The sequence below is a fragment of the Cyclobacterium sp. 1_MG-2023 genome, assembly GCF_030546805.1.
Lineage (GTDB): Bacteria > Bacteroidota > Bacteroidia > Cytophagales > Cyclobacteriaceae > Cyclobacterium.
The window spans coordinates 1-230686 of record NZ_JAUOPC010000011.1; the positions used below are offsets into that span (position 1 = coordinate 1).

Genomic DNA, 230686 nt, shown 5'->3' on the forward strand with positions numbered 1-230686 from the left:
GCTTCCTTCTTAACCAAAATAATTTACTACTTTTTCATGAATATTTTTTCCAAATCTTTCATGTCTTAAATCTAAGGAATCCAAGGGGGCAAGGGGGATTTCTTCGAGAATGAACATTAAAACACAAATGATTTTTCAGGATGTGAATCGTCTAAAAAAGTTTACAGAAATTAATTTAAATACTGCTATTGATTTACAATTTAGGTAAGAAATCCCCCTTTGTCCCCCTTATTGACCTTAGATTTTGATCCGTTCGGATTCTCGGATACGGTATAACACACTAACCTACGCAGCCCAATTCCTATTTATAATCCAAACTCATATTTTTCAAATCATAGCCTATATAAAGAGGCCCATAACCAAAATCGTACGACATGATGCCTCCCAGGTTGGGCTCAAATTGGTTTTGCATAAACAGGCTGTAAATGCCTTGATTAAATGTTTTCATGTCAAAGGAAAAAACCACATATAGCGTTTTGGATTGCTTGGCGGGTATTTCTGCCTGGTTGGAGGGGACCTCTCCCAAATTGATTTCTCCCATGTCTTTTGGTTTTACATACATGGAAAAGGGTTGGCCTCCAGGTAAGATAACGCTGGAACGAAAAATGGGAATGCTAATCGGGAATTCATTTTGATTCTTAAATGTAAAGGGAATTAAAATTTCAAAGCCTCTGGTCTGTGGTCCGGGAAGTTGATCAGGAAATACGGTATACTTGAACTGATTATAGGACGTTTGGAAAATATCCCACTTTTCTGAGGCATCAGGGAAACCTGCGGGATCAAGAATATTGTCTACAAAATAATCAGTCAGCTTAAAACTACTGTTTCGGTACATTAGTGCCTTTGTATTGTTCCATTTAGTATTGATTTGACTGTCAAAGGGTCTGATCAAGTCAAGCATATAATTTTCAATTTTTACATCCTTGGTTCTAAATATATTGTCAATGACCGGGTCAGGAACAGGAACAGTCATGCTCACCACAGCATCAATAAAAGGATCTTTTAAACCATCCATTTCCCCATTGATTAACAAATCTCCAAAAGGAATTAAGGCATTTTTGATGGCATTGGGATTGAGAAGGTTGCTTCCTGTACCCAAGAGTTTGATTTCTATAGGTTCGTTGGATTTAGTGATGGAGGGAGGAGCTGGGATTTTTACACGGGCACTGTGTTCATAGGAGAAATCAAACTTGCCGATCTTTTTTTGGAGCAGTTTGTTGATATATGGTTTTAATTCGGAAGACTCCAAATCAAAATCCTCACTCACGGCCAACTGAAAATTCGGCAACGTATTGGTATAATCAGTAAGGTCCAGTTCTATGGCCGTTTTAAAGGTGAGGTTGTTGTCTTTCCCCATCAATTGCCTCAACTGGGCTGAACTTAAAGTAAAGGAATAATTTAACAAAGAGGAAGATTTTGAGGGCACCATTACCTCTTGATGGGTTTTTGCCAATCCGATGTCTCTACCGTTGACGAATATTCCTATCACATGATCAGGTATGGGTAGTTCTTTTTTGTATGGATTGCTGATTTCATAAACCAAGTCAAAATTGACGGAAAAATCTACCAGAGAGGTTTGGTTAAACTTAACATTAAAAGACTGTTGTTTCGCCTTTGGTAACATGTCTTCAAGCACCATTAAATTTGTACTGCAGCTTAATAAAAAACAAGATCCTATAAATAGTATGAGCTGAATTAATAAAGAAGTTTTCATTGGGGTTGGTTTTGGTGGTTATTTTCCTTTCAATCTATTGATTTATAGTTGAGTAAGGCTTATTAAAGATAGCCTTAAATGCCGGATAATCTTATTTTAAGCATTTAACTTTTAATTTATGAAAAGGCTAATGATTACTTATCCCAAATTCTTATGAAATTTTAGAATAGCAAAACAGTTTAACTTGACTAGGTAGGTTTTAGGTTGAACCAAATATTTATTTGAGAAATTGGGGTTAAGAAAAAAATGAATTTGAGCACTTGGTTTTTCAAATTTGTCAAAAATCCTATGACTTCGCGTATTGATGGTTTATATTGTAACCTATATTATCTCTATTCGGTAATAAGATCGATGATATACGCCTAAACCTGAAATTTCAATTAATCCAAAACTAGCTGACTAATTCATATGAAAAGAAGAAAAGCCATTAAATCAATCGCCTTAGGAACAGTAGGTTCATCTTTGGTATTAACAGATACTTGGGCCGGAACAATGCCCCTAAAATCCTTTAAAAAAGGAAGTCCGCTGAAAAGTAAATGGCAAAATTGGCCGGACATGGCTTGGGTAGGTCCTGAATACTGGGGAAATCGACTGCAAGATTGGGAATTGAGAAATGGCAAAGCCGTTTGTAACCTTAGCGCCAAAAACAGAACACTCCATAGCTTGACCCATCAGTTAAGCCCTAAAACCGATGCATTCAAGGCTGAAGTAAAAGTAAACTGGCTCAATGAAAATAAAATTGGAGACTCAGTTTCCTATGTAGGCATGCGAATTGGTGCCAAAGGTAATTTTGAAGATTACCGATCAGCTGCAGTCTTTGGTAAAGGCTTGGATGTAGGTATCAATGGGGAAGGTGTTTTATTTATTGGTGAGCAGGTAGGTAGGGAGAAATTACCATTGGATAATGAAATCAACTTGGTGCTGAAAGGAGAGAATGGGGCTTTGATTTTAGAAGCTTTTGCTCCTAAAGGTAAGCAACTCCTGGGGGTATTGAAAATTGAAAATTATAGGGGTGACCTGGGCGGAAATATTGCGCTGGTATCCCATTTTCCTGAAGAGGCACTTTTCGAATCCTCCGTAGCTTTTTCGGATTGGACTGTAACAGGGGAGAAGGTATTGGCAGCAGAAAATCAAACTTTTGGCCCCATCTGTTTTGCCCATTATACCTTGCACGATGGGGTATTAAAACTAGGTGCGCAACTGGCACCAGTAGAAAAAATTAAAGGAAATAAGGTCAGCCTGCAACTAAAAAAAGGAGCGGCCTGGACCACTGTGCAAGAAGCAGCAATAGATGAATTGGGAAGAGTTGCCCACTTCCGATTGGAAGACTGGGCGGAGGAAAGTGCAGTGCCTTACCGAGTGAAAGTAGACTTGCCTTTGAAAAGTGGGGTAGAAAGCCATTATTATTCAGGGACTATCGCTAAAGAGCCGGTTGACAAAGACCAGGTAAAACTGGCGGTTTTTAGTTGCAATGCAGATTACGGCTTCCCGGACAATGAGGTAAGTCTACATTCCCTCAAACATGCTCCGGATATGGCGGTTTTTTTAGGGGATCAATTTTATGAAGGCACCGGTGGATTCGGTATTCAAACATCACCATTGGAAAAATCAAGCCTGGACTATCTTCGCAAATGGTACATGTTTGGCTGGTCTTACAGGGAAATATTTAGACATATACCATCGGCATTTATACCTGATGACCATGATGTTTATCATGGAAATGTTTGGGGAGAAGCAGGAAAGGTAGCCCCAACCGATGAAGGATGGACCTATGTCGCCCAAGACCAAGGGGGCTATAAAATGCCTGCTGAGTGGGTGAATATGGTGCAGCTGACCCAGACAGGCCATCTTCCGGATGCCTTTGATCCAACACCCGTAAAGCAAGGGATAGGTACTTATTATACCGATTGGGTATATGGGGGCGTTAGTTTTGCCATACTTGAAGATAGAAAGTTTAAATCTGCACCAAAAAATGTATTGCCTGAAGAAGCCAAGGTTACCAATGGCTTTATTCAAAACAGGGAATTTGACATCAAGGAATACTATGACATTGATGCCGACTTATTAGGCGAACGCCAGTTAAAATTTTTAAAGCATTGGTCTACGGACTGGAGCAAGGGCGCAGAAATGAAGGCGGTTTTATCTCAAACCAACTTTTGTACTGTAGCAACTCTGCCTGAGGGTAGTATTATCGACAGTATTGTGCCAAAATTACCCATTCCTGAATTGGATGAATATGTGCCGGGTGATGCACCTACATCCGACATGGATTCCAACGGTTGGCCGCAAAAAGGCAGAGATGAAGCCATTAAAATTATAAGAAAGGCTTTTGCTTTACACATTGCCGGAGACCAGCATTTGGCCTCAGTTGTCCAATATGGGGTAGATGAATTCAAAGATTCCGGCTATGCTTTTGCCGGGCCTGCATTGAACAATTTATTTCCTAGGCGCTGGTGGCCACCGGTTCCGGAAAAACATGAACCTTTACCTGGAAAACCAAAGTATACGGGAAATTTTAATGATGGATTTGGAAATAAAATGACGGTGCATGCGGTAGCAAACCCACGAAAAACAGGTATAGAACCGGCGCGAATATATGATCGGGCAACAGGATATGGAATAGTAACCTTTGACAAGAAAGGTAAGCAAATGACCATGGAATGTTGGCCTAGATATATCGATCCAAAGGCCAATCCAAACGGGCAATATGAAGGTTGGCCGATAACCGTTTCCCAAAAGGAAAATTATGCAAGAAATGCCAAGGGAAGTCTACCTCCTTTGGATTTAAGCAATTGTAACAAACCGATAGTAGAAGTATTTGAAGCGCAATCAGGGGAATTGGTGTATTCTCTTAGGGTCAATGATAAGGTTTTCCGGCCGGAAGTTTTTAGCGAGGGAAATTACTTCGTGAAAGTTACAGACGATAAGTTAGGAAAAAGTATGGTTTTTAATCAGATGAATACCAATTCTGATCCTATGGCCACTCTCAAAGTTGATTTTGATACCAATAAAGTATAAAACATCCCAAAATAAAATAGCCATATTCTAATGGAAATTTAAATTACCTCAACCATATAAATTAAGAATGAAAAAGAGATTACTATTAATACTACCTCTGATTGTCTTCTATTTGGCGGCTTGCCAAAGTCAGGAAGAGGAGCCTGTTCCTCCAAATATTGTATACATACTAGCTGATGATTTGGGATATGGCGATTTGGGATGTTATGGACAGGAAAAAATTGAAACACCCAATATTGATGCTTTGGCAGCTTCAGGAATGATGTTCACCCAACATTATTCAGGAGCACCTGTATGTGCACCCGCAAGAGCAGTATTGCTCACAGGGCAACATTCAGGTCATTCTCAAGTAAGGGGGAATGACGAATGGGGTAGTAGAGGTGATGTTTGGAATTACCATGCCATGTTAGCAGATTCTACCCTTGAAGGACAAAGGCCAATAGCAACAGGTACTTATACCCTTGGTTCAATGCTTCAAGAGGCTGGCTATACCACTGCTGTAGTTGGTAAATGGGGCTTAGGAGCTCCACATACCGAGGGGATCCCTACCAATCAAGGCTTTGATTATTTCTTTGGCTACAATTGTCAAAGGCAGGCCCACACCCTTTATCCGGTCCATCTTTATGAAAATGAATACAGGGTATATTTGAACAATGATACGATTGCTCCAAATAAGAAATTGCCGGAAGGAGCTGATCCTTATGATTTGGGAAATTATGGAGATTATTTTCTTACAGACTATGCGCCGGAGATAATGTCCGATAGAATTGCCAGCTTTGTAAACGAGCAAAGCAGCGATAAGCCTTTCTTTTTGTACTGGGCTACTCCTATTCCTCATGTTCCACTGCAAGCCCCCCAAAAATGGATTGATCACTATGTGGAGAAATTTGGAGATGAGGAACCTTATCTAGGAGAAAATTCTTATTTCCCTTCTCGCTATCCAAGGGCTACTTATGCAGCCATGGTTAGTTATATGGATGAGCAAGTAGGGCAACTTGTTGAACAATTAAAAAGGAAAGGGTTATATGAAAATACCTTAATCATTTTCACTTCCGACAACGGCCCTACTTTTAATGGGGGAACAGATTCTCCTTGGTTTAATAGTGGAGGAGCATTCCGAGAAGAAAAAGGTTTTGGCAAAGGCTTTCTTTATGAAGGCGGTATTAGGGTTCCCATGATCGCCTCTTGGCCAGGGAAAATCAAAGAAGGATCGGTAAGTGACCATGCCTCTGTTTTTTATGATGTTATGCCCACCTTAGCTGAAGTAGCCGGGAAACCTTTAGAATCTGCAACAGATGGCACTAGTTTTTATCCTACACTGATAGGACATGATCAAGCCCAGCCTGAATTTCTTTATTGGGAGTTTCCTTCTTACGGTGGTCAGATCGCTATCAGAATGGGAGATTGGAAAGCGTTGAAACTTAATGTTCAAAAAGGAGGATCTTCTTGGTTATTGTTTGACTTGAAAAGTGATCCTCTGGAAATGAACGATGTAGCTAAAGAAAATCCCGAGATAGTAAAGAAAGTAGAAGAAATTGTAGCAAGAGAACACACAACATCACCCAACGAGCGGTGGAGATTTGAGGAATTGGATGGGGTTTAACTGCCGTTAAGCCTTTCTTGTCCTTTTGAGTTGAATATAAATTAAAACCATTATCCCCCTTATGCCGACATTGTTATAAGGTGTAGATAATGGTTTTATTTTTTTTGCAGATTATGAGTTTACAAAAAAAAATCTTATAAATAAGGTCTTTTTAAATACCGCAACAGATGATGTGTTGGCAATCTGCTTGATAACCATTAAATTAGAAAGGTAATTAAAGTAAACCCGGTAGGATTGAAAAACACAGCAGCTTTTACGTCAATATTTATGGTACTATTTATAGCTTCAGTGGCTTTAAATAGTTGTTCAAATGAGCATACCTACAAGGAAGCTTCAATTCCTGATCAGGTTAGTTATAACTTCCATATAAGACCTATATTATCTGACAATTGTTTTGCCTGCCATGGTCCTGATGCCAATAAAAGAGAATCGGGGTTAAGGTTAGATACTAAGGAGGGGGCCTACGCAGCTCTCAAAGAAAATCCGAATCGCCATGCGATTGTCCCCGGTAAATCCAATCAATCTGAAGTAATTACAAGAATTTTTTCTGAGGAGAATACTGAAAAAATGCCTCCCCTTGAATCCAATTTAAGCCTTTCGGATCAGGAAAGGCAATTGATTAAGAAGTGGGTAGACCAAGGTGCCGTTTACGAAAAGCATTGGGCTTTTGAGCCACCTGCGAAGAAAGATATTCCCGTATCGGCTCTACCGGAATGGGATCATAATCCCATTGATGGTTTTGTATTGGCCAAAATGAAAGAAAACGGGCTTACTCCTAATCCAAAAGCAGAAAAGAATTTCTTGTTAAAAAGGTTAAGTCTGGACCTTACCGGATTGCCGCCCACTTCTGAAGAAGTGCGGAGCTTCAACTCGGGCCAAAAATCCTGGGAGGAAATGATTGACGGATACCTAAGCAAACCTGCTTATGGAGAGAAATTGGCTTTGTTATGGTTAGACATATCCAGGTATGCGGATTCATTTGGTTATCAGAATGACAATATCAGGACACAATGGCCCTATAGGGATTGGGTAATTCACGCTTTTAATGAAAATTTCCCATATGATAAGTTTTTAAAATGGCAATTGGCCGGGGATCTGCTTCCGGAACCTAGCAGAGAACAACTCTTGGCTACTGCTTTTAACAGGAATCACAAAGTTACAGAGGAGGAAGGCGTTATTCATGAAGAGTACCGAATGGAATATGTGTTGGACAAAACGAATACCTTTAGCAAGGTGATTCTAGGGATGACCATGGAATGTGCCCAATGTCATGACCACAAGTATGATCCAATTTCTCAAAAAGATTATTACAACCTCTATGCATTTTTTAACAATACCCCTGAAAAAGGATTCGAAGGGGGAGCAGGATCTGCAGTGCGGGCAAAGACGCCTCTTATGTGGGTTAATACTGAGGATACGGAAGGTATACTGGACTTTATCAATCATCCGGATACCAATAAAATAGCCGTTTCCATTATGCAGGATTTAAAGGACTCAATTCGTCCCACTTTTATCCTGGACAGGGGCTTATATGATGCGCCAACGGGCGAAGCACTAAGCCCCAAAACACCGGACATCATCAAACCATTTTCAAAAGACTTGCCCAAAAATAGGCTAGGATTGGTAGAATGGGCTTTTGCTGAGGATCATCCTTTAACATCAAGGGTCTTTGTCAACCTTATTTGGCAGGAAATTTTTGGTGTGGGCCTAGTGCCCTCCTCAGGAGATTTTGGCATGCAGGGCAAACTCCCTACTCATCCTGAATTATTGGATTGGTTGGCTGTGGAATTTCGTGAAAGCGGTTGGGACATCAAAAAACTTATTAAACTAATCGTTAGCTCTTCCACCTATCAGCAATCTTCAGCTGTAAGCAAAAAAATGTTGGCCATTGACCCGGACAATACTTACTTGTCACGTTTCCCACGCTTGCGCTTGCACGCGGAATTAATCAGAGATATGGTATTGGCCAGTAGTGGTTTGCTGGTTGAAGAATTGGGTGGGCCAAGTGTTAAGCCATATCAACCGGAAGGACTTTGGGAAGCTTCCAGTTCCGGAAGAGGAGAGTTGAATATTTACCGGCAAGACAAGGGAGACAAATTGTATAGAAGAGGAATATATACCTTTATTAAACTCACTTTGCCTCCTCCTTCGCTTTTAATTTTTGATGGCAGCAATCGTGACATTTGCCAAGTCAATAGAAACCGTACCAATACCCCTTTGCAAGCTTTGGCCATGCTCAATGATCCTTTGGTTTTGGAAGCATCAAGGGTGCTAGCTGAAAATTTAGTCGATCAAATGAAAGACGAGAAAGCGGCAATTGGGGAGGCGTTTGTAAGGATTTTGGGTCGTTTGCCTAAAGACAAAGAAGATCAATTGCTTATGGATTTTTATGCAGAGGAGTTGTTACGCTTTGAAAAAAGTCCTGAAATTGCCTCCGGTTCTTTAGATATAGGCGAATCACCGACTTCAAAAAAAGAAGCGGTAAGGACAGCTGCCCTGATGCAAGTCATCGTAGCCCTTTATAATTTAGAAGAAGCCATCACCAAAACCTGACAGTAGTTTTTTAATTCAATTTAATGGCTTCTGACCACTGATCCAAAGTTTTGATTGAATTGGTTTTGAAGTCAATTTTCGTTATTTATTAGCAGTTCTATTCGCTTCCAAATTTACCGGCCTTTTCCTTTTTTTTTGTGTTATTCCTAAGCTTCCAAATAGGTTTGATTTCTTTTGATTACAATTCTTATTATAAAATCAAGGAACCTGCTTTTCCTGGCATTTTCAGGATAGAAAAGTACGGATGCATCACCAGCTTTTAGAATAACTTCCCTCAGTTGACCTTGAATTCCTTGAGACTTTTAAAAGATAAATCATTTATAATAAAAGTGTCATTTATAAATAAAATGCCATCTATAATAAATGATATGGGTTAAATACATAAAAATCTTTTATTACAACAAATTAATTTTTATGTTGTACAAAATTTTCAAATTAATATTTTAATAAATTAGTCTGTAACGAGCATAATTATGTAAAAATTGCCCGGTTGAATTGTTCGGATCCTATCTCAGTAAAAGTTTGCTAGAAAGGATGCTGATAATCGAAAGTTTACCAAAACCAATTACTTAATAAACCCAAATAATTATGAATAAACCTATACGCTACCTTTCTGGGAAGGTGTCAAAAACCCTGTATTTAGGAGGCTTATTGCAATGTTTAATCTCTCCAAATCTTCAAGCTGAAGAGGGAGTAAGCATCGCAGAAACAAGCCCTGACAAAGCCACTTTTTCCTACCTGCACACAGCAATTGAAGACCTCAAAAATGTTTCCGGAACTGTTACAGACAATCAGGGTGAGCCTGTTCCCGGTGCAACCGTGGTCATTGAAGGATCCACGACCGGTACTGTTACTGATATTGATGGGAAGTTTAGTCTGGATGTTCCTGAAGGTGCAGTACTATTGATTTCTTTTATTGGATACGAAACACAAAGGATCAATCCCGGTAATCAAACAAACCTTAGCATTACCTTGGTGGAAGATGCTACTTCTTTGGATGAAGTGGTTGTAGTGGGATATGGCGTTCAAGAGAAAGTAAATCTTACAGGAGCCATTTCCACGGTTGATTTTGACGATGAATTAACCAATCGCCCCTTGACCAATGCCTCCCAAGCCTTAGGGGGAACTGCATCCGGTATTTGGGTAAGTCAAAACTCAGGAAAACCTGGCAGCGATGGTGCGCAAATTAGGGTAAGAGGATGGGGAACCCTCAACAATTCCAATCCACTGATCATTATTGATGGTGTGGAAGGTTCTTTCAATCAATTGAACCCCAATGATATTGAAAATATTTCCGTATTGAAAGATGCTGCAAGTGCTGCCATTTATGGTTCCAAAGCTGCCAATGGAGTGGTTTTGGTGACCACCCGAATGGGTAAAAAGAATGAGGCAATGCAGATAAATGTAAACTCCTATTTTGGCGTGCAATCTTTGGGCAGAAGGTATGATGTGATCAATAACAGTGCTGAGCACATGGAACTAACCAATACTGCTTTAATGAATGAGGGATCTACGCCACTTTTTTCAGATGAACTGATTGCTGAATTTAGAAATGGAACAGACCCTTACAAATATCCCAATACAGATTGGTTTAAGGTAATTTTTAATTCAGCCAGTATTCAGGAACACAATATATCTATCCGTGGAGGTTCAGAGCAATCCTCCTCCTTTCTCTCATTCAATTACCTCAATCAGGATGGTATGGTGCCCAATACAAATACGGAGCGCTATGGGTTGAGGGCAAATATTACTTCCAATGTAAAAGATTGGTTGACAGTCAGTGGTCGCTTCAATTATATTCACAAAGATTCAAATGAACCTTATGCCGACGTCACCTATGGTTCCTTAGGGAGGGTATTTGAAATGTTGGGTGGTTCTGCTCCCTACATCGCCCCATATACCCGAGATGGAAGGTTTGGTTCCGTTCAGGCAATCAGTGAAGATGGGAATTTGCTGTTCGACAATAGGAATGCCTTGATTGATGCCGCCAATGGCTTAACCAATACAGAGCAGAACATCCTGACGCTAAACTTAAGCGCAGATGTAAAACTTACGGATTATCTTTCCTTTAAAACCACAGTTTCTTCCAATGGAAACTGGAATTTGGTTGATCGCTACAATACCAGTGTGTTTGGTTATACTGATACGGGAATTGAAACAACTACTAGGAACTATAACCGAGAAGGTTTAGAAATCAATAGGTCTCAGGTTTCTAGTCTGCAAAACAATTTGTTTTCCACCTTTAACTTTAAGAAGGATTACAATGAAATCCATAGTGTTTCCGCCATAGGAGGCATACAAGTGGAGACTTTTAAAGTAAAGAACATGTTTTCAAGACGTTCTGAACCACCGAAAGAAGGATTAACTCAGGTGGATGCAGGCACTTCCGGTATTCAAGGTGAAGGAAACATGAATGGCTTCCGCATATTTTCGTATTTCGGAAGGGCGAATTATACCCTGATGAGCAAATATTTATTTGAAGCCAACGTTAGGGCTGATGCATCCTCCAGATTTAGTAAAGCCAATCGATGGGGAGTGTTCCCTGGATTTTCTGCCGGTTGGAGATTGTCTGAAGAAGATTTTATTAAAGATGTTTCTGCGATTTCTAACCTTAAATTGAGGGCTTCTTGGGGGCAATTAGGAAATCAGAATATTTCAGGTTATTGGCCTTACCTGACTGTAATTGGTCAAAATAACAATCTAAGTTACAGTTACAATGGAAGTTTTTCTCCAGGTGCTGCTGTAACTGCTTTAGTGGATGAGAACATTACCTGGGAAACATCATCCTCTTTAGATATTGGTTTAGAGGTAGGCGTTTTGGATGATAGGATTACTTTGGAAGCGGATTATTTTAGGAAAACGACCAAAGACATTCTTGTGCAGCTACCTATTCCATCGGTGATGGGAGGAATTTCTTCCCCTTTTGAGAATGTCGGTCAAATGGAAAACAATGGCATTGAGTTTATCCTCAACTACAATAACCTAAAATTTGATAGGGATCAATTGGGATTCAATATGGGACTTAACCTGACTTATATCCAGAATGAAGTGACCAAATTTAGAGGGGGAGACTCTCCTGACCAATTGTACCTACTTAGAGAAGGTTACTCCTTTAGAACCCTTTATGGATTCAAGGCTATCGGCATTTATCAGTCAGACGATGAAGCCTTGGAACATATGCATGCCAACCCATTTACTCCTAAAGCTGGGAATCTAAAATATGAGGACCTTAACAATGATGGCAGGTTGAACTATGAAGATAAGATGGCGCTGGGTAATACCTTACCAAAGTATACTTTTGGCATATCGCCAAGCTTTAAATTCAAAGGATTTGACCTGAATCTTCTGTTCCAGGGGATTTTGGGCGTTAACATGTACACCCAAAATAACTTTACTGACCTGGACTGGGAAAATAGGATGATCTCTACCCGATGGAGAGATGCCTGGTCTCCCGAAAATCCGGATGCTGAAAACCCAAGCTTGAAATTCAATAATCCATGGGATAGCTACCAATCTTCTTATTGGGTGAATGAGGTGAATTTCATCAAATTAAAAAATGTTCAATTGGGCTACTCATTTCCTACACCAATGGTAGAAAAATTGGGCTTACAGAAAATTTACCTTTATGTCAATGGGCAAAATATTTTTTCTATAGCCAGTGATGGGTACGAAGGTTATGATCCGGAAAGAAATACTTTCGATGCGGGTTATCAAGTGTATCCAACCCCTAGGATTCTTTCAGCTGGTATCAATTTAAATTTCTAAGGACATGAAGACCAATAAATACATTATATACTTATTGACGATCGTTTTATTATTACCATTATCAAGTTGTGATGACGATTTTCTAGAATTTTATCCCGAAGATAAAATTACTTCAGCCAATTTTCCTCAAAATGAAGAGGACATTAAACTATTACTTAACGGTGTTTATGCCTTGATGCGGGAAAGATCCATTTACAATGAAGGATTATTTGGTTTTGGTGTTCTAGACGGTGCAACACCCAATGCTTTTAATTGGGGAAATACACCGATCGCAAGGGCAGGAACCGGTCAATTGAATTCTAGTGATGGAAGCATTGTCAATTTTAGATGGACGAGGTCCTATGCTATAATCTTTAGGGCCAATTACCTTTTACAGGCCTTGGATCAAGTGGATATACCCGAAGAGGATAAATCCATCTACCGTGCAGAAGCTAGATTTCTACGTGGACTGGCATATTCTATTCTTGCAGAAGGCTTTGGAGGTGTACCGATTATTTTGACAGCCATCTCTACAGAAGAAGCAAGGAATATTTCCAGAGCTAGTAGAGAAGAAACCTGGGATCAGGTAATGGCTGATTACAACATGGCAATTGATAATCTTCAGGCCGAAGCTCCTGAACTAGGTAGGGCAACCAAAGGGGCTGCATTGGGGATGAAAATGAGGGCTTTACTTTACCAAGGTAAATATGAGGAAGTATTGCAAGTTATCAATGAAATCGATGCTTTGAATAAATATGGGCTTTTTCCAAGCTATGAAGGATTGTTCAGGTTAGAAAATGAAAATAACATGGAAGTGATCTTTGATATTCAATACATTTCCGGAGAAAACTCCCAAGGATCTTTGCATGACCAGTATTGTGGAACAGGTACCGGCAGCTGGACCCGTGGAAGTCGCTATGTACCAACCGATGATTTGGTCAATGCTTATGAGATGATTGATGGATCCGAGGTTGATCCCAATAATCCTTATGAAGGGCGAGATCCCAGACTCGAGTTTACTGTAGTGGTACCGGGAGCCTATATATTGGGCTATAGGTTTCCTAATTATGAATACCCTGGAGGAGCTTTCAATCATCCTGGAAACCGACTAAAGCACCTTAGTGCAAGAAAATACCGCATAGAGCCTGAAGCAGATTTGCCTCCTTCCGGCCAGTCCGGCCTAAATAATATTGTCTTAAGGTATGCGGATGTGATTTTATCTAAAGCCGAAGCGATAATTGAGACCAATGGGGATATTGATGAAGCCATCAATTTGATTAATAGAATCCGGACGGAAAGGGAAGATGTGAAGATCAGCCCATTGCCTATGGGGCTTTCTCAGGAAGAAGCACGAGCAAAGCTTAGGCATGAAAGGAGAATAGAGTTTGCCTTAGAAGGATTGTATTGGGCCGACATCAAAAGGTGGGGTATTGGTTCGGAAATTTACCCTGTCGAGGTAAAAGACCACAATGGAAATGTGATTGAAACGAAGTTTCCGGATGGATACCTTGATTTTTATCAGTTGCTTCCAATCCCTGATAGTGAAATATCATTGAATGAAAACTTGACCCAAAATCCGGGCTGGTAATAAGCATGTATTATCGGGCCCTACCTTGGTAACACCAGGGAAGGGCTCGGATAATATTAACCTGGGGAAACTGAATAAAATAAGTGTGAAATGAATGTGTCAAAAATACTTTGCCCGCTCCTTGTTTTAACCCTTTACCTGAGTGCCTGCAATCGTCAGGAATCGAAGCTGGATCCTCCTCCAAATTTCATTGTTATTTTAGCTGATGATTTAGGTTATGGAGGTCTTGGGGCTTATGGAGACATTAAGCTAAAGACGCCTAATATTGATTATTTGGCTAAAAACGGAATCCGTTTCACTGATTTTCATTCCAATGCCCCCGTGTGTTCACCTACCCGAGCTGCCCTTATGACCGGAAATTATCAGCAGCGGTCAGGTATGGAAGGCGTAATATATGTTAGGGGAGAAACAAGAAAGGTGGGGCTTGATACAGCTCAGACGACTGTTGCCAAATTGCTGAAATCGGCAGGGTATCAAACCGGAATAATGGGAAAGTGGCATTTGGGATACCAAAAGCAATACAACCCTGTTCATCATGGTTTTGATACCTTTTTTGGGTATATAAGTGGGAATATCGATTACCACAGCCATTATGACAATGCCGGAATCTATGATTGGTGGCATAACCTGGATAGTATTTATGAAGAGGGGTATGTGACCGATTTAATCACGCAGCATGCAGTGGATTTTATAAAAGATAATAAAGAAGCTCCCTTTTTTCTGTACGTTTCTCAGGAAGCCCCACATGTTCCATTTCAGGGGAGAAATGATCCGGCTTACAGGTTCCCCGGTAAGGAGTTTAGCTATCATGGCCCTGTAAAGGATACTTTGGAAGTATACAATGAGATGGTGGAGGTAATGGATGAAGGAGTGGGAGAAATCATGGATGCTTTGCGGGAAACAGGACTAGAAGAAAACACCCTGGTTTTGTTTATTTCCGACAATGGGGCGGAAGTATTTGGAAACAATGGAGAGTTAAGTGGAAATAAAGGCAACCTCCTGGAAGGAGGCCATAGGGTACCGGGTATTGCCTATTGGAAGGGCAATATTAAACCTGGAGAATCGGCCGAAACAATTATGAGCATGGATATTTTACCAACCTTACTGGAAATGAGCGGAGCTATTTTACCCGAAAAAACTAAATTTGATGGGGTTGATCTTTCCAAACACCTTTTCACGGGAGAACCCCTTCAAGAAAGGACCTTGTTTTGGAGGTATAGAAATCAGAAAGTGGCCAGGCATCAGGAATGGAAGCTTCTTCTTTCAGATAAGGATACCTTATTGGTAAATTTGGAACAGGATCCATTGGAAAAACATAATCTTGCCATAGAAAAACCGCGCATTTTAAAGGAACTTCTGGACAAACTGGGAGAATGGGAAAAAGAAATGGGGCCGGTAGAAAAGATGAAGACCATCTAGTATATCATTTGCACAAATCGAAAAATATTTACAATGTTACGTAATTTCATAGTCTTACTTGTCATCGCATTTACTTCTTATCAAGGGAGCTTGGCACAAAATAAAAAGTCACCCAATATTGTGCTGCTTTTTGCCGATGACTTGGGGTATAGGGACTTGAGTTGTTATGGTAGTACTCAGGTCAAAACACCAAACTTAGACAAACTTGCTGCCAAGGGAATAAGGTTTACTGATTTCTATGCAGGATCTGCGGTCTGCTCCCCCTCCAGGGCTGCTTTAATGACCGGGCGATCTTCTGTGAGGGCAGGCATCTACAGCTGGATCCACACTTCACATATTATGCATTTGGCTGAATCGGAGTTTACGACGGCTGAGTTATTGAAGAAGGCCGGCTATGCTACTGCCCATATCGGTAAGTGGCATTTAGGTTATGACTTGGAAGAAGCTTCGGGTCCCGGGCCAAATCCCGGAGATCAAGGCTTTGACCATTGGATTGCAACCGGTAACAATGCACTTCCCTCTCACGAAAATCCGGTAAATTTTGTCCGCAATGGGCAGGCTTTAGGTGAGGTAGAAGGTTTTTCGTCTCATATCCTCGCTGATGAAGCGATAGGTTGGCTTGAAAACCGTCCAAAAGACCAACCCTTTTTTATAAACCTATGGTTTCACGAACCTCATCAAAAAGTGGCCGCACCGGAAAAGTTTCTATCCGAACACAAGGATACTAATCTCCCTGCTTACTATGGCAGTATAGAAAATATGGATGCGGCAATTGGAAGAATATTGGAGGAGCTAGAAAATCAAGGGCTTATTGAAGAAACTTTGATCGTTTTTATGTCAGATAATGGAAGTTACCGAGGGGCCCATGGCAGCAACGGTGAACTGACCAAAGGCAAAACTACCTTGTGGGAAGGCGGAATTCGAGTGCCGGGGATATTTAGCTGGCCGGGAGTTATTGCAGAAGGGACCATAGAAAACAAGCCTGCCGGAGTGGTAGATGTTTTTCCCACGATTAAAGAAATTGTCGGAGGAGAAATTGATCCTGAAATTGTAATTGACGGTTCCAGCTTGCTTCCTCTATTTAAGGCGGGTAAATTTGAGCGTAGCAAGCCTTTGTATTGGTTTTATCCTCCATCCAGACCTGTTGCCGTAATCAGGCAAGGCCCCTGGAATTTGATTGCTGACCCTGAGATAGACATTCCCAGAGGGAATATGTTTCAAGAAGCGTATATTGGGATGATCAAAGAGACCAAGCTAGTTAATTTTAGGCTGTATAACCTTAGAAATGACCCCAAACAAAATAAGGATGTGTCCTCAGATAATCCTGAAGTATTCGAAAGCATGAAAAAAGAAATGATCCGGTTACACGATGAAATTGTGGAAGAAGCGATTGACTGGAGAAGTTTCTCTTGGGACAATAATTAAATTCAAATAATAAAATATAAAAAATGAAGATAACCGGATGGAAGCACATAGGGCTAACCTGTCTTATGTTAGGTTTAGGAATTGTGCATGCTCAAACCTTAAAGAACAGCAAGAAACCCAATATTTTAATTATTTTCACTGATGATCAGGGGTATCATGATGTCTCATATTATGGCACAGAAGATATTCAAACACCCCATATTGATGCCATTAGAAATGATGGGATGCAGTTCGATTATTTCTATACCAATTCTCCCGTTTGTGCCCCCACTAGGGCTTCTTTGATGTCGGGTCGGTATCCGGATCATGTAGGCGTACCCGGCTTGGTGAGGTCCAATCCTAAAAACAATTGGGGGTATTTAAACCCAGAAACAGTATTGTTGCCCGCCATGCTTAAAAAAGGTGGGTACCACACTGCTCATATAGGGAAATGGAATCTTGGACTAGAACATCCGAACCTTCCCAATGACCATGGATTTGACTATTTTCATGGATGGTTAGAAGACATGATGGACGATTATATCACCCATAGAAGACATGGGAAAAATTATATGCGTTTGAATGAAGGAGTTATTGATCCTAAAGGGCATGCCACCGATCTTTTTACTGAATGGTCAGTGAATTATATACAAGAGAGAGAAAAGAAAGAAGATCCTTTTTTTCTGTATTTGGCCTATAATGCGCCTCACTTTCCAGTGCAACCTCCAAAGGAATGGGTTGAAAAGGTGAAAAAAAGAGAGCCGGGATTACCTGAAAAAAGAGCCAACCTAATTGCATTTATTGAACATCTGGATGATGGTATTGGTCAGGTAATCAATGCACTAAAAGAAACCGGGCAATATGAAAACACCCTAATTATTTTCACCAGTGATAATGGGGGGCACCTTCCTGATCTGGCAAACAACGGTTTATTGAGAGATGGAAAGCAAAGCATGTATGAAGGAGGGTTACGTGTGCCTACTGCCATCTCCTGGCCTGCAAAAATCAAAGCTGGTACCAGTTCTGATCAAGTGAATTTATCCATGGATATTTTCCCTACACTTACCGAAATAGCTGGTGTTCCTTTGGATCATGATATCAATGGAAGAAGTTTTCTTTCCACACTATTGGGAGAAACCATGCGGGAAGAAGTCAGACCTTTGTATTTTGTAAGAAGGGAAGGGGGGACAAGGTATGGTGGAAAAGCCTACCATGCCTTACGTTTAGGAGATTGGAAATTACTACAAAACAGCCCTTTCCAACCTATGGAGCTATATAATCTCAAAGAAGACCCTTATGAGAAGAATAATATTATAATGGAAAATAAAGAGGTTTTTCAAAAATTAAATGCTTATTTAATGTCTCATATTCAGGAAGGGGGCAAAGTTCCTTGGCAAAAACCTGAATAGCTCAAAAAGTTTTTTATTAATTATAAGATCAAAAAAAATGAAATCAAGTATCCCCGGAATAGCCTTAAGTCTGTTAATCAGTTGTATAGGTTTTTTTATTACCTCTGCAGAGGCAAGGCAAGAAGCCGAAAAGCCCAATATAATTGTAATTTTTGCGGATGACTTGGGTTATGGAGACTTGGGGGTGTTTGGTCATCCCTCCATTAAAACACCTAATTTGGATAAAATGGCCTTTGAGGGGCAGAAATGGACCAATTTTTATGTTGCTGCTCCGGTTTGTACACCTAGTAGAGCAGGACTTCTTACCGGAAGGTTACCTATCCGATCAGGGATGAGCAGTGACAAAAGAAGGGTGCTTTTTCCGGATTCTGATGGTGGGCTACCACAATCAGAAATAACAATAGCTAAAGCATTAAAGGGAAATGGTTACCAGACTGCGGCAATTGGAAAATGGCACCTAGGGCATAAGTCACCTTACCTTCCTACAGATCATGGTTTCGACAGTTATTTTGGCATTCCTTACTCCAATGATATGGATAAGATTGACAAGACAGATCACTTTACTTTGACCGATAATGAAAAATTTGATGCTTATAATGTTCCCTTGATGAGGGACACTGGAATTGCCGAAAGGCCAACCGATCAGCGCACCCTTACCAAGAGGTATACAGAAGAGGCAGTCTCTAAAATCAAAGCCTTTAAAGACGAACCATTTTTCATCTATTTGGCCCATAATCTGCCACACATTCCATTGTTCAGGTCTGCAGCATTTAAAGATCAGTCTTTGGGAGGAATATACGGAGATGTAATTGAGGAGATAGACTGGTCTGTGGGTCAAATTCTTTCCACCTTAAAGGAAGAAGGGATTGCAGAAAACACCTTGGTGGTCTTCACTTCTGACAATGGACCTTGGCATGTGTTCAAAACCCATGGTGGAACCGCAGGTCTATTAAGAGGTGCCAAAGGAGGTACTTTTGAAGGAGGAATGAGAGAACCAACCGTTTTTTGGTGGCCTGCTCAAATCAAACCCGGTGTAGTGATGGATATGGGAACCACAATGGATCTTTTACCTACATTTTGTGCCATATCAGGTACTGCATTGCCCAATGATAGGGTGTATGATGGTTACGATATATCCGGCTTATTGAAGGGTACAGGAAAAAGTGAAAGAGAAACGGTATTTTACTATCGAGGTCAAAGAGTATATGCCATCAGAAAAGGAGATTACAAGGCGCACTTTATTACACAGCTAGAATACGGTAATCCTACGGCACATCCGGTAACTCAGCCTGAAGTGATCGTAGAAAATAAGGCCACTGTTTTAGAAACGCCTTTATTGTATAACGTCAATGTAGATCCCGGTGAACGATTCAATATCGCCGCAGACCATCCTGAGATAATTGCTGAGATAAGAGCGGAATTGGCTGCTCATCAAGCGACTATTGTTCCTGTGGAAAATCAACTTGAAAAGTATCCTAAATAAACGATAAATCACCCAAGATAGACTAAGCATGAAAGCTTTCTTTTCTATATTCATCTTTATTTTATGTTTCCATTCCATAGAGCTGGATGCATTTCAATCTAAAGAACCGCCACCCAATGTTGTCCTAATAATTACTGATGATCAGGGCTATGGAGACTTTGGTTTTACCGGCAACCCACATGTAAAAACGCCAGTGATAGATAATTTGGCTGCAGAAAGCGTACGCCTAAATAATTTTTATGTTTCTCCGGTATGTGCTCCTACAAGGTCCAGTTTAATGACCGGAAGGTATTCTCTGCGCACGGGTGTGAGAGATACGTATAATGGGGGAGCCACCATGGCTACGGAGGAAGTTACTCTGGCTGAAATGCTTAAAGAGGCAGGATATGCAACGGGTGTCTTTGGAAAATGGCATTTGGGAGACAATTACCCTTTTCGACCCGGAGATCAGGGATTCGATGAATCATTGATTCACTTGTCAGGTGGAATGGGACAGCCGGGTGATTTTACGACTTATTTTAAAATGGACCGTAGTTATTTTGACCCAACTCTCTGGTACAATGGCAAACAGAAATCTTTTCTGGGGTATTGTTCAGATATATTTACTGATGAGGCCATTCACTTTGTTGAAAAGCAAAGTAAGGATCAACCATTTTTTCTGTATTTGTCATTCAATGCTCCACATACTCCCTTGCAGGTACCGGATAAATATTATGAAAAATACAAAGACATAGATCCCTCTTCAGGTTTTGAAAATCAGAACATGCCATTTCCTAAGATGAGCGAAAAGGACAAAGAAGATGCAAGAAAAGTATATGCCATGGTTTCCAATATTGATGATAATATGGGGGAATTAATGCATAAACTGGAAGAATTAGATATTGCTGATAATACCATTTTTGTCTTTATGACAGACAATGGACCGCAGCAGTCTAGGTATGTGGCGGGCCTTAGAGGTAAGAAGGGGAGTGTTTACCGTGGTGGGGTGAAGGTGCCTTTTTTAATCAAATACCCTAAAGTTCTTGCAACCAATAAAGAAGTGAATACTATCTTGGCACATATTGATGTGATGCCAACATTGGCTGAGCTTTGCCAGGCGAAATTACCGGAAGATAGAGTGATTGATGGGCAAAGTTTTGCAGGAATTTTGAAAGGAGAGGGGAAATCTGAAACAGGTTTTGAACAAAGACCTTTGTTTTTCTATTGGACGCGAAAATTACCGGAATTGTACGACAATGTGGCCATTCAGCAAGGGCCTTATAAATTGGTAGGCAATACCGGATTTGATGCTGAACCTAAAGATTTCGAATTGTTTCATCTGGAAAATGATCCCTATGAACTTGAGAACCTAGTTGAACAAGACCAAGAAAAGGCAGAAGAATTAAAAGAGAGTATGGATCAATTGGTAGAAGAGTTAACCGCTTCTCCCAACCTCAAAGAAGAACAACGACCTATCATAGGAACTACCCATGAAAATCCACTTGTACTGAATCGAAATGATGCTTCGGGGCAAAGAGGTATATGGACCCAGGAAGAAGTTTACGGCTATTGGAATGTTCAAATACTAGAGGGAAATTACAATATCAGGTACAAGTTTATTGAACCTTTGGAGAAGGCAGGTAAGGTGATGTTGGAAACCAATACGCAAATTATTCAATCCCACATTAGCAATATGCCCACTGATATCATTGAACTTAAAAATGTTTCCTTAAAGGCTTATAAAGGAAGTGTGACGCCACATTTTATGAGTGGAGGAAAAAGCATTTTTCCTTTATGGGTGGAATTTGAGCGAATAGATTAGAGGAGGTATAGTAATTTAAAGTGCTACTTTATCTTTTTTACCTTGGAAACCAATGAGCCACTTAATAGAAAAGGTCAGCATATTACTGCTGACCTTTTTTAATATACAATATTTAAATATTACGCATTGGCATTTTGAGGTGCCCAATGAGAACATAACATTCCCGGAGCCGCTTTTTGCGGGTTGGCACAATCTGATGTTTCATACTTTAGGCAAGAGTCACAATTTCTGTTATCTTTTAATGCTGCCTTCATTTGGAAGGTGTCACATGTATAGCTATCGTTGACTTTTACACCATGAACTTTACATACGCCATTTGAACTCAAATTCTCACAATTACTGCAGTTACTCGCTAATCTAATAGACATAATGTTTTGGTTTTAGTTATGAAACAAAACTACAATACCATTCGGATAGAATGAATTTAAATAGCTGATAATCAATTATTTGAATTTAGATCGGTTAAAAATAGCTTGCTATGTAGTTGAGGCTAAGTTTGTTCAATCCCGGATAATTTTTTAATGTTCAACTTAATTTCCAAGGATTAGGTAGGGAGATTTGGATATGGTTTTAATTCCAAAACAAGCCTTAAATAATTATTTTAAATTTTGTAAACATAAGACATTAGTTGTGTTTTATTTTAAATGAAACAAGAATTCATTTGATTTTTTATAGGTTTTGTAAAAAAATTAAACGGATTAAATGATTTTTAAATAATGTTTTACTAATATTAATTTAACAAATAAAATAGAGATATTTGTACATTTATAAAAATTTAGTTTTTTATTTCCTGATTAAAAATTTATTCCATTTTGTTTTTAAAAGTTATGCTTAGTTTTAAAGCTAATTTTTTAGATATGGTTTAAAAGGATTACCTGAACAAGGTGCAAGATTCGGTTGCTCATGGGGGAGAATAGGGTTATTTGGAAATTGTAGTGATGTGAAAATTAAATTTGGTAAAAATGAGTTTCGTTCTAATTTAAAGTAAGTTTTTCACGAATTCATTATATTAATAAAACGTAAAATTTATCCATTCAATATAACGCTTAATCCGTACCCTATGAGAAAAACTATTCTAAAAAAGAAAAACCACCGAGGAATTGGGTTGGTTTTTCAACTCTTCACACTTTTGCTTTTAATTCAGCCGGTAATGGCGAATGCAGCCATGCCTGTAATATTTCGGCTGGCAGATATTAAAGGTAAGATTGTTGATGAAACGGGAGAACCATTGCCCGGTGCAACGATCACTATTGAAGGAACCACTCAAGGGACGGTTTCCGATATTGATGGTAACTTTACCCTAGAAGTTCCCGAAAATGGAACCTTAATAATTTCCTTTATCGGGTACGAAACCCAAACCCTAACTATTGGAAATGAGAGCTTTCTCAATATACAAATGGTTCAGGAAGAATCTTCTTTGAATGAAGTCTTAGTTGTGGGATATGGTACACAGGAAAAACGGGATGTTACCGGTGCAGTTTCTTCGATAAAAGGAGACAATCTAGAGAATTTACCTGTTTCCGGTGCAGCACAAGCGCTTCAAGGAAGAGCTGCCGGCGTCAATATCGTGAGAAATGGCGGAGCACCGGGCAACCAAGGATCCATTAGGATTAGAGGAACAGGCACCTTAAACAATGCTGATCCCTTAATTATTATTGATGGAGTACCCGGAGGCAGTTTAAATGATGTAAATCCAAATAATATTGAATCCATTGAGATATTAAAGGATGCATCAGCTTCTGCAATATATGGTACGCGAGCTGCCAATGGTGTGGTGATTGTGACCACCAAAAGAGGAGATTTCAACCAACCCTTAAAAGTTGAAGTGAATGGTTATATGGGTGTATCAAATGCCATTAAAACCATTGATGTACTGGATGCTCCAACTTTAGCCACATTAAAAAGAGAAAGGTATACCAATGATGGCTTAGCCATCAACCCTATCTGGGAAGATCCTGCCTATCAGACACAAATGACAGACTGGCAAAAAGAATTGCTGGGACAAGGTTCTACCCAGAATGTTGACCTTACCCTGAGAGGGGGAAACAACAACTCTTCATTTATGATGGCGGGAGGATACTTTAAAGAGGAAGGAATGATTACCAATTCTGATTTCAGACGTTTGAGTTTCAGAATTAATTCTGACCACAAGCTAAGTGAAAAATTTAAAATTGGTCAAAACCTTCAACTTGTTTCGATCAACCAAAGAAGTCCTAATACCTTGTCTGCGCAAACAGGGGTGTTATGGAGCGCGATACGTTTCCATCCCGGTTTGCCAGTGATGTATCCTGATGGATCTTACAGCTCTTCTCAAATATCGGGAGAATTTGGCGATATCAATAATCCGATCTTCACTCAGGATACGCAAGACAATAATAGTACAACGCATAAAATTTTAGGAAATCTGAATGCGGAATATGAGCTAATGGAAGGGTTGAAATTCCGTGTAAATTTCGGTCTGGATGGCTTCATTAGTGATGGATATAATTTTAATATCATTGTCAATGACCAAATAAGAACTTCCTCACAGAATTCACTTTCTAGGAGCTACAATGAATACTATTCTGTTTTGGCAGAATACTTTGTTTCTTATGATAAGTTCTTCAATGAGCTTCATAAAGTCAATTTTGTTGGTGGATACACCACACAAACCTTCAATTCTGATGGGTTTAGCGCCAGTAAAAGAGATTTCTTGGATGAGTCTTATGACCAAAGATTCCTCAGCGTTGGGCAGACATTGTATGGGATTGATGGGAGCAAGTCGTACGATGCATTGGCCTCATACTTTGGAAGGGCCACCTACAATTATGATGAACGCTACTTGTTAACAGCTACTTTTAGAAGTGATGGCTCATCTAAATTTGCTTCAGGTAATCGTTGGGGTTACTTTCCGGCATTCTCCTTAGGTTGGAGAATCTCTGAAGAAGAATTCTTTAAGAATGTAGGTTTTATTTCCAATATGAAACTGACCGGTGGTTGGGGAAGCTTGGGAAATCAAAATGTTCCCGGTTTACAGTACCTGGCATTGATCAGCTCCGGTAGGAGGTATTCATTTGGTGGTAACCAAACAGTAGGTGCCGCACAAACCAGGGTACCAAATATCGGCATTACCTGGGAAACAGCTCAAATGACCAATATTGGTTTGGATTTAGGCTTTTTAGACAATCGCCTTTTGGCAAACTTTAATTACTTTATTAAAGACACCAAAGACATGTTAATCGCTCCCCCTACCATTGGTTCCATAGGTACTGCCCAAATACCCAATCAAAACCTTGGAGAGCTTAGAAACAAGGGACTTGAAATGGAGGTATTGTTCAGAGAGACGCAGGGAAAATTAACTTATAGCATCAGCGGTAATGCTTCATTTATACAGAATGAAGTTACCCAATTGGTAGATGGTAATTTTATCGGGTCCAGACTTTATGGAAGGTCTAGCCAAGAGTTGTCCAGAACCTACGAAGGTTCACCCATTGCTAGTTTTTATGGATGGAGAGCAGATGGACTTTACCAAACTGCAGAAGAGATTCAAAATGATTCCAATATCGCCAATGATCCTAGAAAAACTGCCGGATTGATTCAGCCCGGTGATGTTAAGTTTTTGGATCTTAATGATGATGGTTTGATCGATGAAGAAGATAGAGAGATTATTGGAAACCCTCACCCTAAAGTAGTTTATGGTTTGAATGCTCAGTTGGGGTATGGAAATTTCGATTTTAGCTTATTCTTCCTTGGTAATGCAGGCTTTGATATTTACAATGCTGACAGAATGCAGGGAATTGATCCTACTTATCCATTTAATATGTATGCTGAGACCATCAATAGATGGAACGGTGAGGGAACCAGCAATGAAATTCCAAGAATGACCACCAAAAGGGATAACCTTAATCACAGAACTTCTGACTTGTTTTTAGAAAAAGGAGATTTCTTAAGGTTAAAAAATATTGTATTGGGATATACTTTACCTGATCCAATTACTAGCAGGTTGGGTATTTCCAAGGCAAGATTTTATGTAACAGGACAAAACGTATTTGTCTTGACGGGCTACTCCGGAATGGACCCGGAATTGGGTTATACGGATGGAAACCTGCAGTTGAATGTAGATTATGCGCAATATCCACAATCCAGAAGCTGGACCATAGGTACAACAATAACTTTCTAATCAAGCTTATGAAAAATATAATTCAACTTCTTTTGTTGCTGGTATTTATTACTACAGCATGTGATGACAATATACTAGAGACGACTCCTTATGGCCAATCTACCTCTTCACAGTTTTGGAGAAATGGGGAAGATGCAGTAGCTGCTGCCAATGCCATGTATGAGCCGCTAACAGTGGAGGATTTTTATGGTCATGCAGAGCATACCTTTGATATTCCTTCTGATGATCAATTTAGGGCAGGGGATCATGGGGAGGATCAGGCCATCGAGTCCTTTACCTTTGATGCCGGTAATCCGCAATTGTACTATAGCTGGAGGCATAAATATGAAGTAATATCCAGGGCCAATGCAGTGTTAATTAATGTTCCTGATATAACCATGGATCAAACCCTTAAGGATAGAACATTAGGTGAAGCCTATTTTCTTAGAGGTTTTATGTACTGGAGGTTTGTTGTAATCTATGGAGGTGTTCCTTTAATTTTGGAGGAAGACGTTCTAGCTAATAACTACAATAAACCTAGGGCAAGCTTGGAAGAAACCTTTGCACAGATTGAATCAGACCTGATGGAGGCGGCAAATCTTCTACCTGCCACACATGGTTCAGATGATTTGGGTAGACCTAATAAAGGTGCTGCCAATGGATTATTGGCTAAAATGTACCTATATAAAGAAGAGTTTGATAAGACCATTTCCTATGGACAAATGGTATTGGACGGTCCATATCCTCTAGCAGCTGATTTTCAAGATAATTTCCGTGTAGAAACGCAAAATAATCCGGAAGTATTGTTTTCAATTCAAAGTCTTCAAGGATGGCAAGACAACACCCATATCATCTATACCACACCTAGGCCATGGGGAGGTTGGGATTTTCATGAACCGGTGCAAGATTTGATAGAGGAGTTTGAAGAGGGAGATCCAAGGTTAGATTATACCGTTTACAAACCTGGGGATATGGTAGATTTGGGAGGAGACAATGGGCTTACTGAATATACAGCAGACCTTTCTTCCACTGGCTACCATTTCAGGAAATACTCCTCATGGAACCCTCAAGGAGGGCTAAATATGAGCCATAATAACCCTATTCTTAGAACAGCTGATGTTTTGCTTTTGGTGGCTGAAGCCAAGATTAGATCCGGCCAAAATGGAGATGCTGAAATCAATGAGGTAAGACAGCGTGCCGGGAGAGAGCTTTTGTCCAATGCAACCATGGAAGATTTAATCCATGAGCGTAGAGTAGAGTTGGCAGGTGAAAACCAAAGGCATCAAGATCTTATCCGTTGGGACAAGGCCAATTTGGTGGATATTGTGGCTATTTATAAAAAAGATTTGGGTCCTTTAAAACCACCTAGAAATTTCGATAGGCCTAAACATTATCTTTTCGCTATACCTCAAAGAGAAATTGATTTGAGTAATGGGGTATTGACACAAAATCCAGAATACTAATGGTGAATAGGACAATGGTCTTCCTATTTGTTCTGGCATTGCTAATGTCCTGTGGTGCCAATACCGAGCAAAAAATCATTGGGGAATGGAAATTGGATTCGGCTTATTATCATTATAATCAATTCAATTTTTCCAGTGATGGATGGCATCAGGATGAGCGATACAATTTCTTACCCACTGGTGAAACCATCACCAGTGCGGTAAATTCCTCCATTCAAAACAAATATACCATTGAGGACAAACACCTAAACTACTATGATGAAAAGGGCAACCTTGTCAATATTTATGAGATCCTTTCACTTAGTGAGGAAAATATGGTTTTGAGAGTGGAAAAAAAGCCTTTGTTTAAAGGGGCAAATCAAAATAGGTTTGAAGTCCGTTATTTTTCCAAAGTAAACTGAATGAGAAATTAAAAACCGTAAAAGTTTAAAGCCTAGAGAATGGGCTTTAAACTTTTACGGATAGATTTATAGTTTTAAAAGTGCCTTCATATGTTGGGGGTACTTTTTTTATTTTGACCACCCCTCTAATTGAATAGTTTTAATGGATTTACCATCCGCATCAAAATATTCAACCTTTTCAAGGCCTATCTCAGGAAAAATAGGGTTGGACCCTTGACTCAAGTAGCCAGATCCATGATAAAATTCTACCAACCTTTTTATGCCATCCTTAAAAGATTTAATTGCTTTAACTGAGCCACTGACATGAGGCAAAGGTTTGAGGTTTAATCTCTTATCGGGTAAACTTAGCCATTGTGAAGGTTGATTGTTTTTAGCTGCTAAATGCATCAATCCATATTCTTTTCCTAGGAAAACGGGAACCAAACTTCGGACATCCCCGCTCAGTTGGAGCATTTGATCCTTTATTAGAAATGCGCCATTGTCCGAATACTCTAGTCTTAAGCCATATCCGGCATCATATTGTCCTGTTATTACCTCTGTTTGATGAAAATTTCCAGCCAGCAAAATTTCCATTCTGCCATTTCCATCAAAGTCCCCGGCATCTATACCAAATACGGGCGACACCTGGGCAATATTAGGTAATGGGATTTTGTCAAAGCCTTCCTCTCCCTTATTTATCAAAAGAATGGAAGAAAAGATCTTGGCCTCAAGTTTATTTTCTGTACTGTCCAGGTAAGCTTTTCCAAGCAATGTGCTTAAAGTGGCTTGTGCATAACTGTGGTAATCATTGAATTTTTTCTTCAACGAAGGGATTTGTTGGAAAATGTCATCTCTGGGATGCATGGGGTACCTTTTACCATCTTCCATATAGGAAATTATGGCCTCACTTTTCCCATTCTTATCGAAATCTGCCCAGTGAATCTGTAACGGATTGTTTTCACTACTTTTGTACCGACTATTTAAACCCAGGTTACCCATTATATAATCGGTTTGGCCATTCTGGTTGATGTCTGCACCGATTATACTGTTCCACCAGCCTGTGCTTTCTTCCAAACCTGGAATATTTTCCTTCAAAACCAAGCGACCTGACTGATTCTCAAAAAGTGTAATTTCCATCCATTCTCCCACGACAATCAAGTCTGTCCAATTGTCTTGATTATAGTCGGTCCATAGGGCAGACGTGACCATGCCTATGTTTTCTAATCCGGGAGCAATTTCCCCAGCAACTTCCCTGAATTGCCCCTCGTTGTTCTGAAGCAATTGAGATTTGCCGGGCATTGGGTAATTATTGGGTGCCAATCTACCTCCAACAAACAGATCCATATCTCCATCCTTATCAAAATCTGCTCCGACCACTGCTGAACTGCTAGCGAAAATTTCAGGTAGTGCCTTGGAGTCTAAGCTAAACTTTCCCTTTCCATCATTGATATATAACCGATCCTTGTATAACTTGGATCCGGCTTCAAATTCGTTTCCCCCTGAGGCAATGTATAGGTCTTGATCTCCATCTGAATCAGCATCAAAAAAAAGTATTCCCATGTCTTCGTATTGAGCATTTTTACTTGACAGAGAAAGGCTGTCAAACCCTCCGGCTTCATTATTGAAAAATAATTTTCCCGATTGACCATAGGCCCCACCGATATAATAATCTTCCAGTTTATCACCATTGATATCTGCAACAGCTATACCCGGCCCTAATTGAGAATGCTTGTGAGGTAACAAAGGTTGTAAGTTGAAATCTGCATAAAACAACTCGCGATGCTCGAATGATGGAAGAAATTTGGACGGTTCTTCTTCTATTTTAAAGGGGAGGTTATTTGCCTTTTTTCGATTTGTATTACTTGGCTCAGGATTATAAGAAATGTTGAGGACTTGATTGGCCGGGATGGCGGATAATTTTTGGTAGTTGCCATCCGGCCATTGGATCAAAAGGGAGTCAACGGTATGCTCTCGACCCAAACCAAAATGAATGGTTTCACTAACCGAAGACTGATAGCCTCTGGTCAGATAGTGTTCATAATATTGAACCCCTCCCTTATTATAAAGATTGATTTTAGCACCTAAGGCCTGTAAATTTCCTTTTTTTCCGGTAAGCTTAATTTGCAGGAAATTGTTGTTCTCATCCGAATGGCCATTGTTTTTATAAATGGAAGCTTTACTGTAGGTATTGTTAATTATTAAATCTAGCTGACCGTCGTTGTTGAGGTCCGAAAATGCCACACCACTTGAATAACCGGGTAGGTCAAAACCCCAAGCCTTAGACACATCTTCAAAGGTGAGGTCCTGCTTGTTTTGAAACATAAAATTGGCAAGGTGGGCTCCTTCGAGGGGCTTTAATTTTTCAAATATTTCACGGCTGTTCAAACGGGCAAAATTGGATCTGTAATCTACAAAATCCCGATTGGTGATGTCTCGTGGATAGCCATTTGTAATGAATAAGTCCTTCCAACCATCATTGTTCCAATCGGCCCACAAGGGAGCCCAGCTCCAATCGGTAGCTGCTACTCCTGCCATAAAGCCGATGTCTGAAAACAGTGGCAAGGAATCGTTTGAAAAACCCCGGTTGAGCTGAAGGGTATTCCGCATAAATTGAGGTTCATAACCCGTCTTTATTTCAGAAGTAAAACGGTCATGGCCTGTCTTCCCAAACATTAATTTCTGGCGGTAGTTTTTATCGGGCAACATGTCTACTTCCACTAAATCCGGCTTGCCATCATTGTTTATATCGGCTATATCATTTCCCATGGCGGAATAACTGGTGTGTTGGAATACCTTTGCTGCAATATTTTTAAAAGTTCCATCTTGCTGATTCAGGTATAAAATATCATTCGATAGGTAATCATTGCTTATAAAAATGTCCGGCCATAAATCCCCATTAATGTCGGAAACTGCCAAGCCCAAACCATAGCCTTCAATGGTAATTCCACTTGCCGCTGACACATCGGTAAAAGTTAGGTCCCCATTGTTTTGAAATAACTTGTCGGTATTCAACATTTCACCGTTGATCCTTTTTGGTCGAATGATGTTGGGCCCGGTTTCATCCGTCATATTGTTCATTAGGTACATGTCTAAATCCCCATCCCTATCATAATCAAAAAAGGCAGCCTGGGTGCTAAACCCTGTGTCATCCAATCCATAATCAGCAGCTTTTTCAATAAATTTAAAATCTCCTAAGTTGATGTACAATTCATTTTTCCTTTGAATGGCACCATAAGGGCCGGAAAAACAGAGGTAAATGTCTCTTAAACCATCTTGATTGATATCCACTATGGATATGCCTGTAGCCCATTTTCCTTTGGTGGAAATCCCGGACACTTCTGTTTGATTGATAAAAGAAAAATTACCTTTATTGGAAAATATTTCACAATTCCCCATGTTGGAAGTAAAGACCAGGTCATCCAGTCCATCGTTATTAAGGTCTGCCACAGCTACCCCGGCCCCATTATAAAAATATTCGTAGGTGAGGATATTAAAAAATTCGTCCTCAATCAGGCTATTTTCAAAATCAACTCCCGTATCATCCGGACTTAATGAGGTAAATCTTGTAGTTTCCTTACAGGAAAAACAAAGCAAAAGAAATATTACTAAGGATTGGGGTGACGATAAAAATGAAGGCTTTTTCATTCAAATTAATATTTGCTAAGGGCAACTTTATGACTGGCAATATAGGGTTTTTGACCGGCCTAAATCATGAATACTAGGGTTTTATTTGGGTGATAATTAGCAGAATTAATAGGGCCAAGATTTGGAGCTACTGATGTATTGGGGTATCTTTAAACTTCAACCTACTAAAAACCATAATTAAACATGAAATATTCAAAGTTAAATTTTCTTTCAGCGGCCTTAGTTTGTGGAGGCCTGCTATATGGCTGTGGAAGTTCTACAGAGACAGAAACAGAAACAGATTCTCCATACCTTACAGCAGATGAAGACCAAGGAGGCTTGGACCTTCCTTCAGGTTTTCAATCCTATGTTATTGCTGAGGACCTAGGTAGGGCTAGGCATTTGGCTGTTAGAGATAACGGCGACATTTATGTTAACCTAAGAGAAGCCAATGAGCAAGGAGGGATTGCAGCCCTCAGAGATACTGATGGAGATGGAAGAGCAGACGAAATCAAGTATTTCGGTGATTTTGGCGGTACAGGTATGGCTTTTTACAATGGAAACCTTTATGCCTCAAATGATAGCACTGTTTTTCGATTTTCCTTTGCCAGCGAGGCCTTATTGCCTGACAATGCATCCTCACCCGATACCATAGTTGCAGGACTTCCTGTGCAAACTTCTCATGCTGCGAAATCCTTTACTTTTGATGATGAAGGATTTTTGTATGTCAATATCGGTGCCCCGTCCAATGCTTGCCAAGAACAAGACAGAAGCAAGGGATCCCCAGCCATGGACCCCTGCCCATTACTGGAAAGACATGCCGGTGTTTGGCGTTTTGATGCAGAAAAGATTGGCCAAACTCAATTAGAGGATGGCTATAGGTTTTCTACAGGAATAAGAAATGCTGTAGCTTTAGAATTCAACCCCTTCGACGGACATGTATATGCAGTACAACACGGAAGAGATATGTTAAATGGTTTGTTTCCTGACATGTATACAACAGAAGAAAGTGTGGAGCAACCTGCAGAAGAAATGTTTAGGTTGAGTGATGGAGCAAATTTTGGATGGCCATATTGTTATTATGACGGAAAGCAAAACAAACGATTGACTGCACCGGAATATGGTGGAGATAAAGAAAGTTCCGAGCGATGTGAGGGAACAGTTGCTCCTGTGGCCACATTTGCGGCCCATATGGCACCCAATGACCTTTTGTTTTACACAGGGGATCAATTCCCGGAGCGTTATAAAGGAGCAGCCCTTATTGCATTCCATGGCTCTTGGAATAGGGCTCCTTTGGGTCAAAAAGGGTATAAGGTAAGTATGCTTCCATTCCAAAATGGTTCTCCAAGTGGGGAACATCAGAGTTTTGCAGATGGCTTTGCAGGAGTAGATGAGATAGAGGCTCCTAGTGATGCCAAGCACAGGCCTACAGGTCTAGCGATGGCTCCTGATGGAACAGTAATTATTTCTGACTCAGTTACCGGGAAGATCTGGCGTGTATTCTATAAAGAAGACAATACAATGGCGCTAAAATAAGTTTAGTGCAATACAAGAATTGATAGGATATTAAGAAAGGGAAATGTTGGTATACATTTCCCTTTCTTTTTTTGGATGGTCTTATAATTAAAGCAAATCATCCGTTTGCTTCAGCAAGGCCGGGTTGGTAGATATTCTTTGGCAGCTGTTTTTTAATGAATGCTAGATTTTCCTTAAGTCATCATTCAAAAACATGGTATAAAGCCATAAATTGCACCAAATTTATACATAGCATAAAAAAGTACGATGACAATTAAATTTTATGCCCCACTTTGGGGAAATACTTTGGCTTTTGAAAACTTCTGTAAAAATGTGAAAGAAGCGGGGTACCATGGGGTTGAAATGGACCTTCCTCTGGAAACCAAAGAGAGAGATCATTTGATGGCCATACTTAAAGACCATAATTTAGAATTGATTGGACAATATTATCAATCCTTTGAAGCTGACCCAAAAGAAAATTTAAATTCCTATGAAAAATATTTAAAACACTTGATTGCTGCGGAACCAGTGCTGATCAATTGTCAAACGGGTAAAGATTATTTCGATTTTGAAGAAAACTTACCTCTTTTTAAATTGGCAGACAGGCTTTCCAAGGATTCAGGGATTCCGATAACCCATGAAACTCACAGAGGAAAGTGTTTGTATGCAGCACCAGTGGCCAAACGCTATTTTGAATGCCTACCGGATTTACGTATTTGCTTGGATATCTCCCATTGGTGCAATGTCCATGAGTCGTTGCTTGAAGACCAGGGTGAAATTGTTAATCTGGCCATCTCGAGGGCAGATCATATTCATAGCAGAGTAGGGCATGCAGAAGGGCCACAGGTAAATGATCCCCGTGCCCCGGAATGGGAAACAGCACTAAAGGCTCACTTGACTTGGTGGGGAAAAGTAATTGACCTACACAAGGAAAATGACAGGGACTTGACTATCTGTACAGAATTCGGTCCGTTTCCTTATATGCCTACCTTTCCTTTCTCAGAAAAACCCTTGGCGAATCAATGGGAAATCAACGTTTATATGATGGAATTGTTAAAGGAACGATTTCAGATTTAGGAAACCCGTTTAATGGGATGGATGATCTACTCTTTGTTTACCATAAAAAAATGCAACGGATTATGTACCATTAATACCATGTCCGATACCTATTATTTTTTGTAATTCACAGTTTTGGGTGTAATTTCAAGGCTGGTTAATTTAGGGTAAATCTAATTGAAATAAAATTCGGTAAAACATCGTATTCTAAAAGGGAAGTTTGCTGCAATTCACCAAATACGAAGACCTAAGTAAAACGTCTAGGATGATGTCGACCATAGGAATAGCCTTGCCAGGTAAAAATAAATTTAAAATCCATTTGCTAATTCGCTTATTATAGAAATGAAACATTCAAAGACTGTTGCTACTTATTTTTTTCAACGACCGAAATTTAAAGGTTTTTTCGGTACACTTTCCCTAATACTAATGATGGTTTCGGCCTGTGGTGAAGCTGAAAAGGAGGAGCTGATAACTTCAGTGAATTTTGACGAACAAAGCTTCGCTCCATTTGTGGAGCCTTCATTTCCTTATATTACCACCTCTTTTGATGGGAGGAGTTTAGGAGAGGGCTTTCCCGAAGACAATATTTCCGGTCGTGTATTGGCCATAAAACTTGGCAATGATGCTTATGCTTGTTTTGATACCGACATGCTGCGTTGGTCTGTAGCTTGGACAGGAGAATTTATGCCCATGGTAACCATGGCACAGGTTTCCTATGCAGAGTTTCACAACAAAGGCAACCAAATACCAACAATAGGAGGAGATCCCAAACTTGCCACAGGAGCTTATCCAGGTTGGGCAATAGGGCAAGCAACTGTCAAAGATCCCAGAAATCCATCACCTCATCCTGACAGTCCCAAATGGGGAGCAATACCTGCGGAAATTGGCAGGTATGAAGGAGTTTATCCTATGGATGACAAAGTGATTCTTTCTTATACAGTAGGTGGGGCACTTGTCTATGAATTACCCGGTAGTAAGCTCCATGAAGGCCTGCCTGTATTTAGCAGGAGATTTGCCATTGCACCATCTGAGGAGAAAACCTTTTTAATGGCGGCTGAAATAACTGACATCAGCAAAGTAGAGCAGGAGGGAAACCTTGTATTGGTTTATCATGGTGACAAGGTGACAGCCATGGGATTAGCGAAAGGAAGTGAAGGGGTAAGTCTTTCTGTAGTAGGAAACAGGTATTTGGTGGCAGAAGTTGCTGCACATTCTTCCACAGTAGATTTTGAATTGATGCTTTGGAATGGGGAAGCGACTGAAAAAGATAAATTTGCCGGGGCTTTGAACCAAGAATTGACAGCAATTCCCGATTTTGAAAATGGTAACAATGCGTACTGGACAGAAGAGGTGTTGACCCAAGGGCAGATTTCTCCTGATACTGCGGCCTTTGTAACAGATCGATTGACCTTGCCTGTTCCTAACCCTTGGAATAGAAATGTAAGAATGGTTGACATAAGTTTCCTTAGCGATTCTGAGGCTGCCATGGTTACTTTTGAAGGCGATGTCTGGAAGGTGGCAGGGATCAATGAGTCATTGGACCGTCTTGTATGGACCAGGGTTGCTTCCGGTTTGTACGAACCGCAAAGTATTGAAGTAGTCAATGGAGAAATCTATGTATATGGAAAAGATGGAATCACCAAACTTCATGATTTGAATGAAGATGGAGTAGCAGATTTTTACGAAAACTTTTCCAATGTGATGGCCCAGTCTATTGAAACACGTGAGTGGGCAAGTGACATGGTGGCTGACCCGAAAGGTGGTTTCTATGTGGCCAAATTTGGGGCCTTGGATATGGGGCCGGAGGCATCCTCTCCAAAAGCCTTAATGGGATTTAGGTCGGCTTCTAATGATGATGGTTCCATACATAAAATTTCTGCTGATGGTAGGAACAAAGAACAGTTTGCTACAGGATTTAGGGGCCCTTATTTGGGAATACATCCTGAAAAAGGATGGTTGACAGGTTCTGATCAGCAAGGTCATTATATGCCTTCTACCCCTGTAATGTTGATTAGAAAAGGAGATTATTTTGGAGTTCCTGCCACTGCGCATAGAGAACCTATTCCCGAAACCACTCCTCCAATTACTTGGATTCCTCACAGTGAAGATCGATCAGGAGTGGGGCAAATTTGGGTGACTTCTGACAAGATGGGGCCTTTAAATGACCAGATGCTGCATTTATCTTATGGCCGTCCCGGGCTGTTTGTTGTGAAAGTAGACAGCGGATCTAATACCGTTCAAGGCGGGGCTTCTGTCATTCCGGGCAATTACCCGGCTCCTTCTATGAAGGGAGATGTAAACCCGGGTGATGGAATGGTTTATTTTGCTGGTTTTTCATTATGGGGTCATAATTCTGAAGAGTTAAGTGCCTTACTTAGGTTAAGGTATACCGGGCAAGAGAGTTTGTTGCCTGAGGATTATAAGGTGAGGGATGGTGGAATCCTATTGAGGTTTGGCCAAGCATTAGATGAGGAAACCGCAACTGACTTGGCCAATTATCAAGTCAAAAGATGGAATTATATGCGAACGGAAAAATACGGTTCCGGACATTACCAATTGGACGGCTCAGTAGGGGAGGAACATCTTCCTGTTTTGGCAGCCCAATTGTCTGAGGACAAGAAGGCGGTATTTCTAGTTGTACCAAACATTGCTGTGGTCATGCAAATGGAGGTAGCTTTTGATTTGAAAACTGCAAAAGGTACAGCATGGTCTGACAAGGTTTGGATGACTGTAAATGAAGTGAATCAACCCTTACTCAAAGCAGAAGGATTTGCCGATTTCAATCCATCCGACTTGATAGACAACTTTGATCCGGCCTTACTGGCGACCAAGGAAGAAGGAACAGCAGATGCCATAAAAGGCAAAGAAATATTCTTAAAATACGGATGTATTGCCTGCCATGCAATAGACGATAATGTAGCCGGGAAAATCGGCCCTAGTGTAAAAGGACTTTATGGCGCCAAAAGAGAGTTTAAAGATGGCACTACTGCAACCGCAGACGATGCTTATATCAAAGAGTCGATCGTGGATCCGGGTGCCAAGGTTGTAAAAGGCAGAGAAGGGGAGATGCCTTCCTTCCTAGGTCTATTATCTGATCAGGACATAGAATCTGTTATTTTGTATTTTAAGACATTGAAATAAGAAAGTATAGATTATCCAAATCAATTGCGAAAATCCATTTGAATTTTGGACGCAAATTATATTTAAAAAACGCACATAAATTTATTATGTGCGTTTTTTTATGACTTGACTGCTTTGACAGATACTCTTAGCCTTTTGGTGGCCCCTTTCCCTGGCCACTGAAGTTGGTAATATTACTGGGCTAAAGCCATAGGTTTCTCATCTCCCATCTAATCTATTCAATCCTTATAAAACCCTTTCAATTCCCCCGTGTTTCGGTAATAAGTTTCAATCTTAATAAAATTGAATTGCAATTCATCCTTGATTATCAGCCTGTTCCAAAGTAAAAAAATGCAGAAATTCCAATGTATTATATTTTAAAAGGTTAAAGAATTAATGTAAATTGAAGGTAAAAATCGCCATGAGACCATTATTCTATTTGTGTAGCCTTTGTTTGCCAATTTTAATTTTAAGTTGTCAATCAACTCAGAAAGAAAATAAAAATCCTCACATTGAAAATGAAGAGTCAAAATTGACAGTTAACCTAAGAAAAATGGTAATGTCGGAGGGTGAAGAAAATGGCTGGGAAGGGATTGAGTATACAGAAATATGGGATCCTCAAAAAACAGCCATTATTGTTACCGATATGTGGGACAGGCACTGGTGTGAGAGTGCTACTGAAAGAGTGGCAGCTATGGCACCGGGTATGAATAAAACCTTAACAAGGGCAAGGGAACTTGGCGCTACCATTATTCATGCACCAAGCGGAACCATGGATTTCTATACAGATACACCTCAAAGGAAAGCTGCCATAAACACCCCCCTGCATAATGCACCAGAGGGTTTCCCAATCGATGATTGGTGTAACTTGGATAAGGAAAAAGAAGCTGCTTTACCCATAGATGACAGTGATGGTGGTTGCGATAAGCCATGTGCTGATGGTGATCCATGTGAAGAAATGACGGCTTGGTCAATGCAGATTGCTACCATTAGGATTGAGGACAATGATTTTATCACTGATCAGGGGCAGGAAGTTTATAATATTTTGGTAGAAAACAATATAGACCAAATAGTGGTAATGGGGGTTCATTTAAATATGTGTGTATTGGGAAGGCCTTTTGCCATACGTCAGATGGCGAACCTTAATAAAAATGTGGTATTGATGCGGGACATGACAGATACCATGTACAACCCGGAAATGGCACCTTATGTGAGCCATTTTGAAGGAACCCGTCTGGTAGTGGCCCATGTAGAAAAATATTGGGCACCGACCATGTTAAGTTCTGACTTCACCGGAGAGGCAGCCTTTGCCTTTAATGAAGAGTAGTAAGGCAAATAAGAGGGTTCTGGTAGATATTTAAAAACTGATCGAGAATAAATAATTTTACAAGCACTTTGTTGTCATCTAAAATATGGGAAGCCATTTTCAAATGACATTACCTTAAATTAGTTCTAATATGCAGTTTATTCCAATTTCAATAGATGATTATGTAAAAAGACACTTGAAAAACAATCCAAATGAAAAAGAAAAAGATTTAAGGCAAGGACTTAATTTCGCTTTAGAAGCTTTTAAAAAAGGAGTTAAATGTTCTTGTGGAAATGACATTTGGGTGATTGGCTCAGCGGCAGTTGGAAATAGCTGCTTTACATGTATTACCGGAGAAAGGTACCCTAAGGATAATTATGAAATCGAGTCAGCAATTAAAAATGAAAGCAAGGGCAACAGACGAAGACACATTGACGATATTCCACCCTCTGAAATTAATGGTTTTTTTGATGATGATGGATATGAAATAAATATGGATTTAATTCAAAAACCGTCCTTATGCCTTACCTGTATCAATAATGATAATCCTAACGAAGAATTACTTTGCAATATGACACGCCATGACCAACAAAACGAGCATGAGTTTATTTGTTTTGCTTATAGAAAAAAGAAATAAATGGAAAAGTTAATACAGTTATCCTAAGCTCATTAAGGCTGGCGATAAATTTTGTAGCGAATCAGTGCTCATTCCAAAAACTACCTTTGGCTTATTAAGGTGGCCTATTTTTACTAATATCGACTAGCTGTACTAAGGAAGTTAAATCGGAGGGAGATCACAAAAGTGTAATCCTGCTAACCGTACACATAATCCAATAACGTTAGGGAAAACTAGCTGAATTTTTTTGGGCATAAAATTAACTAAATATGGTTGAAGATTAACCGGTTTCAAACTTAAAGAACAGTATTTTAAAATGATTTTTTACCCGCCGTATAATGGGTTTCTTTCGTTTGTGGTATTAAGGTGAAATTAGTAGGGATAGGTGATAGGATAAAAGCAAAAGAATTGGTAGTGAGTGCGATGATATGCTCGTTAAAGCCTATACAAGCAAAGGGATTGATGGATGTTAACATAAGAAACAACCTGAAGGAATTCTTTGGAATGGGAAAGTGTTTTGTAAAAGGAAAATTAGGTTGCGGTGTATTGGGGCATTAAAATCTAATAAACAATTTTTAGAAATATTAAAGTACTTAATAGATCCGAGTGTAATAATTCTATTTAAAATAAATTAAATTTAGGTGTTATTTGTTTAAGGGGTGACTTAGTTTATTTGATCTTTATTTTCCTAATTTATTTAATTGTTTTTTTTTAATGATTATAATTACTATATTTATAGTAGGTTTGATTTAAGGAAAATAATATACTTTTATCCTAAGTTTTTTTACTTTAAGTAAATGTAAGAAAGCTTTTATTTAATGAAATTATTTAGTACCCAATCAAGAGTTAATAAGAATTAGAAAAATAGGATTAAAAAGTCTGATTTGAAAATATTTAATTATTCTACATAGTTTGTAGAGCAGTTATATTACTCCTTTAATAGATATGATTTTGAATAAACTCATACCTTTGCTTATAGGTTGCATATTATTACTTCTTACAAGTAGCTGTAAGCAGGAAGTTAATACGCAGGAAGACCCTAGAGGTGTAGCCTTGGTAACTGTGGACCTCTCCGAATCCAGATCCGGTAAACTGTCTGAATTTTTTGAGCCAGAAATCAACTATATATGGCTGGAAGATAAATTGGATGAGGCACAACTTAATGCCGGCTTACATCAAATCCGCTTTTATGGAGATAAAATTTATACCCTTGATATTTACGGATGTAAGTGCATTTCAATTTTCAATATGGAAGGGGAGTACTTGGGTAAGATTGCTGCTTATGGTGAAGGCCCCGGTGAATTTCTAGAATTTGATGCTTTGACATTTGTAAATGAGGAACTGGTTTTGTTAGGGGTTTATCCTAGAAAAATCATGTGGTTCAGCCTGGAAGGGGAGTTTCTACGTGAATTGACCTTAATAGCCCCCTTTGGTCCGGGTGTGTTTTCTGAATTTGACAACCGCTATTATTTATACAGCTCGGCTAGAAATACAGGGGAATTTTTTATTCAAACCTTGAATGAAAATTTGCAGGATACTATTAATTTCTTGCCATACTATTCCGAAAGGCTCGAAAGTATGATGTCCGGTAGGAATTATTTTCAAAAAAGTAAACAATATCTTTATTTTGGGATGACCTTTCTCGATACCATTTATCAATTCCATAATCAACAATTGGTCCCCAAGTTTGTATTCGATTTTGGGAAGTATGGCCAAGACTTGGAAGAATTAAAAGGCTTGGGAATAATGGACAGATCAAAATTTATGTCTAGCCAAGCTAAACTTTATTTCCTAGGTCGATACCATGTTTCCGAAAAACAGCTTTACACCATCCTTAGTTTTGAAAAGAAGGTTTACAATTTATTTTATGACAGGGAGAAATCACAATCCCATGTGATTGAAGGCAATCTAATCAACGATATTGATGAAGGGCATGATTCCGGCCGGATATTTTATGTATTCGAACCGGGAAAAGTAGGGATAAGAATTACTGGTAAAGACCTTTATCAGGCATTGGTGGAAAAGAAAAAGCAGTTGGGGAAGGAAGAATTTGAGAATTGGGCTAAAGGTAAGGGAAGAGACTTTGCAAAAACAGCTTTGGCGGCAAAAGACTCAGAAAACCCGGTGCTTATTGTTTATAAGCTAAAATGACCTTTTTTTCTTCTGGAGAAGTGCCACTATTGATAAAGTATGTCGGTAATTGTGATCAAAATAGGAAACCTGAATGGGTTTAACTATTGAAGTAACAGGTATCAGACTGTGAAGTAATGAATTGATAATCAAACGACCTTGGCGGTATTGATGCATTAATTGCAGCAATACCGCCTAAATTCTTACCAGCTCCCACCGGCGCCACCACCACCAAAGCTTCCTCCGCCAAAGCCGCCGAAACCTCCGCCGCCTCCGCCACCAAAGCTGCCTCCTCCGGAAGAAAAATCACCGAATTTACCTCGGCTACCTCCAAGCATATTGGCTAGCAATAAGGTGGTGAAGAAATCCACTCCGCCTCGTTTTCCTCCCATATGGTTGTTGTTGTCATTTCGGTTTCTGATCAGGGTAAGGATCACAAAGCCAACGATCAATATCAAGAAGAGGGGTAGGCCGCCACCGGGATTGTCTGAAGAACCCAGGTCCTCTGCTTTATACTCTCCGGAAGCTAGTTTGAAGATCATATCAGTGGCCTGATCCAAGCCGGTATAATAACTTTCTGTACGAAAGTTAGGCACGATCAACTGCTCTACAATTCTTTTCGCCAAAGCATCCGGAATCGCTCCCTCCATTCCATAACCTGTGGCGATAAATACCTTTCGGTCCTTCATTGCCGCCAGAATAAGTACCCCATTGTCTTTGTCTGCTCTACCGATTCCCCATTGATCGCCCAATTGAAACGCATAATCACTAATGTCATAAGGTCCAACAGAATTGATTAAAACGATGCTTACCTCAGAAGAGGTACTGTCATTATACGCTACTAGTTTGTTTTCCAGCTGTTGAACTTCGTTGGCTGAAAGGGTTTTTGAAAAATCATTTACCAGGCGAGGAGGGTTTGGTTTTTCGGGAAAATCCCCCTGTGCCCGGCTAGCCAATGAAAGCACCAATAATACAAAAGAAAGGAAAAGCTGTTTTTTAATCATGATGTCTTATTCAAAGGATATTTCGTCAGGGAGCTCGTTGATGTCTCCTTCATGGTCATAAGGGAAATGTTGTTGCAGTTGCTTGCCGGACATTTCTATGCCTTTTCTAAGCCCTTCAGTATAGGCTTTAGCTTTGAAATGAACGAGCATTTCTTCCTTAATATTTTCCCAAAAGTTTTCAGGAACCACCTTGTTTATTCCGGCATCACCGAGAATGGCAAATTTATGGTCAAGCACAGCAAGGTAAAACAGCACAGCGTTGCGTTGTGCTGTTTTATGCATCTTGAGTTTCTTAAACACTTCAGCAGCTCGGTCAAGTACATCCCCTTTGCAGTGGCTTTCGATGTGCACTTGAATTTCTCCTGAGGTTTTCTTCTCGGCATTCCGAATGGCTCCTATGATGATTTCCCGGTCTGCTTTACTAAATAAATTTTCTGCCATGATAAGCGTTTTTTAAAATTCTACCGTTGGGGCATTTTCTGATCCAGCAGATGCTTCGAAATAACCTTTGGTTTCAAATCCATACCATCCTGCAAACATATTATTTGGGAAAGTTCTCAGGTTGGAATTGTAGCTCTGCACAGATTGATTGAAATTTCTCCTTGCTACGGCAATCCTGTTTTCAGTGCCTTCCAATTGGGCCTGTAGCTCAAGAAAGTTTTGGTTGGCTTTCAAGTCAGGATATCTTTCTACGGCCACCAGTAACCTGCTAAGAGATCCGCTCAGCTGGTCTTGTGCATCCTGGAATTTAGCAATGTTTTCCGGGCTAAGGTCATCGGCCTCCAAGTTGATGGAAGTGGCTTTTGAGCGTGCTTCGATCACATTTGTCAAGGTTTCTTGTTCAAAGTCAGCATATCCTTTCACTGTATTGACCAAATTTGGAATTAGGTCAGCTCTTCTTTGGTATTGGGTTTCTACTTCAGCCCATTGACCATTAATGGTTTCTTCGGTTTGTACAAAGGTGTTGTAAACACCTACCGCTTTGGAGTATACAAGGAACCCGATCACTGCGATGATGGCTATAGGAATTAATATTTTTTTCATGGTATGAATATTTTTAAAACAATGAAGGTATATGACGTAAAATTTGGTTTGAAGGTTTCCGGAATAGTTGTTTTTTAAAGAAACTTAATGCAAAATGAATAAAACACCTCAATTTTAAACAGGTGATTGTGTAAGATTACCAGGTGAAAATCGCACCTAAACTTTTTACATAACACTGAAACAATTCCAATTCACTCAAATACCCTATGACAGAGGAGTATTCTTTCTTATTAGGATTTCTTTTTAAAAACAAAGGTACCATATTAATTGGAGAAAATGCCCATAACATATAAACAACAAATATTTGATTACAGCTGCCAAATTTCAAGCCTTCTCCGGTCGCAAATTAAATACCCTATTGGGTGGCTGAGCTTGTCGAAGTCAACGGAACAGGAGTCAAAACCCGCTCGAGGGTCTTCGACAGGCTCAGACATTGAAGACAAGGACTTCGAAAATTCGCAGTGTATGAGAGGAGTTGAAGACTTAGCAATTTTCTATAATTGGCCATTATAACCTGATCATTTCTAAAGTTTATTGTCATTCCATATAAAGCTGTAATTGCAAATTACAGCTAGAGGGTTCAATGCGTGATAAGTTGAGGCCGCCAAAGTTGTAATCAAGTTTACTGCGTCTGCAAAAGCAAAATGTCACCTATATATTTTAATACCATAATAAATTGATTTTAGAATTCATCAACACCTAATAATTTAGTATTATTGTAGATGAATGGGTGCATTCTTGCAATAAATTCTATTTAAGCTGACTTTAAAACTCCTTAATTGTAGGCTTTTAAAAACCACCTTGATTTGGGAAATCACATGAAATTCGATCGAGTACTCTCTGGCTCATTAAATATTTTGGTAAGTTATAAAAATAATATCATGATTACATCCAAAGACCATAAAGGGATAAAAATGAGAATCAATGCTTTTGTAAATCTCTTTTCTTCATGGCAGCCTCAAGACTTTCCTTTCTATGTTACCTTAGCATCGATCTGTCCTTCTAAAGATTCCAATTTTTTTAATCTTAGGTTTCAGTTTTTGTTAAGTTCATTTTTGCTATTGGCTAGTAGCTGTCATCAAAAAGCAGATATTGAAAAACAGGAGGGAAGTGTGGCCGTGATCCAAGTGGATCTTTCACAATCCCGAACTGGCAAGTTATCTGAATTTTTCGAGCCTGAAATCAACTATATATGGTTGGAAGATGAATTAGAGGAAGCACAATTAAATTCCAATTTACAACAAATAGTATTTCATGGAGATAAAATTTATGCCCTCGATAATAACGGGTGCAAGTGCATTTCAATGTTCAATAAGTCAGGGAAGTATTTAGGGAGAATTGGCGCCTATGGAGAAGGTCCAGGAGAGTATCATGACCTTGGCTCGCTGATAGTTGTAAATGAAGAATTGGTCTTATTGGAGGGGTTTAGTGGAGATATAATGTGGTTTAGTCTCGAAGGAGAGTTTCTGCGTGAATCGAACTTGAAAGGTTTTTCCGGTATAGGGGTTTTTTCTGAATTTGACGAACGCTTTTACTTCTACAACATTGCTAGAAACTCTGGAGAGTTTTTTGTTCAAAGTTTGAATATGAAATTGCAAGATACCATTAATTATATGTCATACCATCCTGAAAGGTTGGAAAGTGGGATGACAGGTAGAAACTATTTTCAAAAAAGTAAACATCACCTATATTTTGGAATGACTTTTTTAGATACCATTTATCAATTCCAAAATCAACAATTGGTCCCCAAGTATGTATTTGAATATGGGAATTATGGCCAAGACTTGGAGAGATTAAATGGAATGGAAATAATGGAGAGAATAACCTATATGAATACGCAAGGAAAATTTTATTTTCGAGGTCGATACCAAGTTTCCGAAAAACAACTCTACACCATTCTAAGTTACGAAGGTGACTTTTATAACCTCTTTTATGCCCAAGAGAGTTCAAAATCAAATCTGATTGAAAGCGTGATAATCAACGATATAGATGGGGGTTTTAACGTACCTATGCTACCTAATGGTTTTGCACCCGGAAAATTAGGGTTTACGATGCCTGGGAAAGCCTTTTACCAGGCATTGATGACAAAGAAAAAGCAAATGGGACAGGTTGAATATGAAAGTTGGGTTAAAGGCGTAGGTGCAAATTTGGCCAAAACTGCCTTTGCTGGAAAAGTGTCTGAAAACCCAGTGCTTATCGTTTATACGCTAAAGTAATTGCTTTTTATTCAATTGCTGATATGGCTTTACTTATGATCTGATAGTTTAATGAGAATAGGGAGCCTAGAAAGAGAGAAATTATTAGAACTACGGGATTTTTTTTGGGAGTAAATTTATTGTCCGATTTTTTTAACTAAGATGAAATAAAATAAATTAGAGGTATGTAGGTGACGTTCTCCGTCAATGCAAGGGCTAGGATTACTTATTTCGGTTTATTTATGTATTATATCCCGAAGCAATCCCATGATTAGAAGTGATTGCTTCGTCATACCTCCTCGCAACGAAGTATAGGGCTTATTTGAATTTTGCTACCAACTGCTTTCAAAACTTTCATTATTGTCGAAAATTGGGGTTTTGCTCCGGCCGACAAGGCTTTGTACAAACTTGGTCTGCTCATTCCTGTTTCTTCCGCAATTTTGCTCATTCCAATCGCTTTTGCAATATGTCCGAGGGCTACAATCACATCGTCAAAATCACCTTCATCCAATATGGAATTTAAATATTCGGCAATCATTTCGTTGCTATCCAAATAGTCTGCTATATCAAATTTTGTAGTTTTCATTTTGAATTTTTTAAATTATTCCAAATGTTTTTGGCCTTCTCGATGTCTTTTTGTTGGGTTGATTTGTCTCCGCCAATCAGCAGAATTATTATCTTTCCATCCGTTTCCTTGAAATAAATTCTGTACCCCTTTGCGTAATTTATTTTCATTTCATTAATACCATTACCCACAGGTTTACAGTCTCCAAAATGGCCTTCATTTTCAAGTTTTTGGATTCTGAACAGGATTTTCGCTTTAGCCCTTAAATCCTTTAATCTCTTCAACCACTTGTCAAATTCTATCGATTTTTCAATAAAATACATTTAGTCGATGTATTCACTTGGATACAAATTTACTTGAATTTTTTAGAATACAAAAATCCTTCGTTGGTTTCTGGTCTATGTCAAAAGGAACCATAATGCTCTGTTTATGTTTCAGGTAGAAGTTAATAAAATAATATGAGCCTGTCGAAGCCTGTCAATTCAAATATGTATCTAATCATAAATCCCCCTTTGAAGAAAAGGGAGAGTTCGAGTTTTTACGATTTACGAATGCGAACTTGATTTTTCATTTCCTCAGCCCATTACAATAATACAAAATCATTAAAAAATTCTCGTTTTCGCAACTCCCCCTTCAAAGGGTCGCAGTGCTTTCCCAGCAGAGTCGGGAGGGATTTTTACGGGATTGTAAACCTGTACCAATATTTGAAAAATAATCTGTAAACTTTTTTTAGGACGAGACAATGAAAAACTATAAGAATTAAACCTTATAATACTCCACCAATTTCCCGTCAAAACCGGATACGCGGCTTATCAGTTCCTGTCGTTTTTTCTCGTCAAAGGCTTTAAAGTTTTTGGCTAAATCAATCTTTTCGGTGAGCATGTCTGCATTGTCTGCTCCGGTTACCAATACACTTATTGGAAGGGACCATGAAAAATAGATGGCTTCCTCTACTGTCAATGCATTGGGAACAATTCGCGGTTTGTCACCACTGTTGAAATGGGTGGTACCTCCAAAAAAGCCACCATTTGCCAAGGTTTTCATGGCACAGGGTGCCATTCCCTTTTCGATTAGTTTTGGCATCACATTGGTGATAAAGCTCTTATAATTCGGGTCAAAGGCATTGATGGGCATCTGGCAGGCTTCCAACTGATCGGTGCTTTCCAACATTCTCAAGTGAGCATTGTAATCGGAATGACCTGAAAAACCGATGTGTTTTACTTTCCCGCTCTCTTTTGCTTTCAAGACATAGTCCAATACACCATTTTTTAACCTATTATCCACATCGCTTGGACTGGTTACAGCGTGAATTAACCAAAGATCTATATAGTCTGTTTTCATCCGGCTAAGGGTGCCTTCTAAATGTTCCTGGGCGGTTTTACCATCTCTTGCCGTGGACTTGCTTTGAATAAAAGCAAGGTCCCTATATTTGGGTGTAAGAAATTGGCCATACCTTCTTTCACCTGTTCCACGACCGTAAGATTCTGCATTGTCAAAAAATCGGACTCCACCTTCCAGCGCCCGTTCAATTGTCTTTTGAGCTTCATTTTCACTCATTCGGGCGATATGGGCTCCTCCCAGGCCCAGCATGGTGACAGACAAACCGGATTTCCCAAATTTCCGCTTGGGAAGCAAGTCTCCCAACCTATCCCGCATATAGGGACTGGGAATGGGCTTTCCTTCTGCATTGATACTGGTAAGGGGCAACATCATTCCGGCAGTTAATCCGGCCAAGGATTTTAAGAATGTCCTTCTTGGGTTATTAAGATTGTTATTTTCCATGATTGATAGGGTTAAAATTTAACTTGAATGCCAGTCATTACATTGATTCCCGGCATGGGAAAACCTTTTTCCAGCTGATATGCTGTGTTTAATAGGTTTTTGCCAGCGATATAGGTACTAATTTTAGGGCTTATGGCATACATGCTCCTAATGTTTAATAAGGTGTAATTTTCATTTGCATCTGATTCGGTAAGGCTGTTTCGGAGTCCGCTGATGTGGCGAATTGACGGAATAATAGAAAATTTATTTATTTGCAGATCCCCCTGAAGGCTCAGATTGTGTTTGGGTGCAAACAAAATGTTCTTATCTACATCCACATAGGCATAATTGAGTATGACTTGCCATGATTCTGCAGTTTGAAAGCGGATTTGACTTTCAAGCCCTTTGTTAAGGAAACTTCCTGAATTGCTGCCAATAGAAGGGGTGGCCATGGGGTTAATTTGGATTAGATTGCTGCCTTTGGCCATAAAAGCCATGAGTTCCAGACTTAGTTTGCTGTCAAGAATAAGGGTTTGAAAACCTGCTTCATGACTCCACAGTTCTTCAGGCCTCAAAGATTCATTGGATGTGGGAAACAAATACAGGTCTACAATGGAGGGACTTCTAAAGGCTTTGGAGGAGGAGGCCTTGAGGGTAAAATTTTGCCTTAGCCTATAAGCAAGACCGAAGCCGGGAAGTAGTTTTTGGCCATACTGAGAGTTACTAACGCGGCGAAGTCCAGCATTGAAACTGATTTTTTCTCCCAAGTCTTGCTGGGCCTGCAGATAAAGATCTGTTTCATGAATGGTGAATTGCGTTCCCAAGCCAACTCGGGCAGGGGGAGGAAGTGTTTCATTGAATGCCTTTCCACCATAGCGTTTATAATCAATTCCCACTGTAAGTATTTGTTTTGGAAGCAGGCTCAGGTTTTGGTAAAAAGTGATGCCTTGATTTTGGTCTGTAGATGAAAATCCGGTTTGAAATGTGTGCTCGCCAAAATTATGAAAGAACAACAGTGCCCCAGAAACATTTCCCCAGTCGTTGCGAAGAGAAAGTGCAGCCCTACCTCTTAAGTATTCGCGTTTATCTGTCTCCATCGGGGCAGCGGTAGGTCCCGGCTGATAATAAGTTGCATCAGCCAATTGCATATCTCCGGAAAGGGAAAGATTGGGACTGAAGGCGTAGCCCATTTTGAGGTAGCCGGTAGTGTTTTTAAAGCTGTCTGCCGCATCGGTTCGAAAACCGGCTGTACTGTTTCTATTGACAGCTATCATGGAATGGAATTTACCCTGTTTATATGATGCATGGGCATTTCCCAAAAAAGTCCTATACGAACCATAGCCTAAATTTGCGGATCCGTTCCAGCCTTCTTTGCTTGCCTTTCGGGTAATCAGGTTGATGGCTCCCCCCATGGCGTTAGAGCCATATAAGATAGCGGCAGCTCCTCGCTGTACTTCTACTCGTTCTATGTCCGAGGCACTATAGGCATCGGCTATGGGGTGAGCAAAAATGCCCATGTATTGAGGCTGTCCATCGATCAATACCAAAACCCTATTATTGGGAGTGCCACTAATCCCTCGAATGCTGATATTGCCTCCAGAACCCGGACCTACTCCAAAACCGGTAATGCTACGGTCATTGAGTAAAAGGCCAGGAACTTGATAAGCCAATAAAGGCAGCACGTTTAACTCCCCCGAACGGTCAATGGTTTTCCTGGAAATGGTGGAGATGGAGGCAGCTATTTTGTTTTTCTGCCGTTCTATTCTCGTTCCCGTGACCACGGCTTCATCCAAGGCAACAGTAAGGCTATCCTTTTCCTGAGCCAATAGAGAGCTGGAGTAAAAAGTAAATAACAAGCCTATGATGGCACTAACTTTCATAAATAAGGGATTTAGGGGCTGGGTTCCAAGGCCACTGCACACAGGTCTTTATATTTGGAAAAAGAACAAAATCAGCTTTCCCTTTGAGTACAAATGTATTTACAGAATAATCCTTTAATGTTTCTTTCAATAAACCCAAAGTTTTTCCGGAAACAGCTACATCATCTACCAGTAGTATACGGCTATCTGATGGAAAAGAAGTTGGGAATAGGTCTAAAAATTCAGGGGATTCCCGAATGGGTTGGTTCTTGTCATTTCTATAATTTACCGATGCAATGTATAGCGGAAGCCCAAGTTGATGAGCCGCCAGACCGGCAGGTACAATTCCACCTCTGCCAATACCTACAACAATGTCAGCCGGAGGGAAGGAAAAGCCGGACAAGGCCTTGCTTATCTTAGTAAAAGGTAACGAGACTTTTGAATCCATGTATATTTGTTTTTAAGATGAGCTTAATTTAAAAACCTTTATAGATATAAATTAGGCCTCTTTTCTCTGATTGGGAAGGTACTTTAAGCACAAGACGTTGATGACAAATAATATCACAATACCAACAACAGCATTGCTTAAAGAAGTGCTGAAAAACTGTACCGGGCTGGCCTCGATTAGGGGAATGAAAATCAATACTGCTGAGGAAATTGTTTTGGTGCCTAAATAGGCCAGAGGTGCAGCAATCCATTTAATAATTCCTTGAAGTAGGAATACATAGCTCAGCAAAGTGAAGATTACAAGTTCAAACGTAAGTATGCCCATTAATCCCCAATGGGGATTGCCGGATAAAAGGAAGTTTATAGGGGGTGCCAAAGCGGCCACGATTAAGGCTACAGGTAATCGATAAGCGATTAAAGCTACAATGGGCATATAAAACATGGGCAATAGATATGCACCCATTGGAATCCCATTGAAGGGAGGAGCAAGGTGAACTAGAATTGGCAGGGCAATGGCTACCAACAATACCCAAGCGGTTGTTTTTAAAGTGGAACTGTAGTTTGAGTTTAGGGAAAGTTGCATGATTTATCAAGGTTTAATTACAGGGGATTATTTAAGCAATCGTAGAAAATGAAGCAACCGAATAGGAGCTTCTATAAGCACTTGATTTATATGTTTTAATTTAATGAATTCTTTTTAATCCTCCAATTATTGAGAATATTTTACTGTATAATGACAAAATTACATGTAAAATTAATGGTTGGGTGTCAAGAGGTTCTCTTCCAGAGGCAGCTGTCTAAGCCGGCAAAGAGACGCTGTCTGAACATCTCGAAGAGACACATATTCACATATTTCATTCCCTTGGCAGTTCTGTTTCAATGCATTTATTGGAAGTGTAAAAATAGGTTAATTGCTAAGTAGAAGTGATCCAGGGCCTTGTTTCGTCCATTTACCATGTGGGTCCGGAAGATGGAATCATTAATTTCATAGCCAAAGTCCTACTTTTTTTAATGCCCGAATAGTCATTCATGTAGGCGACGGCTGTAAACCGAAAAATCAATTTGGTACTGGTATTAAAATCAATAAGTTTGACTTTTGATTTTATAATAGAAATGATTCTTAGGAATTGATTTATAATTACTTTACAATTGGTAGTCGGACATTAAAGTGTGTTTATAATTGAAAGGATTGAATTGATAATTTTATTCAGATAAAATCAGGTAGGCGCTCAAGAAAGATCTTGAAGGAATAATTTGTAATCAAATGGATATGCTAAATAAATTAAGGTTCTTTTTGAAATTAAAAAATGTTTATATCCTACCAATGCTCAGGGTAAGCAAAAAATTTATGGTTTATAAAAAATCAGAAGTGAGCTTAGCGAAAACATCAAAAATAACCCTTAAAAAGGCTTTTTATTTTAATGCAAAATGGACTAAAAATGATCCTTTTCCATCTATCTTAGCAATGCATGAAAATTCAAAATTGGTAGTTCACGGTGAATTTTCAATTTATTCCGGAAGCAGAGTTTATATAAACAACGGAGCAAGTTTAATATTGGGTAGTGGTTATATTAATAACAATTTTAATTTGTCTTGTTTTGAACGGATTGAAATTGGGGATGAGGTAGCAATTTCTGAAAATGTATGTATTAGAGACGCTGATAACCATGTTATTACAAGCTCTGAGCATAGGCCTACGCAACCAATAAAAATTGGTAATAAGGTATGGATTGGTATGAATGTTACCATATTAAAAGGAGTTACTATTGGAGATGGTTCTATCGTTGCGGCTGGGGCTGTTGTCAATAAGGATGTGCCTGAAAGGTGTCTGGTAGGTGGGGTACCGGCCAAAGTACTAAAACAAAATGTGACCTGGAATTAACTCGAACGCACAACTCCGTACATTTTAACCTTTGAGGATGTTTTCACCTATGCTTAATTTATGATTTACTGCCAATCATCGGATGTGGTGTAGATTTCCCTCTTAAATAAAAGTTAAACAATAGATGCGATAATATGAGTGCCGCCTTGACTACAAAAATATCACTCCTCAAGAGTTTTTATCACCGGTTGGATTAACGTATTAATAGAACCGTACTCGGCTGGGCTTCTAATTATTTATTTGCGATGTGCCTACATCCTTCGGCTATTTAGGTTCCAACCTATTAAAATAAGCTTTATTTCCTGTGATTTGAAATTGGAGGGTGGATTGCCAATTCTGTTGTTCCCTTTTTAATGTTGCCCTTGATAGGTAATTACGATTTATTAATGCAACTATGTTGCATTAATATTTATTTTCACTACTTTTGTTCAAGGTATTAGTTAAATAGAGGCAGGGAGAAATAGTAACAGGCTTTTGATCGGATAATTATGTCCATTATTTTATGTTTCCCCGGGCTGCCATCGTAAAATTCAAACATATGAAACCAACAACAGATTTTGAAGTAATCATTATAGGAGGTAGTTATTCAGGACTTTCCGCAGCGATGGCATTGGGGCGTTCTCTTAGAAATACGTTAATTATAGATGCGGGAAAACCTTGCAACCGTCAAACACCTCATTCTCATAATTTTTTAACGCAGGATGGTAGCACACCTCAGGAAATCGCGGAAATTGCCAGGAATCAGGTTGCGAAATATGATACTGTGGAATTTTATGATGGAATGGCAGTCGGCAGTAAGAAAGTTGAAAATGGATTTGATATTACCACAAGCCGGGGAGAAACTTTCCACACAAAGAAACTATTACTTGCAACGGGAATAAAAGACCTAATGCCGAATATAGAAGGTTTTGCTGAATGCTGGGGTATATCCGTAGTTCATTGCCCTTATTGTCATGGCTATGAAATTAGGAATCAAAAAACGGCAATTATGGCCAATGGGGACACTGCAGTTCACCTAGCCTCTTTGGTAAATAATCTTACTAAAGACCTTACCATTCTCACTGAAGGGAAAATACCATTTGATGATGAACAGCTTGATAAGTTATTTAAACAGAACATCAAAATCATTGAAAAAGAGATTGTAGCAATTGACCATAAGGCAGGATATCTGAAAAGTATCCGGTTTAAAGACGGTTCTGTGGAAGCATTTGATGCTGCTTATGCTTCCATTCCATTTGAACAAAATACCTTGATTCCCGAAGAATTAGGTTGCAAACTTACAGAACAGGGATACATTGAGGTGGATGAAATGGGGAAAACTACTGAGGACGGAGTTTTTGCTTGTGGGGATTGCAGTACGATGATGCGCTCAGTGGCTACAGCAGTCTACAAAGGAAACATTGCTGGTGTTTTTATCAACCATGAGCTAACGCAGGAAAGTTTTTAGTTGGATTGAAGCATTTATTGGTATAATAACAGTGTAGTTTCTATCTTCGGAAACCTGCTTAGCTATAGTTGTTGTTGAAGTTTTTGGCTAAGCCTTAAAGTAGATCAAAATGAATGCTGTGAAAGTCGGAATTGATTTGGGTGGAACCAAAGTGTTAATCATTGCAGGGGCACTGGAAGTGAGGTTTAAAACAGGGCCTAATTTTAAACCTGCAGATTTGGAAAAAATCATCAAATCCTTTTTAGATAAGCATGACTTAATACCTGTAGGAATTGGCCTGGCCATACCGGGTTTATTGAGCAAGGATGGGGAGGTTGTATCTTGTGATGTTTTGCCACAATTTAAAGGCTGGAATGCAAATCTCGCGTTAACAAAATTTAGCCCCGTTGTTAAGGCGGTAAATGATGTCAAAGCTGCCTTCTTTCAGGAATTTAACCACTGCAGGAGTGGCTATACCGGTGGTTTGATCATGGTAGGGACAGCCGTAGGTGCGGCATTTATTGTGAATGGGAAAATTCTCTCCGGTGCTTCAGGATGGGCAGGAGAGTTTGGTTATTTCCCCTTAGTAGTCGATGGTGAAATTAAGCGAATAGACACCCTGTGTGGAGGAAGTTTTTTAGCCCAAAAGTTGGGCATTTCTGCCAAAGAAATGGCTGATTTAGCAATTGAGGGTGATGAATTTGTACGAAAAGAAATTGATAAGGCCGGGTATTTTTTGGGGATAGGTATTGCAGGATTGATCAACCTTTTTAATCCCGAAAGGATATCAATAGGAGGAGGAACAGTTGATTTGCCGGGGTATTGGAAGGGGATTCTAAAAGGGGCAAGGGAAAACAGCATTCCTGAGTTTTGGGCTGATGATTTATTAATTAAAGTAAAGGATGGTCCTAAAGTTGCAGCACTTGGCGCAATGACTTTGCTTTAGATTTTATTGGGATTTGCAATTTTTTTTTGAGCTTAGTTTATTTCTATTTATAGTCAACCTTATTGTTTTTTTATAATAGGACCTTTTTGATTTTATTATAAACTTCGTCTTTTTTAACGGGCTTAGTCATATAATCGTCCATTCCTATTTCAAACACCTTGTTTCTGGCTTTTTGTGTTACATCTGCTGTCACTGCTATAATTGGGATTTTGCTGTTTATAGCCCCACTTGCTCCGGAACGAATGGCCTGAGTGGCTTCATAGCCATCCATCACAGGCATTTGTAAATCCATCAAAACCACATCAAAAGCTTGTTCCCTTAGCATTTCAACACCTTCTAGTCCATTGTTTGCAATTTTAAAACTTGTATTGGCCCATTTTCCCAAAATTACTTTCAATACCATTTGGTTAAGTGCATTATCTTCTACGATAAGAATATTTTTATTTTCCAGATCAAATACTCCTGTTTTAGCAAAATCATAAATGTCCGTTTGTTCTCCTGTCTCCGGTAGCGAATAGTTTAATTCCAATGCAACTAAAGTACCTTTTCCTTCTTCACTTTGGATATCAATTTTGCCCTGATGTAAATCTACTAGGGCTTTAACAATACAAAGTCCTAATCCTAAGCCACCAAATTTCCGCTTGTCATTATTCTGTCCTTGGCTAAATGATGCGAAAATACTTTCTAATTTTTGTTTTTTTATCCCCACTCCGCTGTCCCTCACTTGTATTTTTAATTGGCATCGGTTTTCATCTTGTGATTTGGCTTCAACCTCGAACTCAATTTCACCTTGTTGAGTAAACTTAATTGCGTTTTTCAAAACGTTTCCAATCAACTGTTCGGTTCGTCTTTTGTCACCATTGACTAGTTGTGGGATTATTCCAATTTCTTTAAAGTTGAAATCAAGACCTTTGTCTTTTGCTTGGGTCGCATAAGAATGGGCGATTTGATTAATCATTTTTCTCAGATCAAAGGCTGTATCCTGAAGTTTTAATTCTCCTTTCTCAATTTTGGAATAGTCGAGTACATCATCAATAGCGCCAAGTAAACCCAAAGAAGAGTAATGGATTACCTCAAGGTCTGAACAAACAGCATCGTCTTTACTTGTTTCTTTTATGGATTCGGTCAAACCGATGATAGCATTTAATGGAGTCCTCAATTCATGACTAATATTGGATAGAAAATAGGATTTAATTTCATTGGATTCCTCAGCTTTTTGCAAAGCGATCTCTTGGTGTTTTTCCTTTTCCGATTTTAAAAGCTTGATTCGATTAGACATGGCTAAAGAGAGGAAAATTATTTCTAAACCTGTGCCTATTTTAGAAGCATTTTCAGTAAAAAAAGAATTAGGTATCAAACTGAAATTGTTAAAGATCAAAATAATAAAACCTATGGTAAAACTGAAAATAGCTAAAGAGAAAAATAAGTCAATTTTTTTACCTTTTACATAGCCAAAAATCACAGTTGAAATTAAAATCAATAACAATATAAAGCTTAAAAGATTTACACTAGGGTAATAGAACTGTTTTCCATCCGGATAAATAACTACTAGTGTGATGAGGATCACTAAGGTACTTAACATTATGTTGAGTCCCTTATTCAACGTATTACTCCAACGTTTTACATTGGTATAAATCTGTGCATACCTACCAAAAGCCATGGCCGAAAGTGTAGCAGAAATCAATATTGCATTTTTATTAAGCCATCCGGATCTTGGGTCAATGTATTGGAAAAAGTAGCCATCCAAAGACATATGAAGAAGCCCGACAGATAGCACATAAATGCTGTACAATAAAAAACTTTTTTCGCCTATTCCGAAATAAAATAGCAAGTATACGGCACCTGCAAGTAATAAAATGCCATAAAAAACTCCGTGAAATAGCTGGTTTTGGTAGGTACTTAATACCATACTCGTGGAGCTGTGGAGTTCCAATGGTAGATTGATTACTTCTCCATCACTTATATATTGAATATATATGTTATAGGTTTTTCCCGGATCCAAATTGAGGGGAAAAATTATTTTTCTGTGCGCAAAACTCTTATTGGCAAATGGAATAAGGTCTCCATTTTTCATTTCTTGGACAGGTTCTCCTGCTGTAACCATGTACAAATCCACAATATCGGTAACGGGTCTTCCTGTTTCCAGAAAATATTGTAAAGGAATCTCTGATACATTTTTAATGTTAAACCTTAACCAGTACTTATTATTGGTAAAGCTAAGGTTAGTAGAAGGTCCGGTTATTGGATCAAATTTCAGTTTATTTTCATTGGCTAAAAATTCCTCAAAAGTAAAATTGCTGTCTCCAACATTTGCGATTTCCGCATATTGATAAAGAGAAGTGGAGTGATAGTTTTTGTTGTTTTGAGCATTATATGGCTTTAGTCCATATGAAAATGCATTAACAGAATAAAAAAATGTAATTAGAATAAAAAAACAAGCTTTAGTAAAGTAAATCATGTTAAAACAAAAGAAATGAATTTAAATTAAGTTAAAAAACAACTAAATACCTATTAATTTGTTTGAATTATTATCGACTTAAACCTGATAAATTGACAATTATGATAAATAATTTTAGTCAAATAGTCCATTTATAGCAAAACGTTATTGCCTGACGGACATATTGTCATTGAAATATTGGTGGTATTCCCTTCCTTAAAAGTTTACAACTTATGGCACAGGGTTTGGATTGGAATGTTTGAGTAAAAAAATAAGATTCGAAAAGCTAACATTTTCTTATTGGCAACGTAATGTTATTCATTAATTAAAGCTCAAACTTGGGAGATGCCAAGATTTGAGCACAAGGGTTTTATTGATAGGGTTTAAAATTAAATTGTTATGGAAACTTCTTATTTAGATTACTACAAGAGGATACTCAAAAGCGTTAGCTTTGATTTGGGCAAGTTGAAAAACGAGCTTAACAAAGCAAATCAAATCCTTACCGTAGAAGAGAGGGCACGTTTGAAGAAATGGATGCTTCGAAATGGGCTTTATTCTGAAAAACTTAGGGGTAATGCTTTCTAAGGCATTTTGTTATTTTTTAATCCTTATTTTTTAGTTTAAGTGTCATGCCTGCCTTACTCGGCAATACCAATTTTGTATGATTCAAATATGCATTATCCGGAAGTGCCTCATATCGCTATTTAAATTTGATAAGGGGTGATTTCGTGCGTGAAAACCACCTATCTCTGTGTCATCATCCTGATCCAAAGGTTACATTAGATAAAAACTCAAGTTATATACAACGTAGTATTTTTATAGGTAAGTATCTGAACAATAAATGGTTAATTATTATTTATTATGCTTACATTAGGGTTTCATTTAGGTGGAAAAATAAAAAATGCAGAAAAAATACCCTGATCACGGTATTTTTAAATCAGTATAGCATTCGTACCTTTGAATCAGGTGATAAATAAACTTTTCAAAATGGAATCTTTCCATTGCAAATAGTGGGTAATCGTTAAACTATTTTTTTACCCACTATTTTAATTCTTTCTTCTCCACTGTAGATATTAAAACTTTCCTCTTTCAAAAATCCAATCAGGGTCAGCTGTTTTTCTTGAGCAAGGTCCACAGCCAATTGCGTAGGAGGGCCAAAAGCCAATAATACCGGTATGCCTGCATTGATGGCTTTTTGTGCCATTTCAAAGCTCACCCGGCCACTTAACAAAACAATTTTTTCTTTGCTTAAATCGATATTATCTTTCAGGCAAGCTCCAATTAGTTTATCCAAAGCATTGTGTCGCCCAATATCCTCTCTAAGCAGCAGTAAATCTCCATTTTGGTCATATAAGGCAGCTGCATGCAAACCACCTGTATATTTAAAAGCTGTTTGGGAGGAAAGCAGCCCTTCCGGTATACTCAATATTGTTTCCGGGTTTAATTGCCACCCGGGTTTTACAGGCAAAACATCATTTTCACATTTTACAGCTTCAATGGCAGTCTTGCCACAAACCCCACAACTTGAATTGGTATAAAAATTTCGCTCTAGCTTTTTTAGATCTACCTCGAAACCTTCCACAAATTTCACGATTAGGACATTTCCTTTTTCCTCCGGTTTTACCCGCTGGCAATACCGCATCAAAAGTATGTCTTGGTCACTTTCTATTATCCCTTCTGCAAATAAGAAACCCAGAGCCAAATCAAAATCATTTCCGGGACTCCTCATGGTTACCAGTAAATCTTTTTTTTGCCATTCCTTATTTCTCTCAAATTCCAGACGGATTTGCAAAGGAGCTTCAACAGCCAGCAGATCCTGCAAATGGCTTGCTTCAGATTTGCTGTGTTTGTAAATTTTGCTAAAGCTAACCAGACTATTTGTCGCTTCCATCACTCAATTTTTCTAAATATACTTCTATATATTTCGATGCCGGGCAGTGACTTTCAGCTGAATTATTGTCCAAGGCCACCAAAATATTTCCCTCGGGGAAATAAACAGAAAGACACCCTGGACTGATGTCATAGGGAACAACTTGAAAACCTTGAAGTACCCGCTTTTCTCCTGCAAAAATGCTGGTTAATTTCACAAGGTCTCCGGCTTTACAATCATAATTTTTCATATCTTCTGCATTCATCATAACCACCTCCCGGCTATTGCTAATCCCCCTATAACGATCGTCATAGCCATAAATGGTGGTGTTAAACTGGTCGTGACTTCTCACGGTCATTAGAATAAAAGGTGTTTCAGGTTGTCGGACCGGGTGAAGCGGATTAATTGTCAATTGGGCCTTTTTATCAGGGGTATTAAAATGCCTTTCTCTGGCTCCATTGGGCAAATAAAAACCACCTGCTTTCCTCACCTTTTCGTTGTATTTATCAAAGCCCGGTATCACGGCCTCTATCTTTTCCCTTATCAGGTCGTAATTTTCTTTCATTCCTTCCCAGTCGGTAGTATTGGAGGGGCCTAGTACAGCTCTAGCCATACCACAAACAATGCCTACTTCGCTTTTCAATTCAGGCGATATTGGTTCAAGGTCTCCATGAGACATTCTTACCCTTCCGGCCGTATCTTCCGTACTGACAAACTGTGGCCCATGGCTACTGATATCCATTTCTGTTCTCCCAAGGCAAGGCAAGATCAAGGCATTTTTGCCATGTATTAAATGGCTTTTGTTGAGCTTGGTGGAGACGTGGAGGGTAAGGGTACATTGTTTAAGGCCTTCAAAAACCTTATCTGTATCAGGGGCAGCCAAAGCGAAATTTCCTCCCATCCCCATAAAAATTTTTGCTTTGCCTTCAGCCATGGAATGAATTGCTCCTACAGCATGGACGCCTTCTTTCTCGGGTGGCTGAAAATCAAATACCTTTCCCAATCGCTGCATAAAACTTTGTGGCATTTTTTCCCAGATGCCCATGGTACGGTCTCCTTGCACATTGCTATGTCCTCTTACCGGTAATGTACCTGCTCCGGCTTTACCAATAGACCCTTTGAGCAACAAGATATTGACAATTTCTCTAATGGTGTTTTCGGCATTTCTATGTTGCGTGATGCCCATTGCCCAAGCGATAATGATGTTTTCCTTCGTAATAAGCAGGTTTGCCAGTTCTCTGATCTGTGATTCCGGAACACCGGTCTCTTGAATCAATTCCTTTAAGTTTAATTGTTCAAGGTGTGAGATGAGGGCTTGGTACCCACTTGTTTTTTCACGAATAAAGGCTTGGTCAAAAACTTTTTCCGGTTGTAGCTTCTCTGCTTCTAGCATCAATTTTAATACAGCCTTTAATAAAGGTAAATCACCATTTACCTTTACTTGTAGGTGTAAATCATGGATAGCTGTAGGTTTCCCTACCCATTCCCAAGGTTTTTGTGGATTGCGAAATTGAAGTAACCCCGTTTCAGGCAAGGGATTTACTGAAACAATTTTCCCGCCATTTTGCTTTAGCTTTTCCATTGCAGTAAGCATTCTAGGCGCATTGGTTCCGGGATTTTGCCCCATAACTATCAATAATTCTGCTTTTGGGATATCATCCAGTACAACAGAAGCTTTCCCTATACCTACAGTTTCAGACAATGCTTTTCCCGATGCTTCATGACACATATTGGAACAATCGGGTAGGTTATTTGTGCCAAATTGCCTGACGAAACACTGGTAGAGAAAAGCCGCTTCATTGCTGGTCCTACCTGAAGTATAGAATATGGCTTGATCAGGATGGTCCAATGCTTGAAGTTTCTCGGCCATTAAAACGAAGGCATCTTCCCATGAAATTGGAGAATAGTGATGCTCGCCTTCTTTGATCGCTAATGGTTCTGTCAGTCTCCCTTGTTTTTCCAACCAATGATCGGATTTTTCCAATAAATCTTTGATGCTGTATTGCTTAAAGAAGGAGGCATCTAGTTTATTGCTACTGCTTTCCCAAGCGATGGCTTTGGCTCCATTTTCACAATATTCAGCAATTTTTGATACTTCTTTGACATCAGGGTCAGGCCAAGCACAACTCGGGCAGTCTAAGCCGTGAGGCTGATTTAATTTAAACAATGTTTTCACTCCCTTACCTACATGGGTTTCTTCCCAAATGCGATAGGCAACGGTCTGAATGGATTTTAAGCCTGCGGCTGTTTCTGCAGGTGGGCTAATTTTTACTTTTCTTTTAGGTTGCATTGCTGGTACGGACCAATTTTGGATTTGATGCGATTACAAGGTAAAAAGAAATATAATTTTAAGCTAAAACGTAGAATTTTGTTCGCACCGCAGTTTAATTTTTCTCTTTTTATGGTTTTATAACATAGCCATAGATGGTGATTTTTTAATAATACCATTGATTATAGCATGCTTTTACCGCTTAATAAAAGTATGTTTTTATTTACATGATTAACCTTTATATTTAGATTGCTTTATTCAAAAAATATATAATTTAAATATACCCAATGACACCAAAACTGTTTCCGGCATTCTGCTGCCTTTTAATTTGTTTTCTACAGTCCTGTGCGATTGAGGCCCAGGAAAAAAAACCTTATAATATTTTATTTTTAGCTATAGATGATCTCCGCCCTGAATTGGGGGTATATGGTAACGACATTATTAAAACGCCTAACCTTGATGCCATAGGAAAGTCAGGAACCGTCTTTGAAAACCATTATGTTCAGGTGCCTACCTGTGGTGCTTCGCGTTGTAGTATTTTAACGGGGATGCTTCCTAGTAGTCGGGAGCATCTGAAAAATTCTGCCATTGCAGAAATTATGGCAGATACTCCGGAGGGAGAAAAACCGGAGAGCTTTGTTCATCATTTAAAAAGAAACGGGTACTATACGGTGGGTATAGGAAAAATTAGCCATTCAGTGGATGGTCTGGTTTATGGCTACGAAGAAAGTCCTGAAGGAGCCAAGTCAGAAATGCCTTATAGCTGGGATGAAATGCTATTCAACTCTGGTAAATGGGGCACCGGCTGGAATGCTTTTTTTGGATATGCTGATGGATCAAATAGGCAAGGGAAAAAGAAACAAGTCAAACCCTATGAAGCAGCCGATGTTGCAGATGAAGGCTATCCGGATGGGCTTTCCACTCAATTGGCTATAGCAAAACTCAAAGAACTGGCGGCTAAAGATGAGCCTTTTTTTATGGGTTTAGGATTGTTTAAACCCCATTTGCCTTTTACATCCCCAAAGAAATATTGGGATTTATACAATAGGGAAGACATTCCTTTGTCCAACGCACCCGGCCTTCCGGAAAATGTTTCAATGAGTAGTTTGCAGTCCAGTGGAGAATTCAATCAATATGCTCTGGGAGAAGAAAAAGCCGGATTAGATCATCAATTGTCGGATGAATATGCCCGAAAGCTTAGGCATGCCTATTATGCAGCAGTGAGTTACAGCGATGCTTTGGTAGGCAAAGTTATGGAAGAACTAGAAACCTTGGGCTTGGCAGACAATACCATTGTGGTGGTTTGGGGAGATCATGGTTGGCATTTGGGAGACCACAGGGTTTGGGGCAAGCATACCATTTTTGAGACAGCCGTAAGAAGCCCTTTGATTATCAAAGTTCCGGGTTTAAAGCCCCAAAGAATCTCTTCCGATATGCCGGTGAGTAGCATTGATTTGTACCCTACATTAATGGAGTTGACTAACACCCCAACCAATTTTTCTTTGGATGGACAAAGCTTGGTTCCCCTGCTCAAAGATGGAGGAGACCAGAATAGGGAAGCAGCGGCATTTAGCTATTTCAAGAATGGGATTTCTATGCGGACAGGCAAATACCGAATAATGAAGTATTTTAGGGAGGAAACTCCTAAGATTGAATTATATGATCATATAAATGACCCTATGGAAACCAAAAATATAGCAGATGAGCAACCCGAATTGGTGGAGCGATTGCTTGTAGAGCTAGAAAAAGGTGACACAGGCCTGTATAACAATTAAAACAATTAACCTAACATTCAAAATGAAAATTAAAACGTATAGGCTTTCCCTTTTTGTGGCCATTTCAGCAGTATTTTTGATTGGAATGTCTTCCTGTAGCAATAATTCAGACAAAGAAATAACCACTGAAAAGCCCAACATCATCTATATTCTGGCAGATGATCTGGGTTATGGTGATTTGAGTTTTTTAGGCCAATCCAAATTTAAAACTCCGAATATTGATAAGTTGGCAGCAAATGGTATGGTGTTTACCCAGCATTATTCAGGTTCAACGGTCTGTGCTCCTTCAAGGTCTGCATTGATGACAGGAATGCATACCGGACATACCCAAGTTAGGGGGAATAGGGGCTTGAACGGCGGTCAATTTCCTTTAAAGGAAGGGACTCAAACACTGGCAAGCGTATTGAAAAAAGCGGGCTATACTACTGGCGCATTTGGGAAATGGGGGCTTGGCTATCCAGGCTCTGCCGGAGCGCCACTGAATCAAGGGTTTGATGTGTTTTTTGGTTTTAATAGCCAGACCATCGCCCATAATTATTACCCCAGAGAATTATGGGACAATGATAAAATTGTAAGTCTGGAAGGAAATCAAGGAACAGCTCAAGGCCAATATGCACCAAACCTTATTCAGGAAAGGCGATTGGAATTTATAGAGGCAAATAAGGACACCCATTTTTTTATGTATGTGCCTACGATTATTCCTCATGCAGAACTTTTTGCTCCGGATGAGTATATGGAGAAATTTCTTACCAAAACCAATCCTGAACCACCTTATCAATATGAAAGCAATCTGGGTCCTGAAACCCATTTTAAGGGAGTGGATGATCCAGAACACCCAAGGTATAAGGTTGGAGGTTACGGTTCTCAAGTCTATCCACATGCTGCTTTTGCAGCCATGGTGACACTCCTTGATGATCATGTAGGTCAGATTGTCTCCAAATTGGAGGAATTGGGAATTTTGGACAATACAGTGATCGTGTTTACTTCCGACAACGGTCCACACCTAGAGGGAGGGGCAGACCCTGATTTTTTTAACAGCAATGGCCCATTTCAAGGATACAAAAGAGATTTATTGGAAGGCGGAATTCATGTTCCGATGGTATTGAGCTGGCCGGCCAAAGTTAAAAAAGGAAGTCAAACTGATCATATTAGTGCATTCTGGGATATTTTACCCACTTTTTCAGCTTTGGTAGGGGAGGAATTAGAGGCGCCTATAGATGGTATATCCTTTCTTCCTACCCTTATGGGTGAAGGAGAACAGCCGGCGCATTCTCACCTTTACTGGGAGTTCCATGAAAAAGGTGGAAAACAGGCCGTAAGAAAAGGTAAATGGAAAGGGATCAAATTAAATGTATTTGAAGGAAATGAAACGATTCAGCTTTATGATTTAGAGCAAGATCCGGGGGAGACTAAAGACTTGGCCAGCGAATTTCCTGAAGTTGTAGAAGAAATAAAAGGCTTAATGCAAAGCTCTAGGACGGAGGATGCTGAGTGGCCATTTGAAGAGAAAATTTCAGAAAATGATAAGGAAAATTAATAGTGTTATCGCTTTAGTTTGCCTTTTGGTAAGCTTTGCATGTTCCCAAGGGAACGATACTTCTAAAGCCAAAGATTACCAAACTTGGGAAAATTACCGTGCAACCAAGACAGCTGCTCAGTTTTCAGGTTTGGATCAAATAAATAAGGAAAATGTTCACCTACTTCAGCCTGCATGGACTTATCACACGGGAGACCCTAAAGAAAGAACACCCATGGAGTGCAATCCAATGATTCTTGGAAATGTGATGTATGTTAGCTCTCCCCAGCTAGATTTGATTGCACTGGATGCTGAAAAAGGAACCGAGCTTTGGCGCTTTGATCCGGAAGAATATGGTCAATCAGGGGGAGTGAATAGGGGGTTTTTCCATTACAGAGAAGGGGATAAGATTCGCGTTTTTATGGCAGTCGGATACTACCTTTTTGCTATAGATGCCCAATCAGGTGAATTGATAACGGAATTTGCCGAAGAGGGGAAACTTGATTTGCGTAAAAACCTGGGGTTTGATCCCGAATCCCTGTCAATCTCCTTGAGTACACCAGGGATCGTTTTTCAGGATTTGATCATTATTGGATCAGCTACGGGTGAAGGATATGATGCTTCTCCGGGGCATATCAGGGCATACAACGCTAAAACCGGATCCTTTGAATGGATATTTCATACCATACCTAAGGAAGGAGAATTTGGACATGACAGCTGGCGTTGGCTGGATGGTGAAAACTATGGTGGTGCCAATAATTGGGGAGGCTTAAGTTTGGATGAAGAGCAAGGATGGGTGTATGTTTCAACCGGTTCTCCGGCCTATGATTTTTATGGGGGCAACCGGATAGGGGAAAATCTTTTCGGGAATTCCATTGTTGCCTTGGATGCAGCAACAGGAGAAAGAAAATGGCATTATCAGGCAGTTACCCACGATGTTTGGGATTATGACTTGCCATGTGCCGCTACATTAGTAGATATACCTTCTGAAAATGGTATGGTTAAAGCGCTGGTGCAACCGACCAAGATGGGAGAACTGATCATTCTTGACAGGTTGACCGGTGAATCATTGATGGATATGGAAGTTAGAAATGCCCCACCTTCCTATGTGCCGGGTGAAGTTGCCCATCCCACCCAAAAGTTTAATCAGGGGATTGCTGTTGTAAGACAAGGCTTGGATAGTACAACGCTGACCAATATTTCAGCAGAGGCCAATGCATACGTAAAAGGAGAGTTTAAAAAATACCGAAATGAAGGCCTATATACTCCTCCAAGTTTGGAAGGAACACTAACCAATCCAGCAACAAGAGGTGGGATGATATGGGGAGGGGCATCTTATGATCCCGACAACCAAATGCTTTACGTTAATGCCAATGAAATCCCTATGATTTTGCAGCTTCGCAACATCTCTGAAAACAAGGAAGGGAAAAGTGAACTTGTCAAGTATCCGGGAAGAAGCACCTATTTATCCAATTGCTCCAACTGTCATGGAGCAGAGCTACAGGGTTTGGATGATGCATTTCCTTCATTGAAGGGTTTGAAAGACAGACACACAAGGGAATCATTAACTAAAATCATAACCCATGGAAATGGTTTGATGCCTGCATTTCAAGGTTTTTCTTCTGAAAAATTAAATGCGTTGGTGGATTTTTTGCTTGATGAAGAACCTACCTCTGATCCTATACACGAGATAAAAGAAGAGGTTGGGACTACAGATAGGTATGTGTTGCAAGGTTTTAGGATTTTCACAGATGAAGAAGGTTTTCCCGGAAGTATGCCCCCTTGGGGTACATTAAATGCAATAGATTTAAAAACCAAAACCATTAAATGGAAAGTTCCCTTAGGCGAATATCCAAAGCTGAAAGAAAGAGGAGTGCCTGCCACAGGTACACAGAATTTTGGTGGCTGTGTAGCTACTGCCGGAGGTTTGGTGTTTATGGGAGGAACTCCTGATGAAATGTTCAGGGCCTTCGATGTTGCTACTGGCGAAATTTTATGGGAATACAAGCTCCCTTTTGGAGGGTATGCTGTTCCTGCTGTCTATGAAGTAAAAGGAAAGCAGTATGTGGTGATTGCTGCCGGAGGTGCAAACAGGTTAGGAACCCCGGCGGGTGATGCTTATGTAGCTTTTGCTTTACCGGAAATGTAAATTTATCCAATAAAAAAAGGCCAATCCTAAGCAGGATTGGCTTTTTTTTTGAATTTTTTGGTTAATCAACCCACAATGAGTTAATCTAAAATATTGCCTTTGGCATCAATGGCTACGTTAGTCCTCTCCCCATCTTTTTCTAACCTAACATTAAAAACCAAGGCTCCATTTTTCTTTTTAGAAGCACTTACTCTTGTTATTTCATTGCCCGGATATTTAGAAAGCAATATGGTTTGAAGATTTTCCGGTAATGGGTCTTCATAAGGGATGGTGTTTGAGAACCTTCTCTCATCTCCTGCTTCAGCTTTTCTTTCGATGAATTCATTGATTCCATTTTCTTGTTTTACCAGATCGAAGGCATCATATAATTCACCTACGGCTGTATAGGATTCAAAACTTAGTTTATCTCCATCTATATTAATCACCTGAAACAATTGGGTATTTTCAGCTTTACGGGCCCTTTCTGCACCTTTGTCTTTCCATCCTTCTTCGCTTACACTGTACATTTTTCCCCCACTAACAGATACTACATAAACAGTTCCTGTTTTATCCCTTGCATTCATTCCGTCCAAAACATTGTCTTCGGGAGAAACACGGCCTCTAGCATAGCTGTGGTCATGTCCTTGCAGGGCCAAATCAACATTATATTTGTCAAAAATAGGTTTCCATGCTTTTCTTAATTCATCATTGTCCCTTCCTGCGGAAGCAGAAAACAATGGATGGTGATAGGTTACAATGGTCCATTTTTTAGTGTTTTCTGAGAGCACTTTTTCTAGCCATGGGATTTGGTCTTTTTGTGCCACATTACTATTAAGAGAGATGATTCGTGCATCTTGGTAATCCATATAGTAAACGGTTTCCTCTAGTCCCAACCCCTTGGGTCCATTTTCGGGAAGTGTAAATTGAGGTCGCCATTGTAAGGAAAGTCTTCTTTCAGCATCTTCTCCATCTAGTTCAGGAATGTCTCTGTATTCATGGTTTCCCGGTGTAACCATAGATGGAACCATACTATGAATAAATCCTCCGGCCGTAAACCATTCATGCCATTCCTGGTCTCTATGGGCTCTGTTGATAAGATCACCGGCATGGATGATGAATTTCGAGTCCGGTGCTTTTCGATAACCTTCTCTGATTAATCTAGCCCAAAGTTCGAGTACATAATTCTGTGCATCTCCCACATATAGGAAAGAAAAAGGCTTGTCATTGTCTCTGGAAGCGGTGGTGAACTGTGTCCATTCCGTCCATGATTCGCCATCTCCTACACGGTATCCATACATGGTGTCTGGTTTTAGGTTCTTAAATTGCACAGAATGGTAATGTGCTTTGACTTTTACGTCTTCTACCTTCGAACCATCTAAGACTTCTGTTTTGGCGGCTATGGTTTCCGCATTTCTCCAAAATTTTGGAGCACCGTCTGCTATAGCAATTTCAGCATAGCCTGTAGGAATAGAGGTGTCAGTTCTCCAGGTTACATTGGCTTCAGAGGCAGGATCTGCGCCAAAGTTCAATACCACCCTGTCAGGGTAATAACTAGGCTTGCTCCATTCTTCTCTAAAAGATGGGGCTTTGTAAACTTTATACTCTTGGGCAATTGCAAAATTTATTACTAATAATAAGCATAAAGAGAAAAATAAATGTTTCATTTGGGATGGTTTTTCAGTATATCTTCGTAAAAATAGTTAAATACGAATAGTTTTTCAAGTGTAATAATTATTATATCATTACCAATTCATCTAGTGAATTAACAATTGTTTCATTTAATGTTTAAATATCCAATCAGTAGTAATATTAGCAACCTTATTATTGGAAGATATTATAAAAAAGTACTGTTTCTAAAGTATATGGACTACTAAACTTAAGTATTTCTTCCAATTTCTACTTTTTTCGCTTTACGCCTCTTATAGCTTGGGCTTCCCAAGGGTTTTCCGGCCAATGGTGTTTGGGATACCTTCGCTTTAACTCCTTCTTAACTTCATGGTAGGTATTGTCCCAAAAGCTTTTTAAATCCTGAGTAACCTGAACCGGTTTAAAGCCGGGGGATAGCAAATGGATCAGCATAGGATTTTTACCCTCATTGACGGTTGGGGTTTGACTCCAACCGAAAAGCTCCTGAAGTCGTGCAGCTAAAATGGGAGGATTACCATCAAAGTTGTATTTTACAGGGAGGGAAGAACCACTTGGCAATCTTATTTTTTCCGGAGCTAAACTTTGGAGCTCCTTTTGTTGATCAAATGAAAGGCTGTCTCTTAATATATTGTAGAGAGGTAATTTTTTCATTTCAAGACCTGATTGGACACCCGTTAAATAGGGAGAGAGCCACTCATGAGCTGTTTTTAATAATTGATCCGTGCTGAAGTTGGGGAATGATTCTGGGCCGTTCCACAGCCTTAAACTCATGATTCTACATTGAAGTTGACAAACCTCATTGTCCCAGGAAAGCCACTTTTCTCCGGATCGGGAAAGCATTTTTAATAGCCTGTCTTGAATCAATTGAGGGTCAGGGTTTTTTAATCTTTTCTTTTCCAATACTATTAACCCTATCCTTCGTTCTTCAACTGCCTGAATAGAGGCTGACTCCTCATCCCAATAGATCCTTTCCTCAGACTTTACCAAGGGTTGGATATCCTTTGGTTCCAGTGGAGCTGCCAAGAATATTTTCCCTAAACCGTCCCTTTCGTCCATCTGTGCTATTGCAACCCATTCTTCTGATGCCATGAAGTCGTTTTTGTCTATTCGGGCCAATTTGCCATTAGACAATTTAAATTGGGCTTGATGGCTTGCTTTGGCGATTCTCTCTGGAAAGGCCTGTGCAATTAATAAGCCTGTTGCATAGGGATCGACGGCTGAATTTCCCGCTTTTATTCCAAGAATTTGTCGATAGGCCTTGGCAACTTGTTCAATTTTCTTGAAATTAAAATTGGCGGAGTTTCCAGCCCGATAACGGCGGAGTCCTTCAATTCTCAAGTTGATGTCTACTCCATTTCCGGGTTCCAATGGGTCCTTTTCTTCCAATATGGCTGCCAAGTCTGAACCCAAACCTTCTAAACCTAACAATTGACTGTAAACAAGCAAATGTGCAATTCTGGGATGACAAGGAAAGGTATGTAAGGTTTCACCGTGTTTGGAGATTTTATTATTGGCAACAGCCCCTAGGTTTTTTAAGGTTTCAACTGCTTGGGCCCAGTTACCTTGGGGTGGAGTACTAATCCAATTCAATTGTGAAGGATCATTTATTCCCCACTTATAAAGTTCCAAGGCCAAGGGGCTAAGGTCAGCTTCCACTATCTCCGGCTGTCTAAAGGGAAGCAAGTTTTCTTGGCTCGCCTTAGACCATAACCTGAAACATATGCCCGGACCTAGTCTCCCTGCCCTTCCTGCCCTTTGTTTGGCTGTGTCGGCAGTCACAGGAATCGTAACCAATTTATTCAACCCGGAGTTGGGGTTAAATCTTCCGCTGCGCATATAGCCTCCATCAATAACAATTTTGATTCCTTCTATGGTAAGACTGGTTTCGGCAATTGCTGTTGCCAAGACCACTTTTCTTTTCCCCTGTGGATGTGGTAAAAGTGCAGCTTGTTGTTGCTTGAAGGCCAACTGTCCATAGAGTTTGTAAATGGCGAGGTCATGGGGCCAATTTTCTATTAACGTGGCTGTTTTATTGATTTCTCTCTGGCCCGGTAAAAACACCAAAATATCCCCCTCATGATTCTCTATGGCTTGCTTAATGGTTTGACTCGTGTTTTGAGGTAAATTGAACAAATCAGAACCGGATCCATATTGAATGCTTACCGGAAATGATCGGCCTGAACTTTCTACCAGTGGTGCGTGAAGGTTAATCGATAAGTCTTTGCTATCAAGGGTAGCAGACATGATCAATAGCTTAAGATCCGGTCTAAGTATTTCTTGGATTTCTCTGGCAATGGCAAGCCCCAAGTCCGCATGTATGCTGCGTTCATGAAATTCATCGAAAATGATTATGCCAACATCTTCAAGGGCATTGTCCTGTTGCATCATTCTGGTTAGAATCCCCTCTGTAATTACTTCTATTCTGGTATTTTTCCCCACACAGGTATTGAACCTGACTCGGTAACCTATGCTTTCTCCGGCTGACTCCCCCATAATTGTAGCCATTCTTTGTGCAATACTTATAGCTGCGAGTTTTCTGGGTTCAAGGATTACTATTTTTTTCCCTTTGAGCCAATTTTCTTCCAATAATGTCAAGGGGGCCAATGTACTTTTACCGGCTCCCGGAGGTGCATGAAGCAAAACAATTGGCGCCGAGCTAAGTCGGTCTTTTAATTGAGGGATTACCTCTAAAATGGGGAGTTTGGGGAAGTCCTTCAAAAGTAATTGTTTTGATACAAAGGTAAAAAAACATAGCGGACTCAATAATGTTTTTGAGTAGGAAAACTTTAGGAGATTAAAAAAATATAATTTATGCGCATAGCTTTATTGGGTAATAAAAAAGGCTGTTTAAATTAAAAACAGCCTTTATATTAATTATTTTATCGATGCCTTGGCACGTCCATATTCCCATTTTACTTCCAAACCATCATCCATTACGGTATAAGTAAGGCTCTCTGTAAGGGTACTGGTTTGACCGGAATTAACGGTTACTCTTAAAGCATCTTTGCTTTCATCGTATTTTGTTCCCCACTGACCAGTCTGTTTGTTGAAAATAAAGGTACTGGAACTTTCTCCCGGAATAATGAAGAAGCTGTATTTCCCGGCAGGTAGTTTTTCTCCTTCCACTGTAATGTCCTTGCTCGTCTCAAATAATGTAGCTTCATTGGCGCCGGCTCTCCAAACTTTCCCTAGTGGTACAAGGTCTCCAAAAATAGTTCTTCCTTTTACAGAAGGGCTGCTATAATTTACAGTGATTTCTGCTCCATTTATAGTTCCTTTAGCTGTTTTTGCAGGACTTGCTTTTTTCTGGGCATTCGACATATATACTACTGAAAGCATTAGGAAAGCAGATAAGCTTAGCATTTTCATGGTTGATGATTTCATGTTTTGGTTTTGTTTAGGTTAAATTATTTCAATAACTATAATAAACGGACAAAATTAAAAATTGTTAAGCATCTGATGACTGAAAGCAAACAGTAGGTAGTTAATTTTCATATATGCCACTAGCCTGTCCTTAGTAATGCTTTATGGTCCCGGCCTTCCTATAGAAAAGCCGGGACGAAGTTAACATGACTGATATAAAATATTTAAATTTTAACCCAGGCCTGTTTTTTATGGCTTTCAATTATTCTTTCGCAGATTAATAACTCACGATGTCCGTCTGCAAAAGTTGGATAACTTGGTTTTTCAGGTTGTTTTCCTTCTACAACTGCTGCATAGACTTCCTTGAACATTTGTTTGGAAGTATCAGGGAAACCTTCATTGTGTCCACCCGGGAAGCCAATAAGTTTTCCAGCCTCAGCATTGAACAAAGAAGGATCTTTCATCAAGTGCTGATTGGCAGTTTCTCTTTTGCCTATCCACATCTCATTGGGTTTTTCACTGCACCATTCAAAATTCGCTTTTGAACCGGCGATTTCAATATTCAATCTATTTTTCCTACCGGCATTTACTTGGCTAACCGTTACCGAACCTTTGTTGCCATTGTCAAACCTTAGCATTACCGTAGCATGATCTTCGGTATTGATAGGCACTTCTTCATAGTCTGAAGGGGCTAGGCTTTTGCCACTATAGGTTTCTATTGCTTTAAGTGGCTTTAACCTTGTTTTGTGTACAGTAGAAAAATCCGCCATCACTTCAGTGATTTTCAAGCCGGTAACATATTCGGTTAAATCCAATAAATGGGAGCCTATGTCTGCAATGGCTCTTGAATCTCCGGATTTATCCGGCTCCAATCTCCAGTTGTAATCTGTTTGCAAAAACAACCAATCTTGCAAATAAGAACCCATGATAGAGTAAATATCACCTAGTTCACCACTTTCTCTCATGGTTTTCATTTGCCTTACCATCGGATAATACCTTAGGTTAAAATGAACAGCATTGACCAAACCTGTTTTTTCAGCAAGGGCCACGAGCTCTTCCGCCTCTTCAATTTTTGTTGCCAAAGGTTTTTCACAAACAACGTGTTTTCCGGCTTCCAATACGGCTTTGGATTGGCTATAGTGAAGGAAGTTTGGTGTACAGATATGTACAACTTTGATTTCCTCGTCTTTCAGCATATCTTCGAAAACCATGGCCTTTTCTATGCCTAGTAAAGCAGCTTTTTCTTTGGCAAGCTCTTCATTGACTTCACAAAGGGTGGCCACTTCAATATTAGGGTTTCTTCTTAGGGCTTCAATATGGGCAGGGCCAATAAACCCCGTTCCAACAACCGCTACTTTGATTTTTTCCATAAGGTAATTATGTTCGGTTTATTTAAAAGGTTAGCCCTAAAGATAGAAGGTACATTTGTATTTTTCAATGCTTGCTGACTTTTACATTTATTGTTTCCGCTTTATGACAACTTCAAAAAGGCTAAGTCCATGGCTCATATTGCCCTGCAAACAATAATATTTTCATTAAAACTTGTGATTTTGAGATGATCGAGTAATTTTGTTACTCCTACCTTGTGTGTTACGAGGCGAAGCTGTGAAAGCAATTTGAGGTACTTTATTAAAGTGCTTATTTTTATGTTTTTTATATTCAGTAAATAGTATTTGGTGTCTTTCCAGAGCCCAAACTTTACATTTTTATCTTGATAGAATCTCTTATTACATCCAAGACTCGTATTAAATTACTTGTGAAATTTTTTTCTAACGCCAAAAACCGAGGTTACTTAAGAGGTTTGGCGGAAGAGTTTGGTGAATCTACCAACTCTGTAAGAATAGAACTTAACAGACTTTCCAATGCCGGTTTACTAAATTGGAAGACTGAGGGCAAAACCAAAAGCTACCAAGCCAATGAGAATCACCCTCTGTATCTGGATATAAGAAATATAGTGCGCAAATATTTGGGTTTTGATACACTTATCGATCAAGTAGTGCAGGGTTTAGGAAGTGTTGATAAAGCCATTATTTGTGGAGATTATGCAGAAGGAAAAGATACAGGGACCATAGAATTGACGATAATTGCTGAAAAAATAAATAAAGACTACTTGGATTTCCTTATTAAAAAGACGGAAGAGAAAATTAATAGGAAGTTAAAAGTCAATATTATGGAAAATGAACCTGTAGAAGGCCTTCCGGGCTTGTTGGTATATGAACATGCAAGTGATGATGCCTAAGTCCCCAATTTTTCTTTCTGTAGTCATTCCTGTTTTTCAGTCTGAAGCAGGTTTAAATGAATTGATTGAGCGCATAAAGCGGGCTTTGTTTGCCATTAGTTCAGAGGTCGAGTTAATATTCATTGATGATGGAAGCAATGATAGAAGTTGGGATATTATATGTAGGGCAGCAGAAAAAGAGGATTTTATTAGAGGTCTGAGATTCAGTAGGAATTTCGGACAACATCATGCCATTTTTGCCGGTTTGGAATTGGCTCAAGGAGAATGGATAGTGGTGATGGATGCGGATCTACAAGATCTCCCCGAGGAGATTCCTATGATGTTGACCAAAGCTCAACTGGGTTATGATGCAGTCTTGGCCAGAAGAATGGATAAAAAAGCTACTTGGTTTTCAAAAGTCTTGACCATAGTATATTATCAGATTTTTTATTCTATGTCCGGAATCAAACAGGATCCCAGCATTGGTAATTTCGGCGTATACAATAAAAGGGTAATTCATCAGGTGCTACAAATGAAGGAGTCCAATTGGTATTTTCCCACCATGGTACATTGGGTAGGGTTTAAACAAAGCACATTGAATGTAAAACATGGTGTTTCTAGGAATCAGCACTCCAACTATTTTTTCAAATCTAAATTCCATTTGGGATTGAACACCCTACTTGCTTTTTCTGACAAGCCCCTTCGATTGACCATTAAATCAGGTTTAATTGTCGCATTAATCGGGTTTTTATTTGCATTGATCACCTTGATACGTTATTTTTCAGGAGCCATTGTAGTGCCGGGTTATGCAAGTATTATCATTTCCCTTTGGATACTCTTTGGGCTTTTATTAACAACCATTGGAATAGTGGGGCTCTATGTTGGGAAAACTTTTGAAGGGGTGAAAAACCGTCCACGCTATATTGTAGACCAAAAGACTTAAAATGATAAAGTTTTTACCTTTTGACACTTCTTTGTTTGGATACAGGGTAGGACAGCTACAATTGGGAAGATGCCTTCCTGATTTAGAAATAGTAAACAATCAAGCTAAAAATTTCGATTTAATTTATGTGATGGGGAAACCCGGTTTGGTTAAATTGGGTGGATGGTCACCGATAAGTACCAGGGTTGACTTGGTTAAAAATATCATAAAATCGGACTTGGTTCAAAGCCCGAAAGTTGATGATGAAGTTGAAGTTTCAGAAATGATTGTTTCCGGAAATCTTTCTCAATCAGATCAGAAAGCCTTAAGGGAGTTAATCTTTTCAAGTGGACAGTGGTCCAGATTCAAGCAGGATATATTATTAGCCAATCAAGAATACGAAAAATTATACAGTACATGGTGGGAAACCATTAAGGCAGAAAAACATAAAGTTATCGTTGCTCGGATTTCCGGAAAATTGGTGGGATTTATTACATTTAAGTTACTTAGAGGTAGAGGCCATGTTGGTCTTTTTGCCGTCAAAGGAAGTGAGCAAGGAAGAGGAATAGGAAGGAAATTAATGCATGAGGCTTTAGTAATGCTTGATGGCTGTGGCTTTAAATTGCTGGGACTCTCTACACAGAAGGCCAACAAAAGGGCCATGGATTTTTATAAAAAGGTTGGTTTTCAGCCCATTAAAGAAACTTTGATCGCCCATTGGCGACCGGGATTAAAACCCCAAAATATACACTAGCTTTTGCTTGTCAAAAATTATGAGGTAATGCATTATTCTCCTGACCTTAAAAAGGACTGGGGGAGGGTACTTCAAAAGGCTACCAATGCCACCATAATGCATGAGAGAGATTTTTTAGCGTATCATTCACCAGGCAAATTTCAGGATTGCTCGGTAATATTGTATAACAATACCAAGCCGGTAGCAGTATTTGCAGCCCATAGGGAAGGAGATATGGTCTATTCCCATCAAGGACTAAGTTACGCCGGCTTAATTCAGGTACCCTGCTCTTTTGATCATAAACTTGAACAGTTCAAAGCCTTAATGAAATATTTTGAGTCGTTGGGGCTTAGCCATCTACAAATTAAAGAAACACCGGCATTCTACAATTCGATTCAGGATGAAGCCATGGATTATATCATGCATCTGACAAATGCCAAAACTACACAAATGGAATTGTCATTGACGATAAACCTGCCATTAGAGGTAAAGAATAAAGGAAGGAAAGCCAATATCAAACAAGCTAGTCGACAGAATTTAAAAATAATTGAATCCAATGAGGTAAAAAGTTTTTGGGATGCCTTGCTTCTTCCTAACCTTCAAAACAGGTACCAAACAGAACCTACCCACAGTTATGAAGAAATGACATTTTTGATGGATAAGTTTCCTGGAAAAATTCGACAATTCAATGTTTTTAAGGAGGGCTTGATGGTAGCCGGTGCCACGGTTTATTTTTCCAAAAATTGCATCCATACCCAATACCTGGCAAGCAATAGCAAAGGCAGAGAATTGCATGCTTTAGATGCTTTGGTCAATCATCTTGCGAACACATTTACAGGAAAATACTCTTTTTTAGATTTTGGTCATTCCAACGAAAATCAAGGGCTTAGTATCAATAAGGGGCTTTTTAAGTGGAAAGAAAGCTTTGGTGCTAAGTCTTATATTCATAGGCATTATAAGGTACCCGTCGAAACCTGGAGAAATTTGGATAGGGTATACAAAGCTTTGTAGATAGATGCCTAAAAGGTCTTCAATTTCAGCAGAAAGGTTAAACCAATTGAACCAAAAAAATACCAGATACATGATCTCATGTGTCCAAAATGAGTTTTTTTGTGAACATCATCCAAAAGGAAAATGTAGCAGAGGTTTTTTTTCTTTATTTCTTCAGGTGGTATACGGTATTGGTTTTGCGAAAAAATATGGATTACCATTTTTCGTTGATTTCAGTAATGTAGCCTATGCTTATTCAGGTCAAGTAAAGAATAATTTTTGGGAGTATTTCTTTAATCAAGTAACAGTAAAGCGTACAGATACCTTGGTACTAAATCAACAATATGAAGTTTACCCATTGCGTATTTGGAATAGAAAGCACCTTAGGTTGTTACACCAATTAATGAAAGAGGGGCTTAAATTCAAAAGCGCCTTACAAGCAGAGATCGACAAGATCAGGAGCATCATGGACAATGAAAAAATCCTAGGTGTCCATTTTCGCAAAACCGATCATTTTTTGGAAGTTCCGCCGGCCGATGAGTCAGTTTTTTTTCATCACATAAGAAGAAAATTTTCGACCTATGACAAGATCTTTGTAGCTACGGATGATCAACAGCTTTTGGAAAAATTGAAAAAAGAATTTTCACCTAAAATAATGGCCCATGATTTTGTCAGGTCTCAAGGAGCAATTTCCATTCATAACAATGAGACATTTAAGGATGGTCCTAGGCTAGCTAAAGAGGCTTTGCTGGACTGCATAAGCCTATCTTGCTGTAATGAGCTTATCTTATCACCTTCTAACCTGTCCTATGCCGCTTTGGTGTTCAACCCTGAGCTTAAATACAGTATTGTTGAGAGTAAAGCAGCCAAAAGAAGCCGTATAAAGACCCTCACAAGCTATCATTTAGATAGATTAGGCCTAAGAAAATGGTAGGGGATGATTGAAATTTATCCTGAAATAGGCCAAAGCGAAAGTCAATGTCCAAGGTGTGGTGTTTTAGGATTGAGCAATGGCACATTGTATTTTCAAGGGACGCATTGTCTTACAAGCCATATCTGTTCTGACTGCAGCTTAGAATTTTACGCCACTTTACCTATTGGGCACGCTATCCTTTTCCCAGTTACCTTTAGCCGAGACGGAAAACACCAGAAATTTAACCAAAAAGAAGGATCTTGGATGGCAGAACCGCTTATCAATTCTATTCAGAATCCACCTATTAAAGAGGTTCCTATTCAGCTTATACAAACTTCTTCAGGGGGAGACCTCCTTTTAGTCAATTGCCTGGACAGTTGTTTTGGACATGTATTTACCAAGATTTATAACGTGTATTTGCTTAAAAAGCATTTTCCAAAAAAAACCTTGGGCGTTCTGCTTCCAGAACGCTGCCGATGGCTGATTTCCGATAAAGAGGTAGAGATCTGGTCGGTAGATTTGCCTTTAGAAAACATAGGTGAGGGAGTTCAAGGATTGGATTCATGGGTCAAGCAACAATTTAAACGGTTCCATTCAGTGGCCCTCAGTGTTGTGCCAGTTCACATTGATCAAGAGCAGCTAGATTTTAAGGAAATTCTTGGGGTTAAGCCTTTTGAGTTGGAAGAATTTGACCGGCTACCATTACAGCTCACATTTATCTGGCGCTCTGATCGATTTTGGTTAAATAGCAAAGGATTGGATCTGCTACATAAGGCATCTATAAAATACAATTTTCAGAATTGGGTGGAGGACATTTTGCAGCACAGGCAAGGTAGTTTATTGAGGCGGCTAGTTAATAGAGTCAGAAAATCCTTCCCGAATGTAGCCTTTTATGTCACCGGAATAGGTAGGAACGGAAAATTTCCCCATGGATGCCATGACGAGCGTGTAGAGAAAATGCAGGAGTCCATAGAGCGAAAGTGGAATGAGGTTTATCGGCGAAGTCATTTGGTGCTAGGGGTACATGGTTCCCACATGTTGATTCCCACAGCCCTGTCAGCTGGATTTATTGAAATACTTCCCAGACACAAAATAGACCATTTGACTGAGGACATTGCTCAGTCTCATAACAGTAGGTTAAGTCATTTTTTGGGGAGGTATATGGATGAATATGCAACCCCCGAATTAATTTCCAAGCATGTAGTGAGCATGGTAAAAAAGTTTGATTTTATAAAAAGCAACATGGATTCTGAATTAGCTTAAGCCTTAAAGGGATTATTTATCAATGAATATACTCAAGACATTTATTAAAAAATATTTTTATTACTTCTCCTACTTCTATCAAATAGTTCGTGGAAGGCTTTTTATTGCTTTTGGGCTAAGTATGTTGGTAGCCTTGATGGATGGACTAGGGCTTACCATGTTTTTGCCTTTGTTGGAAATGGTAGATGGGGGGGATGCCAGCGGTGAAGGCATGGGCAAGCTTGGATTTATACTAGATGGCATGGGCAGTTTAGGAATTCCAATTACGGTTTCAGCTATTCTTTTGATAATGGCCTTCTTTTTTATACTCAAAGGTGTTTTAAAGTTTTTTGAACAGTATTACAGTGTTTTAGTTAGAAGATTTTTTGTAAAAAAAATGAGGCTTTCCATTGTAGATTTATTTGAAGGCTATTCCTTCAAAAATTTCATTAAACAAGATTCTGGGAGAATTCAAAATACTGCAACAGGTGAAATAGAAAGGATTTTAATTGCCTTTAATAGTTATATGTATGTATTACAGGCCTTTTCTATGATTTTCATTTATGTGGCAATGGCATTTAGCGTAAATGTGCGATTTTCACTTTTCGTGATGATTGGAGGAGTGCTTTCAAATTTTCTTTACTCTGCCATTTATAAAAGAACGAAAAGACATTCCGTAGACGTTTCAAAAGGGAACCACTATTTTCAAAGTCTCCTAATTCAAAAAATAGCGAATTTTAAGTATTTAAAAGCGAGTGGACTTCTTACCACCTATGGCAATAAGCTTAGAAGTCAAATCAATGCCATCGAGTACCATTATAGAAAACTTGGTTTATTTTCCTCAATAATTACTGCCATCAGAGAGCCGATAATAATTATTATTATTGTTGCTGTTATTCTTTTTGAGGTCAATATAACGGGGGGGAGTATTTCCGGAATAATATTGAGTTTGTTATTTTTTTACCGGTCATTAACCTATTTATTGGCTTTACAGGCTTATTGGAATTCAGTTATGGCAAATTATGGTTCTCTAGAAAATATAAAGGAGTTTTCTAAAGAATTAAAAGAGGGAAGTGAATCCCATGGTAATACCAAGGTTAAAGGCTTTCACAACGAAATAAGGTTAGATAAGGTTAGTTTTGGCTATGGGGAAAAGAGGATCTTGGATAGTATTTCATTTTCGGTATTTAAAAATCAAGCCATAGCAATTGTAGGAGAAAGTGGTTCAGGAAAGTCTACTTTGATGAATATTATGGCAGGTCTTTTTTTGCCAGATACTGGGGCAATTACCATTGATGGAAATGATATGAAAGAGATTGATAGAAATCATTTCCAGAAGAAAATAGGCTACATTACTCAAGAACCAGTGATTTTTGACGACACCATCTTCAATAATGTGAGTTTTTGGGACAAAGATACTATCGAGAACAGAAAGAAATGCAAAGAAGCATTAAGTAAAGCCTCAGTTTTAGCGTTTATTGAGACCTTGGACAACAAAGAGGACAGTCGACTTGGTAATAATGGAATTATGGTAAGTGGAGGTCAGAAACAAAGGATTTCTATTGCCAGGGAGTTGTACAAGGGAATTGATGTACTGCTTATGGATGAAGCCACATCTGCTTTGGATTCTGAAACTGAATTTGGAATTCAAGAGAATATAGACAAATTAAAAGGACAAATAACTATAATAATTATTGCCCATCGCTTGTCGACAATCAAAAATGTTGACCGTATCTTATTATTGAAGGGTGGGAAAATACAGGCATCCGGTGATTTTGAAGAATTGGAAAAAAATTCTTCTGCATTTAAGAAGATGGTTGCTTTACAGGCTTTTTAAAAAATAAATAAATTAATAATGATCCCGGTAACCAAACCTTTTCTACCCCCAATTGAAGATTATGAGCAGTACCTTAAAGGCATATGGTCAAGAAATTGGTTAACGAACAATGGACCTCTTGTTAACGAATTCGAATTAAAAATTAAAGATTTACTTGGACTAAATCATTTTTTGTTTTTAGGAAATGGAACACTTGCACTTCAAATTGCGCTAAAAGCTTTAAAAATTAAGGGAGAAGTAATTACCACTCCATTTTCCTATGTTGCTACTACGAGTAGCCTGGTTTGGGAAGGTTGTATGCCTGTTTATGTAGACATTGATCCAAAAACTTTAAATATCGATGCCAATAAAGTTGAAGCGGCAATAAACCCCAATACTTCGGCGATTATGGCTACCCACGTTTTTGGAAATCCCTGTGAAATAGATGAATTAAATAGAATCGCCAAAAAGCATGGATTAAAAGTGATATATGACGGAGCCCATGCTTTTGGTGTTACTTTTAAAGGGAAAAGTATTTTTAGCTATGGTGATATTAGTACCACCAGTTTCCATGCTACTAAAATTTTTCATACCGTAGAAGGGGGAGGAGTCTTTAGCGAGAATCAGGAATTGATTAAGAGGATGGGCTATTTGCGAAATTTTGGGCATGATGGTTTTGATAAATTTAATGGACCAGGCATAAATGCCAAAAATTCTGAATACCATGCAGCAATGGGCTTATCAAACCTACCTTATTATGAATCGATCATCAGTCACAGGAGGGACTTAACTAACAAATACAATAAGTTCTTTAAAAATACAGTCTCCATAAAAGATAAAATTCAAATTATTCCTTCTGAAAATTATTCATATTATCCCGTAATCTTTGAAAGTGAGGAATTATTGTTAAATATAAAAAATAAATTGGGTCAACATGAAATAAGCTGTAGGAGGTATTTTTATCCCAGTCTCAATGAATTAGACTATGTTAACGGAGACGCACCGATTTCCCAAAATTTAAGTCGAAGAATTTTATGCCTTCCTTTGTATTATGACTTAAGCTTTTCAGAGCAACAGCTTATTTGCGAATTAATAAATGATCAGTTTAAAGATTAAAATAGCCAGCTTTATTAATAGGGCTAAGGTTTTTGGTAAACCTAAAGTCTTTTGTATAGGGTTTAATAAAACAGGAACTACTTCATTGAAAGTCCTTTTTTCCAAATTGGGTTTTGTCGTAGGTGATCAAAGTGAAGCTGAATTCCTACTTTCAGAGATTCAAATGGGTAATTTTGAAGGCTTGTTGAAACATATAGAAAAAGCCCAGTTCTTTCAAGATTATCCATTTAGCACCCCAAATACCTATAAGGTTTTGGATGAAAAATACCCCAATGCGAAGTTTATTTTAAGTGTTAGGGACTCACCAGAGGAATGGTACAACTCTTTAGTGAAATTTCATTCATTAAAATTTAACAATGGAAATTCCCCTACAGTAAAGTCCCTAAAGGAAGGTGATTATATATATAAAGGATGGATATGGGAGTTTTTAAGCCAGGTATATGGTTTTGAGGAGGACAAGGATTTATATAACAAAGCATTTTTGATTAACCTCTACTTAAATCATATTGAAGAGGTGAAAGAATATTTCAAAGGAAGAGAAGACAAATTAATTGTCATTAACCTTCAGGATGAGGGAGGAGTAGAGAAATTGTTTCAATTTTTAAATATCAAGGCTTCAATTTCTGAATTTCCTTGGGTAAATAAATCTTAATAAATAAAATGGTAATAGCAGGTGCTGGTGGACATGCCATGGAGGTTTTAGATGTGTTAGTGGCCCAAAAAAAAGATGAGGGCGCTATTTTTTATGATGATTTTACAGAAGAATTGATTTTTCAAAATGCCTATTCCATTATTAAGAATCAAATCGACATAAAAATCCAATTTGGTATTGACCCTAGGTTTATTCTAGGAGTTGGAGATGGTAAAACCAGAGCATATTTCACTAAAATGTTCTCTTCTTTGGGAGGAATACCCACTGAAATAAGAGCAAAATCTGCAATAATAAGTAGTTATGCAAAACTTGAATTGACGGATGTTTTTAATTTTTGTTTTATAGGCGCGAATGTTATCTCAGGAAAAGGAACTTTAATTAATTCAGGAAGCCAGATTCATCATGAAACACAAATTGGACAGTTTTCATCTATTAATCCAGGGGTACAACTACTTGGGAAATGTAGCATAGGTAATTTTTGCTCCATTGGAGCAGGAGCAATTGTTTTACCTGGAGTGAAAATAGGGGATAATGCTATAATAGGTGCAGGAACCGTTGTGACTAAGAATGTCCCTGACAATTGCACAGTCGTAGGTGTGCCAGGAAGAGTAATAAAAAAAATTGCCTGAACTTTTTAATTTATGAAATTAAAAGATAACAACCCCTTAGTGAGTGTTTGCATGATTACCTATAACCATGCAAACTATATTAAAAAGGCAATTATTGGAGTATTAGATCAAAAATATGCGGGAGATATTGAACTGGTTATTTTAAATGACAAATCTCCTGACGATACAGATTCTAAAGTTTTGGAGATAATTGAGAAGTATGATAAAAATAATGTAATTAGATATTTTAAAAACGATGAAAATTTAGGTGTAATGTCTAATTTTTATAAGGCTTTAAATTTGTGCAGAGGTAAATACATAGCTTTATGCGAAGGAGATGACTTTTGGACGGATTCAAACAAACTTGCAATTCAGATTCAATTTTTAGAAAAAAATGAAAGTTATTCTTTTTCGTTTCATAAGGCTTGTAAGGTTAAGAATGAGAATGATGATACTATCTTTTCAGTTTTTCCAATAAAATCAAAGACTAGTATAATTAAAGTAAAAGAATTTTTTAGAATGGGAGGTAAAGCAACATCTTCTATCGTTTTTAGAAATAAAATTGATTTTGATATCATTAAAATAAATCATAGTCACGGTGATTTCTTACTTTATTTGAAGTTTTTTGAAATTGGAAATGGAATATATATTGACCAAATAATGAGTTCGTATAGAGGGCATATTCATGGAATTTCATTTAATAAAGGGTCAATTGGTTATCAGAAAAAAAGAATACAAGAGTTATACGAAGAATACGAACTTATTCATAATAATGAAATAAAGGATCAAATTAAATATCAAATAGTTTTTCATATTTTTCATTTGATTCTTCAAAATAAATCAAGCCTAAGTAAAGATGATCTTATTTTTTATCTATCTAAAATATTAGTATCCAAACACTTCTATTCAATATTCTTGACGTTTATGAAAAGATGGATATTAATTAAAGTACTTTTAAATGAGTAGAAAGATCACATTTATACTTAATGAATTTCCAGCTTTATCTGAAACATTCATATTAAATCAAATTGTTTATTGTGTTGAGAATGGTTTTGAAGTTTGTATAGTTTCAAGATCAGTAGGAGATTTAAAAAAAGTACATCCTCAAGTCAATAAGTATTCATTATTGGATAAAACTATTTTTATTCCTCCTGTACCTAAAAATATTATTGAACGTTTTATTAAAATAATTAGATCATATTTAGATAATTATTCTGTTAAATATATTTTTGAATCTTTAAAATTTTTCAACATAATTAAATATGGTATTCATGCATTATCTTTATATATCCCATATAATTATATTTATTTAAATAAAATTCAAAATTCTTCCATAATTCATGCTCATTTTGGACATTCTGGAAGATTCATTTGTTTATACAAGAAGTCTAAAATATTTAAAGATATTCCTGTTATTGTATCATTCCATGGTGTTGATATCATACCTAAATTTATTTCCTTATACAAAAAAAACTACTCAAATATATTTAAACATTCTTCAGAATTATTAGTAAATAATAATTATAGTAAGGAACTTTTGTTAAAAATTAACTCCAAAATTGAAGATAAAATTTCTATTTTACCAGTTGGTGTAGATACAGAACTTTTTCAAAAGCCAGAGTTAATTTCAAAAAAGGATTCAGTAATTAACATTGTTTTTTGTAGTCGATTGATTTCACTTAAAGGCCCATTAAATGCCCTTAAAATATTTAAAAACACTATTTCTAAAAGTTCAATATCTCTTAAATTAACCATTATAGGTGCTGGGCCTGAGCTTCAAATATTAGAAGATTATGTTTTTTCCAACAATCTTAATGATAAAGTTCATTTCACAGGAGGTTTGGTTCAAAATGATATTAAGCATTATTTTTCAATCGGTGATATTTTTATTTACACAGGTATACCAGACCCAATTAATGGCCGTGAAGAAATTCAAGGTTTAGTTATTCAAGAGGCACAATCTATGGAAATGCCAGTAGTCTGTTCAAATGTTGGGGGAGTAAAATACGGAATTATTAATGGTGGTACCGGATACCTTGTTCCGTCTGGGAATATTGAGACTTTTTCTGATAGACTGTTAACACTTATAAATAATAACAATTTAAGGCTTGAATTTGGGAAAAGGAGTCGTGAATTTATTATAAATAATTTTGAACAAAGTGTTCTAAATAAAAAATTAATTAATATTTATTTTAAGTATATGTGATTTATGAAATTTCAGCACTTTTTGTTAACCAGGTTTAATGTTGCATATATTGAAAGATGTGAAATTAAAAATATTGAACCTGAAATTTGGTTAAAAAATAGGATGGAATTATTTATTCAGTACTGTATTCCAGCTGTTTTAAAGCAATCATCAAAAAAATTTGTTTGGTTAATTTATTTTGATTCTAGAACTGAACAAAAATACATAGAATATATTTCAAAAAAAATATCATCAATTTCTTTTAAAATATGCCTCATGGATGGAGGTTTTAAAGATTTATCTGATATTATAATTAAAGATTTATCCTCTATGCTAATCCCTAATTGTAGTCATATGATTACTTCAAGGTTAGACTCGGATGATCTAATTTCTTTTGATTATATTGAAAAAGTACAAAATGTTTTTAATTATCAGGATTATATGCCTGTTAATTTTGACAAAGGATTTTTATATCATAAAGGCAAATTTGTTTTGGGTACTGTTGTTCATAAGTGTAATCCATTTATTTCATTAATTGAAAGAGTTCCTTTAGACAAAAAAGTGAAATCAGTTTGGTTTAAAAAGCATACTGAATATTATAGGGATAATCAGACTTTCCATATCAAGAGTGGAAAAAGAATGTGGTGTATGATTATTCATGAAATAAATGTTAGTTCGGGTTTTTTTGCCAAACCATTGATTTTTACTGATTTCCATTTGCTTAAAGATTTTAGTTTTAATTATCAAGAATTCCCTAAATTATCTGATAGATTTATTTTTTTATATTTTTATTTAAAAAGGAGGGTTAAAATGAAATTATTAGCTCTTAAATTTTACCTTAATAAAATATGATATTTTCAGTGGTTATACCTGTTTATAACGATTTCGATAGGTTAAAATTAACTTTAGATTCACTCAATTGTCAAACTTTTGATTATTCTCTTTTTGAAATAATTATTGTTGACAATAATTCTTCTTCGCCCATCCTTGATTTTAATTCACTGTATCCTGATTTGGATTTACGGGTCATTAAAGAATCTAAAATTGGTTCATATGCCGCTAGGAATACAGGGATAAGAAACGCAAAGTATGATATTATTGCTTTAACTGATTCTGATTGTATTCCTGATAAAAATTGGCTTAGAAATGCTTATAGATACTTTAGAATTGATAAAGATAATAAAATAGGTATTTTAACTGGTAAAGTGCCATTATTTTATCGAGATCAGTTTAAATTGTCGTTTGCTGAAACTTATGAAAAATATACAGGTTTTGATTTTTTAGCATATTCTAAGGATAATTCATGCGGTGCAGGAAACTGGTTTTCCTATAAGTCAATATTTTATTCAATTTCATTTTTTGATGATACTCTTAAATCAAATGGTGATACTAAATTATCTAAAATTATTAGTAATAGTGTGCCACTATATTATTCTGAATATATAACAGTATTTCATCCATCGAGATATTTCGTACATGAAATAGTTTATAAATATAGAAGGCTCATTGGTGGTACTTATCAAAGAAGATTTAAAGGCGATTTAACCGGCTTCATTCGGTTTATGCTTATTTTTTCATATAAGAGAGTTACTTTTTCAATTAAAAAGTTGTTTACAATAAATTTTGTAGATTCTTTCAAAATTTTAATTGTTTCTTTTTTAATTTTCTTTGGAAGCTGGTCAGAATTTTTTAATATCTTAATCGGTAAGGACACTAAAAGATGATTTATCACATTCTGAATGATGAAAAGTTTTCTGATTGGGTAATAGAATCGTTTAAGAAATTTAACGGAGATGAAAATCATAGATTTTTTTTAGTTTCTAATTCTAAATCATCTAAATATTTTAATGATCCATCTGTAAAGTTTGTCTCCAAATATTTTTTTTTAAATGATTTTATACCACTTGACCATGACGTAGTCATTTTTTATTTCTTGCATCTACATAATATTTCCTTTTTACTAAAACGAAAAAACTTAAAATGTAAAAAAATTTGGATAGGATATGGAGCTGATTATTATTATTACTTGTTAAACTCAACTTCTTTTCAATCTCTTTATTTAAAAATTACACAAAATTTATTTTATTCATTTAATGGGCATTTTTTGTTTAAACGTATAGCCTTAGCTATTTATCAAAAAATATTTCTATATGGAAAAGTATTGCCTGCACTTAAGACTTTGACTCATTTCGCACCAATTATACCAAATGAGTTCTCAATTATTAAGGACAAGTATCCCTCTTTAAATTTTGATTGTATAGATTTTACATTTGGTGATGTGAGTTACCTTAATCAAAACAATAAGTTTCACAAGGGTGAAAATATTCTCTTGGGCAATAGTGCCACATTTTCTTGTAATCATATTGATATTTTGGAATCCATCAATCATTTGGGAATTACAAATAAAATCGTAATCCCTCTTAGTTATGGTCATGCTAAATATAAGGACTTCCTAATTGATTACATTCCTAAAAATTATCCTAATTTGAATTTTGAAATTCTTGGGAAGTTCTTGCCTTTAAATGAGTACAACCAAATCCTTAATCAATGTGGTTTTGCCATAATGCCTCATTTGCGTCAACAAGGAATGGGTAATATTTATTCATTATTGTATTCAGGAACAAAATTATTTTTATTTAAAAAAAATCCTGTTTATGAATTTTTAAAGGGTTTAGGGGTGTGTTTTTACGCTATAGAGGATTTAATGTTGAATGCTAAACTTTTAATTTCACCTTTAGCACAGGATGAAATGGATCAAAATCGAAAGATTATTATTAACCATTATTCAAAAGAAAAGTCCTTTGAAAGGATCCAAAAGATTGTTAAACTTTGAAAATTTGTAGAATAATTAGTCAATTGGATTTTGGAGGAGTTGAACAAAGACTGAAATTAACCTCTAGCTTTTTTATTGACAATACCGATCATGAATTAATCATTCTTGTTTTAGGCAGTGGTGGAAGGATTTGCCGCGAAATTGAAATTATGGGTATTTCGGTAAAAGTATTAAATGAAAAAGTTAAAATTCCAAACGTCAAATTAATATCTAAAATTTTAAAATTTTTGCAGTTTCATAATCCCGATGTCATTCATTCTTCTGGTGCTGAGGCCAATTTCCATGGATTATTGGCTGGCTTTATCTTTCAAACCCCTGTCAGAATAGGAGAGGAAATTGGTTTCCCCAATCATGGTTTAATTTTCCGTAATCTTTTTAAGTTTATTTATCTCACTTCTCACCAAGTAATTGCTATTTCCAAAGCCGTTGGGAAACGGTTGATTGAATTAAGCGAGGTGAGTAAAATGAAAATAACCGTAGTTTACAATCCTGTTGCTATTTCAAATAGAGAAAAGGCCTTAGTAAATGATGATTTCGTAGATAATGATAATTTAAAATTAGAATTTAACAAAATATTTGTTACTACTTGTCGGCTTGTCCCAATCAAAAATCTTCAACTTTTAATCCAGGTTTTTCATGAATTCTTAAAAGTTCAAGGCAACGAAAATTCTGTTCTATGGATTATTGGAGAAGGACCTGAAAAAGGTGAATTAGTAAAATTAACTGAACTGTATCAAATTTCCGAAAAGGTTGTTTTTTTCGGATTTATAAAAAATGTTATTCCTTTTTTGATGAAATCCGATGTTTTTATTTTACCCTCTTTGTCTGAAGGCTTTTCAATATCTTTGGTTGAGGCCATGCTTTGTGGTTTACCCGTTATTTCTACCCAAGTTGGCGGGCCTTCAGAAATCATTACTTCTGGAAAAAATGGATTATTATTTGATCCAAAAAATGGTTCTCAGTTGCTTTCTTTAATGGAGTTGGTTAGTCATATGACCCAAGAAGAAAAGGAAAGATTAAAGAAAAATGCAATTGAAAGAGGTTCTGATTTTACAGTTTCAAAATATGGAAATAGTTTATTGAAATTATATTATAATTTACGTTCTTAACCAGTTAAGCAAAAGAAATTTTGAAAAAAATAAAAATTTTGAATTGCATTGAAACAATTTCATCTGGTGGGGTAGAGGTAATGCGTCTTGGCTTTGCAAGACATTATAATAAAGATCGTTTTGATTTGCGGATTGTCTGTACCAATGCCAAAGGGCCGATTAAATTGGCTTTAGAAAACGAAGGTATTCAGCTATATCAGGTTGGGTCTTTCAAAACTCCTTTTGAAATTGGGAAATATAGAAAGGTATTAACCATTATTAAAGAGTTTTCCCCAGATATTATCCATGGGGCGGTTTTTGAAGGGATGTGTATGGCAAGTATCTGTGGTTTTCTTGGGAAAGTTCCAGTTATCATTTTAGAGGAAACTTCAGATCCTCAAAAACGATCCCTTAAGGCCATTTGGCTTCAAAGACAATTGGCAAAATTAGCGGACCTTGTTATAGGTATTTCTCCTTCGGTTACTCAGTATTTGATAAAGAAAGCTAGAATACCTGCCAACAAGGTATACCTGCTAAATAATGCAGTTGATAACCAGAATTTTATTTCCAAAGGGGAAAATTTTAAAAGGGAAGATATAGGCCTTAATGGGTCAGATTACATATTGGGTTCGGTGGGACGTGTACATGACCATGTTAAAAAGTATTCTGATATTATAAAGGCAATAAAAATCCTGAACTATTCTCATATAAAGTTTTTACTGATTGGCGATGGACCAGATCTAGTTTATTTGAAAGGTCTTGCTTTAGAGTTGGGAATTGAAAAACAATTCATATCGTTAGGGTTTAAAGAGGATACAGCAACCTATTATAAGATAATGGACTGCTTCTGTATTCCAAGTGCACAAGAGGGTTTTGGATTGGTGGCTGTTGAAGCGATGTTCCATCAATTGCCAGTTATTGCAACTGAAGTAGGCGGATTAAAAGATGTAGTTCAAAATGAGCAAACGGGGATTTTGGTTCCTCCATCGGATCCTCAAAGCATTGCAAATGGCATTAATTATTTGATTAATAATCCTGAAAGCAGTTTGAAAATGGGTGAAGAAGGTTATTTGAGGGCTTCAAAAATGTATGGTATTTCGACCTATACAAGCTCACTTGAAAAGCTTTACGATTCTCTCTTAACAAAAAACCGTTAATAAATTTCTATAAGTTGTTAGACGTTTTTATTATAATCCTCCTCCTAGTACTGATATATAAATCCAATATCACGTTTAGCCATAAATACAAGTTGCCCAATAAGTATTTATTTCATTTACATTACCTTTTGGTATATCATTTATTTTTTAGTCTTTTTTATGGTTGGTATATAATAAATTTCGGAGGTGATTCTCGTGGATATTGGTTATTTACCATGGAACAGGTGATAGTTCACGACCCAAGTTGGATGAAATTTTTTGGAGAAGGAACTACTTTTATTTTATGGTTAACCTATATACCCAGCCGAATTTTAGGGTTAAGCTATTTCACAGGGAATATCCTTTTTGGTTTCTTGGGTTTTATTGGAATTCGATATGTTTTTGTACTGGTTTATAAATATTTCCCTACCAATCATGAAATTTTAGGCATTCCACTCTATCCAACAGTTTTTTATATAACCAATTTACATTTCTGGACTTCGGGGGTAGGCAAAGATGCCATCGCTTTTTGGGCCATTGCCTGGTTTTTATTTTCCATTCAGCAATACAAAGAGAAATGGTGGCAAGCCTCCATTGCCTTTTTTTTCGTTTATATGTGTAGACCCCATATGGGACAGGCACTTATTGGTGGGGCAGCAATTGCCATTATTTTAGGTACCGATATTAATAGAGCGTATAAGTTTGGTTTGGCTTCACTTGCGCTTATTGGGTCAATCTATATGAGTACCTACACTTTGGAGGCATTAAAATTGGAGGATTTTGATTTGGCAACATTGGAAGCATTTTCCTCAAGTAAATCAGGGAATTTAAATACAATAAAAGTTGGGTCCGGAGTAAATATTTCTTCTTACTCTTTGCCCATGAAATTATTCACTTACCTTTTTAGACCGTTATTCTTTGATGCACATAATATAGTTAGCTTTATTAGCTCCTTTGAAAATTTACTTTATCTATGGTTAAGCCTTTTTATTTATAAAAATTGGTCGGTGGAAGCATTGAGGGATATGCCTCTATTTTTAAAAGCAGCCATGGTTACCTTTATTCCAGTGACTTTTGCCTTTATGAATGCCTTGAGCAACTTAGGTATAGCCATGCGCATGAAAAATATGTTGATGATCTATTTTTTACTTTTTTGTTTGTATTTAATTGTCCACAAAAAATATACGCTTCACTTAAGAAACCTAGACAGGAAAAAATTCTTTCAGCGTAGGCAAGCCATTATTGATGCCAAAAAGAAGAATGCTACCTGATTACTTTATATTTTTTAGACTTTGAAAAAAAGAAATTTATTATTTCTGCCCAAATATCCCAGAAAAGGAGCGAGTAGCAGATTAAGGACATTCCAGTTTTTGCCTTTATGGGAAAAAATGGGCTATTCGGTTTCTGTCCATTCTTTCTTTACTGAACAATACCTAAATAATATTTATAGCCACCAATCTCCAGGGTATTGGCATGTAATGAAATGCTATTTTCGTAGATTTTTCTTGCTTTTCACAGTCCATAAGTATGATTTGATCATTATTGAAAAAGAAATTTTCCCCTATTTACCGGCAATTGCAGAGTGGATGCTTGCTCATTCGAAAGGGTATTGGGTGGATTATGACGATGCTGTTTTTCATAATTATGACCTAAGTAATAACCGTATGGTACGTCTGCTTATGCCCAAAAAGATTGACCAAGTGATGAAATTGGCAAGTAAGGTGGTGGTAGGAAATGAATACTTAAAAAATAGGGCAATAATGGCAGGTGCATTAAATGTTGCGGTTTTTCCAACTGTTGTAAACACAAATAGGTATAAAGAAAAAATTTGTCATACAACAAGTAAAAGCGTAACCATTGGCTGGATTGGCTCTCCAAGCACCCTCAAATACTTAGAACCTATGGTGCCGGTATTAAATTGGCTTCATCAACACCATCCAATAAAGTTTTTATTGGTCAATGGAAAGAGTAAAATAAAGTTTGAAGGTAAATTGGAGTCCATTCCTTGGACGGAAGAAGGGGAGGTAGATGCCATTCTTAAAATGGATATTGGCATCATGCCTTTACCGGATAGTCCATGGGAAAATGGGAAGTGTGCCTATAAATTAATTCAATACATGGGCTGCGGACTACCGGTGGTAGCCTCACCTATAGGAATGAACAATGAAGTGGTCAATCATGGGGAGAATGGGTTTTTAGCCTGTACATCAGAAGAGTGGATAAGCGCCTTGGAAAAACTAATACTTGACCCTCAGTTGAGAAAGGAATTTGGAAAGAAAGGAAGGGATAAAATATTGAGAGAATATACCTTGCAAGGAAATTTTATGAGGTATATAAAATTGGTTGAAACTGAGTTGGGGGATAAATAATGTATTCAACCTGCCGTATTTTCTTATTCCATGCGTAAAACCATCAAAGTTCTATTCATTTCCTGGGATTCTGATCAAACGAATTATATGGAAAATCTGTTTTTTCCAATTTTTGAGGGGCTACAAAAAGAAATGAACTGCCAATTTTTTGTGCTTCAATTTTCTTGGGCCGATGCGGCTGAGGTGAACAGAATTGCTAATATTGCCAAAGAGCTACAGCTTACTTATCAGCAGCAGCAGGTAAGGCGAAAGCCACATCCAATTTTAGGTACCCTGCTCACTACACAAATTGGCCAAAATAGTATCAAAAGCATGGTGGAAAAACATGGTATTACCCATCTTATGCCTCGGTCAACCATGCCGGGCATGATGGTTAATTCAATTTTTAAATGGGCGAAAAAAAAGAACTTGAAAATTGTTTTTGATGCTGACGGGCTACCTATACAAGAAAGAGTTGATTATGCCGGATTAAAAGAAAACAGTTTACAATACCAATGGCTAAAAAAAGCGGAAACGAAGTTGCTCAAACTATCTGATATTGTATTGGTACGCTCAACTTTGGCCATAAATGAACATTTAAAAAATATTGGTCAAACCTATAAACCCAAGTTTTTTAAAGTAAGCAATGGAAGAATTAAAAACCGATTTAAGCCCGATCCGATAATAAGAAAAAAGATTAGAGAAGACCTTAATATTTTGCCTGAAACAATATTGTGGTTGTATTCAGGAAGTATCGGTCCACAGTATCTTTTAAGGGAGATGTTGCAATTGTTTGAGGCTTACCACAAATATAATCCTAAGAGTAAGTTTCTTTTCTTGGTTAGATCCCCATCTGTCCTAACTGAAGCCATTCCCAATCGGTTAAAGGATGCCATTATCATAAAGACAGTGAAGTATGCGTTTTTGCCTGCCTATTATGCAGCAGCAGACCTGGGAGTTAGTTTAAGAAAACCTGCACCTAGCCTTGCCGGGATAGCACCAATCAAAGTAAGCGAGTATTTATTGGCCGGTTTACCAATTATATCTTCCAAAGGAATCGGTGATTTGGATGAAATGATTGGTGAGGAACCTTTTTGTTTTATGTACCCACCAAGTAGTAAGGAGGACTTAATTAACTGGATTAAGGGTGTGAAGGAAATTTCCAGAGAACAGATTAGGGCACAATCTATCCCAAGCTTTGCTTTAGAAAATAGCATAAATGAATACAAGCATGCGCTGAAGTCTTCAAATTTGTAGGAAGATGTTAGGGGATATTCTTTTTATTATTTTTTTGATGATGGGCAGCTGCTATTGCATTAAAAGTTGGGCACATTCCCAAGGCTTTTCATCAAACCAAACTGCTTGGTTATTTGGTTTATGGGTTTATCACCTTTTAATTGGTTTGGTGTTTTACCAATATATCCTTTCACACGGCGGAGACAGTTATAGGTATTGGACCATTGGTTCAGTAAACCCTGAATTAACTAATGGCTGGTGGGATTATTTTGGTACAAGTACTTACTTCATGTATTGGGTTAATTATCCCTTTTCTCAAATAGCTGGATTGGGCTATTTATCCGGCACCATTCTTTATGCAAGCCTTTCTTATTTTGGATTTTTATTGGCATTTCAACTGTTAAAAGCAAGTTTCAATAAATTCAGAAATAGGGTTTTCTACCAAGTGATTGTATTGATTCTGTTTTTACCCAATGTTCATTTTTGGACCGGTGGAATTGGCAAAGAAGCATTTTTATGGCTGGGCTTGGTAATGGTATTGTCAGGTATTCACCACTTTTCTGATAAATTAATATTAATAATAGCGGGCCTACTGCTCTCATTAATGGTCAGACCTATCCAAGGTTTGGTGTTAACCATTTCAGTATTAATGGTTTTACCATTCCATAAAACGCTGATTCCATATCGAAAGAAAATTTTCCCTTTGGCTATTTTTATGATTTTGTCAATTTTTGCCTATCGATACATAAAAGGTAGTTTGATCTATGGCTTTAATTTGGAATGGATTGGAGAGATATTGGATTGGCAAAATCAGTTTCTAGCATCATTTAGAGGAGGAAGTTCAGTGGATATGCAGGGCTACAACTGGATTGAAAAATTGGTGACAGTATTTTTTAGGCCTTTTATTTGGGAAGCAAGGGATTTTTGGTCCCTGGCTGCAGGAATTGAAAATACTTTTCTGGCAATAATATTTTGTATTGCGGTGTATAGTCTATTTTATTTAAAAGGTCGAATAAATATACCTTTGTACCTATGGACTGCACTAATATATGGGATGCTTTTATCTGTCTTGTACAGCATTACTTTAAATAATTTGGGCATTATCATGAGAATGAAAAGCATATGCATCCCATTTTTTATTATTATTGCCTCTTATCTTTATTTTGAAGTAGCCAATAAAAGAGCCAAAGTATGACTCGTCCAACCTTAATTATATCCTTGGATTTTGAGCTTCATTGGGGTCGGTTTGATAAAGTGCCTATTCAAGCTTGTGAAGCTTACTATCAAACCACCAAACTGATTGTGCCTCAATTATTGGACATGTTTGAAAAATATAAGGTTGAAGTAACCTGGGCTACAGTGGGGATGTTGATGGCTGATGGCCCTGAAGAATGGGTAAAGTACAGCCCAATGACTAGGCCCAACTATAAGAATTCTAAATTGTCTCCTTATAAGTGGTTTAAATCATCCACAGAAGCCAATAGCTCCCTATTTGCTCCAGACTTGGTAAAAGCCATTGTAGCTACACCCGGACAGGAATTGGCAAGTCATACTTTTTCACATTACTATACAATGGAAAAAGGACAGGACAAATTGGCTTTTCAAGCAGATTTGATGGCGGCTCAAAAGATTGCTCAAGAGAAATTCGGTAAAAAGCTTAGCTCCTTGGTTTTTCCACGTAATCAGTTCAATGCTGAAGCCATTCAGGTGGCGAGCGAATTAGGCTTTACTTCTGTTAGAACAAACCCTGTGGACTGGTTTTGGAAAACTCCGGAAAGGGGAGAATTGCTTAAAAAAATATGGAGAACATCTGATTCTGTATTAACCTTAGGTAAAAAAACATCTTATCAACTGGAAGAACAAAATTCTAAAAACCCTTTTTTAATACCTGCTTCTCGGTTTTTAAGGCCATACCAAGCCAAGCTTGGCAGAATTAACCAAATGAAGGTAAATAGAGTCATAGAGGAGATGAGTACTGCTGCTATAAACAATGAGATTTACCATCTTTGGTGGCATCCCCATAACCACGGTAATTACCCTGAACAAAGCCTAAGAGAGGTGGAACAAATCCTTCAACATTTTTCTTTTTGTAGAGAAAATTACAATATGCAATCCAAAAGCATGCATGGGATTTCTAAGGACCTAATTCCGGTAAAGTAATCCTGTCCTTATTGTCTACTCAGCAAGATGATTTTTGTTGGGAAAAAAAACCACGCAGTTAATTATAGCTTTTGTTCCATCCCCACTTTCACAACAACACCTTTTCCTTTGGCGTTAAGGTGGTTAAAGAATTTAAGTCGTATTTGTAGCGGAATTGTTTTCAATTTTAGCTTTAATATTTGTCCGCTTAGGTAATTAGTATTTATTTTGGCCTTGCTTAAAAACTAATCACTATGAATTTATCAAAATTTAAAGAAAGCATTCAAGAAGGACATATGCCAGAGGGGTTGACAGTTTATCTGGAGTCTTTATGGTTGGATGGCAAGGGAGATTGGACGAAAGCCCATGGGTTAATTGACCAAATGGAAGATGAAGATGCTGCTTTTTTGCATGCTTACTTACACAGAAAGGAAGGAGATTTAGGGAATGCCTCTTACTGGTATAGAAGAGCAGGAAAAACTAAGCCTTCTTTTAGTCTTGAACAGGAATGGGAGCAAATGGTTTTGTATTTTTTAGATAGGTTGAAAAAATAATAAATTTTATTTTTCGCATAAGTAAACTATTGTTTGCCTTTTCGGTGTTAACGATTAATATTGGAATTCAATTTAGCATGATATAATGAAGATAGCATTAATAGCCCATGATGGGAAAAAAGCAGATATGGTCCATTTTATTGGTGGTTGTAAGCCGGCATTGGAAGGGATTACATTAGTCGCCACCGGAACTACCGGATCACATATAGAAAAAGCCGGATTTGAAGTTGAAAAATTACTTTCCGGACCATTGGGAGGGGATGCTCAAATAGGTGCCATGGTGGCACAAAAGGAGTTGGATATGGTGATTTTCTTTAGGGATCCCTTAGGAAAACACCCGCATGAGCCGGATGTTCAAATGTTGATGAGAATTTGTGATGTTCACAATGTCCCACTGGCGACCAATTTAGCAGCAGCAGAGCTGATGATAAAATATTTCAATAAGTAATTGAAGGATCCTTTAGTAGAATAACATGCAAGATCAACCTAAAAACATAAAAAAAATTGGAGTACTTACCTCAGGGGGAGATGCTCCGGGAATGAATGCTGCCATTCGTGCGGTGGTTCGTGCCGGGTTTTATTATAATTTGGAGGTTTATGGTATTTACCGTGGTTATGAAGGAATGATCAATAATGATATCAGAAAACTCGACAGTAGATCCATTGCCCATGTCTTGGAGAGAGGTGGGACTTTTTTAAAGTCAGCAAGAAGTCTTGAATTTCGTACACCTGAAGGAAGGAAAAAAGCTTACGAGAACCTAAAAAGTCACGGAATTGATGCCTTGGTTGTGATCGGTGGTGATGGCTCCCTTACAGGTGCTCACTTGTTTTACAAAGAATTTGGTATACCGGCTGTTGGACTTCCAGGCACCATCGACAATGATTTGTTTGGAACTGATTTGACCATTGGATTTGATACGGCATGCAATACTGCCATTGAAGCGATTGATAAAATCAGGGATACAGCCACTTCACATGACCGATTATTTTTTGTAGAGGTTATGGGGAGAGATGCAGGATTTATCGCCATCAATGCGGGCATTGGTAGTGCCGCTGCAGCTATCTTAATTCCGGAAAAGAAATTTCCTGTTGAAAAACTGATTGACAGATTAAAATTCAGAGAGAAAGCCAAAAAAGAGAGTAATATTGTTATTGTGGCTGAAGGAGGAAAAAGTGGGGGCGCGCAAGAAATCTCTGAAAAAGTGAAAAAGATTTTACCTACTTATGATATTAAAGTGACCATTCTTGGGCACCTTCAAAGAGGAGGGGCACCTTCCTCTTTTGACAGGATTTTGTCCAGTAAATTAGGAGTTTCTGCTGTGGAAGGCTTGCTCAAGGGTAAATACGATGTAATGGTTGGAATTATCAACAATAAAATTGTGTACACTCCCATCAAAAGGGCCATTATAGATGACAAAGAGGTAGATGATGAAGACCTTCGCATCGCAGGCATTCTGTCCACTTAATTTATTGATAGTAAAAAGTAGGCAGAATCATTATTTTAAATGAATCTCTACTTTTAAGTAAATATTTTGAATTGCTTTTAATAGCTCTTCAAGAGGAAAAACAGCCACTGAAAATCAGTGGCTGTTTTTGTTTTACAATAATTTTCTATTATTATCATTTTTAAGCATATTGTATTTTCAATAATTAATTTAATATTATCCATACCCAAAACAAACCTATCAAGTATGAAAAAAAGTACCGAATACTTACAGCAGCGTTATCAGGATGAGAAAAACGCAAAAATAAATATTAAAGAAAAGTCCCAACCTTTATTTGAGGAGCCTAAAAATGAAAGGCGTTCTTTTTTCAAAAAAGCTGTACTAGGAGGCATAAGCTTAGGGGGAATGATGTCATTGCCAATGGAAGATACTTTGGCTCACACCACTTCCAAAGTAAATCGTCTTTCTAACCCTTCGGACCTAAAAATCACTGACATGCGCATTGCTCAATATGGAAATGTGCCCTTACTAAAGATTTACACCAATCAGGGAATTCATGGTTTAGGGGATGTAAGGGATGGTGCTGATAAGCGATATGCATTGATGTTGAAAAGCAGAATATTAGGCGAAAATCCATGTAATATTGAAAAAATATTCAAGAGTATTGAGCAATTTGGCTGGCATGGCAGACAAGGCGGAGGTGTTTCAGGTGTGGAAATGGCGCTTTGGGACCTCGCAGGGAAAGCCTATGGTGTGCCACTTTATCAGTTACTCGGAGGTAAATTCAGGGATAAGGTTAGAATTTATGTAGATACACCTACCGTTCAGGATCCTGACGAATTTGCAAATAAAATGAAAGGCCGTGTAGACATGGGATATACCATGCTAAAAATGGATATTGGAATAGGTTTGATCAAAGATCAAAAAGATACCCTAACCAATAAATCGCCTTGGGGACCAATGAGGGGATGGTCAGATACTGATGTGATGAGTTATACACAAACGCCACATCAATTTACTCATGTCCAAATTACTCCCAAGGGCTTGGAGAAAATGGTTGAATATGCTGCCAAAGCAAGGGAAAAAGTAGGCTTTGAAATCCCTTTAGCTATTGACCATTTTGGACATATGGGATACAATGAAATGATTAAATTGGCCAACGCCTTTGAGCCTTACAATATAGCATGGTTAGAAGACTTGATTCCTTGGCAAAATACCGAACAGTGGAAGCGTGTTACCGAAGCCATTACCACCCCAACACTTACCGGGGAGGATGCTTATCATAAAAAGAACTTTAAAGACCTAATAGAAAATAGGGCAGTAGATTTGGTTCACCCGGATCCGGGAAGTGTTGGAGGTTACCTTCAAACCAAAAAGGTCGGTGATTATGCCGAAGAGTACGGAATAGGTATGGCCCTTCATCATGCGGCCTCTCCAATTACCTTTATGGGGACAGTACATGCGGCGGCAGCAACCTATAATTTCATTGGCCTTGAACACCATTCAGTTGACAATCCATGGTGGGAAGATTTGGTTACCGGCGTTGATAAACCTTTTGTAAAGGATGGTTATGTCACTGTTCCGGAATCTCCTGGTATAGGGCTGGAATTGAATGAGGAGGAAGTAAAGAAAAGATTGAGAGAAGGGGAGCAATTTTTCGCTCCTACCGATGATTGGAACGAAATTAGGTCTTGGGATAGAACCTGGAGCTAAACCAATCAAACCAACAACTCGGCATATTTTTTGCTAGGTTGTTGGTTTCCATTTTATATCAATATAATGGTTAATAAAGCTTTGGAGGGTTTAATATAATTATTGAGTATAATAAATATGAAGTCAAAACAAATTCTTTCTATTCTCTTACAATTGGTGGTAGCCGGATTGGTCATTATTTTCACAGCATATTTACTACCGGGGATTGTGGTAGATGACCTGATTACCGGCATACTCATCGCTGCTCTTCTGGCTTTGTTAAATATCACAATCAAGCCAATATTGATATTTTTCACGATTCCGATAACCATACTTACTTTAGGTTTGTTTTTATTGGTCATCAATGCTTTGATGGTAATGTTGGCTGCCGATATTGTAAATGGATTTGCTGTAGGGAATTTTTGGTGGGCACTATTGTTTAGTTTGGTCCTTTCTTTAGTGAATTCACTTCTTGGTATTTCCCTAGGTAAAGGCTTAGGCAGCTAAAAAAGTGGCTGTTTTTCATGTAGAATCTGAACATTTTGATAAATGAGCTGTTAAATTTGTATAATTGAAATAAATTTATCATTTTATATTATATTTCAGTAAAGCAATAGTTTGCTATGATTTTTGGTTTTATAGTCTGATAATTAGGGCTATAGCTTAGTGTCTGGATAAGTATTTTTTTTTAAAAGATAAAAGATTTTAAAATATTGAGTAGATGTTATGAAGAAGGCTCCAATTTTCCTTTAATTGTGACTTTAATACAGCGAAATTGAATTAATTAACCCACCCTCCAAAAAGATGAAATATCCAAACGATGGTTTTTTGCCACAAAATATAGAAGAGTTAAAGCAAGAATTGAAAGCTAGTAACAAAAGCTTTAAAATTATACCCAGTGAGGATAATACGGACGAATATGTCAATTTTTATTTTATAGGTCAATTTGAAGGCAGAGAAGTAATATATGATGCCGTATTGTATACCCTTAAGCTGCATTACCAAAGCGAGTTGTATGAACTGGCAGAACATGAAGCAGCGAAGAAATTCCCCAATTATGAGGGAATTAAATATAATGAAGATGAGAATGGCAACCTGATACCTTTAAAGACCGAGGAAGAGGAAATTGGATGGTTCATTACTGAAATGATAATGGATATGGAGGAAGAAGGAGCCGTAAAAGTGCAGGAATTTCTGGATTTAGACACCCATCACGACTATGGTATTGGTCTGGATGCTGCCCTGAATCTGGAGTCCTTAGATGAAAAAGCCATTGAAGATTTTGTTGAAGCTTTTAATGAAGACAGCCTAGTGCTTGACGATACTTTTTATACTTTTGAATCAGAGGAAGAGGAGGATTAAAACATTGATTTCAGAAATTTAAAATAGCCTTATATGAAGACTAAGCCAAAAGCAATTGCTTGTGGCTTAGTCTTTTTCTTTGAAAAAAGCATGAAATAGACCTTCTATTAGATGCTTAAATCGTTTTAAAATCAGCCACTTCGTTGCTGTTTTCAATTTCAACATTGGTGATGCTATGCTAAAGTCTCCAATCAGTCTGATTTTCTTATGATTTAAACCCTCCTTGAGAAAGTTCAGAAAATCCTATTGCATAATTCGAGTTTAATGATTAAAAGATTAACAGGTTTTCAACTTTATTACCAAATCCGTTATTTCGTAGTAGGGAATAAATCCAAATATGTATGCTTAAAGTAGCCTGGTCTACAAAATATGCCCATCCTTTGCCGGAGGGACATAGATTCCCCATGGAGAAGTATGAACTGCTTCCCGAACAATTATTGTATGAAGGCACCCTGAATGCCGGTAATTTTTTCGAGCCTGAGCCTTGTACCGAAGAAATAATTACGGCTGTTCACGATAGCCGGTATTTTAAAAAATTAAAAGCACTTTCTCTCAGCAAGTCAGAGATAAGAAGAACAGGATTTCCTTTGAGCAAAGAATTGGTAGAAAGAGAAATCCAAATCATGAATGGCTCAGTAATGGCTTCAATATGTGCTTTAAAAGATGGAATAGGTATGAATATCGCCGGAGGTACTCATCATGCTTTCAAGGATAGAGGTGAGGGGTTTTGCCTATTAAACGATATCGCCATCGCAGCCAAATACCTCCTTACAAAATATACGATTGACAAGGTTTTGGTGGTGGACTTAGATGTGCATCAAGGCAATGGTACAGCATCAATTTTCCAAAATGATTCGCAAGTATTTACTTTTAGCATGCATGGCAAACACAATTACCCCATGCACAAAGAACAGTCAGACCTCGATGTTCCGTTGGAGGACCAAACCGATGATCAAACCTACCTTTCGTTGCTGGGAAATCACCTGCCAAAGGTAATAGCTGAGGTGGCACCTGACTTTATTGTTTATCAATCTGGAGTGGATGTGTTGGCTACTGATAAATTGGGAAGGTTGGGAATGACTATTCAAGGTTGTAAAGAAAGAGACAGACTCGTCTTGAGCCATGCAAAAATAAATAATATACCCATCATGTGCTGTATGGGAGGAGGGTATTCACTAAAGATTAGTAATATTATTGAGGCCCACGCCAACACTTTCCGGCTGGCTCAAGAGCTTTTCTTCTAAAATACATGATTATTTTTTAAGTTTTTTAGATTATTGGCTTTAGATAAAGACAATAAAATAGGTTAATTTTATGCCTAGTAAATAGAAAAACAGGTATTTTAGATTTATTAATGTCCTTAGAATTTGTAAAAGATTAAGAATCCTTATATTTGCCTCAATCAATTTTAAAACCAATATAAAGTGAGAAGAAATTTAACATTATTCAGTGCGATTGCGTTCTTAGGATTCCTTATTGGGGCTTGTAATTCTTCCACCCCTAATGAAACTGTTTCAGAAGGGGAAGGAAAGAAAGATGTTTCAGATATAAAAATTGCCTATATCGTTACAGATAGCGTAATCAATAATTTTGATTATTTTAAAGAAAAATCTGCAGAGATTGCTGAAAAGGGTAATAAATATCAAAGCGAATTGACCAATAGGGCTAAGGGTTTTGAACAGGAAGTAGCTAGTTTCCAAAGCACCGGAGGTAATATGACCAGAAATCAGGCACAGGCGAAGCAAGAGGAGTTGATGAAAAAGGAGGAAAACCTGATGACATACAGACAGAACATCATGACTGAGCTGCAAGCTGATGAAACCAATCTTTACAATGAGGTCTATGATAAAATTCAGGTATACTTAAATGAGTATGCGGCTGCAAACGATCTTGAAATGATCTTGTCCTACACTAGAGGTGGTGGCGTATGGTATGCTAAGGAAAGCTTTGACGTTACCGATGAGGTGATTTCAGGTTTAAATGAAGATTATAAAAATAAAGACAATAGTAGCACTGAAGAAAAAGAGGAAGCTCCTGCTACTGAAGAATAAGGACACTAATAGTATTAGATTTATAAAAGTCCGGTATTTCGGACTTTTTTTTTTATTTTTTTATCATATTGGCATGAAAAATGCCGTTTTGGTTTAGTGGCCTAACAAGGCTTATTGTGGGATTATTAGTTCGGTTAATTTTAAACGATAAAAATGGAAATCACCAATTTTCTAAAAAATCATTTCAGACATTTTAATGCAGCGGCATTGATAGATGCTGCCGAGGGGTATAAATCCCATTTAGACAACAATGGAAAAATGATGGTAACCCTTGCGGGTGCGATGTCGACGGCCGAACTGGGGATTTCATTGGCAGAGATGATCCGTCAGGATAAGGTACATATCATTACTTGCACTGGTGCGAATTTGGAAGAGGATGTATTTAACCTGGTTGCCCATGATTACTATGAGCGGATACCGGAATATAGAGACTTGACTCCACAACAAGAGCAAGATTTGGTTGACAGACACATGAACAGGGTTACGGACACCTGTATTCCTGAAATGGAAGCCATGAGACGAATTGAAAATGTAATCCTCGAAGAGTGGCAAAAAGCAGATCAATCCGGAGAACATTTTTTCCCTCATGAGTTTTTCTATAAAATCCTATTGTCAGGGAAGCTTGAAAGTGAATACCAGATAGACCCCAAAGATAGCTGGTTGCTAGAGGCTGCAAAGAAAAATATTCCAATTATTGTTCCCGGTTGGGAGGATTCCACTTTAGGAAATATGTTTGCCGGACATGTGATTTCCGGAGATATCAAAAATGTACACACTGTAAAAGGAGGAATTCAATACATGATGTATTTGGCTGAGTGGTATACTGAAAATGCCAAAGAAGAAAGCACAGTTGGCTTTTTCCAAATAGGTGGTGGGATAGCCGGTGATTTCCCTATTTGTGTAGTGCCAATGCTTCATCAGGATTTGCAGCGGGATGGTGTCCCTCTTTGGGGATATTTCTGTCAGATCTCAGACAGTACCACCTCCTATGGCTCTTATTCCGGAGCTGTGCCCAATGAAAAAATAACCTGGGGGAAACTAGGCATAGACACGCCAAAATATATTATTGAATCAGATGCCACAATCGTAGCGCCTTTGGTATTTGCGATTGTTTTAGGCCAATGAATGGAATAAGATGAACAGCGTAATGGCAATATTTTTAAGAGCAAGCGCATTTTTTGTGCTTGCTCTTTTCACTTTTAACCCATCAATAGGACAAACCTCTGTATTTTCACTGGCTTATGATGAGCAACAGCCTATCATAGCAGCCGAAGGAGGCGAATTGTATTTTACCCTCGCTTATCATCCACAAAACAAAGGTGGGCTGGAAGATAGTGGGGATGTGTGGTTTGCTCAAGAGGGAAAGCGAGGTTTTAGCGCCCCGGTGCCTGTTCAGGCACTGTCTACTGAACATTACGATTTGCTTATTGGCTTTCGTCAGCCAAACGAAGTTCTCGTATATCATGCCAACTTAAACAATCAACAGGTGATTCAAAGCTATATCAAAGAACCTTTGGGTTGGAAAAAAGGGGAGGCCATCTCAATTCCGGGTCTTAAAATAGAAGGAGATCACTTTAGTGCCTCTCTAGATTCCAGTGGTCAAATAATGATAATGGCCATGGATTCTTATGGGAGTTATGGCAATGAAGACATTTATATGTCTCAATATAATGGCACATCTTGGACAAGACCTGTCAATATTGGAGGGGATATTAATACGGCAAAACAAGAGTTAAGTCCCAGGCTTTCTTCAACAGGAGATAGCCTTTATTTTGCTAGCAATGCCTATGAAACACAGAAAGGTATAGAAGTTTATGCCAGTAAACGATTGGACAATACTTGGAGAAATTGGAGCCCGCCTGTATTGCTGAAATTGTCCCAAATGCAAGGTGTAGAGATGTATTATTCCCAAGATCTTAAAAACAACCGTGCCTTTTTTACTAACACTCAGACAAGTGAAGGATTTGGAAATATCTATATGCTGGAGAATTTGGACTTTAAGACGATTCCGGTACCAGCCTTAGCAGAGAAGAGTTTTGAATCAAGGGCAAGAAATGATTTAAATGATCGGATAGATAAACTCGCACCTAAAGCGAATCCTATTACTGAGGCTGGTACCCAAGTGCTTTCAAATCTTCAAAAAGAAAGCAAGGTGCAAATTAATATGGCTGAAAAATTAGATTCTTTAGCAATAGGAGAGCAGCTCATATTGGAAAATGTCCTGTTTAAAAAGGGAACCGTAGATCTTTCGGATTCTTCATCTTTGCTTGTTTTGGATGAATTGGCCACGTTTATGGTGGTGCATCCGGAGAAAAAGATTTCGATTGAGGGGCATACAGACAGTTATGGGAATGCCAATGTAAACATGCGGTTATCTTTGGCTCGTGCAGATAAGATAAAAGAACTCCTTGTGCAAAGGGGGGTGGAAGCAACCAATTTACAAACCAGGGGCTGGGGGGGTAAAAAGCCGATTGCTACCAATTCAAATGAAGCCGGTAGGAAGCGCAACAGGAGAGTAGAAATTAAATTAATTGCTAATGATTAAAGGGGTACGAACCTTTTTAAACAAAAATGGAGGTTTCCTTAGTGGAAACCTCCATTTTTTTACTGGTCTTTTATAGAGGCTTTTTTAAATAAAATGGCTGCTATTAATTCATCATTCCTGGTGATGCACCTCCTTCACTTTCTTTCAAATCTTCATTGGTAACCCCTCTTTTTTTCCTTCTTCCGCCGTCTACACTTAGCTTCCCAATTCGATAAGAGAAGTTGATCTTGAAATTCATGAATTTCATTCCTGTTATACTACTTTGTGTAATGGTAGGCGTTTCTAACTCATTTCTAATTTTAAATTCAGGTGTGAAAAAGTTTTCAGCTCCAAATCCTATACTTCCACGTTTTTCGGCAAATTGCTTATTCAAACTTAAGCTATAAATCCCGAAACCTCCTGCTGAACCCTGTAGTTGTACTCGCCTTCCTCGGTAAAAACTGAAAGCTTGGAGTTGCCAGTTTTTCGGTAGGGTATAATTCCCAAACAACCTTCCACTGATAACAAAACCATCATTTTGTGCTTTGTATTGTGGGGCATCCAGTCCATTGTCCAATTGCGCATAGTATCCATCTATGGAGCCATTTAAAGAAAATTTACCGGATATGTTAATATTAGAGAAGATGCCCAAGCCATAGGCCCTTTCATTTCCAATGTTTTCGTAGGTGGTAAAGATCACATCATCATCTTGGATCGTCCTTACCGGTTGAATAGAACCTGTCGTATTTCTCAAGTAGGAAGTGAAATTAAGAGAGGTTCCTTTGATAAAGGTACTGTAAGACAATTCATAATTGTCGGTCATTTCCGGGTCCAATAAAGGATTACCCTGGGTGATTTGTTGCGGGTTAGAAGCTTGAATATTAGGGTTTAAGTAATTTAAAGAAGGCCTTTGAATTCTTCTATTATAGGCGGCTTTTAGCATATTTCCATTGGCCAATTTTCTACCAAAGTTCATATTGGGAACTACGGTGCCATAAGAAGGGATATCCACCGGTAGGTCTGAAGAAAGAAAATCTGCATCAATATTGGTGTATTCATACCGAATACCGGTTTTCAAGGTGTAATGCTCTAAAAATCCCAAGGTATAGGACAAATACCCGGCAGTTACATTTTGGTTATAATTAAATTGATTAGACAAATCAACATCTTCAACTTCTACATAATCGCTATCAGCACCTTCCGCACGGAAATAAGCAAAATCGCTGGTTGCTTTTCTGAGGATGTTTTTAGCCCCATATTCTATGATTTGCTCATCTTTTGACCCAAGAGGTGTTACATAATCCACCTGAATAGTGAACTCCTCATTAAGGTTGTCATTGTCATTCTTAATTCTACTAATTACCTGATCAAAAGTCTCATTGTATAAGCTATTAACGAAATCATTGGTTCGATCGCTTCTTGAATAGAGGCCTGAGAAACTAATTTCTTTACCTTTTTTTTCATAAGATTTCGTGTAGTTATAGCTGACATCTAAATTGTTGGAAAGATTGTCTGTGCTAACATCCCTTAGCAACTCACTGATCAACATATCTTCAATATAGGTCTCAGTATAAAGATCATCTTGCTTATTTTTCATGTTCCTAAGTCCGAAACTGACAGAGGTGGTCATGAAATTGTATTTATTGATTTCATAATCCCAGCCAAAGTTATACCTTCCAAACATCATATTATTTCGTGTATCTGCCATTTGAAGAACCCTTTTAGCTGTACCATCATCAGCAAGCAAAGTCTGCTCATTTTCAAAGCTACCCAGTACATTGTAACCAGCACGGCCAAAACCGCCTAAAGAAAAGCCCATTTTTCCTTTTTTCAAGGCTGCATTTAGACCAAGATTTGATCCTCTCAAACCTGCACTGGTATTGATATTTAAGGAAGCTCCTTGTAGTTTGTTCTTTTTTGTAACAATATTGATCACCCCACCTGTACCTTCAGCATCATATTTAGCAGAGGGGGAAGTAATTACTTCCACGGATTTAATTTCTTCCGCCGGAATTTGCTTTAATGCATCTGCAATATTATTGGCAACAATGGCAGACTGTTTATTGTCTATTAATACAAGGATATTGCTACTGCCTCTCATGGAAACATTGCCATCCAAATCAACCGTCAACATTGGGACTCTTCTCAATACGTCAGAAGCATCTCCACCTACAGTGGTCTTGTCATTCTCAGCATTGTATATCGTTCGGTCTACTTTCTCTGTGATTAGGCTTCTTTGCCCTTGGACAGTTACCTCCTCAAGAGAAACTGCTGACTCCTTCAGGCCTATGTTTCCTAAAAACAATGATGGAGTATTGGGCCCCACTTGGATGTCATCTCTGACAAATGTGTCATAGCCAACAAAACTCAATTCCACCTTGTATTTACCTGCTTTTTTTACGTTGAAAAAGAATTCTCCATTGTCATCTGCAACCCCACCGGCAATGGAAGTTTCAGAAGCTGATTCCTTTAAAAAAGCCGTAGCATATGGGATTGGCTCACCAGTGGCTTGATTGACCACTTTACCTGAAATTTTGAACTCCTTCTTTTCAGAAGCTTGTTGACCAATAGCATTTAAAGATGCATAGGTCAGCATTATTATGGAAATTAATAATAGTTTGGTTATTTTTTTCATTTGTCTATGTTTTCCAAAATGGTTACAGTTATTGAATACCTATACAAAAGAAAAATTTTCTCCCCAATTATAAAAGTCCAATAGATAGGAAGGGTAGATAAATCGACCAAAAGCACATTTGAGCAGACTAATAGTAAATGCGAGAATGGGAACCAAGTTTAATAGATGAATTCCTACTATTTAACGATGTTCTGTCCTATTTGGTAGATTTAAACTTTTCCTTTAATATCTTTCTTTTATGTTTACATAGGATTATTACAGTTCGGAGTCCTTAAACTCCAAATCTATTCCATATGACAAATTCAATTAAGCCTAGAAAAATCACATTTCTTATCCACATTCTGGTCTGGATATTTATAGCCATAGTGATTTTTGTAGTAAGCCCTCTTTCATGGAAGGTTGACCTGCCAATAGAGTATTGGTTCAAACAAGGATTGACACTTTTATTTCTTATCCTAGGTTTTTACCTCAACATGTATGTTTTGGTACCTAAATTACTTTTTAAGGATAAAATCTGGGCATTTATAGGATTGGGTATTTTACTTAATCTTTTGTTTCTGTTTTTGATCATTCAATTTGAAAACCTTGTGAATTTACCTGAGTTGATGCACAATGCTTTCAGGCCTGATAAGCCTTATTTGCCCAAGCCGAGGAATTTTAGTTACGACCTCTTTACCATATTGTTATTGTTATTTGGCCTAGGAATAAGTACCAGTATTGTGGTGGTTGAAAAGTGGCAAATAGATGCGGGAATAAGGAGACAAATGGAGCAGGAAAAAGTCTCCTCCGAACTGTCCTATTTGAAAGCTCAAATTAACCCTCATTTTTTCTTTAACACCTTGAATAATATTTATTCGCTAACAAATATTGACGTTGAGAGAGCTCAAAAAGCGATTTTAAAGCTTTCTAGAATGATGCGGTACGTCCTATATGAGACCGATAAGGATACTACCTATCTGAGTAAGGAACTTGACTTTATCAGAGATTATATTGAACTGATGCGTTTGCGTTTGTCTGATAAAGTGAATTTGAATTTAGATATTCAAGAAAAAACTGATGATATTCCAATCGCCCCAATGCTTTTACTTCCATTTATTGAGAATTGTTTCAAACATGGCGTAAGTGCAAAAGCGGAAAGTAAGATTGAGATATTTGTTAGTCAAAAAGGAAAGGTTCTTGAACTTAAAACTGTAAATTTGAAATTCCCTGCCAATCCTAAAAGTAAAGAAAGTATGGGCAGTGGGATAGGGCTTACCAATACGAAAAGGAGATTGGATCTGATCTATGGAAACAAATGTAAATTGATCATCGATGAGGATAACCCAGAAAATGAATACCGAATTCAATTAAAAATAGACCTTGGATGAAAGTCAAATGTGTGGTTGTAGACGATGAGCCCTTGGCATTGGATCTTGTATGTAACTTTGTGAACAAAACGGGATTTTTGGTTTTGGAAGCTAAATTTGATAGCGCTTTAGATGCTTTGTCCTTTATCAATGCCAATACGGTAGATTTGATTTTTTTAGATATACAGATGTCCGATTTGACAGGAATGGAATTGGCCAGGGTCCTGGAAGGAAGGAAGGGTAAACCATCACCTAAAATAATTTTTACAACTGCTTATAATCAATTTGCCATTGAAGGATACAAAGTAGATGCTTTGGATTATTTGTTAAAACCTTTTGGTTATGAGGAATTTCTAAGTGCAAGTCAAAAAGCACTAAAGTATTTTGAGCAACAGACTGAAAACAAAAATTCAAATGCTGAAGATTACCTTTTTTTAAAGGTGGAATATCAGTTGGTAAAAGTGATGCTTAAAGACATTATTTTGGTAGAAGGCTATAAGGATTATGTCAAAGTTCATCTGGAAGGTAAAGAATCACCTTTGCTTTCTTTGACCACACTTAAAAACATGGAAGAATTACTTCCTGAAAATCAGTTTATGCGGGTTCATCGTTCTTTTATCATTTCTCTGGAACAGATCAAAAGCATCAGCAAGAGTACCGTCAATATGGGAATAATGAACATTGGAATAAGCGAAGGGTATAAAGAAAGATTTTTGCAGTTTATTGGCAAATGGATCAATTGAAAGTAATTTGACCAGCCGGATCTGGCTATATTTGAAGCATCTACTAGGAAAAAGAAGAATAAACCTAAATATTCCTAGCCTACCTTTTCTGTTTCTATAGATTAACAAATAAAAAAGCCCGCAATATGCTTTGCTAAGCATATTACAAGCCCTAATTACGGTAGTTAAAAGTTTTGTCTTCTATTTAATCTTCCAAAGGTATTGTCCATAGCCTTTGGCTTCCATTTCACTTTCAGGAATAAATTTCATTGCTGCAGAGTTCATGCAGTACCTTAAGCCGGTAGGTTCAGGGCCATCATTAAAAACATGACCCAAATGGGAGTCACCAAATTTGCTTCGAACTTCTACTCTCACCATTCCATGCCCTCTATCAGTTGGTTTTTCTAAGTACCTTGCGTCTATAGGCTTGGTAAAACTTGGCCAGCCTGAACCAGATTCATATTTGTCACTGGAACTGAACAATGGAGCACCTGAAACGATACATACATAGATTCCTGCTGCCTTGTTCCCATTGTATTCATTGTCAAAAGAGCGTTCTGTGGCATCTTCCATGGTTACTTGGTACTGAAGGGGAGTTAACTTTTCTTTCAATTCTTTTTTTGAAGGCTTTCGGTAATTGCTTGCTTTTGGTACTTCCCAGTAATTGCTGATAAAGCGGTCTCTTCCAGATCCTGTTCTGTAGGATTTATAGGCTTGCGGTTCCTTTTTATAATAATCCTGGTGGTACTCTTCGGCAGGATAGAAGTTGGTAAATTTCACAATGGGAGTAACAATGGACTTGTCAAAAATCCCTGCAGCATCAATCTGTTGTTTAATAGATTCAGCAGCTTTTTTCTGTGCGTTGTTGTGGTAAAATATAGCCGATTCGTATTGGCTGCCCCTGTCATAAAAGCTTCCCCCTTTATCAGTAGGGTCGTATTGCTGGAAGAAAATATCAATGACCTCGGAATAACTAATCACATCCGGATCAAATGTTACCTGTACGGCTTCTTTATGGCTTGTTTTGCCTGAAGATACTTGTGAATAGGTAGGGTTTTTTTCTTTTCCTCCGGCATAGCCTGAAACGACAGACAATACACCATCAATCCCTTCAAATGGAGACTCTATACACCAAAAACATCCTCCGGCAAAGGTTGCTTTCTCGGTATTACCGGCATAGGATTCCATGTCTATTGTTTTTACCTCCTCTGAGGCTTTATTTGAGCCATTACAGGATGTCACTGCTATACATATCAGAGCCAATGCTGCAATCATTGGTTTAATGGGATATTTCATAAGTAAGTTTTTTAATCCAATTTTAAAACGGTAAAGTTTCTAAAATTGTTCAGTAAGTTTAAATTTGGATCCGGTTGAAAGATCCTTGTTTTAATTTTTAAAGCGCTTAAATGTGTAGGAACCTATATACGGTTTACCATGTCGCTTTGGTTTTATCTTCTACAATTTCTCATTCTTAGTAGCGTAGAGTCATAAAGGCAATTTCATTCATTTTTTCCAAACATACCATGGCAAGTGGAAATGACAAATTTGCAAAAATCGCCCTTATCCCTGTTTAAAATGGTCTTTGTAATTCCTTATCAGATTAGTAGCAAATGTGGTTCTTATCAAGCTGTTAATGGCATCGTTTTTGTCCAATTTGTAGGTAGTTAAGGACTTGGTCATGATAAATTTTGATGGCCAAGCTGCGAATTAATTATAGAAACTAAACCAACATTAATTATGAAACTTAATGCATTGTTTTTAAGTGTCGGAGCGTCGACATTGTTTTTACTTTCGTCTTGTGGAGGAAACAAATCCACAGAAAATCAAATTGCGTCCACTACAGATGAGGTAGAAGAAAGAAGCGTTGAAACAAGTGAGGAAATAGAAGAAGATTTCACTTCTTTTAAAAATGAAATCACGGATGAAAAAGAAGCACTTGAAGACGAACTTCAAGAAATTAAGAATAACATCAAAGAGAATCAAATTGAACCCGCCAATGATAAAATTGATCAATACCTATCAGAGGCAGACAACAGCTTGAAAAATTTGGAAGTCAAGGTGAAAGAATTTGAGAATGCTTCAGAAAAGCGGAAAGCCCAAATTCAATCAGAATTTGAATCTCTAGAGAAAAAAGCTGAAAAAAGCATTGAAAATTTGAAAAATGAGCTTAACAATATATAATTAAGTCCATTATGTAATTAATGAAGGCTATTCCCAAATCCGGGGAATAGCCTTTTTTTGTGCTGGTTTTAAACTAATCTCAAATTTGCTTAAAGAAAGGTTTAAGGCCTAAAAAATACATCATGATCAATTCAAATGATGGTAATAACCATGAAAAGTTACCCAGACCAGTGAAATCAATATTTGAAAAAAATGCCTTATATTTAAAATTAATTATTCACCTATTATAATAACTTTTACTAAGACCAGTCTTTATTCAACTAATATGAATTTGTAATTTAAACCCAAAGACCTGTATTTTCTATAAGGTAAAATGAAGCCTAACTTTAAGTTTCTCAATATTGGAAATACATGGAATAATGGATTTTTAAATTATAATTTTCTAGAGATATAATAAATTTATGATCGCGAAAAAAAAATATAAGCCCTTCTTTATTCTTGCTTTTGTAGCACTGAGTATTTTTATTTCTTGTAGTGAAAAGCAAAACCTCAAGATAGCAGAGAATATTGTTTTTGAACAGGTTTATATTCCGGTGATTCAAGGAGAAACTTCTACAATTGCCTACCTGAATTTTAATCTGGAAAGGGATGAATCCATAAGTCAGCTTGAAGTGGATCTGGGCGCAGGAACCATTATAGAGAATGTTTCTATCTCCTTGGTAGGGGAAGAGGGAAGAGAGGAAATGATTTCCGGGGAATATGATTCTAATACCCACTTCTGGCGTTTGAAGGAGGAAATAACTTTAGAGAAGGGAGACCGGCAACTGGCAATTAAAGTCAGTCTTCCGGAGGATGCAGATTTGAAAAGCAAGTTTTCCTTAAACATTCCTTTGATTGAATTGGGCGGTGAGCAATCCATTCCAAATGGATTAGAAGATACGATATTTTATAGACCTGGCACAGCACTTAGAACAGCAAATGATGACGGGGTTGCTGCTTTTCGAATTCCCGGGCTTGCCACAAGTAAAAGTGGGACTTTATTGGCAGTTTATGATGTGAGGCATGAAGATTCATCTGATTTGCAGGGAGATATTGATGTTGGGTTAAGTAGAAGTGAAGATGGAGGGAAAACCTGGGAACCAATGCAGATTATTATGGATATGGAAGAATGGGGAGGATTGCCTGAAAATCAGAATGGTATAGGAGACCCGGCTATTTTGGTAGACAATGAGACAGGAGATATTTATGTGGTGGCTCTTTGGATTCATGGAAAGCCTGGAACAGCAGCTTGGAGAAGTTCTGAACCGGGTTTGTCACCACAAAATACCGGTCAATTAATGTTGGTTAAATCAGCAGATGATGGAAAGACATGGTCTTCGCCTAAAAATATTACTCAACCTATGAAAGAAGCCTCTTGGCAATTGTTTTTCAATGGACCCGGTAAAGGGATAAGTATGAGAAATGGAACCTTGGTTTTCGCTGCACAGTATAAAGATAGAGACCAAATTCCTCACAGTACCATCATCTATAGTGAAGATCATGGGGATACTTGGCTAGTAGGTTCTGGTGCCCGGCCCAAAACCACAGAAGCGCAGGTAGTGGAGTTAGTAGATGGCAGATTGATGTTAAATATGAGAGATGATAGGGGAGGCTCTAGAGCGGTATATACTACGGAGGATATGGGGGAGAGTTGGCAAGAACACCCTTCCAACAGAAGCGCTTTAATTGAACCCATCTGTATGGGGAGTCTTATCAGGTTTGATAAGGACAGGTTGCTTTTTTCTAATCCTGCTAGTACGGAAGGACGATTTAATATTACGATTAAAGCAAGTAATGACGATGGATTAACTTGGCCTGAAAACCAACAAATATTATTGGATGGAAAAAAGGGTTGGGGGTATAGTTGTATGACCAAAATTAATGAAGAAGATATTGGTATTTTATATGAAAGTAGTCAAGCTCATATGACTTTTCAAATTGTGTCTATAGCCGAGTTATATGCAAATAAATAGTCTTATTTCAATTAAAATTGAAAATTGTTTGATGTATATTTAATGAGACGGGATTAATTGCGTTAATTTTAGAAAAAAATAAATTACTGTTTTTTTATTTATATAAATAGTTATATTTGACAGATGCGACATGGTTATCAATGTTCGCAATTTTAAAATAGACAACTGGTATTTATATAGGATAAGTGGATAATCCAGATTTTGATTTTAATTTGTTTTTTAATTTGTGTCCCCAATTACTATGTGTAGTGGGCTATGATGGATATTTTAAAAAGGTAAACCCTTCTTTTCAAAAAGTTTTGGGATTTACTGAGCAAGAATTAAAAGAAAAACCGATTGACTCTTTTGTTCATCCTAAGGATAGAGCTTCCACTTACAATATTCGGGAGAATTTAAAAAGAGGAAAGGCTTTAAATAATTTTGAAAACAGATACGTATCTAAGTCCGGAGAAACTTTATGGCTTTCATGGACCTCAAAATTAGTACCTGAAAAGCAATTGATATTTGGTGTAGCAAAACTCATCAATCCCAAAAAGGAACTCGAAGCGAAAAGAAACGAGCTAATAAAAGAGCTTACCATTACCAATGAAAAGCTTAAACAATTAACCATAACGATATCGCATGATTTGAGGTCTCCGGTTAATAATTTATTGGCAGTATTGGATTTTTTAGACAACGATAAAATCCAGGATGAGGAAACCCTGGAATTGGTAGAATTAATTCATAAATCTACTTTAGGAATAAAATCACGACTAGATGAATTTCTTTCCTCCCTGAAAAAGGAGGAATTATTGGTTGTAAAGGTTTCAAATATAGGCTTTCAGGATGTTTTGGATCAGTCTATTAACGGCATGAAATCTTTGATTAAGAATTCCAATGCTACAATAGTAGCTGATTTCTCTGAGGTCCCGGAGATTCATTTCAATAAAAATTACTTGGAAAGTATATTTTTAAACCTTATTTCCAATGCCATAAAATATACAAGACCCGACATCAGCCCGGTTATCAAAATAAAGAGTTTTCAAAAATCCGGCATAATCAAGCTGTCTGTAAAAGACAATGGGATAGGTTTCGATATGGGTAAGGTAAGAAAGAAGATTTTTGGGTTTGATCAGAAATTCAACGACAGTGAAGAAAGCCAAGGGATAGGTTTGTATTTGGTTCACAAGCAGGTCACTACATTGGGAGGGAAAATAGAACTTCGCAGCAAACCGGAAAAAGGCTCTGAGTTTATCCTATCCTTTAAGAATTTAGAATAAGTGCGCTTTATTCCAATCTTTTTTGCTAATCAATCCCTACCTCAGAACTTATTTTTATAAATTATTTGGGTAAAACCGATTCATTTTCCTTTCTTTCCCGTTAAGCAATTAGCAAAGCATCGCCTAAATAAGCTTTATCATGGAATTTAGAACGTATCGTTATTATATATGGCAGGTCAAATAGTAATATTAGGAAACGGTATTTCGGGGGTTACCTGTGCACGGCATATTAGAAAAATTGACGATCAGGTGAAAATCATTATTGTTTCCGGGGAAACGGAACATTTTTTCTCTAGAACTGCTCTAATGTATATTTATATGGGGCATATGAAATACGAGCATACCAAACCCTATGCAGATGATTTCTGGAGTAAAAACAGGATAGCACTTAAATTTGGCTGGGTAGATAAAGTGGATTTTGCAAATCGACATTTGAACTTTGATAATGGAGAAAAGCTTGCCTATGACAAATTGATTCTTGCCACGGGTTCCAAACCAAACTATTTTGGCTGGCCGGGACAAGATTTAAAAGGTGTGCAAGGCCTTTATAGTTTGCAGGATTTAGAGCTTATGGAAAAGCGTTCTCCAAAAATCTCACATGCCGTAATTGTAGGAGGAGGACTGATTGGTGTAGAAATGGCGGAAATGTTTTCTACTCGACAAATTCCTGTTACATTTTTGGTAAGAGAAAAGCATTTTTGGGCCAATGTCCTACCTCCTGAGGAATCAAAATTAGTAGGAAGACATATCAAAGAACATCATATTGACCTGAGATTTTCAACTGAATTATCAGAAATAATTGACAACGGAAAGGGAGAAGTTAAAGCAGTAAAAACATCTTCCGGTGAGCTTATTCCCTGTGAATTTGTAGGATTAACTGCCGGAGTACGACCAAATATAGATTTCCTTAGAGATTCTGAGCTTAAAACCAATAGAGGGATTGTGGTGAATAGAAAATTTGAAACCAATATGCCCCATGTTTATGCCATAGGTGATTGTGTTGAATTTACAGAGGCTCCCGGGCCGGATAGGAAGATAGTTGAACAGGTTTGGTATACCGGAAGAATGCATGGCGAAACGCTGGCTTATAACTTGACCCATGAAAAGCAAGTGGATTATAAACCGGGGATTTGGTTTAACTCTGCTAAATTTTTTGATATAGAATACCAAACCTATGGTTTTCTACCTAGTGCTTGGACCCATGATAAATGGTCTTTTTATTGGGAAGATAAGGAAGGGAAAATAGCCCTTAGGTTGTTATTTGATGAAGCAGGACGCATCCTTGCTGTCAATGCATTTGGCTGGAGGATGAGGCATGCTTTCTTCGATAAAGCAATTAAGGAAGGCTGGCCTGCTGATAAGGTTCTTGAAAAACTGGGGGAGGCAAGTTTTAATCCTGAATTTTATGACAGTTACCACAGAGAAGTGCTCAAATCCTACAACAAGGAAAAAGGGAAAGCGGTAAAACTGCCTAAAAAATCAATGTTTCAAAAATTATTTGGTTAAAATTTATGAATATTCTACAGAAGATTGGAGTACTCCTTACCTTAATTGGGTTGCTGTTTTTTACCATTATCCCATTTTTAGGTAGCTACAAATTGGATGAGGAAACAACCATAAAAAACACAAAAGAAATCCATACCGAAGCCATGGTAGAGGTGCTTCAGCCCATGTTTGGGAAACTGTATACTTCTAATCTTTCTTTTATCAGTTCATTTAAAGATCATTTTAACAGCTATAATGAGGAGTTGAAAGCCAATCAGGAGTGGGACAAGGTCATATGGGATGATTATACATTCACCTTAACCAAGGCAGCATCTATGGGACCGGTCAATGATTCTCCTTTACTTTATTTGATGGCTTCTATAGGGCTAACTGTAATAGGGGGATTGTTTTATATCCTTCCTCTTTATCGGGGAAAGCCTTCGGGAATAAAAAATGATGGAATATTTTTCTCTTCCATGATGGCAAGAGGCTGGTTGGGTATGCTTACCGGATCATATTTGATACTATTTTATATTATCCTGTACTGGTTTCCGGAATACCTAACCAATCTGGTTTTGATGGTAGATCCATTGAGCCAAGCATTGTCAGGAGGGCCTGCCAGTCAATGGTTTTTATATGGATTTATTTATTCATTGGCCATAGTGGTGATGGGGCTTCGCATGTTTAGGAAATACAAAGGGAATAAATATCAAATGATACGAACCTCTTCTGTGATGTTTTTCCAATTGTCATTTGCCTTTTTGCTTCCTGAAATATTGGTGCTTTTAAACAAGCCATGGCACGACTTTAAAAATATTTGGCCCCTGGATTATTCTTTTTTCTATGAATATAGAATTGAAGGAATGTTAAATTCCGGCGCATTAGGAATGTTTATGCTTATCTTTGGTATATTATTAATCGTAATAGGAGTGCCCTTATTTACCTATTTGTATGGAAAGCGTTGGTACTGTAGTTGGGTATGTGGTTGTGGTGGACTCGCTGAAACATTGGGGGATCCGTACCGTCAACTTTCAGATAAATCGCTTAAATCTTGGCAAATTGAACGGTACCTAATTCATGGAGTATTGGTTTTTGCTGTTGTCATGACGGCATTAACTATCGTCAATTATTTTATGAGCTTTGAACTCTTGGGGCAAGCTACCGAGCAAATTCATTCAATTTATGGCTTTGCCATAGGTTCGATCTTTGCCGGAGTGGTTGGTACCGGATTTTATCCTTTTATGGGGAACCGAGTGTGGTGTAGGTTTGGTTGTCCTTTAGCCGCCTATTTGGGAATGGTTCAAAGATTCAAGTCCAGGTTTAGAATTACCACCAATGGTGGACAATGCATCTCCTGTGGCAATTGCTCTACCTATTGTGAGATGGGTATTGATGTCAGGTGGTATGCCCAAAGGGGACAAAACATTGTCAGATCCTCCTGTGTGGGCTGCGGAGTATGTTCTGCGGTATGCCCTAGAGGTGTATTGAAGTTGGAAAATGGAAAAGAAGAAGGAAGGATCAATGATATGCCCATTATTATTGGTAATGACTCAGTTAAAGCAAAAGTATAGAAATGTTGATTAATTTGTCTTTGGTAATATATGGCTTGGCCATGTGTTTTGTATTGTTTTATAGTTTTGCACAGGCCAATTTATTGTGGCATTTTTTCAAATTTAAGGATAGTAAAATGCCTATGGCATCCCTGGATGACAAAGGTCTTCCCAAGGTGACGGTACAGTTGCCTGTTTTCAATGAAAAATATGTGGTTGAGAGGTTGATTGAAGCCATCGCATCCATGCATTACCCCAAAGAAAAACTGGAAATTCAAGTTTTGGATGACAGTACTGATGAAACAGTTGACATCATTAAGAGCTGTTTGAAATCATTTCCTGAAGTAAACTTCAAATATATACATAGAGCGGATAGACAAGGATTTAAAGCAGGGGCTTTAAAAGAAGGTTTGGAAGTTGCTGAAGGAGAGTTGATTGCAATTTTTGATGCTGACTTTGTACCGGATCCTTATTTTTTGTTGAAAACAGTGGGGCATTTTAAGGATGAAAAAGTGGGTATGGTTCAGTCCAGGTGGGGACACTTGAATGAAGACTATTCACTTTTCACTCGTTTACAAGCTTTTGCTTTAGATGCGCATTTTATGGTAGAGCAAATGGGTAGGAATGCACAAAAGGCTTTTATCAACTTTAATGGAACCGGAGGCATATGGAGAAAATCTTGTATTCTGGATGCTGGAGATTGGCATGCAGATACCCTCACAGAAGACCTTGACCTGAGTTATAGGGCACAACAGAAGGGTTGGGATTTTATCTATCGACCTGATGTGGTGTCACCGGCAGAACTTCCACCTGTAATGTCTGCCATCAAGTCACAACAGTTTCGCTGGACCAAAGGTGGGGCAGAATGTGCCAGAAAACATTTGGGACATGTACTGAAGGGCTCTTTTCCCTTAAAAGTGAAAATCCATGCAACTGCTCATTTACTAAACTCCACCCTTTTTATCGCCATTTTATTGGTTAGTTTATCAAGCATCCCTGTTTGGTGGGGCTTTTATCAAGGACTTATTCCTTTGGAATACTTTAAACTTGCGGCCTTCTTCCTTTTTGGTTTTGTGATCATTGCCTCGGTATACTTTTTTGCCAATCTAAACCTTAGTCATTTCACTATAAGAAGTTTCCTTAGATTTTTATGGGAGTTGCCTGTCTTTCTGGCTGTTTCAATGGGGCTTTCTGTCCACAACGCCCAAGCCGTATGGGAAGGTTTGACCGGTAAAAAATCACCATTTGTTAGAACCCCAAAATACAATTTGTCAGGAAAAGGGCGCAACTGGGTAAGCAATACTTATAACCAATTGAAAATTCCTCCTACAGCCTATTTAGAAGCCATCTTGGCCATAGTATTTAGTGTGATGGTAGCGGTCTCTCTATATACTGGCACTTACGAAATGCTTGTGTTTCACAGCATGCTGGCCATAGGATTTAGCTTGGTAAGCATAAGTTCATTTAAAAGCTACCTGATTCATCCTTGAAAATTAGCATTAATTCCAAAACTACCTACTTATCAGGTTCAAATATAAAACACATATTCATTTTATGTTGATAGACGTTGTTATTCCGGCTTTTAATGAAGAAAATGCTATAGGCAAAGTTATTGCAGAGATTCCGGATATTGTTCGAAATATTATTGTGGTGAATAACAACTCCAATGATGATACAAGAAAAGTGAGTTTAGCCGCTGGGGCAATAGTTTTGGATGAACCCCAAAAAGGTTACGGCAAAGCCTGCCTTAAAGGACTTGCCTACCTTGACGAATTGAAGCAATCTCCTGAGATCGTGGTTTTTTTAGATGCGGATTACAGTGACTATCCTGAGGAAATGCTTACTATTGTGGAGCCTATCATTCAAAATAATGCGGATATGGTCATTGGCTCTAGGGCAAAGGGAAGCAGGGAAAATGGTTCCATGACTTTACCTCAAATTTTCGGAAACTGGTTGGCAACAAAATTGATGTTTAAGTTGTTTAAGGCTGATTTCTCAGATTTGGGTCCCTTTAGAGCCATTCGTTGGAACAAGCTAAAAGCCCTCAAAATGCAGGATGAAGATTATGGATGGACCATAGAGATGCAAATCAAAGCTGTGAAAAAAGGATTGACCTTTACAGAAGTACCGGTAAATTATAGAAGAAGAATTGGTGTATCGAAGGTCAGTGGGACAGTTAAGGGAGTATTTGGAGCCGGATATAAAATACTCTGGACCATATGGAAGTACCGGTAAAATGCTAAATTGGTTCTTCTTGCTGAATGCACACTTGCTCTATATTGACCCTGTGGCCGTCAGAAATAAAAGTTGCAGGAAAGGGCTAGTAGTAAGGTTCATCTGAGGTCAATTGGTTTATTTTCATTAAATTATACCTAAAAGTAAGTCATATGAAAACTTGTATCGCTGTGTTCTTAATTTTTCTAGGTTTTGCTTGCAACAGACCTCAAAGAGAAAATGTGGATTTTAAGGAGTGGGGAGATTATTGGTTTCAGGGAAAAGCTGAAATCAATAGCTATAAACTTACACAATACCGGTATGGAGAAGCTAGGGAAGGGGAGGCCGTACTAATTTTTGTAACCGAGGATTTTTCAAGGAAGAAGCATTTAAAATTGGATGCTCCTAATGAGGCAGGTAGGGACAAAATTTCAGTGTTAAAAATGAACCAAACCAGAACGTTTGTTACGGGTATTTACCCTTACCACATGATGTTATCTGCTTTTACACCCACTAAAGAAGCTTCTCAAGGATTGAAGTTTACGGCTTCCTCGCAGGAATGGTGTGGGCAGTCTTTCACGCAGATAAATTTAAAAAGTGGCAATGACTACAAGGGTGAACTGTTTAGTTATTTTGAGGAGGAGGGTGAAAAATCATTTTCTATTGAAGGAATTATGGAGGATGACTTATGGAACTTAGTAAGGATTAATCCAAATCAAGTGCCAAAGGGCAGTGTGATGATGTTACCTTCCCTAATCTACCAGCGCTTCAGTCACAGGGATTTTATCGCAGAAGAAGTTTTTATTCGAACACTAGATATAAGTGAAAATAGAAGTCAAGTTGAAGTGACTTATAGTTCAGGAAATCGTGTATTGAGGATCAATTATGAAAAAGAATTTCCCTATCAAATTTTGGGTTGGGAAGAAGAACATACCAATAAAAATGGTGATAAAGAGGTGACAAAGGCAGAGCGAAAAGGAACAAAAGTTATTGATTACTGGAACAGAAAGGCAGGCGAAGACGAATTTCTACGTAATGAATTAAAACTTGATTGATAACAAATAAGAATGTTGAAAAGCTATTTCGCAATTTTTATTTATGCCTTGGTCATTATTGGAATGGGATACTTTCTGCCTCGTTCTGCTTTTGTACCACAGTTAGCTTTGTTTATTGCAGGTTTTTTATCCTATCTAATATTGGTTTATCAAGTTAAAAAGCTTAATTATTCCTTTATTTGGATTGGCGCTTTGGCTCTGGGCTTGCGTTTGCTGCTTTTAGGAGCAGAGCCGGTGCTCTCTGATGATTTTTATAGGTATTTTTTCGATGGCCATCTGGTAGGAAAAGGAATTAATCCTTATGCTGCCTTACCCGAAGATTGGTTTAAAAGTGGTGTATTAGTGAGCAATGGTTATTGGCAATTGCTGCTGGACAAAATGAATTCCCCACAATATTTCTCGGTATACCCTCCTTTACATCAGTTGTTTTTCTGGATGGCCACTTGGGTTGGAGAGGATATTTTCCTAAATATAATTTCTTTAAGAAGCATAGTGCTCCTTTTTGAGATGGTCAATCTGTGGTTGATAAAAGAAATTTTATCCCGGCTGCAAATCCCGGCTTACAAATTGGCTTGGTATGCTTTTAACCCATTGGTTATCATAGAGCTCACAGGAAATCTTCATTTTGAAGGCATGGTATTGACCGGGTTGCTTATGGCATTGTACTTTTATGGAAGCAAGGATGAGAAAAAAACGGCTTTGGGTTGGAGCATGGCAGTGGGTATCAAATTAAGTCCATTACTTACTGCACCCATATGGGCAAATGCTTGGAAAAAAAAGAATTTCATTAAGTTTTCCTTAATGACCGTCATTCTGTTACTGTTGTTTTTCGCTCCTTTACTCGCTAGTGGGCAGCTTATGAATTTTTATGCTAGTTTTCGGCTTTACCAAAGTAGTTTTGAATTCAATGCTTCTTTTTATTATCTGTTGAGATGGTTTTCAGGTTTTTTTATAGATTATAACCCTATTGGAACTCTTGGGCCTAGCCTGAATATTCTTGCAGCTATCAGCTTATTGATCATTGGTTTCACCAACAAGGAAATCAACACAGGAGGCTTGGCGCGTAATATTGTATGGATGTATTTAGTATTTCTATTGCTTCAAACAACGGTGCATCCCTGGTACCTGATACCTGCTTTAGGAGTAAGCCTTTTTACTTCAAATTATATTTTTGTTGGATGGAGTGGACTGGTTTTTTTATCCTATCATGCTTACGCAGATGCGAGTTACAAAGAAAATTACCTGATCGTAGCTTTAGAGTATTTGTTATTATTGGCTTTCTTTCTCTATCAAATTAAATCTTTGAGGAAAAAGAAAATCCCCCTTTTAAATCGGTTCGAGTAGCAAAAGGTACCCGGAAACTCAACCATTTTACCCTTCAATATGTGCTTTTAACCCGGGTTCATCGTCAATTTTTTTAAGCAACTCCACCACATTATTTACTTTCAGTTTCTTCATTATATTGAAACGGTGTGTTTCTATGGTACGAATACTTTTACCGAGTTGGGCTGCTATCTCTTTATTTCCAACGCCATTGGCAATCATTTTAAGGATTTGTTTCTCCCTTTTTGTGATATCATAATCATTGGACAGAGGTTTATTTTGGTTGGCCTTTTTGGTGTTGATATTTAAGTAATTATTCACCAAAACCTGGCTTATGTCACCACTAAAATACTTCCCACCCTGCTGTATGGTTTTGATGGCTTTTAAAAATTCCTCCTTACTAGTGTCCTTTAACAAGTATCCTGAGGCGCCACATTCTATGGCTTGCAGAATATAGTCTTCATCATCATGCATGGATAAAATAAGAATTTTGATAGCATCAGGATTTTTGTTTAGTTCCCTTGTAGCCTCCAAGCCATTCATCTCAGGCATGCGAATATCAATGATTAGCATGTCGGGATTTAATTTTTCTACAGTCGTTATAGCTTCTTTCCCATTAGAAGCTTCGCCTACAACAATAATTTCTCCTTCATTTTCCAGAAGGTTTTTGATTCCGCTCCTGACCACTACATGGTCATCTGCTAATACAACTTTTATTTTTTCCATTTTTAGGTTTATATTGTTTATTCTAAAGGGATGTTTATGCTAATGCTGGTTCCTTTGCCTTCATTAGAATGAATTTCACAATCACCATTGATGAAATTTGCCCGCTCCCGAATGTTGAAAATTCCATGTCCAGAAGTAGAAAAGTGCCCTTTTTCTTCCAATTTATTGATATCAAAGCCTTTGCCATTGTCTGCAATTTCTAAGTTCAGGTATTGAGAATTGTGGGTTAGGGTTATCTTTACCTCACTCGCCTCGGAATACTTGATGGCATTATTCACAGCCTCTTGGCATATCCGGTAAATGTTATTTTCTATTTTTCCTTCCAGTCGGGTCAAAAACCCGGTTTTATTTTCAAAGATTACTTTGAGGTCAGATATTTTGGTGATCTCTCGGGCGAATTTACTTAAAACAGGAACGATACCATAATCAGACAAGACACTTGGTGTAAGGTTAAATGATATCCTTCTTACTTCTCTGATTACATCTTTTAAAAGATCTTTTACCGTCTTTAGTTTTTCCTTTTCTGTATTGATTTTGACGGAGTGAATGGCTTCCAAATTAAACTTCATCGCAGATAGCATTTGACCAATACCATCATGCATATCTCTGGATATTCTTTTGCGTTCTTCTTCTTGACCTTCAAGGATAAGAGCTGAACGGAATTGTTGCTCTTTGACCTTTTTTTCAATCTTTTCTTTATTTATTTCTCGAGAGATGGTTTCAGCTTCTTTTTTCTCGGTTTTATCAGTACTTATCATAAGTAACTGATTGGGTGTTCCTTGGTTGTCTTGCGTGGGAATTAAATTAATTTTGAGCCATACAAAGTCGCCTGCTTCATTGACCACCCTGATTTCACCTGTCCAGGGCTTATTGTTTAAGATCATTTTTTGGATGTTTTTCAAATAATCTTCACCATATCCCTGGTCTTGCATCCAATTGAAAATGTTTGAAGGGCGTTCACCTTCAAACTCCATTACGGAAATAAATTTTTCCGAAAAGTCTATAAATTCTCCGGTGACTTCACATTTCGCATATAAAGTAAAATCTTCTACAGCAACTTCCACTTCTAATAGATCTTGATAGGCCTGTTCCAAGGAGGCATATAAAGTACTTAGTTCTAAGGTGAGTTTTTTTGCCTTTCTTTGAGAGTTGTCTTGTTCTTCAAAAGTTTTTCTAATGCTTTTGGCGGAGGGGATAAAGATAAAAAATACCTCAAATAAGATGACAGCTAAAGATAAAATTAGCAGGAGTCCTTCAATATTTTTCAGGTTCATGACCCTTATACTTGCCTCTTTATCGTATTGAAAAACAATCTTATCCATTCCTTTTAGGAAAGTGGCTTCATGGGCAATAATAACTTCTGTATTTTTTAAAATTTGATCTTTGGGACTGTCAATGTTATTTTTTAATAATCGTAGGATCTCCTCTGCGGCAACTACAATGGTGTCAAAATCTGAATTGATACGGTTAAATAAGTCCTTTACTTCAGCACTGTTTTGTGTTTTTACTCCTAGGGAATCAATACCTAATTGGAGGGTGAAGTGTACGGCCTTCCATTCATTCAATGCCTCTTCCAATTCCTTTACCCTTATAAAATCATTTGAAGAAGGGGAAGGTTTGGTCAATAAGAGTACACACTTGCTGATCTTCTGGCTAAGCATTCTCTGCCTACCGGATAAGTTAATAATTCGCGAATCATTTTCTTGTTCACTGATGAACTTTTGAACCAATATTTGGCTCAATATGATGCTGAGTGCAATGGCACTCAAGGCGACAAGATAATACTTGCCTAGCTTTTTGAATTTAGGTTTTTTGGACGTATCCTGACTTTCCATAAGTGGTTTAACTGCTTAAAAGTACGTAAAACCACTTAAAAATCCCATCCTGTATACGAAAGAAATATTAGGTAATCACAAGGCATGGGTTAATTTCTTGAGCCGGGTAGGGGTTAAGGTTGTATTTGCCTGATTGATGTGTTTTTCCGTATCATTTCTATAAATGGCTCAAAAATGATTTATGAAAATGGGGATAAAGGGAGGCAAAATTTTTCATGAAATGCCTTAATCCTCAAAACCGACATAAACATATCCATTTTCGACCTTTACAGGGTAAGTTGCTATGTCACAATAATCTCCATTTAAATTCTTTCCCGTTTGAAGGGAAAATGTTTTTTTATGAAAGGGACAGGCTACTTTCGGTTCATTTTTTTCGGATCCTATCATTCCTCTTGATAAGGCCATTTGCATTTTGTGTGGGCAGAGGTTTTGACAGGCATACCATTCACCCCGTCTGCTAAAGTTATAAATGGCAATTTGTAGGTCTTTGTATTTTACACAAGCACCTCCATTTTCAGGAAAGGCAGAAACAGGTGCCGCCTTAAACCAAGTGGAAATTTTGGTATGGTCTGTAGTTTTGTACTTTTCCAGAAGTGTTGTCGTTGTCATTGTATAAAAATTAGGTTTAAAAGAAATTTTATTTTGGTAGGTATATTACCCCCAGCTCACAGGCGCCTTTTGTCCTCGAACTTCATTGAAGGCTACTTGAGGATCGCCTTGGTCATCGTTTACAAAATGCTGGAATTTTGCCCTTAGTTTTGGGTCGTTGACCACTTCTTTCCACTCACAGGCATAGGTTTCGATTTTAAAGGCCATCTCTCGCTCTAGTTCCTCGCCAATATTGAGGGAATCGTTGACCACCACTTCCCGCAAGTAATCTATTCCACCGTCCAGTTTGTTAAGCCAAGTAGCGGTTCTGGTTAGAGGGTCGGCTGTTCGTATATAGAACATCAGGTAGCGATCTATGTATTTTAAGCAAGTGGCACTATCCACATCATTGATTAGTAGTTTTGCATGCTGAGGTTTTGAACCTCCATTACCTCCTACATAAAGGTTCCAGCCTTTTTCAGTGGCAATGATACCGAAATCCTTGCTTTGAGCTTCTGCACATTCTCTGATGCAACCGGAAACGGCGCCTTTTAATTTATGCGGAGATCGCAAACCACGGTACCTTTCTTCCACCTCTATAGCGAAGGAGACGGCATCTTGAACCCCATAGCGACACCAAGTAGAGCCTACGCAACTTTTTACAGTTCTCAGTGATTTGCCATAAGCATGTCCACTTTCAAATCCTGCATCAATAAGCTCTTCCCAAATATCGGGAAGTTGATCTACCCTTGCACCAAACATGTCTATACGCTGACCACCGGTTATTTTGGTATAAAGCCCGTATTTCTTAGCCACCTGAGCTATTACCATTAATTTTTCAGGACTAATTTCTCCACCCGGAACCCTTGGGACCACCGAATAGGTTCCACCTTTTTGGATGTTGGCCAAATACCTGTCATTGGAATCCTGAATGGTGTCTTGTTTTGTAATAAGTTCATTCCAAGTGCTAGCAAGGATAGAAGCCACAGCAGGCTTACAAGTTTCACAGCCATCGCCGGTCCCATACTGATTCAAAAGTTCATCATAGGATTTAATTTCTTTTATTTTCACAATGTCCAATAACTCTTGTCGGGAATATTCAAAGTGCGCACAGAGTGTGTTTTTGACCTGTTTTCCCATTGCTTTTAATTGACTCTTCAATAGGTCATTTACCATAGGAATACAGCCGCCGCAGCCTGTTCCTGCCTTGGTACAGGCCTTTATTTCATCAAGTTTTGTAAGCCCATCCTCTTCAATGATTTTACAAAGGGCTCCTTTGGTAACATTTTCACAAGAACAAATTTGTGCCTCAGCTGGAAGATCGCTAACTCCGGCACCCGTCGATGCTTTACCTCCTCGAGCACCAAGAATAAGGTCCTCAGGATTGGGAGGCAAAGGCATATTGTTTTGGGTCATCTGTAAGAGCATACCGTAGGCAGATGCCTCACCTACCAATATTCCTCCCAGTAAACGCTTGCCATCCAATGAAATATTGATTCTTTTATATTCTCCTGAGTTTTTATTATGGTATACAATAGGAGTGGAAGGTTCATTGATCCCAAAGGCATCTCCGAAACTGGCCACATCAATCCCTATGAGTTTTAGTTTGGTAGACATGTCGTAGCCAAGGAAGGGTTTGACCTTATTACCGGTAAGTTGATTGACCACTTGGGTAGCCATTTCGTAACCCGGTGCAACAAGCCCATAAATCATGTTCTGGACGGAGGCCACCTCTCCTATAGCAAAGATGTCTTTGTCTTCAATGGTTTGAAGATATTCATTCACCACCACTCCGCCACGTTCAGCATAGGAGAGTCCACAGGTTTTTGCCAATTCATCACGGGGTTTAATTCCCGCAGAAATGACCAACATTTCTATCGGTAGTTCCGAACCATCCTTAAAATCAAGTCCGGATAATTTTCCGTTTCCTTTGATTTGTTGGGTGTTTTTATTGAGATGAATACTTATACCTAAGTCTTCAAGTTTTGACTTGAGGAGTGAGGAGCCTGCTTCATCGAGTTGCCTGGGCATTAGGCGAGGGGCAAATTCTACTACATGGGTTTCCAGCCCCATGTCCCTTACGGCCTTTGCTGCCTCAAGCCCTAAAAGCCCTCCGCCTATAACTGCTGCTTTTTTAACATTTTTGCCAAAATCTATGATAGCTTCAAGGTCTTCCAAGGTCCTGTATACAAAAACGCCTTTCTTTTCTACGCCGTTAATAGGAGGGACCATTGCCCCTGATCCGGTGGCTAAAATTAACTTGTCATAAGGTACCTCTGTTCCTGTGTGACTAATAACTTTCTTTTCTTCCCTATTGATCTCTGTTACTAGTTCATTTCTACGTAGTACGATGTCGTTTTCCTCGTACCATGACGAAGGTGCCAACAATAGATCTTCAGCAGTGGACCCAGTAAAATAATCACTTAGATGAACCCTGTCATAGGCAGGCCAATGCTCTTCTCCGAAAACAGTGATTTTAAAAGCCTTGTCAGGATCGGCTTGCCTTAGTTTCTCACAAAACTTATAACCTACCATGCCATTTCCGATTACTACTATCTTTGTCATACTGGTATTTTTTACGTTGGAAGATTGCCTTTCTAAGTAGTTTCTTACTCGTATTTCATTTAAATCAAGCGCTAAGTTAAAAGTAATTTTTTAAAATACGTATAATTACGTAAAAAATTACTTAAATTTGTTTTCATAAATAAGTAATAAAACTGAATAAAGATGAGCTCAGCCAAATTATCCATAGTGGGAGCAGGACCCGGAGATCCTGAATTGATAACCCTAAAAGCCATAAGAGCTTTAGAAAATGCCGATGTGATATTATATGATGCCTTAGCAAATGAGGCTTTATTAGACCATGCTCAGGAAAGCAGCTTAAAGATTTTTGTAGGAAAAAGGGCCGGCCAACACTCCCGTAAGCAAGAAGAAATAAATAGCATGATTGTCAATTGGGCTAAAACCGGAAGTCATGTAGTAAGACTTAAAGGAGGTGATCCTTATGTATTTGGTCGGGGTCATGAAGAACTTGAATATGCTGAGAAACACGGAATAGAAACTACTTATATTCCCGGGATTAGCAGTGCCATGGCAGTGCCGGGCCTTGCAGGAGTGCCACTTACCAAAAGGGGAGTCAATGAAAGTTTTTGGGTGGTCACAGGGACTTTAAAAGACCACAGTACTGCCAAAGACTTGTATTTGGCGGCCCAATCTTCGGCCACGGTAATTATCTTAATGGGAATGAAGAAACTTACTGAGATTGTAAGCCTTTTTGCTGGATACCGAGGAAATGATGAACCCATTTGTTTGATTCAAAATGGAAGCAAAGCGGAGGAGCGCTTTTTATCCGGAGACTTAAAAAGTATTCTTTCCCTGCAAGAAACTGCGGCTTTGGAGTCTCCGGCAGTTATCGTAATCGGGAAGGTGGTTAAAGAAAGGGAACTTAAGGAAAGACTTACTCAGGAAATGAGGATGGTTAAGTAAAATCCCTTTACCCAGCCAATGGGAAAGGATTACTTAACCATATTTCCGGTTTAACCCGAATCAGGAAAAGGATAATCCGGGCAAGGTAAAATGATGAAATTAATTTATTATTTCATAACAGACATCATCATTTGCTTGTAAATCTACTTTACGCGAGAAAGTATAATTAGCCCGGAGATAATTTCAGCTTTCAATAAATTTGAATGCGGATTTGGGGCTGTCGCAAATTGGGCAGGTATAACTGTCGGGCAATTTGATAAAGGAAGTGTAAGGCTCAATATCGGATTCCGGGTCTCCGTATTTTTCATCGAAGACAGAAAGACAGTTTTTACACTGGTATTTTTTATTAATTTTCTTTACTTCTGAAGCTTTAGGGTCGGTAAGTTCTTGTGTTTTTTGCAGTTCAAGTTGGTCATAATATTTATAACTCAACTCTATCAATAAAGGTGGAAGCGTTTCTAAAGGAACCTGTTTTACGAAGTATAGGTATTCAGAAAGGTTTGGGTTGAATTTTTTTGAATAAAGAATATTGAAGGTATCAGGGTCATTTTCTTTTTCTTTTTCCGCTTTTTCTATGGCAACGGTAGTAAATAAAGACATGGGTTTCGTCTTTATGGAAAAGCTCAGACCATAAGTACTGATGTCTTGCTTGTCTAAAGCGCGGACAAGGTAATTTTTCAGTTCAAGTGCTTCTTCATCAAGTACCGGTATGTGCCAATTTAATTCAATGGAACTGTGTCTTATATTTATGCCGAATTTACCCAATAGTTTTTCCCAGCTGAGCCTGTCTTTTTCAGCTATACCTTTTACTATAAGGGATTTCCAAGGTGTCAAACATATTTTCCCAATATTGGTCTTGATACAGAGTTGACAAAGAGCAATTAAAAATGCAATTGAAAATTTATTGTTTCTCCAATAAAGTCCCAACCAATACTTGCCGCCAACAATACGGTTCATGCCCTCATAATAAGGTGTAGTGCCTTCAGGATAATCCAATTCCTGTTCCATCTTTTGAAGGTCGGGTTGGACTTTATTTATGACTTGTTGATAAATTTCTTCGTATTTCAAGCGCTCTTCAAAAGGAGCTAAGGCTTCAATTTCTTTGGCTACTTTTGCCAGGTCATAACCATATATTAGCTCAGGTGCACACCAAGGTTTGGTATCAACTTTTGAGAAATTTAAATATAAATACCAATAATTTTCAACAGGAGAAGCCACAAAGTTAATATTTCCGGTAAAAAGAGGTACCAGACTTTGAACAGGATCCGTAATGTTTATTTTTAGCTTGGGTTTGTAATCAAAAGTATCCAATACATAATGATAGGTATGGGATGCCAGCCAATGGGTAGTAGGCATAACATCCACAGCAGGATAGGAGGAAACAATATTGTGATACTCCTCTCCGTCAGTATCGAATGGGGTGTCAATCGAATTAAAGGTATGGTTTAGGGATTCAAGGTTTTTATTTTTCAAGGGGAATAAAACATCCTGACGGGAACCTAAGTGAATATAGCTGGTGCCGAGAGCCTGAACAGTTTGGATCATTTTCAGGAAATCTCCGGGAGAGATTATTCCTCCTTTAACAAATACTCTGACTAAATCTGCTTTTTGCATTTTGATTTTTATTTTTTGGGCCTTTAAAATATGCATTTATGCCCTGCTCAATTCAATTTGGTGTAATTTGCTTTGGTCCTTAAAATTCAAGCCTCATTATTGGCTGAGGTTAAACATGTTTTCTTTTCAAGTTGCCGTTGCATTGTAAATTTATAGGCTTTCGCTCAATTGTCAAGGTAATTCTTTTTGACCCGAATGCCGGAAGAAAGATGTACAATTGTCTATACCTGAATGCTAACCATCAGTGCATCATCTAAGATTTCTTTGACCTCAGGCTTGCAGCTCCCACATCCCAGTCCTGCACCGGTTTGCTGGCAAAGGGCCCTAAATTCCTTGCACCCGGATTGTATGGCTTTTGTTAGATTTCCTTTTCCAACTTGCCCACAGGAGCATACCACTTCTCCGATGACTTCTTCTTTGCTTGAACTGCCTCTAAGGAGTTCCTGCCGCTTGCTGGACAATTCAGTTTTTTCCTCAATTAATTTTTTGAATTCGGCAAATTCAGACTTATCCCCCATCAGAATTGCGCCCACCAAGCGGTCTTTGTAGACGATGCATTTTTTATAATAGGTTTGAGCAGAATCTATCAAAAGTATTTCTTCGTAACCTTCAGCATTGGCCGGCTTTTCCGGAATGCCTATGGAGCAGAGATCCAGATCCGCAAATTTCAAAATATTCATGGGAACACTGCCCTTGTAACTGCTGAGCAAATCACCGGTTATGTATCTGGAAGCTGTGTCTGCTTGAGATTCAGCCGCGGCGGTTATTCCATTGAGCTTGCCTTTATGTTCAGCAATTTCTCCCATGGCAAAGATATCAGGGTCACTGGTCTGCAGGTAGTCATTTACTTTTAATCCCCTACCACAGATTAATCCCGCTGATTTTCCCAATTCTATATTAGGTCGAGTCCCGATGGCATAAACCACCGCATTGCAAGCGATACTTTGCCCACTTTTGAGGTTTGCAGTAATGTTTTTATTGTCCCCATGAGACTCCAATAAAGACAGTTGATTGTTCATAAACAGCTGTACGCCCATTTCTTCCAGTCTTTCTCTTAAAAGTGAACTTGCCAAAGGATCCAATTGCCTTTCCATTAAGCGGGAACCCAATTGGACGATGGTCACCTTCATGTCTATTTCTCTAAGTGCTGCAGCCAATTCTAAACCCAATAAACCTCCTCCTGCAATAAGTACATGGCCTTTATAGTTTAAATATTTTTTTAGGTCATCTGCATTTTCTCTATTTCTCATGGTAAATACACCAGGTAAATGCATGGGAGCATCCGGCGGTACGAACGCCCGACTACCCGTAGCTAATATGAGCGTTCCATAATGATGAACTTTACCTTTTTCATCAGTAACTGTTTTATTAGATCGATCTATAGATTCTATACCATTTTCCACAAACAGTTTAATGTTAAGCTTGTCCATTGCTGCAGGTGATTTGAATTTTAACAAATCATTCCAGTTTTTATGTGCATTTACATAATCGGGTAGTAAAACCCTGTTGTAAAATGGATGCTTTTCTTTAGAGAACACATGGATTTCATCTTCCTGATTGAATTCTCTGTAAGAATTAATGAAGCGATAGGCTGCAGCTCCGGCCCCTATTATCACGATCTTTTGTTTTACTGTTTTATACAGAGCCACCTGTACCACCGAATACTTAAAATCGGGTTGCTTAGAAACCGGATCCATGGTGTTTCCTGTCAAATTATTGGCCCTGGCAAAATCGTTACCTAATATTTTCCCCCAGTGCATGGGCATAAACACCATACCCTTTTTAATTTTATCAGTAAGCTGTGCATGTATCCTAACTTCTCCTCTCACCCCTGATACCAATACGGTATCTCCTTCTTTTATGCCTCTTTCTTTGGCATCATCCGGATGAATTTCTAAAAAAGGACTGGGGATATGGCTGTTTAATTTATTGACTTTTCCGGTCCTGGTCATGGTGTGCCACTGGTCTCGAATCCTACCTGTGGTTAAAATAAGCGGGAATTCAGGCCTTGGTTTTTCATAGCTGTTTTTCAGTCCTGAAGTTAAAATTTGTGCACGCTGGTTAGGCGTATAGAATTGGTGATCTGTAAATAATCGTTTGGTGCCACCTTGGGCCTTATTTAAAAATGGCCATTGGACAGTGCCCTGCTGCTTCAAATAGTCATAATCTAAACCGGAGATGTCAATGTTAGTGTTTTTTGTCAACTGGCAATATTCGGCATAAACTTCAGCCATATTACTGAAGTCAAAACCGGGAAAATTCATTTTTTTGGCAAACCGAATCAAGATTTCTGCATCCGGAAGTGCTTCTCCCGGGGGAGTCTTGAATGGGCTGAGGTGACTTATTCTTCTTTCAGAATTGGTCATGGTCCCTTCCTTCTCACCCCAGCCTGCTGCAGGAAGTACTAGGTCGGCATAGGGTATGGTTTCATTCTTATTAGAAATATCCTGTACCACCACAAACCTTGCTTTTTTTAGGGCTTTTTCTACTTTTCTAGCCTCGGGCATGCTCACCAAAGGGTTGGTACATATTACCCATAGCGCTTTAATGGAACCATCTTCTATGCCCTCAAATATTTGTGTGGCAGTTTTTCCCGGATTGGCTGAAATATTATCCACGCCCCAGAAATCTGCCACTTCCTTGCGGTGTTCAGGATTGCCTAAATTCTTGTGGCAAGCCAACAGTGTAGCCATTCCACCTACTTCTCTACCACCCATCGCATTGGGTTGCCCTGTTAAACTAAATGGTCCCGATCCCGGTTTCCCAATATGACCTGTAATTAAATTTAGGTCTATTAATGCCAGGTTTTTGTTCACCCCATCCGCACTTTGATTAAGCCCCATGGTCCAGAGTGAAAGAAAAGCTTTGGCATTGCCTATATAGGAGGCGGCCAGTTTTATGTCTTCTATGGGTACACCACATATTTCTGAGGCCTCTTCCAAAGTAGTTTTCATTACCTGATCCTTATAAGCATCAAACCCATCTGTATGGTTTTTTATAAATGCCAGGTCAATGTCACCCTGTTCAATAATACACCTACCAATTGCCAAGAAAAGAACTTCATCCGTACCGGGGTGAAGTTGCAAGTGGAGATCAGCGATGGAACAACTTTGGGTGGCCCTTGGATCTGCAACAATTATTTTTACCTCAGGATTTTCTTCCTTATGTTGCTCTATTCTTCTCCAAAGAATGGGATGGCACCAAGCGGGGTTGGCACCGGCTACAAAGAAGCAGTCTGCCAATTCTATGTCATCATAGGAGATAGGTACACTATCTTCACCCAGCGTTTTGATATAGCCCATAACAGCAGAACTCATGCAAAGCCTTGAGTTGGTGTCAATATTGTTGGTTTTCAAGAAACCCTTAGTGAGCTTGTTGACAAGGTAGTATTCTTCAGTTAAACATTGACCGGAAACATAGAAGGCGACCGCATCCGGTCCGTGCTTTTCTATGATGGATTTAAAAACTGCACTTGCCCTCTCTAAAGCTGTGTCCCAATCCACTTTTTCCAGAGGATGGGATTTTCCCCAACGCATTTGAGGTTGTAATAATCGGTCAGAATCATCTGCTACTACATAGTTTAAATTCATTCCTTTGGAACATAGCATTCCCTTGTTTACAGGATGGTCCGGATCTCCTTTTAGGCTGATTTCACCTTTCTTATCTTTATTAACAATGACCCCGCAGCCTACCCCGCAATAGGAGCAGGTACTTTTATAACTTAATTCTTCCTGAGTTGACATAGTGAATTGGGATTGAATTTTGCTTTTTATCACGGCTGGTCTTTAAAATTTCTTTAGTATTAATAGATGAGCCCTTACAAATAGTTGATAAAAAGCAGGTAATTACTGGAGATTCTTAAAGAAAGGATTTCTTATTTTTGCTAGGTTCAACTGCGTACCAATTCTGCTTGAAGTGCGGCTTTGTGTTCCAGAGATTTGTCCAATTCCTCCTTTGCCACGCTTTCATCGACATTGGAAAACCTGATTATTAGTGAACAAGCACTTACTGCTGTTACCGCAATACCCATAATAGACAATGACTGACTGTAACTCAAGCCTTCCATTTTAAATAAAAATCCAGCCATTACTGCACCTACATTTCCTCCTGCACCTACAATTCCTGAGACCATTCCTATGGCCTTTTTGTTGATAAAAGGTACCACTGAAAAGGTCGCCCCTTCTGCCATCTGAACAAAAAGACTAAATACAACCATGGATCCTATCGCCAATGGCAAAATGGTCATTTGGGAAAAAACCACCAAGGCAATTCCCTCTATCAATAAGACAATTCCGAGAAATGCTACCCGCCCTTTTAAGCCCCATTTGATTCCTGCCTTATCTCCAAAAAAGCCACCTAAAGACCTTGCGAATAAATTCATCAGGCCAAACAAACCGGCGATTAACCCGGCTGTTTTCAAGTTTAAATCAAAGAAATCATGGTAATAAATTGCTGCAATATTATTTATGGTAAGTTCTATACCGAAACAAGCACCATATATTAAGAACAATGCCCAAACTCTTTTGTCTGAAAGTGCTTCTTTCAACGCCCCCTTCTGGCTACTGTTTTTCTTAATTTTAAAATCCGGATTGTTCTTTTTAAGGTCTTTAATGTTTCCTTCCGGAAAATCCGTTGTCCATTTGTAATAAGCAAAAGCCGTAAGAATCATCGCAAATCCGGGAATCATCATGGCATATCTCCAAGCACTGCTTTCCATAAAGCCTAAGGAAACAAAAAAACCAAAGATAAGTGGCATGATCATTTGAGTGACCCCACCACCCATGTTTCCCCAACCTGCCGACGTGGCATTGGCTGTTCCAACCACATTTGGAGCAAACATTACTGAGGTGTGGTATTGGGTGATTACAAAAGAAGCTCCAATCACACCTATGGCCAATCGAAACAATAGAAAGCTTTCATAGCTATTGCTCAAGCCAATAAGTATCACCGGGATAGAGCCAATAAGCAATAGGTAGGTATAAGTAATTCTAGGCCCTATTCGATCCACTAGCCAACCGATAAATAACCTGCCTAACACGGTAATAGAGACCGATGCAATAATGATATTGCCAATTTGCGATTTTGATAGATTCAATTCGTCCCTAACGATGGCCATTAATGGTGCAATGCCAAACCAACCAAAAAAACATAGAAAGAAGGCAAACCAAGAAAGATGGAAGGCACGCATCTGTGGAGATTTAAAATCTAAAAGATTGATGGATGTCGCTTTATTGATAAGTGGTTTCATAGCTTTAGTTTTTAGTCGAGATTAAATTTGTTATGGCATGCTTTCTTGTATACAAGTAGGAATTTCTGTCATTTTTCCTGAGAATTATTGAATCTTAATTCGAGCCTTGGTTCTATTCGATTGCATTTGGCCTTCTTTTATTTTTCTAGCCTTAGGATGTACAATCACCGGCTATTCTAATAATATATTAATTACGTAATTATACGCTTGTGTCAATTGGGACTCAAAATAGCTTTGCTTGTTTGGTTCTAATATTAAATAATTGATATATAGTGTTTTGTAAAGAATATTTGTTTCGTAAAATTTACAATTGGCAATAATGTTTACACCTAATTACGAAACTTCGTCCGCTCTATTTGACTGCTAAGGTAATACATGTTTTTAAAAATAAGTAAAAATACGTAAAAAAAATTACGTAAAACTTTTAATACCTAAGTAGCTATGCTTAAAAATGGTTCTTTTGAGTAAACAATTGGCAATACTTAAAAACAATTCAGAAGAAGGAATTTGTTGGTGGGTAATTGATAATCAATTGGTTAATGTGCCTAAGTTAGGGTCAAAAGGTGAGATAATTGAACTATTCAAAAGCAATAATTAATACTTAGGTGCTAGGTCTATTATTCCAAAAAATAAATTATAATTTCGAAATGGCTTGTCCCTTTTTGTCTAAAGGTATAATCCCGTTGTAATACCGATGAAAAAGGCAATTGTGCCTAAACTTATTATTGGGTACAACCTTAAATTCGTTGGTACGTTTCTTTTTTATTGGTTTAATTTATAAAAGGATTAAAGGTTTATCATTGGTAGATCTGATTAGCCTCTAAATACTTGTAATAACCCGGTTTATTAAAAAAAATTTGAATTAAGAGGTGTCAATTTATTGATTATGGTCATTATCCATTACTTTCTTAGGACGTTTGGTTTGCTATAATTAAAAGATATTATTGAAACAAAAGGCAGAGAATAATAGGGGCTAAAAAGTAGAATAGTTATGAAATATGCAGGTAAAGGTTTAATATTAGGTTTGTTTGGAAGAATGTTAAGTATGAAAACAAAACCGAAGGGAAAGGAATGGTACCTATTGTTATTAATAGTCTTAGCAGTAGCATGCAAAGCACCGAATGAGGCCGAAAACATCGTAAATCAATCAATTGAGGCCCACGGAGGAGACTTGTACAAATCTGCAGAAATAAGCTTTACCTTTAGGGAAAGGCAATACAAGATATTTAAATCACCTAATTCTTATAGTTATACTCGTGCATTTACTGATGAGGGTAAAAAAACTGTAGATGTCTTAAACAAGGAAGGCTTTAGTAGAGAAGTGGACGGTGAAATGGTGGCTTTGTTTGAGGAGGACAAGCTTGCCTATACTAATTCTGTTAATTCTGTAGCTTATTTTGCATTTTTGCCCTATGGCCTAAATGATGCAGCTGTCATCAAAAAATCATTGGGTTCTGAAATAATCGAGGGTAAGGATTATCATTTAATAAAAGTTACCTTTGAAAAAGATGGAGGGGGAGAAGATTTTGAAGACGAATTCTTGTATTGGATCAACAAAGAAACTTATTTAATAGACTATTTGGCCTATTCCTACCACACTGATGGAGGAGGTCTTAGGTTTAGAAAAGCAATCAATACCCACGAAGTCTCGGGTTTATTCTTACAAGACTATGAAAACTATAAACCTGAAGACGAGTCCATACCCGTTGAAGATTTAGCTGAATTGTTTAAAAATGGAGAACTCAAACTTTTGTCTGAAATTCTGTTGGAAGATATTCAGGTTAAATTTGTTAAATGAATTATTTCAAATTTTAAAGAATGCAAAATAAAAGAGCATTGGTTATTTCCGGAGGAGGAAGCAAAGGTGCCTTTGGAGGAGGAATTGCCGAATACCTGATAAGAGAATGTAATTTCAACTATGATATATTTGTCGGTACTTCTACCGGCAGTTTGTTGGTTCCCTTGCTCTCTATAGACGAGATTGAAAAAATCAGGGCGATTTATACAACGGTTACTCAAGATTCAATTTTTAGTTCCAATCCATTTATTGTATATAAAGATAAGGGAGTATTTAAGACCCGCATCAATCACTTAGGAATAATCAAAATGTTTTTGAAGGGAAAAAAAACTTTTGGTGAAAGCAAAAACCTTTTTAAGTTGATTAAAAAGATCATTACCCCTTCAGACTTTGAAAGGATGAAGGACAACACAGCTGAAGTATATGTTACGGTGTCTAATCTGAGTACAAATACCGTGGAATACAAAAGGCTGAAAGATTGCTCCTATATAGATTTTTGTCAATGGATTTGGGCTTCGTCCAATATTGTACCATTTATGAGTCTTTTGGAAAAAGATGGAAGTGAGTATGCAGATGGAGGATTTGCAGACTTGGTCCCTATTTCTGAAGCCATTTACAGAGGAGCAACTGAAGTAGATGTAATCGTTTTGAAGGCAAAAGCGGGAAGGGAGTTGAAAAGGCCCGTGAGAAATGCCTTGGAGCTTACCACCAGGGCTTTTGATTTTATGTTGGACCAGATCAGCAGTGATGATATAAAAATAGGTGAATTGTTAAGTGGAAATCGTGAAGTTAAGTTGAACTTTTATTATCCTCCTGCCCAACTGACAGAGAATTCACTTATTTTTGATCCTTATCAAATGAAGAAATGGTGGCGTCAAGGCAAAAATTTTGCAAGAGAGCAAAACCCTGTCTGCAAATGCATTTCAGTGGGACTAGAAAAGTAATCCTTAAGGTGTATGATAATGGTAAATAAAACTTTATTAATTCTGGCAATAGGGCTTTTAACTACTTATTGGAACAATGCTACTGAACCTAAGTTGTTTGTAGTAGGTGACAGCATTTCCATGCAATATGGCCCATATTTGGAGCAATACCTTAAGGGGCAATACTCCTATGATAGAAAAAGAGAAGAACCCTCCAGTCCTGAAAGTACAGAAAAACCTAAATATGCCAATGGAGGTGATTCTGATAGGGTTTTGGCTTATTTGCAGAATAAACTTAAAGCACCCAATTTCCGGCCGGATGTACTGTTGGTCAATTGCGGTCTTCATGACATCAAGACGGATGTACAAACCGGGAAAAAACAGGTGGACTTAGAAACCTATAAGCAAAACCTTGAGCAGATCTATGACCTAGTAGCTAAAAATGGTATCTCAATGGTTTGGGTGAGAACCACTCCGGTGGATGATACTCAACATAATTCTAAACAGCAAACTTTTCATAGATATGCTGCTGATGTGGCTATATACAATGAAGTAGCAGATACTATATTTGAATCTCGAAAGGTTCCGATCATAGACCTTCATCAATTTACTTTAAACCTTGGAGAAGGCCTTTTTACTGATCATGTTCATTTTGGGCAGGAAACCCGAGCCAAGCAAGCAGCTTATATTGCCGGGTTTTTAAGCAACCTATCTTTTGGTACCAAATAGGGAAATGGTATAACAATTGATTGGTTATTACTTGAAAATCTTGTTATCATTTCTGGTAGGGTATGCATATATGAAGAAGATATAATTTCCTTTAGCCGGCTAAATTTCCAGTATGATGCAATACAGATGGATCCACTTAAGTAGCGGGTTTAAAGGTGAATTTGGGATTTATGATTGTCGAAAATTAAAAATTCAATAGATTATTTTATATAAAAATTAATAATAATTATGGAAAATTATAAGTTGCCTCATGCAGATTTTGAAATTTCAAGATTAATTTTTGGATGTTGGGCTGTGGTAGGCGGTTTTAATTGGGGGCATCAGGACAAGAAAGACTCTTTGGATGCGATGCGTGAAGCATTTGATAAGGGGATTTCTACATTTGATACCGCAGAGGCTTATGGCAATGGTGCTTCTGAAAACCTTTTGGCAGAAGCCTTGGGTGACAAAAGGCAAGATATCATTATCGCTTCTAAGGTAGGCCCACAGGACTTTCTTCCCGAAAATGTAATCAAAGCCTGCGAAAAAGGGCTGAAGAACCTTAAGACGGATTATATTGATCTTTACCAACTACATTGGCCAAATCCTGAAATACCTTTGGTAGACACGCTTGGTGCACTCCAAAAGCTAAAAGATGATGGGAAAATTAGGGCTTATGGGGTGTCTAATTTCGGAAACAAAAGTTTGGATACTTGCAAAGACTCAGGCTTTACAATCAGTAGCAATCAAATGGCCTATAATTTAATCTTTAGGGCCATAGAATTCAGCATTCTGCCTCAATGTGTAACTGATAATGTGCCAATCTTGTGTTACTCACCCATTATGCAAGGATTACTTACAGGTAAATTTGCTTCTGCTGCTGAAGTACCTGATGATAGGGCAAGAACAAGGCACTTTTCAAAGGACAGACCACAAGCCAGGCATCAGGATGAAGGATGTGAAGCATTGACCTTTCAAACTTTAAATAAAATTAAGCGTTTTGCTGATGAAAACAATATTTCAATGGGTAACCTTAGCCTTGCTTGGCTTTTGGCTCAAGAGGGTGTGGCTGCTCCCATTGTGGGCGGTAGAAATGCCGATCAGGTAAAGAAAAACTTAAAAACCATGGAAGTTAAGCTTACCCCAGATATGATCAGTCATTTGAATGAAATCACCCTTCCTCTTAAAGAGGAGTTGGGCAACAATGCTGACCTATGGGAATCTGTAAGTAGGGTGGTATAATTGCTTTCAAAAATCACCTATTAGAATAGGACTGGCCAATATTGATTCCTTCTGAATTAATATTGGCCAGTTTTTTTATTTTTTAACGTATAAGTTTTTCTAGAAGTAGCCTATAAAAGTGATAAGTAATGGTTCATGTCGGGAGGAATACAGGCCTAGGCATAACACAGTATTTTTTAGGGAATCACTATCGTTTGGCATGTATATTTTCACTTCATAAAATTTCATTTGGATTTAATGAGTGATTATGATAATTTATAAAATGAAATTGAGTAATCAGTAATTTCCATCAGAATAGATTGCTTGATCTCTTCATAGAATTACTATTAGAAAAAGAAATCACAAACCAGTTCAGCCATTTAATTAACTTTTGAGTTTATGTTGAGAAAATTTATTGTGTTTTTTATGCTTGTAAGTTTAGCTTTCCAAAGCCATGCTCAGCTGACTAAAAATGCTTTAAAAAAGCCTAATATTCTGTTTATTATGGTGGATGATCTGCGACCAGAATTGGCTTGCTATGGGCAGTCTCTTATTAAATCTCCCAATATTGATAGGTTGGCAAGGATGGGGCAGTTATTTAATCGTGCTTATGTCAACTATCCTGTATGTGGGCCAAGCAGGGCCATACTTTTATCCGGCTTATATGGGAGTTCCAATCGGTTTAATGGATGGAATTGTTCCCAAGATACGGATGTTCCGGGAATTGTAAGCTTGCCCATGCATTTTAAAAATAACCATTATACCACAGGCTCTCTAGGAAAGGTTTATAACAATTTTAATGACGGTAAAGGTAGCTGGGATGAAATATGGAGACCGGTTATCACCACCACTGATTGGGATTATCAAGCAGAAGAAAGCATTGACATTTTTAAAAAACGCAATGAAGATAGACAATTCAATTCAAATCCAAGAAATAATCACAATTTACCCAAAAGAGGTCCTGCATTTGAAAGTCCAGAGATTGCAGATGAGGTCTATCAGGATGGGAAAATAGCTACCAAAGCGGTGGAGAAATTACAGCAATTTAGAGCCAGTGGGGAATCCTTCTTTTTGACGGTTGGATTTAAAAAGCCTCATTTACCATTTAATGCACCCCAAAAGTATTGGGAACTTTATGATGAAACTGAGATTCAGTTGCCTGGTAATTTTCACCCCCCTCATAATGCACCTAAAGAAGCCCTTCATGAATACAGTGAACTTCGTGCTTATTCCAATATTCCTGAAAAAGGACCATTATCAAAAAGTCTTTCAAAAAAGCTAATTCATGGTTACTATGCTAGCGTTAGCTATGTGGATGCTCAAATAGGTAGGGTGTTGGATGCGCTGGAAAACCTAGGCTTGGATGAGGAAACCATAGTGGTGTTGTGGGGAGACCATGGCTGGCAATTGGGGGAACATGGGCTCTGGTGCAAACATTCCAATTTTAGCACCTCTTTGAAGATACCCTTAATATTTAAAGTTCCGGGTAAATCAACTGACGTAAAACATGAGGCATTGGTGGAAACCGTGGATATTTTCCCAACATTGTGTGAGCTGGCAGGTATTAATCCACCTTTTCACCTACAAGGAAAAAGCTTTGCAAGTATTCTTGAAAGTCAAAGCTCTGAGGGTAAAAAAGCCTTGTTTGGTAGGTCCAATTTAGGAGGAGAAACAATCATTACCAAGACCCATTCTTATACTGAATTCTATAATAAATCCGGGCAAGTAAAAGCCAATATGCTATTTGATTTAACAATAGACCCAAATGAAAATCAAAATATTGCGGCGGATCCAGAAAATCAAAAGATCATTTTAGAAATGAGCAAGATTTTGGAGCAACATATGGCCGCAAGAGGCAATATTGCCCTACCTTAAACAATAAAGAATGTACCTTTTAAATTTTCATCTTCAGTTTAAGAGAACTGCTGTTTTCTTGAGCTTAATCTTGGTGTTTTTAGGCTGTAAATCCGAGAATAATGAAACATCAGTCTTAAATAAACCGGCTCCCAATATTGTGTTTGTATTGGTAGATGATTTACGTTGGGATGAATTTGGCCTTGGAGGACACAATTATATCCAAACGCCAAATATTGACAGGTTGGCCACAAATGCTGTTTTATTTAAGAATGCCTTCGCTACCACACCTTTATGCTCCCCAAGTAGGGCAAGTTTTTTAACAGGTAAGTATGCCTTTTCCCATGGAATCATTGACAATACGGATAGAAGCACTTTAAGTCATCAATTGAAAACATTTCCGGCTAAATTACAGAAGGAGGGCTATGAAACCGCTTTTATTGGAAAGTGGCATATGGGCAATGACAATACCCCAAGACCCGGATTTGATCAATGGGTGGCACTAAAAGGACAAGGAAAAGCAATCGACCCGGAATTTAATGTGAACGGAACAGAAACACATCGAGAAGGATATGTTACCGATATTTTAACAGCCTATTCACTTGATTTTATAAATCAAAAACGGAGTAAACCTTTTCTATTATATCTTTCTCATAAGGGCCTACATCCTAACCTTCATCAAGATGCCTCTGGCAAGGTTACCAATATTGGAGACGGGGGTTTTGTCCCTGCCAAGAGACATAAGGACAAGTATAAGGGGGCCATTTTTAAACGCCGACCAAATGCCTTTGTTACCCCTAAAGATAAACCTGCATTGATGCGAGAAATTGAAGGGTTGCCGGAATTAGGCAAAGCTACAGCGACCAAGGAGGAAGTGATAAAAAGCCGAGCAGAAATGTTGATGGCCATTGATGAAGGCCTGGGTGAAATTCTTGATCTGCTCAAAAGTGAAAAACTGGACAATAATACCATTGTGGTATTCACCGGAGATCATGGGTATTTTTATGGAGAGCATGGTTTAAATGAAGAAAGGAGATTGGCTTATGAAGAGTCCTTGCGAATTCCTTTGCTTTTCCGATACCTCCCCCTTACCGGAAAAGGATTTCCTGTAGATCAGATGGCTTTGAATATCGATTTGGCTCCCACATTGCTTGATTTTGCCGGGGTTGAAAAGGATAGTTTGATGGATGGAAGGTCTTTGAAACCTTTAATTAATGGAGAAGAGCCGGATAACTGGAGAACATCATTTTATATGGAATACTATTCGGATAAGGTTTGGCCAAGGATGGTCAATATGGGGTATAAGGGCATTCGGTCCACTCAGTTTAAATACATCCAATATACCGATCTTCAAAATATGGATGAATTGTATGATTTAAAAAAAGACCCCTATGAGCTGAATAATATCATCGATCAACCGTCCTACCAAGAGATTTTAGAAGAAATGAAAATTAACCTAAAAAAATATTAAAATGTTAAAATTGAAGCCATTAATTCATCTCCTTTGGGTCATAATTTTAATTAATCCGCTTTCCGGCCTTGGACAATCGGAAATTTTAAAAATTGGCGCGGCTTCGACAGTAATTACCCCGGAATTAAACAGCTGGGTTCAGGGAGCCGGGGTACCCAAAAAAGCCACCAAAGTTAGAGATGACTTAGAAGCCAATGGACTTTACATTTCCAAAGGAAGGTTTCAAGTGCTATTGGTTAGTTGTGATTTGGTTGGTATGGAAGCGGGGTTGAATGTAAGGTTGCGGGAAGCCATGGGTGTAGCTACAGGGATTATGCCTAGAGATATATTAATTTCATCGACCCATACCCATGGAGGTCCCTCTCTGGTGAAAACCAACTATTTGATGCCTCTTGATACAGCTTATATGGAAAGCTTGGTACCAAGGATGGTTTCATTGGCAAAAGAAGCTGTTAAAAACGCAGTACCTGGAAAAATCGGTTGGGCTGAAGGTAAGGCGCAGATAGGCTACAACCGTCGCTTAACTTGGGCAGATGGGACCCATTCAATGCATGGCGATGCGGGAAGAGCAGATTTTGCAGGTTTGGAAGGGCCTGATGATCCACAGCATTTGGCCATGTTCGCTGCAGATCTTAAGGGAAACCTATTGTCAATCCTTTACCATAATACCACCCATCCCACCATTTTTTATGCCGACGGGGTATTTTCTTCGGATTTCCCCGGGGAAGTGAGGAAGACCTTCAGAGAAAAATTCAGGGATGACCTTCCCGTGCTGTTTCTCAATGGTGCGCAAGGAGATATCAGCATGGAAAATATGCTGGATAAAAAGTCTGAATCTGATGAAGAGAAAATGGCTAGAATTACTGAGCAGGTGGTAAAGGAGACCATGCGACTATATGAAAGCATAACATATGAAACAAGCCCTAAACTGGCCCATGAGTACCATGATTTAAAAGTTAAAGTTAGGTTGCCCGATACCGGTACACTTGTCAAATCTCAGGCAATTCTAAAGCGGATTGATGAAGGTGAGCCTATTCGAGGTATGGAAATGATCATGGCCTTTGGATCGGTACACCTTCAAGAAACTTTTGGTGAAAACCCCTTTGATGTTTTGCCTGTTCATGGCCTAAGAATTGGAGGGCTTGCCATGGTAACCCAACCATGTGAGTTGTTTAGTCAGTTTGGCCTTGATATTAAAAGAAGGAGTCCGGGAGAAAGCACCATAGTGGTGGGGATGACAGATGGATACAATGGATACTGCCCAACTATTTATGGATTACTTGGTGGGGGATATTCCGGCTCTCCCATAAGCTGGACACGCTTAGAACCCGAAGCTGGATATAAAATTGTAGATACAGCAGCAATATTACTTAATAAAGTTTGGACAAAGTAGGGGATAAAAATAGAAGATATTTATAATTTTACTTTGATATAAATAGATTAAATTAGGTGATTATGAGTAATTATTGAAATAACCTTCAAAATCATGGTCGAATCTAAAAAGGATAAAGAGGCTTTGGATCGATCCAAGGAGGATCGATATTGGGAGCTGATTATGGAGGGGGATAAGTCGGGCCTAGAGGGAATGTTCAGTCTTTATGCTTATGAATTAATGGCTTTTGGATTACGTATAAAGGCAGACAGGGAACTTGTAAAGGATTGTATCCAAGATCTTTTTATTGACTTATGGAAATACCGAGAAAATACTAGAAAAGTAGAGCATGTAAAAAATTACATTTTTAAGGCGCTTTCAAATAAGGTCAAAAAAGAAATTAAAGTTAGAGTAAAAAGAAAGGAAATCGAGCAATTTATGCATACAGATGTTTTGGAAGAACAGATGTATCATCATGAAAGTAAATACGAATCCACTGAAGAGGAACCCAATCCTAGATTAAAATCAGCTTTAAATTTGCTACCCTCTAGGCAAAAGCAAGTAATTATTCATGTGTTTTTTGAAAATATTCCGCATAAGCAAATTGCTGAAATCATGGGGATTAATGTTCAATCGGTATACACTTTGACTTGGAAGGCCATTAATAACCTTCGCAAATTAATAACCCTTTTGTTGATTTTTTTTGGGCTAGATAAATTTTAACTCAACCAATGTTGAGGCTTATTTTTTTAAAATTTGAATTAAAGAATAAAAAAATAAATTTTTTTTCAATCAGGAGGATAGATATGTGCAATTTCTGACACATGTCTATGAAAATCCACCATGATGAATTATTTGAATGAAAATGTAAGAGACTTAATTCTGAATGAAGCATTCAGAAAATGGGTTTTGACTCCTGATTTTAAGTCTGAAAGAATCTGGAGAAATTCCCAGTCTAAGGATCAAGTTTCAGCTAAGGAGGTTGAGGAGGCGAAAAATATTATACTCGATTTATTTTCAGATCAGTATCCGCTTCAGCCTTTTGAGTTTGACCAGATGTGGCAAAACATCGATAGTCATACTGTTGAATCAACTTTTGGGAGGGAGGCAAAAAGAATAATCACAACAAAGCCATTGCCTCATTCAGGCAAGCAGCAGGATTTTAAATCAACTTTAAATCCATCGGTTTTGACGGCATTCCTTAGAGTTGCTGTGGTTTTGTTGTTTTTGATAGGTATAGGCTACCTCATACTAAATCAGTTTCAGCCAAATATGGATACTGAGCGTTCTGCTATTGCATCTGTCAAATCCTATCAAGCACCACCGGGTATAAAGTCAAGTATCACGCTTCAAGACGGAACAAAAGTTATTCTTAATTCAGGTAGTGTATTGACTTATAATGATAATGTAGACCTAAAAAGAAGAGAAGTTTATTTAGAAGGAGAGGCATTTTTTGATGTTTTCCCAAATTCCGAAAAGCCTTTAACTGTCACTGCCGGAGGGGTTTCTACCACTGCCATTGGGACGTCTTTTAACATTAAAGCCTATGAAAAAGAGGATGTAAAGGTGGCTTTAATCACAGGAAAGGTAGCTGTTGGGATTCCTAAAATAAGAAGGGACAGCATATTATTAAAGGAAAAAGAAGTTTTAAACATTCCTCATAAGAATGGTGAAATAAGCAAGGTGACCTTTGATGAAGATGAAGTTTTGGGGTGGACAAGAAAATTAATTGTATTCGATAATACAACCTTTTCTGAAGCGATTAGGGTTTTGGAAAATTGGTATGGTGTGTCTTTTGAAATTCATAATGTGTCCAAAGAGAACCTTAATATTTCAGGGAAATTTCAAGATGAAACCCTTAAAAATGTAATGGAAGGCTTGAAGCATACCCTTCAAATTGAATACAATATAACAGGTGAGAAGGTAACAATTGAATTTAATAACCAATGAAATGAATAGGTAAGTTAAACCAAGAGATTTGGTGAAAGGTGTTTTTCTCCTAAGCAAAGAAAAAAGCATCACCAAATTGTAAAAAGTATTTACCCTTTAAATTACTCAATTTATAAATTAACATAAACCCAAAATTGTATGAAAAATTATTTACAAAATCATGTGGTTCGCATGATGAAAGTATTTGCCTTTCTCTTTCTTATCCAATGCATGTCTACAGGGCTGCTATTGGCTAGAGAGGTAAAGATGCAAGTGAAGAGTATTGAAGAAGTAAAAGTACAAATACCTTTAGAGGGAGTTACTGTAAAGGAGGCCTTTTCTAAAATTGAGAAGGTTTCGGAATTTAATTTTGTCTACCTAAATAGAGAAATTAAAAACCTACCGGAACTATTTATTGCACAGTCAAACCAAAGCATTTATAATTTGCTGGTAAAGATTTCCAATCAGACAGGTTTAGATTTTAAGCAGGTTAATCAAAATATCCACGTTCAAAAATCAAAACGTAATCGAAATCACCAAAAAGTAGTCGTCTCTGAATTGTTCATTGAAATATCAGGAAGGGTGACAGATGATCAAGGGTTGCCTTTGCCGGGGGTTACCATCATTATTGAAGGCACAAGTGTGGGTACCGTCACTGATTTTAATGGCAATTACACCTTGGATGCAGAAGAAGGGAATGTATTGGTTTATTCCTTTGTAGGATTTGAAAGTCAGCGTAGAACTGTAGGAAATTCTAATGTAATTGATATACAAATGATTCAAGATGCCTCCTCACTGGAAGAGGTTGTGGTGACTGCTTTTGGGATAAAGAAAGAAAAAAAGTCGCTGAGTTACGCTGTTCAAGAATTAGAAGGGGACAAACTTTCAGCAGTTGGGAACACTAATTTGGTCAATAGCATTCAGGGTAAGATTGCCGGGGTGATAGTAAAACAAAGTTCCGGTGCGCCAGGTAGTACTTCCAAAATTAATATTAGAGGTAGTCGATCGTTTGTTGGAAACAATGAACCACTATATGTAGTGGATGGAATGCCAATTTCGAGTGGAGGCCGTACCATTGATCTTAATCCAAATGATATAAAGTCGATGAATGTGCTTAAGGGACCAACCGCAGCGGCATTGTATGGCTTAAGGGCTTCTAATGGAGTTGTAGTGATAGAAACGAAAAAAGGAGAAGGAGCAAATGGAGGGAAGCCTACAGTTACTTTGGAAAGCAATTACAATTTTGATCAGTTATCTAGAAAGCCGGATTTACAGACCACCTATGGACAAGGAGAAAGAGGAGTATTTCTTCCTTATTCAGCATTCTCTTGGGGACCAAGAATTGACGAAATGGGTGTTTATACCAATCAACTTGGAGAATTGGAAGAAGCGGCTGTTTATGACAATGTAGGAGACCTGTTTAGGACCGGAGGGACATCCAATACCAACCTATCCATTTCAAATGCTTTGGATAAAGGGAATTATGCAATCAATGTAGGTATGGCCAATCAAGAAGGCATATTGAAAAATACAGGCATGCAAAGGATGAATATTAAAGTCGCAGGCGGATATAATCTGACAGATAAATTAAAAGTTAATACATCCATTAATTATTCAAATAACCTAATAGAAGGCACAGAACTACCATGGTGGGGTACTTTTGCGATACCTCCTTCATATAATTTAAAAGGAAAGCCTACCCATGTACCGGGAGACCCATTTCAGCAGATTAATTTTAGAGGGCAACATGATAATTTTTACTGGGCCATGGAAAATAATTATTCTGAGAATAGAACCTCAAGGACATTTGGTAACCTTAGTTTTGATTACGAGCCATTAGATTGGTTGTCGATCAATTATAGAATTGGTTTAGATGAATATACGACACAAAATAAAAGGGTAATAGAGAAAGGTTCGGGTAGTGGGAGAACCGATCCACCTAGTGGAGGAAGTATTAGTAACAGTATGGTAAATCAGCGGCAAATCAATTCCAATTTGAACCTCAATATCAGCAAAAATTTTGGGAGTGATTTTAATATGGAGTTTTTGCTTGGGAATGAAGTTTATGATATTAGAGGCAACTCCATTTCAAGTAATGGATCAGATTTAGTGATTGGAGGTTTTCACCATATTTCAAATACAGCTGTTCAAACAACCAATGAGTATTTGTCTAGAAGTAGGGTGGTTGGTTTTTATGGAAATCTTTCAGTTTCATGGCTAAATTCGGTATTTCTTAATGCTACCGGTAGGAATGATATTGTTTCAAATATGCCGCGAGGAAACCGCTCGTTTTTTTATCCTTCCATAGGTACAGGTGTGGTATTTACTGAGTTTTTATCTGTGCCGGAAAAAATTCTCACATTTGGTAAGTTTAGGGCCAGTGTGGCAGAGGTTGGCCAGGCAGGGCCAATATTTTCTACCTCTACTCTTTTTGTACCCGGTGCCGCTGTTGGCGGGTTTACTTTTCCTTACCAAGGGATGAATGCATTTACACTTAGTAATGCTTTAAACAGCTCAGATTTGAAGCCTGAAAACACGAGAACCTTTGAAATAGGCGTAGATTTAAGGTTTTTTAATGATAGGGTAGGATTGGATTATACCTATTATGATTCCAAATCTGACGGACAAATCTATAGGGTGCCAATTGCCATATCTACAGGCTATAGCAGTGAATTGAGGAATGCCGGAGAGATGAGTGTCAAAGGCCACGAAATCATGCTTAATTTAACACCTATTTCCACAGAAAGTTTCTCTTGGAACCTGACCACAAATTTTACCACTTACACCAACAGAGTGATCAGTTTAGCAGAAGGGATTGACCAGCTCGAATTAGGTGGGTTTAGGGTGCAATCCGTGGCTGTAGAAGGTGAGGAATATCCTTCTCTTAGAGGATTTGGCTATGCAAGAGATCCGAGTAGTGGAGAAATAGTTGTAGACAGCAGAGCTACGCTTTCAAATGGCAATGCCAATACACGCTATGGAATGCCTTTAAGGACTACAAGTCAGGTTATTTTAGGCAGTGCCCAACCTGATTTTGACATGAGTTTCCTCAATAGTTTCAATTTTAAAAATTTCTCTATTTCAGCTCAAATTGATTGGCGCAAAGGGGGGAAAGTTTCTTCGGGTTACAATAGGTTAGGAAAACTATATGGGATCCTTAGTGAAACTGAAAATAGGGAAGCTGATCAAATCTTTCCCGGAAAAATGGGGTACTATGACCAAGGTAACCTTGTTGTAGAAGGGGATAATAATATTACCATTCAGAAAGGATTTGATTTTTACAGGGTTAATGATGACCCTATCAGCGAAGCCAATGTCTATGATGCCACCTTTGTTCGGCTTAGAGAATTGAGATTGGATTACCGCTTTCCCACGGATTGGTTGCAAAATACATTTATTCGAAAAGCCTCAGTTTTTTTCGTAGGAAGGAATTTGCTCCTGAGCGCAGCCATGCCACATTTCGATCCGGAAATGTTCAATACCAATGAGGCGGAATCTTACAATTCCTATCCACAAACCAAGAGTTTTGGTGGTGGTATAAGAGTAGATTTTTAAACCCAAAATAAGAAATAGTTATGAAATATATAAATCTTTTATTCATTGCATTGGTATCAGGAATTTTGATTTCCTGCAGTGAAGACATCTTGGATGATATCAATAAAAATCCCAATGCTTCAACAGATGTTCCCATAAGCCTTTTATTGCCTCAAGTTACCGTCAGCACAGTACACGGTGTTGCGGGAGATGGTGGTGGAGAGTATGCTTGTTTTTTTGTAGAACATACGACCAATGTACACCTTAATCCAAGAATGCCTTTTAATGTAAATGATAATGTTTGGGGCAGTACTTACTATACTTTAAAAGATCTTAACACCATTATCGAAAAAGGTTCAGAAGGAGGGAACGAAGAAGGTCAATTTCATGCCGTAGGTATCGCTAAAGTGCTCTACGCTTATACTTTGAGTGTTGGAACAGATTTCTTTGGGGAGATGCCCCATTCTGAAGCAAATAAAGGAAGCGAAAATCGCTCGCCGACATTTGATAATCAGGAGACCATATATGCCTTTTTGCAAAACTTGCTTGATGAGGCCATAGTAGACCTGGATAGGGAGTCCATTGGGGATATTTCAAGGTTTGACCTCATTTATGAAGGGGATACAGAAATGTGGAAAAAGGCTGCCTATGGGCTAAAAGCACGCTTTTACAATAGGTTAAGTAATATACAACCGGAAGCTTCAGCCCAAAATGTGATAGATGCCCTAGCAAACACTTTCGAATCTGAAGATGAAGGGATGATTTTTGATGGTTACCTGTCGGGAAATACCAATGATAACCCATGGGCCGGATGGCAGAAGTCCGAACAAACCTATGCGGTAAGCCAGACCTTCCTTGATTTAGTCAACAGTTTTAACGATTCGGACTATACTGACCCCAGGGCAAACAGATGGTTTACCAGAATAAATGATGAATTTGTTGGCGCTCCAACCGGACAAGCCCAGTCAGATCAGACCCATTCCGTTTATTCAGCACCATCAACAGAAACGGTTCTGTATGACGAGGCACCACAGCCCTTGATTACTTATGATGAAATGAAATTTTTGGAGGCAGAGGCAAAGTTTAGGTTGGGATTAAATGAGGAAGCTTATGTGGCTTATCAAGAAGCTGTTGAATCGGCTTGCAGAAGGTCTGGAATTTCTGAGGGTGAAATAGATGAATACTTAGACCAAGGTACTGTTTTTCCCGGGGCAAATAATTTGAGTATGGACCATATTATTGGTCAGAAAAACATTTCTTTTTGGATGTTTCAATCCATAGAGGCTTATAATGACTACCGAAGAACAGGTATACCTCAAATGAACGACCCCCAAGGAACTCCATTAAGGTTGCCTTATCCGCCTTCTGAGGTCAATAGAAATCCCAATACACCAGCAACAATCAATGACCAAACCATTTATGAAATACCTGTTTGGTGGGCAAAACAGTAAAGCTGAGCAGGAGATTCATTACAATTTTGGTTTAAACAGTTTAATATTAAATAAATATAATACATGAAAAAAGCGTCAATTTTCCTACTGATCTTGGTATCCTTGGTCTCTATCCGATGTTCAGTCCAAAGACAAGACAAGTCAAAGGATCAAACAAAAAAAGACTTAAATGCTAAATTACATACTGATTTGCAAATGCATGAAGGTGTATTGATCAATAAAAAACAGGATGGCTACAATGGAATATGGTACATGAACCAGCCATTGGACAATGAATATAAATTTAAATATAGCGGAGGATTGGCCACTTATACTGCCAAGCACAATCCAATAGCAATTTACCGGAAAGAGGTAAATAAAACCTTCTTTTGTTATGGAGGAACAAATGCTGAAAATTCTACTTTGTTTCACATGGTTTCCTACTATGATCATGAAACCGGGGAAGTGCCCAAGCCAACCTTAGTGTTGGATAAGAATACCATAGATGCGCATGACAACCCCATCATTTCTATAGACAAGGATGGTTATATTTATTTATTCTCTACCTCCCATGGTACTTCTAGGCCTTCTTATGTTCACAGAAGCCGCAAACCCTATGATATAAAATCATTTGAAGTGGTGGAGGCTAATAAATTAGAAAATGGAGAAAAAGTGCCCCTGGATAACTTCTCCTATATGCAGACTTGGAATGTTCCGGATAAGGGCTTTGTAAGCTTTTTTACACGGTACAAATATCCTGCAGACCGGACGATCTGCTTTATGACAAGCCGGGATGGGAAAAACTGGTCAGAATGGAAACGCATCGCAGCCATCAAAAAAGGGCATTACCAAATAAGTGCTGTTGGAAATGAGTTGGTTGGCTCTGCCTTTAATTTTCATCCGGATACCAAAGAAAAGAACGGCTTAAACTGGCGAACCAACCTTTATTATGTGGAATCACCTGATTTTGGGGAAACGTGGAGAGCAGCCGATGGTACTCCTTTGTCTTTACCTTTGACTTCCATTGAAAATGCAGGGTTGGTTTACAATTATTACGATGAGGACCTTAATGTCTATATGAAGGACATTACCTATGACAATGAAAACAGGCCTGTAATTCTATTTATAACCTCCAAAGGCTTTGAAGCAGGGCCACAAAATGGCCCTAGAACTTGGAGGACAGCCCGATGGAATGGATCGGAGTGGGAAATCAACGACGTTACCACTTCCGATAATAACTACGACATGGGTTCCCTGTATATTGATGAAAAAGGTACTTGGCGTATAATCGCTCCTACTGAAGTAGGGCCACAGCCCTATAACCCGGGAGGAGAAATTGCCCTTTGGCAAAGCACTGATCAAGGAAAATCTTGGGAGTTGGTTAAGCAAATGACTGCTGATAGTCCCTATAATCACACCTATGCAAGAAGACCGGTCAATGCACATCCTGATTTTTATGCCATTTGGGCAGATGGCCATGGCAGAAAATCTTCTGAATCTCGTTTATTTATCAGCGATAAAGAAGGCAATGTATCCATGTTGCCGCAAAAAATGAAAAGTAAAAAAGTGAAATTGAAAAAATAATTGACTCCTTAGTAAAAGCTTTCTCTAGTAAGTTTGCTAAAACTTACTAGAGAAAGCTTAATGCTTGGTAATTGACGTTCTGAATTGTTAATGTTCAACCCAATATTTGAGATAGGTATTCTATTATCAGATGAAATCACTTCAAAATCAGGTGCTTTGTAGTTTTATTTACCCAGATCAGCTTGGCTATGCTGCAGTATATAATCAATTGATTTGGATTCAGGACTAGCCCACGAATTACTATTTCATATTCCGGTTTAAAATAAAATCGCCAATTATTTTCTTAAGTCATAGACCGGAAAATGATTGGCGATTTCTTTTTAAATTTTATTATGGGTTGCTATTTCAATCCCTGCAAATAAGCAGTAAGGTTTGAAATATCAGTTTCATTCAATGCTAAATCAGAAGGTTTCGGCATAATGCTGGTCGCAAATCTTTTTCTTGAGGCAATATCTTCTGCTTGTATATTGTATACTTCATTTTGCAGTCCTTCCAAAACAACAATGGGTCCATCAGCTTGTAGAAATCCATAAGCAACTGTTCCATCTTTTAAGCTGATCAGCCACATTTCATAGCCAAAGGCCACCCCGGCACTTGGATTGCTGATGGCATCAAACAAACCATCCTGGTCAAGTTTGGCTCCAATCATGCTTAAATTTGGGCCAATGTTACGGCCTTCATCACCTACTTGATGACAGGTGGCACATTTGCCTAGAAAAACTTGCTTTCCTTTAGCTACATCGCCTTCTATCGCACTTACATCTTCCAATGTAATGGGCTGTGCGGTTGTAGGTTTACTGAAATAATCACCTGCCAATACCCGAATGGCTTGTTCAGGATTTTGGAAAATCACCTTACTAATTTCGGTTTTCAATTGGGCCGAAAGTGCTTCTTTTTCTGCCAAACCAATCAACATCATGCCACCGGTTTTGTCTTTCGCCATGGCTTGGACTGCTTTTATTTTTTCTGCTTCCGAGCTGCTGTTTTGAGTTAGAATGGATTTATTCGCCAACATTTCCTTTTGGATTTCCGGGCTTAGGTTAGCTTTTAATTCAGGAATTTCCATCTCAAAACCATTCCATTCATTGTTTCTTCTATACCTCAACCACCACAAAGCCTGGTCTTTCACATCCGCAATATCCGAAGCAGCAATTTCTTGCATGGCATTTACTGCATTTTGGTTATTGATAAAGCCGAGCGCTGTTACGGCTTTTTTTCGTTGTGCTTCTGTCAATTGTGTGGACATGGCCCTTTCTTTCAAGTCGTTGACTGCTTGATTTGGATGCAAACGCCAGGTGAGGTCTTCAAACCCCGGTTTCCAATCAAGGGCTTCAGCACCCAACTCTTCCAGAAGGGTAGGATATACCTCTTCTTCTTTACCATCCATGGCTAAACCTAATGCCTCTACATAATACCTGTCATCACCATCATGGTGAGATGCCAGTTCAATTAAAACATTTTCTACTTGGTTCAATGGCATATCTCTCATGGCCAATGCTACTTCCCTACGCACGGCAGCAGATGGGTCTTTACTTAACTTATTGGCAAAGGGCAAAATATCAGATTTAACCTGCCTCAAAGCCCTAAAAGCAGTTAACCTTAAATCAGGATTATCGGCCTCTAACTGCTGCTCAACAATTTGAACCCCCTCATTGCCCATTTTGGAAAGAAGCCAAATGGCCCTTGCTTGATGGTAAGGGTTTTTATCCTTCAACACTTCTTTTACTGCATCCACTGCCTGTGCACCTTGGGATGCAAGCAAGCCAAAGCCGGCATTTCGAATATTTACTGCCGGATTCTTCAAAGCGGCTATCTGTCCTTGGGTTGTGGATAAGTCAATTTCCGGTCGGCTTAAAGTTTTACCTTTAGGAGTAATTCGATAAATCCTACCATAGCCGGTGCTATCGATCATCCGGTGTCCACCTACCATGCCATCGTACCAATCCGCCACATAGATGGCACCATCGGTTCCAACTACTACATCACTTGGCCGAAACCATTTGGTTTTGTCTGCATCTGTCGCGCGGCTTTTTGCATTTTCAACCTCTTCTTCAGGCAAGGAAGTAATCAAGTTATGCCTTTTTAGTTCAAAACCGGCTCCTTTAGCTTCAGGTTTGTAAGCCAATATTACGTTTCTTCCTGCTTCACTTGCGAGTAGGGTGCCTTGGTATTTTTCTCCCATCAAATCACTCTCATAGAAAGTGATACCTGTAGGGGATCCTGAACCGGTATTGTCCCCAAATGGGATTACACCAGGGTCGTCTTGATGCCAATGTGCCATAGGAATGGATTGGCCCGGCCGTCTATCCGCTTGCCATTTTCTGGAGCCATCTGGATTGAAATAGCCCATATTGCCACCCTCCATTAACCATGAAACACGTACCCCTTTGTTGCCATCATCATCATTGTCATTTTGCCACATATTGCCATAGCTATCTAAAGCCAATTCATAAGAATTTCGGAAATTATGACCCAATACCTTTAAGCCGGTACCATCAGGGTTGATGCTCATGGCAATACCCCCAACCCAGACTTTACCATCGTCACTTACCATTCCCGGTTCATTGTCAATCATATGAGGGGAACCACCATTGTATAAACTTCCTGATCGGAGCGTCCATCCGCTTTTGTCTGTTACTATATGTGGTCCGGCATTTCCTGCATTAAAATAATACTTTCCATCGGGCCCGGCCATCATGGCATGTAAGCCATGATCATGATCATATCCGCCAAATCCGGTTAAGAATATTTCTTTGTTGTCCGGTTTGTCATCACCGTCTTCATCTGTATAGATGATCACGGAAGGCCCGCTAGAAACAATTACTTTGTTGCCTATTACGGAAATACCCAAGGGAGCAGTTAAATCTTTGTCTTGGACAAAAACCTTTGAGCTTTCAGCTTTTCCATCACCGTCTTTATCCTCAAGAATCATGACCCTGTCTCCTTCTTCCTGATGCTTAAATTTGTTGGGGTCATTACGAAATAAACGATAATTAAGGGCTTCAGTAACCCAGATTCTTCCTTTGGCGTCTACATCCATATTCGTTGGATTGAAAAAAAGAGGGGATTCAGCCCATAAGCTTGCCTCCAAATCATCCGGTAAATAGAGTTGTGTGTCCTCGGAATAATATTTTCCATTTAGGGAAAAAGGTTCTTCCCGGACCTCCTCTTTACAGCTAGTATTAAATAGGGAAAGGCAGATGATAATTCCACCCAAAGAACTTTTACTAAAAATTTTGGGAGTTAGATTATTTAAGGTTGTATGCATGTTAATTGATATTAAAGGTTTTTGGCTTGCGCTTGATCAATTAATCTATTGATTATTTATCAAATTGCAGAAGAGGTTAAAAGTATAAAAAAAATAAATCAATAGAAAGCATTGTTTTATGGAGAAAAAAATATTCAATGATTTATTTCAATCTTATAATGGTACCCAAAACAGAATAGGCCTAGTCATGTTTAAACTAACTTGGATTTTTAGCTGTCAGGAATTTGATAATCTCGGATTATGCAATAGGATTTCCGGAGCTTTCTCAGGGAATGTTGGCCTCGTATTAAATCAGGTTGTTTGGAGGTTTTATCATAGCATTGCTATGATGAAATTAATAACAGCAAAGATAAGGCTGATTTTGAAATGATTTTTTCAGGTTAAAGAAGCGCTATAACCTATTTCGGGAGTCTATTTTCTAATTTTATTAATAAGATTGACTTAGTGCTGGCTAGAAATGCTTCTATTCAAATTAGATTCTAGATTTGTTCAATGAATTCCTGCCCCGGCTGAGCAAGAGGTTATTTATTGTTTTAACCCTGAATAGTAAAGAATACATGTAAAAATTCGCTTTTTGTTTCAATTAATTATTATTTATGGTTATTATGCTATTCACCCAAATTTTATCTTAAATCAACATGACAAAACGAAGAGAGTTTATTAAAAAATCAGCATTAGGCTCTGCGGGGCTAAGCATTGGGGCAATGGCCTTTAGTGCTAAAAGTTATGCATCCATCATAGGTTCGAATGACCGTATTCGTCTTGCCCAAATCGGTATTAGAAACCAGGGTACTGTTCATATTGACAATTACTGCAAAATTAAAGACAGCCATAATGTAACCCTAAATGTGCTTTGTGATACCGATGAAAACTTATTTGATGCCAAAGCAAAGATTGTGAGAGATAGAACAGGGGTGAAGCCTGAATTGGAATGGGACTTAAGAAAAGTGTTAGATAATGAGGAGATAGATGCTGTTTCTATTGCCACGCCCAATCATTGGCATGCCTTGGCTTCCATCTGGGCGATGCAGGCTGGTAAGCATGTATATGTAGAGAAACCGGCCTCACATAATATATGGGAGGGAAGGAAAATGATTCAAGCCGCTCAGAAAACCGGATTAACGGTGCAGGTAGGGCTAACCAATCGATCTTTCAATAATGTAAGGGAAGCCATACAATTTTTGCATGAGGGGGGAATTGGTAAAGTCTATATGGCCAGAGCCCTGACTTTTAAGCTGAGAAACTCCTATGGGACGGCTGATAATGGTGTTCCTCCCGCCGGTTTTCATTATGACCAATGGCTTGGACCTGCGCTTTACCGCCCTTATAATGAGAAAAAAAGTCATTACAATTGGCACTGGTACTGGGATACAGGAAATGGAGACTCCGGAAATACAGGAACCCATCAATTGGATATTGCCCGATGGGGACTGCAAAAAAATGAACATCCTGAAACCATATATTCCATGGGTGGCATTTATGGCTTTAACTTGGATGATTGTCCGCCTGAAAATTGTGCACCGGGAACCAGGGTTTATGGAGATGTAAACACCTATGGACATGATAAGTCCGGACAGGAAACGCCAAATATTCAATCCGGCTTATTCAAATATACTGATGGAACTTTGTTGGAATATGAAGCCCGAGGTCGATATACCAACCATGAAGGCAGTGGAGGTCAAGAAGTAGGTAACCTTTTTTATGGAGAAGATGGCTGGTTGGAAATTAGTGGCAATTCATGGAGAGCTTTCCATCATCGAGAGACAAAAACCTTTGCCGGCTCCAAAGATAATGTAGAACAAACGGCCACACTCTTCTCCAATTTTATTGAGACGATTCGTTCCGGGGACCATAAAATGCTACAATGTGACATGCGTGAGGGATTTTATTCTACAGCCTTACCATTGCTAGCCAATATCTCTTACCGAGTGAAACGCGAGTTAAAATTTATGGGAGATTATGAACGCTTTGCCAATGATTCTGAAGCAGACACCATGCTCTCAAGAATATATAGAGAACCCTTTGTGGTGCCTGATAAAATATAAATTGAAGGCTTATGGCTTAATTTAAGTCATAAGGCTTAATCCATTATGTTGGTTTATTGACAATGGTAAATGGTTTGCAAGCCTAAATTTCATAAGTGAATTCGAAATTCTTGTTTTGTTTTATTATCGCTGAATTTCGTTACATTGCCTAAAACATTAACCATGAAACTTTTCCAATGTGGCCATTGCCGGCAGTTGACTTTTTTCGAAAATACGCATTGCAGTCATTGTCAGTCCCTATTGGGATTTGATTCGATAAGTATGAATCTGCTGGCTATTGAAGAATCCAAGGACTATTTTATCACAAAGGATGAGGGAAAGGTAGCCTTTCGCTTCTGCGAAAATAATAAGTTAGATGCCTGCAACTGGTTGATCCCTTATGCCTCAAAAGACCGTTATTGCAGGGCCTGTTCTCTAAACCGAGTAATACCGGATTTGGTTAATCCTGCCTATAAGAAAAGGTGGATAAAAATCGAACTAGCCAAACACAGGCTGGTGTATGCCTTATTGCGCTGGGATCTACCTTTTTTTCCTTGGAATGCATCTTCCGGTAAAGGGCTGGGTTTTGAGTTTAAGGCCAGTCAACAACAGGAAAATGTCTTAACAGGACATGCTTCAGGTATTATTACCATGAACATTGCCGAGGCTGACGATGTAGAACGGGCCATGGCTAGAAAACAAATGGACGAAGTATATAGGACCGTTTTGGGACATTTCAGACATGAAATCGGTCATTATTATTGGGAAGTATTGATCGCAGAAACGGAATGGCTGGAAAAATTCCGGTCTGTTTTTGGAGACGAAAGGATGTCCTACTCCAAGGCGCTGGAATTGCATTACAGTAACGGGGCTCCTGAAAACTGGCAGGAGAACTTTATTTCTTCTTATGCCAGTGCACACCCCTGGGAAGATTGGGCGGAATCATGGGCGCATTACCTTCATATAGTGGACACTTTAGAGACAGCTTATGCTTTTGGATTGTCAATAAACCCCAAGTTAACAGGGATTCCTGATATTGTTTCCACTCAATTTTCGGAGGATGCTTACGGTTACATTGATTTTTCAATGCTGCTCAATCAATGGACTTCTTTGTCTTTGTCCTTAAATAGTTTAAATAGGAGCATGGGTCTTCCGGATACCTACCCTTTTGTTATTTCAGCTCCGGTTAGCAAGAAATTGGCATTTATTCATGAACTTATTCATAGAAATACGAATCAAGAAAAATAAATGATCTGGCTAGTTTAGTTGTATAGGCAAAATAGGAATTGTCGATTGATTTATTAATGGCCTATTTCTAATTTAATTTTGCAATAGTTTCATTGTAATTTTTTGAATAATTCAGGGATTATTCACTTTTTTAATATGCGCTGAGGTAGGTGTTTTAGAGTTGTGTTTCCCATTTGTACCAAATAAATAAATTTATTTTCCAACCGGATGAACGCCACTGATTTCAAAGGTGATCCATCTGACATCCTTTCTACAATTTAGATTTCAAAAGCGGATAAGCTTAGTGTTTTTTTTGCTTAGAGAGAAGGTTTGAAATGCAACCGGTGGTGATAGGTAATCAAACCGGGCAGAAATATTCTTTTTATATTAAGGCCCCAATGACCATAAGCGGAATTCGAGTTCAATATGGATATAATGTTGACCAAAAAATTGGGACTAGAAGTAATAAATGGTAGAAATTCCTTTGAAATAAGAAATAAAGACCTTAAAATATAAAACTGACAAAGCATAAATTTTGACCATGAGATACCTTAAAATATTTATTATTGGCCTTTTCTGGCTATTGACCGAAAAAGGATTGGCCCAAGAAAATTATTCTTTTGATATGTTGGGAAAACTAAAAACCTATTCTTCCAAGGAAATAGAATATTCAAGGTGGTCAATAGGAGGCGAAACCTTAGATCGAGATTATGCTGATTACCATGCGTATAAAGAATATCTTGGCCCATCAGGAGCAAAGCGTATCCGACTACAAGGAGGATGGGCAAAATGTGAACAAACAAAAGGGGTTTATGATTTTGAATGGTTGGATCAAATAATTGATGATGCTTTGTCCCAAGGTGTTCAACCTTGGCTGCAGGTTTCCTATGGTAATCCCATTTATCAAGGTGGAGGGGACGCTGCTTTAGCCGGAGGAATACCCACTTCAGAAGAGGCGTTGGAAGCATGGGATCAGTGGGTTGAAGCCATGGTAATCAGGTATAAGGATAAGGTTAAGGAATGGGAAATTTGGAATGAACCTGATATCAGTAAAAAAATGTCAGCCGAGGAGTTTGCTGCTTTTCATGTTCGTACCGGGGATATTATCAAAAGTATCCAACCCGATTCTAAAATTATTGCCCTAGGCCTTGCAGGTTTGAGTAGGACAGAATATGTAAAGTCAATTCTGGATATTTTAAAGGCTAAAAACAAATTGGATCAATTTGATGTGCTTTCATTTCATGGTTATAATTCTGTGCCGGAAAAATCATATTCGGCAGTAGCTAAATTAAGAGAACTTGTTAGCTCTTTCGACCCTAAAATTGAACTTTGGCAGGGAGAAAATGGTGCACCCAGTACGCCCAAAGGCCAATCTGTTGGGGCGATGACGAAATATGACTGGTCTGAAATTTCACAGGCCAAATGGGTGCTGAGAAGGATGCTTGGGGACATGGGCCACGGCGTAGATGTTACGAGTGTATTTCAGATTTCAGACATGCATTATGCCATGGGTGACCATCTGGAAGGCCTCAATTCAAAGGGTCTTTTGAAAGTGGCCTCGGATGGAAGTATAGAAAAACCAAAAATATCCTATAAAACCTTCCAAAATACGGTGAGTGTTTTTTCAGGAGAAATTAGCAAAACCGAAAAAGCTGAAGTTTTAAAAGAGATAAATGATTTGGTCGTTTTTTCTTACACAAAAAAGGGTGTGAGGGGGACAGCCATCACCTTATGGATAGGAGGTGAGAAACCTGAGGATCTTATGGATACCGAATTGGTGAACTTTACCATAACACATACTAAAATTAAAAATCCTGTATTCCTGAACCTTATGGATGGTAATGTTTATGAACTCGACAAAGATCATTACACTAAAAATGGTAAAGTATTATCCTTCCAAAATATACCCATTGGTGATTGGCCTGTGGTAATTTTAGATGAGGATTGGCTGGAATTAGTTAACAATTAGAGTATTACTCCCTTTTTTAAATAAAATAATGACCTTGTTGGATAAGTGATAGCAAAGAGAAAATTTCATTTTCGCTTCATTTGATTTTTTAAAATCAGTAGGGGGCCTTTTGGCTTTTTGATTTCCGCTGAAGTAGGTGGTTTGGAGTAGTATTTCCCATTGGATCCAAGTAATAAATCCAAATCACCATCTAAATCAATGTCCCCAATTTCAAAAGTTATCCATCTGGCATCTAATTTTGCTTCTAATATTTTAGGTGTATAAATATACGGGGCTTCCTGTTTTAGGTAAACAAAATCCTGTCTCTGTGTTAAGCCAAAATCAGGGAAATAGGCCACCGCCACAATTTCAAGTTGCCCATCCTGGTCAAAATCTGCTGCAGCACATTTATTGACACCATTCATAGGGAAAAAATAAACCTGCTTGAAGTTATTTTCTCCATCATTTTCAAATATTCTTAGCCCATGGTAGGGTTTTGAAATAGGCGGGTAATCTCCATTGTCTCCATTTCCATAAAGAATGTCCAGGTGTCCATCTTGGTTAAAGTCCACCAAATCAAAAGATACGGAACCATAAGTTGGAGGAAACCGGAGAATTCTTTCTTCGGTAAATTGACCCTCCCCTTCATTATAAAAAATGGAAATTCCCTCATCGCCTTGAGAAAAAAGCGTGATGATGTCCTTTTTCCCATCTCCGTTCATGTCCTGAACATCGGTGTGAATGGCTCCCGCGACATTCTTTAAGGTGGTTTTTTTATAAGGTTGCTCCGGATTGCCTGTGTTTTCAAACAAGGTAAGGGCTCCGGTATAATAGCCGAATTCTGCTACCAGAATGTCCGTGAGCCCATTGCCATTTATGTCTTCAAAAACAGTTTGAACAGGTCGGTTCAATTGGCTCAAAAATTTCCTAAAGGAGGAATACTGAAGTTCACCGGGATTTCTGAACAAGGTGATCAAATCTCCAAATTTGTTTTTCCCTAGGGAAAGCCTGAGCGAACCAGCCAGTGTGATCGAGAGTTCGTCCTTACCAAATGCTATATCTGTCGGGGCAGAAGGAAGAGGGATCATTTGAGAAATTTTGTTGTCACTATTTAAAATGGCCAGAGAACCCCGCTCCCCAGAAGCACTGCCTACAAAGATGCCCTTATGATTGGAATCTGTTTTTAAGAACGTTATGTTATGCAGCTTCCCATTTTCTTCCGGCTCCACCATTTCAAAACCTTCCAAATGGGTGATTTTATTTTCATCCCAAATGGTTTGGTCAAGTGTTACCGGGGCTTCAGCAAGGTAGTAAGCCTTGATTTTTTGCCAATCCTCAGAAGAAATGCCAGGTTTCTCAGGGAACATATGAAGTTTCTCAACTGACTTTCTGTTAATAGCACCTTCCAGGATTTTACTTCTCGGTACTTCTGCTTCATAGACCCCAAATAACCGCCCCATCAAAGGTAATACAGACCGCTCCCAGGTTTTTGTATCCAGCTCAGGCGGTTCTGGATACAAATGACAGCGTTGGCAATGTTTTTTTGACAGTTCTTTCCCTGAGATGATATTTTCCAACGCCAGCTTTTGAGGAGATTTCTTTTCTGCGGGGCCATTACAAGAAACATTAAGTAATAGACAAAAGAAAATTATCTTCAGTGGAAATGTACCTTTACTATTCATGAAACATTACCTGCCGGCCCTTAGATTAAATTGGTTGTTCCCCCTTCTTTTAAATCAATGTCCATTCCACGTTTATTGGTTTTCCAAGCACCTGAGGTAAAGTCAGGGACCTTCATTGTTTTGCCTTGTTGGGCTACTGATTGCTCACTCAATGGAGTGACGGCAGTCCACAAGGCTGCATCATACACATCCATTTCCAATGGTAGGCCATTTCGAAGACAATCAATCAATCGCCAATCACTGGCGGTAACCCTTTCATAGCCTCTGCTTCCTTTTATGCCACCAGCCTGGGTTACTTTTTCATTAAATTTTTTGGTGATATTGGGTGTGTATTTTTCTACCAATGCTTTGAATTCACTTTCTTCCATATACTCCTCACTAACAGCTATTCTCGGTGGTCTTGCTTCATAAATGCCTTTAGAACCACTGATCAATTGGAATCTGGAACCGGGCCGTGGTGAGCTGATATCATGTTGCAACATGATTGTTCTTCCTTTATAGGTTCGGATAAGAGTAGTATTCATGTTTCCACGGAATTTCAGTCCATCATAAGGCTCAAAATAGGGATCTTTTTCTGCCAGTTCTTTCATTTTAGGCGCCATGGTAAAATCACCGCTGGAAATGGATACCAAATACTCCATTTGATCTCCGTAATTGAGGTCCATCATTTGTGCAGCTGGCCCTAGACCATGTTGTGGGTAAAGGTTGCCATTCCTGCCTACATTTTCCTTTAAGCGCCATGGTCGGTAGCCAAACCAATTGTCGGCATCTCTTTCCCATCTGTCCGATCCATTTACCCTATCATGAACATAATTACCTTCTCCATGAACCAAATCACCAAAGAAGCCATCTCTTACCATATTTAGAACAGTGGCAGACATGCCGTCGTGACAAGAACCACAGCCCATAAAGCAATGCTTTTTTGTTCTTTCCGAAGTTTCCACCACCTGCCAGCATTCTTCCAGGGAAATACCTACCGGCAATTCAGTATAAACATGTTTGTCTCTTTCCATGGCATAAACGGCTATGGGCGCATGAAATTTCCAAGGGGTAGCAATGTAAATCAGGTCTATATCATTTCGATCACACAATGCTTTGTAAGCTTCTTCACCATCTGTATAGGTGTCCGGGTTATGTCCATAACCTTCTATTGTTTTAAGTGCTTTTTCAATATTGCCTGGGAGGATATCACACAAAGCCATAATATCCACATTATCTATACTTGCAAAACGATTTAATGTTCCTGAACCACGACTTCCCACTCCAATCAATCCAATCCGTACCCTGTCCATTTTTGGAGCGGCATAACCATGCATATTGAAAGATTGCTTGTGTAACTGTTTTTTTTGGGGTTCAGCCTGTGAGTTGCTGGCACCTACAACAATACCTGCACCGGCCATGCCGGCAACTTTGATAAATTCTCTGCGGTTATTTTTCATTTTTCAAGTTCTTTTGTGGTCAAAATAAGTTGTAAAAATTAGTATGGTAAAAGGATTCCTTCTGTCAATGAAATTTCTGTATATGCGGTAATCTCTTTACTATATAGTCAATACAAGAGAAATAATGAAACAATATTCTAAAAATAGTAACGGAAACGTTATCGAAGATTTGTAAAGATTTTTCAATTAGTCAATCTTAAATTTCAATCCACATTCCGAGAATTAGGGTTAGATGGTTGGCATGGATCAATGTTGATTATTATTTATGCAGGCCTTAGAGAAATATGTATAATGGATTTCTCATTAGTGTTAAGTTTTAGTTGTATTTGTCCTAAGACAATTCAGTTGCTTGATACAATTGGTACATTGCCATGCAGGCTTCCCCTCGTAGGACATCGGATTCAGGGGCTCTTTTTTCATATAACCAGGATTCCGCTTGCAGGGTTTTTTCACCGGGTTTATACACGGTTTGAAGGGTCTTCTGAAGGACTGAAATTGGCACAGTTTGGCCATGATTGTTCAGCTCCGCATTGATGATTATTTCTGGATTCTTGGTAATGTCTTTGAAAATACCCAGCCATAGCTTATAATCTTCGATAGATAAATTCTCCTGTGGCTTTGCCAAATAGGAATCAAAAAACCCTTTGGTACCCCAAAATTGTACTGCATCAAATGCCTTGTCAGACCTGTCAATGTCTTTAAAGTAAGTTAAAATCTGATGCCTCTTAATTAGAATGTCCTGGAGTTGTAACACAGGTACATCTTTAATTTCTACCTGTAATTTTCTAGACAGGTGAGCAGCAATTCCGGCAACCTGCCCGATTCCCATCCATAAGGGTTCCATTCTTACGGTTGAATAGGCAACATGTGTTGTGGATGCCGCCACCGGAACAATCAATCCCAGGACTTTTTCAGGAACCAGAATCCTGTATGGAATTTGGTAAGGAGATATTTCATACATTCCTATATAGCCTTCCAATACTTTATTGTCCTTAGATGGAATCTTAGAAACAGGAAAACTATCTATAGGAAATTCACCCGTGATAATGGTGTCTTCAAAAACTGTGGTTCTTTGAGCCTGCCCATTCAGGGTGACGTCATTTTCTGTAAGGGTATATTTTCCTTTTAGTCGCCTGGCCTCACGAATATACAATTGCCAGGGGAAGTGGTCGTTGTCCGTAAATTCATCCTTTGGCAGATGGTATTTCATGGCCAGATTCCGCTGTTCTTCCGGTATTTCCGGATCATTCTGAACAAAATAAATCAAGCCTAGGGTTAATTCTCTATGTTGCTGAAATATTCTTTCTCTGGTATCCCAGTTGGATTCGGGATAAGCATAATTTTCTCCAACAAATGGAAAGCCCAAAGGCCTTGGATTGATGTTGACATCATACTTTCGGTTTGGTATTTCGGTGAAGGAAAAAACCCTAACCATTGTATCAAAGTGGTCTGCATAATAGCCATGCCCCTCTTTAAACACCTTGGGTGCACTTAACCTCTTTTCTTCCAAATCTTTGAAATAAGCCAAATATTTGCTTCTGTCATACCCCGAAGGAGGCTCAGAAAGCACATAGCTGTTTTCAGGATCATCTGTCATGCAAAGTCTATAAGTATAGGCCGGCAATCTGTCATCCCCCTCTCCGGTTCCTCCTTCCAAAAACTTTTTTTCGTTGAAATCAAAAAATATATGCCCTGCATGCTTTTCTCCAAATTCTTCTTTTCCTTCCCTTCCCAAACGGTAACCTGCCCCGGCAAGGGCAAAAACATCACCTTCGTAGGTGGCATCTATAAATACTTCAGCTTTAAGAAATTTGTTCTCACCGGTTTTTCTATCTTTAAATCCAAGCCTAGAGATTTTCCCGGAATTTAATTCAGCCTCTTCCAATTGATAATTGAACAATATCTTGATATTCTTTTCCTCAGCTATCATTTGGTTGAATACAAGTTCGGCAACGGATGGTTCATAATAATAGCCTTCCTTGCAACGCTTGACATTATCGGAATTTTCCCCATATTTATCGATATAGTATTGCAGTACTTTTTCTGTAAATTCTTTAAAAAGTCCTGCAATGGCTTCCTTGTTTTCTATGTCACTTTTTCCCAATCCACTTGTGGACATTCCCCCAAGATGTGAATGGTAGGCTGTAAGTATTACATTGGAACCCATTCTAGCGGCTGCAATAGCAGCCATTATTCCTGCAGGAGTACCGCCGACCACGGCAATATCAGTGATATCCTCTATTTTTGAACCTGAATTTTGATCCATGCAGGAGACAGTCAGCCCGCTTCCTGAAATTAAGGTGCTTAATGCACTTATTCTTATAAAATTTCTTCTTTTCATGATTTTATCGGAGCTTTTGGAAAACCTGTTTTATAAACCAATAAGGGGAGGTGCCAATTTTCACCTTGCTAATTTAAAGTAGGCATTTCCAGTTTGTCCAAATCTGAAATTTTGATTTTTAAAACTTCGATTTTTTGTTTGGCTGATCCGGCAAATGCAACAAGCAAATGACCATCATGCTCAATTACATGGGGATAATCAATATGGCGACCACCGGTGAGGTAACCCATTTTTGTAAATACCATTCCATCTTCGCTTATTGACAAGGCAAGTGGATCTCTTCTTTTAGGATGTGGGTTGGACACCAGCACATACCTGCCATCACTTAACCTTAAACCATTAAATTTTGACCTGGCATCAGGGAAGTTAGTCCGTACAGGATTGCTCCAGGTCCTTCCATTGTCTATGGAAAATGCCCTGTATAGGTAGCCACTTTTTCTATTGTCTCGAAAAAGTGCCATCAGATTTTTTCCGTCAGGAAGAATCCACCAATAGGGTTCTTCCGGGTCCATATCAGCTGTGGATCCCATGACCGGGTAAGACTCCCATTGGTCAAAACCTTTAGTCCCACCGAGAAGAAATTCAATGCCACTTTCCTTATAGTCATAGGCTCTTCTAGACATCAACCAATCTCCGGATGGAAGCAATTTTGGAGGGAAATTATTGATTGCATTTTTATAGACAAGTCCTTTTTCTTCCCATGCTTTGGAAGCCATGTTCCACTTGAATGCCCTTAATTCCAAACTTGGACCAAAAAAACCAGCCGCTTCATCAAGAGATGCTAAGGCGAGAAGCTCTCCTTCCCTTTGCCAGAAGCCTCGTGAAATCCAACGCATTCCCTTTTCCGTTCGGGTATTGTAATGAGTTGATTCAGGTCCCGAACCTTCAGGGTAAGGCGTAAGGAAATCAGGATCAGTCCAATTAAGGCCATCGGGGCTGGTGGCATATTTTACTACCTGACCAACCCTGTCTTCAACCCCCGGTCCATCACTCCACATTAGCCAGTATTTGTTGTCATAAAAAGTAAGGTAAGAATGCTGATTTACACCACCCTTGCCTTTTTTAGCTTCTGAGACAGTAGTATTATCGAGGTCTTCAGGTGTTACATCACTCACGAGGGCATGTTGTGAGGGTATTTTGGGAAGGTTATCAAAATCTATGTCATGTGGATGCCCAAACCAATCCCCTGTAAGCATTAAATTGGAGCTGGGGTTGATTGCCGGATCTGGGTAATCTTCAATGGAGGTTTGTTCTTTACTTTGGGTGCAAGCGGAAATTTGTGAAAACAAAAATGCGATAAATAATAGTTTTAGGGCTGATGTTTTTGTGCTCATGTACATGCTTTGTTGGGCAAAAATTATTGTTTGTTAATTGATACTAATTATTCAATAGATTAGGTTTATTAGAGGGTTATCCCATATCTATTGGATGTTAATCGTACAAAATAGCTAATTTATTTTTATTAGGCTTGTTTAATTGCCAAACTGGTAATAATTAAGTGCCAAAATTTGAATTTCATTTGATATAATTATGAGAAAGCAGGTGGGGATACATGAAGTTTTGGAGCATGTGCACCATGCCATGCTTGCCATTTATAATAGCCTTGTGTAAAAGGAGGGATATAATTTATGCCTTATTATTGCTTGGTTTAAATGTAGATATCAGTTTTGTTTTATGGAGAGAAAAGTGATAAAAAGGCAATTTTTCCGGAATCCTTCACGCTACATAACATCTTTTGAAGCACCAATATCTTTTAGCATAATATCAAGGTTTTTTATTATTTATCAATAGGTTTTTAGTTGGTGTGGAATTTTTCGGGTACGCACCCTATAATATTTTACAAACTTAAGTAAAAATGTATTTAATTTTGTTAATTAAGAAAAAATATATTAAATATACTTATTTTACTATTTTGATAAAAAAATTATTTTTTAATGGGGTTGTTTTTCATTTTTTTATGCTCTTCTTTAAAAGAGGATACCATCAACCTTTACCACTAACTAGAAATGAAATCAATAATTAAAAAGAATAATTATTCAGTTCAGCCTAAGGTGTCATCTTTTCATATAGAACCTCCTGAATCCATTAAAGAGAAACCTGACAGGGAGGTATGGAAAGCTTTTGATAATGGAGATGAATTGGCATTTAATTTAATTTATCGCAGCCATGTCAAAAGGATGTATCATTATGGTTCCCAGATAACTAAGGATACCGAGCTGATTAAAGATTGCATTCAAAATATATTTATTAGCCTAAGGAGAAAAAGAGGTGCTTTGGGAGAAGTTGAATGTATTAGGGCATATTTATTTAAAATTTTAACCAGAGAAATTTTAAAAAATTTAAAAGCTGATAAGGTATCAGAGATCAGGTTTGAAGAAATAAAGGATCAATTTTTCCCTATATCTATTTGTCCTGAATCCATAATGATTCAAAGAGAAAAAGAGATGGCCAACAAGGAGCTGGTAAGAGAAGCGTTAGGTCAATTAACAAGCAGGCAGCGGCAAGCCATTTTACTTTTGTATGAAGAGGGAATGAGCTATAAAGAAGTAGCTGATACAATGGGGTTTAATGAGGTTAAAACAGCAAGAAAAATTGTGTATAGAGCAATGGCTAGCCTTAAAGAGATTCTTGTTGGTCAGGAAATTAAACCTAAAGAGTGATTGTAATCCAATGAGGTACAAAGATTTTGAATTAGTAGATTTTCTTGCAGATGAATTTTTTATCCTTTGGGTAAAGAATCCGGACAAGAATACCCAACATTTTTGGGAAAAATGGCTAATAGAGCATCCTGAAAAACGCGAGATTGTGTTAAAGGCTATTTCCATTATACGAGGGGTTAGTTATAAAGAAGGGGAGCACTTAACTGATTCTGCTTACATAGATATTTTTGAAAATATATTAAGTGCAGATAAAGAAAAAGGGAAATATGGAAGGGGGTTTTTAAATTCTGACAAGAACAACAATATTAAAAACATTGCAGCTATTTTAATTTTCGGATTTTGTGCATGGATGGGTTACTACCATACTTTTCTTTATTCAGAACCTGCTCCTGTATCAAACAAAACTTTTGTGATAAAACGAAGCACTCCCTTAGGTAGTCGCTCCCTTATAACTTTGGCAGATAGTAGTAAAGTGCACCTCAATTCATCAAGTGAGATCAGTTACCCTTCAGATTTAGCTACCTCCAATCGCTGGGTAGAATTAAAAGGGGAAGGGTTCTTTGAAATAAAGAAAAACGGTAAACCATTTACGGTTTTAATTGGTGGTACCAAAATAGAAGTTATGGGGACATCATTCAATGTGAAGGTGGAAGAAAATAAATTGTCCGTAGCCTTGATGACAGGGAAGGTTATGGTTAAGGATCAGAAAGGCAACCAGGTCTCTTTATACCCTGATGAAATGTTGGTCATGGAGAAAAGTGGAGATTTGTATAAAAGTGATTTTGATACACTTAAAGTAACAGGTTGGAAAGACAATGTACTCGTATTTGATTCTGACAATTTCGAAAATTGCAGGAAAAAAATTGAGGCTTGGTATGGCGTTGAAATTATACTAAAAGGTGAAATAAGAAAAAGTTGGGTCTACTCCGGTACCTATATCAATGAATCACTTGAAAATGTAATGCGAGGGGTAAATTTTACATCCGGCTTAAATTATAAGATTGAGAACAGAAAAGTAGAATTGTTCAATTAACAGCAAAATCATGGCATACATCGATACCGGTTAAAAGCAAATCGCAGGGCCTATTCTGGGGGGAATAAGACCCTGCTTTGAGTAGCCTTCCTTTAATTGAAGGGAGGCAATAGTTAAGTCGTCTAAAACTTAAACCATACAATATTATGAATAAATATATACTGAGACAACTTATTATGGTGTCCAAAAGATTATTTTATGGCTTTGCCATCCAATTGATTTTCTGCACAGTGTTGATGGCCAACACGGGCAATGCTCAGCGAAAATCAATTGATGAGGTCAAAGTGTCGCTTGACTTAAAAGAAAAAACTTTGTTGCGGTTTTTTAAAAATATAGAATCCAAAACTGATTTTAAGTTTACCTATAATGATGACCAAATCAGTCTCAATCAAAGAGTAACGGTCAGTCAAAAAAACATTTCGGTTTATAAGGTTCTTGAAAATATTGCCAAGCAAACACAGTTGAAATTTACTCAAGTAAATAACAATATTCATGTTAGAAATAGCCATAAAGAATATGGTATTAAAGTAGATGTCGCTGAACTTGCGGATGTAACGATCAGTGGCAAAATAGTAGATCAAGACGGTGAACCTTTACCGGGTGTGACCATTGCAATCCCCGGCACTACCATTGGAACAGCATCAGACATAGATGGAAATTATTCTTTGACTGTGCCTGAAGGTTCCACTCTCGTTTTCTCATTTATTGGTTTTCAGTCCCAGCGTATTGATGTAGGCCAACAAACAATTATCAATGTTACTTTGGAGGAAGAAATGGGATCTTTGGATGAGGTAGTGGTTACCGGCTTCGGTACACAAAAGAAAGAAAACCTTACAGGTGCAGTATCCAGTGTAAGTAAAGAGGTACTAGAAAATCGCCCCATCACCAATATTGGACAAGGTCTTCAGGGTCAGATATCCAACCTAAATATCACGCAAAATACCGGCACCCCAGGAGGAGGAGCTACTTTTAATGTCCGAGGTTTTACTTCTATTAATGGGGGATCACCTTTGATTTTGGTAAACAATGTTCCAATGGATGTAAACTTGATCAATCCCAATGATATCGAAAGCATTTCGGTACTTAAGGATGCTGCTTCAGCTGCTATCTATGGAGCTAGAGCAGCTTATGGGGTGATTTTAATTACAACCAAATCGGGAAGTAAGAATGACAAACCGGCTATCTCACTTTCCTTCAATACAGCTGTAAATACACCGGTAGTGAAATTTGAAACCATGGATGCAATGGAGCGAATGAACTACATGAATACTGCAAATATTGCAAGAAATGGTGTGCCTTATTATCAGTTTACTGATATATATCAGGATAAAATAATTGCCCATTATAATGATCCCAGTCAACCTACTGCATTTCCTGATCCTCAAAACCCCAATGTTTGGTTGATGAGTGGCAATACAAACTGGGCCGAAGAACTGATGAGAGACAGCTATCCTATGAGTCAGTATACAGCGAGCATTACCGGTGGAGACGATAGGTTCGATTATTACACTTCCTTAAATTACTTATATCAGGAAGGTATCAATAGGCAGTTTGATGAGAAATACAAGCGGTACAATTTTATGACTAACCTGAATTATAAAATTACAGATTGGGCCAAAATTGGAACCAAGATTTCCATGAACAACAGCAACCATATTTATCCACCAAACAATTCTACCAATCATTTTCCGGAAGGCAATAGCCCCTTTCAGTGGCATCAATGGGCCAACTGGCCGGTTTATTTTCCTGATGGTAATTATGCCTCAGGTGGTTCGGTACCTAATACCGTTCAGTTTTACAATGAGGCAGGCCATAGGAAAAGAGAAATTCAAGATACTTGGATAACCGGATCTTTACAGTTGACCCCTATAAAAAATACCACCATAAATTTTGAATATACTTCCAATATTAAAAATACTGAGGAGGAGGAATATTGGAAAAAACTGCCAATGTACTTTGTAGATGGGTCCGTAAGTGGTTATTATCCTTTTACAAACCCCAGCCAAGTAACCAAAAGTAACTACAATGACAAATATTATGTGCTCAATGCCTATGCGGATTATGCGAACGTTTTTGGAAAGCACGATATAAAAATAATGGGTGGTTTTAACCAGGAAAATCTTGATTCCAGATATTTCTATTCGAAAAGGGAAAACTTAACGGTGGAATCCATACCGTTTATGAATTTGGCTTATGGAGAGCGGTATGTAGGCGATGCGGCTTCACAATATGCCATCAGAGGTGCTTTTACAAGGTTAAATTACAATTACGATGGGAGGTATCTTTTGGAATTTAATGGACGTTATGACGGCTCATCTAAATTCCCCAAAGCCGACAGATTTGCCTTTTTCCCTTCTCTTTCCTTAGGATGGAGGGTAGATAATGAAGCGTTTTTCGGTGACCTAAAAAATACTTTTGACATGTTAAAAGTAAGGCTGTCTTACGGGAATTTAGGTAATCAAAATGTGCCCGGAAATTATCCCTACATCGCTACTTTTAGTGCAAGTACAGTAAATTATATATTAAATGAAGACAGGCCACTCACGGTATATGCACCGGGTTTGGTAAGTCCTACTTTAACTTGGGAAACCGTAACCCAAAGAAACTTTGGTCTGGACTTTAGTCTTTTTCAAAATAGGTTGACAACCTCCTTCGATGTTTACCGAAGAGATACCAAAAACATGCTGACCAGGTCCCAAACACTTCCTGCTGTTCTTGCTGAGACAGAGCCCAGAGAAAATGCGGCTGACTTGAAAACTTCAGGTTGGGACATGACCATAGGTTGGCGGCAACAAAGCAATGAAATGAGATGGGGTGTCAACCTGATTTTGTCTGATTACACTTCAGAAATAACCCGATTTAGCAATCCTGTTGGGTTAATATCGGATTATTATGTTGGCAAGCAGATTGGTGAAATTTGGGGCTATACCACCACAGGTATTGCTCAATCAGATGCCGAAGCGCAGGAGTTGGATCACAGTAACCTAGTAGGAATAGAAAGAAAAGCCGGTGATCTATTGTTTGCTGATTTGGACAATGATGGGAAAATATCTCCCGGAAACGGCACCTTAGATAACCCCGGTGACAGAAGGATAATCGGCAATAATACGCCTAGATACAGTTTTGGTGTGAAGACAGATATACAGTGGAAGAATTTTGATCTGGATGTGTTTTTCCAAGGTGTAGCCAAACGTGATGTGTGGCTTAGCAATAATTTCTGGCTTGGTGGCTATACCAGTGAGTGGAATGCCCACAATAAATTACTTTCAGATTTCTGGACTCCTGAAAATCCTGATGCCTATTTCCCCAGACCTATGGTTTCAGGTGGTTCAGATGTTACTGCAGTTCAAACCAGGTTTCTTCAAAATGCCTCTTATCTCAGGCTGAAACAGTTGACATTGGGTTATACAATTCCTAAAGCTTTGACTCAAAGGGTTAAGATGGAGATGGTAAGGGTTTATGTTTCCGGAAATAATATTTGGGAAGTAACGGGCATTCACGAGTACAAGAATTTATCTGACCCGGAAATGAATGGGGCCCAGTATTACCCAATTTACCGCTCATTTTCTTTAGGTGCTAATATCAATTTCTAAATCATACTGTCGTGAAAAAGATAACTATATATATTTCCGTTTTGTTTCTTGTAGTAACCACTGCCTGCAACGATGAATATTTGGAGCGGTATCCCTTAGATCAAATTAGTGATGCCCAATTTTGGACTTCCTCCACTGATATTGAGCTTTATGCCAACCAATTTTATATTGATTTGAGAGATCCTCAAGTTAACTGGAGAAAAGATGACAAATCGGACAACAATGCCCCGGGGGATAGAAATACCTATGTCTGGGGTGAATACGTAATTCCTGCTACTGGTGGAGGCTGGGGCAAAAGTGATTGGCAGCCAATTAGGCGATGTAACTATGCCTTAGCCAGAATTGCTGAAATGGAGAAAGATGCCTTGGTTTTAAGATATGAAGGAGAAATAAGGTTTTTTAAATCCTTCTACTACCAAAAAATGATTGAACGTTTTGGTGATGTCCCTTGGTATGAAGAAGATTTGCAAACTGATTCTGAAGGACTTGTTAAGCCTAGAGATTCTAGAAAGGTAGTCTTTGAAAATATGCTCAATGATTTGGATTTCGCAATTGAAAACCTTCCGGAAGAATCCGGTGAAAATAGATTGACCAAATATGTTGCCCTTACTTTCAAAGCCGAAGCTTGTCTCTTTGAAGGGACTTTCAGGAAATATCATGGACTAGGTGATCATGAAGCAATTTTGGCTGAATCTGCTGCAGCAGCCGAAGCCGTTATAAACTCTGGGCTTTTTAGTCTCTATTCTACCGGGAATCCCAATCAAGATTACTTTGATCTTTTTGTTCAATACAATCTTACAGGAAACCCGGAAGCTATCTTTTTTCAAAGATTTATTGAAGGAATCCGAATGCACAATAACGTAAGGTCTTTGGGTGAACCACATACTGGATATACCAAAGATTTTGTGCAATCCTATTTGAGTAAGGATGGACTGCCAATAGCCCTTAGCTCTTTATACCAAGGGGATCAAAATTTTGAAGATGAGTTTGTCGACAGGGATCCAAGGATGAAACAATCTATCTATGTACCCGATCGTCCCTACAGGATTTACTCTGACGGCAGCATTGACTACCGTACCATGCCTGAATTTGATAATAACTATGTGACCACAAGTTATTATATTACTAAAGGGTACTCACCTTATGAAGTAGATAGGTTACAAAATCAATCCACCATAGATGTATTTACTTACCGGTATGGTAAATTATTGGTTACCTATGCGGAAGCCAAGGCTGAACTGGGAGAAGCCACACAAGAGGTGTTGGACAATAGCATTAATTTATTGAGAGACAGGGTAGGGATGCCTCATTTAGAGGTGAATGTAGGTTTTGAAGATCCAAATTGGCCCGACTGGGAGGTGCCTGTAACTCCTTTGATCAACGAAATTCGAAGAGAGCGAAGAATTGAAACAGCAGGAGAGGGAACCCGCTGGGAAGACCTTGTCAGGTGGAAAGCGGGCAAGCTGTTAGAAAATCCACTGACTTATGTGGGTGCAGTAGATCCGGAAACTGGTGAGTACCGCGTGATCTATCCCGGTAATACCAGAACATGGGACGATAAATTATATTTATACCCTATACCTGTCCAAGAACTTTCATTGAACCCTCAACTCACTCAAAATCCTGGTTGGGAGTAAGTAGAGATTAAATTAATACGATTAATATCACAGTGTGGCAATAGCTGCTTTAGTATTTGCCACACTGTTCTCTGAAATAAACCAAGCCTAAAAATGATTTGTTTGAAACAATGCTTCAGCCTACTTTTTTTATCCATTTTCTCCTTCCAAAATTATGCTCAATCTGACAAAGACAAAAACCTTAAAGTTGGTTGGTCTACTGTTGACATTACACCTGATAAACCTGTACTGGTTGCAGGCCAATTTCATGCGAGACTATCAGAAGGGGTAATGGATCCTGTGACCGCTACCATTCTTGCGTTAGAGTCAGGGGAAGGAACAAATTCAGAGAAAACGATATGGATAAGTTGTGACCTGGTGGGAATAAGTGATGGAATGAGAGCTACAGCCAATTTGAGGGATGAAATAAGAACTAGAGTTGTCAAAGCTATTCCTTCAATATTGCCTGAACAAATAATAGTTAATGCAACACATACGCACGCAGCTCCTTATGTAGCATCTATTGCTGCTGTAGAAGGTATTTATGGGGTAAGCCTTGATCAGATGGCAAATGGTAAACCGGCCATGTCTCCGGCAACCTATATTCCAATTGCTGCTGATCGAATTGCGCAAGGAGTTGTTAAGGCCTGGAAAAAAAGAAACCCTGGTGGAATAAGCCTTGGACTTGGCCATGCAGTTGTTGGATTAAATAGATTGCAGGCCCTTAAACATGGCAAATCACGCATGTATGGCAATACCAATTCTCCTGAATTTAGTCATATAGAAGGGCATGAAGATCATAGCTTAAACCTGATGTATTTTTGGGACCTAAATAAACAACTTACTGGTGTTATTATTAATGTAGCGGCACCTTCTCAGGTTAGTGAACATTCCTATAAGTTATCTGCAGACTTTTGGCATGACACCAAGTTGGCTGTGAAAAAGAGTCTAGGCGATTCGGTCTATGTTTTGGCGCAAGCAAGTGCTGCAGGAGATCAATCCCCTCATGTTATGGTGGGGTCAAAAGCAGAAGAAAGAATGCAGCAACTCTTGGGATTTGGTGAAGAGGGAACCGGCAGAGGTAGTCTTGCACAGCGTAAGCAAATTGCCAAGCGCCTAGCTGATGAAGTGATCGATTTATTTCCTGTCATGAAGGCCAATATTGAATGGCAGCCGGAGTTCAAACATGAAAAGAAATTGGTACCCCTTTCAAGGAGGTTACTTAGTCCGGAAGATGTAGCTGAAGCCACTGAGGAGGCTGAAATCTGGCAGGCTGAATATGACAAATTAAAAGCTGAGGTGCATGACAATCCAGACATTATAAAAACCCCTAGGTGGTACAAAAACATTACCATTAGCTACAGCAAGTTAAGAAGAGGTTTGGTGGTTTCAGAAAGGTATGAATTGGAAAAAACACAGCCAAAAATGCCCATAGAAGTCCATGTTGTTAGGATAGGTGATGCTGTATTCGCCACCAACCCCTTTGAGCTGTATTTGGATTATGGGATGCAAATGAAGGCGCAGAGTCCGGCCATTCAAACTTTTATTGTACAACTTACAGGTTCAGGATCCTACTTGCCAACCCAACGATCCATTGAAGGAGGAGCTTATGGGGCAGTGCCTGCGAGTACTTTAATGGGGCCTGAAGGAGGAGCAGAATTAGTAGAGGAAACTTTGACCCTTATCAATAAAATGTGGTAAACTTAGTTATACCACTATAATCATGAAAATCACTGCCATGGATATAATTCATGGTTTCATATAATATTGGACCTGATAAATAGAATAAATCATTAATTTATCACTATGGAAAAACAAATGCCCATCGATTATCGAATTTCAAAAATTAAGAACAACCTCTTTGTATCTTTTCTATTCTTCACTTTCTTGACTGCGTTTCAGTTATTACCAAATACCGTTTTTGGTCAGGATTTGTACGTAGGTGCAGCCACTGTAGACATTACACCGAAACTTCCTGTAGCAGTAGATGGTCAAATGACAGTTCGTATTGCGGAAGTTGCAGAAACCCCCTTAACTGCCAATGTCATTGTTTTAGAATCGAGAGGAGAAAATACTACGGTAATTGTTTCCTGTGATATGGTCACCGTTCCTACAGAATTAAAAGAAATGATCCAAAAGGAGGTTAAAAAAAGCTTGCCTGTATTGGATACAAAAAAGATCATAATTAACGCTACGCATACCCATACAGGTGGCGTTGTTAGAGACAATCGATACAACCTTCCTGAAGGAGTTACCCAAGTAAAGGATTATTTGAAATTTGTATCAGATCAGGTGGCCAAAACCATTGTTACTGCTTATAATCAGCGAGAGCGAGGTAGCGTGTCTTGGGGCATTAGTCATGCAAAAGTCGCCTACAATAGACGAGCAGTATATGAAGATGGATCCGCTAAAATGTATGGAGGTACGCATCAAGCAAATTTCATTAAAGTTGAGGGCTATGAAGATCAAGCCATTCAATCTTTGTTTTTTTGGAACAATAAAGGAGAATTTGTAGCTACATGTATCAATGTGCCAAGTCCGGCGCAAATTGTAGAAAATAGATCTGCAGTCAATGCAGACTATTGGCACCCTGTTAGGGAAGGTTTAAAGGAAAAGTATGGTCAGCAATTGGTAGTCGCTGGCTGGATAGGGGCAGCTGGTGACCAAACACCTAGACCAAGATATGATGAATTTGCTGAATGGAGAATGATTGCTTTGCGAAATGAGAAAAAGAGTCCTGATTTTGCGGGATATTCCGGAGAAGTGAATTTCAGAAATGAATTCCATCTCAATGAGATCGCCGGAAGAATTATACGCGCTGTAGATGAAACCTATGAAACGGTAAAAATTGACAAGTATGACGCTCCTGTTATGAAGCATGAGGTGAATAATATTGAGCTTCCAATGCGGGTGGTAACAGAAACAGAATACAATCATGCGCTAAAAATGAGGAATGAGGACATGAGTGATCCTGAGCGGGCTCAAGTATTCAGCCGAAGAATTGTTTGGTATAATAAAGTTCTGGAGCGTTATGAAATTCAGAAATCAACCCCACAACCCATGTATCCTGTAGAGCTTCATGCGCTGAGAATAGGTGATGTGGTGATCTGTACCAATCCTTTTGAGCTATTTACTGAATACGGTATACAAATGAAAGCCAGAAGCAATGCCATGCAAACATTTGTGCTACAATTGGTGGGGCCGGGGAATTATCTTCCGACAAAAGAGGCTGTAAGTGGGGGACATTATTCTGCAATCGTAGAGAGTAATGAGGTAGGGCCAGAAGGCGGGCAGATATTAGTGGATTGGACTGTAGCCATGATCAATAAGCTTTGGCCGTAATAATATGGGAGTTGATTGGTATTAAAAAAGCTTCATAATTGAATTGCAGGATAATGGTAGAGAAAATTTTCAATAAAATCGCAACAGTCACTTGCTTAACCTTTTTTCTAGTTGCCCCTGTTGTGGCATCTCAGCTATATATCGGGGCCAAGACAGTAGACATCACACCACAATTACCTGTGGCTGTAACAGGTCAGTTTCACCTCAGAATTGCTGAAGTTGCGGAAACGCCTCTGATAGCTTCAGTTATGGTGCTGGAAACCAGGGGTTTCGATGGTGATTTGGCCGTTATGGTTTCTTGTGATGCACTTTATATTCCCAAAGATTTGGTCGCGCTTGTAAGGCAAAGGGTTAAAAAACAGTTGCCGGGGATAGACGAGAACAAAATTTTTCTCAATGCTACCCATACCCACACTGCACCTGTATTGGCATTAGAAGGTGAATATTTAATTCCAAAAACGGGAGTCACTCAAGTTAAAGATTACCGCCATTTCTTCGTGGAAAAAGTGAGTGCAGCCATAGTGGAAGCATGGAAAGAAAGGGCTCCCGGATCTGTGGCTTGGGGAATGGGTTATGCGGTGGCAGGTTATAATAGACGAATTGTCTATGCCGATGGGACCTCCGGAATGAGCAGTAAAACCAATTTGCCTGAATTTAGAAGCTTTGAAGGCTCTGAGGATCATAATGTGAACACCTTATTTTTTTGGGATGATAAAGGTAAGCTTGTATCCATAGTTGTTGGCGTGGCCAGCCCTTCCCAAGAGGTAGAAGGCCGCCATGCTGTCAATGCAGATTACTGGCATCCGGTAAGAGAGGGGATCACAGAAAAATACGGAAAGGAGGTCAATGTTTTAGGTTGGGCAGCTGCTGCAGGTGACATTACTCCCCATATGCGGTACAGAAAAGAGGCAGATGATAGGATGCGAAACCTCAGAAACCTTAGCAGGACGGAGGAGCTGGCTCGACGGATAATTCTGGCCGTTGATGAATCTTATGATGCTGTAGCTTCAGAAAGACATTCCGATTTGGATTTTAGACATCATGTGGAAGAATTGTCTTTGCCTGAGCGATGGGTCACTGAAAAAAACTATTTGGAAGCCAAAGCTTTTGTTCAAAATGCCAAAGAGCAAATTGCCGAGGATCCTAAAGCTGCTGACGCACTATATCGAATGATGAATTGGCAGGAAAGAACGGTAAAACGCTATGAGAAGCAATTGGAAAACCCAAAACAGTTGTACCCAATGGACCTACATGTGATCAAGTTGGGAGATATCGCCATTTGTACCAATGAATTTGAATTGTTTTCAGATTTCGGCATTCGGATGATTGCTAGAAGCAAAGCTTTACAAACTTTCGTAATACAGCTTACAGGAAGTTCAGATTGGGGCTCTTATCTACCGACACAGCGTGCTGTAAATGGTGGCGCTTATAGTGCCATCATCCATAGCAATATAGTAGGACCTGAAGGAGGTCAGGTCTTGGTAGACAGGACAGTGGAGGTGATTGATCAATTATGGAACAAAGAAGTTAAATAATAAACAATAATATTATGGTGAGATTATGTGTGTTACTGGCCATGACCTTTTGGTTGAATGTAAGATTGCAAGCCAATGATTTATACCTGGGAGCTGCTTCAGCAGATATTAGTCCAAAGTTACCTGTGGCACTTATGGGACAGTTTCACATGAGAATTGCAGAAACGGCAGACACTCCATTGTATGCTGGAATAGTAGCCATCGAATCAAGAGATGGTCAGACTGGATTAGATACCGCAGTTTTTGTTTCCTGTGACTTGGTATATATTTCTGCCCGGTTGAGGCAGGAGCTTAGGGATGAGGTAGCTAAACGAATTCCCGGTTTTAATGTAAATAAAATTATTGTAAGTGCAACACATACCCATACAGCTCCGGTCTTGGAAGATGATTTGGAAGAGTCTTCATTTATCTATCCAATTCCAGAAGAGGGCGTAACCAAGGTGAAGGATTACCGTGCCTTATTTGTTGAAAGTGTAGCAGATGGAATTGAAGATGCCTGGGCTAACCGAAGCAAAGGTAGCGTAACCTGGGGAATGGACCGTGCGGCAGTTGGTTACAATAGGCGGACAGTTTATAAGGATGGAACAAGTGTAATGTATGGAAATACAAATAAAGAGGAATTTCAAAACCTTGAAGGCTATGAAGACCATGACATGAATGCTTTGTTCTTTTGGAATGATGAAAATGAGTTGCTTGCCATGAGTGTGGATGTGGCCTGTCCGGCTCAAGAGTTTGAACACAAAACCACTGTCAATGCTGATTACTGGCACCCTGTAAGGGAAAAATTGAAAAGCCGTTTTGGAGAGAAAGTAAGTGTTTTAGGTTGGATTGGTGCCGCGGGAGATCAATCCCCGCACAGTATGTATAGAAAAGCAGGCTTGGCCAGAATGCAGGAACTTGCCCAAAAGACCCGGATGGATGACATTGCCGAACGCATCATAAGGGCGGTAGAAAACACCTATGAAATTGTGAAAAATGACCGGCATACCAATGTGGCTTTTCACCATAAAATGGAGAACCTTGAACTACCGATGCGTATCATCACGGAGGAAGAATACATAGCTTCTGAAAAAGTGGTAAAAGATTGTCAGGATCAAATAGCTGCAGATCCCTCCAAGGCCCCATTGCTTTATGCCAAAATGACTTGGTTTGGGGATGTCTTGAAACGGTACGAAGCACAACAAAAAAATCCTGAAGCTACCTACACTTCAGAGATTCATGTGTTGCGGATTGGTGATGCAGCAATCGCCACCAACCAGTTTGAATTGTTTACTGATTATGGTATTCGTATCCAGGCAAGAAGTAAGGCGATACAAACCTTTGTTATTCAATTAGCCGGTCCCGGAACCTATCTGCCTACTGAAAAAGCCATTGCAGGTGGAGGATACAGTGCCGTCTGTCAGAGTAATGTGGTAGGTGCAGAAGGAGGACAGCTTTTAGTAGATAGAACCTTGGAAATTATCGATAAGTTTTGGGACAAAGAGAATGAGGTTTCCTTAAAGAAAAAATTGTAGCTCCAATAGTATATAAATTAAAATAATGGAGATTTTAGTTAGGTAAATAATGAAAAAAACAAAATTTAGTCACGCTCTCATTTTTTTATGTCTTTCCGGCATATGTTTATTACAGTCTTGTGGGGGAAACAGCAGTGGTCCTTCTATGAAAGGGTCGGTTTCGCCAAAAGACGCTATTGCTACTTTCGAGCTTGAACCGGGGTTTCAAATGGAGTTAATAGCCAATGAGCCATTGGTAAGTGACCCTGTGGACATGGAAATTGATGAGTTTGGGAGATTATATGTGGTGGAAATGCCCGGCTATCCTATTGATAAAAGCGGTACAGGAAGGATTGTACTTTTGTCAGATGAGGACGATGATGGGGTGATGGATAAAAGCACCGTTTTCGCTGATAATTTAATTTTACCAAATGGTATTTTGAGGTGGAAAAAGGGAGTGTTGATAACAGACGCACCGGATGTCTTGTACCTTGAAGATACCGATGGAGATGGAGTAGCAGATGTCAGGGAGGTTGTAATGACGGGGTTTTCTCTTTCAAATCCCCACGTAAATGTCAACAATCCGGTGTATGGACTGGATAATTGGATTCATTTGTCTCATCTTGGTCACATTGGCACCAGAAAATATGAGGAGGAGTTTGGGGACAAAGGTACCAACATTGTTTTCCCGAACAGTCCAGGTAGCCCCGAATTGCCTAAAAATGCGAATGGACATTCTGTTCGATTCAGACCGGATATTCAGGTGGCAGAATTGGCTTCCACGCGATCCCAGTTTGGCCATACGTATGATCGATGGGGAAGGTATTTATTGACGCACAATCAAAACCACATTTACCATGAGGTGATTGCTGCCCCATACCTTTCCAGAAATCCGGGATTGCTTGTTTCCAATTCCAGTGAATCTATTTCTGATCATGGCAAGGAAACAGAAGTTTTTCAAATTACCACCAACCCGGATCGTCAGCTTTTTACACCGGTAGGATTAACAACCTCTTCTAGTGGCTTGACGGCCTACTTGGGCGGCACCTTTCCGGAGCCATTTGAGAATGCTGTTTTTGTGGCTGAATCCGTTAGTAATCTGGTGCATGTGGATATTTTAAAAGAAAAAGGAGCCACATTTATTGCTGAAAGATTACGAGAAAATAAAGAGTTTCTAGCATCTAAAGATTCTTGGTCCAGGCCTGTAAATATGTATGTAGGGCCTGATGGAGCCTTGTATGTATTGGATTATTACCGTAAGATTATTGAGCATCCGGAGTGGATGTCTGATGAAGCGGTGGCTGCCGGAGGGCTTTACGATGGTGTTGGTATGGGGAGAATCTATAGGATCACTCCAAAAGGTACCGGGAAAGCAGATTGGACTTCAGGCTTAACATTTGGCGAGGAAAGTCCCAAAGAATGGGTCAAACACCTCGCCAGTAAAAACAACTGGTGGAGGAACAATGCCCAAAGACTTATTGTCACTGCCCAAAATCAGGAGGTAATTTCCGATTTGGAAAAAATGGCCAAAAATAAAGATTCTGCAGAAGGCCGTCTGCATGCTTTATGGACTTTGGAAGGTTTAAAAGGGTTAAGTACGGACCTCATTATTCAAGCCTTGAATGATCCCGTTGCGGGTGTGAGGGAAAATGCCATCAAATTGTCCGAAATGCACCTTAGTGAATCGAATGAATTAATTGATGCATTACTCAATCTAAAAACAGACCCGAATGCCAGGGTTAGGTTTCAACTACTTTGTACTTTAGGATTTATTGATACCCAAGAGGCGGCACAGGTGGCCGAAGAATTGTTGTTTCAGGATTTATCAGATGAATGGGTACAGATCGCTGCCTTGTCTGCCTCTTCTTCCAAAAATACGGCATTGCTACAAACAGTACTTACTCGTTTTGACAAGGATGTCCCTGCCTATGGTAGTTTGGTTCGCAGATTAACAGCCATGATTACAGCCAATGAGAATGAAGGGGAAGCAGAAAAATTGCTTCAGTCAGCCCTCAAATTATCGGAAAACAAAGGTTGGGAAGCATCTGTATTATATGGAATAGCTGATGGAGTTAAGAGAAATGAGGAGAATGAGAAAGCGCTAACAGCCTATATGGATAAAGTAGTACTTGCCTTTTTTGACCACCCAAATGCCGGACTTAGAAAATCTGCATTGAACTTGATCAAAACCTTAGATTTCAAAGACGAGAACTTGCTTAAATCCAGCATGGACAAAGCCATGGCCATTGCTTCAGATCAGTCCATTCCTGAAGACCGAAGAGCAGAAGCTTTAAGGTTTTTACCAGAGGGAGATGTAAGCCCTTATGCCGATCAATTGAAAGGAATGATTGCTACTACTGAACCGATTGTGTTGCAAATCGCAGCCATGCAAGCCCTTGGCAATATCAAAGGAACAAGTGTACCTGAATATGTTCTTAGCAAATGGAATTCTCTGACACCTGAAATCAGGGATGTTGCCTTGGGAACCTTTATGAGCGAATCCGAGAGGGTCAAACTATTGCTTGAGGCATTAAAAGATGGCAAAATTCCCACAGCAGCGATTGGCTGGAAAATGAGGGTTAGGCTTATGAACAATGGTGATGAGGCTACTCGAAATTTTGCAAGAGAACTACTGACTAAGAATGAAGGAGAGGAAATCAATAAAAAGTACCAAAAGGCCTTGGAAATCAATGGAGACCCTATTGCAGGAAAATCAGTCTACATAGAAAATTGCGCCCTTTGTCATCAGTTTAGAGGGAAAGGTGGAGTGGCTTTTGGGCCTGATCTAGGTACCTTGCACAACTGGCATCCAAAAGACCTTATGGCCAATATATTAGATCCCAATCTATCCATAGCTCCAGGCTTTGATTTATGGGAAGTGACCCTAAAGGATGGCGAAATTATTCAGGGGATGATCATGAATGAAACTTCTGCTGCAATAAGTCTTAGGATTTCTCCGGGAATAGAACAAACAATAAATCGCCAAGATATTGAGGCCATAAAGGGAATGAATATGTCCCTTATGCCCGGTTTGGCAGGACAGCTTGATCAACAAAAAATTGCTGATTTGATGGCTTTTATAAGGAATTCAGAATAAAGAAAAATTTTATACATGAGTAGCAAAAAGAAGACTATGTTAAAAAAATATTGGGTATTTATTGCTTTGCCAGTACTATTGCTTGTGTTGGCAAGCATGGTGAAAAGGCCTACACATGAATTGTCAGTCAGTAAAAGTGATTGGAATATAGGTGTAGCCTTGTATTCCTTCAATAGGTTTCCTTTTCCTGCCACTTTGGAAAAGGCGAAAGTTACCGGAGTGAAATACGTTGAAGGTTTTGATTTTCATAAGTTGGGTGGAGACTTTGGTGATAAAACCATGTCAGACCTCAGTCCTTCAGATGCAAAGGCAGTAAGAAAGCTATTGAAAACCAATGGCTTGAAAATGAAGTCCATGTATGTTGGTAAAGCGAATGACAGGGAAAGTTGGCAAAAAGCTTTTGAGCTGGCCAAGTCCTTAAAAATCGAATATTTGGTTGCTGAACCCAAAAGAGCACATTGGGACATGGTTGACCAACTTGCCGGAGAGTATAAGATAAAGATCGCCTTACATCAGCATTCCCGAGAAGCCGGTAGTATTTATTGGCATCCGGACTCGGTACTATCAGCCATAAAAAACCACCCCAATTTCGGAGCATGTGGAGATTTGGGACATTGGACAAGAAGCGGGCTTAATCCGATAGAGAGCCTTAAAAAACTTGAAGGACATTTGATCAGCCTTCACCTCAAGGACCTGGATGCTTCCAAGCAATCGGCTAAGGATGTGAAGGTAGGAGAAGGGGTAATTGACTTTGAAGCAGTAGTTCATGAGCTAAAAAGGCAAAAGTTTGATGGAGAAGTTTATGCGGAATGTGAACACAAAATGGAGGATAATCTTGAAGATGTCATCCATGCTGTCAAGTATTTTGGCAACCTGACTTTTTGATTTTAACCCAAAATAAACCAAAAATATGAAACGGAGAACTTTTTTTAAGAATGGCCTTATTGCAGGAGCTGCTACTTTTGTAGGGCTTGGTTTGCCGGAAGGAAGACAGGCCCTGGCAAAGGCTAGCCCTTTTAATATGAAATTTTCCCCTGATTTCGGGCTGTTTGCAGATGTGGCGGGAAAGGAGCCGGAGGACCAGATTAGGTGGGGGCACGACAACGGATTTCACGCTTGGGAATGTACTTTTTTGCAAAGGCGCCCCTTGGAAGAACAAAACAAGATCAGCAATACCCTCCAAAAACTTGGAATGGATTTCGGGCAGTTTGTAGGCACCATGGACTTTAAGCAGGTTACCTTCGCGGGTAGGGATCAAAGCATCAGAGACAATGTACTCAAGGAGGTAAGGGCTTCTGTAGAAGTAGCCAAGCGGATGAATACCAAGTTTATACACAATGTATTGGGGATGGCTGATCCTAGATTACCATGGGATTTTCAATTGGCCAATGCCACAGAACTCTTGAAGCGGGTGGCAGAAATTTATGAACCTCATGGATTAGTGATGGTCATGGAAACCATGAATCATAAAATCAATCATCCCGGAATGTTTTTGCATTCACTGCCTCAGGCTTATGCAATGGCCAAAGCCGTGGATAGCCCAAGTATAAAACTGCTTTGTGATGTGTACCATGTCCAAATTCAGGAAGGAAATCTAATACCCAGCATTGATTATGCTTGGGACCAAATAGCCTATTTTCAGCTCGGTGATACACCCGGTCGTTTTGAGCCCATGTCAGGAGAAATCAATTACAAAAATTTATTACAACATATCTGGGACAAAGGATACCGAGGCTTTTTAGGTCTTGAACACAGTTCCAGCAAGCCGGGGAAAGCCGGAGAGTTGGCCGTATTGGAAGCATATAAACAAGTTGACCCATCTTAAATATTTAAAAGTTATGACAAAGATTCTATTAAAAGATTGTATGTTGTTCAGTAAAGACATAGGTCTCCACGGATTAACCATTTGCATGGTATTCCTAAGCTATTTAATTTTTAATCCTGTTTATTCTCAAGGGAACAAGTCCTTCAAAGCAGGAGCCTACAAAAGTAACATTAGTCCAAAACTAGGCGGCCCCATCATTGGTGGGTGGAATTCTCCTCCGGCAGATTACATTCATGATGAGCTATATGCCCGAAGTATAGTTTTGGATGATGGAGAGAATAAATTGGTAATGGTTACTGTAGACAATGTTGGTGTTGAACAAAAAGTGTTTGATGTAGCCAAGAAAAACATTGAGGAAGCCACAGGTATTCCGGCTTCTCATATTCTGATAGCATCTACCCATACCCATTCCGCTACAAGTGCCAGAGGTGTAGGGGACAAAGGCAGAGAATGGCACCCGGACGCGCCTTTGGATGATTATCAATCATTTTTGGCTACCAGAATTTCTGATGGGGTACAAATTGCTTTGGGTAACCTTGAGCCGGCAAGGATAGGCTGGGGATCTGTGGATGTACCACAACATGTATTCAACAGACGTTGGAAAATGAAGCCGGGTACACCAACCCCAAATCCATTGGGAGGAAATGACATTGCCGTGATGAATCCGGGAGTGGGTAACCCCAACCTATTGGAACCTGCAGGTCCTACAGATCCTGAAGTGTCTTACCTTTCCATTCAAGCAACAGATGGCAGGCCATTGGCTCTGTTTGCCAATTACTCTTTGCATTATGTAGGAGGTGTTCCTACAGGCCATGTGTCAGCAGATTATTTTGGAATGTTTGCTGACAAGATTCAGGAATTACTTGGAGCAGACCGGCAGAATCCGGGTTTTGTTGCCATTATGTCAAATGGTACTTCAGGGGATATAAACAATATCAATTTTCGAGGCCCTAGGGTAAGCCGCCCTCCTTATGAAAAAATGAAGTTGGTGGCAGATGATGTGGCCATGGCAGTGATGAAAGGTTATCATGACATTAACTATTTGGATTGGGTGCCTTTGGATGCCAAACAAGCGCTACTAAATCTCAAAGTTCGTAGACCAAGTCCTGAATTGGCCAAGTTTGTTGAGGAAGTTAATGCCAGGCCTGAAACTGTTGAAGGCAGGCATAGGCTAGAAAAAACTTATGCCAAACGCATCAAGCAGATGGAAACTTTTCCGGATGACATTGATGTAGTCATTCAGGCTATTAAAATCGGAGACTTGGGAATTGGCGCCATACCCTTCGAAACCTTTGTTGAAATAGGACTTGAATTAAAGGAAAAGAGTCCCTTGGAAGATCATTTTACCATTGGTCTGGCAAATGGCCTCTATGGTTACCTGCCAACTCCCGCTCAACATAAACTGGGAGGCTACGAAACTTGGCTTTCTACCAATAGAGTAGAAGAGATTGCTTCAGATAAGATTATTGCCCAATTATTGGATTTGTTTGGTGATATGGAATAAAGGTAAGCGGTCTATATGCTTTTTAATGACTGAATCAACCGGATAATCACATTGGATAACTTCACCGTAGAGAAGGCTTAATTCTTTACTGGTGAAGTTTTTTTATTGAATAGAAGGGAGTAATTATTAAAAATGCATCAAGCTTAATGAGATGTGTTTTATAGCTTTTTAATGTCTAGAAAAAATTAGTATCAACAGATAGATGGTTGAGTAATTGTATAAAAAAATATAGTAGGATTATGTTTGTATGCCGTTATCTATTGTGAAAGGATAATAACAGAAAAATGTTATAGTAAAATTCTGAAGCCAAATAGAAGGCACAATAAAGTCTAAAATATTAAACTCTATTGTGCCAGGAAATTTAATTTTTAGTGACCATTAATTAAAAGTCTGAACAGTCCATCTCATTTAAGTCTTCCTCGTATTCATCGATCAAATTTTGCCATTCTGTCCTGCTTTGTCCTGTTAACCCTTGACAGTTTCCATAAGGTCGTAATGCATTCACATAGGCTAAAAGTGCTTGTCGATAACTGTTACAATTGGCTTCTGTTGGGTTTTGTCCAAAGTTAGAAATAGCTGTAGATAAGTCGGTTAACTCTTCAGTGAGCTCGGCTGACCAGTTTAAGCTATTGCATCCAGAAGGTTCATCATTGTCTCCATCTCCACATCCTGATAAGGAGATTAATGAAAAAAGAATTAAAGCAGGAAAATAAAAAATTTTCTTAAAATTAAGCATTACATTAAAGTTTAGTGTTGTATGTTGTTTATTAGTTCAAGGTAAGAATGATTGTATAATTTGCCAAAGTAAGTCGAATATAAAATGTTGACTTTTTAGTTTATCTTAAAAAAACAGCATGTTTTTAGCTAAGTTATTACTCCAAATTGCCGGAATGTAAAATTTGGTCTTTCTCTGCTTAATTCTTATTTGGTTATTTATTCGTTTTTTAGCAAAAAAAATTCCCATGTATCAAGCATACCTGGTATTAAAAGACTCAATATTCAAACAATTCTGCATACAACCAGTTTGGTTTGAGTAATTTTATCAGAGACAATTCTTCTCCTTAAAATTCATCAATTTAAAAGGAAAATATTCCGTTTAATAGATTTCGACCCCATCTATATAATTTAAACTAATAAATATGGTAAATTTTGTATATTTGTATACCAACCTTTAGAATTTTATCCAGATTATTAAAACTAATTCTATTTCATTATGAATAAGATTGTATTATTAATCTTTGTTATTTCCATTATATCCGGGAATTTATGGGCACAAACCCATTTAAAGGGGGGCGTACAAGATAAAAAAACAAAAGAGACATTACCTGGAGCTTATATTTTTGTTCTCAACGCTTCAGGAGATACCTTGGCCAATACCTTTACCGACGAAAAAGGACAATTTCAATTTATTAAACCGGAAGTATCCACCTTTGTTCTTAATATCAGTTTCATAGGTTTTGAGGATTTTACTGATACCATCAATACTCCTTCAGACAACAATTTGGGGATGTTTGTATTGGAAGAGAAGGGTAGTTTATTAGAAACTTACGAGATAGAAGCGGCTACCATGACTGGTGAGATGAAAGGGGATACCTTGTCTCTGAATGCTAGTGCGTTTAAGACCAGATCTCAAGCTAGTGCAGGAGAATTGATTCGCAAAATGCCGGGAGTGGTCATGCAAGGAAACACCATTGAGGTGCAAGGAGAAACGGTAGGTCAGGTATTGGTGGATGGTGAACCTTTTTTCGGAGATGATCCTGCCATGGCCATGCAAAACCTCCCCGTAGAAATAATCGATAGGATAGAGTTTTTGGATCAAATTAGCGTTCAGGCACAACTAACAGGATTTGATGACGGTGAAACCATTAAAACAATTAATATCATTACCAAAAAAGAAAAAAGAGGAGGAGAATTCGGTAGAATGTTTGCCGGATATGGTACTGATGACAATTATTTAGTAGGTGGTAGTGTCAATTTTTTTAACGGGGCTCAACGGCTTACTCTTCTGGGGCTTAGTAATAATATCAACCAGCAAAATTTTTCTGCAGATGACCTTACCGATGCCTTTGGAGGAGGGGATGAAAGAAGAGGAGGGCGTGGAAGAGGAGGAAACCCATTGACCACTAGGGAAAGACCCGGGGTCACCAATACCAATGCGGTAGGTATTAATTTCACAGATAAATTTGACGATGGAAAGGCAAAAATTACCGGAAGTTATTTTTTTAATGAAAGCACCAATTATTTGAATCAAAATTCATCACGAGAATATATTTTATCCAGTGATAGTCTCCAATTGTATGATGAGGTCAGAAATGATGAAAACTATAACCAAAACCATCGTTTGGATTTAAGATTGGATTATGACATTTCTGATAAGCATGCGATTATTTGGAGACCCAGGCTGAGGTATGAAAAGGGTACGTCCACAAATAGCCTCATTGCCCAAAACTTATACAACTTAAATACACCTATCAATGAGACCCAAAACAAAACCAACTCAACAAATGAGTCTTTTAGTTTTTTAAGTGATTTTGTCTATAGGTATAAATTCAATAAAAAGGGTCGGACGCTTTCAGCCCAATTTGATACCCGTTTGAGTGATTCGAATAGTGATTCAAGGTTGGTATCTGTCAATCGTGATTTCCAAACATCCAATTTGGATAGTTTGATTCAAAACTCTATCAGTAGCTCTAATTCCTTTAATTATGAAATGGAAATTGAGTATACCGAACCAATTGGGGAAAATTCTCAGCTAAGACTGGAATATGAAGTGGGCAATGACTTGGGCAAAACCAAGCAGGAGGTAAGTCAGAGAGAAATGGAATCCATGGTATTTGAATTAGATTCCACATTGACCAATGAATTTGAAAATACATATTTGCAACATGAGGTTGGGTTAGGCTACAGTTATAACAAAGATAAAATTAGGGTTTATTCTTCATTTGATTATCAAGTGTCTATTTTAGACAGTGACCGTCTTTTCCCCGGATTCCAAAATACCAATCGAACTTTTAAAAATTTTGTACCCAGAATGGTATTCATGTATGATATGAATGAAAACACCAATATCCGAGTCTATTACCGAGGGGATACGGATGCACCTTCGGTTAGGCAATTGCAGGATGTAATTGATAACAGTAACCCCATTCAAATAACTACAGGAAACCCGGATCTGGAACAAGAATACGAACACAGGTTGTATACCCGAATTAGAAATGTTGATCCTGAAACCTCGAAATCATTTTTTATGTATATGGGAGGATCTGTTCGATCAAATTATTTGGGTAACGCCACTTATATTGCATCCAAAGACACTTTGATTCAAGGAGATGTTTTACTAAGACAAGGAGGACAACTAAGTAGACCTGAAAACCTGGATAAATATTGGGATCTTAGGAGTTATTTTTCCTTTGGATTTCCTTTAAGTTTCATGAAGAGTAATTTGGAACTTAGTGCTAGGGCAAACTATAGCAACCAGCCCGGTATAATTAATGGACAAACCAATTATAATAAAAATTTAGGGATAGGTCCCGGAATTGGTATAAGTAGTAATTTAGGAGAAGATTTGGATTTCAATATTTCCACCCGTGGAAATTACAATATTGTAAGAAGTAGTTTACAAGAAAATCAAAACAACAATTACTATACCCAAAGTACAAGACTAGATTTATATTGGAATTTTGCTTGGGGATTTTTTGTAAGTACCAATGTAAACAACCAGTGGTATACCGGCTTGGGAGAAGAATTTGATCAGTCCGTATGGCTGATGAATGCAGATTTAGGCTATAGGTTTCCTCCGAGCCAAAAGTTTGAATTGAAGATGACCGTATTTGACCTTCTGAATCAAAATACGAGCATTAACAGGAATGTTACAGATGTCTATATTGAGAATGAGAGAACGCAGGTATTACAACAGTTTTTCATGTTGACATTGACCTATAATTTAAGAAGTTTTGGACAAGGAGCTATGCCTTAGGTCCTAATTACTGGAATTTGCCATTCAAACACTCCAAACCAACCGAATCCGCTGAAATCGACACTAATCAGTTAATTTCTGTATCATTCGTTTTGCTTCTACTCAATAGCTAACTGAACAAAGGCCATTTCATCTTCCATATTTGCAAATAGCCAGATTTTTCCATCTTTAACAAAGTGCTTATTTGGTGGAGCAGCCAGTTGAGGCACCAAGGATTCGGCCAGTATATTAAGGTTTTCATCAAAAATAGTGAGATAAACATCCGTTCCGGTGGCAATGTATTGGCCATATTCGTCTTTATCTTCACCGAATTGTTGAGTGATAGAGAATCGATAAAACCTCTTTTGTGTTTCATCCCAAACCAAATATCCGTAATTGATCTCTTCCATTGAATCTCTAACTACCTCTTCTCTTTGACCCGAAGAATAATCGACCTGTTTTGGAGGTGTATAATTTTTTCTGGTTCCTAAAAGCGGAGTATCCCAGCTTTTTACATAAGTACTGTCTCTATTTGTATCATATATTACTACCTCATTAAAAGAATTGTTAGTAAGTATTATTTTACCATTTATTGCTATGGAGTGAACAGCTACTCCATAGCTTCCCATGGCTTGCCCATCCATTAAAATATCTGTATTGTACTCCTGAAGTTTATCCATCTCCGGTAAGCCTGTTTTTTGAAATAACTTGTCCTTCAAATCAAAGTCTAAAATAAAATAGGCTCTGTCTTTCCATGATATAAACACACCCAATACTCGTTCAGGTTGCTCAGGATCCTCAAATAGCATAAGTGGATAGAAATCTGAACCTGATAGATAATCTGCAGCTATTTTTTCAAGTCCTAGGTCTTTTATTTTTTTGGCATTTTGATCAAAAATAGAATAAAATTGATAGGACCATATCAATAGCTGTTCCTCATCGTTTAGACTGAACCTTGAAAAATAAGTAGGGGTGCCGTTTGGCCCTTCCTTTTCAAAGGGTATCAATTTTTCAAGTTTTAATTCATCGAGATTGATACGTTCTGCTATTAAATCCTTACGGTTAAAATTGATTAAGTAGCTCTTGTCAGCAGAAAGGTCCGAAAGGTACAGTTTGTCTTGCAAATAAAGAATTTCATCTCCAGGATCCACATATACGGTGTCTAAGGAAAAGCTAAGCTGCTCTGGGAATTCATTTTCTTTCTCGGTATTCTTGCTACAAGAGCTGAAGAGAGAGGCAATGGCAATTCCGATATATAACAATCGCATAGTGAATGATTTTTGGTGGAAAGAGTTCGAAGATAAATAAATCAACTCATACTGTCTAATTTGGTTATGATCAATTTTCGTTTGAAATACCGAATTAAATTTTGTGTTAAAAAAGTATCAATAGGATTATGTTTTTATTAGGTCCCCTGGGAGCAGAAGAATTGTTTAGCATGGCTTTTCTAAAAAAAAAGTCTTTATACGGACTTTTTTGGAGACAGGTTAATTTTTTTTATTTGACTTATAAATTTCAAATGCGGGTTTCTTCTGAGTCAATCAGTTATGTTGAGAAAAAGATTGGAACGCTTATTTTTCACCTTTCAATTCATTAAATCTTCAATTTCTGTTATAAACAAATAATTTTAGTTTTAACTGATTTTAGTCATGAAAAAATCTTAGTGAATAGTATAATTTTGTAATTTCAAGGATAAGTACTGATGTTGTTGTAGCCTTATCTATTTAGGTAAAGGACACTAACTTTTTCAGCTTATTCTTTTGTAATTACCTGTTGATATTCCCAAATAGCATGAATTTCTTTTTTTAAATCATTAAGTGAGTGAGGAAAAGTATTAGTGAGAGGCAAATAATTTACCAAATATGGATTGAGAAATTTTTAATTATATCCTAATAAGAGGAAAGCAATTCATCATAAATAAAGAGTGTCATTTTGAATAGTAAAGAAAAAAGTAAGGAAGAACTTGTAAAGGAGCTTCAAAAAGTAAAGAGGGCAAATGATGCTTTAAGACTTTCTTTGGAAAAAGAAAAGAATAACCAAATACCTAAGGAAAAATTTTCAAGGGAGTACTGTTTTCGTCTAATGGTTCAAAATAGCAGAGATGTAATTTGGACTTTGGACAATAACTATCGCTATACTTATGTCAGCCCATCAATAAGTACATTACGAGGATTATCACCTGAAGAGGCTATAAGTGAAAAAATTCAAGATACAATCTCGCTAGATACTCAAGAAGAATTTTATGAGGTTATTGCTAAGTTGAACAATGAGAAAGAGACAAAGAGTCCCAAGTCATATCTTATAGAAGTAAAACAGAATCATAAAAATGGACATATAATTTGGGTGGAAATTTCAATTAGTACTTTCTTTAATGAACAAGGAAGGAAAATTGGTTTTATGGGTATTTCACGAGATATAACCCAGCGAAAAATTACTGAGATTGAGCTTCTTGAAAAAGAAGGGAAATACCATACGCTTACTGAAAACATGAAAGAAGTAGTATGGAGCATAGATACCAATTCTATGTTGATAGATTACGTAAGCCCTTCGGTGATTCAACTCCTAGGTTATTCATCTAAAGAGATATTGTCAAAGCCTATCGAGTTTGTAACTACAGCAGAGGCAATAAGTTTAATATACAATCAAATTGATAATGCGATTGCAAATTTTGATAGAAACAGCTCGGATAAGCATAATAATTACCAGATTGAAGTAGAGTTTTTACGCAAAGATGGCACTACTGTTTGGGTGGAGATGAATAGTAGGTTTGTAAAGAATAGGGTTACCGGGCATATAGAAATGTATTGCAGGACGCGCAATATTGCAGAACGAAAACTCTCGGAGAAGGCACTGACTAGAAGTTTAGAAAGGTTTGATAGATTGGTGTCAATGGTGTCTGTGGGAGTTTATATTTTTTGGATTCGAGCAAATGGTGACATGCAATTTGAATTTGTTAGCGATAGATGGCGTAGAATTCATGACGTTAGTCCTGAGGATGATTTAATGGATGTTGAAGTTGTGAATCAAAAGATACATAAAGATGACATAGAAAATTTTTTAGCGGCGAATATGGAAGCTGCTCGTGACCGGAAACCTTTTGAATGGGAAGGAAGATTCAATATTAAAAATGAAGAGCGATGGTTTAGAATAGAATCCATTCCAACTGCCTATGAAAATGGTGATATCCAATGGTTTGGCGTCACTCAAGATATTACAGAGCGATATAAAGCGGAAGAAGCAGTTCGGCAAAATGAAGTGAAATTACGTGATTTGAATGCCCAGAAGGATAAATTTTTCTCCATCATTGCTCATGACTTAAAAAACCCGTTTAATTCCATTTTGGGTCTCAGCCAATTGCTTATTGAACAAATAAACGAGAAGGATTATGAAGGCATTGAAGAATATGCTGGCTACATAAAACAATCGACTCAAAAAGCGATGAATTTACTAATAAACCTCCTGGATTGGTCACGGTCACAAACCGGCAGAATGGCCTTTAATCCTGAGAAGTTTGACCTTGTTGAATTGATCGAAGAAAACAGGTTGCTTTTTGATGGAAATGCAAATCAGAAATCAATAACTTTAACCAATCATTCGTCAAACAATTTATTTGTTTATGCAGACAGGCAAATGGTTAGCACGATCATAAGGAACTTGGTCTCAAATGCCATCAAATTCACAAAGGAGGGAAAAGAAATAGTAGTTACGGCTGAGAAAAATGGAACAAATATTCTTGTTTCTATAAAAGATGAAGGGGTGGGTATTACTCCTGAAAGGATTGATAAGTTATTCCAAATTGATTCAAATGATTCAACTCCCGATACAAATAATGAAATGGGTACAGGACTTGGATTGATCCTTTGTAAAGAGTTTGTAAATAAACATGGAGGAGATATTTGGGTAGAAAGTGAACCAAATATTGGGTCTACTTTCTATTTTACTTTGCCTGGGTGATTTTTCAATATGTAAAGCTAAATTAATACTAAAACATCCAATCCTTAATTGGGAATAAAATGGGAGTTTATTGGCATGAAAAGTCAATGGCTCGTGAAGGACAATCCACTGCAGAGATGAACATTTCTTAGGTCTCTATGTCATTATGGTCTGAAAAATTTAATGCGTTCCCACATTCCTTATATTTCTGTTTTGCAAAAATTACGACCAATTTCGAAAAGGGAAAAGTAAACAAAGGCTATGAATTCCGAGCTTTATTTTGTGCCATTTCAGCATCGTACCTGTGTTGATCATAGGTCTTTAGGTTATACTCTTTCAAAATATCTGCTATGAGAATGTCCGGGGATAGACTTTCAATCACAGACCACTCCTCTTCGTGAAAATTGGTGATTCGGATTTTTCTCCCATATTTTTCCTTGATTTCATCAAAATACTTTACAAAAGGCCATGTATGTAAAAAGGCTTTTTCCAGGTTGACAGGAGCACAATAGTAATTTTTTTCCCAGAAACCTGTTTTTGCAACTTCTTTTCCGGTGATATCCCAAAGTTTAGCGCTTCCTTTTCTGGTGCTGGTAGCTACAACGTACCTGTGCTGCAAAGATTTGGCCTGAAGGCTCTGTCCACCTCCATAGGCGGATGGCCAAAAAACCAATTCAGCTCCCTTGTCTTTTAGTTTTTTCCAACCATCTTCCCAAAGTACATCAAAGCAGATTTGTATGCCTACTTTCCCCAAATCCGTTTGGAATACTGGAGGATCGAGCGGTCCTGGAGTAAGTCCATTATTAATTTCATCTTCAGTCAAGTGGATCTTTCGGTATTCCCCGACATTTATGCCATTTCTGTCCAATAATACTGCTGAATTAAATACCTTATCTTTCTCTTCTGTATTTACAGCAACCACCAAGTAACAATGGTACTTTTTAGCAAAGGCAGCCATCTTATCTAATACATTATTGGAAATAGCTATTTTTTCAGACAGACTGTAATTTTTTGTGATGTTGGCAGTATGGAACAACTCCGGTAGGCAAATGATGTCCGGTTGGTTGACCAATACTTTTTCCATTAAGATAAATATCCGGTCAATCATTTCTTCTGCAGTGCCCGCAAAAACAGCTTCTTGTGAAATACCGGCTACCCATACCTCACGAGGCAATTTACATACAAGTCGTGAATCTGGTGAGGGTGCACTGTTTACAGGAAGTACACCTATCGATGAGATACCTGAAGTCATAGCCGCAGTTTTTAGAAATTTTCTTCGGGGATTAGGTTTTTTATCCATGGGGAGACCGATTATATTTTTTAACTGTCATGTTCTACGCTTGAATATTGAGAAGGGAATTTACCAAACCTTTTCAAATCTTTTTAAAAATGAAGAAAATTTATTCATGGGTTTTACTACACCAAATATATTTAAGCGCTTGTTATCCTTCATTTTTTTAAGCTTCAAATCTTTTAATAGTTAAATACCCACTTACTTGTTGCTTTACTTATTGAATTATTTATAATAAATAGGTCATTGAGATGTAATAGAAATAGATATTTAATTGAATATGTTTATAATCATTTTTGGAGAGGTTAAGGATGATTTTATTTATTTCATTGATGAATGAATCAATACTAATTCAACCTTAATTGTTTATTTTAATCTGTTTAATAATTGTATGTTAAAAAAAAGATTGGAATGATTTTTTTATATATTTCTTTGGTGATTGATATTAATATTTAAATAAAGTGTGGTATAATTCAATATGATTGTTTAGGTGAGGAAATCATTATAAAGATATTTGTTGTAATATTTAATAAATTATTTTTTGTAAATATCAATTAATTAAACTAGGTTTATGAATGTATTAAATTGTATTTCAAATACCATTAAACCCTCTTCCTATGAAACGAATTGTTCTTTTGCTGATTTTGTTGGTCGGTTTCACCTCCTTTTCTTATTCAAAAATAATCCGTGTCAATAATTTGGAAGAATCCATTCCGGAAGAGAATCTATATTCAAGTTTGGAAGATGCATATAAAAATTCAGTTTCAGGAGATACATTATATATTGAAGGATCCAATATTCCCTATGGAGATTTGAACATTGAAAAGAGACTAACCTTAATAGGTCAAGGATATTTTACGAATGAAAATTTAGGGATCTCTTCAAACAAATTTGAAACTATAGTTGGAAGGATAACTTTATCAAATGGATCTTCGGGATCAAAAATTTATGGTTTAAAATTTAATCAAAATGGAATATCTGGTGTTACTATTTACGTAGGCAATGTAGAATTAGCAAATTGCTTTTTTCGAGGCACAATAAGATTATCTGAGAATAATCTTGAGAACATCGTAATAAATAGAAATTATTTTAGTACAAATGGCGGATTTCAAATTAGTTCAATAATTAGCCCGCCGCAAAATTTAATTTTATCCAATAATATTGTAATTGGTAATTTTTATTTGAAAGATCAGAGTTCAGGAACCATTACAAATAATGTGTTTAAGGGAAGTAGTTTTTCCGTGGGAGAAAATTCCAACCTCCAAATCCATAACAATATATTTTTAGGCACCAAAGCTTCCGATTATGAGATGCCCGAAGAAGGTAGTAATATCAGTCATAATATTTCTGTAGCTACTCCATTTAGCGATGGTAATAATAACCAAATCAATGTAGTAGAAGGAGATGTTTTTATTACAGGAGACCATTCCTCTGATGGTAAATTCAAAATAAGAGAAGGAGGGCCGGCTGATGGGAAGGGGAAAGATGGAATTGATATTGGACCATTTGGGGGCCCCAAGCCCTACAAATTATCCGGACTTCCGGATATTCCAACCATTTATGATTTTAGTACTTCAGGTTTTGGAAATGCTGATGGCAAGTTGCCGATTACCATAAAGGTAAGCGCCAACTAAAATATAGAATCATGAAGCTCCGCATCTATTTTACGCTTATTTGCAGTTGGTTGGTTGTATTTAGCATTCATTCCCAACAGGTCAGTCAGGGAGAGTACTTTTTCAATGACTATGTTGATTTTGGTAAGGGAAAAAATTTCACCTTAAATCAAGGAGAAGCCAGTCTGGAAATTGATATTTCTGAACTTCCTGATGGACCCAATGTGCTTTTTTCCAGAGTGAAGAGTAACCAAGGCATTTGGTCTCAGCTAACATATTCGGTCTTTTATAAACATGTAACTCCTGTTGTGAAGGAGATTGTGGCTTTGGAATATTTTATTGATGTCTATAAAGATTTTGGTAAAGGGACAATAATCAATCTGAATTCAGGGGAGGAGGAATATCTTTTAGATGTTGGAAGCTTGAATTCGGGTTTACATGTGCTTTTTGTAAGGGCGAAGGATAATTATGGAAATTGGACTCCAGTTAAGAAAAGTGCGTTTTATATTGTTAATAATGAGATCGTAAATATTGTAGCCTTAAAATACCAATTTATTGGTGAGGAATTTAAAAGTGAGACGTATGTTTTTGATGATTTTGAGCCTTCACCTGAGGTTCAGCTAGAGTCGAATGAGTTTCTGGCAAATGCTTCCGGATTGGAAGAAGGTAAAAACTATAAAATTTTGGTTACTGCGATCAATGACAAAGGACAAAGTAGCATGCTGTATACAGGCGACTTTGTTTTTGAGAAAGGAATCGAGCTAACCCTTAGCGAGGTAAAAACTACCGATGTGTCATGCTTCGAAGGTGATGATGGTTCTGTATCTGTTACAGCATCCACACAAAATGGAGATTTGGAATACAGTATAGATGGTGAAAATTTCCAATCTGAGAATTTATTTGAAAACCTAGTGGCAGGGGAATACACTTTGTTTATTAGAAGTACGGAAAATATATCCAATGTACTGGAAGAGACCTTTTCTATCGGTTCACCGGATGTCTTGTCTGCAAATATTGATATTCTTTCACAACCCTCATGTACGGACTTAGGAGATGGAAGCTTTACAGTTGTGGCATCAGGTGGTACTTCTCCTTTAATGTACAAGTTATCAACCCAAAATGATTATCAGAACGGTAAAGATTTCTCAGATCTTTTACCTGGTAAATACACCGTCAATATCAGAGATGCAAATGGCTGTGAAATGAGTACTGATGTAACATTAGTGGCTCAGTCCGAAAAACCGGAGATACCTGTCATTGTTCAAACGAGCACATCTGAGGGGCTATTTCTGAACTCCAGCAGTGAAGAAAAAAACCAGTGGATAAAAGATGGAATAGAAATTCCGGGAGCTACAGCGAAAACACTAAAAATTGTAGAAGCTGGTTCTTATCAAGTGAGGGTTGGCGAAGCCGGCTCATGTAGTTCTATTTCTGAAAGCTTCCAAGCAAACCCTATCCAAATTAATAATATTGAAACGCAGCCGGTGAGTTGCTATGGAGGAAATGATGGAGAAGTGGAGGTGGAAGTATTATTTGAAGGAGGTGAATTAGAGTATAGTATAGAAAATGAGGAATTTGTTAGTGAAAGTTTATTTATTGGACTCGTTGCAGGGGATTATTCAATTTCTGTAAGGGCAACATCCGATCCGGATTATGTGGTCAGCCAATCTTTTACAATTGGTTCTCCAACCGAACTGTCAGCTAATATCAAAGAGATCGTTCAACCGGTATGTGCCGGAGATGATACTGGAATGGTTAGGCTGGAAGTAACAGGTGGCACAGCTCCTTATCTTTACAAACTTTCCACTCAACAGGATTATCAGGAGGCAGCTCTATTTGAAAACTTGAGTGCAGGGGAATACTCCATAGCTATAAAGGACGCCAATGGTTGTGAAGTTTCACTTGGGGGCATTACGATTATACAAGGTAACCAACCTGAAACACCTACCATTACCATAGATGGAACAGACGAAATATCTTCTCAATTATTTCTTCAATCAAGTAGTAATGAAAATAACCAATGGCTTAAAAATGGAGAAAAGATAGAAGGAGCAACTGGACCAACATTAGAGATTTCAGAACCTGGAACATATGAAGTGATGCTTACCGGAGCCTCGGGATGCACGTCCATTTCGGAAAGTATCGTTATTACATCTTCTCCGGAGATTCGAAACACCAATATCCAATTTTACCCTAATCCGATTCAGAATATCGGTCAGCTTGATTTTGGAAAACCGACTCAATTAGACCGAATTACAATCTTTAGCACAAGTGGTGTGATAAACAAAACAATCTCCAATCCGGTCGGTCCTTCAAGTATTTATTTTATTGATTTTAGTCATTTACCGAGTGGTGTTTATATTGTTCAATTGGAAGGCTTGGGATTATTTGAAAGGGTAAGAATATTTAAAAAATAAGTATTTATGAAGATGTATAGAAATTTGTTATTCCCTTTTTTAATGTTTTTCATTCTAATTCTAGTTGTATCTTGCACTGAAAAAAAGGAGGAGACGGAACCTCCGAAAAAAGAACCGACGAGAGAAGAATTATTAGTGAAAAACTGGGACGTTGTTTCTGTTACCTCTAATAACCTTGCCATTGAGCATTCAGGTTTTACTATAGCATTCAAATCTGATGGGAATATTAATTTTAATACACCTGGAATTTCAGGATTACCCCAGTCAGGAACATGGGCTTTTAGTAGTGATAATGTAATATCACTTAATGGAACAATTGATATTTATGTGGGCGAATTAAAAGCCAATAAGTTTGTTTTCACCTATAATAGTACTAGTCATAAGGATACAAACGTAGAAACTGAGTTTACGATGGAATAATATTTTGATTCTATTTTGGAAAAAACAAATTATCTAATTATTGATTTGAAATAAAAATATTCACTATGTTTTAGTAGTAAACACTAAATATGGGTTTTACTAGTTCTGTTGTATCTAGTGTAGATGAACATAGTGAAAGAAATAAGATCATTGGCGAATAAGTAATTATTGACCATTATATTTAAATGATTTTTTTTAAAAACAATATAATGGGTAATCAATAATTTTTTCTGGAGCTGCTGATTACCCATTTGCCTATTGATTCTATTTCTTTTAACTACAATCGAAAGGGGATAAGTTTTTTTTAACTTCCTTCTAATAGGCCAGCTTCAATTGAAGTGGTGGGAAAAGTTATTTGTTTTTATTTCACTGAAAAAGTGATCATGTTATCTATAAGCGTATCCAAAAGGCTATTGTTTTATAGTTAGGTAAATTCGTTTTTGGAAAAACCGGATAATAAATTGAAAATACTATAGAGTAAATTTATACATTTTTTGGATCTACTAATTAATTAATAATTATTAGGGATAACCTTTCCCCTTATTTTTGCTGATATTTTTAAAAATATCTTGTCAATAATTAAATTATATTACTTTATGTTTTATCTTGAAATGCTTTCTTCATTGAAGGAAAGCATTTGTATATAATATTTAGAAATGCTTCCCATAAAAATGGTATGTTAATTTATTTGGTGATGAAGAGATTTGTTTCTTTTGTTCTGAAATTCAGAGGTTTAACTGTTGGTTGCAACTGCCGGGGGGCTATTAGAATAAACTTTTTAAGGAATAAATGCCTGTGGTTATTGGCCGTGCTAGGACTTCTTACATTCACTATAAAGGCACAATCCCTTAATTATTTGGGATCAGAAAACCGGATGAAGGTAGGCGCAACATCATTGAATATTACCCCACCCATAGGTAGTGTGATGGGCAATTCTTATGGAATCAATATTTCTGAAGGCATTCATGATGATCTTTTTGCTAAAGTATTGGTATTTGATGTGAGTGGAGTTAAGGGAGCATTTCTAGCATTGGACCTGATTAGTTTGCCGTATGGGATGGTTTTACAAGTCAGAGAATTGATAGCCCAGGAAACAGACATTCCTGTTGGCAATGTCATCCTTACAGCTACCCACTGTCATGCAGGACCACAGATGAATCCAAGGTTTCTGAAAGTCGTTGGTGGTGAAGCGGAAATTAAGAGTTTGGAGTATATCAAACAACTCCCCCAAAAATTGTTAAAAGCTATAAAAATCGCAGAGGATTCGTTGCAACCTGTTCAAGTTTCTTTTGGGACATTTTATGAGGACAAAGTCAATTTCAATCGCAGATTTTTGATGAAGGATGGAAGTTTTAGGACAAATCCAGGGCGTTTAAATCCAGGTATTGATAGGGCCATGGGTCCTGTAGACCCAATTGGGTCTGTGCTGCTTTTTGAGTCAATGGATAAAAGACCCTTGGCTGTTTTGGTAAATTTTGCCCTTCATCCTGCTATTGTTGGAGGAAATCAATTTTCTGCGGATTTTCCCGGCATTGTCTCTCAACAATTAGAAAAGGTTTATGGTGAGGAATTGGTAACTGTATACACCAATGGGAATTCCGGAAATATCAACCATATTGATGTGAAAAATGAATCTCAGTTAGGTCAATATGAAGAATCTGCACGCATTGGAAGGGTATTAGCAGAAGATGTACTTAAAGCCATAGGTTCCTTAAAACCTCTAGAAATCAATTCCCTTAAGGTTGGTAAAATGGAGGTAACTTTGCCAATACCTAATTTTACCCATGAAGAACTTGTTTGGGCAGAGGAGATAATCGGACAGTTTGGAAAAACAAATCCACCCAAGTTTTCTGATGTGGTAGAGGCCTGGAGAATTCTCGATTTAAAAGAAGGGAATTATAAAGATAGTATCAGGTCACAATTTACTACGACGGTTCCATTGACAAAGGATAGAAAAGGCATTGTCAGTGAAGTCCAAGTCATGGGTTTCGGCTCTGAACTTGCTTTGGTAGGCTTTCCAGGAGATGCCTTTGTAGAACTTAGTATGGCTATAAAGCTCAAATCACCTTTTACACATACCATCATCTGTGAACAATCCGGAAATGGTAACCTCAGTTACATTCCTGACAGAAAAGCTTTTTCTGAAGGGGGATATGAGGTTCAAAGTGCACGTTTTTTGCCTGGGGGAGGAGAGCTTTTGGTGGAAGGTGTGCAAAAACTCATGATTGAACTTTTCTATGATTATTGATGCATATGGGTTGTTTTTTTATGCGATGATTTTAAATAATACGCACTTCATATTGAATTAATATTATATCCTTAATTTTAAAATTCGAATTGCTCAATAGGAGTTGAGGTTTCTGTTTTTGAAGTTATTCCATTACTTTGTGTAGGTTCTGTTTAGTAAGTCGATATTAAATACCTAAATTAAAGAAATTACCCCTCATAAATTACATCTATTTTGCTGATGAAATTTTGAATTTACCTTATTAATATCTATGAAAAATCTTTTGAAAAACTTTTTGTTCCTTTTACCGCTTGTATTTGTGTTGTCATGCAGTCCAAAGGACCTATCAATACAAATTGTATCTTTCAATATTCGCTATGATAACCCTGATGATGGAAATAATAGGTGGCAGCATCGAATTCCTATTGTGAAATCTTACCTGACTTCAGAAATGCCCGATATTATAGGGATGCAAGAAGTTCTTCACAATCAGATACTTGATCTCCAAGAAATGCTTGTTGAATATGACTATGTTGGTACAGGAAGGAATGATAATAAAACATCCGGAGAATATGCGCCTATATTTTACAATAAGAATAAATTTAACCTAGTCGATCATTCCCAGTTTTGGTTATCAGAAACGCCGGATATTCCAGGGAGTAAAAGTTGGGATGCATCCCTAACAAGAATAGTGACCTGGGCGCAACTTGAGGACAAATCATCGGGCAAAAATCTTTATGTTTTCAATACTCATTTTGACCATAGAGGAGTAGAAGCCCGAATGAATAGTGCAAAATTAATGGCAAAGAAAATTTTGGAAATAGCGGGAGATGCTCCAGTTCTTGCTACCGGGGATTTTAATATTAGAAAAGATCATCCGAGTCTGGGCAATGCCTTGTACGAAAACTTAATAAAAAGCTTTAAAGAAATCAGTTCCTTAGAGAACACTGCCCATATTTCTAAATCTCCTGTCGCTTCAACAGGGTTAACCAGTACCGGTTTCAGGCCTGATTGGGAAAGTAGGGAAGGTTATGCCATTGACTATGTTTTTGTAAACAATTATTTTGAGGTTGAGGAACACCGTGTTGATAAAATTGTAGAAGGGGAACTATTTATTTCTGACCATTGGCCAATAGTTGCTAAAGTTAAATTAATCAAATGACAAAAATTACCGGGTATTAAATCCGAGATTGAATACTTTACGAAATAAGCGAATGTAGCTAATTAAAGTAAATAGGATAATTTTTAATAATTCTGACTAAATACTACATGGGTTCATCAAAATAATTGGGGTCATGTAGTGTTGGTTTTTTTATGTATATTCCAATTATTAATTGGAAAGGAATTGAAGGGTAAAGGCTACTCATATCTTTGAAGTTGATTGAGAAATCTCTCCATTGTAAAGAGAGGGGTAAATTAATTCCCATTTCGCTAAATTGGCTAATAAAAGATTATTGGTATGAAGGTATTTTCAAGGCACTTATTTGTTTCAATGGCAATTGTTCTATTTGCTATAAGTGCTTGTACACAAGGTGAAAAAAAGGTGGAACTGTCATTATTTAATGGGGATGACCTTCAAAATTGGAATTCTTCTGACATGAGTTATTGGTCGGTTGCAGATGGATCAATAATTGGAGGGGAAGGTAAAGATTCAATAGTCAATAACCAATTCCTTTGGCACCAAGAAAAAGTAAGGGATTTCTATTTGAAAGTGTTGGTAAAAGTGGTCCCTAATACCGCCAATGCAGGTATTCAGTTTCGCTCACAAAAGATAGGTGAAGAAGCCTTGGGCTATCAAGCCGATATAGGTGAAGGAGTTTGGGGGAGGTTGTACCACGAAAGTGGAAGAGAAAAATTGCATTGGGAGGGAAAAGGAGAAGCAGCAGTTAAAAAGAATGAATGGAATACCTATGAAATTTTGGCTATTGGCCATAATATCTGGACAGCCATTAATGGCACCCTCTCAGTGGCCTATCAAGATACCGATGGAGAATTAGAAGGTTTTATAGCTTTACAAGTACATGCCGGGCCTGCACAAATTGTTGCGTACAAACCTGTGAAATTAATCCATAATCCGGAACTGATGTTAGGGAAATATAGTGAATCCGAATTGATGGAAGCCTTGGTTGAAGCAAATGATAAGCCCTATATGGGGGAGGAGCACTAGGTGTGAGTGTTTTTCAACAAAACAATTTTTTTTATATTAAATTCAACAAGGAGTAGCATAATAAATGAAATGAATTTGATTTCACTAGTCTAGCCGAACAGATCGGATTTAACCAAGTAAAATTTATCTGATAGATCTTCAATTAAAAGATATTTTGGGGATGCATTGACTTTTCGTGAAATTTAGAGAAGGAAAATCGTCAAAAGACAATGCTTTTATTTTTAATTAGGTGAATAATACCTAATTTGGGATGAATAAACCCATAATATCCAAAATGTACGAGGAAAAATTATATAGAACTTCCGTTCAGGAAGTTGATGATACTGAATATTGGCAACAAATTAAAAAAGGTGAAAGAGTAGGCTTAGAAGCCTTGTATCTTAAATATACCCAAGAACTTTTTAGATTGGGAATGTCGATTAAAGGGAATCGAAGTTTGGTGAAAGATTGTATTCAGGAGGTTTTTTTTAATATTTGGGAATACCGTAATACGGTCAAAAATACCGATAATGTCAAACTTTACCTTTTCAAGTGTTTAAGTAATATTATCCACAAGGAAGTCGGCAAGGATAAAAAACGGTATGGTTTTTTAGATTTTGAACTGGAGGAGCATTTATTTAGCGAAACTGATTCTGACCTTGATAGTTATCATCCAAATGACCAAGATAGAACGGACTTAATGAAGTCCATTGGGACACTTTCTTCCCGCCAAAGGGAGGTGATCCATCTTTTATATTATGAGAATCATTCCTATGAAGACACTTCGCTTATCATGGGTATTAATGTTCAGTCAGTTTATACATTAGCTTGGAAGGCCATCGCCAATTTAAAGAAAAGTTTGAACTTGGTTGCAATGATTTGGTTATTCTCTTTCATGTAATCTGTTGTTTTTTTTATACTATTCAGGTAAATAATTTAGTAAATTCATATTTATACGCTGAAATATTTTAATATAATGTAAAATTTAAATTTTTTCTCCTGAAGATGGATAGATTTTTTGAAGCCCGGACTTATGTGGGTGAATTTTATCATAAATGGAGATTTCTAATTACACCATAGAGGATTTTGTATTGGACCCATCTTTTAAGAAATGGGTGATGCATCCCAATGCAGAATCAAACCTGTTTTGGGAAAGTTTGCTGTCAAAGAACCCATTGAAATACAAAGAAGCAAAAAGGGCCCGAGAGATAATTTTACAATTAAATACCAAAAACCAACCTCAGCTCTCTGATTCTGAGTTTTCAGGTATGTGGAAGGATTTGGATAATCGCTTGTCCAACCATAACCGACATCATCAATTCGGTGATGATGAAAAAATTATTCCAATCCATTCAATTAGTACATTGGAAAAAGCGGTAAATCGCCCCTCGTCCCGACTAAATATCTTCAATTATTTTAATTTAAGGGTTGCTTGTGTTTTGATTTTAGCCATAGCTTTTGGTGCTTTCTCCAGTTGGTTTTTTAAAGATTTGCCAATTCCTGAAAATAAAGCTCCTTTGATGGTTTTCGAAGAACACACAACTGTTCCGGGGGTAAAATCTCACCTTACATTAAGTGATGGTTCTCAAGTAATTCTGAATTCAGGAAGTGAATTGAAATACCTGAAGAATTTTGAAAAGGACAGAAGAGCTATCTTTTTAAAAGGAGAAGCATTTTTCAGTGTGACCAAAGATGCCTCAAGACCTTTTATTGTGCATGCGCTGGAAACTACTACCACCGCCTTGGGAACAAGTTTCAATGTGAGTGCATATAATGGGGAAAGCATCGATGTTTCACTTTTGACTGGAAAAGTAGCAGTAAATAAAGAAGATTCAACGGAGAAGCCAGTCACTTTGCTACCAGGGGAAGCTGTGAAAATTGATAAGGGAAAAGATCAATTGGTTAAAGCAAAATTCAATAAGGAATTAGTGATTGGATGGACAAAAAAACGTATTGTTTTTGAAAAAACCCCATTATTAGAAGCTATAAGAGTGCTTGAAAACTGGTATGGCGTAAATATTACCTTAAAGAATCAACCTAGTCATCAAATATTATTGTCTGGAAAGTTTCAGGATGAAACTTTAGAAAATGTATTGGAGGGATTGAGGTTTTCTACCAGGTTTGAATATAAAATAAAAAAAGAAAATGTTACAATCATATTTTAAGGTAAAAAATTGTCTATGAAATAAACCCAAATAATAAAAACCCAAGGATGCGTCAACATCCTCAGGCTGTATTTCTCCGGAAATTCTTACCAGGAATTTACCGGAATGTTCATCTAAAACCATTCTCCATAGTTTCAAAAACAAACAAAGTAAAGATATGAAAAATCTTGTACTCTTATATGTCATACGCATGACTAAATTATTTACATACGCTTTTCTGGTACAGCTCCTTTCTATGAGTTTTCTATTTGCCTGGAACGGTAATGCTCAGGTAAAGGACATTGAGGAAGTAATGATCACGCTATCCTTTGATAATACCAAAATTGAAAAAGCATTTTACTCTATTGAGAAAATGACCGGTTTCAATTTTGTCCATACGGATATGGAATTAAAAGACGTTCCGCGGGTTAATACTTTCGATAAGGACACCCAAAGTGTCTATTCCCTGCTTTCAATCATTGGTCAGCAAACAGGCTTGTATTTTAAACAGGTGAATCAAAATATCCATGTTCGAAAAGCTGATAATTTGGGGCAAGAGATTTTACAGAAACCTAACAATTTGAGGGACGATATTGAGGTTTCAGGAATAGTAACGGATGCAAGTGGTGCTCCAATACCCGGAGCCACCGTTTCTGTACCAGGGTCAGCCATAGGTACTGCAACAGATTTGGATGGGAAATATGTGTTGGAAGTACCGGAAGGTTCTGTCTTGGTTTTTTCATTTATAGGCTTCGAATCACAAAGAATTGAGGTTAGCAACCAAAGCGTTATTGATGTTGTACTGAATGAGGATTTGGCTTCCTTGGAGGAAGTAGTGGTAGTAGGTTATGGTACCCAACAGAAAAGTCACCTGACAGGATCTGTGGGTTCATTGGAGATTGATCAAGAACTAAGTAGCAGGCCCATGGTAGAATTTGGTCAAGCCCTTTATGGGAAAATTGCTGGAGTGCAGGTAATCAATAGCAGTGGCCGTCCAGGTGGTTCAAGTACTATTCAAATTAGGGGCATCAACTCTATTTCTGCCAATAGTTCACCATTAATTGTGATAGATGGAATTCCACTTCCCAATTATGACTTGAATTTGATTAATCCTTCGGATATAGAGTCTATCGAAATCCTAAAGGATGCGGCTTCAGCAGCCATTTATGGCTCAAGGGGCGCTAATGGAGTGGTTTTAGTAACTACAAAAAGTGGGAAGTCTGGTAAAGGGAAGGTAAGTATCAATTACTCTTATGGATTACAAGAGAAAATTGATAAAATTAAAGTTATGAATTCTGCTGAATATGCTCAAGCTTCTATTGATGCAGCTCAGAATGGATGGCTTGAATCAGGAGGTGATCCAAACGCACCTAATACAGTGGAAGCAAGAGGTCATTACAAATATACATGGCCAGAAGATTTCAATAATCCTGAAAATTTGCCCAATACGGATTGGCAAGATTTGATCTTTCGCGTGGCACCCATGCAAAGAGTTGATGTTAATGTTTCCGGAGGAAACGAAAATACAAATTATCTAATTTCAGGAGGGTATGTAAATCAAGAAGGTATAGTAATTAATTCTGATTATAAAAAATACTCGTTAAACTTAAAGGTTTCTTCTAAAGTTACAGATTGGGCAGAAGTAGGGGGCATGTTGAATGTTGTTTATGATCATGAGAATGAACCATACAATAGGATTGTGGAATGGGCAGTTCAATATCCTCAAGTTTTCCCGGTATATGGAAATAATGGTTATTTGGGTGAACCTTCTACAACAAGTGGCTATGAAAATTATGGTGCCATACTCTTTAGAGCCGTAAACGGCCACCCACTATATAGAATAAATGACGATATCCAGCATAAAAACTTTAACAGTCTTGGAAATATCTATGCCAACTTTAGCCTGCTTGAAGGACTAAAGTTTAGGTCTTCCTTAAACTATTTATACAGGAGAGGGGATGATACCAATTACCAAGCTGTAGATCATAATATGGGGCCTAATTACATCACAGAAGGAGCGATGACGGTCAACCAAAATAATCGCATAAATTACAATTGGCAAAATCTTTTGACATATGAAAAGGCTTTTGATGGACATGAATTCTCATTCATGCTTGGGAATGAATATTTCAAGGATAATTATTATTTATCAAGTGCACAAAGGAGAGGTTACAATAATGACCTAGTACCTTACCTCAGCGGAGGCCAAAACATCTTTCAAGCCAGTGATAATGCAACGGAAAGAGTTTTGATTTCCTATTTTTCAAGAGTAACCTACAATTATAAAGGGAAATATTTAGCATCTGCAAGTTATAGGAGAGATGGATCTTCCCGTTTTGGTCCAAATAAAAAGTGGGGTTCGTTTCCTAGTTTGTCTTTGGGCTGGATAATGTCGGATGAAATTTTTATGAATAGCATCGAGCCTGTGAGTCATTTTAAATGGAGAGCGAGCTATGGTTTTACCGGGAACGATCAGTTTGCTGATTATCGATGGATAGGTTCCATGGCACAAGGGCGTATGGCATTGGGTAATAGTCTAGGGGCTTCTTACTTCCCTTCAGATTTCAGCAATCCGGATCTTGAATGGGAAAGGACCCGACAACTGAATATGGGAGTGGATTTGGGACTTTTTGAGGGTAGGCTCTCTTTAGTAGCCGACTATTATATTTCCAAATCTGATGGTCTATTACTGGATGTACCTGTTCCTTCAGTAACAGGTTTCACAAATGTGTTTAGGAATATCGGAAAGCTAGAAAACAAAGGGTTAGAATTAAATATTAATTCTCATAACCTAACAGGTGAGTTTTCTTGGACCACTCAATTGAATTTTTCCAGAAACCGAAATAAGGTGGTAGAACTTGGTGAGGACGATGCTCCTATGATTTATAATGCAGGTTTTGGAATGCAATCAATCAATAAGGTTGGTTATCCGGTTTATAACTTTTATGGTTATCAATATGATGGGGTCTACATGACCCAGGAAGAAGCGGATTCTGATCCGGCAAGGTATGAATCTGCCATGGCGGGGGATGGAAAATATGCTGATGTCAATGGAGACGATGTTCTCAATTCTGATGATAGAACCATCATAGGAAATTACGCACCTGATTTTACTTGGGGAATTACAAATAACTTTAGTTATAAGGGGTTTGACCTTAGTTTTTTGTTTCAGGGAGTCCAGGGAAGTGAAGTCTTTGATAACAATATTCACCGATCTATGCAATATCATGAGGGTAGGAACTATTATCACGAGATGGTGGATAGATGGCGGTCGGAAGAAGATCCAGGGGATGGTTATCATTACAAGTTGACGGTGGATCTTGATGGCTTAGAAAGAACTGCTTCTAGCTATTGGATAGTGGATGGGTCTTATTTGAGATTAAAAAGTCTCACCTTCGGCTATACATTCCAGCCTAAATTATTAGAAAGGATGAAGTTGAGTTCTTTAAGGATTTACTTCAATGGAATGAATATGTTGACGGTCAAACAAAGCCCAATATTCGATCCGGAGAATTTCAATGGTGGCGCTGCTGAAGCCCAAAGAAGAGGTGTGGCTCACTCTCCCTACCCAACTGCCAAAATTTACACGTTGGGAGTAAATGTTGGCTTTTAATTTATTATTACCAAATCCTTAGAAATCATGAAGAATAATATTATATACATCCTTTCATTTCTTGTTTTGGGTTCTTATTCCTGTAGTGAGGATCAATTGGACCTTTATCCAAAGACACAGATAACTGAAGGTAATTTTTATCAAAATGAAGATCAATTAATTTTAGCTGTTAATGATATTTACAGGCAATTGGGTAGAATATACAATGCTCAAGGGATAGCAGACTTGTATGGAGAACTTCGTTCAGACAATACTTATATCGAATTTACTGGTGGATCAACTACATTTTCTGAAGAGATAACAGATTATTATATCAGGACCAACAATGGTCTTATTGAAAATGCATGGGAAACTTGTTACAATGCCATATTTATTTGCAACAATGCTATTTACCAATTAGATAATGCTGATGTTGCATTTACTGATCCGGACTTAAAGGATAGGCTCAAAGCAGAAGCTACCTTGGTTCGTTCATTGATATTCTTTAATATGGTAAGGGTTTGGGGAGATATTCCTTTACCCTTAAAACCACTTAAACCGGAAGAGGGATATGATTACCTTAGGGAAAATAAAGAAGTAGTTTATCAGCAGATAATCAGTGATTTACAATATGCTAAAAATAATCTGCCAGAAAGTTATTCCGGCAATGATGTAGGTAGGGTTACCAAATATGGAGCTTCGGCAGTCCTTGCCAAAATTTACCTTACCATAGGTGAAAACCAAAATGCAAGCATTGAACTAAAAGAAATTATTGATAGCAATAGATTTTCCTTAGATGCAAATGGTGATGGAAATATCAACGTTGATGATTATGAGTTCTTATTTCTGCCTGACACGAAAAATTCAAAATCATCTTTGTTGGAAGTCCAATATCTTGGTGGGGAAAATTCAGTTAACAGCAATCATCAATCTCAATACACTCCTTTCCATTGGGCTTTTCACCTGCCAGGAATGAATGAAACCTTTAGAGGTAATGGGATGAATACGCCTACCCAAAATTTGGCTGACGAATTTGAGGCCAATGATGTGGTAAGAAAAAATACATCTATATATCCAGGATACCTTAATTTAGATACTGATCAGTTTATTGAATATCCTTTTACCATGAAATTTTATGATCCTAATTGGAGGTATCCGGGTCAAAATTTTGAAATTATTAGGTACGCAGATATTTTATTAATGTATTCAGAAGTTACTGATGACCCAACATATTTAAATATGGTTCGAGCTAGGGTAGGTTTACCAGGGTTTGGACAACCGGGATATCCAGCCGAGTACAGCACACTTACATTAGCCTTAGAGCATGAGAGAAGAGTGGAATTGTGTTTTGAATTCCACAGGTTTTTTGACTTAGTTAGAACAGGACGAGCTGTGGAAGTTATGAAAGCTAATGGGGTTGAAATCACCCAAGACAAATTGTTGTTCCCAATACCTTTGAGGGCAATTGATGTAAACAATCAAATAACCCAAAACCCTGGGTATTGAAATGGCCAACCATCAAATAGATACCGGAACAAATAGAAGAAAATTTCTTCTTAATAGTGTGGTGGCAGCATCAGGTTTTTCAATAGTTCCTAGATTCGTTTTGGGAGGTCAAGGGTATATTCCTCCAAGTGATTTACTTAATATAGGTTGTGTAGGTGTTGGGGGTAAAGGTTTAGTAGATTTAAAAGGTGTAAGTACTGAAAATGTCATAGCATTATGTGACGTGGATGACCATAGGGCCTCTGTTTCATATAAAGCACATCCCAAGGCTAATAAATATAAAGATTTCAGGGTGATGCTGGATAGAGAAAAGGACTTGGATGCAATTACGATTTCAACTCCGGATCACATGCATGCCATGATAACCATGGAAGCAATGAAAAGGGGAATAAACGTTTATACTCAAAAACCTATAACTAGAACCATTGGTGAAGCAAGAAAAATAAGAGAATTTGCTAAACAGGAAGGAATAATCAGCCAAATGGGAAATCAGGGACATGCAAATGAAGGCCCAAGAATATTGAATGAATTAATATGGACCGGGGCAATTGGTAAGGTTCATGAAGTTCATTGTTGGACTGATAGGCCTGTTTGGCCTCAAGGTATGGAGAAACGGCCGGATGGCAGAAAAAGTATACCTAATTCTCTAGATTGGAATCTTTGGTTAGGCGTTGCAGAATACCGCCCGTATGATGAGGCATATGTACCCTTTAATTGGAGAGGCTGGTGGGATTTTGGTGCCGGTGCTTTAGGTGATATGGGATGTCATATAATGGATTATCCTTTTTGGGCTTTAAAATTAAGCCACCCATTGGATATTGAAGCTTATTCTACTCCGGTGATGGAGGAATCAGCCCCCATTGCATCTAAAATTACCTACAGGTTCATATCTGGTTTAGATTCTTCAGAAGTTAAAATAAATTGGTACGATGGTGGCATTAAACCTACCATACCCAAAGGCTTGGTTAGTGATAAGGAATTATGGCAAAAAGGTTCAGGGGTTATTTTTGTTGGTGAATCTGGACTTCTTGTGTATGGACATCACAGACCAAAACCTTTTCTCATCATCAACGGAAAAGAGGAGAGGTATGAAAAGCCAAGAGAAATGATTAGCAGGTCTATAGGGCATTATAAGGAATGGATTTCTGAGTGCAAGGGAGAAAATCATCGTGCCATGTCCAATTTTGAATATGCTGGACCATTAACGGAAACAGTACTTCTAGGAAATGTTGCACTACGTGCCGGTAAAGGGAAATTGGAATGGGATCCAGTAGAGATGAAAGTTACAAACCACCCTGAGGCAAACCTTTTAATAAATTCAACTTATAGAGAAGGCTGGGAATTTTAAAACACTTAGAAGATAATAGGTTAACCTATCTTTCAGGACCTAAAAACTTTGTTTCAATTACTCCTAAATTTATTATTTAATTGATAGATGTAGATTGTGATGTATTAGGGTATAAGTCGAAAAAAAGTGAACGGTGATAATGTATTCGACCTAAATCCTATTAGTAATTTTTATTAAGAGTCGAGGAAGAGAAAATTTTCTCTTCCTCGACTCATTTTTAATGATAAATGCGTTGAATTAATTGATAATTATTAAATTTTAATTTTTGGTTGATTTGTATTATTTTAAAATTCTATGGTAACCTAAATTGTGATTTTGTATTTAAACAATTAAATACCCAACTCCGCCCAGCTGTAGGTTAATATCATTTCCGAAGTTTTTTACTCCCCCTCTCATGTTATGGAGAGAAAGATAGATTTGAAGGGCTAAAGGGAAGGCGTTATTGACTGATTTGATTAGCTAAACCAAGTCAAAATCAATTATGTAAGTAAAATTGACTAGTTATTATCTGATAATTTTTATTACTTTTAAAGGAATTAATTAGCATTTGCTTCTTTGTTACTTTAGCCAATTCTTATGAAAGCACTTCTTCAAATCCTGTTAATTTTCACCATTTTAATTGGGTGTTCTCCTTCAGAATCTTATGATGTACTGATCAAAAATGGACAGATAGTGGATGGCTCAGGGGAACCATCCTTTATCGGAGATGTAGGCATTAGAGAAGACAGCATTTCAGCAATTGGTGATTTAACAGCAGCAAAGGGCAAAATAGAAATTGATGCATCAGGCTTAGTTGTTGCTCCGGGTTTTATTAATATGCTAAGTTGGGCTGTAGATGCACTTATAGAAGATGGTAAATCACAAAGTGATATCAGGCAAGGGGTGACCTTGGAAGTGTTCGGAGAAGGGAGTTCTATGGGCCCTTTGAATGAGGAAATGAAAAAGGAAGAGCAGGAAAGTCAGGGTGATATCAAATATCCGATCAACTGGACTACCTTAAATGAATACCTTGATTTTATTGTTGATAAAGGGGTTTCTACCAATGTAGCTTCTTTTGTCGGTGCAACTACCCTTAGGGTTCACACGATAGGATACGAAAACCGTGCCCCCACTAATGATGAAATGGAAACCATGAAGAACTTGGTAAGGGAAGCCATGGAAGAAGGAGCATTGGGTGTTGGCTCTTCATTGATTTATGCCCCGGCATTTTATTCCAGTACTGAAGAATTAATAGCCCTTTGTAAGGTTGCTTCCGAATACGATGGAATGTACATTTCTCATTTGCGGAGCGAGGGAAATCAACTCTTGGAAAGTTTAGATGAGTTAATTCGCATTGCATATGAAGCCAACATCAGAGCAGAAGTTTATCATTTGAAAATGGCCGGTAAAAATAATTGGAACAAATTTGATGCGGTGGTTTCAAAGATAGACTCCGCTAGAAATGCCGGCCTTTCTATTACCACAAATATGTATACTTATACCGCCGGAGCCACCGGTTTAGATGCTTCCATGCCTCCTTGGGTTCAAGAAGGTGGTTATGATAAATGGGCCGTACGATTACAAGATCCAATAATTAGAGCGCAATTAATGGTGGAGATGGTGACGCCGACCAATGAATGGGAGAGTTTGATGATGGGAGTAGCATCTTATGACGACATGCTCCTGATAGGTTTTAAAAACGATTCCTTAAAATACCTGACAGGTAAGTCGCTGGCCGAGGTGGCAGCCATGAGGAATACATCTCCTGTAGAAACTGCAATGGACTTGGTTATCCAGGATGGGAGCAGGGTGGGTACAGTTTACTTTATGATGTCTGAAGAAAATGTAAAAAAGAAAATTGCCCTTCCATACATGAGTTTTGGCTCAGATGCGGCTTCATATGCTCCTGAAGGTGTTTTTCTCAAATCCAGAAGTCACCCTAGGGCTTTTGGGAACTTTGCACGACTCCTTGGGAAGTATGTCCGTAAAGAAAAAATTATTTCTTTGGAAGAAGCAATTTATAAACTTACAACTCTTCCGGCTACCAATTTGAGGATCAATAAAAGGGGAGCCCTAAAAGAAGGATATTTTGCTGACCTTGCAATTTTTGATCCGGATAAAATACAAGACCATGCCACCTATGATAAGCCCATGCAATATGCTTCGGGAATGGTACATGTATTGGTCAATGGAGTGCCTGTTCTGAAAGATGGTCAGCATACCGGAGCTTTGCCCGGACAGGTAGTCAAAGGACCTGGATTTATTCCCATGGATTAATTAAAATAAATATACAATGAAGTTCAGCCAATCTGTTTTAATAATCTTTTTATCAATCCTTTGCGTTTTTGGGTGCAAATCCAAGGAAACACAAGAAAAGCAATGGACCAAATCCGAGATACTATTTGAAGACTCAGGTACAGAAAATTGGGAGAAAAAATGGATGTTAGATGGTCAAAAAGCAAAGGTGGTCAACACCCATAAGGGCATGGAACTTATTGCAGGGCCTGAACATGGCAATGATTCCCACCACACCGTTTTGTGGGCCAAACCATCCTTCGAAGGAAATATTTGTATTGAATATGATTATACCAGAACAGATACGACTACGAGATGTGTCAATATTCTTTACTTTCACGCCACAGGAAAAGGAGATGCGGATTATCCTAAGGATCTTTCATTATGGCAAGACAAAAGAAAAGTGCCCTCCATGCACACTTATTATAATAATATAAACACTTATCATATTAGTTATGCTGCATTTGGCTCTAAGGAATACTCAGGGGAAAATGATTATATACGTTTACGTAGATACAACCCTACCATGAATGGGCTTACCGGGACCGATGTTCCGGAAGATCATTTCAAAACAGGGCTTTTTAAACCTGATGTAACCTATCATATACAAGTATTCAAGTATGCCAATACTATTGAAATGCATATACAAAGCAAAAGTGATCCTTCAGACACCTTGATTTGCAGATGGGATGCTTCTATTTTTCCTTCCATTGATTCCGGAAGAATTGGTTTAAGGCATATGTATACCCGCAGTGCAAGGTATAAGGATTTTAAGGTTTGGAGGCTATTATAAATTAACTTAGCAGCTAAGTCTTGTTTTCAAGGCAATAACACGAAACCCTAGAAATAATATGATTCATACAATAGTTTTGGCTTCCCTAAAAAGCAATAGGGGCTTAATATTTAAAATTTCACTCTTATTTTTATTATTGAACACTTCCTTTAGCCTAAAGGCCCAAAAGCCCAATATATTGTTGATTATTTCGGATGATCTAAATACGAATATTGGGCCCTATATGAATACAGATAAACATACCCCATCTCTTGATCGGTTAGCTTCAGAAGGAGTGAGTTTTTCTAGAATTTACAGTCAATTTCCATTGTGTGGACCTTCTAGAGCATCTTTTATGAGTGGTTTGTATCCTGAAACCAATGGTGTATTGCGCAACAATGATCAATTGGGTAGCTATAGAAAAGAAACACCTGCCTTGGCTAATCATCCGTCTATGGCCGGATTTTTCAGAGAGAGAGGATATTATACTGCCAGGATATCGAAGATTTTTCATATGGGGGTGCCCGGTGGAATAGAAAGAGGTGCCGTAGGGGGAGATGATCCGGATTCTTGGGATTATGCCTACAATGTACTCGGTCCGGAAACATTAAGTCAAGGAAACTTGGAATTACTTTCTCCCAAAAACCTACATTATGGTTCAAACTTTGCTCAAATGGTAATTCCAGATAGTCTAGAAGGAACCCAAACGGATTACTTAGCTGCCAGTCAGGCCATTGCTGTGCTGGAAAATCGCGCCGGAAAAATACCATCAGGAGGAACCAATAAGCAAAGAGTTAAAAAGGAAGCACCATTTTTCTTGGCAGTGGGCTTTGTAAGGCCACATGTGCCCTTGATTGCCCCTGAAAAAAGTTTCGCTCCTTATCCGGTAGAAGAAGTGCTGTTGCCTACGGTGAAGGTAGGTGAAAATGTACCTTCTCAAGCTTTAAAACGACAAAATGAGAAGATTTGGGGCATGGATGAACTTCAGCAGCGCAAAACTATTCGTGCATATATGGCAAGTGTCAAATTTATGGATGAACAAGTTGGTAGGTTATTGGATGCATTAGATAGGCTCGACCTTAGAAAAGAAACGATTGTAATCTTTATGTCAGACCATGGTTATAACCTTGGGGAACATGATTGCTGGTCGAAATCCAGCCTATGGGAAGGTAGTGTTCGGGTTCCGGTAATTTTTTCTGTGCCCGGGAAAGATTTTGAAGGGGCATATGGAAACCAAACGAAAAGTATTTCAGAACTGCTGGATATTTATCCAACGCTTGCAGAGCTGACAGGATTTTCTTCTGAGAAACCAACCATCCTACAAGGAAGGAGTTTGCTTAATGAGTTAAAAGGTGAAAGTATAGGTAGGGAAGAAAACTTTGCCTATACCATTTACAATGATGGAGCAAGTGTTCGGACGGATAGATGGAGATATAATCGCTGGGGAGAAGGTACCAAAGGTGCCAATGAGGAACTTTATGATCATTTCAATGACCCGGAAGAATTCGAAAACTTAGTTGGTAATAGTAAGTATATCGAAATTTTGGAGGAGATGAGAGAGAAATTTGTGGAAGCAAAAAAATCTGCTAAAACAGGTTTAACCCAAAATAGGCAATAGACCATCTATTAGTTGCTGAAATCACCTCAAAATCAGCCAATCGTTGCTGTTTTCAGCCCTGCCTTTCAGCAGATAGGTTCACCATAGCCTTGCTATGTCCATAATTACTACATGTTGATTTTCTTACGATTACAGTGCAAACTACGAATCCTACGACATAACCCGAGTCATAGGAGACTGTTCGGGTGGTTAAGAGGGACTAATTACAAGTGGTTTAGTGATTAGAACAATTTTTCAAATACCAGAAAATACATTGGGAAGCCTTCCAATTAAGGCCTATAGTTAAGTTTTCTTATCCCTGTTTTAGCCTTCATTTCAAGGCTTTGTAACCAATAAGATATTTCGCAAATTATGTCATAGTAAAAGATGATTTTAGTCATGAATTGTACTAATGTTACAGTTTACCTTTGAGTTGTCAAAGCAAGCAAATAGCTAGTTTTTGGCAAGGTACTTTCGAAATAAGCTAAACTAAACCGTTATGTACAAACAATTAAAATTAACCCTGCTTTTCTTTCTAATACTTTTTACTTTTCAAGGCATTAGGGTATATGCACAGCAAACCTATGCCGTTAGTCCAAGCCCTGAAATGAAGGTCTCAGGAACTTCTACCCTACATGATTGGGACATGATTTCAAAGGAGGCTAGTGGAAAAGCTAAGATCAGACTTTCTGCAGGAAAGGTGACAGCCATTCAATCAGTTCAAATTTCCATGAAGGTAGCCTCACTAAAAAGTGGTAAAAGTCAAATGGATAAGAATGCCTACAATGCTTTAAAAGAGGAGGGTCATCCTGAAATAACTTTTACTATGCTTGAGGCGCATCAGGATGGAGGAAATGATTGGAAGGTGTCCGGAAGGTTACAAATCGCCGGGGAAACACGGACTGTTCCATTTATGGTTCAAATCAAACCTGAAGGAGAAGGCATTTCACTTCACGGTTCGGCGGATGTGAAATTAACTGACTTTAAAGTAGATCCTCCAACAGCTGTTTTCGGAACGATTAAAACAGGTGATGAGATGACGATTAGTGTGAATATGAAACTAAATCCAATTAATTAACATATTAATTTTTGCTATCATGAAAAAGAGCATTTTATTTCTGGCAGGAGCAATATTATTTTCTTTCAGCAGCCTTGCACAACAAAGTGACATGCAGTATTGGCGACCCTATGATCAGAGAGGAATCAATGTATTTGAATCCGGAAAGGCAGATACTGTTGCCTTTGATGGGGTAAAAGTAAGAATAGGAGGGGCTTTTACCCAGCAATTTCAATCCATAAGCCATGAGAACACAGCTTCGGCGGTTTTTAACGGTGATGGAGTCAACACCAATCAGTTGATGGACATAGGCTCAGGGTTTAACCTGGCTACAGCCAATCTAAACATTGATGTGGCTTTGGCTGATGGTATTCGATTGAACCTGATTACTTATTTATCTTCAAGGCACCACCCGGAAACTTGGGTCAAAGGAGGATATTTACAATTTGATAAACTTGCGTTCCTCAATAGTGCCGCCTTTGATAAAATCATGGAAAAAGTCACCATCAAGGTGGGGCATATGGAAGTCAACTATGGTGATTCCCATTTTAGGAGGTCCGACAATGGCAATGCCTTTTATAATCCATTTGTTGGAAACTATATTATGGACGCTTTTGCAACTGAAATTGGTGCAGAAGTGATTTATCAAAACAATGGATTTATTGGTGTAGCTTCAATGACAGGAGGAGAAATTCAAGGAGGAGTTACCAATCCAAGCCGAAGAAAACCTTCTTTTATTGGTAAACTTGGCTATGATAAAACACTGGATAATGAGCTTCGATTAAGGTTAACAGGTTCTGTTTATACCACTGCAGGTTCTGTTAACAATACGCTTTGGGCCGGGGATAGGTCAGGTTCACGTTATTACCTAGTCATGTCCAATACACTGGCATCTACCTCTTCTGATTTTAGAACCGGCCGTTTCAATCCCGGTATGAATGACAAGGTAACCGCCATCGTGCTGAACCCATTTATTGCGTATCGTGGATTGGAGCTTTTTGGAAACTTTGAACAATCAAAAGGAAAAGCATCCTTTGAAAGTAATGACAGAACCTGGAATCAAGTAGGTGTTGACGCAGTTTACCGTTTTGGAGCTAGAGACAATTACTATTTGGCAGGCCGTTACAATAAGGTTGGTGGTGAAATGGAAAGTGGAATAGAACCAAGCATTTCTCGTGTACAAGTTGGTGGTGGTTGGTACATTACCAAAAATATCCTAGCAAAACTCGAGTATGTGAGCCAAAATTACCAGGATTTTGCTCAAACTGATATCCATAATGGAGGTTCATTCAATGGGTTAATGATCGAAGGAGTAATAGGTTTTTAAAGTTTATTTATTAAATCATGCGTATCGCGTTACTGCTTGGCTGTTGTTTTTTCTTAATTGGGGCTTTTCAAAATAAGGCTTTGATTATTGATCAGACAGAAATCATAGTGAAAGGAAAAACTACTATTGGCAGTTTTGAATGCAGCTATGAGAGTCAAGACAAACGCGATACGCTACTTTTTGATTCAAAGTCCCGTGCAGTAGCTTCTCTGGATTTTGAAATCCCTGTAAGTGCTTTTGGTTGTGGTAATTTTTTATTGAACAGTGATTTTAGAAAAACACTTAAAGCTGAAGAACATCCAATATGTTTGGTTTCTGTAAGTAATTTGCAACGTGGTTCTCAAATGATTTTTGGCGATATTTTTTTACAAATGGCGGGTAAAGATCATGTCTTGGAAAAGGTGGCATTTTACCAATTGGATGATAAATACCAAGGTTCCCTAAACCTCTCAATGGAAGAGCTTGGCCTTAATGCTTCAAGCCGTTTAGGAGGCTTAGTTAAGATTGAAGAGTCCATTGATTTGGAAATTAACCTTTTTATGGAGGATGCTTGAAAGCTTAAGGGCTAAGATTTAGAAATACTGAATCAAAACCATTTAAAGCTTGAATGTGTAAAAGATCTATTATTCCATGATGGAATCACTTTTGGAAGGTATTGATACGGACAATAACTCAGCCTTCTTAAATTAAGTTGGCTTCATAAACTTACTTTTTTCCGATATATTTGAGTCAGGATTTAAATCAAAAGCTGTTTTCATGGCCTGAGAACTTAAAAATTAAGCGCATAACAATGGAGGAATTATCTTGGGATAACTTTTTAAAAGTAGAAATGAGAGTAGGATCAATACTTTCGGCTGAAGTATTTACTGAAGCAAAAAATCCTGCATATCGATTAATGATTGATTTTGGGGCTTTCGGCAAAAAGAAAACTTCATCTCAAATAACAAAAAAATATAAACCTGAAGAATTAATAGGCCGACAAGTAATTGCTGTAATTAATTTCCCACCCAAACAAATTGCCAACATGATGAGTGAGTGCCTGGTGTTGGGAGGTTTAGGAGAAAATAAAGAGGTGACATTAATTCAACCTGATAGTGCGGTGCCAAATGGCATGCGAATAGGGTAATATCAAAGGCGCAAATTGAGTTTTTTTAAGGGTTGAGGAAAAGAAGCTTTTAGCGCAAGTAGAGAACAAAGATTTTTTACTTTATATTCAGCATTCAAATTAATTTTAAGCCCATTTTACACTGGGCTTTCTTCTATTTTTATAATATTCAAAAAAGTTATTGTATCCAATGAAATCTTCATTCTTATCCATAGTAGTAATCATCATATCCTTAGCATTGAGCTGTTGTAACCAAAAGGAATCAAATTCAAAGACAGCAGTTTCTAAGGAGATGATGGAACAGGTTTTTGAGGAAATAAAAACCCCTTTTAAATACGGGGTTGTATTTCAGCATCCGGATACTACTAAGATGATAGACTCACCAACCATTTTTCGAAAAGATGAGGTTTGGTACATGACTTATATTGTTTTTGATGGACAGGGATATGAAACATGGTTGGCTGAAAGTGAGGATTTACTAAACTGGGAGTCCAAAGGTAAAATTATGTCGTTTACAAAAGATACTTGGGATGCCAATCAGAAAGCAGGTTATATTTCCTTAGTTAATACAGCGTGGGGTGGAGATTATGAAGTAGAGAAATTCAATGACCAGTATTGGATGAGTTACTTGGGTGGCAGTTCTGAAGGTTATGAATCGGGGACCTTAAAAATTGGTATGGCCAATTCCCCTACACTCACCAATATTGTAGAATGGAATACAAACAATAATCCTTTATTGGCCCCGGAAGATGAAGATGTTCGTTGGTTTGAAAACAAAACCATATACAAAAGTTTGGTTATTCGGGACAGTGAAATGCACACGGGGCACCCTTTTGTGATGTATTACAATGCGAAAGGAGATACCGCTAATTATGAGGGTATTGGGATGGCTGTTTCTGATGATATGTTGAATTGGAAGCGCTTTGGAAATGACCCTGTGATAAGCAAAGGAAATGGTATTTGTGGAGATGCACAAATTGCAAAGTTTAATGACATTTATATTATGTTTTATTTTGGAGCTTTCTGGAAGCCTGGAGCTTTTGAAAGATTTGCTTGTTCCTATGATTTAATTAATTGGACAGATTGGGAGGGGGAAGATCTGGTTGCACCTTCAGAAGATTTTGACGAAAAGTATGCACATAAGCCTTGGGTAATAAAATGGGATGGTGTGGTTTATCACTTTTACAATGCAGTGGGTAGTGAAGGAAGGGTCCTCGCTTTGGCTACATCAGAAGAACTACCAAAGAATTAAGCAGGCTATCGTAAATTTTCATAGGCTTTGAAAGAGTGGGACTAAGTAAGAAGTTTTTAGATTACCTTAACCATCAAAGTCAAATGATAAGGGATTTTTTCAATATTTATTTAAACCTAAGATTATTAATAAGAAAGCATAGCTGTAGCACCATTACACATTTTTAAAGTGAATACTTTCAGTATTAAAACTTTAAAATTAGGTCTAAATTCTTACAATAAGCTTGATTTAGTTTCTTTATTACTAAGGGGAAATACAACTTCTGTTGTCATTAGGTAAACACTAAAAATTTATCTTATGAAACCTCAAGTAATTGGCCTATTTATTTTTATCGCTTTTTTGATAGTGAATGCAGTTAATGCACAAAGTCCTCATCAAACGATTAGAGGGAGAATTTTAGATACCGATAGTAAAAGTGCCATTCCATTTGCTAATATCACGATTGATAATTCCAATCCATTAATTGGGGTGATTTCAGACATTGATGGAAATTTCAAAATTGAGAATGTAACCGTAGGTCGGATTACTTTGGTAGTTTCTAGCTTAGGCTATGAAAGGATAACCGTTCCAAATATTTTGCTAATATCCGGTAAGGAGACTGTTTTAAATATTGAGATGAAAGAATCATTTCAGCAATTGGATCAGGTAGAAGTAAGGGCTTACAAAATGGGGGAATCGACCAATGAAATGGCGATAAGTTCCACCAAACAACTCTCCATTGAAGCATCCAAAAGGCATGCAGGAGCCATAAGTGACCCCGCACGCCTGGTGTCTTCTTTTGCCGGAATAATCAATGAAGGCTCCGGTAACAATGACATCATTGTTCGAGGGAATAACCCTCGTTTTATACAGTGGAGGTTGGAAGATATAGAAATACCAAATCCTAACCATTTTGCCATTGAGGGACTTACGGGAGGCCCTATCAATGCCCTGAATAGCCAAATGTTGGCCAATTCATCCTTTTATTCAGGCGCCTTTGCCTCTCAATACGGGAACGCTTTATCGGGTATTTTTGACATGAAGCTCCGAAAAGGCAATGATGAAAAGCAGGAATATAGTTTCTCATTAGGCGTTTTGGGCTTGGATTTTACAGTGGAAGGCCCTATCAGTAGAAAGAATAAAAGCAGCTATTTGGTAAACTATCGTTACTCTACACTATCCTTATTGGATGACATAGGTTTGGTTGACTTTGGTGGTGTTCCTAGGTATCAGGATTTAAGTTTCAAGTTTTATTTTCCCACAGAGAATTCGGGGATCTTTACCTTATTTGGATTAGGGGGAGCTAGTAAAATTGGCTTTGTTACCACAGATGAAGAAGATGATGAAATAATATTAGAAGATGGTTCTCAATACAGCAATATGGCGGTAACCGGGCTCAAACATTTTATTCCCTTGGGAAGCAATACCTACTTAAAATCAATAATCTCATATGGGTTCAATGGAAGTGAGTTGATAGAAAAAAGGCCCTATGAAGCAGAAATATTAAAAGAATTTTATAATGCAAGGTTAAATAACCAAACCTCACGTCTAATGTCCACCTTACACCATAAGATTAATTCCAAGCACAATTTTCAGGTAGGACTAATGTTTGCTCATATAAACTTTGATTATGATAATGTTTATTTCAGCATTCCACAAAAACAATATTTGAAAGGGCAGGAGAATGAAGGGGTAGCCAATTTTACTGAGGGCTATTTCAATTGGAAATGGAGGCTTTCAGCGTTTCTTACTGCTGTAAATGGGGTACATGTTTCCAAAAGCAACTTGAATGGCAAGGTATATATTGAACCCAGGATGGCTTTAAAATACCAACTTGATGAATCACAAAATATAAATGCAGCTTTTGGCTTACATAGTAAAATGGCATCTCTACCCAATCATTATGCGCTGGTATATCAACCCAATGGCAGTTATTCCATGCCCAATAAACATTTAGAGCTGATGCAGGCTTCCCATTATGTATTGGGCTATGAAAATTTATTGAAGAGCAATTTGTTTTTAAAGGTTGAAGCCTATTATCAGCATTTGTATAATATCCCGGTTGAAGACAAATTAGGAAGTCTCTATTCATTAATCAATCAAGATGATTATTTTGTGGATAAGGCTTTAGTTAATGATGGTGAAGGAAAAAATATAGGTTTAGAAGTTACCTTTGAGCGGTATTTTAACAATCAATATTATTTCTTGCTTACGACTTCCCTCTATGATTCTAAATACAAGGCTAAAAATGGAGCTTGGAAAAACTCCAGATACAATGGGAATTATGTAGGCAACTTTTTATTTGGAAAAGAATTTACAGTGGGACGAAAAAATTCCAATGATAAAACCATAGGTGTTAATTCAAGGATTACTTTTTTGGGAGGCAGAAGGTATACTTCAATTGACCTGGAAGAATCTATAAAACAGGAAAAGCAGGTGGAAAATGAAGGTCAATACCTAGGGAATAAGGCAGATGATGTATTTTACCTTAATATAGCTGTAAGTTATCGAGTGAATAAACAAAAGCTAAGTCATGAGGTCAAACTGGATATTCAAAATCTGACCAATAACAATACAGCGATTGATTATTTTTACAATAACGTCAAAAAAGAACTCGATGAAATACCTCAGCTATCCATGTTCCCGGTAATGAGTTACACGGTTCATTTTTAGGCGAAAGGATTAACTTTTGACACAAATGATGTAATCCTAAAAGGCCTTTATTTTGTCACCTTTGTCGCCATATATGGCAATATAGGTGACAAAATATCTCTAGATCTCTTCTAATTCAATAATTTAGCCTTAACAGGAAACTTCAAACTTTCATCAATGTTTTCTATGATTTTGAGGTCAGGAGCACCATTGGGTATATAATACCTGAATTTGCTTGCATAACTTGAGCCCGGCGGGATATTAAATGCACCATCAACCATTGGAGCATATACCCAATAGGGCATTGTTGGATGAACCCGAATGGCTTGTGGATACCTGAAGTTTTCAGGAAAACCAAAGACCGTCACCCCCGCGGTATTGTTGTCAACATTGCCATAAGCTGTTACCCAAGAGGCATGGGTATGATTGGCATCCTCGTTTGTATGGCCTTCTGATGTCAGAATTTTCCAAGGGTTGGTAAAGTGGGTGCTGTCTACTTTATTCCATTCTTTACTTCCTCTAAAACCCATTCCACCATAATGATATTCTAAAATAAATAAGGTGTCATTACTCGTATTGGTTTGTTCCGATATCAAATCAAAAAGGAAATAATCCTCGGTTGGATATACCATAATTGTCCATTTTTCTCCTAATACTTCTCCGTATTTCAGGCTGATGTGGCGCAAATGGCTTTCGATAATGGCCGCACTGGAACCAGCCTCGGCTGTATTTAAACTTACATGTTCTACTGTCCCCGTTTCTGAATGCTGATTCCAGAAATCAACTTTTTCTCCTTTGAATTTTGTGTTAACCCAGGCATTAAAAATGGCATGATGATGGGTGTGTCCGGCAGGAAAAGCATCTGTTATCTGTTGTCCACTAGGACTGTAGAGGGGGTGAATCATCCCGCTTCTCTTGTAATAGTCCGGCAAACCATTAGGAGGATTCGCTACTGCTGTCTGATAAAAAAGTACCGGCAACTCCCCGGACAATACTTCAACGCCTTCTTCGTCTTGATTTATAGCCAACTTTTTAGCTTCGTTGTTTTCGGATTTTGACAAACTAAACAAAGCCTTTGTTTCTCCTGGCATATGATCGATGAAAACCAAAAGGTCTCCTGAGGGAAGGGCTTGAGCAGGGTAGCTTTTACCACTATCTTCATTTTTAAGCGTATAGCTCTGGTCCTTAGTTAAGCCCATTTCTAAAGGTATGGTCAATGGGTAATTGTTCCTTTCTATCCCATCAGCATCTAATTCAATTGTAAGAATAGGGGATGAGGTGCATGCAGCAAACCATAAAAGGATTACAGGCAAAAGTAATGTTCGAAAAGTCATGTTAACAGTTAAGTGAATAAATAGCTTTTGGAAAATAAATATCGTGAGGAAAGGTCATTTATCCTACTTTTTCCAAATATGGCAAGGGGGGATTTTATATAAGGTTTTATGTTTTCATGGATATTCAGGGGTTTTTTGCTTTATTTATAGGTTAATTAAATGCAACCCTACGGAATTTAATCGATCCAGATGAAAATATTAAAACCATTATCTCTCTTGCTATTATTAGGCTTCATTCAGCCTTTATTGTATGGGCAGGAAAAAGCCAATGAATTGGTTCCAATAGATAAGAACGTCAAAATAGGGCAATTAGAGAATGGTTTGGAATACTACATCCAATACAATCCAAAACCTGAAAATAAACTGGAGCTGCGTTTGGCAATAAAAGCAGGTGCCATGCAGGAAGATGATAACCAATTGGGGCTGGCTCATTTTGTTGAGCACATGGCCTTCAATGGTTCAGAGCACTTTAAAAAAAATGAACTTATCAGTTATTTGCAATCCATTGGAGTTGCTTTTGGTAGTGATTTAAATGCTTACACTAGTTTTGATGAAACAGTTTATATGTTGCCAATTCCTACCGATGAAGAGGAGAAATTGAACAATGGTTTTCAAGTTATGCGGGATTGGGCAGGAGGGCTTTTACTGACTTCAGATGACATTGATGCCGAACGAGGAATCGTGGTAGAAGAATGGCGTACCGGGCAGGGGGTAAGCCAGCGTTTAAGGGATGCCTATTTACCTGTTCTTCTTCATGAAAGTCGTTATGCTGAGCGTATGCCCATAGGCGAAATGGAGATCATTAGAAATGCGGGGGATTCACTGGTTAGAAAGTTTTATCAGGACTGGTATAGGCCAGACCTTATGGCCGTGGTGGCTGTGGGCGATGTGCCTCCGGAAAAAGTGGAAGCCTTAATCAAAGATTACTTTTCGGATTTGGAAAACCCTGTTAAGGCAAGACTGCGCGAGTATTATGAGGTGCCAAGCCATAAAGAGAACTTTGTAAAAATCATCACAGACGAGGAAGCACCCGGTATTCAAATTCAGCTATATT

158 protein-coding genes (1 of these 158 cut by a window edge) are annotated in these 230686 nt (G+C 38.2%); 121 read left to right on the plus strand and 37 right to left on the minus strand.

The features are described from left to right. Positions 1 to 301 precede the first annotated feature (301 nt). On the minus strand, positions 302 to 1714 hold the full coding sequence (locus tag Q4534_RS16945; RefSeq protein WP_303614337.1) for a hypothetical protein: 1413 nt from the start codon (positions 1712 to 1714) through the stop codon (positions 302 to 304). A 408-nt stretch (positions 1715 to 2122) separates the two neighbouring features. Here Q4534_RS16945 and Q4534_RS16950 point away from each other — a divergent pair, with 408 nt between their 5' ends. The 10 genes from Q4534_RS16950 to Q4534_RS16995 all read left to right on the plus strand — a co-directional run bounded on the left by Q4534_RS16950 (position 2123) and on the right by Q4534_RS16995 (position 21736). Next, on the plus strand, positions 2123 to 4732 hold the full coding sequence (locus Q4534_RS16950) for an alkaline phosphatase D family protein (protein ID WP_303614338.1): 2610 nt from the start codon (positions 2123 to 2125) through the stop codon (positions 4730 to 4732). A gap of 67 nt (positions 4733 to 4799) precedes the next feature. After that, the gene (locus Q4534_RS16955) at positions 4800 to 6335 is read left to right on the plus strand and encodes an arylsulfatase (RefSeq protein ID WP_303614339.1); all 1536 of its coding nucleotides are present in this window, start codon (positions 4800 to 4802) and stop codon (positions 6333 to 6335) included. 267 nt (positions 6336 to 6602) lie between these two features. Next, on the plus strand, positions 6603 to 8888 hold the full coding sequence (locus Q4534_RS16960; protein ID WP_303614503.1) for a PSD1 and planctomycete cytochrome C domain-containing protein: 2286 nt from the start codon (positions 6603 to 6605) through the stop codon (positions 8886 to 8888). 588 nt (positions 8889 to 9476) lie between these two features. Beyond that, a complete protein-coding gene (locus Q4534_RS16965) occupies positions 9477 to 12653 on the plus strand; it encodes a TonB-dependent receptor (protein WP_303614340.1) in 3177 nt (1058 codons plus the stop codon). A 4-nt stretch (positions 12654 to 12657) separates the two neighbouring features. After that, positions 12658 to 14220: a RagB/SusD family nutrient uptake outer membrane protein gene (locus tag Q4534_RS16970; protein ID WP_303614341.1), complete on the plus strand. Its 1563-nt coding sequence runs from the start codon at positions 12658 to 12660 to the stop codon at positions 14218 to 14220. 90 nt (positions 14221 to 14310) lie between these two features. Further along, the gene (locus Q4534_RS16975) at positions 14311 to 15639 is read left to right on the plus strand and encodes a sulfatase-like hydrolase/transferase (protein ID WP_303614342.1); all 1329 of its coding nucleotides are present in this window, start codon (positions 14311 to 14313) and stop codon (positions 15637 to 15639) included. 33 nt (positions 15640 to 15672) lie between these two features. Further along, positions 15673 to 17064, plus strand: coding sequence for a sulfatase (locus Q4534_RS16980; protein ID WP_303614343.1), 1392 nt, complete (start codon positions 15673 to 15675; stop codon positions 17062 to 17064). A 23-nt stretch (positions 17065 to 17087) separates the two neighbouring features. Then, complete coding sequence (locus tag Q4534_RS16985; protein WP_303614344.1) at positions 17088 to 18452, plus strand: sulfatase; 1365 nt, start codon at positions 17088 to 17090, stop codon at positions 18450 to 18452. Between the two features lie 37 nt (positions 18453 to 18489). Further along, entirely contained in the window at positions 18490 to 19935 is a 1446-nt protein-coding gene (locus Q4534_RS16990; RefSeq protein ID WP_303614345.1) for a sulfatase, read from the plus strand. A gap of 28 nt (positions 19936 to 19963) precedes the next feature. Further along, positions 19964 to 21736 (plus strand): arylsulfatase, encoded by a 1773-nt coding sequence (locus tag Q4534_RS16995; protein WP_303614346.1) that lies wholly within the window; start codon positions 19964 to 19966, stop codon positions 21734 to 21736. Positions 21737 to 21855: 119 nt separating this feature from the next. Here Q4534_RS16995 and Q4534_RS17000 read toward each other — a convergent pair whose 3' ends face one another. Next, on the minus strand, positions 21856 to 22104 hold the full coding sequence (locus Q4534_RS17000) for a hypothetical protein (RefSeq protein WP_303614347.1): 249 nt from the start codon (positions 22102 to 22104) through the stop codon (positions 21856 to 21858). Between the two features lie 692 nt (positions 22105 to 22796). Here Q4534_RS17000 and Q4534_RS17005 point away from each other — a divergent pair. Genes Q4534_RS17005 through Q4534_RS17015 form a run of 3 tightly spaced genes read left to right on the plus strand, consistent with a single transcriptional unit; the run spans position 22797 to position 27738 of the window. Beyond that, entirely contained in the window at positions 22797 to 25895 is a 3099-nt protein-coding gene (locus tag Q4534_RS17005; protein ID WP_303614348.1) for a TonB-dependent receptor, read from the plus strand. 8 nt (positions 25896 to 25903) lie between these two features. Then, on the plus strand, positions 25904 to 27337 hold the full coding sequence (locus Q4534_RS17010) for a RagB/SusD family nutrient uptake outer membrane protein (RefSeq protein ID WP_303614349.1): 1434 nt from the start codon (positions 25904 to 25906) through the stop codon (positions 27335 to 27337). Beyond that, positions 27337 to 27738: a hypothetical protein gene (locus tag Q4534_RS17015; protein WP_303614350.1), complete on the plus strand. Its 402-nt coding sequence runs from the start codon at positions 27337 to 27339 to the stop codon at positions 27736 to 27738. Before Q4534_RS17010 ends, Q4534_RS17015 begins: the two co-directional genes overlap by 1 nt. Positions 27739 to 27846: 108 nt before the next feature. On the opposite strand, the gene Q4534_RS17020 is transcribed toward Q4534_RS17015, so the two are convergent. After that, positions 27847 to 31362: a VCBS repeat-containing protein gene (locus tag Q4534_RS17020; RefSeq protein WP_303614351.1), complete on the minus strand. Its 3516-nt coding sequence runs from the start codon at positions 31360 to 31362 to the stop codon at positions 27847 to 27849. A gap of 183 nt (positions 31363 to 31545) precedes the next feature. Here Q4534_RS17020 and Q4534_RS17025 point away from each other — a divergent pair, with 183 nt between their 5' ends. From Q4534_RS17025 to Q4534_RS17050, 6 genes are all read left to right on the plus strand, one after another. Then, the gene (locus Q4534_RS17025) at positions 31546 to 32877 is read left to right on the plus strand and encodes a sorbosone dehydrogenase family protein (RefSeq protein WP_303614352.1); all 1332 of its coding nucleotides are present in this window, start codon (positions 31546 to 31548) and stop codon (positions 32875 to 32877) included. Between the two features lie 246 nt (positions 32878 to 33123). Next, complete coding sequence (locus tag Q4534_RS17030; protein WP_303614353.1) at positions 33124 to 33933, plus strand: sugar phosphate isomerase/epimerase; 810 nt, start codon at positions 33124 to 33126, stop codon at positions 33931 to 33933. 321 nt (positions 33934 to 34254) lie between these two features. Further along, on the plus strand, positions 34255 to 37053 hold the full coding sequence (locus Q4534_RS17035) for a DUF6797 domain-containing protein (protein ID WP_303614354.1): 2799 nt from the start codon (positions 34255 to 34257) through the stop codon (positions 37051 to 37053). Positions 37054 to 37453: 400 nt separating this feature from the next. Next, positions 37454 to 38359 (plus strand): isochorismatase family protein, encoded by a 906-nt coding sequence (locus Q4534_RS17040; protein ID WP_303614355.1) that lies wholly within the window; start codon positions 37454 to 37456, stop codon positions 38357 to 38359. A gap of 130 nt (positions 38360 to 38489) precedes the next feature. Beyond that, positions 38490 to 38975 (plus strand): hypothetical protein, encoded by a 486-nt coding sequence (locus Q4534_RS17045; RefSeq protein ID WP_303614356.1) that lies wholly within the window; start codon positions 38490 to 38492, stop codon positions 38973 to 38975. Positions 38976 to 39905: 930 nt separating this feature from the next. Next, the gene (locus Q4534_RS17050) at positions 39906 to 41105 is read left to right on the plus strand and encodes a 6-bladed beta-propeller (RefSeq protein WP_303614357.1); all 1200 of its coding nucleotides are present in this window, start codon (positions 39906 to 39908) and stop codon (positions 41103 to 41105) included. Between the two features lie 182 nt (positions 41106 to 41287). On the opposite strand, the gene Q4534_RS17055 is transcribed toward Q4534_RS17050, so the two are convergent. The 3 genes from Q4534_RS17055 to Q4534_RS17065 are packed head-to-tail and all read right to left on the minus strand — an operon-like array spanning position 41288 to position 43132. Continuing rightward, positions 41288 to 42088: a YgcG family protein gene (locus Q4534_RS17055; protein ID WP_303614358.1), complete on the minus strand. Its 801-nt coding sequence runs from the start codon at positions 42086 to 42088 to the stop codon at positions 41288 to 41290. 6 nt (positions 42089 to 42094) lie between these two features. Further along, positions 42095 to 42529 (minus strand): TPM domain-containing protein, encoded by a 435-nt coding sequence (locus Q4534_RS17060; RefSeq protein ID WP_303614359.1) that lies wholly within the window; start codon positions 42527 to 42529, stop codon positions 42095 to 42097. A 12-nt stretch (positions 42530 to 42541) separates the two neighbouring features. Beyond that, positions 42542 to 43132, minus strand: coding sequence for a LemA family protein (locus Q4534_RS17065; protein ID WP_303614360.1), 591 nt, complete (start codon positions 43130 to 43132; stop codon positions 42542 to 42544). A gap of 881 nt (positions 43133 to 44013) precedes the next feature. On the opposite strand from Q4534_RS17065, the gene Q4534_RS17070 reads away from it, so the two are divergent. Next, a complete protein-coding gene (locus tag Q4534_RS17070) occupies positions 44014 to 45348 on the plus strand; it encodes a 6-bladed beta-propeller (protein ID WP_303614361.1) in 1335 nt (444 codons plus the stop codon). Between the two features lie 268 nt (positions 45349 to 45616). On the opposite strand, the gene Q4534_RS17075 is transcribed toward Q4534_RS17070, so the two are convergent. The 6 genes from Q4534_RS17075 to Q4534_RS17100 form a co-directional block, all read right to left on the minus strand. Then, complete coding sequence (locus Q4534_RS17075; protein WP_303614362.1) at positions 45617 to 45913, minus strand: addiction module antidote protein; 297 nt, start codon at positions 45911 to 45913, stop codon at positions 45617 to 45619. Beyond that, positions 45910 to 46215, minus strand: a complete 306-nt coding sequence (locus Q4534_RS17080; protein WP_303614363.1) for a type II toxin-antitoxin system RelE/ParE family toxin — start codon at positions 46213 to 46215, stop codon at positions 45910 to 45912. Before Q4534_RS17080 ends, Q4534_RS17075 begins: the two co-directional genes overlap by 4 nt. Before the next feature lie 436 nt (positions 46216 to 46651). Beyond that, positions 46652 to 47674, minus strand: a complete 1023-nt coding sequence (locus Q4534_RS17085; RefSeq protein ID WP_303614364.1) for an aldo/keto reductase — start codon at positions 47672 to 47674, stop codon at positions 46652 to 46654. An 11-nt stretch (positions 47675 to 47685) separates the two neighbouring features. Further along, positions 47686 to 49533 carry a TonB-dependent receptor gene (locus tag Q4534_RS17090; RefSeq protein WP_303614365.1) on the minus strand — a complete coding sequence of 616 codons (1848 nt, stop codon included), beginning with the start codon at positions 49531 to 49533 and terminating at the stop codon, positions 47686 to 47688. After that, a complete protein-coding gene (locus Q4534_RS17095; RefSeq protein WP_303614366.1) occupies positions 49523 to 49960 on the minus strand; it encodes a phosphoribosyltransferase in 438 nt (145 codons plus the stop codon). Before Q4534_RS17095 ends, Q4534_RS17090 begins: the two co-directional genes overlap by 11 nt. A gap of 51 nt (positions 49961 to 50011) precedes the next feature. Next, positions 50012 to 50542, minus strand: a complete 531-nt coding sequence (locus tag Q4534_RS17100) for a hypothetical protein (protein ID WP_303614367.1) — start codon at positions 50540 to 50542, stop codon at positions 50012 to 50014. 711 nt (positions 50543 to 51253) lie between these two features. On the opposite strand from Q4534_RS17100, the gene Q4534_RS17105 reads away from it, so the two are divergent. The 3 genes from Q4534_RS17105 (at position 51254) to Q4534_RS17115 (ending at position 54213) form a co-directional block, all read left to right on the plus strand. Then, on the plus strand, positions 51254 to 51841 hold the full coding sequence (locus Q4534_RS17105; RefSeq protein WP_303614368.1) for a DapH/DapD/GlmU-related protein: 588 nt from the start codon (positions 51254 to 51256) through the stop codon (positions 51839 to 51841). A 538-nt stretch (positions 51842 to 52379) separates the two neighbouring features. Continuing rightward, positions 52380 to 53288 carry an NAD(P)/FAD-dependent oxidoreductase gene (locus Q4534_RS17110; protein WP_303614369.1) on the plus strand — a complete coding sequence of 303 codons (909 nt, stop codon included), beginning with the start codon at positions 52380 to 52382 and terminating at the stop codon, positions 53286 to 53288. 109 nt (positions 53289 to 53397) lie between these two features. Next, positions 53398 to 54213, plus strand: coding sequence for an ROK family protein (locus Q4534_RS17115; protein WP_303614370.1), 816 nt, complete (start codon positions 53398 to 53400; stop codon positions 54211 to 54213). Positions 54214 to 54283: 70 nt separating this feature from the next. Here Q4534_RS17115 and Q4534_RS17120 read toward each other — a convergent pair whose 3' ends face one another. Beyond that, positions 54284 to 56671, minus strand: coding sequence for a hybrid sensor histidine kinase/response regulator (locus Q4534_RS17120; RefSeq protein ID WP_303614371.1), 2388 nt, complete (start codon positions 56669 to 56671; stop codon positions 54284 to 54286). A 378-nt stretch (positions 56672 to 57049) separates the two neighbouring features. On the opposite strand from Q4534_RS17120, the gene Q4534_RS17125 reads away from it, so the two are divergent. Further along, on the plus strand, positions 57050 to 57235 hold the full coding sequence (locus tag Q4534_RS17125; RefSeq protein WP_014021685.1) for a hypothetical protein: 186 nt from the start codon (positions 57050 to 57052) through the stop codon (positions 57233 to 57235). A gap of 436 nt (positions 57236 to 57671) precedes the next feature. Here the strand turns inward: Q4534_RS17125 and fdhD are convergent, their stop codons facing one another. Both fdhD and Q4534_RS17135 read right to left on the minus strand, forming a co-directional pair. Next, positions 57672 to 58541: a formate dehydrogenase accessory sulfurtransferase FdhD gene (fdhD, locus tag Q4534_RS17130; RefSeq protein ID WP_303614372.1), complete on the minus strand. Its 870-nt coding sequence runs from the start codon at positions 58539 to 58541 to the stop codon at positions 57672 to 57674. Further along, positions 58525 to 60810, minus strand: a complete 2286-nt coding sequence (locus tag Q4534_RS17135; protein WP_303614373.1) for an FdhF/YdeP family oxidoreductase — start codon at positions 60808 to 60810, stop codon at positions 58525 to 58527. The genes fdhD and Q4534_RS17135 overlap by 17 nt, the downstream gene beginning before the upstream one ends. A gap of 266 nt (positions 60811 to 61076) precedes the next feature. On the opposite strand from Q4534_RS17135, the gene Q4534_RS17140 reads away from it, so the two are divergent. The 3 genes from Q4534_RS17140 to Q4534_RS17150 are packed head-to-tail and all read left to right on the plus strand — an operon-like array spanning position 61077 to position 66229. After that, positions 61077 to 62564 carry a sulfatase gene (locus Q4534_RS17140; protein WP_303614374.1) on the plus strand — a complete coding sequence of 496 codons (1488 nt, stop codon included), beginning with the start codon at positions 61077 to 61079 and terminating at the stop codon, positions 62562 to 62564. A gap of 22 nt (positions 62565 to 62586) precedes the next feature. Beyond that, on the plus strand, positions 62587 to 64101 hold the full coding sequence (locus tag Q4534_RS17145) for an arylsulfatase (protein WP_303614375.1): 1515 nt from the start codon (positions 62587 to 62589) through the stop codon (positions 64099 to 64101). After that, positions 64085 to 66229 (plus strand): pyrroloquinoline quinone-dependent dehydrogenase, encoded by a 2145-nt coding sequence (locus Q4534_RS17150; RefSeq protein WP_303614376.1) that lies wholly within the window; start codon positions 64085 to 64087, stop codon positions 66227 to 66229. Before Q4534_RS17145 ends, Q4534_RS17150 begins: the two co-directional genes overlap by 17 nt. 80 nt (positions 66230 to 66309) lie before the next feature. Here the strand turns inward: Q4534_RS17150 and Q4534_RS17155 are convergent, their stop codons facing one another. The 4 genes from Q4534_RS17155 to Q4534_RS17170 form a co-directional block, all read right to left on the minus strand. Then, complete coding sequence (locus Q4534_RS17155) at positions 66310 to 67872, minus strand: metallophosphoesterase family protein (protein ID WP_303614377.1); 1563 nt, start codon at positions 67870 to 67872, stop codon at positions 66310 to 66312. A 232-nt stretch (positions 67873 to 68104) separates the two neighbouring features. Next, on the minus strand, positions 68105 to 70573 hold the full coding sequence (hrpB, locus tag Q4534_RS17160; RefSeq protein ID WP_303614378.1) for an ATP-dependent helicase HrpB: 2469 nt from the start codon (positions 70571 to 70573) through the stop codon (positions 68105 to 68107). Between the two features lie 156 nt (positions 70574 to 70729). Then, positions 70730 to 71239 (minus strand): DUF2911 domain-containing protein, encoded by a 510-nt coding sequence (locus tag Q4534_RS17165; RefSeq protein ID WP_303614379.1) that lies wholly within the window; start codon positions 71237 to 71239, stop codon positions 70730 to 70732. 203 nt (positions 71240 to 71442) lie between these two features. Beyond that, positions 71443 to 72588: a Gfo/Idh/MocA family protein gene (locus tag Q4534_RS17170; protein WP_303614380.1), complete on the minus strand. Its 1146-nt coding sequence runs from the start codon at positions 72586 to 72588 to the stop codon at positions 71443 to 71445. A 341-nt stretch (positions 72589 to 72929) separates the two neighbouring features. Here Q4534_RS17170 and Q4534_RS17175 point away from each other — a divergent pair, with 341 nt between their 5' ends. From Q4534_RS17175 to Q4534_RS17330, 32 genes are all read left to right on the plus strand, one after another. Continuing rightward, complete coding sequence (locus tag Q4534_RS17175; RefSeq protein ID WP_303614381.1) at positions 72930 to 73457, plus strand: ArsR family transcriptional regulator; 528 nt, start codon at positions 72930 to 72932, stop codon at positions 73455 to 73457. Continuing rightward, complete coding sequence (locus tag Q4534_RS17180; protein WP_303614382.1) at positions 73447 to 74379, plus strand: glycosyltransferase family 2 protein; 933 nt, start codon at positions 73447 to 73449, stop codon at positions 74377 to 74379. The genes Q4534_RS17175 and Q4534_RS17180 overlap by 11 nt, the downstream gene beginning before the upstream one ends. Before the next feature lies 1 nt (position 74380). Then, a complete protein-coding gene (locus Q4534_RS17185; protein WP_303614383.1) occupies positions 74381 to 75112 on the plus strand; it encodes a GNAT family N-acetyltransferase in 732 nt (243 codons plus the stop codon). Between the two features lie 27 nt (positions 75113 to 75139). Continuing rightward, positions 75140 to 76102 carry a hypothetical protein gene (locus Q4534_RS17190; protein WP_303614384.1) on the plus strand — a complete coding sequence of 321 codons (963 nt, stop codon included), beginning with the start codon at positions 75140 to 75142 and terminating at the stop codon, positions 76100 to 76102. Positions 76103 to 76172: 70 nt separating this feature from the next. After that, positions 76173 to 77015 (plus strand): hypothetical protein, encoded by an 843-nt coding sequence (locus tag Q4534_RS17195; protein ID WP_303614385.1) that lies wholly within the window; start codon positions 76173 to 76175, stop codon positions 77013 to 77015. A gap of 3 nt (positions 77016 to 77018) precedes the next feature. Next, entirely contained in the window at positions 77019 to 78257 is a 1239-nt protein-coding gene (locus tag Q4534_RS17200; protein ID WP_303614386.1) for a hypothetical protein, read from the plus strand. 22 nt (positions 78258 to 78279) lie between these two features. After that, positions 78280 to 80073, plus strand: coding sequence for an ABC transporter ATP-binding protein (locus Q4534_RS17205; RefSeq protein ID WP_303614387.1), 1794 nt, complete (start codon positions 78280 to 78282; stop codon positions 80071 to 80073). A gap of 18 nt (positions 80074 to 80091) precedes the next feature. Then, a complete protein-coding gene (locus Q4534_RS17210) occupies positions 80092 to 81168 on the plus strand; it encodes a DegT/DnrJ/EryC1/StrS aminotransferase family protein (RefSeq protein ID WP_303614388.1) in 1077 nt (358 codons plus the stop codon). After that, complete coding sequence (locus Q4534_RS17215; protein ID WP_303614389.1) at positions 81149 to 81820, plus strand: sulfotransferase; 672 nt, start codon at positions 81149 to 81151, stop codon at positions 81818 to 81820. The genes Q4534_RS17210 and Q4534_RS17215 overlap by 20 nt, the downstream gene beginning before the upstream one ends. A gap of 8 nt (positions 81821 to 81828) precedes the next feature. Continuing rightward, positions 81829 to 82449: an acetyltransferase gene (locus tag Q4534_RS17220; RefSeq protein ID WP_303614390.1), complete on the plus strand. Its 621-nt coding sequence runs from the start codon at positions 81829 to 81831 to the stop codon at positions 82447 to 82449. 12 nt (positions 82450 to 82461) lie between these two features. Continuing rightward, the gene (locus tag Q4534_RS17225; RefSeq protein WP_303614391.1) at positions 82462 to 83394 is read left to right on the plus strand and encodes a glycosyltransferase; all 933 of its coding nucleotides are present in this window, start codon (positions 82462 to 82464) and stop codon (positions 83392 to 83394) included. Continuing rightward, positions 83387 to 84634, plus strand: coding sequence for a glycosyltransferase (locus Q4534_RS17230; protein ID WP_303614392.1), 1248 nt, complete (start codon positions 83387 to 83389; stop codon positions 84632 to 84634). Before Q4534_RS17225 ends, Q4534_RS17230 begins: the two co-directional genes overlap by 8 nt. A 3-nt stretch (positions 84635 to 84637) precedes the next feature. After that, the gene (locus Q4534_RS17235) at positions 84638 to 85465 is read left to right on the plus strand and encodes a glycosyltransferase (protein WP_303614393.1); all 828 of its coding nucleotides are present in this window, start codon (positions 84638 to 84640) and stop codon (positions 85463 to 85465) included. After that, positions 85462 to 86337 (plus strand): glycosyltransferase family A protein, encoded by an 876-nt coding sequence (locus Q4534_RS17240; protein WP_303614394.1) that lies wholly within the window; start codon positions 85462 to 85464, stop codon positions 86335 to 86337. Before Q4534_RS17235 ends, Q4534_RS17240 begins: the two co-directional genes overlap by 4 nt. Then, entirely contained in the window at positions 86334 to 87446 is a 1113-nt protein-coding gene (locus tag Q4534_RS17245; RefSeq protein ID WP_303614395.1) for a TDP-N-acetylfucosamine:lipid II N-acetylfucosaminyltransferase, read from the plus strand. The genes Q4534_RS17240 and Q4534_RS17245 overlap by 4 nt, the downstream gene beginning before the upstream one ends. Then, the gene (locus Q4534_RS17250; protein WP_303614396.1) at positions 87443 to 88555 is read left to right on the plus strand and encodes a glycosyltransferase; all 1113 of its coding nucleotides are present in this window, start codon (positions 87443 to 87445) and stop codon (positions 88553 to 88555) included. Before Q4534_RS17245 ends, Q4534_RS17250 begins: the two co-directional genes overlap by 4 nt. 20 nt (positions 88556 to 88575) lie before the next feature. Continuing rightward, a complete protein-coding gene (locus tag Q4534_RS17255) occupies positions 88576 to 89691 on the plus strand; it encodes a glycosyltransferase (RefSeq protein WP_303614397.1) in 1116 nt (371 codons plus the stop codon). 215 nt (positions 89692 to 89906) lie between these two features. Beyond that, the gene (locus Q4534_RS17260; protein ID WP_303614398.1) at positions 89907 to 90941 is read left to right on the plus strand and encodes a hypothetical protein; all 1035 of its coding nucleotides are present in this window, start codon (positions 89907 to 89909) and stop codon (positions 90939 to 90941) included. Between the two features lie 21 nt (positions 90942 to 90962). Next, complete coding sequence (locus Q4534_RS17265; protein ID WP_303614399.1) at positions 90963 to 92039, plus strand: glycosyltransferase family 4 protein; 1077 nt, start codon at positions 90963 to 90965, stop codon at positions 92037 to 92039. Positions 92040 to 92126: 87 nt separating this feature from the next. Continuing rightward, on the plus strand, positions 92127 to 93275 hold the full coding sequence (locus Q4534_RS17270) for a hypothetical protein (protein ID WP_303614400.1): 1149 nt from the start codon (positions 92127 to 92129) through the stop codon (positions 93273 to 93275). A gap of 4 nt (positions 93276 to 93279) precedes the next feature. Beyond that, positions 93280 to 94449 (plus strand): hypothetical protein, encoded by a 1170-nt coding sequence (locus Q4534_RS17275; RefSeq protein WP_303614401.1) that lies wholly within the window; start codon positions 93280 to 93282, stop codon positions 94447 to 94449. Continuing rightward, the gene (locus Q4534_RS17280) at positions 94446 to 95414 is read left to right on the plus strand and encodes a polysaccharide deacetylase family protein (RefSeq protein ID WP_303614402.1); all 969 of its coding nucleotides are present in this window, start codon (positions 94446 to 94448) and stop codon (positions 95412 to 95414) included. The genes Q4534_RS17275 and Q4534_RS17280 overlap by 4 nt, the downstream gene beginning before the upstream one ends. Before the next feature lie 233 nt (positions 95415 to 95647). Next, complete coding sequence (locus Q4534_RS17285) at positions 95648 to 95947, plus strand: hypothetical protein (protein ID WP_303614403.1); 300 nt, start codon at positions 95648 to 95650, stop codon at positions 95945 to 95947. Between the two features lie 85 nt (positions 95948 to 96032). Then, positions 96033 to 96395: a methylglyoxal synthase gene (locus tag Q4534_RS17290; RefSeq protein ID WP_014021717.1), complete on the plus strand. Its 363-nt coding sequence runs from the start codon at positions 96033 to 96035 to the stop codon at positions 96393 to 96395. 25 nt (positions 96396 to 96420) lie between these two features. Further along, positions 96421 to 97413, plus strand: a complete 993-nt coding sequence (gene pfkA / locus Q4534_RS17295; RefSeq protein ID WP_303614404.1) for a 6-phosphofructokinase — start codon at positions 96421 to 96423, stop codon at positions 97411 to 97413. Positions 97414 to 97638: 225 nt separating this feature from the next. Beyond that, positions 97639 to 99105: a mandelate racemase/muconate lactonizing enzyme family protein gene (locus tag Q4534_RS17300; RefSeq protein ID WP_303614405.1), complete on the plus strand. Its 1467-nt coding sequence runs from the start codon at positions 97639 to 97641 to the stop codon at positions 99103 to 99105. 117 nt (positions 99106 to 99222) lie between these two features. After that, entirely contained in the window at positions 99223 to 99591 is a 369-nt protein-coding gene (locus tag Q4534_RS17305) for a phage holin family protein (protein ID WP_303614406.1), read from the plus strand. Positions 99592 to 99888: 297 nt separating this feature from the next. After that, entirely contained in the window at positions 99889 to 100446 is a 558-nt protein-coding gene (locus tag Q4534_RS17310) for a hypothetical protein (RefSeq protein WP_303614407.1), read from the plus strand. 341 nt (positions 100447 to 100787) lie between these two features. After that, positions 100788 to 101690, plus strand: coding sequence for a histone deacetylase (locus Q4534_RS17315; RefSeq protein WP_303614408.1), 903 nt, complete (start codon positions 100788 to 100790; stop codon positions 101688 to 101690). 180 nt (positions 101691 to 101870) lie between these two features. Next, positions 101871 to 102497: an OmpH family outer membrane protein gene (locus Q4534_RS17320; protein WP_303614409.1), complete on the plus strand. Its 627-nt coding sequence runs from the start codon at positions 101871 to 101873 to the stop codon at positions 102495 to 102497. Positions 102498 to 102650: 153 nt separating this feature from the next. Further along, positions 102651 to 103622, plus strand: a complete 972-nt coding sequence (locus tag Q4534_RS17325) for a deoxyhypusine synthase family protein (RefSeq protein ID WP_303614410.1) — start codon at positions 102651 to 102653, stop codon at positions 103620 to 103622. Positions 103623 to 103644: 22 nt separating this feature from the next. After that, entirely contained in the window at positions 103645 to 105042 is a 1398-nt protein-coding gene (locus tag Q4534_RS17330; RefSeq protein ID WP_303614411.1) for an OmpA family protein, read from the plus strand. Between the two features lie 103 nt (positions 105043 to 105145). Here the strand turns inward: Q4534_RS17330 and Q4534_RS17335 are convergent, their stop codons facing one another. Next, a complete protein-coding gene (locus tag Q4534_RS17335; protein ID WP_303614412.1) occupies positions 105146 to 107656 on the minus strand; it encodes a TonB-dependent receptor domain-containing protein in 2511 nt (836 codons plus the stop codon). A gap of 293 nt (positions 107657 to 107949) precedes the next feature. Between Q4534_RS17335 and Q4534_RS17340 the strand changes: the two genes are divergently transcribed. Together Q4534_RS17340 and Q4534_RS17345 are read left to right on the plus strand one after the other, a co-directional pair. Then, the gene (locus tag Q4534_RS17340; protein WP_303614413.1) at positions 107950 to 109023 is read left to right on the plus strand and encodes a sensor histidine kinase; all 1074 of its coding nucleotides are present in this window, start codon (positions 107950 to 107952) and stop codon (positions 109021 to 109023) included. After that, a complete protein-coding gene (locus tag Q4534_RS17345) occupies positions 109020 to 109745 on the plus strand; it encodes a LytTR family DNA-binding domain-containing protein (RefSeq protein WP_303614414.1) in 726 nt (241 codons plus the stop codon). The genes Q4534_RS17340 and Q4534_RS17345 overlap by 4 nt, the downstream gene beginning before the upstream one ends. A 180-nt stretch (positions 109746 to 109925) precedes the next feature. Here the strand turns inward: Q4534_RS17345 and msrB are convergent, their stop codons facing one another. Next, positions 109926 to 110912, minus strand: coding sequence for a peptide-methionine (R)-S-oxide reductase MsrB (gene msrB / locus Q4534_RS17350; protein ID WP_368509163.1), 987 nt, complete (start codon positions 110910 to 110912; stop codon positions 109926 to 109928). Between the two features lie 549 nt (positions 110913 to 111461). Between msrB and Q4534_RS17355 the strand changes: the two genes are divergently transcribed. The 9 genes from Q4534_RS17355 to Q4534_RS17395 all read left to right on the plus strand — a co-directional run bounded on the left by Q4534_RS17355 (position 111462) and on the right by Q4534_RS17395 (position 122764). Next, positions 111462 to 111905 (plus strand): hypothetical protein, encoded by a 444-nt coding sequence (locus Q4534_RS17355; RefSeq protein ID WP_303614416.1) that lies wholly within the window; start codon positions 111462 to 111464, stop codon positions 111903 to 111905. A gap of 401 nt (positions 111906 to 112306) precedes the next feature. After that, positions 112307 to 113857 carry an exo-alpha-sialidase gene (locus tag Q4534_RS17360; protein WP_303614417.1) on the plus strand — a complete coding sequence of 517 codons (1551 nt, stop codon included), beginning with the start codon at positions 112307 to 112309 and terminating at the stop codon, positions 113855 to 113857. A 185-nt stretch (positions 113858 to 114042) separates the two neighbouring features. Beyond that, the gene (locus Q4534_RS17365) at positions 114043 to 115116 is read left to right on the plus strand and encodes a PAS domain-containing sensor histidine kinase (protein WP_303614418.1); all 1074 of its coding nucleotides are present in this window, start codon (positions 114043 to 114045) and stop codon (positions 115114 to 115116) included. Between the two features lie 168 nt (positions 115117 to 115284). After that, positions 115285 to 116622: an NAD(P)/FAD-dependent oxidoreductase gene (locus Q4534_RS17370; RefSeq protein WP_303614419.1), complete on the plus strand. Its 1338-nt coding sequence runs from the start codon at positions 115285 to 115287 to the stop codon at positions 116620 to 116622. A gap of 5 nt (positions 116623 to 116627) precedes the next feature. Continuing rightward, complete coding sequence (locus tag Q4534_RS17375) at positions 116628 to 118172, plus strand: 4Fe-4S binding protein (protein WP_303614420.1); 1545 nt, start codon at positions 116628 to 116630, stop codon at positions 118170 to 118172. A gap of 2 nt (positions 118173 to 118174) precedes the next feature. Next, on the plus strand, positions 118175 to 119641 hold the full coding sequence (locus Q4534_RS17380; RefSeq protein ID WP_303614421.1) for a cellulose synthase family protein: 1467 nt from the start codon (positions 118175 to 118177) through the stop codon (positions 119639 to 119641). A 64-nt stretch (positions 119642 to 119705) separates the two neighbouring features. Beyond that, on the plus strand, positions 119706 to 120386 hold the full coding sequence (locus Q4534_RS17385) for a glycosyltransferase family 2 protein (protein WP_303614422.1): 681 nt from the start codon (positions 119706 to 119708) through the stop codon (positions 120384 to 120386). 152 nt (positions 120387 to 120538) lie between these two features. Continuing rightward, on the plus strand, positions 120539 to 121420 hold the full coding sequence (locus Q4534_RS17390; protein WP_303614423.1) for a hypothetical protein: 882 nt from the start codon (positions 120539 to 120541) through the stop codon (positions 121418 to 121420). Positions 121421 to 121432: 12 nt separating this feature from the next. Continuing rightward, positions 121433 to 122764 carry a carotene biosynthesis protein gene (locus Q4534_RS17395; RefSeq protein WP_303614424.1) on the plus strand — a complete coding sequence of 444 codons (1332 nt, stop codon included), beginning with the start codon at positions 121433 to 121435 and terminating at the stop codon, positions 122762 to 122764. Positions 122765 to 122791: 27 nt separating this feature from the next. Here Q4534_RS17395 and Q4534_RS17400 read toward each other — a convergent pair whose 3' ends face one another. The 4 genes from Q4534_RS17400 to nirB all read right to left on the minus strand — a co-directional run bounded on the left by Q4534_RS17400 (position 122792) and on the right by nirB (position 128457). Further along, a complete protein-coding gene (locus tag Q4534_RS17400; protein ID WP_303614425.1) occupies positions 122792 to 123469 on the minus strand; it encodes a response regulator transcription factor in 678 nt (225 codons plus the stop codon). Positions 123470 to 123486: 17 nt separating this feature from the next. Then, positions 123487 to 125304: an ATP-binding protein gene (locus Q4534_RS17405; protein ID WP_303614426.1), complete on the minus strand. Its 1818-nt coding sequence runs from the start codon at positions 125302 to 125304 to the stop codon at positions 123487 to 123489. 225 nt (positions 125305 to 125529) lie between these two features. Next, positions 125530 to 125913 carry a nitrite reductase small subunit NirD gene (nirD, locus tag Q4534_RS17410; RefSeq protein WP_303614427.1) on the minus strand — a complete coding sequence of 128 codons (384 nt, stop codon included), beginning with the start codon at positions 125911 to 125913 and terminating at the stop codon, positions 125530 to 125532. Between the two features lie 45 nt (positions 125914 to 125958). After that, a complete protein-coding gene (gene nirB / locus Q4534_RS17415) occupies positions 125959 to 128457 on the minus strand; it encodes a nitrite reductase large subunit NirB (RefSeq protein WP_303614428.1) in 2499 nt (832 codons plus the stop codon). A 162-nt stretch (positions 128458 to 128619) separates the two neighbouring features. Between nirB and cobA the strand changes: the two genes are divergently transcribed. Further along, positions 128620 to 129378, plus strand: coding sequence for a uroporphyrinogen-III C-methyltransferase (cobA, locus tag Q4534_RS17420; protein ID WP_303614429.1), 759 nt, complete (start codon positions 128620 to 128622; stop codon positions 129376 to 129378). Between the two features lie 183 nt (positions 129379 to 129561). Here cobA and Q4534_RS17425 read toward each other — a convergent pair whose 3' ends face one another. The 3 genes from Q4534_RS17425 to Q4534_RS17435 form a co-directional block, all read right to left on the minus strand. Then, positions 129562 to 130992 (minus strand): rubredoxin, encoded by a 1431-nt coding sequence (locus Q4534_RS17425; protein WP_303614430.1) that lies wholly within the window; start codon positions 130990 to 130992, stop codon positions 129562 to 129564. Positions 130993 to 131213: 221 nt separating this feature from the next. Continuing rightward, on the minus strand, positions 131214 to 134735 hold the full coding sequence (locus Q4534_RS17430) for a nitrate reductase (protein WP_303614431.1): 3522 nt from the start codon (positions 134733 to 134735) through the stop codon (positions 131214 to 131216). 146 nt (positions 134736 to 134881) lie between these two features. After that, positions 134882 to 136240, minus strand: a complete 1359-nt coding sequence (locus Q4534_RS17435; protein ID WP_303614432.1) for a NarK family nitrate/nitrite MFS transporter — start codon at positions 136238 to 136240, stop codon at positions 134882 to 134884. Between the two features lie 1045 nt (positions 136241 to 137285). Here Q4534_RS17435 and Q4534_RS17440 point away from each other — a divergent pair. From Q4534_RS17440 to Q4534_RS17495, 12 genes are all read left to right on the plus strand, one after another. Continuing rightward, positions 137286 to 138038, plus strand: a complete 753-nt coding sequence (locus Q4534_RS17440) for a DUF6503 family protein (protein WP_303614433.1) — start codon at positions 137286 to 137288, stop codon at positions 138036 to 138038. 20 nt (positions 138039 to 138058) lie between these two features. Continuing rightward, entirely contained in the window at positions 138059 to 138982 is a 924-nt protein-coding gene (locus Q4534_RS17445) for a patatin family protein (protein WP_303614434.1), read from the plus strand. Between the two features lie 18 nt (positions 138983 to 139000). Continuing rightward, positions 139001 to 139690 (plus strand): SGNH/GDSL hydrolase family protein, encoded by a 690-nt coding sequence (locus Q4534_RS17450; protein ID WP_303614435.1) that lies wholly within the window; start codon positions 139001 to 139003, stop codon positions 139688 to 139690. 228 nt (positions 139691 to 139918) lie between these two features. Next, positions 139919 to 140911: an aldo/keto reductase gene (locus Q4534_RS17455; RefSeq protein WP_303614436.1), complete on the plus strand. Its 993-nt coding sequence runs from the start codon at positions 139919 to 139921 to the stop codon at positions 140909 to 140911. A gap of 378 nt (positions 140912 to 141289) precedes the next feature. Continuing rightward, a complete protein-coding gene (locus Q4534_RS17460) occupies positions 141290 to 142765 on the plus strand; it encodes a sulfatase (RefSeq protein WP_303614437.1) in 1476 nt (491 codons plus the stop codon). A gap of 10 nt (positions 142766 to 142775) precedes the next feature. After that, positions 142776 to 144215 (plus strand): sulfatase, encoded by a 1440-nt coding sequence (locus Q4534_RS17465; RefSeq protein WP_303614438.1) that lies wholly within the window; start codon positions 142776 to 142778, stop codon positions 144213 to 144215. Position 144216: 1 nt separating this feature from the next. Further along, entirely contained in the window at positions 144217 to 145608 is a 1392-nt protein-coding gene (locus tag Q4534_RS17470; protein ID WP_303614439.1) for a hypothetical protein, read from the plus strand. Positions 145609 to 145701: 93 nt separating this feature from the next. Next, positions 145702 to 146310, plus strand: a complete 609-nt coding sequence (locus tag Q4534_RS17475; protein ID WP_303614440.1) for an RNA polymerase sigma factor — start codon at positions 145702 to 145704, stop codon at positions 146308 to 146310. Positions 146311 to 146430: 120 nt separating this feature from the next. Further along, positions 146431 to 147537 (plus strand): FecR family protein, encoded by a 1107-nt coding sequence (locus Q4534_RS17480; RefSeq protein ID WP_303614441.1) that lies wholly within the window; start codon positions 146431 to 146433, stop codon positions 147535 to 147537. A 138-nt stretch (positions 147538 to 147675) separates the two neighbouring features. Next, positions 147676 to 151071, plus strand: coding sequence for a SusC/RagA family TonB-linked outer membrane protein (locus Q4534_RS17485; protein ID WP_303614442.1), 3396 nt, complete (start codon positions 147676 to 147678; stop codon positions 151069 to 151071). 20 nt (positions 151072 to 151091) lie between these two features. Beyond that, the gene (locus tag Q4534_RS17490) at positions 151092 to 152501 is read left to right on the plus strand and encodes a SusD/RagB family nutrient-binding outer membrane lipoprotein (protein WP_303614443.1); all 1410 of its coding nucleotides are present in this window, start codon (positions 151092 to 151094) and stop codon (positions 152499 to 152501) included. A gap of 63 nt (positions 152502 to 152564) precedes the next feature. Next, a complete protein-coding gene (locus Q4534_RS17495; protein WP_303614444.1) occupies positions 152565 to 154064 on the plus strand; it encodes a BNR-4 repeat-containing protein in 1500 nt (499 codons plus the stop codon). Positions 154065 to 154404: 340 nt separating this feature from the next. Here the strand turns inward: Q4534_RS17495 and Q4534_RS17500 are convergent, their stop codons facing one another. Further along, on the minus strand, positions 154405 to 157332 hold the full coding sequence (locus tag Q4534_RS17500) for a PVC-type heme-binding CxxCH protein (RefSeq protein WP_303614445.1): 2928 nt from the start codon (positions 157330 to 157332) through the stop codon (positions 154405 to 154407). A 638-nt stretch (positions 157333 to 157970) separates the two neighbouring features. Between Q4534_RS17500 and Q4534_RS17505 the strand changes: the two genes are divergently transcribed. The 3 genes from Q4534_RS17505 (at position 157971) to Q4534_RS17515 (ending at position 162552) form a co-directional block, all read left to right on the plus strand. Then, on the plus strand, positions 157971 to 159377 hold the full coding sequence (locus Q4534_RS17505; RefSeq protein ID WP_303614446.1) for a Gfo/Idh/MocA family protein: 1407 nt from the start codon (positions 157971 to 157973) through the stop codon (positions 159375 to 159377). A gap of 162 nt (positions 159378 to 159539) precedes the next feature. Then, a complete protein-coding gene (locus Q4534_RS17510; protein ID WP_303614447.1) occupies positions 159540 to 160604 on the plus strand; it encodes a putative zinc-binding metallopeptidase in 1065 nt (354 codons plus the stop codon). Between the two features lie 520 nt (positions 160605 to 161124). Beyond that, positions 161125 to 162552, plus strand: a complete 1428-nt coding sequence (locus Q4534_RS17515) for a GH39 family glycosyl hydrolase (RefSeq protein WP_303614448.1) — start codon at positions 161125 to 161127, stop codon at positions 162550 to 162552. A gap of 65 nt (positions 162553 to 162617) precedes the next feature. On the opposite strand, the gene Q4534_RS17520 is transcribed toward Q4534_RS17515, so the two are convergent. From Q4534_RS17520 to Q4534_RS17535, 4 genes are all read right to left on the minus strand, one after another. Further along, positions 162618 to 164213, minus strand: a complete 1596-nt coding sequence (locus Q4534_RS17520) for a VCBS repeat-containing protein (protein ID WP_303614449.1) — start codon at positions 164211 to 164213, stop codon at positions 162618 to 162620. 20 nt (positions 164214 to 164233) lie between these two features. Further along, complete coding sequence (locus tag Q4534_RS17525) at positions 164234 to 165652, minus strand: Gfo/Idh/MocA family protein (RefSeq protein WP_303614450.1); 1419 nt, start codon at positions 165650 to 165652, stop codon at positions 164234 to 164236. 331 nt (positions 165653 to 165983) lie between these two features. Further along, the gene (locus Q4534_RS17530) at positions 165984 to 167993 is read right to left on the minus strand and encodes an FAD-dependent oxidoreductase (RefSeq protein WP_303614451.1); all 2010 of its coding nucleotides are present in this window, start codon (positions 167991 to 167993) and stop codon (positions 165984 to 165986) included. Positions 167994 to 168061: 68 nt separating this feature from the next. Continuing rightward, entirely contained in the window at positions 168062 to 169327 is a 1266-nt protein-coding gene (locus Q4534_RS17535) for an exo-alpha-sialidase (RefSeq protein WP_303614452.1), read from the minus strand. A gap of 672 nt (positions 169328 to 169999) precedes the next feature. Between Q4534_RS17535 and Q4534_RS17540 the strand changes: the two genes are divergently transcribed. The 12 genes from Q4534_RS17540 (at position 170000) to Q4534_RS17595 (ending at position 189691) form a co-directional block, all read left to right on the plus strand. Beyond that, the gene (locus tag Q4534_RS17540) at positions 170000 to 170653 is read left to right on the plus strand and encodes an RNA polymerase sigma factor (protein WP_303614453.1); all 654 of its coding nucleotides are present in this window, start codon (positions 170000 to 170002) and stop codon (positions 170651 to 170653) included. Positions 170654 to 170663: 10 nt separating this feature from the next. Then, positions 170664 to 171686 carry a FecR family protein gene (locus Q4534_RS17545; RefSeq protein WP_303614454.1) on the plus strand — a complete coding sequence of 341 codons (1023 nt, stop codon included), beginning with the start codon at positions 170664 to 170666 and terminating at the stop codon, positions 171684 to 171686. A 146-nt stretch (positions 171687 to 171832) separates the two neighbouring features. Beyond that, entirely contained in the window at positions 171833 to 175279 is a 3447-nt protein-coding gene (locus tag Q4534_RS17550) for a TonB-dependent receptor (protein WP_303614455.1), read from the plus strand. Between the two features lie 11 nt (positions 175280 to 175290). Further along, complete coding sequence (locus Q4534_RS17555; RefSeq protein ID WP_303614456.1) at positions 175291 to 176916, plus strand: RagB/SusD family nutrient uptake outer membrane protein; 1626 nt, start codon at positions 175291 to 175293, stop codon at positions 176914 to 176916. 93 nt (positions 176917 to 177009) lie between these two features. Next, positions 177010 to 178596, plus strand: coding sequence for a hypothetical protein (locus Q4534_RS17560; protein WP_303614457.1), 1587 nt, complete (start codon positions 177010 to 177012; stop codon positions 178594 to 178596). 105 nt (positions 178597 to 178701) lie between these two features. Next, on the plus strand, positions 178702 to 180237 hold the full coding sequence (locus tag Q4534_RS17565; RefSeq protein WP_303614458.1) for a hypothetical protein: 1536 nt from the start codon (positions 178702 to 178704) through the stop codon (positions 180235 to 180237). Between the two features lie 53 nt (positions 180238 to 180290). Then, complete coding sequence (locus tag Q4534_RS17570) at positions 180291 to 181772, plus strand: hypothetical protein (protein ID WP_303614459.1); 1482 nt, start codon at positions 180291 to 180293, stop codon at positions 181770 to 181772. A 14-nt stretch (positions 181773 to 181786) separates the two neighbouring features. After that, complete coding sequence (locus Q4534_RS17575; protein WP_303614460.1) at positions 181787 to 183286, plus strand: hypothetical protein; 1500 nt, start codon at positions 181787 to 181789, stop codon at positions 183284 to 183286. Positions 183287 to 183335: 49 nt separating this feature from the next. After that, on the plus strand, positions 183336 to 186362 hold the full coding sequence (locus Q4534_RS17580) for a PVC-type heme-binding CxxCH protein (RefSeq protein ID WP_303614461.1): 3027 nt from the start codon (positions 183336 to 183338) through the stop codon (positions 186360 to 186362). A 36-nt stretch (positions 186363 to 186398) separates the two neighbouring features. Next, positions 186399 to 187247 (plus strand): sugar phosphate isomerase/epimerase, encoded by an 849-nt coding sequence (locus tag Q4534_RS17585; RefSeq protein WP_303614462.1) that lies wholly within the window; start codon positions 186399 to 186401, stop codon positions 187245 to 187247. Positions 187248 to 187272: 25 nt separating this feature from the next. Next, positions 187273 to 188187 (plus strand): hydroxypyruvate isomerase family protein, encoded by a 915-nt coding sequence (locus tag Q4534_RS17590; RefSeq protein WP_303614463.1) that lies wholly within the window; start codon positions 187273 to 187275, stop codon positions 188185 to 188187. A 13-nt stretch (positions 188188 to 188200) separates the two neighbouring features. Continuing rightward, a complete protein-coding gene (locus Q4534_RS17595) occupies positions 188201 to 189691 on the plus strand; it encodes a hypothetical protein (protein ID WP_303614464.1) in 1491 nt (496 codons plus the stop codon). Between the two features lie 382 nt (positions 189692 to 190073). On the opposite strand, the gene Q4534_RS17600 is transcribed toward Q4534_RS17595, so the two are convergent. Further along, complete coding sequence (locus tag Q4534_RS17600) at positions 190074 to 190427, minus strand: hypothetical protein (protein WP_303614465.1); 354 nt, start codon at positions 190425 to 190427, stop codon at positions 190074 to 190076. Positions 190428 to 190904: 477 nt separating this feature from the next. On the opposite strand from Q4534_RS17600, the gene Q4534_RS17605 reads away from it, so the two are divergent. After that, positions 190905 to 193667, plus strand: a complete 2763-nt coding sequence (locus tag Q4534_RS17605; protein WP_303614466.1) for an outer membrane beta-barrel protein — start codon at positions 190905 to 190907, stop codon at positions 193665 to 193667. A gap of 98 nt (positions 193668 to 193765) precedes the next feature. On the opposite strand, the gene Q4534_RS17610 is transcribed toward Q4534_RS17605, so the two are convergent. Beyond that, on the minus strand, positions 193766 to 194914 hold the full coding sequence (locus tag Q4534_RS17610; RefSeq protein WP_303614467.1) for a DUF4221 family protein: 1149 nt from the start codon (positions 194912 to 194914) through the stop codon (positions 193766 to 193768). Positions 194915 to 195578: 664 nt separating this feature from the next. On the opposite strand from Q4534_RS17610, the gene Q4534_RS17615 reads away from it, so the two are divergent. Next, complete coding sequence (locus Q4534_RS17615; protein WP_303614468.1) at positions 195579 to 197600, plus strand: PAS domain-containing sensor histidine kinase; 2022 nt, start codon at positions 195579 to 195581, stop codon at positions 197598 to 197600. Positions 197601 to 197838: 238 nt separating this feature from the next. Here the strand turns inward: Q4534_RS17615 and Q4534_RS17620 are convergent, their stop codons facing one another. Beyond that, positions 197839 to 198879, minus strand: a complete 1041-nt coding sequence (locus tag Q4534_RS17620; RefSeq protein ID WP_303614469.1) for a carbon-nitrogen hydrolase family protein — start codon at positions 198877 to 198879, stop codon at positions 197839 to 197841. A 608-nt stretch (positions 198880 to 199487) separates the two neighbouring features. Here Q4534_RS17620 and Q4534_RS17625 point away from each other — a divergent pair. The 20 genes from Q4534_RS17625 (at position 199488) to Q4534_RS17720 (ending at position 228319) form a co-directional block, all read left to right on the plus strand. Further along, positions 199488 to 200504, plus strand: a complete 1017-nt coding sequence (locus Q4534_RS17625) for a hypothetical protein (RefSeq protein WP_303614470.1) — start codon at positions 199488 to 199490, stop codon at positions 200502 to 200504. 11 nt (positions 200505 to 200515) lie between these two features. Next, positions 200516 to 202900 (plus strand): T9SS type A sorting domain-containing protein, encoded by a 2385-nt coding sequence (locus Q4534_RS17630; RefSeq protein WP_303614471.1) that lies wholly within the window; start codon positions 200516 to 200518, stop codon positions 202898 to 202900. 6 nt (positions 202901 to 202906) lie between these two features. Next, entirely contained in the window at positions 202907 to 203320 is a 414-nt protein-coding gene (locus Q4534_RS17635) for a hypothetical protein (RefSeq protein ID WP_303614472.1), read from the plus strand. 856 nt (positions 203321 to 204176) lie between these two features. Next, on the plus strand, positions 204177 to 205568 hold the full coding sequence (locus tag Q4534_RS17640) for a neutral/alkaline non-lysosomal ceramidase N-terminal domain-containing protein (protein ID WP_303614473.1): 1392 nt from the start codon (positions 204177 to 204179) through the stop codon (positions 205566 to 205568). A gap of 250 nt (positions 205569 to 205818) precedes the next feature. Further along, a complete protein-coding gene (locus Q4534_RS17645; RefSeq protein ID WP_303614474.1) occupies positions 205819 to 206709 on the plus strand; it encodes an endonuclease/exonuclease/phosphatase family protein in 891 nt (296 codons plus the stop codon). A gap of 297 nt (positions 206710 to 207006) precedes the next feature. Beyond that, entirely contained in the window at positions 207007 to 207714 is a 708-nt protein-coding gene (locus Q4534_RS17650; RefSeq protein WP_303614475.1) for a DUF1080 domain-containing protein, read from the plus strand. A 250-nt stretch (positions 207715 to 207964) separates the two neighbouring features. Continuing rightward, positions 207965 to 208594 (plus strand): RNA polymerase sigma factor, encoded by a 630-nt coding sequence (locus Q4534_RS17655; RefSeq protein ID WP_303614476.1) that lies wholly within the window; start codon positions 207965 to 207967, stop codon positions 208592 to 208594. A 154-nt stretch (positions 208595 to 208748) separates the two neighbouring features. Beyond that, positions 208749 to 209858 (plus strand): FecR family protein, encoded by a 1110-nt coding sequence (locus Q4534_RS17660; RefSeq protein ID WP_303614477.1) that lies wholly within the window; start codon positions 208749 to 208751, stop codon positions 209856 to 209858. 157 nt (positions 209859 to 210015) lie between these two features. Beyond that, entirely contained in the window at positions 210016 to 213450 is a 3435-nt protein-coding gene (locus Q4534_RS17665; protein ID WP_303614478.1) for a TonB-dependent receptor, read from the plus strand. Positions 213451 to 213477: 27 nt separating this feature from the next. Beyond that, entirely contained in the window at positions 213478 to 214935 is a 1458-nt protein-coding gene (locus Q4534_RS17670) for a RagB/SusD family nutrient uptake outer membrane protein (RefSeq protein WP_303614479.1), read from the plus strand. Position 214936: 1 nt separating this feature from the next. After that, positions 214937 to 216283 (plus strand): Gfo/Idh/MocA family oxidoreductase, encoded by a 1347-nt coding sequence (locus Q4534_RS17675; RefSeq protein WP_303614480.1) that lies wholly within the window; start codon positions 214937 to 214939, stop codon positions 216281 to 216283. 576 nt (positions 216284 to 216859) lie between these two features. Next, positions 216860 to 218539: an amidohydrolase family protein gene (locus Q4534_RS17680; protein WP_303614481.1), complete on the plus strand. Its 1680-nt coding sequence runs from the start codon at positions 216860 to 216862 to the stop codon at positions 218537 to 218539. A gap of 16 nt (positions 218540 to 218555) precedes the next feature. Then, a complete protein-coding gene (locus Q4534_RS17685) occupies positions 218556 to 219350 on the plus strand; it encodes a DUF1961 family protein (protein WP_303614482.1) in 795 nt (264 codons plus the stop codon). A 58-nt stretch (positions 219351 to 219408) separates the two neighbouring features. Beyond that, positions 219409 to 220947, plus strand: coding sequence for a sulfatase (locus Q4534_RS17690; RefSeq protein ID WP_303614483.1), 1539 nt, complete (start codon positions 219409 to 219411; stop codon positions 220945 to 220947). Positions 220948 to 221425: 478 nt separating this feature from the next. Then, the gene (locus tag Q4534_RS17695; RefSeq protein WP_303614484.1) at positions 221426 to 222004 is read left to right on the plus strand and encodes a YceI family protein; all 579 of its coding nucleotides are present in this window, start codon (positions 221426 to 221428) and stop codon (positions 222002 to 222004) included. Between the two features lie 19 nt (positions 222005 to 222023). Further along, positions 222024 to 223310, plus strand: coding sequence for a hypothetical protein (locus Q4534_RS17700; RefSeq protein WP_303614485.1), 1287 nt, complete (start codon positions 222024 to 222026; stop codon positions 223308 to 223310). Positions 223311 to 223327: 17 nt separating this feature from the next. Next, positions 223328 to 223864 (plus strand): hypothetical protein, encoded by a 537-nt coding sequence (locus tag Q4534_RS17705; RefSeq protein WP_303614486.1) that lies wholly within the window; start codon positions 223328 to 223330, stop codon positions 223862 to 223864. Between the two features lie 236 nt (positions 223865 to 224100). Continuing rightward, positions 224101 to 224436 carry a tRNA-binding protein gene (locus Q4534_RS17710; protein ID WP_303614487.1) on the plus strand — a complete coding sequence of 112 codons (336 nt, stop codon included), beginning with the start codon at positions 224101 to 224103 and terminating at the stop codon, positions 224434 to 224436. Between the two features lie 169 nt (positions 224437 to 224605). Further along, positions 224606 to 225667 carry a glycosylase gene (locus Q4534_RS17715; protein ID WP_303614488.1) on the plus strand — a complete coding sequence of 354 codons (1062 nt, stop codon included), beginning with the start codon at positions 224606 to 224608 and terminating at the stop codon, positions 225665 to 225667. Between the two features lie 297 nt (positions 225668 to 225964). Then, entirely contained in the window at positions 225965 to 228319 is a 2355-nt protein-coding gene (locus Q4534_RS17720) for a TonB-dependent receptor (protein WP_303614489.1), read from the plus strand. A gap of 110 nt (positions 228320 to 228429) precedes the next feature. Here the strand turns inward: Q4534_RS17720 and Q4534_RS17725 are convergent, their stop codons facing one another. Beyond that, positions 228430 to 229632, minus strand: a complete 1203-nt coding sequence (locus Q4534_RS17725; protein ID WP_303614490.1) for a PmoA family protein — start codon at positions 229630 to 229632, stop codon at positions 228430 to 228432. Between the two features lie 189 nt (positions 229633 to 229821). Here Q4534_RS17725 and Q4534_RS17730 point away from each other — a divergent pair, with 189 nt between their 5' ends. Beyond that, on the plus strand, positions 229822 to 230686 hold the 5' portion of the coding sequence (locus Q4534_RS17730) for a pitrilysin family protein (protein WP_303614491.1). Its footprint extends 1949 nt past the window's final position; the window shows 865 of its 2814 coding nt (coding positions 1-865); its start codon is at positions 229822 to 229824; the stop codon falls past the right edge of the window.

Coding starts and splice junctions, on each gene's coding strand:
- Q4534_RS16945 (WP_303614337.1), bottom strand. CDS start 1,714: ATGAAAACTTCTTTATTAATTCAGCTCATACTATTTATAGGATCTTGT.
- Q4534_RS16950 (WP_303614338.1), top strand. CDS start 2,123: ATGAAAAGAAGAAAAGCCATTAAATCAATCGCCTTAGGAACAGTAGGT.
- Q4534_RS16955 (WP_303614339.1), top strand. CDS start 4,800: ATGAAAAAGAGATTACTATTAATACTACCTCTGATTGTCTTCTATTTG.
- Q4534_RS16960 (WP_303614503.1), top strand. CDS start 6,603: ATGGTACTATTTATAGCTTCAGTGGCTTTAAATAGTTGTTCAAATGAG.
- Q4534_RS16965 (WP_303614340.1), top strand. CDS start 9,477: ATGAATAAACCTATACGCTACCTTTCTGGGAAGGTGTCAAAAACCCTG.
- Q4534_RS16970 (WP_303614341.1), top strand. CDS start 12,658: ATGAAGACCAATAAATACATTATATACTTATTGACGATCGTTTTATTA.
- Q4534_RS16975 (WP_303614342.1), top strand. CDS start 14,311: ATGAATGTGTCAAAAATACTTTGCCCGCTCCTTGTTTTAACCCTTTAC.
- Q4534_RS16980 (WP_303614343.1), top strand. CDS start 15,673: ATGTTACGTAATTTCATAGTCTTACTTGTCATCGCATTTACTTCTTAT.
- Q4534_RS16985 (WP_303614344.1), top strand. CDS start 17,088: ATGAAGATAACCGGATGGAAGCACATAGGGCTAACCTGTCTTATGTTA.
- Q4534_RS16990 (WP_303614345.1), top strand. CDS start 18,490: ATGAAATCAAGTATCCCCGGAATAGCCTTAAGTCTGTTAATCAGTTGT.
- Q4534_RS16995 (WP_303614346.1), top strand. CDS start 19,964: ATGAAAGCTTTCTTTTCTATATTCATCTTTATTTTATGTTTCCATTCC.
- Q4534_RS17000 (WP_303614347.1), bottom strand. CDS start 22,104: ATGTCTATTAGATTAGCGAGTAACTGCAGTAATTGTGAGAATTTGAGT.
- Q4534_RS17005 (WP_303614348.1), top strand. CDS start 22,797: ATGAGAAAAACTATTCTAAAAAAGAAAAACCACCGAGGAATTGGGTTG.
- Q4534_RS17010 (WP_303614349.1), top strand. CDS start 25,904: ATGAAAAATATAATTCAACTTCTTTTGTTGCTGGTATTTATTACTACA.
- Q4534_RS17015 (WP_303614350.1), top strand. CDS start 27,337: ATGGTGAATAGGACAATGGTCTTCCTATTTGTTCTGGCATTGCTAATG.
- Q4534_RS17020 (WP_303614351.1), bottom strand. CDS start 31,362: ATGAAAAAGCCTTCATTTTTATCGTCACCCCAATCCTTAGTAATATTT.
- Q4534_RS17025 (WP_303614352.1), top strand. CDS start 31,546: ATGAAATATTCAAAGTTAAATTTTCTTTCAGCGGCCTTAGTTTGTGGA.
- Q4534_RS17030 (WP_303614353.1), top strand. CDS start 33,124: ATGACAATTAAATTTTATGCCCCACTTTGGGGAAATACTTTGGCTTTT.
- Q4534_RS17035 (WP_303614354.1), top strand. CDS start 34,255: ATGAAACATTCAAAGACTGTTGCTACTTATTTTTTTCAACGACCGAAA.
- Q4534_RS17040 (WP_303614355.1), top strand. CDS start 37,454: ATGAGACCATTATTCTATTTGTGTAGCCTTTGTTTGCCAATTTTAATT.
- Q4534_RS17045 (WP_303614356.1), top strand. CDS start 38,490: ATGCAGTTTATTCCAATTTCAATAGATGATTATGTAAAAAGACACTTG.
- Q4534_RS17055 (WP_303614358.1), bottom strand. CDS start 42,088: ATGATTAAAAAACAGCTTTTCCTTTCTTTTGTATTATTGGTGCTTTCA.
- Q4534_RS17060 (WP_303614359.1), bottom strand. CDS start 42,529: ATGGCAGAAAATTTATTTAGTAAAGCAGACCGGGAAATCATCATAGGA.
- Q4534_RS17065 (WP_303614360.1), bottom strand. CDS start 43,132: ATGAAAAAAATATTAATTCCTATAGCCATCATCGCAGTGATCGGGTTC.
- Q4534_RS17070 (WP_303614361.1), top strand. CDS start 44,014: ATGATTACATCCAAAGACCATAAAGGGATAAAAATGAGAATCAATGCT.
- Q4534_RS17075 (WP_303614362.1), bottom strand. CDS start 45,913: ATGAAAACTACAAAATTTGATATAGCAGACTATTTGGATAGCAACGAA.
- Q4534_RS17080 (WP_303614363.1), bottom strand. CDS start 46,215: ATGTATTTTATTGAAAAATCGATAGAATTTGACAAGTGGTTGAAGAGA.
- Q4534_RS17085 (WP_303614364.1), bottom strand. CDS start 47,674: ATGGAAAATAACAATCTTAATAACCCAAGAAGGACATTCTTAAAATCC.
- Q4534_RS17090 (WP_303614365.1), bottom strand. CDS start 49,533: ATGAAAGTTAGTGCCATCATAGGCTTGTTATTTACTTTTTACTCCAGC.
- Q4534_RS17095 (WP_303614366.1), bottom strand. CDS start 49,960: ATGGATTCAAAAGTCTCGTTACCTTTTACTAAGATAAGCAAGGCCTTG.
- Q4534_RS17100 (WP_303614367.1), bottom strand. CDS start 50,542: ATGCAACTTTCCCTAAACTCAAACTACAGTTCCACTTTAAAAACAACC.
- Q4534_RS17110 (WP_303614369.1), top strand. CDS start 52,380: ATGAAACCAACAACAGATTTTGAAGTAATCATTATAGGAGGTAGTTAT.
- Q4534_RS17115 (WP_303614370.1), top strand. CDS start 53,398: ATGAATGCTGTGAAAGTCGGAATTGATTTGGGTGGAACCAAAGTGTTA.
- Q4534_RS17120 (WP_303614371.1), bottom strand. CDS start 56,671: ATGATTTACTTTACTAAAGCTTGTTTTTTTATTCTAATTACATTTTTT.
- Q4534_RS17125 (WP_014021685.1), top strand. CDS start 57,050: ATGGAAACTTCTTATTTAGATTACTACAAGAGGATACTCAAAAGCGTT.
- fdhD (WP_303614372.1), bottom strand. CDS start 58,541: ATGGAAGCGACAAATAGTCTGGTTAGCTTTAGCAAAATTTACAAACAC.
- Q4534_RS17135 (WP_303614373.1), bottom strand. CDS start 60,810: ATGCAACCTAAAAGAAAAGTAAAAATTAGCCCACCTGCAGAAACAGCC.
- Q4534_RS17140 (WP_303614374.1), top strand. CDS start 61,077: ATGACACCAAAACTGTTTCCGGCATTCTGCTGCCTTTTAATTTGTTTT.
- Q4534_RS17145 (WP_303614375.1), top strand. CDS start 62,587: ATGAAAATTAAAACGTATAGGCTTTCCCTTTTTGTGGCCATTTCAGCA.
- Q4534_RS17150 (WP_303614376.1), top strand. CDS start 64,085: ATGATAAGGAAAATTAATAGTGTTATCGCTTTAGTTTGCCTTTTGGTA.
- Q4534_RS17155 (WP_303614377.1), bottom strand. CDS start 67,872: ATGAAACATTTATTTTTCTCTTTATGCTTATTATTAGTAATAAATTTT.
- Q4534_RS17165 (WP_303614379.1), bottom strand. CDS start 71,239: ATGAAATCATCAACCATGAAAATGCTAAGCTTATCTGCTTTCCTAATG.
- Q4534_RS17170 (WP_303614380.1), bottom strand. CDS start 72,588: ATGGAAAAAATCAAAGTAGCGGTTGTTGGAACGGGGTTTATTGGCCCT.
- Q4534_RS17180 (WP_303614382.1), top strand. CDS start 73,447: ATGATGCCTAAGTCCCCAATTTTTCTTTCTGTAGTCATTCCTGTTTTT.
- Q4534_RS17185 (WP_303614383.1), top strand. CDS start 74,381: ATGATAAAGTTTTTACCTTTTGACACTTCTTTGTTTGGATACAGGGTA.
- Q4534_RS17190 (WP_303614384.1), top strand. CDS start 75,140: ATGCATTATTCTCCTGACCTTAAAAAGGACTGGGGGAGGGTACTTCAA.
- Q4534_RS17195 (WP_303614385.1), top strand. CDS start 76,173: ATGATCTCATGTGTCCAAAATGAGTTTTTTTGTGAACATCATCCAAAA.
- Q4534_RS17200 (WP_303614386.1), top strand. CDS start 77,019: ATGATTGAAATTTATCCTGAAATAGGCCAAAGCGAAAGTCAATGTCCA.
- Q4534_RS17205 (WP_303614387.1), top strand. CDS start 78,280: ATGAATATACTCAAGACATTTATTAAAAAATATTTTTATTACTTCTCC.
- Q4534_RS17210 (WP_303614388.1), top strand. CDS start 80,092: ATGATCCCGGTAACCAAACCTTTTCTACCCCCAATTGAAGATTATGAG.
- Q4534_RS17215 (WP_303614389.1), top strand. CDS start 81,149: ATGATCAGTTTAAAGATTAAAATAGCCAGCTTTATTAATAGGGCTAAG.
- Q4534_RS17220 (WP_303614390.1), top strand. CDS start 81,829: ATGGTAATAGCAGGTGCTGGTGGACATGCCATGGAGGTTTTAGATGTG.
- Q4534_RS17225 (WP_303614391.1), top strand. CDS start 82,462: ATGAAATTAAAAGATAACAACCCCTTAGTGAGTGTTTGCATGATTACC.
- Q4534_RS17230 (WP_303614392.1), top strand. CDS start 83,387: ATGAGTAGAAAGATCACATTTATACTTAATGAATTTCCAGCTTTATCT.
- Q4534_RS17235 (WP_303614393.1), top strand. CDS start 84,638: ATGAAATTTCAGCACTTTTTGTTAACCAGGTTTAATGTTGCATATATT.
- Q4534_RS17240 (WP_303614394.1), top strand. CDS start 85,462: ATGATATTTTCAGTGGTTATACCTGTTTATAACGATTTCGATAGGTTA.
- Q4534_RS17245 (WP_303614395.1), top strand. CDS start 86,334: ATGATTTATCACATTCTGAATGATGAAAAGTTTTCTGATTGGGTAATA.
- Q4534_RS17260 (WP_303614398.1), top strand. CDS start 89,907: ATGGAACAGGTGATAGTTCACGACCCAAGTTGGATGAAATTTTTTGGA.
- Q4534_RS17270 (WP_303614400.1), top strand. CDS start 92,127: ATGGAAAATCTGTTTTTTCCAATTTTTGAGGGGCTACAAAAAGAAATG.
- Q4534_RS17275 (WP_303614401.1), top strand. CDS start 93,280: ATGTTAGGGGATATTCTTTTTATTATTTTTTTGATGATGGGCAGCTGC.
- Q4534_RS17280 (WP_303614402.1), top strand. CDS start 94,446: ATGACTCGTCCAACCTTAATTATATCCTTGGATTTTGAGCTTCATTGG.
- Q4534_RS17285 (WP_303614403.1), top strand. CDS start 95,648: ATGAATTTATCAAAATTTAAAGAAAGCATTCAAGAAGGACATATGCCA.
- Q4534_RS17290 (WP_014021717.1), top strand. CDS start 96,033: ATGAAGATAGCATTAATAGCCCATGATGGGAAAAAAGCAGATATGGTC.
- pfkA (WP_303614404.1), top strand. CDS start 96,421: ATGCAAGATCAACCTAAAAACATAAAAAAAATTGGAGTACTTACCTCA.
- Q4534_RS17300 (WP_303614405.1), top strand. CDS start 97,639: ATGAAAAAAAGTACCGAATACTTACAGCAGCGTTATCAGGATGAGAAA.
- Q4534_RS17305 (WP_303614406.1), top strand. CDS start 99,223: ATGAAGTCAAAACAAATTCTTTCTATTCTCTTACAATTGGTGGTAGCC.
- Q4534_RS17310 (WP_303614407.1), top strand. CDS start 99,889: ATGAAATATCCAAACGATGGTTTTTTGCCACAAAATATAGAAGAGTTA.
- Q4534_RS17315 (WP_303614408.1), top strand. CDS start 100,788: ATGCTTAAAGTAGCCTGGTCTACAAAATATGCCCATCCTTTGCCGGAG.
- Q4534_RS17325 (WP_303614410.1), top strand. CDS start 102,651: ATGGAAATCACCAATTTTCTAAAAAATCATTTCAGACATTTTAATGCA.
- Q4534_RS17330 (WP_303614411.1), top strand. CDS start 103,645: ATGGCAATATTTTTAAGAGCAAGCGCATTTTTTGTGCTTGCTCTTTTC.
- Q4534_RS17335 (WP_303614412.1), bottom strand. CDS start 107,656: ATGAAAAAAATAACCAAACTATTATTAATTTCCATAATAATGCTGACC.
- Q4534_RS17340 (WP_303614413.1), top strand. CDS start 107,950: ATGACAAATTCAATTAAGCCTAGAAAAATCACATTTCTTATCCACATT.
- Q4534_RS17345 (WP_303614414.1), top strand. CDS start 109,020: ATGAAAGTCAAATGTGTGGTTGTAGACGATGAGCCCTTGGCATTGGAT.
- msrB (WP_368509163.1), bottom strand. CDS start 110,912: ATGGAATCCTATGCCGGTAATACCGAGAAAGCAACCTTTGCCGGAGGA.
- Q4534_RS17355 (WP_303614416.1), top strand. CDS start 111,462: ATGAAACTTAATGCATTGTTTTTAAGTGTCGGAGCGTCGACATTGTTT.
- Q4534_RS17360 (WP_303614417.1), top strand. CDS start 112,307: ATGATCGCGAAAAAAAAATATAAGCCCTTCTTTATTCTTGCTTTTGTA.
- Q4534_RS17370 (WP_303614419.1), top strand. CDS start 115,285: ATGGCAGGTCAAATAGTAATATTAGGAAACGGTATTTCGGGGGTTACC.
- Q4534_RS17375 (WP_303614420.1), top strand. CDS start 116,628: ATGAATATTCTACAGAAGATTGGAGTACTCCTTACCTTAATTGGGTTG.
- Q4534_RS17380 (WP_303614421.1), top strand. CDS start 118,175: ATGTTGATTAATTTGTCTTTGGTAATATATGGCTTGGCCATGTGTTTT.
- Q4534_RS17385 (WP_303614422.1), top strand. CDS start 119,706: ATGTTGATAGACGTTGTTATTCCGGCTTTTAATGAAGAAAATGCTATA.
- Q4534_RS17390 (WP_303614423.1), top strand. CDS start 120,539: ATGAAAACTTGTATCGCTGTGTTCTTAATTTTTCTAGGTTTTGCTTGC.
- Q4534_RS17395 (WP_303614424.1), top strand. CDS start 121,433: ATGTTGAAAAGCTATTTCGCAATTTTTATTTATGCCTTGGTCATTATT.
- Q4534_RS17400 (WP_303614425.1), bottom strand. CDS start 123,469: ATGGAAAAAATAAAAGTTGTATTAGCAGATGACCATGTAGTGGTCAGG.
- Q4534_RS17405 (WP_303614426.1), bottom strand. CDS start 125,304: ATGGAAAGTCAGGATACGTCCAAAAAACCTAAATTCAAAAAGCTAGGC.
- nirD (WP_303614427.1), bottom strand. CDS start 125,913: ATGACAACGACAACACTTCTGGAAAAGTACAAAACTACAGACCATACC.
- nirB (WP_303614428.1), bottom strand. CDS start 128,457: ATGACAAAGATAGTAGTAATCGGAAATGGCATGGTAGGTTATAAGTTT.
- cobA (WP_303614429.1), top strand. CDS start 128,620: ATGAGCTCAGCCAAATTATCCATAGTGGGAGCAGGACCCGGAGATCCT.
- Q4534_RS17425 (WP_303614430.1), bottom strand. CDS start 130,992: ATGCAAAAAGCAGATTTAGTCAGAGTATTTGTTAAAGGAGGAATAATC.
- Q4534_RS17430 (WP_303614431.1), bottom strand. CDS start 134,735: ATGTCAACTCAGGAAGAATTAAGTTATAAAAGTACCTGCTCCTATTGC.
- Q4534_RS17435 (WP_303614432.1), bottom strand. CDS start 136,240: ATGAAACCACTTATCAATAAAGCGACATCCATCAATCTTTTAGATTTT.
- Q4534_RS17440 (WP_303614433.1), top strand. CDS start 137,286: ATGAAAACAAAACCGAAGGGAAAGGAATGGTACCTATTGTTATTAATA.
- Q4534_RS17445 (WP_303614434.1), top strand. CDS start 138,059: ATGCAAAATAAAAGAGCATTGGTTATTTCCGGAGGAGGAAGCAAAGGT.
- Q4534_RS17450 (WP_303614435.1), top strand. CDS start 139,001: ATGGTAAATAAAACTTTATTAATTCTGGCAATAGGGCTTTTAACTACT.
- Q4534_RS17455 (WP_303614436.1), top strand. CDS start 139,919: ATGGAAAATTATAAGTTGCCTCATGCAGATTTTGAAATTTCAAGATTA.
- Q4534_RS17460 (WP_303614437.1), top strand. CDS start 141,290: ATGTTGAGAAAATTTATTGTGTTTTTTATGCTTGTAAGTTTAGCTTTC.
- Q4534_RS17465 (WP_303614438.1), top strand. CDS start 142,776: ATGTACCTTTTAAATTTTCATCTTCAGTTTAAGAGAACTGCTGTTTTC.
- Q4534_RS17470 (WP_303614439.1), top strand. CDS start 144,217: ATGTTAAAATTGAAGCCATTAATTCATCTCCTTTGGGTCATAATTTTA.
- Q4534_RS17475 (WP_303614440.1), top strand. CDS start 145,702: ATGGTCGAATCTAAAAAGGATAAAGAGGCTTTGGATCGATCCAAGGAG.
- Q4534_RS17480 (WP_303614441.1), top strand. CDS start 146,431: ATGATGAATTATTTGAATGAAAATGTAAGAGACTTAATTCTGAATGAA.
- Q4534_RS17485 (WP_303614442.1), top strand. CDS start 147,676: ATGAAAAATTATTTACAAAATCATGTGGTTCGCATGATGAAAGTATTT.
- Q4534_RS17490 (WP_303614443.1), top strand. CDS start 151,092: ATGAAATATATAAATCTTTTATTCATTGCATTGGTATCAGGAATTTTG.
- Q4534_RS17495 (WP_303614444.1), top strand. CDS start 152,565: ATGAAAAAAGCGTCAATTTTCCTACTGATCTTGGTATCCTTGGTCTCT.
- Q4534_RS17500 (WP_303614445.1), bottom strand. CDS start 157,332: ATGCATACAACCTTAAATAATCTAACTCCCAAAATTTTTAGTAAAAGT.
- Q4534_RS17505 (WP_303614446.1), top strand. CDS start 157,971: ATGACAAAACGAAGAGAGTTTATTAAAAAATCAGCATTAGGCTCTGCG.
- Q4534_RS17510 (WP_303614447.1), top strand. CDS start 159,540: ATGAAACTTTTCCAATGTGGCCATTGCCGGCAGTTGACTTTTTTCGAA.
- Q4534_RS17515 (WP_303614448.1), top strand. CDS start 161,125: ATGAGATACCTTAAAATATTTATTATTGGCCTTTTCTGGCTATTGACC.
- Q4534_RS17520 (WP_303614449.1), bottom strand. CDS start 164,213: ATGAATAGTAAAGGTACATTTCCACTGAAGATAATTTTCTTTTGTCTA.
- Q4534_RS17525 (WP_303614450.1), bottom strand. CDS start 165,652: ATGAAAAATAACCGCAGAGAATTTATCAAAGTTGCCGGCATGGCCGGT.
- Q4534_RS17530 (WP_303614451.1), bottom strand. CDS start 167,993: ATGAAAAGAAGAAATTTTATAAGAATAAGTGCATTAAGCACCTTAATT.
- Q4534_RS17535 (WP_303614452.1), bottom strand. CDS start 169,327: ATGAGCACAAAAACATCAGCCCTAAAACTATTATTTATCGCATTTTTG.
- Q4534_RS17540 (WP_303614453.1), top strand. CDS start 170,000: ATGAAATCAATAATTAAAAAGAATAATTATTCAGTTCAGCCTAAGGTG.
- Q4534_RS17545 (WP_303614454.1), top strand. CDS start 170,664: ATGAGGTACAAAGATTTTGAATTAGTAGATTTTCTTGCAGATGAATTT.
- Q4534_RS17550 (WP_303614455.1), top strand. CDS start 171,833: ATGAATAAATATATACTGAGACAACTTATTATGGTGTCCAAAAGATTA.
- Q4534_RS17560 (WP_303614457.1), top strand. CDS start 177,010: ATGATTTGTTTGAAACAATGCTTCAGCCTACTTTTTTTATCCATTTTC.
- Q4534_RS17565 (WP_303614458.1), top strand. CDS start 178,702: ATGGAAAAACAAATGCCCATCGATTATCGAATTTCAAAAATTAAGAAC.
- Q4534_RS17570 (WP_303614459.1), top strand. CDS start 180,291: ATGGTAGAGAAAATTTTCAATAAAATCGCAACAGTCACTTGCTTAACC.
- Q4534_RS17575 (WP_303614460.1), top strand. CDS start 181,787: ATGGTGAGATTATGTGTGTTACTGGCCATGACCTTTTGGTTGAATGTA.
- Q4534_RS17580 (WP_303614461.1), top strand. CDS start 183,336: ATGAAAAAAACAAAATTTAGTCACGCTCTCATTTTTTTATGTCTTTCC.
- Q4534_RS17585 (WP_303614462.1), top strand. CDS start 186,399: ATGTTAAAAAAATATTGGGTATTTATTGCTTTGCCAGTACTATTGCTT.
- Q4534_RS17590 (WP_303614463.1), top strand. CDS start 187,273: ATGAAACGGAGAACTTTTTTTAAGAATGGCCTTATTGCAGGAGCTGCT.
- Q4534_RS17595 (WP_303614464.1), top strand. CDS start 188,201: ATGACAAAGATTCTATTAAAAGATTGTATGTTGTTCAGTAAAGACATA.
- Q4534_RS17600 (WP_303614465.1), bottom strand. CDS start 190,427: ATGCTTAATTTTAAGAAAATTTTTTATTTTCCTGCTTTAATTCTTTTT.
- Q4534_RS17605 (WP_303614466.1), top strand. CDS start 190,905: ATGAATAAGATTGTATTATTAATCTTTGTTATTTCCATTATATCCGGG.
- Q4534_RS17610 (WP_303614467.1), bottom strand. CDS start 194,914: ATGCGATTGTTATATATCGGAATTGCCATTGCCTCTCTCTTCAGCTCT.
- Q4534_RS17620 (WP_303614469.1), bottom strand. CDS start 198,879: ATGGATAAAAAACCTAATCCCCGAAGAAAATTTCTAAAAACTGCGGCT.
- Q4534_RS17625 (WP_303614470.1), top strand. CDS start 199,488: ATGAAACGAATTGTTCTTTTGCTGATTTTGTTGGTCGGTTTCACCTCC.
- Q4534_RS17630 (WP_303614471.1), top strand. CDS start 200,516: ATGAAGCTCCGCATCTATTTTACGCTTATTTGCAGTTGGTTGGTTGTA.
- Q4534_RS17635 (WP_303614472.1), top strand. CDS start 202,907: ATGAAGATGTATAGAAATTTGTTATTCCCTTTTTTAATGTTTTTCATT.
- Q4534_RS17645 (WP_303614474.1), top strand. CDS start 205,819: ATGAAAAATCTTTTGAAAAACTTTTTGTTCCTTTTACCGCTTGTATTT.
- Q4534_RS17650 (WP_303614475.1), top strand. CDS start 207,007: ATGAAGGTATTTTCAAGGCACTTATTTGTTTCAATGGCAATTGTTCTA.
- Q4534_RS17655 (WP_303614476.1), top strand. CDS start 207,965: ATGAATAAACCCATAATATCCAAAATGTACGAGGAAAAATTATATAGA.
- Q4534_RS17660 (WP_303614477.1), top strand. CDS start 208,749: ATGGAGATTTCTAATTACACCATAGAGGATTTTGTATTGGACCCATCT.
- Q4534_RS17665 (WP_303614478.1), top strand. CDS start 210,016: ATGAAAAATCTTGTACTCTTATATGTCATACGCATGACTAAATTATTT.
- Q4534_RS17670 (WP_303614479.1), top strand. CDS start 213,478: ATGAAGAATAATATTATATACATCCTTTCATTTCTTGTTTTGGGTTCT.
- Q4534_RS17675 (WP_303614480.1), top strand. CDS start 214,937: ATGGCCAACCATCAAATAGATACCGGAACAAATAGAAGAAAATTTCTT.
- Q4534_RS17680 (WP_303614481.1), top strand. CDS start 216,860: ATGAAAGCACTTCTTCAAATCCTGTTAATTTTCACCATTTTAATTGGG.
- Q4534_RS17685 (WP_303614482.1), top strand. CDS start 218,556: ATGAAGTTCAGCCAATCTGTTTTAATAATCTTTTTATCAATCCTTTGC.
- Q4534_RS17690 (WP_303614483.1), top strand. CDS start 219,409: ATGATTCATACAATAGTTTTGGCTTCCCTAAAAAGCAATAGGGGCTTA.
- Q4534_RS17695 (WP_303614484.1), top strand. CDS start 221,426: ATGTACAAACAATTAAAATTAACCCTGCTTTTCTTTCTAATACTTTTT.
- Q4534_RS17700 (WP_303614485.1), top strand. CDS start 222,024: ATGAAAAAGAGCATTTTATTTCTGGCAGGAGCAATATTATTTTCTTTC.
- Q4534_RS17705 (WP_303614486.1), top strand. CDS start 223,328: ATGCGTATCGCGTTACTGCTTGGCTGTTGTTTTTTCTTAATTGGGGCT.
- Q4534_RS17710 (WP_303614487.1), top strand. CDS start 224,101: ATGGAGGAATTATCTTGGGATAACTTTTTAAAAGTAGAAATGAGAGTA.
- Q4534_RS17715 (WP_303614488.1), top strand. CDS start 224,606: ATGAAATCTTCATTCTTATCCATAGTAGTAATCATCATATCCTTAGCA.
- Q4534_RS17720 (WP_303614489.1), top strand. CDS start 225,965: ATGAAACCTCAAGTAATTGGCCTATTTATTTTTATCGCTTTTTTGATA.
- Q4534_RS17725 (WP_303614490.1), bottom strand. CDS start 229,632: ATGACTTTTCGAACATTACTTTTGCCTGTAATCCTTTTATGGTTTGCT.